We start from the raw sequence: 230,686 nt of genomic DNA, 5'->3' as shown, positions 1-230,686 counted from the left end.
TATTGGAAAGTATTTTGGGGAAAGTCTCGTTATATTGGCCGAATTATGGATAGCCCGGTCAATCGAGCCAACGAAAAGAGTTCGTTGGGTAGCTTAGGGTGAAATGGGATGTTTGGTCCGAGCGGCTCAAAGAAGCTTGCTTCTTTGTTTTGTTGTTTAAAGAGTCGGTAAAAGTAAAGAGAGTGTTATGGCTAGTTTGATTTCCGGAACTGTCAAGTGGTTCAATGACGAAAAAGGGTATGGCTTTATCGCCCAGGAAGGTGGCAAGGACGTGTTTGTGCACTTCAGTGCTATCAATGGCGAAGGTCGCAGAACCTTGGTAGAGGGTCAGCAAGTTACCATGGAAGTTATCCAGGGGCAAAAGGGTCCTCAAGCGGAAAACGTTACACCGCTATAAGAAACCCAATATCGCATTATCTGCGGTAAAAGCGGGCTCGAAGTTCGGGTCCGCTTGAGGTCAAACATTGCCATTTACCAGGTAGATTCCGCTGTACCTGCTAAAAATATATGCGCTCGTGGGGCGACTATGTGGCAGGGTTGTTGGTCAATTTTATGGGTGTTGTGGGTTGTTTGGGCTGCTGTAGGTTTTGTTCGACGGATCATTTTGATTTTGAGCCGGCTTAGCCTTTTGTAGCTTAGTCATCTTCGCTATGGCAGTGGCCAAAATTCTCTGATTTAATCCTTTGCTCTATAGAGGTTGCTGCGTAGCCTTGGCGCCTGTTGATTGTAAGGATTGACATTTTTTCTCACGATTGAATTTCTTCGTGAGCTCTCTAGCGTCCGCTGTACCCAGTATGCGGTGCGCTCTTTGTTATGCAGCTATCAACTTTACCCGTATGGTGCAGCTTATTTTAGCGGTAGCGAGTACGCGTTTAATTGGCGTGGCGCCAGTGTTTGGTAGGGTGTTCGGGCGATAGGCTGCTTGTTGGTTGAATTCTGGCTTTAGGCCTGTTTTCCATTATTTGACCGATTTATAGTTTCTTCCTATTTTTGGTTTTTTGGCTTTTTTGTTCTGTGGTCCTTCTCTATGCAGGCGCAATGAAAGAGTGCCACTCATCGCGCGAGTAAGCTGGTCTATAGAGTTGTCAGTATCGCAGCGCTACTTGTCGGTAGGGTTTTGCTGTTTGCGCAGGAGTTTGTGTGCTTCGTTCTCTCTGCTCTATTCTGTTGTTGAGTTTATCCCCTGGCGCGGTTGCTGTTGATGAGTCGAGCGGTAGATTAAAAACTCAGGGTTGCTCTTGAATCGCTCTTTTATAGACTGCATGTTCGTCAAGTCAATTATCCCCCGCTCGCAATGCTACGCCATGGCCTCTTACTGAAGCGTGGTGTTGGTCTTTGTGTTGTGAAGCTACCTGCAGTTTTCTAGTTAAATAACGTTACCAAAATGCAATCACTATTAGCACGGTTGCGCCGGTGAGAATTAATAGTGTTAATTTCTCTTTGTGGCTCAAGTGGGTGGTGGATTGGCTGGAAACTGCCGCCAATTGATTGCTGGAAGCGGGCATAAGTCGGAAAATATGTTGCAGTAGTAAAATTATAATTGTGGTGGTAATAAACAGTAGGCCAGCGACGATGGTGAAATGGAGAGTGACAAATCCCATCTGAGCCAGCAAAAATATGGAAGCTGAAAGAATATGGCCACTTATCAAACCGCAAAGCGCGGCTTGCGACCCAACCTTTTTACTGATGAAGCCGACGGCAAACACAGCCACCAGTGGTGGTGTTACATACGCAAAAGTTTGCTGCAGATAGGCAAATAAGCCAGGGAAGCTGTCGATGAGTGGCGCCCAGGCGGCGGCAATCATCATCAGTATCAGGGTGCAGCCGCGGCCCAGTTGCGCCAATTTTTTGGTATTGAGTGTTGGGTGGCGGGGTTGAACAAAATCGACAATGAATAGCGTTGAGGCGGAATTCAGTGTGGAATCGACACTGGACATGATCGCAGCCATTAATCCCGCCAGCATTAAACCCGCAATACCTGCCGGTGCATATTCGGCGATCAATCGCGGAAACACGGTATCGCCCCGCTCCAGATCGGGTAAAAGGACTGTAGCCATAGCACCCGGCATTACCATTAAAAACAGTGGTAATAGCTTAAGGGTGGCAGCAATCATAGAGCCGCGCGCGGCCGCGTGTAGATCTCTCGCCCCTAACAAGCGTTGAGCCACGTATTGGTTCATAGTCCAGTAATAGAAGCCGAGAATGGGTAAGCCAATCAGTGTGCCTAACCAGGGGAGGGCGGTGTCATCCAGAGGTCGTATAAGAGATAGGTGATCAGGCGCAACCGCCTGTGATACAGCCGCCCAGCTAAAATTAAATTCACCAAATACGATAATCGCGAGAGTTAACGAACCGATTAGTAGTACCAAGGCTTGCAAGACATCGGTATAAACCACAGCTCGTAAGCCGCCAGCCGCAGTGTAGAGCCCGGCAAAAATAGCCATAATTGCGCAGGTGGGAGCGAGGGATAGCTCTGGAAAAAATATTAGTAAGACCACAGCGCCAGCATAGAGGCTACCGGCGGTATCGAGCACAATACTGAGAAATAACGACGTTGCCGACAGATATTTTCTCAGGCGCGGGTCGAACCGCCGCTCCAACAGTTCGGGGATGGTGGTAATTTTCTGCTTAATAAATACCGGTGCAATAAAGACGGTGGTGAATAGCAGTACTAGTGCCGCCATCCACTCGTAATTGGCAACGGCAATACCACTCTCCCAGGCTGCACCTGGTAGTCCAATTAACGTTGTTGATGAGATATTGGAAGCAAACAGACTCAGCCCAATTGCCATGGGCCCTAAAGAACGGCCTGCAAGGAATAGTTCGTCGGTGTCCGGGGTGCGTTTGGTGAGTTTTATTCCTAGTCCAGCTACGACAATCAGGTAAACCAATATAATGCCATAGTCCAACGTGGTGAGCGTTGGCATGTCCACTCCTTGCTGTTTTTCTACTTTTTCTGTTATTAGCGTGTGCCGCTAAATTTGTTGTGCGTGGCTGAAATTAAGCGTTATTTCAGTTGCAAATTGATGGCGAAGTACAAGCTTCAGCGTTATACCCTACAGAGGTTGGGCACTAGGTTCAAGTTGGATTACAGCAGGGCGGCTTGATGCCGCGGACGTTGACTGGCTTTGCAAGCGGTGCAAATTGCGGGAGAGCGACTTTGGTGAGCTGCTGATTGGCCCTCTGTTATTCAATGTAATTAGCTAATCTGTTTCGATGGTGTCGGGATGCAGGCTGCACCACTGGCTCCATGAACCTGGGTAGAGTAGGGGCATTTCACCATCGGCAATGAATTTAGAAAATACATTCACGCACGCGGTTACACCGGAACCACAGTAGTGAACCTGCGTGGCGTTACCGGCCTCTTGCCAGCGCTGCTGATGGAACTCTTTGGGTTTGAAATAGCCCTGCTCATCAATAACCTCCTGCCAGGGCTTATTGATAGCGCCTGGTATGTGGCCTGGGATAGGGTCAATGGGCTCTAATTCGCCTTTGTAGCGGGCGTTGTCTCGGGCGTCGATAAGGCAATAATCGGGGGATTGATAGCTGGTAAACAGCTGTTCGTCTTCAATAAAAGGCAGTAGCCAGTTGCTCGGGGCTTTTATTTTACCTGTGGCTGGATTGGGTGCTCGGCGATCAATGGCAAAGCCCGCTTCACTCCATTTGGTAAAACCGCCATTTAACACCGCGACACTATCGTGCCCCAGCGCTTTAATTAACCACCATGCGCGAGCGGCATAACAACCGCCACTACTATCGTAAGCAACGACCTGGCTCGAGGGCTGTACGCCACAAGTTCGCATTTTCTCGACGAAAGAGGCTAATTCTGGCAGTGGATGGCGGCCACTGGTAGGGGTAACTGGGGCGGAGAGATCTTGGTTTAAGCCGATGTAATAAGCACCCGGCAGGTGTCCAGCTTGATAGGTCTGCCGACCCTTTTCCGAATCCGATAAATCAAAACGGCAATCCAATATGATGGTGTCTCGGCCAATGCTCTGGTTGAGTTCTTCAGGGGAAATCAGTGTGGTGTACATTCGATAACGTCTGAAAAGGGCTTATTAAGGTGTTTTATATCCAATACAACTGCAGGTGCAGTGAAAAAGACTAGGCCGCGGTTGCTTCAAAGCAATACTAATCGCCTTGTAGCCGAAAGGGAATGATTTCCTCCAAGCGGTAGGCTAGGGCGAGTATATGGGCGATTGTCCGGTATAACTCCCCGGGAATTTCATCATTGAGCTCCAACTGGCAGAGGAATTCCACCAGCAGTGGATTTTCAAATAGGGGAATCTCGTGCTCTTCGGCCAGCTCAATAATTTGTTCGGCAATCTCTTCGGTGCCTTTAGCTGTAAGCCGGGGAGCGCCGCTACCGGTGTAAGTCAGTGCCGCGGCTTTCGGTTGATTAGTACGATTTGTGTGATCGTTGGCCATCTTTCTAAACCCGAGTGTTAATAATGCTCTGCCGTATTCCGTTAGCCGCATTTTTAGGTGGTGAGCCGAGCACACAGTCTCCGTACTCCAGCTCGATGCCATCCTCTTTCAGCGCCTGCTGTAGATTCAGCAGTTCATTGGTAATGGCTTTCTGTAATTCGCTATGACTCGCCCAAAACTGGAGGCGGCAGCTCTGTTTGCTAAGGGTGCCGCGGGTGGTGAATTGGCAACCCTGAGGTAGTTCAAGCGTGAAGTCAAAATGCCAAAGTGTACTGTTACTTCCCGATTGAGCTGAGTTTATCCCCGTGTCACGTCGGCTGATTTCAAGTCGCAGGGGAGTGGCCATGTTGGCCCAGACAAAAGGAATTTCGGTCTGCAGTAAAAGCTGTTGAGCGGGTTGGTTGTCTGATTCGTGTGGCTGCTGGGTAAGTGTTCTGATTTGATTGGCCTGAATGCCAATCAGTGCCCTGCGCAGCAGATCCAGAGTCTTCTCTTTAATGTTGTCCGCCGCCGGTGTGTTGCGGCCAGTACTCTGGCGGTTCTGGTGTAAACCCAATAATCGCAACAGCGAGGCGAGGGCATTTGGCTCGCTGTGCATCTGGTTGGTGGGCCTGGTTGTCGACGATGTTGGTATTAACGGTGTAGTTAATGGCGGAGTGGTTGATGGTGTAGTGGCGATCGACGGTGCGTTCTGCCACTGCTTGAGCGCCTCGATTAGCAACCCTTTTGTATCCTGTTTGTTCCCCTCCACACCGGAGTGTGTTCGCGCCTCTAAGAATTGGCCGCTATTGGCGATAAGCTCTTTAACTTTTTCCGGTGTTAACGGTGTTTCAGGATGGATGCCGACCTGGGCTAAAGCGCTTAGCAGCGGTTTTACGGCTGGCGGTATATGCAACTCATTTGCTATCGACGGTGTTATTAATTTGGCCAACCGCTGAACAACCGCGGTGTAATCGGAATCTGACTCAGCCACAGCCAATTGTTGTTGAATGATCGGTTGGAGTGTGGCTTTTTGGTCGAGCTTCAGTAGATTGGGGTCTTCGGGCACGGTTCGAATCGCCAACTGAGTGCCTGTGGCAATAGACTTGGTAGTGAGGACAGTAATCTCTTGCGGTAAATCTTTGTTGGAATCGAGCTTTAATGTGAGCAGCCAGGTTTTGGGCGAGGGCGCCTCTTCCACGGTATCGGTTGGCAGCAGCAGTTGGTAGGGGGTGTGGCCGGTGTGGGGGTTGGCAACTTTGGCCTGCGCTGGTGGAGTTGGAGACAATAGTTCTGTGGGGATGGTAGGGGTTTCTCCCGCCGCCGGCACGGCTGTATTGGTCTGAGTGGTTGTGGCGGCTGGGGTGGTAAGCTGCACTGTTGCCACGACTTTTGCCCAGATCAGGATGGCGGGCGAGATAGCCGGTGGTAGATTGCTGGCCGAGCTGGTGGCTGGTAACGGCTTGTTCCCGAGGCCGAGCAGTGCGGTTGTGTTCTCTTCCGGGCCTATTTTCATCGTATTAGTGTATGTATGCTGGGCAAATTATCGTCGCCTCTGTGACTTAACAACCAAGTTTAGCTGAGTATAATCGCGGTTCCCGATAATTTTTGTTGCTAGCCCCTTTAATAATAGAAGGGTGACAACATTTGGAGCCTGGCTTGGTAATAAACCTGGAACTGGTCAACCTGGAGTGTGAACGGGAGGACCGTATTCTATTCACCGGGCTCAGCCAACGGCTGTCAGGTGGGGATGTGGTACAAATTGAGGGCCCCAACGGCTCCGGCAAAACCACTCTGCTGCGGGTGCTTACCACTCTCTCTAACGACTATAGCGGCGAAATTCACTGGTGTGGCCAACCGTTGCAGCGCGTGAAATACGATTATCTACAGCAGCTGCTCTATATTGGCCATCTGCCGGGTGTGAAAAAAAACCTCTCTCCCCTCGAAAATCTGCGCTGGTATGCCTCAGTTCGAGGTGGCCAGGCGCAGTCGACGCTGGAAACGGCTCTGGCAGCAGTCGGGCTGCTAGGCTTTGAGGATGTTCCCTGCTTTCAGTTATCCGCCGGCCAACAGCGCCGGGCGGCGCTTGCCCGTCTTTATTTGAACCCACCTCCACTCTGGATTCTCGATGAGCCATTTACCGCCATCGACAAACGCGGTGTGTCGGCGTTGGAGGATCTTATTAGCCAGCATGCTGAGCGGGGCGGCCTAACAGTGCTGACCACCCACCAGGATATGAAACTCGCTAACTTGGTGCGCGTTAACCTTACCCAATACCGGCCGGGAGCTCGCCATGAGTGATCGTGAAAACGCCTCCGCTCCGGCGCTATTAGGCCTCTTTGGTGCGACGCTACGGCGGGACCTGTTGCTTGCCTACCGCTCCCGTGGCGAGTTGTTCAACCCGCTTATCTTCTTCCTGATTGTCATCACCATGGTGCCATTGGGCATTACGCCCGACCCAGTACAGCTGGCCAGGTTGGCGCCGGGCATGATTTGGGTGGTTGCATTGTTGGCGACACTGCTCTCCCTGGACTCCCTTTTTCGCAGTGATTTTGACGATGGCACGTTGGAGCAGTATTTGATCACGCCCCAGCCCCTCTATTTATTGGTGTTGGCCAAGGTTCTGGTGCATTGGTTGGTGACGGGAGTCCCGCTCACGCTGCTGGCGCCACTGCTTGGGGTGATGTTGTCTCTGCCTGCGTCGGGTTTCAGCCCATTGATTCTGTCGCTGCTGGTCGGTACCGCCACTCTGTCGTTGGTGGGGGCTATTGGCGCCGCTTTGACCGTCGGTCTGCGGCGGGGAGGTTTACTGTTGTCATTGATCATCATGCCCCTGTATGCTCCCGTGCTAATTTTTGGCGCTAGTGCGGTGGCGAGTGCGGCGGATGCCATGCCCTATGTGAGCCAGTTAGCAGTTTTGGGTGCCATGTTGGCGGTGGCGATCGTTTCTGCGCCATTTGCCGCTGCGGGTGCTTTACGTGTGAGTGCCAATGGCTAGGCTGTTAGAATTTGTGCGCTGCTGTGCTGTCTTAGTCGGGCTCTTGGGCTCAATACATATAAAAAACTGCTTATATATAGAAGGTTTTCATCCATGGCCTGGACTTGGTTTCATCAACTTGGCTCTCCCAAATGGTTCTATCAGAAAACAGAGGCCTGGTTGCCTTGGCTGGCAGTAGCCACTCTGGTTTTGATTACTTGGGGCAGTATATGGGGGCTGGCCTTTGCACCCATGGATGCCAAGCAGGGCAATAGCTACCGAATTATCTATATTCACGTGCCAGCAGCGTTTCTCTCCCTGGCGGGCTACTACGTGATGGCAATCAGCGGTGCTATCGGCTTAATTTGGAAGATGAAAGTCGCCTCGCTGGTGATGCGTTCGGCGGCTTCTATTGGTGCTATTTTGACCTTTGTTTCTCTTTTTACTGGCGCCGTTTGGGGTAAACCGACCTGGGGTACCTGGTGGGTGTGGGACGCAAGAATCACCTCCATGCTGATTCTGTTCTTTCTCTATTTGGGGGTTATCGCGTTACAAAATGCCTTCGAACGAGAGGAAGCGGCTAATAAAGCGAGCGCAATATTGGCCCTGGTTGGTACGGTTAACATCCCCATCATCTATAAATCTGTCGATTGGTGGTACACCTTGCACCAGCCTGCCACCATTAAATTTGTCGGTAAAAGCACTATCGACCCTTCCATGATGTACCCACTGCTGGTGATGGTTATTGGCTTTTATTGCCTCTATGCCCTGGTTTTGATTCTGCGCACCCGCAGTGAAATATTGGTGCGCGAGCGTAAATCGCGCTGGGTGCAAGAACTGGCGACGCAATAGCCCACCTTTAGACGATACCTATGTTATGAATTTGAATTTTCAATTTGATAGCGTGTCTGACTTTTTTACGATGTCAGGCCATGGCCCCTATGTTTGGGTCTGTTATCTGGTTACTTATTTCGCAATCGGTTACCTAATGGTGGCGCCAATAGTTGCAAATAGACGGCTTTTGGCCAGATTAAAACGCCAGCAGAGGCTGGAGCAGGCAGAGCAGCACTACCCGCTGCAATCGGAAAATCACTCTTGATTTGCCATGCGGTAACAGCGCCAATGCAGCCACAAGCCGAAATACCTCCTATTGAGACAGTAAAACAGCTATGCACGCAGTAAGAAAACAGCGACTTTTCCTCGTTCTATTTATCGTAATCTTCGCCTCCGCGGCAGTAGGGCTGCTGGTCTTCGCCCTGAGAGAGAATATCAATCTGTTTTATCCACCCTCGAAAATTGTGGCCGGAGAAGCGCCAATCGATAAACACATTCGCGCCGGTGGCTGTGTATTACCGGGTACGGTAAAACGTTCAACCACCGATTTAGGAGTCTCTTTTTTAATCACTGACGGCGCAGCCAACGTCGAGGTGCACTACAGCGGAATCCTGCCTGATCTTTTTGCTGAGGGTGAGGCGGCGGTGGTGACCGGCTCTGTAAACGGTGATGGTATCTTCATGGCGACCCAGGTTCTGGCCAAACACGATGAAAACTACACCCCACCCGAAGTGGCCGACATGGCCGGCGATGGGGTAGAGCACCAGGCGATATGTGAGGTAATGCCTTATGATTCCTGAGTTGGGCCATTTCACACTCATTCTGGCGTTGGTGTTGGCTGCCATTCTGGCAATCGTGCCTTTGGCCGGCAGTTTTACTGGGCAAAACCAATTAATGGCGGCCTCCCGCTCCCTGGCGAGCGGCTTGTTTATCTTCATTTCACTGGCATTTGCCTGCTTAACCATCGCCTTTGTGCAGGATGATTTCTCGGTAGCCTACGTGGCGCACAACTCCAACAGCTTGCTGCCCATCTACTATAAAGCTTGTGCTGTTTGGGGGGGGCATGAAGGCTCTCTGTTGCTGTGGGTTTGGATGCTCTCTGCCTGGACATTTGCCATCAGCCTGTTTAGCCGCAATCTGCCTTTGGAAATGCTCTCGCGAGTGCTGTCGGTGATGGGTATGATTGCCATCGGCTTCCTGCTGTTTATGCTGCTCACCTCCAACCCCTTTGATCGCCTACTCCCCGACCACCCCAGTGAGGGCAGGGACCTCAACCCTCTGCTGCAAGATCCCGGGTTTATTTTCCATCCGCCTATGCTCTATATGGGCTATGTCGGCTTTTCGGTGGCCTTTGCCTTTGCTATTGCGGCTCTCATCGGTGGTCGACTCGATAGTGCCTGGGCGCGTTGGTCCCGTCCCTGGAGTACCATCGCCTGGGCTTTCCTGACACTCGGTATCGCTCTCGGCAGCTGGTGGGCCTACTACGAGTTGGGCTGGGGCGGCTGGTGGTTTTGGGATCCGGTGGAGAACGCCTCGTTTATGCCTTGGTTAGTGGGCACAGCGCTTATCCACTCCCTGGCGGTTACCGAAAAACGCGGCGTGTTTAAAAGCTGGACTATTCTGCTGGCGATATTGGCTTTCTCATTGAGCCTGTTGGGTACCTTCCTGGTGCGCTCGGGGGTTATCACCTCTGTGCACGCCTTCGCCACGGATCCAACCCGTGGCTATTTCATCCTGGGCTTTCTTTCCGTGGTTATTGGTGGCTCGCTGGCGCTTTACGCCTTTCGTGCGCCACAGGTCAAGGCGGCAGCCAGCTTCAACTGGCTATCCCGGGAGACCCTGCTGCTGATCAATAACATTCTTTTTGTGGTGATCGCCTTTATGGTGTTGATGGGTACCCTCTATCCCATTGTGGTTGATCTCCTCGATTTGGGGCGGGTTTCGGTTGGCCCTCCCTATTTCAACCTCTTCTTTATTCCCTTGATCTGCGTTGTCTGTGTGGCACTGGGGTTGGGACCAATCGCAATCTGGAAGAAGTCACAGCTTAAGTACATGGGTGCACTGCTGTTGCGACCATTGGTAATTAGTGTGCTGCTGGGTGCGGTATTCCCTATCTTCTATGGCGATCACTACTCCCTGGCCGCGGCGGCGGCCGTCGCAGTGGGCAGCTGGGTAGTGTTGTCGACATTGGCCGACTTCATTCACAAAAGTCGCAATGCCAGCAGTTGGAGCGCTGGGTTACGCAAGTTGAGCCTCAGTTATTACGGTATGGTCATTGCTCATATCGGCATTGGAATCAGTGTGTTGGGTATCACCCTTAATCCAATCTACAGCGACCAGAAAGACCTGCGTATGACACCCGGCGTAGCAGTAGAGGTGGGTGGTAAACAGTATCTGTTTAATGGCGTTAAACAGGTGAGGGGGCCTAACTACCTGGCCCAGCAAGGCAACATATCGGTTTTTGATGGCGATAAGCAGATTGCTGAGTTACAGCCGGAAAAACGCAACTACCTGTCCGGTGGTAATACCATGACCGAAGCGGCCATTAATACCACCCTGTTTAGAGATCTCTATGTGGCCTTGGGTGAACCCCTGGAGCAGGGCTCCTGGGCCGTGCGGGTTCATTACAAACCGTTCGTGCTCTGGATATGGCTGGGGGCGGTGTTTATGGCGATAGGTGGTTTTCTGGCGGTTGCGGATAAACGCTATCGCGCGGTTAAGCTGAAGCGCGAGGCCAGGCAAAGCGCAGCGTCTGAAGCGCTGTCTGCTGCCGCTGTTTCCGAAAATCTTGCGCAATAATTCATACAAAAGGATCGAGTTGTGAAGCGGTGGCAATTGTTTCTGCCTTTGGGTATTTTTCTGGCGTTGGCGCTGTTGTTGGGCAAGGGGCTCTTATTGGACCCAACTGAAATGCCCAGCGCGCTGATTGATAAGGCTGTGCCAGAGTTTACTCTTCCCACTTTAAGTGACAGCACGAAGCAGGTGACTGCCCAGCAATTGATTGGTAAACCCTATCTGCTCAACGTTTGGGCGACCTGGTGTATCTCCTGTCGGGTCGAGCATCCGTTCCTGGTTAAGCTCTCCGAACAGGGGGTAAAGGTTATAGGTATTAACTATAAAGATGACACCAATGAGGCGAAGGTTTGGCTTAATCGCCTGGGGAACCCTTACACAATGAATATCGTCGATCAGGATGGTCGCTTAGGTATAGATTTAGGAGTTTTCGGTGCGCCGGAAACCTACTTTGTCGATAGCAACGGTGTAATCCGTTACAAGCACATCGGTGTGATCACTGAGGAGATTTGGCAGTCAAAATTGGCCGCTATCTTTTCTCAACTGTAAGTCTAATCACTACAAATACGCCAACGAACACAACTATAAAAAATGACCAGAATCTGCGTTTATTGCGGCTCGAGCATGGGCAAGAGTGCTGTCTATGCCAATATGGCAACCGAACTGGCCCGGCAGCTGGCAGCACGAGAGATAGAACTGGTATACGGTGGTGCCAGTGTTGGGACTATGGGCGCTCTCGCTGATGCCATGTTGAGTGCCGGTGGGCGGGTGATAGGGGTGATTCCCAATGCGATACTCGACCGAGAGATAGCACATGAAGGTCTCTCTGAACTAATCATCGTAAAAGATATGCACGAACGGAAAGCCACCATGGCCGACCTTGCTGACGCATTTATTGCGTTACCGGGCGGTTTGGGTACGCTGGAAGAGCTGTTTGAAATGTTGACCTGGCTGCAGTTGGGGATACACCAGAAACCCTGCGGCCTACTCAATGTGGGTGGCTTCTACGACCACTTGGAACAGTTTTTACACCACGCCAGGGATGAAGGGTTTGTTCGTTCAGAGAACATCCAGTCGCTACTGGTAGATACTGCTCCGGGAGCATTGGTTGACCGTTTATTGGCTGTTGCCAATGGTGACGCCTAGCTTCCGCCTTCCGCTTCCTCATTAGTAATGCTCCCCAAAATCGCTTGTTTATATTCCCCTCATGATATCCATGGCGGCTGCGCTGATATCTGGTGAGGCCGGGTTTGTTTTCCCCTCCCTTTCGACGTGGGTAGAAATAAAAAAGCCCCGCATTAAGCGAGGCTCTTAAATAGTGGCGGACCGGACGGGATTAACCATAAAACCCTATGGGGTTTTGTGGCCCTTTCAGGGCTTCGTCGCTACGCTCCTCGTTCCCAATGCGCCTGGGGTCGCATTGGGTCGAACCGCTGCGCGGGTTCATCGTCCCGTCCCGTTGGGCGTGGCTGGAAATAAAAAAGCTCCGCATTCAGCGAGGCTCTTAAATAGTGGCGGACCGGACGGGATTAACCATAAAACCCTATGGGGTTTTGTGGCCCTTTCAGGGCTTCGTCGCTACGCTCCTCGTTCCCAATGCTCCTGAGGTCGCATTGGGGCGCACCGCTGCGCGGGTTCATCGTCCCGTCCTTTGGGCTTGGCCGGAAATAAAAAAGCCCCGCATTCAGCGAGGCTCTTAAATAGTGGCGGACCGGACGGGACTAACCACAAAACCCTAGGGGGTTTTGTGGCCCTTTCAGGGCTTCGTCGCTACGCTCCTCGTTCCCAATGCTCCTGAGGTCGCATTGGGGCGCACCGCTGCGCGGGTTCATCGTCCCGTCCTTTGGGCTTGGCCGGAAATAAAAAAGCCCCGCATTCAGCGAGGCTCTTAAATAGTGGCGGACCGGACGGGACTCGAACCCGCGACCTCCGGCGTGACAGGCCGGCATTCTAACCAGCTGAACTACCGGTCCGCGAATGTCTTGACTGCTTCTGCACATCCCAACTGTTGGGGAAACCCTAAGTGGAAGTGGTGGGTGGTACAGGGGTCGAACCTGTGACCTACGGCTTGTAAGGCCGTCGCTCTCCCGACTGAGCTAACCACCCTGCGTCAAGAGCCGCGTATATTACTCATTAAAACTTCGGCGTCAACAAAAAATATTTAAAAATCATAAAACTAGATTGTCTGATGGGTTTCTCAGTTGCGGTCGCCTGTGCGCTAGCCAACGCCGGTATCCTTGCTATAATTCGCCTCTTTTGGCTGGCAGATAATGGCGCCCAAGGTGGTACATGGTGGCGCCACATTGCTTTATGAGATGGGGCAAATAATGGTAAACGCCGATAGAGCGGTGAAGGGGCGAGTGGGGTACACGGTGTTACTGAGTGTGCTGCTGCGCGGCTTGGTCTTGGGCCTGCTCTCCTGCGCGGCTTATGGAGTGGTCGACGTTTATGATTTCGATACTCCCGAGCAGGAGGCCAGATACGAACATCTGATCAATGTGCTGCGCTGCCCGAAGTGTCAGAACCAGAGCTTAAACGGCTCGGACTCACAAATTGCCAAAGACCTGCGCCGCGAACTGCACAGGATGATCCTGGAGGGGCAGAACGACGCACAAATTAAGGATTTTATGGTCTCTCGCTATGGCGATTACGTGCTCTATGAGCCCCGCCTTACGAATGTGACCGTCGCACTCTGGTTTGGCCCGGCGATCTTGTTGCTGATTGGCCTTATCGTTCTAATCATCATTGTTCGGCGGCGGGCAAAGCCTTCAACCAGCGCCGCCGCACCGCTTACTGAGGCGGAACAACAACGCTTGCAGAATATGCTTAGCGATTCTGAGCAGAAAGGAAATTAATTTTCATGGGAATACTGTGGGTGTCCCTGATTCTCCTGAGTCTATTGGCTATCGCTTTTGTGGCGTGGCCCTTACTCCGGCAGAAGCCACGTAACATTGATCGTGAATACAATCGTCAACAAGCCAACGTTATGCTCTATCAAGGGCATCTGGATGAGCTGGATGCCAGTCGCAGCCAGGGGGAACTCGACGAGTCCACCTATGAGCAGCTGAAAGCCGAACTCGGCCGCTCTCTGCTTGAAGACAATCAAAATGAGACTCCAGAGCAGGGTGCCAAGCGCCTGGGTAGTCCGGTGCTTTTAGCCTGTTTGCTACTGGTGCCCCTGGTAAGCTTCAGCTTTTATCTCTGGCATGGTGCCTACGACTCATTGGAGCTGCGCGACCTGTTACAGGAGCAGTCTGTGGCGGCCATGAAGTCCGGCTCGACCATCACCGGGCCAGAGGTTGAAGCCACCAAACAGGTTGTGGCTAAGCTGAAAAGGCTGCTTGAGAAGGATCCGGATAACCTCCAAAATCGCTATCTGTTGGCTCGTAACCTATTGAATTTACAGGACTTAAAAGGTGCGATTGGCGCCTATCAGGAGATCCTGTCGCGCAGTCCGAAAGAGCCTCAGATTCTGGCGGAGTTTGGCCAGGTGATCTTTATGGCCTCTGGCAGCCAAATGTTGCCTCAGGTGCAGCAACTAGCCGACAGCGCGCTGGCGCTCGATCCGCAAAATACCCTGGCACTGAGCCTGGCGGGTATTACCGCCTACGAGAAGAGAGATTACCCTCAGGCGCTAACGCACTGGACCAAAGCGGTCTCCCTGCTCGGTGCCAATAACCCCGATTCAGCCACTCTGCTGGCCGGGATTGCCAATATTGAAAAAATCGTTGGCCGGCCGGCGCGGGAAATTCTTGCCGAAGCCAACCCGTCCACGTCATCCGATGCCACTTCTCCTACCGCCGGTGAGGGCCTATCGGTCACCATCAACGTTGCTTTGGCAAATGGCATCGAGGTTGACCCTAATCTGGCAGTGTTTGTCTATGCGCGTGCCTGGCAGGGGCCCAAAATGCCGCTGGCGATACAACGAATGAAGGTTTCCGACCTGCCCACCCGTGTCACACTGACTGAATCCATGGCGATGATGGCAGGGATGTCGATTGCCACTGTGGATGCGGTGGAGCTGATTGCGCGGGTGAGTCTGGATGGTTCTCCCACCACTAAACCCGGTGACTGGCAGGCCAGTGTTGGCCCGGTAAGCAAAGACGCGTTTGACCAAGCCTACAATCTGACTATTGAGACCAAGGTCCAATAACCGATTGCCCGTTGGTCGAAGATAACAAAACAAAACCATAAGTCGGGCTGCGGCCAGACAATCAGAGTGAAATAGGACCGTATGCGGCTTAAGTGCATAAAGTTAGCGGGATTCAAATCGTTTGTAGACCCAACCACCGTTTATTTTCCCAGTAATCTGTGTGCGGTAGTGGGGCCAAATGGTTGTGGTAAATCCAATATTATTGATGCTGTGCGTTGGGTGATGGGGGAGTCGTCCGCCAAAAACTTGCGCGGTGAATCGATGACGGACGTTATTTTTAACGGTTCCGGTAGCCGTAAACCGATTGGCCAGGCCAGTATTGAGCTGGTGTTTGATAACAGTGATGGCACCATCGTTGGTGAATACGCCAGTTACAGCGAGATCTCGGTTAAGCGCAAGGTAACCCGCGATGGTCAGAACAACTACTACCTGAACGGCAACCGCTGTCGGCGCCGCGATATTACCGATATCTTCCTGGGTACCGGCCTTGGGCCGCGCAGTTACGCCATTATCGAACAGGGCATGATCTCCCGCCTGATCGAAGCCAAGCCGGAAGAGCTGCGTATCTACATCGAAGAGGCGGCCGGTATCTCCAAATACAAGGAGCGCCGCCGGGATACCGAAAACCGGATGCGCAGAACGCAGGAGAACCTCGAGCGCCTCACCGATATTCGTGAAGAGTTGGATCGCCAGCTCTCACGCCTGGAGCGACAGGCACAAGCCGCTGAAAAATACACTGAATTCAAGCAGCAGGAGCGCCAGCTGAAAGCCTGGTTGCAAGCCCTGCGCTATAAAGTGCTGGATGAACAGGCCAGCCTCAAGGCTGCGGAAATCACTGAGCTGGAACTGAAGGTCGAGAGCTTCGTCACCGAGCACGTCAGTACTGACACCCAAATCGAGCGCCTGCGCAATCAACACGCCGAGGCTGGCGAGACCTTTAACGAGGTGCAGGGCCGCTTCTACTCGCTGGGCAACGACATCGCCCGTATCGAGCAGAACATTCACCACTCCCAGGAGCGCACCCGCCAGCTGCAGGTCGACCTGGAGGCGGCTGAACGCGAATACAAAGAGTCCCAGGAGCTGTTACAGCTCGATAGCGAACGGGCAGAGACCATCGCCGCTGAGTTGTTGGAGGTGGAGCCTGAGCTGGAAATGCTGCAGGTGGCGGAGGAGGACTCCTCGGAGGGGCTGCTCGATGCCGAGGAGCGCATGCGTCAGTGGCAGACCCGTTGGGACGAGTTTAACCAGGCGGCAGCGGAGCCGCGCCACGCCGCTGAAGTTCAGCAGTCGCGCATTCAGCACCTGGAGCAGGTGCAGTCGCGCCTCAACCAGCGCATTGAGCGCCTGCGTGACGAAAAGAGCAATCTCACTGCCGGTGAAGGCGAAGATAATCTGGCCATTCTTAAAGAGCAGCAAGCGGAGCTGGAGATCACCGGTGAACAGCTGCGCGAACAGAGTGACAGCAGCAACGACTTGCTGCTAGCTAAGCAGCAGCGCATTGAAGAGCTGCGCAACCAGTTGGATGACGTGCGCAGCCGGCTGCAAACGCAGAAGGGGCGCTTGGCCTCACTGGAGGCGCTGCAGCAGGCCGCTTTGAGCGAGCAGAGCGATGTGGTCGAGGCCTGGCTCGATGAGCACCAACTCAAACAGCTGCCCAAGCTGGCTGAACAGATTCAGGTGCGCGACGGTTGGGATGTGGCCGTTGAGACGGTGCTTGGCAGTGATCTGCAAGCGATTGCCGTCGATCAGTTCGACCAGTTGGCACAGACCCTTACCGGCCTCAATCAGGGCAATCTGACGCTGCTGGATAGCAGTCGCCAGGTAAGCGCCAGTACCAGTGGAGCCAGTTTGGTGGAATTTGTCTCCGGTAGTTCAGCGGTCGCCTCGTTGCTGGCTGGTGTGCTCGTGGCTGAAGATGTCACCCAGGCGTTATCGCTGCGCGGCCAATTGCAGGCGCATGAATCGGTCATTACCCGCGATGGCCTGTGGTTTGGCCCGGGCTGGGTGCGTGCCCGCAAGGAACAAAATGCCGCCGCCGGTGTGCTTGCCCGTCAGCAGGAGCTGGAGCTGCTGACCGCCAAGCTGGAAGAGGACCAGGTGCAGGCTGAACAGTTGAGTGCCGAGCTGGAGTCGACCCTGGCGCAACAGAAAGATCTGCAGAACCAGCGCGAGGATATTCGCCGGCAATTAGATCAATACAACCGTCAGTTCAGTGAACTGAGTGCTCAGGTCTCCGCCCAACAGGTACAAATCGAACAGATTCTGGTGCGTCGCACCCGGGTGGAGCAAGAGATCAACGAAGCGTTGCAGCAGCAGTCCCAGGAAGCGAAAAACCTGACTGAAGCGCGGGCTATTTTGGGTGATGCCATTGAGGCGATGGAAGATGACTCGGGCAAGCGCGACGCGCTGCTGGCCGAGCGTGACGCCATTCGCCAAACGCTGGATAACGCCCGGGTTAAGGCCCGCGAAGACAAAGATCGGGCCCACCAACTGGCTATTCAATGCCAGTCGTTGAAGACACAGCTGGAGTCCATTCGTGCCTCGCTGGTGCGAACCGAACAGCAGCACGCCCGCGCCCAGGAGCGACGGGGGAATCTGCTGCAATCCCTGGAGCAGAACCAGGACCCGGCAGAAGACCAGAAATCCGAGCTCGAGGCGCTGTTGCAAAAACGGTTGAGTGTAGAGGGTGAACTCAACACTGCCCGCTCCGCTGTGCAGGCGGTGGAACACGGTTTGCGAGAGCTGGAACAGGGGCGCAGTAAGATAGAGCAGCAAACCAACGAGGTGCGCGCCGTGTTGGAGTCCGCCCGCTTGAGCGCCCGCGAGCTGCAAACCAAGCGGCAAAACACTCTGGATCTGCTACAGGAGGAGGATTTCCAACTGGCGGATGTCCTGGCCGAGCTGGACCCATCCGAGTCGGAACAGAGCCTCACCGGCAAAATCTCGGGTCTGGAAGATAAGATCAGTCGCCTCGGAGCTATCAACCTAGCGGCAATCGACGAGTTTAAAACCGAATCCGAGCGTAAGAACTACCTTGATCGCCAGGACGCCGACCTGCGCGATGCGCTGGATATGCTCGAAAACGCGATTCGTAAAATCGATCGCGAGACCAGAACCCGCTTTAAGGAGACCTTCGACCAGGTTAACTCCGGCCTACAGGAGCTCTTCCCCAAGGTCTTCGGCGGCGGCCACGCCTATCTGGAACTAACCGGAGAGGATCTACTCGATACCGGTATCGCCATCATGGCGCGGCCACCCGGCAAGCGAAACAGTACTATCCATCTGCTCTCCGGCGGGGAAAAAGCGCTCACGGCCATCGCACTGGTATTCTCCATCTTCCGCCTCAACCCGGCACCCTTCTGTATGCTGGACGAAGTTGACGCCCCCTTGGATGATGCCAACGTGGGTCGCTACGCCAGAATGGTGGAAGAGATGAGCGCGCATGTGCAGTTTATCTACATTACCCACAACAAGGGGGCGATGGAGATGGCGCAAAATCTTCTCGGGGTCACCATGCACGAGCCCGGCGTCTCGCGCCTGGTTACTGTGGATGTCGAGGAAGCGGCAGAACTGGCGGCCAGTTGATCGCCCGGATCAGTCGCCAAGCATAGAAAAAGAAGAGGGTCTTTATGGAATTCGCGATGCGCGAATGGCTCACAGTCATCATCGGCCTGGCAATATTGGCCGTGGTTCTCGACGGCGTTCGTCGGATGCGGCACAACCGGCGCAACAGTATTCGCATGTCCAAGAAGATGAGTGACTCCAGTGACCGCTCTGAGCTGGAAGCGTACGGTAGTGAGTTGCCCAGTGGCGGCGCGCGGGTGGTTAGCCAGCGTGGCGAAGATGACGCCGACCGGCTTAATAAATCGGTGCGCAAAGCCTATTCTGCCAGCCGTACCACCCGTGGTTATCGTATCCCCGAGCAGGTGACGCTCAATCTGGATGAGTCGGTACCGATGCTAATGGATTCGGTCGCTGAGCCCAAACATCCCCGCCGGGTTAAGGTTCAGGAAGAGCCGAGCCTGGGTGATATAGCCGATTTAGATGAATTAGCTTCCTCCACGGATGCCAAAGACCCGGCTCTTGGCTCAACCACTGACACTTTCACAAGTGAGTTCAATAGCCAGCATTCTTCTCTGGAAGACTCTGCCGACGTTTCCGACTTTGAAGCCCCTATACCAGCAGGTCGCCTGCCTGAACAGGAGGAGTTGATCGCATCACGAGAGTCGTTCGAGCAGCAGGAGCCTCTGGATGATGAGCCCTACGACGAGTCTTATGACGAAGAGCCTTATGAGGAGGATTCGTACGACGACGAGCCCTACGATGAGGAGCCATTTGAGGATGAGGAACCCTACGACGATGAGGAACCTTACGACGAGGAGCACTTTGATGAAGAGGGTTATGATGACGAAGCGCTTGATAAAGATGAGCGGGAAGCTCCCTACGCGGATGAGCCAAACAGCTACCGGGAAGAGGAATCCGACGAGGATGACTACCTGTTAGGGCGAAGTACAGCGCCTGTAAGCGAAGAAGAGGTTGACGAGCCGGAGACCTACGAAGAGCCAGACGAAGTATTGGTCATCAATGTAATGGCACCAGCCGGGTACTATTTCGCGGGTATCGATGTGCTGGAGGTGGCCATCGAGGCGGGTATGCGCTTTGGTGAGATGAATATTTTCCACCGCCACCAGGAGTTGGACGGCTCTGGCCCCATTCTGTTCAGCATGGCCAATATCGTTACCCCGGGAATTTTTGACCTACAGGCCATGGATGAATTTAGAACCCCTGGCATCAGCCTCTTTTTGGCGCTGCCCTGCAAGCTGAAGAGTATGACTGCCTTCGATATGCTCTACGAAGCAGCGCGTTATCTGGCAGACAACCTCGGCGGTGAGTTGAAGGACGAGCAGCGCAGCGTGCTCACCGCACAGACGGTAGAACACTACCGGCAGCGCATCCGCGACTTCGAGCGCAAGCGTTTGACTCAGCCGCACTAGTTTCCATGGCTGCAGCGTTTACTCGCCATTTCACTTCACCCAACCGTTTCCCCAAGACCCGCCCGCTGGGTGGGGTCGCTAGCTTATTCGCCCCGTTTATATTCCAGGTAGGATTGTTTTATGGACCAACAGGCGCTTGCTGCTCAGGTCGCTAAACTGCGCTCAACCCTCGATCAGTACAGCTATGAGTACTATGTGCAGGACAATCCCTCGGTGCCGGATGCTGAATACGACTCCCTCTATCAGCAGTTGGTAACACTTGAGCGGGCGCACCCGGAACTGGTAACCCCCGACTCGCCAACCCAGCGGGTCGGGGCCGCACCGCTCTCTGAGTTTGTCAGTGTCGCTCACGAAATGCCCATGCTCTCGCTGGATAACGCCTTTAGCGATGAGGATATGCAGGACTTCGAGCGGCGCATCAGCGACCGGTTGAAGAGCCAGGAGACGATTGAATTCGCCTGCGAACCCAAACTGGATGGTATTGCAGTCAGTTTGCTCTATGAAGAAGGGCTGCTGGTGCGCGGAGCCACCCGCGGGGATGGCCAAAATGGCGAAGATATCACCCTCAATGTGCGTACCATTAAATCCATACCCCTTAAATTGCGAGGCGAGGGCTACCCCAGGCGGCTGGAGGTGCGGGGTGAGATTTACATGCCCAAACAAGGGTTTGAGGCATTAAATGAACAGGCTCGCAGCTCCGGCGGTAAGGTCTTTGTTAACCCACGCAATGCCGCCGCCGGCAGTTTACGGGTCTTGGACAGTAACATTACCGCTTCCCGTCCGCTTGAGCTGTGTACCTACAGTGTTGGCGTGGTGGCCGAAGGCGCTCTGCCCAATACTCACACGGCGGTGCTCGAAGCATTGAGCGGCTGGGGGTTTCGCATCAATAAGCATATGGCGAAAGCCCGCGGGGTAGGTGAGTGCTTGGTCTACTACCGGCGCATGGCCGAGTTGCGGGACGATCTGCCCTACGACATCGATGGCATAGTGTTTAAGGTCAATCGACTAGACTTACAACAGCAGTTGGGTTTTGTTTCCCGCGCACCACGCTGGGCCATCGCCTTTAAATTTCCTGCCCAGGAGCAGATGACCGAGCTGCTCGATGTTGAGTTTCAGGTGGGGCGTACCGGTGCGGTTACGCCGGTGGCGCGCCTGGAGCCGGTATTTGTCGGTGGCGTGACGGTATCCAACGCCACGCTGCACAATCGCGATGAAATTGAGCGCTTAGGCGTGATGGTGGGCGATACTGTTATTGTGCGGCGGGCGGGCGATGTCATTCCGCAGGTGGTGTCGGTGGTGGCCGGCAAACGCCCCGATCACGCCGTGCCCATCCATTTTCCGGACACTTGTCCGGTCTGCGGTTCGCCGGTAGAGACAGCGCCGGGTGAGGCGGTGGCACGTTGTTCCGGTGGTTTGATCTGCCCGGCCCAGCGCAAGGAGTCGCTTAAACACTTTGCCTCCCGTAAGGCGATGGATATCGAAGGGCTGGGCGATAAGCTAGTCGAGGTGCTGGTGGATCAGGGGCTTATTAAGGGGGCAGAAGATATCTACCTGCTGCAGGCGGAGCAGGTAGCGGCTCTGGAGCGAATGGGGCAAAAATCGGCGGAAAATCTGATTGCCTCGATCGAAAAAAGTAAAGCAACCACGCTGGCAAAATTTATTTTTGCCTTGGGAATTCGCGAAGTGGGCGAAGCGACTGCACGTAATTTGGTCTCCGCCCTCGGCACCCTGGAGGCGATTGGCGCTGCCGACGAAGAGGCACTGCAACAGATTCCCGACATTGGCCCGGTGGTTGCGCACTTTATTTATGAGTGGTTTAGTCAGGCCGAGCACCAACAGTTGATCGCCGCGCTGCGTGCGGCGGGGTTGCACTGGCAGGAGCAGCCGGTTACCGACCAAACTGCTTTGCCGTTAAATGGCACCACCTATGTGGTAACGGGCAGCCTCGAAGCGATGGGGCGTGATGATGCCAAAGCGCATTTGCTCTCCCTGGGCGCTAAGGTTGCCGGTAGTGTCTCCAAGAAAACCGATTGTGTAGTAGCGGGCCCAGGAGCAGGCTCCAAATTAACCAAAGCCCAGGAATTGGGAATAAAGATTATCGATGAAGAAGCGTTTCTTAGCCTGTTGGCAAGTCATGGCATTGTATTGGGATAAGGTGCTACTAGCCTATTGGTACGGTACCTGGAGTGCCGGGCTCTGCCGATGGCGAATGTTTGCCAAATCTGCTCCTAATAAAATAACTTGGGCGCTTTTGCCATTCATATTGGTCAGTTGTACCTCGGTTCCTCCCAAACAATTAGATAATATCTGCCATATTTTTGATGAAAAGGACAATTGGTACGACGACGCAAAAAAAGCCAGTAAGCGCTGGAATTCGCCCATCGCGGTGAATATGGCATTTATGTATCAGGAGTCGCGTTTTGTGGCCAAGGCAAAACCGCCCAGAACCAAAATTCTGTGGATTTTTCCCGGGCCAAGAAAGAGCGACGCTTATGGCTATGCCCAGGTAAAAGATGACACCTGGGACTGGTACAAACGCGCCAGCGGACATCGATTTGCCGATCGTGACGATTTTGATGATGCCATCGATTTTATTGCCTGGTACAACCGCCAAAGCCAGGAGAAAAATCGCATTGCCAGTACGGATGCATACCGTCTGTATCTGGCCTACCATGAAGGTCATGGTGGCTATTCCCGAAAGAGTTACGCTAAGAAACAGTGGCTACAATCGGTAGCCAGGAAAGTGGCAGATCGAGCGGCTCGCTATCAGACGCAGTTACAAGGCTGCGAAAAAAGACTGAATAGCGGCTGGTGGTTTTTTTAGGAGCGACGTGGTGGATTACGAATCATTGGTGTACGGCTGCATTATCGATACTCCCTCTGAAAACTCAGAGCGGCGGGTGATCAATAGTAACGCAATGTCGTCACTGCCGAGTGCGGATCAGTGGCCTTTTTTGGCAAAAGAGATGTTTTCAGAGCCCGCCAATCCGGGCTCTGGGCAGAGCAGAGTTGTGCACTTTGGTGCTTCCTACCGAGGCATAGAGTACGAATGGCAAAGTTGGTTGGAGCAGTTTGAACAGCTGTTGCAGCGGATGTATTGGGTTTCAGCAAAGGTCCATTTAGAGACTGTGCTGTCGGGCACCCATACCTTTACCTGGGAAACCAGTGGCGATTGGCATACACCAGGATCTGGTGACATGAGTGTGCATTGTGAGTGGTCTCGTGATGAGAGTTTTTAAAGCCACTAGCTTGCACAGGTTGGTCAGAGATTCTGGTTGTATTGAGTAATTGTCGCGGGTTTAAGTATGAAATTGCAGTTCAAAATAAAGCGTCGTTCAAAAGTTTTTGTCGGTGTGTTGTCCGGTGCTGCGTTTATCGCGCTGGCAATTTGGGGTTGGGGCGTTCCGATTCATCGGGTTGCCAGTTTTTTTGTGATCTGCATGCTTTTTTTAGCGCTGATTATCATCATCGCTATGATTGGTGGTTTGTTGTTGGTGCTGTCGAGGCAGCTCAAAAAGCGACGTAATCTTGAGCAGGACAAACGCTAGAATCTTCACTCTCAGCGCCTGCCAAAATTAAGTTTAAACCGCCAGTGGCAGGCGTACCCACTAAGCCAACTGATTGCATTCGTAACGCTTGTAAGCTGCCACCCTCGACCACTGCGGCAACTGCTCAAGCACTGCGGCAATAAGTAGTAACGCTGTTGTAAGCGGCGAAAATAACTCGTACATAAGTTCGTATAACAAAGGCCCGTGTATCGGGCAGACCAAATCGAATTTCAGTCTTAGTGAGAGGAGACTATTCATGGCAGATTACAAAGCCCCCTTAAAAGAGATCAGTTTTACACTGTTTGAGTTGTTGGGTTTTGAACAGCACCTACAGTCATTGCCACTGGAAGATGCTCCCGACCGCGAAATGTTGGAATCGATTATCGAACAGGCCGCGAAATTCGCAGAAAATGTTCTGGCCCCCTTAAATGCGGTTGGCGATGAAGAGGGCTGCCAATGGCAGGACGGTGTCGTTACTACGCCCACCGGTTTTAAAGAGGCCTACCAACAATATATTGAAGCCGGCTGGCCCGCTATGACTCACCATGCGGAATTTGGTGGCCAGGAGTTACCAAGTTCGCTCGGCACTTTGATGAACGAAATCATCGGTTGTGCCAACTGGGCCTGGGGTATGTACCCGGGGCTGTCGCACGGTTGTATGGAAACACTCTTCACCCACGGTACGGATGAGCAAAAGCAGACCTACCTGCCCAACCTGGTTGCCGGTACCTGGACCGGGACCATGTGCTTAACCGAGCCGCACTGCGGTACCGATTTGGGAATGCTGCGTACCAAGGCTGAACTGCAGGCAGATGGCAGTTACGCTCTGAATGGCACCAAGATATTTATCTCCGCTGGTGAGCACGATATGTCTGAAAATATCGTGCATATCGTTTTGGCTCGGCTGCCCGATGCGCCTCCTGGTACCAAGGGTATTTCTCTGTTTATCGTGCCCAAATTTATTGTCGGGCCGGATGGCCAAATAGGGGAGCGCAACCAGGTTAATTGTGGTTCTCTGGAGCACAAAATGGGTATACATGGTAATGCCACCTGCGTACTCAATTTTGATGGTGCCAAAGGTTACCTGATTGGGCCGGAGAACAAAGGCTTAGCCTGTATGTTTACCTTCATGAACACCGCCCGATTGGGTACAGCGATTCAGGGGTTGTGTCATGCTGAGCTCGGTTATCAGAAGTCGTTGGCCTATGCCCGTGAGCGGCTGCAGATGCGTTCGCTGACCGGTGCCAAAAACCCAGCGGGGCCTGCGGACCCTATTATTGTTCACCCTGATGTGCGCCGCATGCTGTTAACCCAAAAGGCCTTTGCCGAGGGTGGCCGAATGTTGGCCTATTTCGCCGCGCAGCAGTTGGACATTACCAAATACAGCGATGACGCCGATGCCCGTAATCAGGCGGAGCAGTTACTCAGTTTGCTGACGCCCATCGCCAAAGCCTTTATGACCGAAACCGGCTTCGAAAGCGCTTCCCTAGCTATCCAATGCTTTGGTGGTCATGGCTATATTCGGGAATGGGGTGTAGAGCAGAACCTGCGTGACAGCCGCATCTCTATGCTTTATGAAGGCACCACCGGTGTTCAGGCGCTCGATCTTCTCGGGCGCAAGGTGTTGGCCAGCCAGGGTGAAACACTGAAGCTATTCACCAAACAAATTCACCAATTCTGTAAAGCTAATGCCGATAACGAAGCCATGCAGGAGTTTGTCTCCGCCTTGCAAAGCCATAATCAGGAGTGGGGCGAGGTTACCATGCATATTGGTCTTGCTGCGTTGGAAAACGCTGATGAGGTTGGCGCTGCTTCTGTGGATTACCTGATGTACTCCGGGTATGTTACGCTCGCTTACTTCTGGGCAAAGGCGGCTGCGGTGGCGCTGCAAAAACTGTCGGAAGCGGATGCCAACAAAGCGTTTTATCAAGCTAAAATTGAGACTGCGCGCTTCTATTTTCAGCGCTTGTTACCAAGAACGCGCACATTGGTTGAGACCATGAAGTCTGGCGCCGGCAATCTGATGGCGCTGGAGGTGGAGCACTTTACCTTCGACTGATTTAACAGTGGTTGTAAACGTTTAGCTTGTCGGCTTCTGGCTCAGCCCAATTACCATAATAAGGAATCACTCATGAGCGAGCCGACAACGCTGTGCGAGCTGTTTGATCTGGCTTGCAGCGAATTTGGCCAGATGCCGGCCTTTACCTGCATGGGGCAGACTCTCAGCTACGATGATATTCACCATCTCAGCCTGGAGTTCGCAAGTTACCTGCAACATCATACATCGTTGAAACCGGGTGACCGAATTGCTGTACAGATGCCCAATCTGCTGCAGTACCCGGTAGTTGTTTTCGGTGCTTTAAAAGCCGGCTTGGTGGTGGTGAATACCAACCCCCTCTATACCGAGCGCGAAATTGAACATCAACTTAATGATGCCGGAGCCAAGGCGATTGTGTTGCTGGCCAATATCGGCGCTGCCGCTGATCACATACTGGCCAACACCTCGATTGAGTTGGCCATTGTTACCGAAGTTGCCGATTTACACCCGCCACTTAAAAGTCAGTTGATCAACTTTGCGGCTAAGTACCTCAAACGGTTGGTTCCCAAGCTCCATTTTCCTAAGCAGATCACCCTGAAACAGGCGTTAAAGCTTGGCGCTAAACAGGCGCTGCATCCGGTAGCGGTCAAGCCAGAGCATATCGCTGTATTGCAGTACACCGGCGGCACTACCGGAGTTGCCAAAGGAGCGATGTTAAGCCATCGCAACTTGGCGTCTAATCGGGCACAGATTGTCGAACATCTGGCCGATGTGATGATCTGGGGGGAAGAGGTCTATGTTGCGCCGTTGCCGCTTTACCATATTTACGCCTTCAATTTTCACTGCCTGTCACTGTTCAGCCGGGGTGCACGAAATATATTAATCCCCAACCCCAGGGATATTCCTGCATTTGTAAAAGCGTTGAAACATGAATCGATAACCGGCTTTGTGGGCTTGGATACGCTGTTTAAATCACTGTGTCACAACGACGCCTTTTGTCAGCTCGATTTCAGTCGGCTGCGCACTACCTCTTCGGGGGGGATGGCCTTGACCCGTGATACCGCCGAGCTTTGGCATAAGGTAACCGGCTGCATGGCTAATGAGGGGTATGGTCTGACGGAGACCTCTCCGGTGGTCAGTGCTAATCTGGCTCGCGATATTCGCCCGGGTACGGTGGGGTTGCCGCTGCCGCATACCGAGATAAAAACCATTGATGATCAAGGGTCGCCGACGGCGGTGGGTGAACCGGGAGAGCTATGTGTGCGCGGCCCGCAAGTGATGGAGGGCTATTGGCAGCGGCCCGATGAAACGGCCAAGGTGCTACAGCCCGATGGCTGGTTTCATACCGGTGATATCGCTACAATCGACGCCGAGGGCTATATTCGTATAGTCGACCGCAAAAAAGATATGATTGTGGTCTCCGGATTTAATGTCTATCCCAACGAAGTGGAAGAGGTGGTGGTCTCTCACCCAAAAGTGAGAGAGGCGGCTGTTATCGGGGTTCCCGATGAGAAAAGTGGCGAAGCGGTTAAGGTTTATGTGGTGGCCAAAGATTCATCGCTCACCAAAAAGGAGTTAATCGCTTACTGCCGGGAGCAGTTAACGGCATACAAAATACCTCGCATTGTAGAATTTTGTACGGAGTTGCCGAAATCGAACGTGGGCAAGGTGCTGCGCAAGGAGTTGCGTGATGCTCATGCTCGTGATCAGAGTTCGGCGAACACGGCATCGTAGGCTTTGTGAGGGTGCTTAATATATAAACAGAAATCCCAATATTTATGGTTCCAGCGTTAGTTTTATCGGGTGGTGGTGCTCGAGCCGCCTATCAGGTAGGCGTTTTATCCGCAGTCAACGAAATCATTTCGGATTGTCGCGATGGTCTGTTCCCGATAATCTGCGGCACCTCCGCCGGAGCTATTAATGCGCTCTCCATCGCTACCCACAATGGCGACTTCTGTGAGTCCATCGATCAGCTCAACTATCTTTGGCGCAACCTAACGGTCGAGCAGGTCATTAAAACCCATTGGTGGGACCTAATGAGTGGCTTTGGTCGGGTAGTTGGGTCGCTGTTCAATCAAGGGGTGGGTAAAGGTCGCCCCGTTTCACTGTTCGATAACTCACCCTTACGTAAATTACTCACCGATAATATTCAATTTGGCAATCTACCCTCGGCAATTGAATCGGGCCGACTGCGCGCCATATCGGTCACGGCCATGGCCTACAGCAGTGGTGAGTCGATCAGTTTTTTTCAGGGGGCGCCCTCGATTCCGGGTTGGCGACGCTATCACCGACTGGGTGTTCCGGCCACGCTGACAGTTGATCACCTGCTGGCCTCGTCAGCGTTGCCGGGTATTTTTCCGACCGTACAAATTGGCCGGGAATATTATGGCGATGGCGCGGTCCGCCAATTGTCACCGTTAAGCACGGCGATGCATTTAGGTGCCGACAAAATATTTGTCGTGGGTGTGAGCAACAATCGCAACCCCGCCCACTGGGGGCGTCGTGGCATCGTTCGCCACTCTCCCTCTTTGGGGCAGATGGTTGGTCACCTGCTCAATAGCGCCTTTCTTGATTCACTCGATTCCGATTTGGAGCACCTGGAGGATGTTAATGACCTCTTGGCCGTGATGACACCGGAGCAACTGCAACAAACGCAACGTCTCTCCAAAATTGAAACCCTGGTTATCTCGCCAACCAAACCGCTGGACAAAATAGCCGGCCGTTGTATTCGCTACCTGCCCAAGCCTTTGCGCCTGTTAATGAAGTCAACGGGCTCAACCGCTAAGGGGGGCGGCGCGACCATGGCCAGTTACCTGCTCTTTTCCGATAAATTTTGCCGGGAGTTGATTGATCTTGGCTACCAGGATGCGATGTGGGACAGGGAGTCGATTCTGCGTTTTTTCAATGAAGATTAAGTCGTTACGGCAAGAGTGGATTGGGTTGCACCGCTAACACGGAAAAACCGGGCTGATGAGGGCGGCGTTAAAGCTGTCGTTGCACCCACGCTTGCCAGTCGGCGAAATGTGTCTCTTCAGAGTGCAGCAGGGTAAGCCCGGTTCTGAATTCAGTTGAATCCGGTATGGCCCGTTGCCACACGACCTCAGCTACCAGATTGAACCGTTCAGGGCTGTTGCCACCATCGGCTAGCTGTTCAGCTGAATTCTGCTCCAAAATAATAGAGATAAATAACATGCGGTTGGGCTCGACTGGCTGGTTAAGCGTTAGCTGTAAGCCGGAGCTTGAGACATCTACACTATGGCAGATGGCGATAACCTCCTCACCGTCGTCTGGTTGCTCTGCTTCCAGTTCAATAATAATTGTGTGTTTATAGTCGAGACGAATCTCTTTTCTCTGTTCGTTCATGGCAGGCTCATTAATTTATTCTAAATGCCAATTATAGTGGTGGTCACTGGCTGGGCTATTTCAACTAGCGCCTTTGTCCGCGCACAATCTGCTCTAATTTACTGTCGAACTGCTCACCCTGGCTTAGGATTGAGAGCAGGTCTCTGGCATATCGATCCAACAATTCCTGTAGCCTGTACTCGCCTGTCTTTCTGCCCCATCGATCGGTAAAGACATATTTATCGGAAGAGGGCAATTTGAGAGTGAGCTTCTGTTGTTCAGGTTCTTGTTGCCTAAATTGCAGCCAGGCACCTAGCTGTAAACTCTTGATCTGATCGGCAAATTGAGCAATTTCCTGCTCACTTTTTACAATGACGCTAGTGGCCAGCTCATCATTAATGCCCGTTGGCAGTGGTTGGGCGTGGTCCTGTGTGAGCGCGCTTGGGTTTGATTCGGCCGCGGGACTGCCGCTATTTTGCTGTTCAGTGGTGTCGCTTATTGGCTTCGGCTGTTCAGTTCGATGTTGTGCAGCCGTCAAGGCTCTCTGCGCTCGTTTTTCCTCGTATTGAATAAAGGCCGTTACCATTTTAAAAAACAGTTCGCTGTGGCAGGGAACCGGTAACAGTTTTTTGGTGGCCGTTAATAACGTAACCTGATCACCAGTCAAAGATTGGGTGCTTTTGCCGTAGTAGTCAGAAAATTGATAGAGGTCTTTGGCTGCGTCCACTGCAAACAGCTTGTGAGTAGAGCTAGGTTCGCCCAGATTGCGAATGAAATACCATTCGTTGACCGTTAGCGTTAGCGACTCTTTCACACCTTTGGTTGTCGATAACTTTAATTTCTCTGTAGTGATTTCGGTATTGATCGGCTTGAAGAGTATGGCCTCTTCGGGCCCCTTCCTTATACAGTCAACCAGCGATGCCATCACACTTTCCAATATCTGCTCATAGGCTTGGCGGTCGGGTAGCCCCACTAAAAACCTCTGGTCAATGGTATCGATGACGCCTGGTAACTCTTCATAGACTCTGCTTTGGTGCTGATGAGCTTCGTGTTCGCTGGCGTGCTTGCTTTTATAGGCCCAGGCCAGGTGTCTAAGTAAATCCAACCATAAATCGACTGTCGCTTTACCTTCGGCGGTTACTTTCAGTGGGATAAAATCAACTGCCAATCTCTGCCGAATGAACTCCGATAGCCACCCTGGTAAGTATTGGCCGGTTAGCAATCGATTGATGGTGGCCACCAGGTCACGCTGTGTCTGTTGGATTTTCTGCTGGTTCTGTTCGGCAAGCGCCTGCCGCTGTTCCAAGGCCAGGCTGCGGGTGGTGATGCTTTCCCGGTAGCCTTGTAGGGTCTCGGTTAATTTATTCAGTTGTGTCCCGTCGAGTTGTCCGCCAATGGTCGGCAGGGCCAGGAACTGGTTAACCATGGTTGGAAATTCCCGCCCGATGCGGCCCCTATTGGGCAGCCATCTCGGCAGGTGGTAACAGAGCTCCTCGGCAAAGGCGTGCAGTGGCTGGGCTGGGTTGACCATGGCAGAGCCCAAGGCCCAATAGCCATCGGCTAGGCGCTCCGTAACAGCTGGTAATTGGTTGTTGAGGTCACAGTGGGGGGTTAATTGGTCTATCAGCTGCTGATAAAACCTGATAAATGTCTCTTTCGATTCAGCCACATTTAGCGGTTTTTGGTTATTGGTAAAACGCTTTAGCTTGGTGGCGAGTACCTCGGTATGTTCGGGAAAGGCGGGCATTGGTCTGTCAAATTCGTTGTACTGCAGAAGTTGATAAGTGTAGACCAGACTAAAGTGGTCTGGGACGATGTCGCTTAATTTATTGTTCCTCCTGTCAGATAGGGCAGATATGTTACTGAGCGGGATTGCAACGTTGGCCGAAAATTCACCATAGCGGCAGTTTGGCTAGAAAGCCAGGAAAAATGACCTAAATGGCAATTACCTGGTTTGGGAGCAGCCAATAGACTTTCGTCTTATTCGTTCATCCTCGTGTTATTAGGTCAGGTATTTCACCATGTCTGCGACCACAAAGTTACCCGTCATAGTAGGGTTTGGTGGCTACAACGCCGCTGGCCGTGTTTCCGGCCACCATGCCTATCATCGTTTAGTTTTCGAAAGTTTAGATAAAGCCACCCAGGATGAAACTGTTGCCAACCTTGCAGTGTTAATGGGTTTGGCTACGTACGCACCGGACGGCACTTATAGCGTTGGTGAGTCTACCTACACCGATGCCAGTACTTTGGCTCAGGAGTTGAGTCAGACGGTTCTGGAAAACACCTTGATTCGTCGCATTGACCCGGAAACCTATTTCGACCCGGACAAGCTGCTGTGGCAAAAGAAAGCCACATTAAAAGGCAGTGGCGAGCAGGCGATAGAGTTCACTCTGCGCAAACGCGATCTACCCGAACCGGTACCCGCTGAGTGGCAGGTGTTTGAGACTGACGACAGCACGGTAGTGCGCGTCCAGGTTTCCGAACTGGCTGATGTCAAAATAGACAGTTACCGGGATTTTCCCGTCAAATCCGCCGGCCAGTTGCCGAAAGGGTTTAAACCGGCCGACCACTACAGCTCTCGGTTCCACCCGCGTGCAGTGCAAATGTCCGTGTTGGGTGCCTCCGATGCCATCCGTTCCATTGGTATTCCCTGGGAGGTGATCACTAGCCATGTGACGCCCGATGCGATTGGTGTTTACTCCAGTAACATCATGGCGCAGATGGATGAGTTCGGCGCTGGTGGCTTGTTGAAGTCACGCTTGCAGGGCGGTCGGGTCAGTACTAAGAATTTGATTCTTGGTCTCAACTCCATGACTACCGACTTTATCAACGCCTATATGATTGGCAGTGTCGGTAGTTCCGGTTCCACCACCGGTGCTTGCGCCAGCTTCCTCTACAACCTGGCCACAGGCATTGAAGAGATTCGCAGTGGCCGTAAGCGCGTGGTGATTGTCGGTGGCAGTGAGGCGCCAATTACCAGCGAAGTGATCGATGGTTATTCAACCATGGGTGCTTTGGCGACCGAAGACAACCAACGCAAACTCTACGGTGTAGAGGAGGTTGATCATCGCCGTTCCAGCCGCCCATTCTCAGAAAACTGCGGTTTTACTATCGCTGAATCGAGCCAGTACGTGGTGCTGATGGACGACGAACTGGCTCTGGAATTGGGGGCCGATATTCACGCGGCAGTAGCGGATGTTTTCCTCAGTGCCGATGGCTATAAGAAATCGATCTCTGCTCCGGGACCGGGTAACTTTATTACCCTGGCAAAAGCGGTTGCCTCCGCCAATGCGATCTTTGGCGAAGAGGTCACCAAGAAACACAGTATTCTGCTGGCGCATGGCTCCAGTACGCCCAAAAACCGAACAACCGAGTCAGAAATTTTTGATCGCGTTGCCGAAGCTTTTGGCATTTCTGAGTGGCCGGTCATTGCCGTAAAAGCGTTTCTTGGCCACTCTTTGGCGCCAGCCAGTGGTGATCAGGTGACTGCTGCATTGGGCATGTTTAAAAGCAAAATCCTACCCGGTATCAAAACAGCTGATGCAATTGCCGAGGATGTGTTCGCTGATCGACTGAAGTTGTCGGTTACCGATCAGCAGTTCGAAGGTGAATTAGACATCGCCTTTATCAACTCCAAAGGCTTTGGTGGTGCTAACGGCTCCGCCATACTCATTTCGCCTCAGCGTACTGAAAGTATGCTGATCAAGCGCTACGGGAAAGAGCGCGTTGAAGAGTCGATCCAGCGCCGGGAAGCAACTGTCGCTGCCGCCAAAGAGTATGATCGCAAAGCCGCCGCCGGTGACCTGCAGGTTATTTATCAATTTGGCGAAGGCATGATTGATGAAGCGGCCATCGAGATCACCCAGGAGGCGGTTAAACTGCCGGGCTTTGAGTTGCCTATCAATCTGAAAAAAGAGAACCCCTACGGGGACATGATCTAATCGATTGCTGAGTTAGCCCGCCAAGGATGGTGGGCTACAATTACCGCAGTAACCCTTAATTCCCGCTTATCATTACTCCCCAACCAATACGCCTTTTTAATCGTCGAAACCGCCCTTGGTGGTCTGCAGGGTGATATGACTCGCCATCGCCATGGGCAAGCTGCTACTGGCGCCAAAATACTCAAGCAACTCCACCGTGGTACCGTCAAAGCGTTGCTGAATCTGATCGATCAGCTTGGGGATATCCTGGCTGACGTGTTTGCCGAAGTTAAAAAAGAGTGGGTAGATGACAAAATACTTGCAGCCTCTTTGGTAATGCTTGTCTACCGCCTCTTCCAAAGAGGGTTGGGCTATCTCCAGGAAGACCGCTTCCACCTCACTAAAGCCAATCGCATGGCTCTGTAAGCTGGCCACCAGTGCCCGGAATTCGTCGTTAGCCGTCGTTGAACGACTGCCATGGGCTATGACTAGCAGTGTTTTGTCCTGATCAACATCGCTCATGCTATCGCTCAGCACCCAAAAGTTTGGCCTGCTCTACTTGCAGGGCTCGTTCGCTGTTATCTGGTGTCCAGCCACTGATGTTGGTGGCAACGATTTTGGCCAGTGCCTCTATGTGCCAGGGTTCGGCATTCAGCGCCGCAATATAATCAAATTTTTCACCGCCGGCATCGAGAAAGTAGTGCCGATTTTCAACGTTAATCTCTTCAATGGTCTCTAGGCAGTCGGCGGCAAAGCCTGGACAAAAGAGTTGTACAGATTTTGTTCCCTGGGTGGGAAGGGCTTTGAGTGTTTCGTCGGTGTAGGGCTGTAGCCATTGCTCGCGCCCGAAACGGGATTGAAAACTGGTTAGATATTGTTCTTTTGATAACCCCAGCTGACTGGCGATTAGGCGCGAGGTTTTCTGGCACTCACAGTAGTAGGGGTCACCCTGATTCAGATAGCGCTCGGGGATGCCGTGGTAGGAAAAAATCAGTTTCTCCGCCTGGCCGTGTTGCTGCCAGTGGTGTTTGATCTGTTCGACGCAGGCTTGAATATAATCGGGCTGGTCGTGGTAGTGGCTTACAAAGCGTAGCTCCGGCAGCCAGCGGCGTTGGCAAAAATCGTGAGCGATGGCATCGAATGTTGAGGCAGTTGTTGAGGCGCAGTATTGAGGGTAGAGCGGCACGACCAGCAGTTTGCGAACGCCTTTGTCCAGTAGGGTTTGGATACCATTGCCAACACTGGGATTGCCGTAGCGCATGGCGTACTCGACAACGACGCTCTCACCTAATTTTGCTTGCAGAGCCACGGCCTGCTGTTTGGTGATGGCCATTAATGGCGAGCCCGTTTCCGTCCAGACCGATTGATAAGCTTTAGCCGATTTTGCCGGGCGTATGCGCAGGATGATGCCGTTTAAAATCAACCACCAGAGCAGGCGGGGCATCTCAACCACTCTGGGGTCGGAGAGGAATTCCTTCAGATACTGTTTCAGGCTACTTTTGGTGGGTTGGTCTGGTGTGCCCAAGTTGGTGATCAGTACGCCAACCCTTTCGTGGTGGCCATGAGTGTAGCTGCTGCTGTTGATAAAGGTCATAAGTGAGTAGGTAGGTGGCCTTGCTGCTTTGCTGGAAACCCCTGTTCTTGGCTTGTGAGCCAGTGGCAATACGGCTGCTGAAACACTGACGTTCTGTTTATGCCTGACGGGAGGGGCATGCGCGGTTGCCGTTCACGTGCTGTTGCTGTCGTCTTAACCTTGGCTCTGTAGGAGTTTGATCAGTTCCGCCAAGGCCTTGCTCAGCTCTTTGGCAGCCTGATCATTTTGCACGATTTGCAACCAGGGCTCATGCGTAACCGGATTACTAATCATACAGCTACGATCGCTGGATCGACAGGTGTAATCGACGTAGGGATTGACGCCATAGACCACGAGCCGATCACTGGTGATGTGCTGGCCGTCCTGGTGAATAGAGCGCTTGGTGGTTACCAGTGTCGCCGGTGGCGCTACCACCAGTTTGAAGCGGTAGGTGCCGTTGATTCGACTTGCGGATTGGATATCTTTATCGCCGTAACCATAAAACTCCAGCAGGTTGTTGATATGGAGAAGCAGTGCCTCGGCTGGATCTGAAGCGTGATAGATGTACTGTAGGTGGGCCCGATAGTCGTTGGTTTCACTTAAATTTTCGGACCATTGAATGTCGGCCTGGCCCCCCTTTTTATTACTGCTGTTATGGTTTTTTGCCAATTTGCGCAGGGTGGTAACCTGTTTTAGTGCATCCTCATAGTACTCGCCGGTACGGCCTCGCTTTTCAATGTAGATCTCCAGCGACTGTAATGCCGCGCTGTACTGCTTTTCATCGGCGAGTACTTTGGCATGTAAGTAATAGTAGGTATCGGGCAGGGCCACTCCCAAATTTTCGATTTCACGTAGCGCGGCCCGGGCAGTGTCGTAATGCTCTTTGGCAACCTGTTCCTCTGCCTGCAGAATAAGGCGGTCCGCTTCAAACTCGGGGCTTAGGGCGTGACTGTTCGCTGAACAGAGGCCGGCAGAGGCAATCAACAAGAGTAGTGTGATGATCTGACGGCGTGGGAGTTTAGGGTATCTTTTCGCCATAGTGGTAGGGTACACAGGGGTTGCTCACTGGTGTTGGAGTATAAACTCCTGCTCTGGTTCACTCTTGTCCAGTGGCTAGGGGCGGGTGGCGCCATATTGCAGATGGACGATTTTGACGTTTTGTCCATATTTCTAAACGAAGTAAAAAAATATTCAACTTAGCGCCATTGGACTTAATACGATAAGTGGGGATAATAAGCCACGATTTTTTGCTGCTCAATATATCGGTGGGCAGCTAAGTAGTAATTGTGGAGGTAAATGTGAGTTCCAGGAAATTGATAGGCGGCCTCGTATTGGCGGTCAGTGTTCCAGTGTTGGCGGCAGACGACCGTTCTTTGGTTAACAACCCGAGTGACCAATTCATTTTAGCGGCAGCTAATGTTCCTGTGTCGGCCAGAGCGGATGCGGCCCAGCCGACAGGTCCTTCGGCTGAGCAGAAGGCGGCGATTGCGGAGCTCAAACTGGAAAAAGTAATGAAGCGGCTGGCAGGAAGAACCCGTGGTGGCCCCGGTCGCCCATTGCTGAAGCGCTTGAGTGTCTCTGGCGATGGTTTTGAAGGCGCTGAGTTTACGCCTCTCGGTGGAGAGCAATACGTGGCTTATGTTACTTTACCCGCCGGGGAATACGACTTGATCATCAACGGTAAGCCTTATTCTGAATCTATCCCAGCTGTGAACGATCAAGTAGAGCATGTTGTGCTGTTTGATCACAGTAAGTCTACTCGACCACGCGTTCTGGTATTCAGCCGAGCATTGTTGCAGTGGGTGGATTCCCCAATCGATTAACAGCCGTTTCAGGCGGGCTCATTCAGTGGAGGTGGCCGCATCAAATCGCCGTCATACGCTGAGTCCCGCCAGTCTTTCTCTTCCGACTCCCCCATTTGCCCCCTCTGTAATTCACTTCAGACCACACTCTTTTGGCAGGATCGCCGAAGGGAGTATTGGTGTTGCAGTAATTGCTGCTTGGTATTTGTACCGCGACATTTCCATTTGGCGAAAGAGCTTGAGCTTGCTGAATACAATCTGCATCAGAACACAGGCCTCGACGCGGGCTACACTCGCTTTCTAAGCAGGGCAGTGGCACCGGTAGTTTGTCGTTTTCCAGGGGGAGAGGGGCTTGATTTTGGCTCAGGCCCGGCTCCGGTGCTGGCGCAACTGCTGACAGCGGCGGGTTGTTCTATGTCGATATTCGATAAATTCTACAGCCCGAACCCTGCGCCCTTGGCTGGCGAGTACGACTTTGTAACGGCTACCGAGGTCGTCGAGCACCTGGATGCGCCAGGGGATACGTTAGGCGACCTTTGGCAGAACGTCAGATCTGGCGGACTGTTGTTGATTATGACCAAACGTTGGCTGAGCCTGGAGCGGTTTCGCCAGTGGCACTATAAGAATGACCCCACCCACATTGCCTATTTCCACCTGAACACCTTCATCTATATAGCCGGTAGGTGGCGGGCGCAGTTGCTGGTGCTTGCCGATGACTTGGTATTAATCCGCAAACGTTAAGGGTCTGCTTTGAAGAGTTTGGCGCGCACGGTCGTGCGATAATCGCTGGGCGTTGTGGCCAGTAGCTTTTTAAAGAGACCGGTAAAGTGGCCCATGTCGGAGTAGCCCACCTTGTAGGCGATTTCACTGATGGTCAGATTACTGGTTTTGAGTAGATCCTTGGCCGTTTGGATGCGGATTTCCTGTAGATACTGGAGCGGTGATTTGTTGGTGGCGGCCTTAAAGCGCCGATTAAAAGAGCGGACACTCATCTCAAACCGGCTAGCAACTTCGCTGAAGCGGATATCTTTGCTGTAGTTATCGTGCAGCCACATCTGAGCCTGGACGATGTCTTCGTCTGGGTGTTGATTGATCTGTCCATCGAAGTAACTGCTGGTTTCGTAGGAGCGCCGGATTTCGTGGCTGAAATGGCGCTCCACCAGATTGGCTACCTCTGAGTTGTAGATGCGCTGAATGAAATGCACGGTTAAGTCTGCCAGGGCATTGACGCTGGCGGTGCAAAACAGATTGCCGGATTGGGTTATGAAATACTGCCGCTTGAGCAGAACATTGGGGTAGTCGGCCTGGAATTGATCAAAATAGTGCCAATGGGTGGTTGCTGCTTTCTCATCCAGAAGATCAGCTTCCGCCAGAAAACAGACGCCCGTGCCAACAGCGCTGATGATCGCGCCATTCTCATATTGCCATTTCAGCCACGGGTAGATTGCCGGGATCGACTTCAAAACCCTGCGCGGATTTCGCCAGAGTGCAGGCAGAAACACAATATCGGCGGCGATAGGGTCTTCGAAGGTGTGGTCTGCCACCATTTTTAATCCGGAGCGGGTTGTCACTGGATCTCGGGTGGCTGCGGTGGTGGAGATGCAGAGCCGTTCAGCTTGCCTGTCTCTGACTTTGGCGAAACTTTCCCCCGCCTTAAGCATTTCGATCGGTAGTGTGGCGCTGGAGGCCAGCATGTCCGGGTAGAGGGCAAAAGTTATATTTTGCATTCGCTGTTTGAGTTTCTTATAAAAAACGATAGTTTAGAGCAATTGCCGCATTCGGTAACAACCGGATATCTCACCAGTTCGTCGTTTCTCTTTGGCGATCAACTTTTAGCGGTGATTCGGAGATGGTTTCAGGAGATTGTACTGCATGTCACTGGATGTGGGTCAGCGGCTTCAGCTGATTAGAAAAATAAATGGTTGGTCACAACGCCAGCTGGCGAGAAGGGCGGGAGTTACCAACAGCGCCATCTCACAGATGGAGCAGGGCAGGATAAGTCCATCGGTCGCCTCACTGAAAAAGGTTTTGGACGGCGTTCCGATCAGCCTGGCGGATTTCTTCGGTCTCGATCTGGCGGCATCAGCTAATGCTTTTTACGCCAGCTCAGAGATGCAAAATGTGGGCGATGGCAATATCATCGCCAAGCTGTTAGCCGCCGATAAATCAAGCCGGAAAATGTCAGTTACCTGGGAGTTTTACCCTCCCGGTGCCGACACTGGCGAGGTGATGCTGTCCGTAGTCGGCGAGAAGGCGGGTATTGTATTTGATGGCCAGCTGGAGGTTACCGTCGGTGCGGAATCACAGCTTCTTGGGCCCGGTGACGGCTTTTACATAGAGACCATGAGGCCCCACCGTATTCGTAATAACAGCGGTATGGGGTGCATTGCGTTCTCGGTGACCAGTGAAGGTAAATACCCCGATTAACAACCGTATTCTCCAGGCTATGGGTTGTTTTCGTTTATTGGTTGAACCTTGCTAACAGCTGTGGCACAATCTGCCCCGCTTTTCAGAAGGGGTGTTTTTGGTGCCCAATTTATCTAAATAAATCAATTAGTTAAGTTAATCTGAAGGCCGCGCGGACGTGGTGAAATTGGTAGACACGCCAGATTTAGGTTCTGGTGCCGCAAGGTGTGAGAGTTCGAGTCTCTCCGTCCGCACCAACATAGATTACATATAGCGCCGACCGCTTGCGGCTTTGGCGCTTCATTTATTTCAGTCGCAAAGCGCAATTTCCGTATTGGTAGATTGGTGTTTGAGTCGTTTGCGACCATATATTCAGCAGCAGCTTAGAGGAACAACATGCAGGTCTCTATAGAAACCACTAATGGCTTAGAGCGCCGTTTGACTGTAGGCATTCCAGCACAAGAATTCGATAGCGAAGTCGAGAAGCGGTTATTGGAAGCCGCGAAGACCGTACGTTTAAACGGTTTTCGTAAGGGCAAGGTTCCTCTTAAGGTGGTCAAACAGCGCTTTGGTGCCAGTGTTCGCCAAGAAGTAATGGGTGACATGATCAACCGCACTTTCTACGACGCGGTGGCTCAACAGGAGGTTCGACCTGCTGGTCAGCCGGCGATTGAGCCTAAAGAGTACACAGAGGGCAGCGACTTCGAATACGTCGCTACCTTCGAAATTTACCCAGATGTCGCTTTGACCACCACTTCCGGTTTTGAGATTGAAAAACTGGTTGCCGAAGTGACTGATGAAGATGTTAATAAAATGGTTGATATCCTGCGTAAGCAGCAGGCCGAGTGGAATGTTGTTGAGCGTGCCGCCGCCGATGGCGATAAGGTAAATATCGATTTCGCCGGTACTAAAAATGGCGAGGAGTTTACCGGTGGCAGCGCCGAGAAGCAGGATCTGGTGCTTGGTTCCGGTCGTATGATTCCTGGTTTTGAGTCTGGCATCGAGGGTATGTCTGCCGGTGAGGAGAAGGCCCTCTCCTTGACCTTCCCGGAAGACTATCATTCCGAAGAGCTGGCTGGTGCCGCTGTGGAGTTCAAAATCACTCTGCACTCAGTATCTGAGCAGGTATTGCCCGAGTTAACCCCAGAGCTGTTCAAAAAGTTCGGCATTGAGACCGACAGCGAAGAGGATTTCCGCGCAGAAGTGCAGAAAAACATGGAGCGCGAGCTGAAGAACGCTGCTAAAACTAAGCTTAAAGCGCAAGTAATGGATAAGCTCATCGAGAGCAATGAGGTCGAGTTGCCAAATGCTTTGATTGCCGGTGAAATTCGTGCTCTGCGTGGCCAGATGGCACAACAATTTGGCGCCCAGGCACAAAACCTCGATTTAACCAGCATCCTTCCGGATGAGATGTTCACCGAGCAAGCCAAGCGTCGCGTTTCCTTGGGGTTGATCGTTGGTGAAATCGTCAAGCAGCAAGAGATTAAAACAGACGGCGATAAAGTGAAGGCTATGGTTGAGGAGATCGCTTCGACTTATCAAGAACCGGAAGAGGTCGTTACCTACTACTACAGCAACCAACAATTACTGTCAGGTATTGAATCGGTTGTTCTGGAGGATCAGGTAGTGGATTTGCTCCTTTCTCAGTCGAATGTGACCGAAAAATCCAGCTCCTATGAAGATGTTCTCAAGTCGGCCCAATCCGGCGAATAACCTTAGCTAAAGTGCGGATAAGTATTGAATTTGAAAGCACTTTTCTGAATTAGCGTAAAACGGCTTATCTTACATTTCCTAAAAACGCCGCAAATTTGCGGCGTTTTTTTGTCATCTAGAGTTAACAGTTCACTGGCATATCGTAGTGAGTCGCGTTAAGCTCCCCCTGTTTCTGAGAGACTTTCAAGCTCATATCAACCGCTCACAAGATCCTCGGAGGTCTTTGTGGGTATGAACTGCCTTTGCAAGTACCTGATGTTAAGATGAGTACACCATGTCAAATCCTATTTTCCCTGATTTAAGCTCCCGTTCAGTAGTTAACTCTGGGCTAGTCCCCATCGTTATTGAGCAGACTGCTCGTGGCGAACGCTCATTTGATATTTACTCTCGCCTGTTGAAAGAACGCATTATCTTCCTTGTGGGAACAGTTGAAGATCACATGGCAAACCTTGTGGTGGCTCAGCTGCTTTTTCTTGAAGCTGAGAATCCCGACAAAGATATCCATTTGTACATTAACAGCCCTGGCGGCTCTGTGACTGCCGGCCTATCCATCTACGATACCATGCAGTTCATCAAACCAGATGTCAGCACTATGTGCATTGGCCAGGCTGCGAGTATGGGGGCCTTTCTACTGACTGCTGGTGCTAAAGGTAAGCGCTACTGCTTGCCCAATGCCCGTACCATGATTCACCAGCCAAGTGGTGGTGCACAGGGGCAGGCTTCCGATATTCATATTCAAGCTCAGGAAATTCTTAAAATCCGAGCTCGATTGAACGAAATTATGGCCTATCATACCGGTCAGTCAGTCGAGAGAATTGCGGCGGATACCGAGCGCGATAACTTTATGACTGCTGATCAGTCAATGGAGTACGGATTAATCGATAAAGTCCTTACAGCTCGCGCCTCTGAGTAGGTCGCGCTGTAAATATAGATGGGCTGGGGCCTCCGCTGAAAGAGGCGCCACGCCCGGCTGTATGCGACAGCTCTGGTTATTCAGATTTAGACTCAAGTTTGTGTCACTATTGTGGGCAGCTATACTTGCAAAATAAACCCAAAGCTAGCATCTTAGTAGGCCTAAGCAGAGAAATGGAGTGATTTAATGTCCGATCACGGTAACGATAAAGGCGACCAAAACGGCAAGTTGCTGTATTGCTCGTTTTGTGGAAAAAGCCAGCACGAAGTGCGAAAATTAATCGCTGGACCTTCCGTCTTTATCTGTGACGAGTGTGTCGATTTATGTAATGACATCATTCGTGAAGAGATTCAGGAGAGCAGCTCAGATTCCGGTTCTGATCGTCTGCCAACACCCGAAGAGATCACCAAAACGCTCGATCAATACGTCATTGGCCAGCGCCGCGCCAAGCGAGTACTGTCTGTTGCAGTCTATAACCACTACAAGCGACTACGTTTGGGTAATGACGGCAAAAAGGGCAAAGAAGAAGTCGAGCTCGGCAAGAGTAATATCCTGTTAGTAGGTCCAACGGGAAGCGGTAAAACCCTGTTGGCCGAGACTTTGGCCCGTTTGCTCAATGTCCCTTTCACCATCGCTGACGCCACAACCCTTACGGAAGCTGGTTACGTCGGGGAAGATGTTGAAAACATTATTCAAAAATTACTGCAGAAGTGCGATTACGATGTAGAGAAGGCCCAGCAAGGCATTGTTTACATTGACGAGATCGATAAGATCTCTCGCAAGTCTGATAACCCGTCGATTACCCGTGATGTATCTGGTGAGGGTGTGCAGCAGGCGTTGCTAAAACTCATTGAAGGTACTGTCGCCTCCGTACCGCCTCAAGGCGGCCGTAAACATCCCCAGCAGGAGTTTTTACAGGTCGACACCTCCAACATACTGTTCATCTGTGGTGGCGCTTTTGCGGGGCTAGATCGCATCATTCTGGATCGTTCTGAGAAGGGTGGCATAGGTTTCGGTGCTCAGGTTAAAAGCAAAGACGATAAGAAGAATGTCGGCGAAGCCCTGAAAGAGCTGGAGGCCGAGGATTTGGTCAAGTATGGGCTGATACCGGAGTTTGTTGGCCGATTGCCCGTAATTGCCACTTTGGAAGAGTTGAACAAAGAAGCTCTGGTTCAGATTCTAACTGAGCCCAAAAATGCGCTTACTAAGCAATATGCTAAATTGTTTAGTATGGAAGGTGTGGAAATCGATTTTCGTCCAGAAGCTCTTGATGCTGTAGCACAAAAGGCAATGGAGCGTCGTACCGGGGCTCGTGGACTGCGTTCCATTATGGAGAACGTATTACTCGATACCATGTACGAAATCCCATCTAACGATGATGTTGTCAAGGTTGTGATTGACGAAAGTGTAATCAAAGGGGAGTCTGACCCTCTATTAGTTTATGCTAATTCAAACACACAAAAAGCTATCTCCGACGAATAAAAGCGTATTCATAGATGTGAACCCGACGATAGCCTAGCTGTAATTGGCTTGGTTATCGTCATCCCCTAAATCGCTTATTCCACACTAATACGGCACGGACGCTTGTATTTCACCACTGCCAACCCCACGTACTACCCATGATTGTGTCTGTTGGTACCCCAGCAGGCTCACAAAGATTAATGTGAGGCACTTATAAGCATGGTATCCGATATTTCTGAATCTGGCGTTCAAAGCCTGCCACTTCTGCCATTGCGTGATGTTGTTATCTACCCGCACATGGTAATACCGTTATTTGTGGGGCGTGAAAAGTCCATCCAGGCACTTGAGCAAGCAATGGCTACCGACAAACAGGTACTATTGTTGGCCCAACGAAATGCCTCCGATGATGATCCCGCACCCGATCAACTGTTCGAAATAGGAACTGTCTCTTCTGTTCTGCAACTCCTGAAACTGCCGGATGGCACTGTCAAGGTATTGGTAGAAGGGGGAGACAGAGCCCGAGTACTTGCCGTTGATGAAGGTGATTCTTTCTATAAAGCCGATGTTGAGTTGTTACTGCCGGAAGAGATCCCTTCTCGGGAAGGTGATGTGCTTGTTAAGACGGCCATGGCTCAGTTCGAACAGTACGTTAATTTAAGTAAGAAGGTTCCTGCTGAGGTAATGACCTCGCTCTCCGGCATTGATGAGCCTGGTCGATTGGCTGACACCATCGTTGCTCACATGTCTCTGGATCTTTTGCAGAAGCAGGAGATTCTCGAAATGGTCAATGTGCGTGAGCGGCTTGAGCACATTCTTGGCTTAATTGAAGCCGAAATAGACCTGTTTCAGGTTGAGAAACGCATTCGCGGCCGCGTTAAAAAGCAGATGGAAAAAAGTCAGCGCGAGTACTATCTCAACGAGCAAATGAAAGCCATTCAAAAAGAGTTGGGCGATCTGAGTGATGAGCCCAATGAGCTGGAAGATTTGGAGCAGAAGATCATCAACGCTGGCATGTCCGAGGAGGCTGAAAAGAAAACCAGGGCCGAACTTGGCAAGCTAAAAATGATGTCGCCAATGTCTGCAGAGGCATCAGTGGTACGTTCCTACATCGAGTGGATGGTTAATGTACCCTGGAAAAAACGCAGTAAAGTACGCAATGATCTGGATCGCGCCGAAGAGATACTAGAGCGTGATCACTACGGTCTTGAGGAAGTTAAAGCGCGCATATTGGAATATTTGGCTGTTCAAAAGCGTGTTAAGAAAATACGTGGTCCTGTACTTTGCTTGGTTGGTCCTCCAGGTGTGGGGAAGACCTCTTTGGGTGAGTCGATAGCTAGAGCGACCAACCGCAAATTTGTGCGTATGGCTTTGGGTGGCGTTAGAGACGAAGCTGAAATCCGAGGTCATCGCCGTACCTACATCGGCTCACTGCCTGGTAAATTGGTCCAGAAAATGTCTAAGGTCGGTGTTAAGAATCCACTGTTCTTACTCGATGAAATCGACAAAATGGGTATGGATCATCGTGGCGACCCTGCTTCCGCTTTGCTGGAAGTATTGGATCCAGAACAAAACAATAGCTTTAACGATCACTATCTTGAGGTCGATTACGACTTGTCGGATGTGATGTTTATCTGTACTTCCAACTCCATGAATATCCCTGGCCCATTGCTGGACCGGATGGAAATTATCCGCATACCGGGTTATACCGAGGATGAGAAGGTTGCTATCGCCACAAAATATCTTTTGCCGAAACAAATTGAGCGTAATGGTCTGAAGGAGCAGGAAGTTGATCTCGCCGAAAGTGCTATCCGAGATATTATCCGTTACTACACGCGCGAAGCGGGTGTTCGGGGCTTGGATAGGGAAATCGCAAAGATTTGTCGCAAAGTGGTAACGCAACATGTGAAAGATAAATCTATTGAAAAGGCCATTGTCGAAAGCGATGTCATAGAAAAATATCTTGGTGTGAAACGCTTCGATTACGGAGTGGCTGAACAGGAAAATCAAATAGGCCAGGTTACCGGGCTTGCATGGACTCAGGTGGGTGGCGAATTGCTTACCATCGAAGCGGCCGCACTCAAAGGAAAAGGTCGTTTGGTTAAGACCGGCTCGCTGGGCGATGTTATGCAGGAATCTATACAAGCTGCGATGACGGTGGTGCGTTCCCGAGCGCAGGTTTTGGGTATTCCTCCTGATTACTCCGAAAAAACCGATCTGCATATTCACGTACCAGAAGGCGCGACACCGAAGGATGGCCCCAGTGCGGGTGTTGGCATGTGTACGGCGCTGGTCAGTGTGTTGACGAACATTCCTGTCCGGGCCGATGTCGCTATGACCGGTGAAATTACCCTGCGCGGTGAGGTGTTACGGATTGGGGGCTTGAAGGAAAAACTCCTCGCAGCCCATCGCGGTGGGATAAAAACTGTTCTCATTCCTGCAGATAATGAAAGGGATTTGAAAGAGATCCCTGACAACATTAAAGAGGCTTTGGTTATCAAGCCAGTTAAGTGGATTGATCAGGTGCTTGAGGTTGCTTTAACTCACATGCCTGAACCTTTTTCCGATGAGGAGTTTCGAGCACTGGAGGAACGCGCTGAAGGTCCATCTATAGAGCGGGCTCGACACTAAGTTCTAACAGTTTGCCAGCATTGGTACTGCAAGCCCTGGGTTATTATCCTAATCTCTCGATAGGGATAGAGCCCGGGGTTTTATTTAACTTGTGAACAAAGATTGGTTTCACTGCTCTAACGGCAGTTACGCTTGGCTTAGTTCTAGAATTTTCGATCAAAAACCGGGTGGATAAACACAATAACAAACCCTAATATTTTTGGTGCCACTCGTTATTGAGGGTCAAATGCGGCCCAATCCATTACCGAAGTGCTCCCGTCAGCAAAAGTTTGGCGTGCAGTAATTTATTTTTGGATATCCGGTGTCTCTTCCTTGACCCATTAATCTACTGTTGGTATAAAACGTCTTTCGTTTGAAACGCCCGAAAACAGTGGCTTTCAGGCGAAATGAAGGTATAGATCTAACCCGAGATTGTAAAAATTAAACTCAAAAAATGAGGGGTAAAGCGTGAATAAATCAGAGCTTATTGAAGCCATTGCCGCGTCAGCTGATATTCCAAAAGCTGCTGCTGGTCGTGCTTTAGACGCAATGGTAGACACCATCACTGGTGCTCTGAAAGATGGTGATCAGGTGGTGCTGGTAGGTTTTGGCACTTTCTCTGTAAAAGAGCGTGCTGCTCGGACTGGCCGTAACCCACAAACTGGTGATCCGATTGAAATCTCAGCGGCTAAAATTCCTAGCTTCAAAGCAGGGAAAGCGCTGAAAGATGCTGTAAACCCCTAATAATAACAGCGATATAGTCCTTATACCCCAATCATTTTTGATGTACCCCTGATGTAAACAATTTAGCCATCGGTGTTGCCTGCTAGCTTTTACCAGACCCGCAGTTATCTAGTTAAACGTATTACGGCGGGCGTGGTATAGAGTAGATCACGCTAAAATTTACAGTGTATTTGGTTGCAACTAGCCGGTTTACCGGTGCTGCATTTAGGGCTCAGAATTGGTATTTTTTGAGCACCGCAGCTCAAATTTGAGAATCTGACAGGGAATGCTCTGCTACTGGCAAAGAGTTAAGATTTGGTGGGAACTAAAAACGCTAGTTGTTTCTAATGCAATACTCATCCTAATGATCAGTGTTGCAGGTTCAACAGCAACATTGAATTAAATTAGATTGATTCCGCTAAGCGAATTCGATGGTAAAAAGGGTGCACCGGAATGTGCACCTTTTTTATTGGCTTTGCAACGGCGGCAAATGCCAGTTCTATCTAGGAATTAAAATGTTACAAACATTTCGAGACAATCTAAAAGGCACTGTAGCTGTCTTTTTGGTCGTTCTAATTTGTATTCCTTTGGTTATCTTTGGAATCGACTCTCTCTTCAATACTAATCCCAATACTCAGGCTGTAGCAGAGGTTAACGGAGAGCCGATTAGTCAAGTTGACCTCGCTCGTGCTATCGAGCTTCAGCGCCGCCAATTGATGGCCCAATTCGGTTCCAGCTTACCCCCTGAGTTTTTGAGTGATGAGCGCCTGCGTGGGCCCGTATTGCAGTCATTAATTCAACGCGCTGCGTTATTGCAGGCAGCAGATAATGGTGGAATGGTCGCCGCCCAGGCAACACTTGATCAGATTGTGGTCAATAGCTCCGACTTCCAGGTTGGAGGGAAGTTTGATTCGCAGTTATACCAACAAGTCCTTCGCAGTGCTGGTTTTACCCATCAAACCTACCAAGATTTAATCGGCGCAGAAGTGTTACTTAATCAGTACGCTATTGGCGTTGGGCAATCCAATTTTGCTCTTCCCAACGAAGTGCATTTGGTATCTGCTCTTGGCTTGCAAACCCGTGATTTCGAGTATGTGAGTTTGGATCCGAACTCCGTTGCAGATCAGGTTACGGTAACTGAAGAACAGTTGCAGCAATATTATGATCAGCATCAAGATAGCTATCTAAAACCCGAAATGGTGACTTTGGAAGCTGTCGAGTTGGACGCTGAATATTTAGCTGAAAGTGTTTCGGTATCTGATGAGCAGATAAAAGAGCAATACGATCGAGCTGTTAAAGATTTCAAGTCAACTACACAGCGTCGCGCAGCCCACATTCTTTTTGATACCAGCTCTGATGATTATGAACAAAGACTGGCGGATGTGCAGAAAAAATTAGCTGAGGGTGAAGATTTTTCAGAGTTAGCCAAGCAGTATTCGGATGATTTTGGATCGCGTGAAACTGGCGGGGACGTAGGTTATTCCAGTGGTGAGCAGTTTGTTCCGGAATTCGAGCAGGCGCTGGCTCAGCTACAGGTGGGGCAGGTTTCAGAGCCGATAAAAACGGATTATGGTATCCACCTGATCAAGTTGGTTGATGTCTCTGAATCCTCTATGCCCACTTTGGATGAGATGCGATTGTCTCTGATAGAGAAAATAAAATCTGAAGAGGCCGACCGTATTTTTCTTGAGAAAAAATCTGATTTCGAAGATTTGACTTACAATGTTTCCGATTTGCAACCCGCCGCTACAGAGTTAGGGCTGTCGGTCGAAACGGTTGGGCCATCCTCACGCGCTACTGCCATCGGTATATTGGCTAATCCTCAGGTGAACGAAGCTGCCTTTTCTGATGAGCTTATTGAAAGCGGTCGCAGCAGTGACGTAATCGAGATTGATCCTTTGCATTTAGTCGTATTTCGAGTGGTGCAGCACCAGGCGGAATCCGTAAAACCCTTCTCGGAAGTACGCGATCAAGTGACGCTGGCAGTTACAGAAGATTTGGCGACAGTTTTGCTTGATGAAAGAGTTCAAAGTGCGCTTCAATCTTTGAAAGCCGGCACCTCTCTGGCCGATGTGGCCTCGTCCTTCGGTGTGGAAATAAATGCTTCGCTTGGCACTAAGCGACAGCAGCCCAGCCTGGATTCTGGATTGGTGGAGCATCTGTTCGCGATGCCTAAACCGCGCGCAGGCCGTGTTTTCGATAGCGTTGAAATGTCCGACGGGAAAATCGCGATTGTTTCCCTTTCTGCTGTTAACAGTGCGGATTTGAATAACATTAGTGAAGCCAACCAAAGTGCGGTCAATGTTCAATTGACGCAACTGCTTGGTAACTCTGATTTGGCTAATGTGCGTAAATTTGTTGTCGATAGCGCCGAGGTTACCAACGAATAATCCCGGTTACACAGCTCCTGATTTTAAATACCGCTGTAAATGCCGTGTCAAAAACAGACTGGCGCTGGCTACTAGCCGAAAGGTAGTAAGCTACCCACTAAGAATGCCCACCCAAATACCGGTGGGCATTTTTTTGATTGCTCAAAAGGTGGTGCCCCTTTTTTCGTGGTCTGATTAGTAGTAACCCTGAACGCCAATCGTCCTCCTTTCACTTCACTTCACTTCAAGACTACTAATTCAGCAATCTCACGAGTGGGATCAGCTTTCCGGTTGTTGGCGAATGTTTTTACTAGGAAAAAACGTAGATCGCATCTCTTGCTTTTGGTTATAGGGCTGCCTGTGCGGTTGTAATAAATAGGGTTGTGCTCTTACTGAGTAGGAATTCATTGATGGAGACTGGTGCTATATAACAAAAACGCTTTTATTTGAGGTTATTGGGGTTCAATTGTTATGAGTGTTTTGCTGTTTGTATGGCATAAGTATTTTATCCATCGATTATTCTTGTTGGTGCCTACAAAATCTCTGCCGGGTTCACATTATGAACTAGACTTAGTTCAAGTTAATTTCTGTAATCTATATTGGTAGGGATACGGCCTGCACTTAGGGGGTTAATTTAGGAATGAGCGGGACAAAATACTGGGTTGATCGTTTAAGTCGTGCTGAAGTACCTGTTATGGCGGTAATTGTTAAGCAATTACTGGAGCTTACCCACGATAGCGAAACCAGTGTTGCTCAACTTGCTGAGGTCATATTAAAAGACGCCAATTTAACATCGCAGATAATCAAAGTGGCCAATAGTGTCCACTATAATCCCAATGGCTTAAAAATAAGTACGGTAAGCCGAGCGATCGTGCTGCTCGGTTTTGATCAAATTCGCTCCATTTGTGTTTCCCTGATTGTCGTGGATAGCTTGCTCAAAGGGCGGGTGCGTCATCGACTTTTGGATTGCCTCGCGAAAAGTTTCCACAGTGCTAATCAAGCCAAGCAGCTCTGCACCAGTGATAAAGAGTCAGAGCAGGAAGAGGCGTTTATTGCAGGTTTACTCTTTCGATTGGGGGAGCTGGTCTTTTGGGCTTCTAATAGCCCGGAGGTCGACCAATTGGATGAGAGTATTGGCAATGGGGAGGTTGTCAAGGAGGCCTGCCAACGTATTTTAGGCACTAGTTTTATTCAGATTAGCCGCGGTTTGTGTGCCGCCTGGAAACTGGGGCCAACACTGTCCGATGCGCTATTACACAAGGAGACACCCTCATCTAGAGCCATAAATCTCGCCGCTTTGGTCGCCGAGTCAGCACCGAATGGATGGCACTGCAAAGAGATGGCAGAAATTATAGAGGAAGTTGCCAGGTTAAAAGGCTCATCTGCCAAATCGGCGTTGGCAGAGTGCAAAAGCGCCGCAGAACAAGCGATCAGCATGGCGGATACTTTTGGCGCCGGAAGGATCGCCCATTTAATCCCTGGTCCGCACCAAGTCTCCAGTGATAAGCCCAAAGAAGAGGCTCAGAAGGTACAGCTTGTTCCTGATCCGGCTCTGCAATTAAGCATATTGCGCGAGTTATCTTCGGCATTGCCCGAAATGGATCTGAATTCCGTATTTCAAATGGTGTTGGAAGGGTTACATCGTGGCGTGGGTATCGAGCGCGTGCTTATATGCCTGATCAGCCAAAATAAAATCTACGCTCGCTACCTGGTTGGTGATAAGTCCGATGGCTGGCGCGATCATATTCACTATGCCTTGGATGACGAAGATAACCTCCTGCATCTGGCCTATCGTAGTTCCTCTCCAGTATGGATAACCAATCCCAGTGATCGCCGGTTCGCCCAGTTCTATACGCCATCGATAAGAAAAATTATCGGTAAACACGCTACGTTTTTAGCCAATGTAAAGATACACGGTCGCCCAGTTGCCGTCTTTTACGTTGATAGAGCAGGCGGGGCTGTAGAGTTAAATCAGGAGCAGTTTGAGGGGTTTAAGCACTTTATTCAGCAGACTGAAATGTGCCTGCAAATCTTGTCACAAGCACGATAACCGCCGACACGTGCGCAACACCCACTGAGTTAGTTGGCATTGCGGACGTCGACAAAGAGCGTTAGAGAATCTCCCGGATGGAGATATTTTTTTCTGGCTACGGAATTCCAGCTCTGGATTTGGGAAACCGTTAAATTAAATTTACTGGCGATTCTCGCCAACGAGTCACCACTGCGCACCTGGTAGTGGATTTTACGTACCAAAGACTGGCTGGAGTTGGCGCTGCTTGCCAACGAGGTAGCCTTTTCCGGCTTCAACCAGACAACCAACTTTTTGCCAACCGGTAATGGGTCTGTTGGTGCCATCGCATTCCACTTGGCCAGCTCTCTTACACCCACTTCGTGTTGTCGGGCAATTTTCCAGAACGAATCACCATTTTGTGTGGTGTAGGTAATTTTGCGTAAGCTGCTTTCGTTACCTGGGCGTTTGCTCTGTCGCTGCAGCAGACGCTGGTCAACGCTGTAGGAGTACTCCTTGTCTGATGCCATGGCTACCGGAATCATTAAGGCATTTCCCGCCCGGATGAAATTGCCTTTTAAGCCGTTGACCGTTTTCAGTGTTGTGACATCGGTATCAAAGTGGTTGGCGATTGAGATCAGCGAATCACCATTTTTGATGGTGTAACGTTCCCAGCCAACGCGCTTGCCAGCATCCAGTTGAGACAGATTTTCGGTGAATACCGAGGCTTTCTCAATGGGAATCAGTAACTGATGTGGCCCCGTTGGGTCGGTTGCCCAGCGATTAAAGCCTGGGTTGAGCTTGTAGAGCTCGTCGATGGATATTTCAGCCAGCTCGGCAGCCTGTGCCAGGTCAATCTGCGAGCCGATAGGTACTTCTTGGAAGAATGGGCGATTATCCAGTGGCGCCAAGGTAATCTGGTAGGCTTCTGGGTTTTTGATTATCTTCGCCAGCGCTAACAGCTGGGGTACATAGGCGGCGGTCTCTTTGGGTAGTTTCAGGTTCCAGTAGTCATCACTTTTGCCCACTTTGCGATTGCGCTTCTGCGCCCGGCTAACGGTCCCTTCGCCAGAGTTATAGGCGGCCAGTGCTGCCAGCCAATCGCCATCAAAGTAACTGTTCAGGTAGCTCAAATATTTGATGGCCGCGCCAGTTGAGGCGACGATGTCTCGGCGGCCGTCATACCACCAGTTTTGTTTTAAGCCGTAGGCTTTAGCGGTGCCAGGTACAAATTGCCACATACCGGCGGCGCGGCCATGGGAATAGGCAAACGGATCAAACGCACTTTCAACAATCGGTAGCAGTGCCAGTTCCAGAGGCAAGCCCTGCTCTTCGAGTTGTGAGGCGATGTATTGCAGGTAAGGGGTCCCGCGCTCGGTGACTCTATCCAGGTAGGTTGGGTGTTTCTTGTACCAATCGACGTAGGTTTGGATGCGCTCGTGGTCTGTGTCGGGCAGGGCGAAGCCCTGGCGGAGGCGCTCCCACAAATCCACCTGATCGCTCAGGCTAAAATCGGCGTCTTCATACTCAACAATGTCGCAATGGTCTGCATTGGTTACTTCGCCCAAATTGACGTTATCGTATTGGGAGTCTGAAGCCAGTGAATTGCTGGAAGTCGGTGCGATAGAGGCTGTTTGTGTACTGCAGCCTGCGAGAAGCGTAAGGCCACCTAATGTGATGGTGAATAGAAACTTTCTTTTTAACATGGGTTGCGTCATTACCGTTTGGCGTATGGTTCCTTGTGAATCATTCCTGCTGGTCTGGTGTTTCAAATGCTCGCGCCAGGGTTGCTTGCCCATGAAACTGTTTATATTTCTAGAGGTATAACTAAGCAGCTGCTAATAACTCTAGGAATCTTAGAAAAGTGTCGCAGCTGAGTCAAATATAGCCCATTTTGTAGCCAACCACTTTTGGAAGATCCGGGCGGTTTGAGTGGTTTGTTAGGACGAAGTTTCCTTGTGGCTGGCTTTTATAGGCTCAAAAGTGATCTTTCCACTGCCGTATAGCTTTAAACACCTCATCTGGGCTGTCGTCTATAGCTCCATGTGCTCGCGCTATGGCAATAACTTGTGCCTGATCCCACCGCATAAACGGGTTGGTGACCAATTCATTGCCGATGGTTGAGGGTACTGTGGGCTGTCCCGATTCACGCTGCTCAGCTGCCCATTTGTATTTCAATTTTAAGTCGGCATTGGCCGGTTCTACCGCTTGTGCAAACTTCAAATTCGCTAGGGTGTACTCATGGGCGCAGTAAATTTTTGTGCCCGGGGCAAGTGAGCGGAACTGTTGTAGTGAAAGGCGCATCTGCGCTGCTGTACCTTCAAACAGTCTGCCGCAGCCACTTGAGAACAGGGTATCTCCGCAAAATAGGGAGGGTTGATCTTCAGACTTCAGAAGATAGGCGATGTGGTCGCTGGTGTGGCCGGGAACACCCAAAACATCGAATTGGCAGCTGGCCGAGAGGCTTAATGTCAGCCCCGGGGCGACCGCATTGGTGATCATGGTCACTCGGCTCGATTCAACCCCATAAATGGCGATCCCTGGGTAGGCGCGCATCAGCTTTTCGATACCACCAATATGGTCTGGGTGATGATGGGTTACCAAGATTCCCTTAAGGTTTGTGATGTTTCTACTGTGTAAATAGTTGATTACCGCATCGGCATCACCCGGGTCTACCAGCCAGGAGCAATTGGCGGATCGATCTTCTATCAACCAGATATAGTTGTCGGTGAAGGCGGGAATAGCGGTAATATTCAGAGTCTGCGGCTGGAGTGGAGTGCTTGCCTGGGTCATAATGTGTCGGCCTGCAAAGCTGAGTGAGTTAGATAGAAGCGTCTTTAGCAACGATGGTAATGGGGTATTTAATTCAGTCAACCATGACGCTTAAAGCTTCTTTGAATATTAACAATGAATGATAAAAACTTCTTCCGACAACAACGGCACCTGCTGCCTCCTGCTATGGTGGAAGCGCTTCGCAAAAACTTCGGTGTGGTCGATATCGAGGAGTTGGCACCCAGTTTAGAACAGTGGTTCGCAACACCCCTCGGCGCCTCGCTGCTGCAGGCCGAACAGGAGATGATCGATAAAGCTCTCAGCTATCTGTTCGGTTATCACTTGGTGCAACTCAGCGTCGTTCGGCGAGCCAAGTTGTACTCCAACAGCAAGATAAACCACTGTTTTGGCCTCCACCCCATGGGGGGGGATCAATCTATCTTTACCGGCCAATGCCAATTTGACCAACTGCCACTGGATAAGGCCTCAGTGGACGTGGCGCTGCTTCACCATGTTATCGATTTTGCCGCTCAGCCACATCGGTTACTGCGTGAGGTTGTGCGTGCTGTAGCCCCTCATGGCCATATTGTAATAGTGGGGTTCAACCCCCTGAGTCCGTTGGGGGTAAGCCGGATGTTTTCTCGCTATACCTTCCGTAAGCCATACCAAAGAAGCCATGCCATTCGGGTTGCTCGGGTTGTTGATTGGCTGCGGCTGCTTGATTGTGAGCCGGTAGGAATAGAGACAGGCTATTTTCGTATGCCGATCAACAGTCAATTCTTTATCGATAAGAGTCAATGGTTTGAGCCGCTGGGTGAGCATCTGCTGTCTCCTTTCGGTGGTTTTTACATGATCATCGCCCGGAAGGAGCAGGGGGCAGCTATTCCTATCAAGCCTCAATGGCAATCGGTAAATTCGATGAATGGCTTTAGTGTTAGTAAAGTGGCTTCGAAGGTCTCCCACGCAGCCAATCAGCCAGGTAAAATCCGCCCCTTTGTGCGCTCCGGAGGGCAGCATTGAAACAGGTTGAAATTTTCACAGATGGTGCCTGTCGTGGTAATCCAGGCCCCGGTGGCTGGGGAGCAGTGCTTCGATACCAGGGTAAGGAGAAGGGCATTTACGGTGGTGAGGCCAACACCACCAATAATCGTATGGAGTTGACCGCAGCCATCCAGGCGTTGTCGGCATTGAAAGAGACGTGTCAGGTGGACCTGACCACTGATTCCCAATATGTTCGTCAGGGTGTAACCGAGTGGATCCATAACTGGAAACGCAATGGCTGGAAAACCGCCAGTAAATCTGCGGTAAAGAATGCGGATCTTTGGCAGCAGCTCGATCAGCTGGTCGCCAGTCACCAAGTGCAGTGGCACTGGGTGAAGGGGCATGCCGGCCACAGAGAGAACGAAATGGCCGATGAGCTGGCGAACAAGGGTATTGATGAACTGCCCTAGAAGAACAGCCTTTCGATCAGATAGCTAAGTAGATTAACTTTGGAGCGAATGTGCGTCAGATAGTATTGGATACAGAAACCACCGGTATTGACCCCAAGCAGGGGCACCGGATTATTGAAATCGGTTGCGTAGAGCTGGTCGACCGCAAGCTCACTCACCGCCACTTTCACCAATATTTACAACCTGAGCGTGAGATCGAACAGGAAGCCATCGATGTACACGGTATCACCAATGAGTTTCTGGTGGATAAACCAAAATTCAGAGAGGTTGCCGCAGAATTTTTGGAGTTCGTTAAGGGTGGTCAACTGGTGATCCACAATGCGGCGTTCGACATTGGCTTTATCGATCACGAGTTTCGGCGCCTGGACCCGAATTTTAAATCGATAACCGAATTCTGTTCAGTGGTCGATACCCTCGCTCTGGCGAGGGAGAAGCATCCAGGGCAAAAGAATAATCTGGATGCGCTCTGTAAGCGTTACTTCGTTGATAACTCTGCCCGTGAACTACACGGCGCACTGCTCGATGCCGAGATTTTGGCCGATGTCTATCTGAATATGACTGGCGGACAAACCTCACTGGTGCTGAGTGCCCAGGAGGGGGAGGGCGGTGGTAATTCCGGCTCGGCTATCCGTCGGCTCTCTGTGGCCCGACAGCCTTTACCGGTGATCATGGCATCAGAGGCAGAGCTTAAAGAGCACGAACAGACACTGGATGTGATCGCCAAACGGTCGGGTGATGCAGTTGTTTGGCGTCAGTAATTGGGGATAGTGGATGGAGCAGCAACGGAGTGTTAATCGCTGCTGCTGCTGGCGGTGGTGGGTTTGGGTTCTAACACGGTGTGAATAACCGTATCGTATTCAAAATAGACGGTGTAGTCGTCGTAAACCCAGGTGTAGATGGGAGGGTCACCAACTGGCCCTTTGCGGCTGTTGGGGGAGCCGAAGTTTTTCTCCACATACTGTTTGTTCATTCCCAAGCTGGGCAGTGCTGTCGCTGCGCGGTCCAGGCCTTGCTCTCCAACGGGAATAATCACGGATTCCGCGCTTGCTAAAAGCGGTGCAGAGCAGGAGAGAATGCCGGTAAGGGCTGCCACGATTTTGATTGTTTTTTTCATCTGTATAGCTTTATTCATCGGTAGTGCTTTGGCTCTGATCCAAAGAGGTGGATTGTTAGAAATAAGCATTGGCTGAGGCTTAGCCGTGTGGCCATACGCAATATGCATCGTCGGATATCGGGTGCACAATAATTTGCCCCCCGGGGCTCACCCAATATTGCAACGCCAACGTCTAATCAAGCATAGCACGCCTTAATCGACAAAGATTGAGTAACCTGTATCATCCCTTCTGAAAAAGTAAGCAAATTGTATCCGCCAAGAGTCATTTTTCCTCACGGGGTGAACCTTCGGCCGCTAGATGGATCTGTTTCTCACTCCCTGGAATTGTAATCATTGATGTTATCTGAGCGACTGCCTCTGCCCCTGTTTATCGGTTTACGGTACCTGAAGGCCAAACGGCGCAATCAATTTATCTCCTTCGTTTCAATCTTCTCACTGGTGGGTATGGCCTTCGGCTGTTTTGCGTTGGTGGTCGTTTTGTCTGTCATGAATGGCTTTGACGACCAGATCAAGCGTCGCATCTTGAGCGTGGTACCCCACGGATTTATACAATCCGCCGATGGCGTTGCCGATTGGCAGGCATTGCAAAACGAGGTGGGCCAGGTGCCCGGGGTGGTGGCTAGCGCGCCCTTTATTCAGGGCTATGGCATGCTCAGCTATGGCTACGGTATTCAAGGAGTAGAAGTTCAGGGGGTGGACCCAGAGGCCGAGCAACAGGTCTCTGAAGTTACCGAACATATGCTGGTTGGCAGTCTCGAAGCTTTGCAGCCCGGCGAGTTTGGCATTGTGATTGGGCGGCTGCTGGCCAGATACCTGGGTGTGACCACCGGCGACAAGATACTGCTAGTTCTGCCGCAATTCAGCGTTACGCCTGCGGGTGTGTTTCCACGTCAGAAGCGGGTGACTGTGGTCGGGGTATTTGAGGTTGGCGCCAAGCAGGATCAAAGCCTGGCTCTGGTTAATCTTGAAGATGCCCAAAAATTGTATCGCACGCTGCAACCCGCGGATGGCCTGCGGGTTAGAACCGAAAATCTCTACACCGCCGGCGCCACCATGCAGCTCGTGAGTGAGAAGCTGGCCGCCAGCTATTCCCCTTCTATAACGGCGGTCGATTGGAGCCACACCCAAGGTGGCTTGTTTCGGGCAGTAAAAATGGAAAAGATCGTAGTCGGCTGCCTGTTGATGATTATCGTCGCTGTGGCTGCATTTAATATCGTTACCAGTTTGGTGTTGATGGTCTCTGATAAGCGCGCCAATATCGCCGTGCTCCGTACCATGGGTATGAGCCCACTGCAGGTGATGGCCGCCTTTGTGGTTCAAGGCAGCGCGGTCGGGGTGCTCGGTATTATCGTCGGGTCACTTTTGGGGAGCGTGGTTGCTATCTACATTGGCGATCTGGTGACCTTGGCCGAACGCTTATTTGGCACCCAGCTGTTTGACCCGAACGTCTATTTTGTATCCAAGCTGCCATCGGTGTGGCAGCTGTCGGATACGCTCTTTATCGCTGTTATGGGCCTCTTCATGAGCCTGTTGGCAACCCTCTACCCGGCTTATCAGGCTTCTCGTGTACAGCCTGCCGAAGCCCTTCGTTACGACTGACTACTCAATGAACCAACCAATGACTGCCACTTTTCACTCCTCCGACGCCGTTTTACGCTGTAAAGATCTGGTAAAGATCTACAAGCAGGGACCTTTAGAGGTACGTGTGCTCGATGGCGTGAATTTAACCATTGCTGCGGGGGAAACGGTGGCGATTGTTGGCGCCTCTGGAGCGGGTAAATCAACGCTGCTCAACTTATTGGGTGGGCTGGATCTACCCACCAGTGGTGAGGTTTTCCTACAGGGTAAGGCGTTAACCAAACTTAATGAGCGTGAACGCGGGCGGTTGCGCAATCAATTTATGGGTTTTGTTTACCAGTTCCATCACCTGCTGCCCGAGTTCAGCGCCTTGGAAAACGTGATGATGCCTCTGTTTATTGGCAAGGTTGGTCGGAGTGAAGCCAAACAACGAGCGCTCGCTATTTTGGAGCAGGTGGGGCTGGCGGCAAGGGTAGGGCATAAGCCGGCCGAGCTCTCTGGAGGGGAGCGCCAGCGGGTGGCCATTGCCCGTGCCCTGGTCACCAACCCCAGCTGTGTGTTTATGGATGAACCCACCGGCAACCTCGATACTCGTACCGCCCAATCTGTACAGGCGCTGATGATGTCTTTGAACGAGCAGCTGAGTACCAGTTTTGTCATCGTCACCCACGACGAACACTTGGCGCAGAGTATGGATCGCACCCTCTACCTGAGTGATGGCCGTCTAAATAGCCAGCTGAGTGTAGAGCCATGAGCCGCCGAACGGTCTCTCTGCCTTGGTTTGTTGGTCTGCGCTTTGGCGCCGCCGGCAAGCGCAGCCAGCTGATGGGGTTTATCTCTTCTATTTCCACTGCGGGTCTAGTGCTGGGCGTTGCCTTATTGGTGCTGGTGGTGGCGGTGATGAATGGCTTCGAGCGGGAGTTGCGCACCAAAATCTTATCGGTGGTGCCGCAGGTCTCTCTTTATCATCGGGAAGGAATTCGCGATTGGCCTAAAGCGATAGAAGAGATTAGCGCACTGCCGGCGGCCAAGTTGGCTGAGGCTGCAGCCCCCTTTGTACAGCTTGAGGGGCTTATCAACCAGGGTAAGCTGGTGCAACCGGTGCTCGTTTATGGCATCGATGACCAGTTGGAACCCGCCGTTTCGCATATTGAAGAGTTTATTGGTCTGGCCACCCTTAAACAGTTGCGTGATGAACCAGAAGCCATTGTGCTCGGTAAAGCGTTGGCGGAAAAGCTGGGCTTGGCGGTTGGCGACGGCCTCTCTTTGGTGGTGCCGAAACCCAATAGTGCAGGGCGTTCCGCGGGTGTTCGCTGGATGACGGTCATAGCGTTGCTGGATACCGGCACCGAGCTGGACCAATCCCTCGGCTTAATGGGGCTGCAGGCTGCCAGTGAGTTGGCGCCGGTTCCGGGCACGGTCTCGGGTATCCGCTTGCGGCTTTACGATCTGTTCGATGCCTCAGAGGTGACTAGCCGCCTGTTAAATCAACTACCCTATGGCTACTACGGCAGTAATTGGATGCGCACCCATGGCAACCTCTACCAGGCGGTGAAGATGTCCAGCAGCCTGGTTTGGCTGTTACTGGTGCTGATCATAGGAATCGCAGTATTTAACGTGGTCTCGACTCTGGTATTGGCGGTGGTGGAGAAGCAGAGCAACATCGCCATATTGCGTACCTTGGGTGCCAGCCCCGCGGAGATACTGGGGGTTTTCATGGTGCAGGGGTTGATGATTGGTGTGGTCGGCACACTGGTCGGCGTTGCTGTTGGCCTACTGCTGACCCAAGTGGCCGGGCAGGTGGTCAATGGGGTGGAGTGGCTGGTGGGCAGTAAACTGCTGACTTCTGAGATTTACCCTGTGAGTTATCTGCCCATCGACAACCGCTGGCAGGATGTGATTTCCATTGCCTTAACGGCGATAGTACTCAGTTTACTTGCGTCACTCTATCCAGCCTGGCGGGCGAGTCGTCTGCAACCGGCGGATGCTCTTCGTTACGATTAATCGAGCTATTTGGCACAATTCTCAGATTTGCCGCGTGCGCCCTGGGCTTCGGCCCGGCGTTTGCGCCTAAGATTCCAGTGGCGTACCACCTGCCAGCGCCAGAAGGCCTGGATTAACAGGTAGCCCAAAATACCACTCACCACACCCGTTAATAACGAGCCCACCAACAGCGGCGCCCAGATATTGGCCAGCTCTGTGGTTAGCCATTGCCAGCTCAACTCAATGTGAAACTTATTAACCGGGCTGTTCAGTATCCAGGTGCCCAGCTTGTAGGTGGAAAAGAAGATGGGTCCAAGGGTTAGCGGGTTGCTGATCCAGATTAGGGCAAAGGTGATGGGCAGGTTACAGCGGGCGAACCAGCAGCAGGCAGCGCCAATGGCCATCTGGCCAGGGACGGGTAGGAAGGCGATTGCCAGGCCAAAAAAAAAGGCCACAGAGACCGAGTGACGGTTCAAATGGAAGAGGTTTGGGTCGTGTAATAGATCGCCTAGAAAGGAAAACGCTTTGTTTTGCTTAAACTTGGTAGGGTCTGGCATCCAGCGTTTAAAGAGTTTGCGCGCCATTATTGGGCCGGTGGTCAACTGCGGGGGCGCGTATTATGCACTGATTTGGAAGCTATCTCTAGAATAAAGCGGTCTGCGCCTGGCATTTTCAGCACCCCTGCCACACTAGGGGATAGGGGCCCGGATAAGTGGTGTGATTGGGCGCATTGATCTCCAATTCACTGTTACGGGCTGGGATGAAACCGTTTCTGGCAACCTTCGCCACCGCACTGATTTTAGTCAGTTACCTACCTTTTTTACCTGATGCCATCACCGCCCTTGGTGCCAGCGGCCTCTTGTTGCTGTTGTTGGCTTTTGCGCTTAGGAGCCATCTTAATCCCAGGGCTTGCTCCCTTGTTACCGCTATGCTGAGCGCCGCTGCCCTGGCGTTGCCGACGGCAATGTGGTTGGGCAACCAGTTGTTACAGCGCCAATTGGACGGCGAGCTTGAGGGTCAGTGGTTATGGCTGGAAGGGGTGGTAACTGGCATGCCCGAGTCCGACACGTCGACCGGCCTGGTTGCCAAGGGCGAAGTACCGCTCCAGCGGCGGCAATTTGACTTTCGGGTTCGTTCCGCAGGGCGGGTGACGACGGAGGGGGATCAGTCGTGCCCGTCTGAGCAGACAAACCTGGGGCAAGAGCCGTTAAATCGGGCAGTGGTCGACTTACACGGCAAAACCCGGTTGAGCTGGTATGTGGCTCCGTCAGAGCCCGGGCCCATCGAGGAGTGGCTATCTCCAGGCAGTGTGTTGTGCCTGGTGGTTAAATTAAGGCGCCCGCGAGGCTTGGTGAACCCAGCTGGTTTCGATTATCAGCGTTACCTGTTAAGTGCCGGCTATCGGGCCGTGGGCTATGTGAAGGTGGGCCATAAGCTAGGCGAAATCACCAGCCTGCCAATATGGTTCGACCGCCAGCGGGTAAAGCAGAGTGGTTATTTCCGTATGCGTCTGGCTAATGAGGCGAGCCTGGGTGCGGTTCTGGCTCTGGCCATTGGTGACCGCAGCCTGATAACGGAGCCACAGTGGCAGCTGTTGCGGCAGAGCGGCACTATGCATTTGTTGGTGGTCTCCGGGCTCCATATCAGTCTGGCCGCTGGCTTCGGCTTTCTTATCGGTGGTCTGCTTGCCCGCGGGCTCAGCCTGCGCAGCCAACGTTTTAATCCCTGGTTACCGGCACTGCTTTCTATGCTTTTTGCCTGCCTTTACGCGGGCTTGGCAGGCTTTACGCTCCCGACCCAACGGGCCATGGTTATGGCGTTAGTGGCCAACCTATTCTGGTTATTGGGTTGGCAGCGGCAACCCTGGCTCGGCTTCTGGCTGGCGATGGTCTTGGTGCTGTTGATCGATCCTTTGGCCGGTCACGGGGCCGGTTTTTGGCTCTCCTTCGCAGTGGTTGGCGTGATTCTGGCGGTACAACCCATCGCACAGCACTCTGCCAGCTGGCTGGCAATCAGCCGGGTACAGTGGAAAATCTTTATCGGCATGTTACTGCCCTTGGCACTGACTACTGGTTCGGTCAGTATCTGGGCGCCGCTAGTGAATCTCCTGGCAGTGCCTTTTATCTCTCTGGTCACCGTGCCTGCCGTGCTTTTAACTTTGGCAGGGGCGATGATTGATCTTCTACAGCCCCTGACCGACGCCACTCTAACAATTGCCCACTGGAGCCTCGATCTCTTCTGGTGGGTATTGGCCCTGCTGCCCTACACCGCCGGCGAAGCGCCCGCAGTGGCAACTTTAACAATCACTGCCGGGTTGTGGGCGCTCCTCCTGTTGGCCACGGTCGGGCTGGTGGCTCCCGCCATGCCTTTGACTTTACGCGCGCTGTTGGTTGGTGCTAGCGCGCTGGTGCTGTTGGTGCCGAGGTCGCCCAAAGCGGCAGTCGAGGTTACCGTGCTTGATGTTGGCCAGGGATTAGCCACAGTTGTTCGAGTGGGGGAGAGCACCCTCGTCTACGACACAGGCCCAAGTTTCAGTGACCATTTCGAGGCCGCGGGGGAGGTTCTGACGCCCTACCTAAAGGCACTTGGAGTAGAAACAATCGATACGCTGATTATCAGCCACGGCGATAGCGACCACGCTTCGGGATTGGCTGGGCTTAGTAAGAGCTTCTCAATTGGTGCTGTCTACAGCGGCCAACCCGGCCGGCTCCCGATTCCCGCTGAGCCGTGCCATGCGGGGGTGGGGTGGCAGTGGCAAGGTGTTAGCGCTGAGTTTATCTGGCCTGAGGAAAACACCCCTGCCATGGCGGTGAGCGCCAATGATCAATCCTGTGTGCTGCTGCTTAGCTGGCAGGATCAAAGGGTGTTGTTTACCGGCGATATCAGCAAAGCCGTAGAGTGGCCGTTGTCAGAACACTTTGCCAGGCCGGTGCAACTGTTGGTGGCACCCCATCACGGCTCGAAAACATCTTCAAGCTACCGATTTATTCAGGCATTTGCACCGCACCATGTGATTTTCAGTACTGGCTACCATAATGGTTATGGTCACCCCAATAGTGCGGTACTGGCCCGCTATACCGAACTCATCAATCCGGTGATCTGGAACACCGCCGACGACGGTGCGATTCTGGCGCAGTGGGACGCGAGCGGGCAGTTAACGGTTACCGGTTGGCGAGAACTGCACCGCCGTTATTGGTTTTGAGGGTTGCTCCTCTGGGCGCCCGGTTTTTGATGTGCTACAGTTCGGCCACATTTTTTTGGCCGTGTGGCCAAAGCCAACAATTTGTTTTACAAAGAAATTTTGCTCTATACAGGGGTGCTGATTGATCACCGGTGCCCACTGCAGAAGGAGAGATGCGTGTTCGAGATTATTGCTGCCGGCGGTTGGTTGATGCTACCGATCATTATCTGTTCTTTGGCGGTGGTTGGCATAACCCTGGAGCGTTACTGGACGCTTAACCCGCAAAAAATTGCCCCGAAAAGCCTGTTGGGCGAGGTGTGGAGCAGCATCCGTGCCAAGCAGTTGGATGCTGATGCACTCAAGAAGTTGAAGCAGGGCTCAGCCCTTGGCGCCATTCTGGCAGCTGGTATTATCAACTCCCGCCATGGCCGCGATGTTATGAAAGACAGCATCGAAGAGGCGGCCAACGGTGTTATTCACGAGTTGGAACGCTACCTATCGGTGTTGGGCACCATCGCCGCGATCGCCCCGCTGCTTGGACTTTTGGGGACAGTATTCGGCATGATTTCGGTGTTTACCGCCATTATGGTGCAGGGCACCGGCAATGCCGGCGCACTGGCCGGCGGTATCTCAGAAGCACTGATCACCACGGCCGCCGGTCTGTGTGTGGCTATTCCGGCGATGATGGCCCACCGTTTCTTCCAACGCCGCATCGACTCATTGGTGGTTACCATGGAGCAGGAGGCGGTGAAATTGGTGGATGCCATTCACGGCGATCGCAAAGTTGATGTAAAAGTGGTTTGAGGCGCGGTTAACACGTGAAATTTAAACGCCAAAACCGCGAAGAGGACAGCATCAACCTCACTCCGCTGATTGATGTGGTATTCCTGCTGCTTATCTTTTTTATGGTGTCGACCACCTTCACCAAGGAGACGCACCTCACGGTCGATCTCCCCGAGGCGGTTGCCAACCCCTCCACCGATCAACCCAAGCAGATTGATGTGGTTATCGCGCGCGATGGTACCTTCTCCGTTAACGGTAGCGTGCTGGTGAATCGCAAAATCGATACGCTGCGGCGCGCGATTACTGAGGTGGCGGAGGGGGATAACACCCGGCCGTTGATCATCACTGCCGACTCCAACACCCCTCATCAGGCGGTGGTTACCGTGATGGATGTAGCCGGTCGTTTAGGGTTCGTGCACCTCAGTATTGCCACCAAACAGCCGGTTGATCCTGACGCTGCGGCGGATCAATGATCAGTCGGCGTGGCTAATTCAAAATTCCAAAAGGCGGTTGAGCGTGCCTGGTATTCGCCAGGCGCCTCCTGGACCCTCGCTCTGTGGCCGCTGGAACTCCTCTATAAAGCTATCGTCGCTCGCCGTCTCTTGCGAAAGCGCCCCTCATCCGCAGGCCCAGCCGTGGTGGTGGTGGGCAACTTGACGGTGGGTGGCGTTGGCAAAACACCGGTGGTGGCGGCGTTGTGTGAGTGGCTGCAAGGTCAGGGGCTCTCTGCGGGGATTATTACGCGGGGTTACGGAGGGCGTAATGGTCACTATCCTTTGGCCGTCACCGCCAACACACCAGTCGCTGAATGCGGGGATGAGGCATTATTGCTGCATCTAAGAACCGGAGCTCCAGTGGTGGTTGACCCCAATCGGGTGGCGGCACTCAACCATCTGGTGCAAACCTATCAGGTCGATGTTGTCATCAGCGATGACGGACTCCAGCACTACCCGTTGCCACGGGATGTGGAAATTGTGGTTGTCGATGGTAGCCGCCAGTTTGGCAATGGCCATTGTCTGCCGGTTGGTCCTTTGCGGGAGCCTGTTGGCAGGCTGAATTGCGTAGACCTTATTCTGCAAAATGGTAGGGGGTTAGGCCCGGTGCTTCCTGGCGCTATGGTGTTTGATCTGCAGCCGGACGCTTGGCTAAATGTGCAGACGGGCCAAGCGCTGGCACTTAACAGCTTCGATCGTTCGGTGAGTTACCAGGCCGTGGCCGGCATTGGCAACCCGGCGCGATTTTTCGCCTCGCTCAATGAGTTAGGGGTGCGTTATTCCGCCCATGAGTTTGGTGATCACCACCTCTTTACGCCAATGGACCTGCAGGCTTTAGGTGACGAGCCGATTGTAATGACAGAAAAAGACGCGGTTAAATGTCGCTCTTTCGCACAGGCCCACTGGTGGTATCTTAAGGTCTCGGCGCAGCTGCCGGCAGCGTTTACCGAGCAGTTGGCCAAGCGGTTGACGCATCGTTTAGGCTCCAGTAACGCCTGACAAATAACTTTCAAAGTACTTCTTAACTGATTGATTAATAAAACATGTCTTTCTCAATTATTATCCCTGCGCGCTACTCGTCCAGTCGCCTGCCGGCCAAGCCTTTAAAAGATATTGCCGGTAAACCCATGATTCAGCGCGTATATGAGCAGGCGCTGCTCTCCGAGGCGGATCAGGTCTATGTGGCTACCGATGATGACCGCATTGTCGAAGTGGTACAGGGCTTTAATGGCAATGTACTGCTCACAGATAGTGGCCACCCCTCTGGCACCGATCGCCTGCAGCAGGCCGCCAGTTTACTTGGCCTTGGTGAGGAGGAGATCCTGGTCAATGTGCAGGGTGATGAGCCACTGATTCCGCCCTCGGTGATTAATCAGGTGGCTGCCAATCTATCGTTACATCAGGCCGCCAGTGCTGCGACACTGTGCGAAGACATCGAAAGCATGGCGGACTTTGAAAACCCCAATATTGTTAAAGTGGTGAGCGACAGTCAGTCGATGGCGCTCTATTTCAGCCGGGCGCCGATTCCCTGGCCACGAGATGCCTTTGCACAAAAACCACGGCAAATGCCCGAAGGCCATCCCTGCCATCGTCATATTGGTATCTACGCCTATCGCGTGGGGCTGTTGAATCAATTTGTTCGTTGGCAAGCCGCACCGTTGGAGGGCGTGGAGAGTTTGGAGCAGCTGCGAATATTGCACCACGGTGCCAAAATTCACGTGGCTGTAGCCTGCGATCTGGTGCCCGGAGGCGTGGATACAGAAGAGGATCTTGCCAAGGTGCGCGCGCGCTTTGCCAGCAACCCGGCCAGCGCTAGCTAAGGGGGTTCCATGAGTGTTTCGGTCCTGTTTGTCTGTTTGGGTAATATCTGCCGCTCACCCACTGCCGAGGGTGTTTTCCGCCATATCGTGGCGCGTGACCCGTTAGCGAGTGAACTTGGTATCGAAATAGATTCCGCTGGAACCGGTGGCTGGCATGTTGGCAGTGCGCCAGATGCCCGTTCACAGGCGGCTGCTGCCACCCGAGGCTATGATCTAAGCCCTCTGCGTGCACGCCAGGTGGCCGAGAGCGACTTCAAACGTTTCAATTTTATCCTGGCGATGGACCGCGATAATTTGCGGGACTTGAACGCCATGGCCGAGGCCCGCGAGTATCCCGGTCATCTCGGTCTGTTGCTGGATTTCGGCGGCAGTAAAATAAAAGACGTTCCCGATCCCTACTACGGGGGGGATAACGGCTTTTATCAGGTGCTCGATTTGATCGAGGTTGCCTCTGCAAACCTGCTCCAGCACATCATCCAATGCCATGGCCGATAATGTCTTTTGAAGCCTCTCATCCTCCAGCTTTAGAGCGCTCCAAGTCACTGCGGCGCTACAACACCCTGCAACTGGACGCGACTGCCGAATACTTCGTCGAAGTCACCAGCCTACAACAACTTCAGCAGTTACTCGGCGCGTCGCCTGCCCCGCTGGCATTGGTGTTGGGTGGCGGTAGTAACGTTGTTTTGACCAGTGATATCCCTGGTTTGGTGGTGTTGAATCGCATTTTGGGCAAGCAAGTAGTTGCAGAGAGCGACACTCATCTGGAGTTGGTAGTTGGCGCCGGCGAAAACTGGGATGAGCTGGTGCGTTACTGCGTTGAGCGTGATCTTTGGGGTATCGAGAATTTAGGGTTGATTCCCGGGACCGTCGGTGCGGCACCCATTCAGAACATTGGTGCCTATGGCGTCGAGCTTGAATCGGTACTCTTGTGGCTTGATGCGTTCAACACTGAAACCGGTGAGCTGTGCCGATTTTCACGTGCAACTTGTCGATTCGGCTATCGTCACAGCCTGTTTAAAGAGGCAGATGGCCGGAAGTTCATTATTACCCAGGTGGCATTTGGTTTGAGTAAAGAGCCAATACCGCAGCTCAGTTATGGTGAACTGGCACAAAAATATGAAAATATTGATAGTAAGGATATAAAGGCGTTATCTGTCTATCAGTCCATTTGTGATATCCGCCGGGCTAAACTGCCGGATCCTCTGCATACTCCCAACGTTGGCAGTTTTTTTAAGAACCCGATTATCGAGCCACACCTATTCGCTGATCTGCTGCGGCAATACCCATCGATTCCCCATTATCTGACGGCCGATGGCGCTATTAAATTAGCTGCCGGTTGGTTGATCGACAAAGCTGGATGGAAAGGTAAGCGGGTCGGCGCCGTGGGGGTTCACGATCGCCAGGCTCTGGTGTTAATCAATCCGGGTTTGGGGAGTGCCCGTGAGGTATTGGATTTGGCGCAGAAAATTGTGGCTGATGTAGAGCGTCAATTTGGCATTGCCCTGGAGGTTGAGCCAACGATTTATCCACCAGCCAGAGATAGCTTAAGAGTGGTACCGATCGCTCCGTTAACCGAGGGGTAGGGCATCCGCAATGCAGTCGTCTCTATTCAGTGGCTGGAATCAAATTGAAGCACCTGATGCCGATATCCACTATTGGCCGGGCTGGTTAACCTATCCCGAGCAGGCTGAGTACTACCGAAAATTACAGCAATTACAGTGGCAGCAGTCGAGCCTAAGGATAGCCGGTCGGCAGATTCCCATACCCCGATTAAATGCCTGGTATGGCGACGAGGGCTGTAAGTACGGCTACTCGGGGGTAAAATTGCCACTATTGCCCTGGACTGAAGAACTGGCAGAATTACGAGGCCGTGTAGTCAAAGAGTGCAATCATCGATTTAATTCAGTGTTGGTTAATTTTTACAGAACTGGTGAAGATAGCGTTGATTGGCATGCCGATGATGAGCCCGAACTGGGCCGTAAGCCAGTAATTGCGTGTGTTAGCCTGGGTGCCATCAGGCGGTTTCATTTGAAACCTCGTCGGGTGGGAGTAGCTGCCACGCTTTCGCTGGATCTAGAACCGGGTTCACTGCTATTGATGGCAGGTGAAACGCAAAGTCATTGGCTACACAGAGTGGCAAAAACGAAAAAGCAGGTGGAGGGTAGAATCAGCCTGACCTTCAGGCAGGTTTACACAGACGATCAAAAGCTATTTCGCTAATCGGCAAAATAAACCGCTAATCCCGGGTAAGGGCTGCTGGATGGTAAATTAGCGAATGCTATAAAATACTTTAGGCGAAAATCCGACTGACTAATTGGCAAAAAAAGTCCATACTCCTTAAGTGGTTGAACACAAGTAGTAGGTCGTCTTGTTTAACGCAGCCACTGGCGTTAACCGCTAATCAGTGTTCGGATCAAGCCTGGGGAAGGAAACTCTAAAACAAAGCAAGAGGGTGGCTTCCCATAGAACTGGTGGTCAACCCGAACAAAAATTGGGGTTTACAAGGTGATCAAAATCTTAGTGGTCGACGACCATGATTTAGTACGAACGGGATTTGTTCGTATGCTAAGTGATATCGATGGCTTTGATGTGGTTGGTGAGGCCGATTGCGGTGAAAGAGCGGTAGCCATGGCTCGCGAACTTAAGCCAGATATCGTGCTTATGGATGTGAAAATGCCTGGCATAGGCGGACTGGAGGCTACTAAAAAGCTGCTCTGCGCTCATGATCGCATGAAGGTTATTGTCGTGACGGCTGTCGACGATAACATGTACCCCTCACGTCTTATGCAAGCCGGCGCTTTTGGCTACTTGACCAAAGGTACTGACCTTTCTGAAATGGTTACGGCTATAAAAACGGTGTACTCCGGCAAACACTACATGAGCAATTCCATCGCCCAGCAGATGGCACTAAAGAGCTATACCAAAGAAGTTGCCACCCCTTTTGAAAAGTTATCCGAACGCGAACTGCAAACCGCGTTAATGATTGCCAACGGCAAAAAAGCACAAACCATCGCCAACACTTTCAATGTGAGCCCCAAAACAGTAAATAGTTATCGCTACCGCATATTCGACAAACTAGAGATCAATAGCGATGTGGAATTGGCGCTGTTGGCTGTTAAGCACGGAGTGCTCGATATCGAAATCAACGAATGAACCCCACTTTGACTGCGTGGGACACCTTCCAACTAAAGTCTTCCTGATAATAGAGAATGAGTGTGCCATTGACGGGCTGGTAGCCTGCAAAGGATCGTTTCATTCGGCTAGAGCCGATAAACACACTGCATTACACTGTCGCTATGAGCGAATCTTCCACTGTACAGCAATCCTTTGATCATAAACGTTTTCTGGCGAACACGGCCGGTTGTGCCGGTGTGTACCAGATGTTTGACGGCAACAGCCAACCACTTTATGTGGGCAAAGCCAAGAACCTTAAAAAACGCCTGAGCAGCTATTTCCGAACCACTGGCCTCACTCCGAAAACGGAGGCCTTGGTTAAGCGTATCGCCTCCATTCAGGTGACTCCCACACAGACAGAGACCGAAGCGCTCATCCTCGAGCAGAATCTGATTAAATCGCAGCGGCCGCCTTACAACATACTGCTGCGCGACGATAAGTCCTACCCCTACGTCTTTTTGTCGAAAGAGGAGGCGTTCCCCCGGATAAGCCTTCATCGGGGGGCGAAAAAGGCTCAGGGTCGTTACTTTGGTCCTTTTCCGAACGTTAGCTCTGTGCGCGAGAGTTTAAGCCTGTTACAAAAGACTTTCCGTGTACGACAGTGCGAAGACAGTGTTTTCTATAATCGAACGCGCCCCTGCCTGCAGTATCAGATAGACCGCTGTAAAGGCCCCTGCGTGGGACTGGTGGAGGCTGAGGAGTATCAACGGGATGTGCGTTTTACTGAGCTCTTCCTGGAGGGGAAGTCTCAGGAGGTGATGGGTGAGCTGGTGGCGCAAATGGAGGCCGCCGCCGGTGATCTGGAATTTGAAAAGGCGGCTCGATATCGCGACCAGATCACCGCCCTGCGAAAGGTTCAGGCCGAACGGTTTGTCGAGGGTGAGCAGGGTGACCTGGATGTGTTCGCAATCGCCGAATCGTCATCGAATTTCTGTATACACGTGTTGTTTATCCGCCAGGGCAGGGTATTGGGCAGTAAGAGTTATTTCCCGCAGGATCGCTTGGGAGAGCCTGTCGGCCAAGTGCTCTCTTCCTTTGTGGCTCAATACTATCTGGGTAATCGGGTTCGCGATATTCCCGGCCAGGTGATTTTGCCGTTTGCTATCGATGATATCGATCTGATTGCCGAAGCACTACGTCAATTGCGCTCTGCCAAAGTGGAGATAAAGCACAGTGTGCGCGGTATGCGGCAGAAGTGGTTGGATCTCGCCGGGCAATCGGCGCAACAAAACCTGCTATCACGAACCAGTAGTCGAGCCAAGGTACTGAAAAAATATGAAGCGCTGCAGGAGGCGTTGGGGTTGGATGAGCAACCCGCGCGTATGGAGTGTTTTGATATCAGCCACAGCAGCGGTGAGAAGACAGTAGCCTCCTGCGTGGTGTTTGACGAGGGGGGCTCAAATCCCTCGGACTACCGTCGCTTTAACATCGCTGGTGTCACTGCGGGTGATGATTATGGGGCAATGCGGCAGGCTTTGACGCGGCGCTATAAGCGTTTGCAGGAAGGGGAGGGCAAGATCCCCGATCTGCTCATCGTCGATGGTGGCAAGGGGCAATTTGGCGTGGCCAAAGAGGTACTTGAAGAGTTGGGCGTGATGGACATTATTCTGGTGGGTATCGCCAAGGGATCAACCCGTAAGGCTGGCTTCGAAACCCTGATATTAGACGGCGGTGATCGGGAGTTGAGCCTGGACTCCACTTCTCTGGCGCTACACCTGCTGCAGGAGATCCGCGACGAAGCTCACCGCTTTGCGATTACCGGCCATCGAGCCCGCCGCGACAAAGCCAGAACCACCTCAAGCCTGGAGTCGGTCCCGGGCGTTGGCGCCAAGCGTCGCCGCGAGCTGCTGCGTCATTTTGGTGGTATCCAGGGGGTGAAAGCTGCCAGTGTTGAAGATTTATCCAAAGTTACGGGTATCAGCCGTACGTTGGCTGAGCAGATCTATCAACACTTGCAAGTGGAGTAGGTGTATTGTGCGTCTGCTGTTATGATGCCCCAGTTAGCTTTGGTGGCATCTTTCCCTGCTGTGTTATCGCTGCTGAAGCGATCAGATTATAGGCATTGGGTTAAAAAATAACCTATTGGTTTTTGAATGACGATAGCGAATCAACTTACTCTTCTGCGCATACTATTAATCCCTGCGCTAATCTTGGTTTTCTACCTGCCGTTTAAACTGAGTGCATTCTTCTCTGCGCTTATCTTCTCGTTGGCAGCCATCACCGATTGGGCCGACGGCTATATCGCCCGTAAATATAATCAATCTACCCCATTCGGGGCGTTTCTTGATCCTGTCGCCGATAAATTAATGGTGGCTGTTGCTCTGGTGCTGTTGGTTGAGGTTCACGGTTCTTCCTGGTTCGCGATACCCGCGGTGGTGATTGTCGGCCGGGAGATAGTGATATCAGCATTACGTGAATGGATGGCTGAGCTGGGTAAAAGGGCGACTGTTGCGGTATCCAGCATTGGGAAGATAAAAACCACCTGTCAGATGATCTCCATCATTGTACTGCTGTTGTTCCGTCCTGGGGTTAACGTTTATATGACTGCACTGGGTTATATCACGCTTTATGGTGCGGCCTTACTGACCCTCTGGTCGATGGTGGTCTACTTGAAAGCCGCATGGCCTGAATTAAACCCCAACAAGTCAGATCACTAGTGTATCGCCAATGGTAGTCTACGCCATTGGCCTTCGTTCATATCTGCAGCTAGTATTAAAATTATCTCATCCACAGTTATCACTGCTCACTCACCCTCTTATTGATTCGCTAAACGGCATCATGGCCGTTGCCAAAAGGAGCTAATTTTGTCTGTGGTTAAAAACCTGATTCTGCCGGTTCGATCGGGGGTCGATCTTGAAGTTGAGGTGTTTGGTGAGGAGTTGGATAAGACGGTTGTCTTGGTGGCCGGTATTAATGCGCCCGCTCAATTTTGGCCAACAGAGTTTTGCCGGAAGCTAGCTGACTTTGGCTATAAGGTTGTGCGCTACAGCAACCGTGATGTTGGCCTGTCGACAACTTTTAAGAGTGCCTACCCATTTGGTGAGTTGGTTTCAGACCTTATTGCCTTGCTGGATTATCTCGCATTAAAACCAGTCAAACTGATAGGTCATTCAATGGGTGGCTTTATCACTCAAGTGGTGGCTTGCGACTACCCTGAGTACCTCTCTTCTGCAGTTATTATCTCTGCCAGCTGTACTATTGAGGGTGAACAGCTGCAACGTTTGGGAGTGCCTGAGCGGGATATGGCTCAAGTGCGCGAACTCATGAACCATACGCCCAGCGGTAACTTTGAGCAGGACCTGCCGGGCTGGTTAGAGCATTGGGCGTTGTTAAACGGTAGCCACTCGGTTGATAGAGAGCTGGCCACCGGCTATACCAGGGCGCTTTATGTGGGTGGCCGGCGAGCCAAAGAGAGTACCTTTAATCAGCTCTATGCCTATACCACGGTGCCTAAAACTCTGGTTGACCAGGTGCGAATGCTGAAAATTCCCTGCCTGATTATGCATGGCACGGAAGACCCTTTAATGAATGTTGCCAATGGCTACGCCCTTAACAAGCTGATTTCAAATTCCCAAATAGCCACGCTCACAGGCGCAGGTCATATGTTTATGAATAATCAGTTGTGGTCGGAGATATTGGAAAACATTGTTGAGTTCTATAAGAAAATCAAGCAAACCAATTAAAGGAATGAAGACTTTTAATTTACCGGCTATACGGTGAAAAGTTTTATCTTGCGCTGCAGCTGCCACGGAAATAGAAAAATTCCAGGTGGTTCGTACCAGGTTTTAATAGGCTGGGTCATTTGGTAGGTAACAGCCATTGAATAATCCAAAAAGAAATATTCAATGGCTGTTGTTTTATGAAGGATTGCCAGCGACGGAGATTTGCTAGGCGCGGGCAAAAATATGGGTATAAACTGCCGACGCTGCGCCACCAAAACTTTGTGAGAGGGCAACATTGGCATTTTGCACCTGATTCTCTCCAGCGTTGTCGGTTAGTTGTAGAAAACATTCGACAACCTGGTAACAACCTGTCGCACCGACTGGGTGTCCTCGGGATTTTAAACCGCCAAAGGTACAGATTGGCAGCTTGCCGTCCAGATAAATATCTCCATTTTTCGCCATATCTGTGCCAGTGCCCGGATCGGCAAAACCCATCGCCTCCAAACTCAGTGCATTCATGATGGTGTAAGCATCATGCAGTTCAATCATGTCGATGTCTTTGGGCTGTACCTGTGCCTGTGCGTAGGCTCTTTGGGCGCTAACCTTTGAGGCCTTCAATTCCAAAATGGATTCGCGCAACGTCAAAGCCAAATTGTCAGTTGCGGCACTGCTGGCACGTACCTGCACAATCGGCCGGCCCATCGCTTTAGCGGCCATGGCTACATCTTTATTGGCTACTACAACGGCGGCGGCACCATCACAAATTGGAGGGGCATCAAACAGTGTAATGGGAGCAACCAATTCTCTGCCGGCTTTGTAGGTGTCTAGGTCCAAAGGTTTTCGCAGCATAGCGTTGGGATTTCTTAAGCCATTGGCATGGGAAGACATCGCAAAGCTGGCGAACTCATCATGGCCTTTTTGATAGGTATCCATATAGTGCTGCATGAGTTCGGCATTGAGGGAGATAAACGTTTTGCCCCGGCTGCCTTCTGTTGGCCAATGGCTACCAGTTTTTAACACTTCAGTCACTTCGGCGTGAGTGCGATGTGTCATCTGTTCTGCACCACAGGCAACCACGGCGTTGTACTGCTTGGAAGCAACGGCGAGTATTGCCAGCCGCACGGAGGCCGCTCCAGAAGCACAGGCCCCTTCAATAGTCATTACTTCACAACCGGTAAGGCCAGCTTCGTTGGCAATAAGTGTAGAGATTAATTGTTGGTTGCTAATCATGCCGGACATCATGTTGCCGACATAGAGCGCACCGATATCTGATGGATCCAAACCCGAGTCATTTAATGCTTTCTTCACCGCCTCACTGCCCAAGGCTGCGGGAGACGATTCAGGGTATTTACCGACAGGTAATTGACCAGCACCAATGATGTACACATCTTCCATAGTAGATTCCCCGTGATAATTTGGTCGGCCGGATAACGCGCACATAATCCTTTATGTAACCGAGTAGGTGAGACACCGTAAAACCTCTCCTAAAACCAGTGTATGTCTGATAGGGGCATATCCTGGTGGTGCATTAGTATGGTGAGCAAATATCATTCCCGTAATAAAACAGTTTATTTAAATTTTTATTTCTGTTCTTAAAACCTAACTGATAGCGGTCTATTTTTAAGTTTTCTTCGTTTGTAGCGCCGTTATAAATAGCCGTTATGCCATTCTTACGGGATTCTATTTTAATGGCAGGTTGTGCCGCTTCTCTGTTGCATTTCTTTAGTGCGTTGGCTGATGCATTTTTGTGCAGGTGCTGAGTGGTAGGGAAAGTAATTTGCCCAGCTACGAGTCCTTTTTTTACATTGTTCACCCGATTGCACTGTAGTTGTTTTAGATACGCATATCTTCTTCCAATATATTTGCTGTTTAAACGTTATGAGCCTCTTTGGAAGAGGTATCTCTACTCTTCTTTTTAGATTGTCTGATTCTTTAAGAGTAAGGTTTTTATGCTGGTTTTTGTTTTTGAGCGACTAATCATTGCAATTTCGGATGAGTTATAAATTCTGGTTATATTCCTGTGGGCTTCATCTCTGTTTATGGAATTATTTTATTTTCGGTGGCAATTAAATTTCGTTAAAAAAGGTGACTGTGTTTAGTTTATAAAAGTTGTATCGATAACTGATTATCAGCATAGATAAAATAAACAGGGCTAAGAAAAGTGCGGATGTGGCTGGTTCGAATGTCACTTTTATGCGTGTTGTTTTGCTGATATCCCATTCCCTGATAAAGGTTGAATTTTGGCTAGCTCTGGAAGCCGATGGGTTGAGTGAGATTTTTTTCTGGTGGTAGCGCGTCATTGGCAAAAAATTGATTGTAGATATTTTTAGTAAGAGATAAGGCCGGATGAATAGAGATGCCAATTGGAGAGTATCTTATTAAGGAGTGCGCATTATGTGGGAGAGGGATTGGGTGGCACCCTGGTTGGAGCCTTGGGTCGATAGCCGGGTTGATGGAACGGAGTGGCTGACGGTGGTTTATAAAAGAGGTAGTTCGGTAGGGGAGTCTTGTGGTGCCCGGGGCTGGGTTCGAGCATAGCTCGAACGCCAAGCATCGATTGAGCGAAGCGGATAGATAAAGGGGGTTGGCTGGATTAGTCCGGCTGACTCAACGGAGTGGCTGAGGGTGGTTTATAACGGAGGTAATTCGGTAGGGGAGTCTTGTGGTGCCCGGGGCTGGGTTCGAGCATCGCTCGAACGCCAATCATCGATTGCGCGAAGCGGATAGATAAAGAGGATTGGCTGGATTAGTCCGGCTGACTCAACGGAGTGGCTGAGGGTGGTTTATAAAGGAGGTGATTCGGTAGGGGAGTCTTGTGGTGCCCGGGGCTGGGTTCGAGCATCGCTCGAACGCCAATCATCGATTGCGCGAAGCGGATAGATAAAGAGGGTTGGCTGGATTAGTCCGGCTGACTCAACGGAGTGGCTGACGGTGGTTTATAAAAGAGGTGATTCGGTAGGGGAGTCTTGTGGTGCCCGGGGCTGGGTTCGAGCATAGCTCGAACGCCAATCATCGATTGAGCGAAGCGGATAGATAAAGAGGGTTGGCTGGATTAGTCCGGCTGACTCAACGGAGTGGCTGACGGTGGTTTATAAAAGAGGTGATTCGGTTGGGGAGTCTTGTGGTGCCCGGGGCCGGACTTGAACCGGCACGGCCGTGAGGCCGGGAGATTTTAAGTCTCCTGTGTCTACCGATTCCACCACCCGGGCAGTGTGGCCATATGACGTTTTGGGCGTCTATTCAGTTAGGCGCTGGTAGGAGCAGCCTAGATGAATTGGAGGCGCGAGCCGGAGTCGAACCGGCCTCAACGGATTTGCAATCCGTGGCATAACCGCTTTGCTATCGCGCCGTAAGGGTTGCAGATGTTAACTGAACTTAATCAATTTTCATAGATTTTTCTGATACTTAGCATGGCTTTAGGGGCTCTGGTCGAGCTTTCACCAGTGGCCAAGTGCCAGGCTACTGCAATGGAGGGGGTATTCTAGGGATTGGAAGCCGATAGTCAAGTTCCGAAATGGGGTTGTCTGTTGCGCCATGGCGGGTAAGGGGGATTTGTTGCCCCGGAGGGGGCGGCTGTGGAGTCAATTTGGTTGTATGGCGCATTTGGCACCTGTGCCATACAGGAGTGCCCTACGAAACCTAATTGTCTTAGCTCTGGTATTCGTAGGGCACCTCAATAAGTGAATCAACGCCTTAAAGTATACTTCCCTGAAAAGGTACTGCTTAATCCTTTCAACTAAATCCGTGAGTAGCGGCTTGGGATGAATCTGTTGTTTTTGTTGTGGTGTATCTAGCTGTTTTATAGACGGCCTTAGTTGGCCATGAATTGACCGCCGTTAATCGATAAGGTAGCGCCTGTAATAAAGCTGTTGCGCTCATCTGATAAGAATCCCGCCGCCCGGGCGATATCTCCGGTGTTGCCAAGGCGTCCGACTGGGATTTTCTGAATGATTTTTTCCAGAACGTCGGCAGGAACTGCCCTTACCATATCGGTATCCACATACCCAGGGGCGATGGCATTGACCGTAATCCCGTACTTCGCCGTTTCCAGGGCTAATGCTTTGGTGAAGCCTAACACGCCAGCTTTAGCTGCAGTGTAGTTCACCTGTCCATACTGGCCTTGTTGGCCGTTAACGGAACTGATGTTGATAATGCGGCCAAAACCTCTCTCGCGCATACCCGGTACCAACTTGTGGCAGGTGTTGTAACAGGACTTGAGGTTGGTTTCGAGAACGATATTCCAGTTCTCACAGGTCATTCTGGCGAGTACGCCGTCACGGGTAATCCCGGCGTTATTTACGATAACGTCGATTGGACCAAAATCGGATTCGATTTGGGTAAGCCCATTTTCAACGGCGTCGTAATCTGCCACGTCAAATTTCACTGCGGGAATACCCGTTCTTTCGGTGAAAGCTCGGGCGGCTTCGTCATTGCCACCATAGTTGGCAATAACTTGGTGCCCACTGGCTTGTAACTCCAAGCAGATTGCTTCACCAATACCCCTAGTACCACCAGTAACTACAGCTACTCTTCCCATTTGGATAGACTCCTATTGTTGTCCATTTAGGTTGTGTGCAAACAAACGTTCTGTTGCTTTTAAACAAGGTGCTGCTTCAGCGGTTTTCGGCCACTTAGATAGTGTGGTCTGATCGTTCCCGCTTAGTAATAGGGCGAACTCGCCCTGTCGGTTTAAGTTACAGTTCGGAATGGAGTTTCCGGTTTTGCTGTGAATCTTGTTACTGCGATTTTAAGTTTAACCTCCTTTTAGATTGCAAAATTTATTTTGATTTTGGTCGCCCCGGTTGTCGTCGGTAAATAACCGCGTTGGTCGGGTCGTGCGTAAAAGGCTTATTGAGGCTGGTACAAGCGAAAGGGAAAACGTTGCTCGATAGTTACCTAAATTCATTTAAACGTCCATGCAACTATTGTCTAGGCCATCAAATACTTGTGGGTATCGGTAAGTTGGGTAGTAGTCATAAGAAAATCAAATAAGTAATTAGCTTATTTATACCCAATATCTATTGCCGTTCTATTAATAGATTTAGTAGGCAGATTTCGTGCCGCTTTCTGTGAAAACATCTATTTTATTTGTAGTTTATGACAGTTAACTGCCAGTAAGGCGCCTACATTTTTCTGCTTGAGGGAAACTATATGAGGATGTGGTGCTCGGTTTTAACAGTACTTCAATTCGCCTATTGGTGAGTGATAACAAGTAAGGGGAAGGTTTTTATTGAATTTAGAAATATTGACCCCAAATACCGTGTTTAATCTTATGTAGGGAGCTTGAAGATGAACGACTATGTCGTAGATATAGATCAAGGCAACGCCCAACAGATGCTTATAGATGAATCTATGAAGCGGCTGGTCGTGGTCGACTTTTGGGCAGAGTGGTGCTCCCACTGCAAAACCCTTACGCCGGTTCTAGAGCGTTTGGCTGGTGAGTATGGCGGCCAGTTTCTGTTAGCTAAGGTGAATGCGGAAGAGCAGCAGATGATTGCTGGCCAGTTGGGCGTACGGAGCCTGCCCACAGTTATTCTGATAAAGGATGGCCAGCCCGTTGATGGTTTTACCGGGGCGCAACCTGAATCCGCTGTGCGTGAAGTACTGGATAAATACCTGCCCAAACCTTGGGATCTTGATCTTCAATCTGCTCGAGAGCTTATGTCTGGTGGCGATTACTCTTCCGCCTTGCCCTTGCTACGCCAAGCGCATACGAGCGCCGGAGGACAAATCGACATTACACTCACGCTGGCAGATTGTCTGTTGCAGTCGAATCGGATGGATGAAGCCGAGGAGCTGTTGGCCGAAGTGCGCATGGCGGATCAAGACGAATATTATAAAACGTTGATGGCTCGTCTGGAGTTACAGAAGCAATCTGCTAAGAGCCCTGAGATCGAAGCATTAGAGAGCGAGCTTGAGCGCAACCCTGACGATAAAGCCATACAACTGCAGTTGGCTGTTCAGTATAGTCAGAATGGTATGCACGCCGAAGCATTGGAATTGCTGTTGAAGCTGTTGCGTGGCGACATGAACTATCAAGACGGCGCGGCCAAGAAACTATTTTTGGATATGCTCGCGACCTTGGGTAAAGCTGACCCGCTGGCGATTAAATATCAACGTAGGTACTACACCTTGCTGTACTAAAACCGAATCCTTTTAGGTTTGCTTGCGGCCAACAAGTCGTGGATTTTTCAGCAAGTTAAATGGCTACTGTGGGTTGAGTGTGGTCGTGTATCCCTGGGTACTGTTACGCCGGATCGTTGCTAAAGGTAGCTGCCCAGCTGCCACCAGTTGATGTTGCAGGGCCGCCTACACAGAGGATTAATTTGGCCGGCTGGTCTTTAATCTGGTAGGTGGCCATTTAATCCTGAAAACCTTTGGCTTGCAGATTATAGAGCTGGGCGTAGAGTCCATTGTGTTTGATCAACTGTTCATGGTCTCCCTGCTCGATTACCGCACCTTTATCCAATACCAGAATGTGATCCGCGTTTCTTACGGTGGAGAAGCGATGCGAAATCAAAATAGCCATCTTTTCTGCCGTGTGCTGATGGAAAAGCTCGAATAACTGAGCTTCGGCGCGGGCATCTACCGCCGATGTCGGCTCATCGAGAATGAGAAGATCAGCCTCCGGGCGTATAAATACCCGCGAGAGTGCTATTTTTTGCCATTGCCCACCGGATAACTCCTGCCCATCCTTAAACCAGCGGCCCAATTGCGTATCGTAGCCCTTGGTTAGCCCCTCGATAAAATCATTGGCCAGTCCTTTTTCCGCGGCGTTCTGCCAGGCATTTCGGTTGTGGAAAAGCTGGTCATTGCCAGCTCCAAGATTTTCACCAGCCGTGAATTGGTAGCGCATAAAGTCTTGAAAAATAACACTGGTGCGCCGGCGAAGTGTGGCTAAATCCCAATCATTTAGCGGTGTTCCATCGAGGGTAATAACGCCCGCACTGGGCAGATAGAGACGAGTAAGCAGTTTTATTAACGTTGTTTTACCCGAGCCGTTCTCGCCAACAATGGCAAGTTTCTGGCCCGGGTGAAGAGTGAAGCTTACGTTATTTAAAGCTGGTTTGATTGCGCCGGGATAGGTGAATGAGACAGCGTCAAAGACCAAGCCGGTGTTCGGTCGGCAGCCACTTTTCAGTGTTCCGGTCTCTTGCGGTACCGGTTGCTCCAGGTATTCATAAAGATTTGAGAGGTAGAGGTTGTCTTCGTACATGCCACTCACTGCGGAAAGTGCGGAGCTGACATTGGCCTGCCCCTGCTTGAAGACCAGCAGGTACATGGTCATTTCCCCGAGGGTCAGCTGCCCGGATATTGTTGACAGAATGATCCATATATAAGCGGCATAAAAAGATACGGCACCAACACAGCCCAGGATAAACCCCCAGGTTTCGCGCCTAATCGTTAAGGCACTGTCTTCTTTAAATATCGCTTGAAATATTGCCCGGTACTTATTGAGCAGGCGTGGTCCCAGCTCAAATAGCTTTACCTCTTTAGCGCTATCTTCGCGGGCTAATAAAGTCTCGATATAGAGCTGCTGCCGAGTATCGGGAGAGCGCCAGCGGAACAAGCGGAATGCTTCTCCGGAGTATTTGGCTTCTGCAAAGAAAACGGGTAGGCCACCAATAAATAGAAGGAGGAGGGCGAGGATAGAGAACTGCCAAAGGATAATGGCAAAGCTGACCAGAGAAATCGCAAGTTGTGCAAGCAGAAAGGTCTTGTTGACCAGCGCTAGTGGGCGGACGGAGGCCTCTCGTCTGGCACGGGTAAGCTTGTCGTAGAACTCAGAGTCCTCGAACTGGCCAAGGCTCAAGGTTTGGGCCTTGACCAGAATCATCTCATTGACCCGCTGCCCTAGCTGAGCCCGCAAGAGCGATTGGCAGGCATTTATGACACGCTGGCTAAAAGCGATGCCGGTGACAATAAGTGCCTCTACCGCCACCCAGAACAGCGCTTGATTGCGCGCTTCGCTCCAGACAGCCAATTGACTGTGAGTCTCTTTGGCTGAAACCACAGCATCGACAATGAGCTGGCCTGTGTAGGCTGCGGCGGCAGGCAGCAGCCCGGCTATCACGGTCATTACCGCAAAAACAGTCGTCAGGCGCCAGGAGGTTTGCCATACCAAAAGTGCTGCGCGGGGACTAAAGGCGAAGGCTTGGCTGAAGTTCAGTAGGGGAGTTGGTAACGCTTTTATCGGGGGGCCACCTGGTGGTTCGCTGGATGATCGTCGGGGTGTAGCAACTGCCGGGAATGCTGGCATAATAGCGCCCCCACGGGCCGAAGCCCAGTGGCACATCTTGATCAAATGAGCCAGACGCTATGACCACAGAATCCACAACCCTGGTTAAGCCAGCCGTCAAACCCAACAACCCGAATTTTTCGTCCGGACCCTGCAGCAAGCGCCCGGGCTATGATTTGGCCAAATTGGATACCGCAACCTTGGGGCGATCGCACCGGGGTGCACTAGGAAAGCACGCTTTAGAGCTTTGTTGCACAGAAACGGCCCGATTGTTGAGTTTGCCTGCCGGTTACCGTGTTGGTGTAGTACCCGCCTCGGATACTGGAGCCGTTGAGATGGCGTTGTGGAGTCTACTTGGCTCCAGGCCCGTGGATGTGCTGGCCTGGGAGTCTTTTGGGCAAACCTGGGTCAGTGATATCAAGAAGCAGCTACGCCTAGATTCGGTGAACGAATTCATTGCCGACTACGGTAAATTGCCGGATCTGGCCAAGGTGAATTTCGAGCATGACGTGGTATTCACCTGGAATGGCACCACCTCAGGCGTCAAGCTGCCCAATGGGGATTGGATCTCTGATGACCGTTCCGGGCTGACTATCTGCGATGCCACTTCCGCTGTATTTGCTATGGATATGCCCTGGGAAAAGCTGGATGTCGTGACCTACTCCTGGCAAAAGGTACTCGGCGGCGAGGGGGCGCATGGCATGTTGATTCTTAGCCCGAGAGCTGTCGAGCGTTTGGAAAACTATACTCCGCCATGGCCAATGCCTAAGATATTCCGCCTAACATCTGGTGGAAAATTAAATGAGGGCATTTTCAAAGGGTCAACCATTAATACTCCCTCTATGCTCTGCGTAGCCGATTATCTGGACGCTCTTCAATGGGCTGACAGCATTGGTGGGGTTCCCGCCTTGATTGCCCGCAGTGAAGCGAACCTGGCTGCAATCCGGCAGTTTGTGGAGACGACTCCATGGATTCATTTTCTGGCTCAGGAGCCTGGTGAAATTTCAAATACCAGTGTATGTCTCTGCTTGGATGCTACCGAGCAACAGGTTAACGAACTGGTCAGGCTGTTGGAGGCTGAGGGGGTAGCTTACGACATAGCCTCCTATCGGGATGCTCCCTGTGGTATCCGGATCTGGTGTGGTGCCACTGTGCAGGTCGCCGATATAGAAAAGCTGTTGCCTTGGCTTGAATGGGGTTATCAGGAGGTTACCGCGTAATAAGATTGCAATAGTTGTTGACTAAAGTTTGCGGTGTTAGGTGGTTGGTCTCACATTTGCTTGGAACTTTTACCAGTTTTTTGGTTCAGATGTTCCGGCAGATGCCATTATGGAGTATCAATCCCCTAAATTGGTGGCTTAATTGAGTGTGATATCTTTCACAAACCTTGGTTTACCTACTTCTCATATTTGTACAGAAAGTTAAGCGAGGGTAGTCAAATTAAGCCGCGAAACCATAAAGAATGCTACGTTGGTTTTAACGTATTGCTGGTAAGTGGGGTGGTAGGGTCTCCGCTTGGTGATACGAATATACAGATTTTCGTAGCAAACAATAAATCTCAAGACGCAAACGAAAGGTACAATAATGCAAGACTATATAGAAGAGCTCCTGGAAGATGAGCTCTACGACGACGAAGATGAACTGTTGATTGATGGCGACGAGATGTAGCTCGTCGCTATCGCTTGGCCCTCAAACCAGAAGTCCATTTCTTATAATCCCGCCTCTAACTTCTCCTAAAACAACTAAGCCGACGGCCCGACTGTTTGAGCATCTTGAGTCCAACTGGATGCCGATGTCAGACCGTGGCTAGTTCCTTACCTCAGGGCATAACAAACAGCTAGTTATACCAAAACGCTGAGATTAAAGTCTGCTGTGGGTGCACCTGTCAGGATTGGGTTCTACCGCAAACCTTTTCAACTGTTCGCCCAATTAGGGAAATTGGTCACATTTAGCTCTGAGTCAAGTCGGAAAAAATTAGATCGCGGCTTGATCTCTTACAAAATATGACAAACAGGTCACAACTCGAATTCGTGCGTCTGATTTTTTGTGTCTACAATTTACTATACGCGACAGATGGGCTGTAAATTGGTTACTTACGTTCTCTACTTCACGGGAACTGCGCGCCTACCAGAAGATCCTACAAACGCCGGTTGGCGACATGTCCCTTCGGCCAGATCCACTGGAAGAATCTTTGCCGGGCAGGTTTCAAAAGTAGCATCTATAATCAGACCACCCTGTGGTCTCAGTTGTGGTGAGAATTTATGAGTTCGAGTAGTGATGAATTAGCGTCAGCGGTTGTCTTCATGAAGGGAAATACCATCGCTGCTGAGATGCTCTATTCTGAGTTCGAAGCTGTGCTTGACTCTTTCATACCGCTTCCAGATTTCGCCACGCAGAATGTCCAGGCCGTTTTCCTAAAGATTGATCAACAACTCAGGATCACTGCGGCTGTCTTCTTCTTTATATTGTTTGATCGCGACGGGTTTCCTGATAAGCGCTGGAATGTACCCCTGGATACTCTGGCTGACAGCTCTGCCCATGGGCCTAATTTAGGAGCTGGTCCTATTCGCCTGGCCTGTTATACCCAGTGCCCCATGCCATGGCAGCAGCGCAACCTTTGGGACCCGGATATGTCCCCAGGCGCTAACTCTTTCATTCTTCTACGCAAAGCCATTGCCGAAAATCGCCTTGGATTGCCCTTCAAGCCTGAACCGCCGCCCGTTAAAAAGGAAGAGGCTATCCCTACTTTAGATGCTGTTGATGAGCGGCGTATAGAGAAGGCTCTACGTGATGAGCTGGCGGATGAGGTAAAAGTGAAGCTCTATCGTGGCTTCCGCAATCGGCTGGCCAATACGTTAAAACAGCAGCGGCTGCAGTTGGCAACAGTGCGTAACAAGCATCGTCAAAAGCTGGAGGCCATAAGTCGTGAGCATCAGGCGAGGGTTGAGCGACTTAAGGCGGATAGCAAAGAGCTGCATGAGCGTATACACGGCCAAAACGTGGTGATAACAGAATTGCGGACCACTATTGATAGCCAGGCCGAAAAAATGTCGCACGTTCGTGAGTATTTTGAAGAGAAGCTGAAGAGTGCCAAAAATGTTGGTGAAGGCCAAGTATCGTTGCTTAATCAGCAATTTGAGTTGGAAGCTAAAGCCAGAATTGAGGCAGCTACCAGCGAACTAAAAGAGCAACTTCAGCTACGTGATATTGAAATTATGTATCTGACCGAACATCAGAAGAATCTGGTCGAAGAGCTTGATTCGATGCGGGAGGAGCGTAACAAGCTTCAAGAGTATACCGGCGATAAGATTTTGGATGATTTACATGCAGCCGGTATTAACTTTGTCGCTTACCAAACCGGGTTAGGTCATCTGAACGTCTCGAAAGAGGAGCTCACCGCTTTTATGGATAATCCGGTGGCCTTTGTCGCTGAAAAATGCGGGGTATCGCTGCCCACCTACCGCTCCTGGCTGGAGCATTTCACCAACCCAGTTTGTCAGGCCATCGCTAGGGACGGTAGTACCTGTTCCCGACAAATATCGAGAATCACCTCGCCGTTGGACTTTCACACCGGTGAGAGCGATCGATGCGAAGACCATCGCCACAACAATGTTGTAAAATTTCAATTCGGTAAATAGACAACTTTTTAAATCTGCCTGGAGCCTGGTAATCGTGGGGCTCCTGGTAAATGGCGCTTATCAGTCTGATGAGGAGTGCCATACAGCCGCCACATAAATTTAAGAATGCCATCCCCAAAAGACGCCTTTTATCTCCCTGATCCAACTCCCCTCGAAAAGATAGATTGGTCACTGGCCAAGCAGTGGGGAGTTAATTGTTGGATAAAAAGGGATGATCTTATCCACCCCAGTTGTTCGGGCAACAAGTGGTATAAGTTGATCAATAATTTGTCAGCCATGAAAAACGCTGGTTTACAACGACTGTTATCGTTTGGTGGTGGCTACTCAAACCATCTGCATGCACTGGCGTTAGTTGGAAAACTATTCGATATTGAGACTATCGGTGTGGTGCGAGGTGATTATCATACACACTTAACGCCAACGTTGGTTGATTGTCTCTCGGCTGGTATGCGTATTCACTATGTAACTAAGAGCGAGTGGAGTTTGCGGGATAGTGTAGATTTTCAGTCTGCTCTTCATGCACGCTATGGGCCTGCTTGGGTGATTCCCGAAGGCGGTAATAATAGCGAGGGTTTCTCCGGTTGCAGGTTGATTGCCAGCTCTATACTCGAGCAGCTGCCACAAAATCTCAACCGAACAGTCAACTTGTTTGTCGCCTGCGGCACAGGAACAACTATGGCAGGGTTGGTGGCAGAGCTACCAGCCCAATTTAATGTGCACGGAATTAGTGTCGTAAAAGGTGCTGACACCATTACTCAAACGATATCCGAGTATCTATCTAAGGCTAATATTCAGCCAAGGTGTCGGTGGCATGTTCACCATGAATGGCATTGTGGGGGCTATGCAAAGTTTCCTAACTACCTGGCTAATTTTGTTAATAGGTTTGAGTCAGAAACATCAATATTGCTGGACCCGGTATATACAGCTAAAGTACTCTTTGCGATAGCCCAATGGATGGAAAATGGCAGTTTGGTAATGGGGGATCATGTGGTGATGCTTCATACCGGAGGCCTCCAGGGCCGGAGAGGGGTAACCTCTCTCCAATAACCATAAAAGTATTATTCAATACTCTTCTTTGCCGCCAAATGCCTTAAACTTAGTGCTTGCTAGCTTAAAGAAGATTCACAAATAGCCAGTGAGCACACCTCAAGGACGATAAACGGTTGTATATAAAAACGACAGCTGGAATAACGGAATCGCGACTAACTATGAACGGCAAAATCGACAGCGTAAGTTCTTTTGTGCCTTTACAAGGTATTCCAGAACAGCATTTGTCTTTTCTTTTGAATAAGGCTCACTCCAGATTTTTATTCAAAGGTTCGAGCCTTAAATCCCAGAATCTGGGTCTGGAAAGTTATATTTATCTCTTCTCGGGCGAAGTGATTGTTCGTACCTTCGAGGGCGAAGAACGGGTACGGGCCACAGAAAATCTTCTACCTATCGCCTATCAACAGTATCACGCCGTTGAAATTACAGCGGTAATGGATTCTGAGTTACTAATATTCCCGGCACAGGAATTAAAACAACAGCTATGTTGGAGCCAGATGGCAGAGTTCCAGCGGGTTCAGATCGCCGGTGACCCTACACGGGATGAAGACGCCGAGTGGATTAACTTCATTTTAGATTCCAACCTTTTTTTCAAGGTGCCACCCACCAATGTCAGCGAGATTTTTTCCAAGTTAACACCGCGTGTGGTCAGTTCTGGTGATGTGATAGTTCGCCAGGGAGATGTAGGGAATGCCTGTTATTTTATAAAAGAGGGGCGAGCCAAAGTTGAGGTTGCCGACGTCGATGCCGATATGAAGAAAGTCGTCGCAGAAATTGGCCCTGGCCGATGTTTTGGCGAGGATGCGCTGGTCAATAAAACCCAACGTAACGCTACGGTCTCAATGATAGAAAACGGCGTGTTGATGCGCTTATCTAAAGATGACTTCCTGCCACTCCTAAAGCGCGACCAGGCAACCACAGTCGATTTAGACTACCTACTAGCTAAGCTTGGCCAAGATGAAGAGTGCATTATTATTGATGTACGCACTGTGCCTGAGTATCAGTTCGGCCATCTTGAGACTGCCGTTAATATCGCGCTCGATATACTTCCATTGCACCTGCCCAGACTGAATAATAGATTTGAATACATTTTGTACTCCGACTGTGGCTTTCGCAGTAATGCAGGCGCTGTTGCGCTCAGTAAGTTGGGTTACAACGCCGTTTCGCTGGAAGGTGGCCTGTCTGAAATTTACACTGGTTGTAGTGTTAATCCCAAGCTTAAGCAACTGCTGACAATCAGTCCGTATTGGGTGCGAGGGGGTTATGTGGTTTCCGACCAGCCAGTGGGTGCCACAAAATATCGTTGAGCTTCATAGCCGTCTTCTTTCGCAAAACCGACTATCTGCACCGGGGTTTTGAATTGCAGAAGCTGTTGGTGTAACGCCTGCTCTAATGCGCCTGTCGATAGTGTCTGTGGAGAGTAGTCTGCCGCGGCACCGGTAGCTAAACTTGCTGTTTCCCACTGATATATCCACTCTCTTCGCCTCAATAACCGCCAACGCCAATGGGCTTTGCCCGCAAAAAATGCAGGAGCCTGATCCATCTCCAACCAAAAACCTAAACTACACTGCGGGTTGATGGTGTTGGGTAGAGTCGATCGTAGTTGGTTGATCTCTGTCCCGGCCTTTTCTATCGGATAAAAGAGCACGCCTTTAACGTGGTATTGCTGCTGTATTCGAGCGGCTTCAAAACTGAGCTGCTCCACTTTCTGCCTACCTTCCGGAGTGGTAGCCAGCTGCAATTGTTGTATGAAAAGTTTTTCGTACTTGAGGTCGAGCCGATCTCTCTGATTAGGGCCAATCCAGTTCGCCATAACTTCAGGGTTGCTCATTGCCGGGCGTTTCAGCAGAAAAAATTTAACGGCTAATTCAGCGTGTACGGGCCGTTTTTCCAGGGTATCGATAAAGAGAAAATCAAATTCCCCGATTGTCTTGCCTGTGGTCTTGCTTTGCACCTGGATGCGGGATTGAATCTGGTCGAAACGGCATATCGCTCTGGTAAGCGCCAGCGGTTCATGGCTTAAATAACAACTAAACGCCTGTTCAAAGAGAATGCCTATGCGATTTGAGTGCGGCTCGTTCTGCAACTGGCTGGCCATCGCCGCCTGTGACTGCTGCCAACCAAGGGTCGATATCGCTGTTGGTCGTGCGGTGATGGGCACTGAAGCCGGGTTGAAGAGGTCTGGGGAGAATAGGCACCATTGCAGCTGTCGAACGGCTTCGATGTGTGTGGTGTTGATGGTGGTGATGGCTGTATGCCTCCCAATCACGCCTGGAGCTTTGCTGTTGTGGGTACACAGTATGCTACCATGGCGGCGATGACCAGAGCGTTGCCGGTATAAGCTGCGCTTTCCTGTGTATAAACCTAAAGTCTCGACATATGACTCAATTTAAAACGGTTGGCTTGGTAGGGCGGTTGGGTAGCGACACCGCGGTAGAGACAATTAAACGCCTGATTGCGTTTCTCTCGCAAACCGACTGCGCCATCATTCTGGAGAGCGATACCGCGGCTTCTCTGCCTGGAAGTGGGCTACCTGAGGTGCCGCGTGAACAGTTGGGTCCGACCTGTGACCTGGTCATAGTGGTCGGTGGCGACGGCAGCCTGCTAGGTGCTGCCCGCGCGGTGTGCGATCACGGTACTCCGCTATTGGGTGTTAACCGCGGCCGTTTGGGCTTCCTGACGGATATCTCTCCAGACGAGATAGAAGACAGGGTGGCGGACGTTTTGCAAGGCCGCTATGACAGTGAGCAACGTTTTCTCTTGGCCATGTCGGTTATGCGCGATGGCCAGAAGATAGGTGGTGGGGATGCCCTAAATGACGTGGTTATCCATCCTGGCAAATTTTTACGTATGATTGAGTTTGAGGTCTACGTGGATGGTCAATTTGTGTACAGTCAGCGCTCTGACGGCTTGATTATCTCCACCCCGACAGGTTCCACCGCTTATGCCCTGAGTGGTGGTGGGCCGCTGATGCATCCCAGCCTGGATGCCATTGAATTGGTACCAATCAATCCTCACACCTTGTCTAGCCGGCCGATGATCATCTCTGGCAGCAGCCAGGTTCGCTTGCTGGTTGGGATGCAGAATACCGCCTTTCCCCACGTCACCTGTGACGGTCAGACCCACGTGGTTACCCAACCCGGTGACGAAATTTTGGTTCACAAGAAGGGCGCTCGTTTAACCCTCATCCACCCGGTGCAACATGATTTCTACGATACCTGCCGTCGTAAGTTGGGCTGGGGTAGCCATCTGGTGGATTGACGAGGGTGTTTCTATTCACTGTGCTGAGAACTTGTTTTTGCATAGCTTATGTTAACTGCTGAAGAGCTCAACGATATCCCCGGCTTCGATGTGATCGGCGACGTTCACGGCTGCGCACAGACCTTAACCAATTTGTTGGAGCGAATGGATTATCGCTACATCAACGGCTGTTGGCGTCACCGGTCGCGAATTGCAGTGTTTGTGGGTGATATTGTCGATCGCGGGCCTCATATTCGGGAGGCGTTGGATGTGGTCTATTCCATGGTCGACCGTCGGGCGGCCGTCTGTATTATGGGCAATCATGAGTACAACGCCGTGGGCTACTGTACTCCGGCACCGCCAGAGATGGGCCGGCACTATCTGCGCGAACACAACAACCACCATAACCGGCTTATCGCCGAAACATTAGAGCAGTTTGCCGCTTATCCCGTGGAGTGGCGGGAGTATATTGAGTGGTTCACCCAGTTGCCGCTCTTTTTTGAAACTGATCACTTCCGGGTGGTGCACGCCTGTTGGGACGAGCAGCTGATTCGCAGCTATCTGAACCAATACCACAGTAACTACACCTCCATAGAGTTCATCACGCGATCGGTGATTCGCGATAGCTTCGAGGGTCGGGTGATGGACAGGCTGACACGGGGCACAGATCTACCCTTGCCAGAAGGGCGGGTCATTACCAGCCGAGATGGTTACCAGCGGCGGTTTTTCAGAACAAAATTCTGGGCGCAAGCACCGGAAACCTACGCCGATGTTGTATTTCAACCAGATCCGCTGCCGGAAGATCTACTGCATAAGGTGCTCTCCACCGAGGAGCGGGACCGTCTGCTCTTTTACGGGCATGACCAACGGCCGCTGTTTATTGGCCACTATTGGTTGCAGGGCACTCCCAAACCCATCCGTTCAAATATCGCTTGTCTCGACTACAGCGCGGTTAAATTTGGTCGCCTGGCGGCCTATCGCTTCGACCGTGAAGAGCACCTTGATGAGGGCAAATTTGTGTGGGTTTACGTCGATCCGCCTGAGTGGCGCCAGCCAGAGCCTGAGTAATCGGCTCTTATATAGAAAGTTGTCAATGCTATGAGTGGATGGTTCGTTTGCGCCCAATTCCCCGTTGAACTCGATCTCTCCCAGGTTAACCGGGTCCTGCAGGAGCGAGGTATCGAACATCGTTTCACCGAGGAGAAGGGGTATCAGTGGCTTTGGTTGTTTAATAGCCAGGATCGAGTCGAGGTGGTGGAACTACTGCGCCAATGGCAGCAGGGGCCAGTAGAGCTGCAAAACCCAGATTTCGCCGAAGCGGCGCCGAGCGCCGGTTTGGGCAACCAGATATTCCTTGCCTTTCTGTCTGCACCGGTTACCACTGCGTTGATACTGCTCGGTCTGGTTGGTACGCTGCTTGTCCACCTGGCCAAGCATCAGGGGGCCATACCCTGGATATCCTGGCTGTTTTTCTTCCCCGTTGAGTACCACCCTCCCTACATGAGTGTGGGAAGTGCAAAAGAGGCGATCTTGGCTGGCCAGGTTTGGCGTCTAATCACACCCACCTTCCTCCATTTCGATACCATGCACATCACCTTTAATGCCCTCTGGATCTGGATTTTCGGGCGCCGTATTGAGCTTTGCCTTGGCTCGCGCACGCTCTTGGTAATTAGCCTGATCATAGCGATTGCAGCCAATGTGGTGCAGGGCGTATGGGGTGAGCCGCGTCCGTTTGGAGGGCTCTCTGGGGTGGTTTATGGATTGTTGGGCTTTATCTGGGTGTGGCAGATTTTACACCGTGATAGCAGCCTAAACATTCCCACCGGCATTGTGATTTTCATGCTAGTATCGCTCCTCCTGGGGTTGGCGGGGGTTCTGGATCTCTTCGCCAGCGGTGGTATCGCCCATGGGGCACACCTGGGGGGGCTGGCTTCCGGGATGATCGTAGCGTTTCTATATGCGCAACTGCTCCGCGTCCGAGGGCCTTGAATTCGTCTGCCGCCCGCCTTGTATGAACTGGATAAGTAGTGAATACCATGGATTACCAACAGCTTTTAGAGAGCATAACGCCAGAAATCTGGCAAAACCTACGCCGGGCTATTGAGATCGGCAAGTGGCCAAATGGACAGCCTTTGACGGTAGAGCAAAGAGAAAACTGCCTTCAGGCCATTATTGCCTATGAGGCTAAAAACCTCCCGGCAGAGCAGCGCACGGGTTACGTTCCTCCCAAAAAGGCTTGCGCCAGCGACTCCCCAGCTGAGGATGAGCCATCACCGTTGAAGTGGCAGTAGTTTTGACCAGTACTATCCTGCACACCGATGCAACATCGCCACTGAGTGGTTCCTGCCAAAAAATGGCCGCCGAGCTGCAATCCGATGGTGCTATTGTCTATCACCTGCATCTGGGTGACCAGGCAACCCGAATGAATGACCACATTGGTAGGGTGGTGCGCCTGGAGTATGAGGGCGCCATTCACTGTATCCACTGTGGTCGCAAGACTAAAAAGAGCTTCTCCCAGGGCTACTGTTTTCCCTGTATGAAATCCCTAGCGCAATGTGATCAATGCGTGCTCAGCCCGGAACGTTGTCACTACTCCGCCGGTACCTGTCGTGAGCCGGAGTGGGGCGAACAGTTTTGCATGACCGATCACATTGTCTATCTCGCCAACACAACCGCCCCAAAGGTTGGCCTAACGCGCTTAAATCAAATACCAACACGCTGGATTGATCAGGGGGCAGAGCAGGCGTTACCCATAATGCGGGTTGCCACCAGGCAGCAGGCGGGCTTTATCGAAGATGTATTACGCAGCAAAGTTTCCGATAAAACCAATTGGCGGAACATGCTCAAGGGTACGGCGGAGTCAATTGATCTATCCGCGTTGCGTGATCAGCTGTTAAACGAGTGTGCAGACGAGCTTGAGGCGGTAAAAACCCGCTTTGGTTCAGAAAACTTTGAAGTTTTACAAACGCCGGTGGTCACTTTGAGATTTCCTGTGGATAGCTACCCTACGAAAATCGCCAGTTTTAATCTGGACAAAGACCCAGTCGCAGAAGGGGTGCTGATGGGTATAAAGGGCCAGTATCTGATTCTCGATTCCGGTGTTATTAATTTACGTAAATATACCGGCTACCAGCTCGGTTTTGTCGTTCAGTAACTTTGTCAGCGTCCAAGGAATGGCAATGTTGCGCTCTTCTTTAAAATGACCGTGGATATCGATTACCAACTTAAACACGGTTAAATATCATCGATTTAAGGAGTTTGTTATGCGAGATGCAGAACCTCGTGCGATCTATCTCAGAGATTACCAAGTTCCTGATTTTCTAATTGATAAAACCCACCTCCATTTTGCACTGCACCCTCAGACAACCAGAGTCACCAGCGAGCTGAAAATACGACGCAACCCTGAGGCTGAACAGAGCGATAGGGAATTGGTTCTGCATGGGCAGGAGATCGACCTGCAAAGCGTAAGTATCAACGGTAAACAGTTGAATGCCTCAGAGTATCGGGTCGACTCTGAGTCACTTACGGTATTCAATGTGCCAGAGTCGTTTACCTTTTCTACCGTTGGTTTTATATCACCCGAGCAGAATACCTCCCTTGAGGGTCTCTATAAATCGAAAACCATGTACTGCACTCAATGTGAAGCGGAAGGTTTTCGGAAGATTACCTACTACCTGGATCGGCCAGATGTGCTCAGCGAATTTACCACCACGGTGGTCGCCAACAAAGCGGAGTACCCCGTACTGTTGTCGAACGGCAATCCGGTTAAATTCGGTGACTTGGACGATGACACCCATTTTGTAACCTGGCACGACCCTTTCCGCAAACCCGCCTATCTTTTCGCATTGGTAGCCGGCGATTTGGCCGTGTTAGAAGACTCCTTTACAACCATGAGCGGTAGAGAGGTTACGCTGAAGATATTTGTTGAGGATAAAGATATCGACAAGTGTGACCACGCCATGACATCTCTGAAAAACTCGATGCGTTGGGATGAAGAGGTCTATGGCCGGGAGTATGACCTCGACATTTTTATGATTGTTGCCGTCGACGATTTCAATATGGGCGCTATGGAGAATAAAGGTCTTAATATATTTAACACCTCCTGTGTGCTCGCCAAACCGGAAACCACCACTGATTTTGGCTTTCAGCGGGTTGAATCTGTAGTTGCTCACGAATATTTTCACAACTGGTCGGGTAACCGGGTAACCTGCCGGGATTGGTTCCAATTAAGCCTGAAAGAGGGCTTTACGGTATTTCGTGACTCCGAATTTTCCGCCGATATGGGCTCGCGTACTGTTAAACGCGTAGAGGAGGTCAAACTACTGCGCACCATGCAGTTTGCGGAAGATGCCGGCCCCATGGCGCATCCCGTGCAGCCTGCCTCGTTCATAGAAATATCAAACTTCTATACCCTGACCGTTTACGAAAAGGGTGCAGAAGTCGTAAGAATGTTACACACGCTACTCGGTCCAGAGCAGTTTCGTAAAGGTTCGGATATCTATTTTGCCCGGCATGATGGTGGTGCGGCGACCATTAACGATTTTGTTGCCGCTATGGAAGAGGCCAGTGGTCGCGATCTGAAGAATTTTATGAGCTGGTATTCGCAAGCGGGTACGCCAGTGCTTAAAGTCTCTGATCAATTCGACTCAGTGGCACAAACATACACGCTTACCTTCCACCAGAGTTGCCCTTCAACTCCGGAAGCCAGCGAGTCGGAAAAGAGCCCTTATGTGATTCCAATGGCTATGGGGCTGGTGACCAGTGCCGGGCCAATAGCGCTTCAGTTCGACGCTGCTGGCGGTCATTTCGATGCCAGTCGTCCAACGCACGCCGTCCTGGAGCTAACAAAGTCGGAAGAGAGCATTACCTTCAGTGGTGTTAGCGAGCGACCGGTGCCTTCGTTGTTACGCAATTTTTCCTCGCCGGTTCGATTGCAGTTCAACTACGACAGAGACCAATTGGTTACGTTAATCACCAAAGATGACGATGGTTTCAACCGTTGGGATGCCAGCCAGCAACTGGCCGTCGCGGTTATTCATGATGCTCAGTCACAGCTTTCAGTGGGTGCCGGTATAGACATAGATGCTCGCTTGCTGACGGCGTTTGGTGCATTGCTGCAAGATCGTTATATTGATGCCGCCATGGTGGCACACATGCTGAGCCTGCCCAGTGAAGTGTTTTTAGCCGAAATTGCTGAGGTGGCCGCTGTCGATGATATTCATAAGGCGCGCTCTCTGGTCAAAAAGACCATTGCAAAATCACTGATTGCAGAGTTGAGTGATCGCTTCGCCTCTTTACCAAGCGCCGTACACTACAGCGCTACTGCCGAGCAAATTGCGGTACGCAGTCTTAAAAATATCTGTTTGGAGTATTTGGTTGCCACCGGTGAAAGCGAATGGCTACAGGCAGCCTTCAGCCAATTCACAGAAGCCAACAACATGACCGACCAAATGGCCGCGCTTACTTGCCTGGTCCACTCTGATGCGGCCGCAGCGGAACCAATGGCGGCCGCAGCGCTGGCAGCGTTTTATCAACGTTGGCAAGCCGAAGCTTTGGTGGTTAACCAATGGTTTAGTGTGCAAGCGACTGCACCCCAGCCGAATACCCTGGCCAAAGTTCGAACACTCATGGAGCACGAAGCCTTCACCTTGAAAAACCCCAACAAGGTTAGAGGGTTAATAGGTGCCTTTGCCAATAACAACCCGGTTAATTTTCACCAGGCTGATGGCCAAGGCTACGGTTTATTGTCGGAGGTGGTTATTGCGCTCAATACCAGTAACCCTCAGATGGCGGCCCGTATGCTGGCTCCACTAACGCGCTGGAAGAAGTACGATGCCAATAGGCAGGGCCTGATGAGGGCAGAGCTGCAGAAGATCGGCAAGGTTGAGTCACTGTCGAAAGATGTATTTGAAGTGATCAGCAAGAGTCTGGATTTCTAAAATTATAACCCGCTTCAACTGAGCTTGGTTGTTGTTAGAGTGACGTAGATGCTTTAGGTTAAGCTGATGTGTCTATCTGCTTGCCAGCTCGGGTACCCGATTGTTAGCGTGGGTATCCGACTGTTTTCTGTTTAGGTGCTACACCCACCGTCTTACTTCTTTTAAGCAACGCTCATAAAACACCTGTCCTGTATTTGGCGGTGTGAAATTAAAAAGAGCAGCCCTTTCTTTCACCCACCTAGAACAGCAGAAACAGAATCAAAAGCTAAACAGTTAGTGGAAATAGTCGAGGCTCTTTAATCAGCTATGGTTAAAGGTTCTATCGGGCGTTCACTCATCCCACTTGGGTTAAGCTGCTATCAGCAGGGGTTAAATAGCATCACTATCTGGTGATGTTCGGAACTGAAAGTAAATTTGTCTGTGGCTGAAACTTCACCCATTAATGTGCTTTTGCGTATTAGAACCACTTTAGCAATTTGAATATCACGATTTGCAAGGCGGTAATCCCGGTTAACAGCAGAACAAAATTTACAAAGGCATGGTCGTCGTTTACACCAGGTATGCCGCCGACATTAATACCAAAGAGGCCCGTTAAGAAGCCTAATGGCAAAAATATCGCAGTTATAACGGAGAGAACATAGAGGTTGCTGTTGAGCTTGTCAGACACGGCGCTGACTAATTCATCCATAACCACCTGAGATCTCTCCCTAATGGCATCCAGGCTTTCGATACCTCTCAGTTGGTTGTCGTGAACCTCCTGTAGCCGCCGCTCTACATCGCGTGTGAGCCAGGCCATATCTACCGTTTTCAAACTACTCAATACATCCCTCTGTGGGGCTATGTATCTTCGCAACATAATGGCTGATTTTCTAACCTCGGAGATGGAATGGCGAAGGTGTCCGGATGGCTGCTCTAAGACTTCACTTTCCAATGTGTCCATACGATCATCCAACTGATTAATGCTTATTTCTATATAGCTAATTAACGAATTACAAATTTGGGCAATATTTCGCCAAGGCTATGAGCTCCTCGACCCTCATCCAGTGTTTTAGCAACGGTCATTACGGTTTTTGATTTTCGGTAACGGAGGCTGATTAAGCGCGTTTCTGTCACCCAAAGACGGATAGCCACCATGTCCTCGGGCTCTGCACCTTCGTTGTGGTTAATGCCTCGCAGAATGATCAATAGACCTTGATCCAGTTCCAATATACGGGGCCGTGCGTCCTGATCAAGAATCGCTTTTATAGTGTGGTCATCTATATCTGAAAAAGATTCGTCTAATAATGCATCTATGCCGGGTGCGTTGGCATCAAAATGGAGCCAAAGTGGACCTTGAATATTTTGAAGGTTTTCTAAACTCTGGAAATTTTGACAACTACCTTTGCCATCAAGTTGTTTGGCGAATATCAATGGGTTGCTCGTCATGCTAAGTCATCCTGATAACGCCGCTGGGTGTAGGGGCTTTTGAACGATTGTCTCGGTGGCCTTTAGATGTGGCTCTAAACGATGGTTAAAGGTACCGGTAACGGGCATAAATCGCATAGACTAGTAATCATTACTCCATATGATTTCTGCTCGACCAATTCCCGATTTTCCGCCAGTTGTACTCTGTAAGTTGATTTTTGGCGTCAATTCAATTCGAATGCTTCCTTTCCAGGGCTGCGATGGATCGGGTGTTCGTTCAATCTCCAAATAGACTCTGTCGTTAATATATTTACCAACGCCGACATTAATGCCACTGTCACCGTTCTCGGTTGTCTCGTTATCGATTGAGATGGTGTCAACCCCTAAAATATCGCGGGTTGTTGCTATCGGGTCAAAGAAGGAGCCGCTGCCACCACGCAGTGTTTGAATCGCATAGGCCAGTTGAATGGCCTTAATTGGCGATATATTTTGTACCGACTCACCGAAAATAATATAGGAGATGATCTCGTCTTCGGGGAGGTTGGGGATAGAAGAAAAGGTGATCGTAAACTCATCGTTTTTGCCGATGACCTCGGCAATAATCTGTTTGTCGTCGTTTTCATAAACGCCCCGCACCGAAATGGCTATCGAATCGTTAACAAAGTTTACCTGGCCTTGTTCCAGATTGAACGACTTACCAAAGACGTCGAATGCTCCTCGTATAGTGCTGAATTCGCCGTTGTAATCGGGGCTTGCGGAAGAGCCTTTGATGGAGAGGTTGCCTTTTAGCTCCGCTTCTAAACCGCGGCCGCGAAGATAAGCCTGCTTGTCTGCTACGATATTAAGGTCGAACGTTAGGGTAGGGAGCTGAAACAGAGTGGCTTGTTTACTCAATTTTATCTCCTCATCATAGACCTCATGCACTTTTAACTCCGGGGTGTTTGACCCAAGATCTATATCGATAATCGCGTTAAAAGGTGTTACTTCCAGTGTGCCTTCTGCCAACAGTGATTTAAAGTCGCCGCTTAATGTAATTTTGCCGTTTGCCTGGCTGTCGATATCTGGGCGCTTGATAATGTTTGCATTCTCGGCGTTAACGTAAAAGTGAACTTTCCCGTAGTCATTTTGTTGTGGCAATTTAAGTGAGCCATCAATGCTGTAGCTGCCGTGATTGCCATCGCTTGCGTTACAGGCGTCAACGCTGATAGTTCTATTGACTGCAGAAACCGAACAGTTAAGATTCTCCAGTTTTGAACCGGTGGTGTTGTTGAAGTAGCTGGTATCCAACAATTCTACAACACCGGTTATATCTGGCTGGCTTAAGCTGCCATTTGAGCGAAGGTCACCGTCGAGGCGGCCAGTGATTTGGTGGATATCTGAATCCCATAAAAAGCTTAACGCCTGGAGATCGACGTTGGCTTTTAAGTCAATCAATATTGGCAGTTTAGTAATGTCGTCTCTTTTAACAATTAAGGCTTGGGCATAATAATCCACTGGTAACGACAGTTTCAGCCTGCCCGGTTGATGGCCGTCACGACTAATCGATGAGGCTATCTGTAACCTTTGGTTGCTGGTGGTTAAGTCTGTATCCCAGGTGATCTGGTATGGTTGCTTTTTACCGTATTTGTCATAGCCGAAAAAAGGGGCTGAATAGTGGATAGAACCTTGCAGGTTAGGTGACAGCAATGAGCCTTTGGCGGTAAGGTCTGCGTTAAATTCACCGCCTGGCACAGAGATAGAAAATAGCTCAAGTAGCGCTGTCGGCAACCTGTTCATTGCCAGAGCTATGTCCATGTCGCTATTTGAGTAGTGACCGTGACCGCTTAGCAAGGTTGCAGTTTGGTTGGTCAGTTCAAGGTGATCAACAGTCAATTTGCCACTCTGCCAATTGGCTTGGCTTTGTAGAGCAATCGGTATCTGTTGGTAATTTCCATTTAAGGTTGCATTGGTGCTGATGACAGGATTGTCGAATTGGCCCGCTATTTTTGTAGTGGCGGATACATTGGCCGTTAGGCCCGCCGGTAAACTAATGCCAGCGAGTGACAATAGGGATAAGGGTAAGTGAATAAGTTCTGTTTCTATGTTGAAAGAGCGTGCTTGCCAGTCAATGTTGCCCTTTGCCAAGCTTCTTCCTTCCGGAAAATCAACTGTTAATGAAATAATGTTTAAAGCGTTAGTCGTTAGCGTAAATTCACTTTGAGATGCGAACGGTTGCTGCTGATAGGTGCCTAATGCGCTGACGTTGAAACTTCCTTCAAGTGCCCTTATAGCGCCGCTTAAATGGCCGTTGGCTTTTTTAATTGTCGTATCAAAGGGCTTGAGCTGTTCAGCGATAGCCTCTGGTAGGGAAATATTGAAATCGTCAAGAATGGACTGCTGAAAATTGGAAACCGTAAAGTTGAGATCATTGTTCGCTCCGTTTAAGTCTACAGAGCCCTTGGCCGTTATTTGGGTGTCTGCTTTTTCGACAGTTAACTTATCGATTTGAAAATAAGTCTGGTGACCGTTGGCTGAGAGATCGACATCCAGGGTGTTAGCCTGGTATATGATTTTGCCTCTGGCCCAGCCGTCGAACTGAGGGTCGGTGATTGTATTGCTGAGCGTTAGTGATGATGAGACAACCCCACTGGGAATGGCTTGCAGCCAAGGTTGCAAGATAGCCAATGGAAACTGGTTGGTTTCTATCTTGGCGGAGAGTTTTGGATAGTTGATCTCCGCATTAATTGTGTTACTCGTCTCATCGATACGGAGCTCGCCATTGTTGATAATCAGTTGCCATGGGACTGAGGCCTGTGGGTTTCGGTTGGCCATTCGAAACAGGGCGGTTGTTGACAGTGCAACCTGGTGGTTATGGATGGGAAGCTCCAGTTTTTCGATATCAAGTCGATAGCGTTCCTGCTCGCGGGTTACATTTGCCTGAAGTGAGGCGGCTATAGGTTGGCTGATAGGTAGTTGCAGCCAATGCCCCAGCCAACCATTCTCGGGTTCAGATATCGTCGCCTCTAGCGCTATCGCATTGTGGGTGATCTGCCGGGTGTGAAGTGTAAACGAGGCTAAACCACTGGTTTGTGATTCTGCTTCCAGGTTAACGGCAAGCTCGCTCAGGCTCTCTAGAGCGGCATTCCCCTTGAGCGAGTAGCTCATTTTGTTTTCTAAAGCATAATCAGGTAGTTGTTCAGTGGGGAGTAGGGAGTCGATTATGAGTTCGCTAATTATCAGTGACGAGACGGAGATTGGCGGAATGGTTAGTGGTTCTTTAGCCGTGGTTTCTACATTGGTCTCTTGATTGGGCCGATTGAAAAATTGCTGGTGGAGATAGTAGACCTGCTTGGCTTGCAGGTGATCAATAACTACTCTCTTTTCCCAGAGTGATGCCAGATCAATTTGAATATCCAGGTTGGTGATGGTCAGCCAAGGACTCTCATTTTTGTAAAGCACCAATTTGTCGATCAGCAAGCGATTAATTTGCGGGTTGTGGAGGTTGACTAACTCCAGCGTCAGTTGTTGAGTGACAAACGGATCAGATCCATTTAGCCACTTATTAGCCTGGTCAGCCAGCCAGACTCTTCCTGCTTCTGTGCCAATTAATATAAATGCGGCGACAACTAACACCAGGAGCAATAGTAAGAGGTGGGATAGGCACCAGATTATCAAGTGCCTTGCGGGCGCTAAAAAGGCGCTCAGTCTCCGCATTCAGAAGGCCTGCCCTATGCTTATGTAGATTTGATAATCGTCATCGGCCGCTCTTTTGTCGAGTGGGAAGGCGATATCAAATCGAATGGGAGCAAAGCTTGTGTAGTAGCGAACACCAAATCCGCTGCTCCATAAAATGTCTTCGCCAACACTGGGAATGCTTTCGGCGTAGGCAAAACCGCCGTCTATAAAAGCAACTGCGCCCCATTGGCTGCCAAAGTGCAAACGGCACTCTGCTGAATACTCTTCGTAAGAGAGCCCACCTTGTGGCTCACCGTCTTCCAAAGGACCTAAAGTTTGGTACTTGTAGCCGCGTACAGAGCCGCCACCACCGACATAAAAGCGTTCGTTAGCGGGTATGTCATCGCGGCCCGCTCCGTTAATAACGCCCAGTGCAGTCCGTAGTGCTATGGTTGGCTGCCAATGGGCATTACTGAAGGTGTAGTAGGCGCTAGCGGCAATATAGGACTTTAGAAAACGTGTCTCAGTATTGTAAAGATTCCAAAATGGTTGCGTGCCGACCGCGGTCACCCAGCCTCGACGTGGGTCGAGAGGAGAGTTTCGGCGGTCGTACTCCAGGCGAAGGGGAAGGGATAATAGAGCGTAATCTTCATCGACCTGCTCTGTGACTACCTTGGAAAAATCGATCTGCAGGCCAATATCGGTGCGTATAGAGTGAGTGATTGGCCGCGAAAGTATGGTTCCCAAGCTGGCCGATTGCGATTCATAGGCATCGGTATCTTCAACCTCATACTCAGAAAAAAATGTAAGGTTTTGGTCAGGCTTGCCATAGTTGGGAATAGTGAGCTTACCGCTCAAGGCCTGTCTGGTTTGAGCGAAGTAGAGGTTGATATCGGCTTCCTGTGCCCGCGACATCAAATTTCTGTGTTGCCATCCCGCAGTTAACCCCAACCCTTCCTCTGAACGATAGCCTGCACCCAAGGAGATACTTCGGTGTTTGCGCTCCTTTACCAGTATGTCGATATCGACACCGGTATCCGTTAGGGGGTGTTCGAGCACATCGACGCTGGCCAGTAAATTAGTTTTTAACAGTGTTAAACGAGCTTCGTTGAGTGCCTTACGTTTAAAACAGGAACCTGGCTTGATGCCTAGCCTTTTTAATAGGTAATCTTCTTTAATATCTTCCAGCCCAAGTATCTCTATTTTGCCGAATACGGTATTGGGGCTATCTTTGATTATAAAGGCGATTTCTGCCGAGTGGTTTTGATGCAGTACAGCGACGTTGTAGTCCACTTTAATTTCATGGTAACAGCCACTGTTTTCCAGAAAAGTAATAAGCCGCTTTTGAGCATCCAAGACCGACTGCGCCTTTAAAGGGTCGCCAACGTGAATAAGCAGATCTAGATCTTGTGGTGTGGATTCCGGTAACTTGTAATCAATTTTACTGATTACGAACAGTGGGCCGGGTTCGACCTGGTGGATGATGATATCTTCATTGGCAATGGAGCGAACATCAGGGTCGTAGTAACCTTCAGCACGCAGTCGTTTAATTAGCAGCTGTTTTTCGAGAGTGGCAATTTTACTGGGTGAATTGTAAAGGGCGAGTTGACGGTTTTGGCTCTGTGCGGTGTTGAGTTCGTTCTCTAGAATTTTGCGAAGATTGCGGTTGTCCATCTCAATACGAAAACCTGGCTGCTCGTTGATGAAGTGTATTGTTCCCAAATCGAAGGCTGTGCAGGCGGATGAGCAGAGCAATGCAATCATTGCCAGCCATGGGTTGGTTGGAGCAGGCGGGCTACAAATCTTCCTTCGCTTGAATGCTGGCATTATTGATTGAGCGCTACAGTTGGCTGAAAGTGGGCAATATTAGGCATGGTGGTTGATCGCTCAGCTGGCGTTAGCGATTCCTAATCGTAGGTTGCCAGGGATAAGGTGATTGCCCACGGGATCTTCTATCTGACCATAAAAAGGACAATTTTACTCGCGAATCGGCGGAGTATGAAGTGGTGGTGGTAGGTGCTACCCAGGTACTTGGGCCTGTTGCGCGTTGACTGGGGGCATGGAGAAGGGGGTTAGGTAAACGCCTCTATAACGCTCAAAAACTGCTCACCGAAGGCGTCGTACTTCTTCTCTCCAACGCCATTGATCTGCATCATTTGATGGCGGTTTTGTGGTTTGTCGGTCATCATCTCCATCAACGTTGCGTCGTGGAAGATCTGATAGGCTGGCAGGCCCAGTTCCTGGGCTAACTGAGCGCGACACTCTCGTAATTTATCCCACAGAGCGCGATCTTCTTCACTCACCGACAGCTGGCGACGGCCCTTCTTCTGCTTGGTTTCTTGCTCTTCCAAGTCTCGTCTTAACCAAAGTTGCTGCTCGGAGCGAAGTAGGGGGCGAGCTAAATCGGTTATTGCCAGTGCCCCGTAGCGTTCAGCATCGACTGTGACGAACCGGCGGACTATCAATTGCCGTAAGATTGAGCGCCATTGGGCTTCGGAGTGATCTTTACCAATACCGAAGGTGGATAGCTGGTCGTGGCCGTTGTTGACGACCCGCTCATTGGCTTTACCCAGCAGCACCTCTAACACATAACCCGCACCGAACCTCTGCCCCGTTTTGTAGATGCAGCTGAGTAGTTTTTGTGCGGGTGTGGTGGCATCCCAGCGCGGCGGCGGGGTGGTACAGGTGTCGCAGTTACGACAGGGTTCTGCTGCCTCTTCACCAAAATAGGCTAGCAAGGATTGACGCCGACAGTGGGTCTCTTCACACCAGCCGAGTAGGGCATTCAGTTTTGCCCGCTCAAAGTGTTTGCGCTCGTCGCTTGCCTGCGACTGGTCGACCATCTGTTGCAACTGAATGACGTCGTTGAGTCCATAGACCATCCAGGCATCGGCGGGTTCGCCATCGCGACCGGCACGCCCGGTTTCCTGGTAGTAGGCTTCCATACTTTTGGGGAGGTCCATGTGGGCGACAAAGCGTACATCGGGTTTATCAATACCCATACCGAAGGCAATGGTCGCCACCATGATGATGGCCTCCTCCCGCAGAAACCGGCTTAAATTTTGCTCTCTAGTTTGTTTATCCAGCCCGGCGTGATAGGGCAGCGAATTGAAGCCCTGCTGCTGTAACCACTGTGCGGTCTCTTCTACTTTTTTGCGCGACAAGCAATAGACAATCCCGGATTCGTCGCGCCGCCCAGTCAAAAATTTAAGTAGCTGGTTACGGCCATTTTTGCGGGGCTGTACGCTGTAGTGAATATTAGGGCGGTCAAAACTGGATAAAAACCGCTTCGGATGTTTCAGTGCCAACCGCTCGATTATTTCCTGCTGGGTCTCTTCGGTGGCAGTGGCGGTTAAGGCAATTCGGGGTACATGACTAAAGCGCTCCGCCAACTGGCCCAGTGCCAGATAGTCAACGCGAAAGTCGTGGCCCCACTGAGAAACGCAATGGGCCTCATCGATAGCGATAAGGGAGATTGGTAGGGATTGCAGCCACTCCAGCGTCGCGCTTTGCATAAGCCGTTCTGGCGCCAGGTAGATTATGTCTATCTGTTGCGCTTGTATCGACTGGAACAGGGTACGTTTTTCATGCGGCTCCAGTGTTGAGTTTATATAGGCCGCACGGACGCCCAACTGTTGCAGTGTTAAAACCTGGTCCTGCATTAAAGCGATTAACGGGGAAACAACCAGGCCAATGCCGGGCCGGATTAATGCCGGTATCTGGTAGCAGAGTGACTTGCCCCCACCCGTTGGCATGATTACCAGGCTATCGCCACCGGCTATGGTGTGGTCAACAATCTCTGCTTGTTGACCGCGAAAGTGGCTGTATCCAAATAGCGAGGTTAGTAGGTGTAGAGCTGGATTATTCATTGCTTAGGGTAGGTTTCGTTGTCATCTATAACTTAAATTGAAGGAAGGTTTGTATTGCGTTGCCAATGTTAATTATTGATTAACTCTGATCTTGGCGGTTTACATTCCTATTCATTCGCTTAGGATTAATATCTCCGCAGATTGAATTATATACAGAGTGTTGGATGGAGCCTTGCTTAACCTTTTGGTTAATCTATGCATTAATAAGCCGCCAAGCGAACTTGGTTTTATACAACACCAGTGATTAGTGGCTGGAGATGATCCGCTGTTATTGAGTAACCAGTCATGGGTGATCAATCATGCGCTCATCAATGGTGGATTCATCATTTTCAAATTGCAATTGATGTGAACCACAGTAGTCAGCAGTATCGCGATATAGTAACGGAGATGTATCTTTGTCTGAAATAAAAAAAGTCCATGGTTTGTACGTTTTCAAAAAAAATAGCCCGACACTTGCCAAATTGCGCGACGCTCTGCCCGAGCCTAGTATTCACGGTTATAAGGTTTGGTCTTCCAGTTTTTTGATCATGGACTATCTGCAATATGAGCCCATTGAGAAAGGTAGCCGAGTACTAGACATCGGCTGTGGCTGGGGTATGCTGGGCATCTACGCCGCCAAGACCTTTAAAGCGAAGGTTACCGGAGTCGATGCTGACGAGTGGGTGTTCCCCTATCTTAGGGTCCACGCCGCCATGAATGATGTCTCTGTGGCCACAAAAACCTGTCGTTATGAGGATATCAAGCCAGCTCTCCTGGCCAAGCAGGATTTTATGGCCGGTGGTGATATCTGTTTTTGGGACGATTTGGTTGACCCACTATTCAATCTGATTGAACGAGCAGTTGCTGCCGGTGTAGGTTATATCATCATTGCCGACCCCGGCCGTTCACCTTTCATGCGTCTGGCCAGGCGTTGCAAAAAGGCGTTCAAAGCCCAATTGGTTCCCTGGCAAATTAAAACCCCTAGGTCTGATAGCGGCTACCTATTGATCATCCATTCCTAACGATACGCGGGAGCGATATGGCCCACAACATACTCATCATTGGTGGCGATGGCGATCTGGCATTGCGCAAGCTTTATCCAGCTCTGTTTGCCCTTGAGGTGGCTGGCCACCTACAAGCCGTCTCCAGCATTACTGGGTTGTCCCGCACTTCTGGTGATCGTGAGGCGCTATTTGCCAAGATGTTGCCGGGCTTGAGTGTATTAGATGGGTTTTGTGATGAGGTTTGGGATCGTTTTCGGGAGCGTATCGATGTACTTCGAGGCGACGCCAATGATCCCGCCACTTTAGGGCACTACAAGACCTCTCTGGGCGATTCCTGTGCAAATTTAATCGTTTATCTAGCCGTTCCGCCCAAAGTTTTTGGTGGTGCCTGTAAGGCATTGAAGGAAGCCGGTCTCTCTGTGCCGAGCACACGCCTGGTCGTGGAAAAACCATTAGGATCGGATCTGGAAAGCTTTCGCAGTGTCAATGCCCAAATGCGGGATAGCTTTTCGGAGTCACAGATATATCGCATAGATCACTACCTTGGCAAAGAGTCGGTACAAAACCTGCTGGCCTTGCGTTTTGCTAATGTCATGTTCGAAGCGATTTGGGGGGCAAGTTATATCGACCACGTGCAGATCACGGTAGCCGAGCGTGTGGGCGTAGAAGGGCGCAAAGAGTTCTATGAAGAGATAGGTGCGTTGCGGGACATGGTACAAAACCACTTGTTACAAGTGGTCTGTTTGTTGGCCATGGAGCCTCCCGCCAACCGGGATCCTTTTATGATTCGGGCCGAAAAGCTAAAGGTGCTTAAGAGCTTAAAACCGATCACCGACGACACGGTCAAACATTGTACAGTACGTGGCCAGTACACTGAGGGCTCGATGGGCGGTAAGGTGGTGCCTGGCTACAGCGATGAGGTTTTTGGTGAGGGCGAACCTGATAAAAAGTCCAATATCGAAACCTATGTGGCTATTCGGGCCGAAATCGATAACTGGCGTTGGGCCGGTGTACCTTTTTATTTGCGTACTGGCAAACGAATGCACACTCGGGCGTCTGAGATACTGGTTCAGTTCAAACCTCCCAGGCATGTGATATTTGGTAAAGGGCGGGCCATGAGCCCAAATCAGCTGCGTATTCAACTGCAGCCAAAAGAGGGTATAACCCTACATTTTTTGAGGAAACAGCCGGGCCTGGAGGAGCTAACCCTGGAAGAGGTGGAGCTTAATCTGACAGTGCCGGAGTCGAGCCAAAAAAATAGTTATGACGCCTACGCCCGGTTGATGCTGGAGGTTATCTCTGGTGATCAGACGCTTTTTGTCAGCGCCGAAGAGGTTGAGGCCTCGTGGTGCTGGATTGACCAAATCATCGAACAGTGGCAGCAGTACGGTATCAAAGCCAAACCCTACGCGGCCGGTTCCCAAGGGCCGGTTGATGCGGCTGTGATGATGGCACAAGACGAACGAGAATGGAGCGATTTGCAACCATGACTCTGACAATCCACGACTATGAAACTGTTAACGAGCTGGATCTGCAGCTTACTGAGTATGTAGTTCAGGTTCTGAAAACTGCCCTTGCCGAGCGGGAAACTGCCAGCCTGGTGCTTTCTGGTGGCTCTACCCCGAAAGCTTTTTTACACAACCTCTCCGAACAGGATCTCGATTGGGGTAGTGTTTATATCACTCTGGCGGACGAGCGCTGTGTATTGGATGTACACCCAGACAGCAATGCCAAAATGGTGAAAGAGCAGTTGTTGCAAAATCTGGCGTCCGAAGCCAATTTTGTTCCTTTATACATACAGGGCGAATCCGCCCTGAACTGCCAGCAACGTTTTATCAATCACCGAGTGCTGAGTGATACCTACGATTTAGTGATTCTGGGCATGGGCGGCGATGGCCATACAGCTTCAATATTCCCCGAGGCTATTGAGCGCGATCAGGCACTTAACATCAATACCCAGAGCAATGTGCTGTTAACCAATCCGGTCACCGTTAAACCATTGCGCCTGACTCAAACTCGTAAGCGCCTGTTGAATACCCGATCTCTTGCGCTCCATTTTGTGGGCGAACAAAAGCGAGCGGTCTTTGACCGGGCTGTTGAGTCGATCAATCCTAATTTGCCGATCAGCTATTTTATTCATCAAGATCTTGTGCCGCTGTCAGTCTTTTATAGCGCAGCGGCTTAGCCATAGCGCAGCGGCTTAACCATAGCGCAGCGGCCTAACAATAGCGCGGTAACTTGTTTATGCCCGAAGCCGATGAGGGCAGCAGAGCACTTGTTTGTGCCCAATGTGCCACACTCATTGGTTAAATATGCCGGTAATTAGAGCTATATAGGAGAGATTCTTGAGCGAGCTAAACGCAACGGTTAAGCGGGTAACTGATCGCATAACTGAGCGAAGCCGACAGGCGCGTGAGGCGTACCTTCAGCTAATGCACGCAACCAGGCGTGATCACCCACCACGAAAGCAGTTATCTTGCGGCAATTTGGCGCACGCCTTTGCTGCCTGCAACACCCAGGACAAATCACTGATTGCTGCCGATAGCGCCCCCAATCTCGGTATTATCACCGCTTACAACGATATGTTGTCAGCGCATCAGCCCTACAAAGATTACCCCGATCAGATCAAAACGGTGGCACATTCTCTGGGTGCGACGGCTCAGGTTGCCGGTGGTGTACCAGCAATGTGTGATGGCGTCACTCAGGGGCAGCCGGGTATGGAGCTGAGCCTGTTCAGTCGCGATGTGGTTGCCATGGCAACGGCGGTCGGCTTAAGCCACAATATGTTCGATGGCAACCTTTTCCTAGGGGTATGCGACAAAATCGTCCCTGGTTTGCTGATTGGTGCATTGTCGTTTGGCCATCTGCCTGGGATGTTTATTCCTGCTGGTCCTATGCCCTCCGGAATTTCCAACAAGGAGAAGGCGGCGCAACGCCAGAAATATGCGGCAGGGGAGATAAACGATGCCCAATTGTTGGCGGTGGAGTCTGCCTCATATCATAGCCCGGGTACCTGTACCTTTTACGGTACTGCCAACACCAACCAGTTGATGATGGAATTTCTTGGTCTGCACCTGCCCGGGGCCTCCTTTGTAAACCCCGATGACCCGCTGCGGCCACGTCTTACCGAGATGGCTGTTAAGCAACTGATCAGTAATATTCAATCGGCCTCAGGCCCTGTGCCGCTGTGCGAAACCGTTACAGAAAAGTCGCTCGTCAACGCGGTGGTTGGTCTTCTGGCAACCGGTGGCTCAACCAACCACACTTTACATTTGGTTGCGATTGCAGAGGCTGCCGGGATACAACTTACTTGGCAGGACATGGATGAACTCTCTTCGGTAGTGCCGCTATTGGCCCGTATCTATCCCAATGGCCAGGCTGATATCAACCATTTTCACCATGCCGGCGGCATGGCTTATTTGTTTGGCCAATTGCGCAGCGCCGGGCTTTTACATGAGGATGTACGCAATATTGTCGGAGCGGGGTTAGATGCCTATGAGCGAGAGCCTGAAATTTCCAACTCTGGCGAGATGGCTTGGAGCCAGCCGGTTAGGGAATCCCGGGATCACTCCGTTCTAGCGCCCATCACCCAGCCATTCTCAGCCAATGGCGGTTTACGGTTGTTAACCGGCAATCTGGGCCAGGCGGTGATAAAGATCTCTGCGGTTGCTCGAGAACACTGGCAGCTGGAGGCTCCTTGTATTGTTTTCGAGTCACAAGAGGAACTGAAGGAGGCCTTCAATCGGGGGGAGCTAGAACAGGATTTTGTTGCGGTAGTCCGTTTTCAGGGGCCAGCAGCGAATGGTATGCCTGAGCTCCACAAGATGACGCCTCTGCTTGGGGTGTTGCAGGACAAAGGCTTCAAGGTCGCCCTGGTGACTGACGGGCGCATGTCAGGCGCCTCGGGTAAGGTACCGGCTGCTATCCATTTATCTCCCGAAGCCAGTTATGGTGGCCCCATCAGCCGCCTGCAAACCGGCGATATCATTACATTGGATGCCGGCGCAGGGCTGTTACAGGTACAGCTTAGTGAAGAGGCGTTAGGGGCAAGGGATTCAGCGGTAGCGCCTACAGAATCTCTCTCTTTGGGAAGAAAGCTATTTGGCAATTTACGTCGCTCGGTGAGTACCGCCGACTTGGGTGGCAGCACTTTTCTTTTTGATAAGTGACGGCCAAAAACTGTTTACTAACTTAATTTTCGACTATGAATGCATTCCAAGCACAACTTAAACAGCTCGCGGTCATCCCTGTGGTTACTCCCTACAGCGTTAATACAACTCTTAAAATGACTGAAGCCATGCTGGCTGGTGGCATCGCCTCAGTGGAGATCACCCTTCGCACCGACTGTGCCTGGGAGTCGATAGCGGCGGTAATGGCTGAGCGGCTACCAGTGAAAGTTGGTGTCGGTACGATCACCAGCGTTGAGCTATTTAAACGTGCGCTCGATTGCGGGGCCGATTTTGCCGTTTCCCCAGGCATCACACCCAAGCTGATAGAGTACGCGGCCCAGACCAAATTGCCTTTTCTTCCGGGTATTGCCACGGCTTCCGAGTTGATGATGGGCATTGAGGCTGGGTTTGAAACCTTTAAACTTTTCCCGGCCATGGCGATCAACGCCCCAGCTTTGCTGTCCGCATTCTCAGGCCCTTTTCCCGAGACCAAATTTTGTCCGACTGGGGGCGTGAACGAGAAGAACGCCACAGAACTTCTGGCAAGAAACAACGTGATTTGCGTGGGGGGCTCTTGGATGATTCCAAAGGCCGCTGTCGAAGCACAGGAGTGGGCCAAAATTACTGAACTCAGTAAGGAGGCAATGAGTCTGGCTGGGGCAACGGTTTAATATACGAGGTCAGCATGTGTGGGCTAGGGTGGTCGATTGCCACTACCAATTGACCAGTAACGCTGCATCTCGATAAACATAAAGGAAGCGGACCAAGTAATCAGCACCAAGCCGCACAGAGCTTCCATGCCTGCAACAAAGCGAATTAATCCCATCGGGGCAATATCGCCCGTGCCTAAAGAGCTGTAAGCGGTGATAGAGAAATAGGCACAATCCCGAAGGCTGCCATCGAAGTTTCCTTCAAGTTGACCAAAAGATCCTGTTTTGATCAGTAGGTAATAGGCAATCGCGAATACCCATACCTCGGCCAAATGAGCCAGCATACTGCCTAAAACGCCGTAGGCCACGCGCATGCGTGGTCGAACAGGCAGCCTAGGTAAATGTGTCGTTAATACCCTCAATACCTCATAGTGGATAACCACGGCGATGGCAACGATGATGGCGTTTATCGAAAATATTAATAACATAGGAGTCTTAGCAGGGTTGTAGTGGACTATTGAACAGTTAATACCTGTGCTGTTGAGCCGTGGTGACATTCATCAGGGAATTATGGTGCTCAAGAGTCGTTATCACTATTTGCCCGATCTACATTGTTTCTGTGCCACACACACCTGCAGTTTGAAATTCAACTGAAGTTACAATGAGGAAGTGGTTGGCCAAATCGTCAGGCAGAATAGCATGGTTAAGGCTGATGGAAGAAGCGCTATGGGGCATTCAAAAATAAGGGATACCAAGGATTACGTTACTCGTTTGGCGTTCGTCCTGGATGCTGACTTACTGGGCCAACCTATTGCCAGGCCTCGGAAACGCCTCGCCGCTATGAGTTTGGATCTGCTATTTATCGCGCTATTGGCAAAAATGGGGGCGGGTATCATGCTAACCTTTGCCATATTACTCTGTCTGCGTAGTGCCTTTATCCTCAGAACCCGCCGTAACTCTGTCTGGCGGGCGGCCACGCTCGTTTTCATGGCCATGCTGCTTTTGCTTGGTGGTCTCTACCCAATAATAGTTGCACCCAATTACCACGCTGAGATCATGCCAAGGGGCAATGCGCCCAGCATTACTGGCTCCGGTGATGAGCAATATCAGGTCTCAGCCACTTACAATTTGAGTGAGCTTCTGGAATATTTCCCTTCGGTGAGTAAAGCCCTATTGGATCAAAAACAGGGTGAATGTGGTGAATCACCAGTAACCTGCTGGCTGCCGGTAATTCAAAAGCTGGATTCCGACATGGCCGTAGCCGGAGCTACAACCGATGAACGAAGTCGAGCCATAACCGAGTTGCTGAATGAGGCGGAGGTCCCTAAGGATGTTATTGCTAGCATCGTGACGGAGCTCCATATGGAGGCCGGGGACGAAACTACCCCAACCGCGATCGCAACGCCGATTGCTGCTGCTCCAGTGGCTGATGATGACCTTTCGGTAGTAACAGCGCCCCAGTACAGTTTGATCGGCTGGATTAAAGGGATTGCCGCAGACCTTGGCTTGAGCTTTGGTTTTGCTGCCATCTATTTCACGTTGTTCACTGCTTATTGGCAGGGGCAGACGCTTGGCAAGCAGTTATTGGGAATACGCGTAGTTCGCTTGGATGGCAACCGACTAACCTGGTGGGATGCCTTTGGCCGCTACGGAGGCTATGGTGCCGGGTTGGCGACGGGGTTGCTCGGATTCTGCCAGGTATTTTGGGATGCTAATCGAATGGCTATTCAGGACAAAATTGCTGAAACCGTAGTCATCGATTTGCGCCGTCTGAAGGCACATGATCTGATTCAAAACCAGCCGCCGCAGGTTTAAATGCTAGGAGCGGGGTGTTCTGGCAAATTGGCGTTACTGTTTTCGGTAAACCAATTTGCAGAACAGTCAATTTTTTAAATACCCAATTTACCTAATTGATCTGCAATCTCTCGCAGTACAGCGGCTAACCGGGGGTGTTCAGTCGTTAATGATGCCGCTTGTTGCTCAAGCTCTTCCAGTAAGTTGACATCCACTTTCGATGCGGTGTTTTTGCCTGTGAGTTGATCGACAATACCATCAAGAACAGAGCGTTTATCCGCCGACAGTGCCACTTCCATCTCTTTGTGGATTGTTGTCAACTCCTGCTTGAGGGCGGCCAGATCTTTATCGTTATCCATGGGAAAATCTCTCATTTATACAGTGGGCTCATTCTGGCTGCTAATGATAAGTCTGCCTTGGGAATGGGTGCAATGCTATTTTTATGGGGCTGACAGAGGGCAAATCGAAAGCAGATCTATATTCGGTTGGTTATTTTCAGGGTTGGAGAAGGTATAAGTTAGTTGCAACGATTGGTGTGAAGGCGCCATCGGCGTATTAATGGGTGAAATAACTACAGCCTGTTGCTCTTATCCTATTAATGGATAGCAGTGCTGCTTTGGTCAGGATTTAAACCGCAAATTTATTATTACCCGATGTTATTCACCCTCTCTTGGTATTGCGCTGCCTGCTATAAGAAATAGCGGTGAGTGAGGTCGTTCGGTGAGGAGTCGGCCTTTACCTAAATCGCGATTAGGACTGCACCCGTTAACCAAGCCGGTAAATCCTACTGCTTATCAATAACCGGGATTTGCGTTGATCCGGTGGCGAGGTGGTTTTCAGATTTGTTTACTAGGGTGAATCTGCCGTATTCGTTGGTATCATTTGTTGATGTTAAAAAAGAGAACTATTTACAGCCGTTAAACTAACTGGCTTCTCACAGGTCTAGTGCGTCTGAACAGAAGGGGGCAGCGGATGGCTGATGGTTGTGAAGCGGAGGGGTTTAGTTGTTCCAATCAGTGCCGGAGGGGTGGCCCAGGGCAGTTTGGTCTGCCCCAGGCTTGATGTCACCGCAGTAGGTGATTATTCGGCCATCTCTTTGAGTTTTTTCAGTGGACGAATTTTAACCTGCACGCTGGCAGGTTTAGCTTTAAAGGTGGTCTCTTCACCGGTGAATGGGTTAATACCTTTACGGGCTTTTTTGGCTGGCTTTTTAACCGTGGTGACTTTCATCAAACCTGGTAAAACGAAATCGCCACAACCTCCGCGTTTTTTCAAATGACCCGCAATGATGTTGGACAGCTCATCCAGAACAGCCTGAACCTGCTTTTTAGGTACGCTGGTGGTCTCAGAAAGCTGGTTCAGCATTTGGGTTTTGGTGTAACGCTCGGTAATAGCCTTCACTGGTTTGGCGGCTGGAGCGGCGGCTTTTGTTGCTGGGGCTTTGCTGGCGGCTGCGGGTGACTTACGGACGGCCATAGTTGGTTCCTTGTTGTTGATGTGAGTCTGTTAGAGTAGTTCAGCTCTATTGATTTATAAAATTGGTGAGCGCTTTAAGTATCCGCTTGAGGAGCCTACTGTGCTCTTCAAACTTTACTTCACCAGAGCTGGTCTTCGTTTTTTATTGATAAACGAGCTAACCACATTATATATAGTATAAAAATAACTACCGCAATAAAATTCTCGTAAAAAATAGATTCAAATCGAACCTGTTCCTTTTGTTGACAACTTAACGCCGACAGTTTCTATATTTGTAGCGAATAGTGGTCAATCCGATTCCATCTGAAACAACAAATTAACTTACGCTTGTTGATTAACACTGCCAAAACCGGGCATAGGTACGCTCATGGGCTTTGCTTAAGCGTATGCTTGTCCTCTTATTATTGGAATCGGCGCTGCTTTGAGTTCGCCGATTGCCGTTTGTGGGCTGACGCCGGTGCCGACTTTAGAAGGGGGGCTCTCCGCTTGGGGTGTGGTTCGAGATGGGGGGAGGGAATGCAGGGACTTGTGTCCTATCTTGGCCATTAGGCTATAATGGCCGCCCTTCGGGCGCAGACTGGCCAAATTCGGCCTTTCGGCCGTCTGGGCGCCTTTAAAAGTGGGGTCAGAGCCTCCACAATGGCGTTTTTGGAAGCTGTTTTTGGTATATGGGTAGAGGCACAGCGCTATGCCAATTTATGAATATGTTTGTAAACACTGTCAGCATGAGCTGGAGGCACTGCAGAAACTCTCGGATGCCCCGCTTGTGGAGTGTCCCAGTTGTAAGCAACCGGAACTGCAGAAAAAGATATCGGTGGCTGGATTTCGGTTGTCTGGCAGCGGCTGGTATGAGACTGATTTTAAATCAGGCAACAAAAAGAATTTGGCCGGTTCTGGCGAGTCCGCCGCCAAGAGTACGGATACGAGTAGCAAGACCAGCTCTGGCGGTAGTACCGACAAGCCCAGCACTGCAGCTAAGGCTAAAGACGCCGGTTAGTATTTAGGCAGCCTTGCAGTTCAGGGCTGTGATCACAAGTTAAACAGGAATTCAATATGCGTAGCCATTACTGTGGCAAAGTTAGCACTGATCTTATCGACCAGGAAGTAACTCTGTGTGGTTGGGTGGATCGTCGTCGTGACCACGGCGGTGTTATTTTTATCGATTTACGTGATCGTGAAGGTGTTGTTCAGGTGGTATTTGACCCTGACAGTGCTAATTTCAGCGAAGCCGATAAAATTCGCAGTGAATATGTCCTAAAAATCACCGGCCGGGTGAGGGCGCGTGGCGAATCCACCGTCAACCCCAATATGGCCACCGGTAAGATTGAAGTCTACGGCCTGGCCTTGGAGATACTGAACACGGCGGAAACGCCGCCATTCCCGCTTAACGAGCACTCCACGGTTGGCGAAGAGGTGCGTTTGAAGTACCGCTTCCTAGACCTGCGCCGCCACGAAATGCAGAATAATCTGAAACTTCGGGCCCAGGTGACCAGTGTTATCCGCCGCTACCTGGACGAACAGGGCTTTCTCGATCTGGAAACGCCCATTTTGACGCGAGCTACGCCTGAGGGGGCTCGGGATTACTTGGTGCCCTCCCGTACCCACGACGGCAAATTCTTCGCCTTGCCTCAATCACCTCAGTTGTTTAAACAGCTGCTGATGGTTGCCGGGTTCGATCGCTACTATCAGATTGCCAAGTGTTTTCGCGATGAAGACCTGCGTGCAGACCGGCAGCCGGAATTTACCCAGATCGATATCGAATCTTCATTTTTGTCTGACGAAGAGATTATGGCGATCACCGAGGGGATGATTCGCCAGCTGTTTATCGATGTTAAGGGTGTTGATCTTGGGGAGTTTCCCCGCATGCCTTTTGCCGAGGCAATGGCGTTATACGGCAGTGATAAGCCTGATTTGCGTATCCCGCTGCAACTGGTCGATATTAAAGATCTGCTCAAAGAGATTGAATTTAAGGTTTTTGCCGGCCCCGCTAACGATCCTGGTTCACGGGTTACGGCGCTTAAGGTTGATGGTGGCGCTGAAATTTCCCGTAAGCAGATCGACGAATACACCAAGTTCGTTGGTATCTACGGTGCCAAGGGGTTGGCCTGGATTAAGGTTAATGACCTTGGCCAGGGGGTAGAGGGGCTGCAGTCACCCATTATCAAATTCCTGGGTGATGAAGTGACCCTGAAAGTGGTAGAGCGTGTTGGTGCTAAAGACGGTGATATCATCTTCTTTGGGGCTGATAAATCTAAGGTCGTCTCTGAAGCCTTGGGTGCGTTACGCATTAAGGTGGGCCATGACCTTAACCTGTTTACCTGCGATTGGGCTCCTCTCTGGGTCGTTGACTTCCCAATGTTTGAAGAGAACGACGATGGCAGTGTAACCGCCTTGCATCATCCGTTCACCTCACCTAAATGCTCTGCAGAAGAGCTGAAGGCAGAGCCACTGGCGGCACTTTCTATTGCCTACGATATGGTGCTGAATGGCACCGAATTGGGTGGCGGCTCCATTCGTATCCACAACCAGAAAATGCAGGAAACTGTATTCGAGGTGTTGGGCATTGATGAGGCAGAACAGCGTGAGAAGTTTGGTTTCCTGCTGGACGCCCTCAAGTACGGCGCACCCCCTCACGGTGGCTTGGCGTTTGGTTTGGATCGCTTGGTGATGCTGATGACGGGTGCGGATTCCATTCGCGATGTAATCGCCTTCCCCAAAACGCAAACCGCCGCCTGTGTGATGACCGATGCTCCGGGAACAGTCGACCCCTTACAGTTACGAGAGCTGAATATCAGCCTGCGTAAAAAAGAGGCCAAAGAGACTAAATAAAAAAGCCCGCTTCGGCGGGTTTTTTGTTACTGCTCTATCTGGGTGATAGTGCCACCGGTGATACTGGCGCTACCATTGACCTCGGAATTTTCCACCCGCACCAAGTCCTCTTCCGCGAGGGAGGCCACGATACCCGCTGCGGCACTGCCAGCGACGGAGATACCCATGATGTCGAATGTAGAGCTGCTAACTCGGGAAATCGGCCCTTGCACGGTGATGTCCTGGTCGTCCATGGTTCCCGCAGCCTCCATGCGAATGGCATAGGGGTTTTGATCCTGATCGACAAACCCCCATAGCCGTACCTGAGTGTCGGCCACACCACTGCTAACAATGAGATCGTCTTCAACCAGTAGCCGATTTGCGGTGATGTTTACCTGGAATAGCTCAACTGAGGTGTCGACAGTAACCTGGCTACTGTTGAGTGGTGCCTCTAGGTAAATGCGCCGCTCATGAAATATGACGGTGTCGGCCGTTAAAATACCGGAGCTCAGATTGACACTGCCTTCTACTTCAACCTTTGCGCCAATCACCATATCGCTTGAAGAGCCGCCATAGTATTGCGTAGATGAAGTCACTTCGGCCTCCTGGTCACCCAGATAAAAAGTCCCCAAGGTGTTGCCAAAATCGGTAATGATATCCTCCATTTCCGCCGGTAAAGAGTTTATATCACTGTCGTTGTTGCTTAGTTCCGGTAGTTTGGTCTCTACGCAGGTAATGGACAGAGTGGTTGAGACAGCGTCGCCGGCGGTGAAACTTGCCAGGGGTGATGCGGTGACCTCGACCCAGTCACCATTGCTGATGTCCGGACTGCAATCGGCAACCAAACCGTTGAACTGTACTGTCTGGTCGTTCAGTAAAAAGCTGTCGTTACTTACCAGGTTTTCAACGTTGCCGGTGATTTTCCAAAAACTGCTGCCCCCTGTGGGAGCATCAACTCGGCTGGCCAATACCCCTCCAGCACGGTTGCTGTAGCCGCTCACTCGAACGACATCGCCCAGGCTCAGGTTGGCGATGTCGTCATCTTTGATGCCGTCAATCTCGGTGTCCTCGGTGACGGTAACCTCATTGGTCAGGACCATCAATGGCTGCAGCTGGGTAACCGGGCCAATCAGCAGGTGGTTGGCACGAATCTCAGTGGCGGTACCTGAACTCAAGTTGCTGGGAACGGTTTCCGAGAGGACAAAACTGGCAACCATGCCCTTGGCTAGGTCGCTGGAGTCGGCTTCCTCGCCATCGATATAGACGTTGGCACTGACCGATAGGCTGAAGTCACTGTCGTAATTGACCTCCAAAGCGCCGGCGTCAGTCAGCACTCCAATACTGGCGCCTCCGTCACTGCCGCTTGAGGTCCCATCGCTATTGGGGTCACCGCCCAACTGAAAGTTACAGGCACAAAGGCTCATGGTCAGGGAGATCGTTGTCAAAAAACGCCAATGGGCCGTCAAATGTACAGACATGGGGTAATCCGTTGAGTGTGTGAAGAGTCAATCGTAAATAGGAAATATGACAGTCAAATCAATGAAATAGCGGAGTAGGGCGCTATTGTCATACGATTTAATAGCACTGCGCCATGTATAGACGATGATTTTGCGCAATATTTCAAAACTCTGGTAATCAGCGGCTGCGGAGTTGGCGGTGTTAATCCAGTATTCAGCCAGAGAGTCTATTCTTTACTAAAAGCCTTCTCTTAGGCAGCTGCAATACCGGGCTGTGCCTGGGGGACAATAACAACTTATCTGCAAGCGATTGGGCAATATATGAACAAACGGGTTTGGCTAGTGTTATTCGCACTGGTGAGCGGTGGTTTAACCGCCTGCGGCGGAGGTAGCTCTTCGTCCAGTGGCAGTATCGGCGACGGTGGTGGTAGTGGCGGCACTACAGTTACCACCAATATCTCAGGCTTTGTCTCCTATGATTCAGTCCCTCATACGGCTGTAACCCATGGTTTAAGCTACGCCGATACCGTCGAAAAGCCCGTTCGAGGGGCCACGGTGCAACTTCTAAATGGCAGCGGTGGTGTTTTGGACGAAAGCTTCACCGATAACAATGGCAATTACCTCCTCGAGGCGCCGGCCAATACCCAGGTACGTGTTCGGGTACGGGCAGAGTCGATTTCTACCGGTACCGCCAGTTGGGATGTCTCCGTGCGGGATAACACCAGTGGCAAAGCCCTCTATGTGCTGCAGGGGGATCTGATCAATTCGGGCACCAGCGATTCTGTACGCGATCTGCACGCCGCCTCAGGCTGGAGCCTGTCGGCCAACGACTACACCGGTGAACGGGCGGCGGCGCCTTTTGCCATTCTCGATACGGTCTACAGCTCGTTACAGAGCTTTGTCGCCGTTGATGCGAATATCAATTTCCCAGCCCTGCAGGTGCTCTGGAGCGAAGACAATATTCCCCAGGATGGTGAATTGACGGCGGGCGAGATTGGTACCTCTTTTTTCACTTCTGACGGCAACGCTATCTATCTTCTTGGAGCCAAAGATTCCGATACCGACGAATTCGACAGCCACGTAATTGCCCACGAGTGGGGACACTATTTCGAGGCCAACCTGTCGAGATCGGACTCTATTGGTGGCAGTCACACATTAACCGCAGCACTGGATATGCGCCTGGCGTTTGGTGAGGGGTGGGGTAATGCGCTGTCTGCCATGGTGCTTGAAGACCCTCTCTATGTTGATTCGGGCGGACCCGCCCAAGCCTTAGGTTTTGCCATCGATGTTGAAGATAATGTCTATTCACCCGAAGGGTGGTTTAACGAGGGCTCTGTGCAGTCGATTCTGTACGACATCTATGATGGCAGCAGCGACGGCAGTGACAATCTCAATATGGGGCTGGACGAGATATACGCGGTACTTACCAGCTCCAGTTACATCAACTCAGAACTGTTCACCAGTATCCATCTTTTTATCGATACCTTTAAAACCGCAAATCCCAGTGTGGCTTCGAGTATTGATGCGCTGGCCGCGGCACAGAGTATCACTGTCGACGACGCCATGGGATCAACTGAAACCAATGCCAATGGCGTGAGTGAGCTGCTGCCTATTTATACTGAACTCAATCAGGGCGGTACCGTGCAGGTTTGTATGGTGAATGACTTTGGAAACGATAACAAACTGGGAACCCATCGCTATGTATTACTGCCCAATGTAGCTGGCGGGAGCCATACATTAACAGTAGCGCGAGCTTCTGGGGCGCTGGCTACCGATCCAGACTTTTATCTCTATCGCCGCGGAGTCTATGTCACTAAGTCAGAAGATTCGGTATCTGATATCGAGTCTTGGTCGAACACCCTAACCTCGGGTGACTACATAATGGACGTTTACGATTTTGAAAATAACGACGTTTGCTACAACGTCAGTTGGAACTGATTGGCCGGCGCTGCCACAAACTGCTTATTCAAGACGCGGTTACATTCGGGTAGCGAGCCCAATAAAAGAAGAGAAGAGATCATGTTGGCAAAACGATTAATAAGCCCTTTTGTGGTGGCGATACTGATGGCCGGTGGCTTCGCCTGTGCCGATAATCAAGATCAGCTACCGGAGAGCAGCAGTGCCCCGGGGCAGGGTTTGCGACTGGGCAGCGATTATCAGAAGCCTGGTGCACCGGTTGAGTTTCAACACAGTTACGACGGTAAGACCAAAATTTCAGAGCCGGAAATCATTGATCTGATGATCATTCCCTCGTTCGACCTGGAGCAGGTGACCGTAACCGCAACCGCAACCGATGGCTTAACCCTAACTGGCTTCGAGGCATACACCGGCGAAGGCACAGAGGGTGAACCGATTTTGCTAACCGGTACTGTTGCTTCCAATCAGGCCGGTCGTTACCACCTGAATCTGTTTGTTACCAGTGAAAACGGTAACGAGAGTGCCAGCCGCAGTTTTACGTTAACGGTTGTGGTGGGCGATGTGGCCCCAATCAGTAAACCCACAGTGCTCGACGCCAGCGGCGAAGCTGTGCGGGTACTCAATGCCGAAGAAAAACTGCAATAACGCCTTGACCTGCCGGGTGCCCCCTGACATCCTAGCACTGGATAAATAATCAGTAGAGTGGTGTTTGGGGGTATGCCCTTAATTCTGGGTGTGGATCCGGGTTCACTAAAAACCGGATTTGGCGTGATCGATTCTTTAGGTGGACGAGTGGCCTATGTGGCCAGTGGCGTTATCCGCCTACCTGCTAACGACTCCCTTCCGGCTCGCCTGAAAACCATTTTTGAGGCCCTGTCTGAAATTATCGCTGAATACCAACCCGCGGAAATGGCCATCGAGCAGGTGTTTATGGCAAAAAATGCGGGCTCAGCGTTAAAACTTGGTCAGGCTCGAGGGGCGGCGATTGTCGCTGCCGGCTTCCACGATTTACCTGTCGCTGAATATGAAGCGCGTAAGGTCAAGCAGTCTGTGGTGGGCACCGGGGCGGCTGACAAACACCAGGTTCAGCACATGGTCAAACACCTGCTGAAACTCAACAAAACACCCCAGGAAGACGCCGCTGATGCGCTTGCCATTGCGCTTTGCCATGCCCACACCCAACAACACTTAATTTCCACAGCCCGCGCGACACGATTTCGCCGAGGCCGCCTAGTGTGATATTTTGACGGCGTTTTTTGAGCTTAAGGGGCTGTAATGATTGGTCGTTTGGTTGGTGTTTTGGCTGAGAAGCACCCCCCGTATTTGTTGGTTGATGTCAATGGGGTTGGCTATGAGGTGCAAGCGCCAATGACCAGCATCTACCAGCTACCCGCAATTGGTGAAAAAGTCACCCTCTATACCCACTTTTCTGTGAGCGAAAATGCGCAGCAGCTGTTCGCCTTTAAAGATACCGTTGATCGCCAGCTGTTCCGTCATTTAATAAAGGTCAGCGGTGTTGGACCGAAGATGGCGCTGGCGATTCTCTCCGGTATAGAAACTCCCGCTTTTGTCTCTGCTATCCGCTCTGGAGCCAGTGAGATTCTGGTCAAGGTGCCGGGGGTTGGCAAGAAAACTGCTGAACGTTTGGTGGTCGAGATGCAGGACAGGCTCAAAGATTGGCCGCATGCCGGTGGCGATAGTGTCGTACCACCTGTACAGGCCGCTGGGCCGGTGGCACGGCAATCCGATATGGTAGCTGAGGCAGAGGCGGCCCTGATCGCTCTTGGCTACAAGCCTGTCGAGGCTGCGAAAGCCATTAGCCGAGTCTGCCAGCAGGAGCAGCCCGAGCGCAGTGAAGAATTGATACGCCTGGCTCTCAAGTCTATGCTGCCGGGCTAACTACCAGAGTGAACGGGCGAAACACTACTTTTTATGATCGATAAAGACCAAATTGAAGCGTCGCGCGTGGTCTCAGCCAAGGCTGAGGCTCCAGATGAATTGGTAGACAAGACCGTCCGACCCAAGTCGCTGCAGGATTACCGCGGTCAACCCAAGGTTCGAGAGCAGATGGAGATCTTCATCGCCGCTGCCAAAAAGCGCGGAGAAGCGCTGGATCACACCCTTATCTTTGGCCCTCCAGGGTTAGGCAAAACCACTCTCGCCAATATCATCGCCGCCGAAATGGGCACAGAGTTGAAGTCGACTTCGGGCCCAGTTCTGGAGAAGGCCGGTGACCTGGCGGCACTGATGACCAATCTCGAACCCGGTGATGTGCTCTTTATCGATGAGATCCATCGACTCAGCCCGGTGGTCGAGGAGGTGTTATACCCAGCCATGGAGGACTTTCAGCTGGACATTATGATCGGGGAGGGGCCTGCAGCACGCTCAATCAAGATAGACCTGCCTCCATTTACCCTGGTGGGGGCCACCACCCGCGCCGGCCTGCTTACCTCGCCGCTGCGTGATCGTTTTGGCATTGTCCAGCGCCTGGAGTTTGTCTCCCTGGCCGATTTAACCCATATCGTTTCCCGGGCGGCGGCTCTGATGGCTATCGGTATTGTCGATAGTGGTGCCGAAGAGATTGCCATGCGCGCCCGGGGCACCCCTCGAATTGCACTGCGTTTGCTGCGCCGGGTTCGCGATTACGCCGATGTAAAAGCCGATGGCGTGGTCACCCGAGAGGTGGCTGACGCAGCACTTAACATGCTTAATGTCGACGCCAGTGGATTTGATCATATGGACCGGCGTATGTTGCTTGCCGTGATTGAGAAATTTGCCGGTGGGCCGGTGGGTGTTGACAGCCTGGCCGCAGCCATCAACGAGGAGCGCGACACCATTGAGGATGTGCTCGAACCCTTTCTGATTCAGCAAGGTTATCTGGTTCGTACACCCCGGGGTCGTATGGCAACCCAGCGGGCTTTCGATCACTTTGGTCTTCGGCAACCAGAGAACCAAGGTAAGCTAGATCTGTAACCCACCCCAAAACCTGCCTCGCTCAAGAGATCTTTCATGCCCCAGTTTTCCATTCCTGTCCGAGTCTATATAGAAGATACAGATGCCGGAGGAATTGTCTTTTATGTGAACTACTTAAAATTTATGGAACGCGCGCGTACTGAATTACTGCGCAGTTTAGGGTTTGATAAGCCCGCGTTAACCAATGGTAATGGCTTGCTGGTAGTGGCCGGTGCGGATATTCAGTACAAAAAATCTGCAATTTTGGATGATTTACTAACGGTCACTGCAGAATTTGAAAAGGTGGCCCGTTCGCATGTGGTGTTTCGGCAACTGGTTTTACGTGGTGAAGCTCTGCTGTGTAGTGCGGCCGTCAAAGTAGCCTGTGTCGATCGCACCGAACTGCGGCCAAGGGCATTACCCGTTGAAGTTTATGACGCGATTAACCTTTGGCATAACCAAAAGCGTTAGTGCATTGACACCCTTGAACAATATCGTAACTATTGCTGCCGCAAGCGCTGTTGACACCTAATGGAACTCAATTCAGGTGTTAACGTCATTAATCCGAAGGCAGCAATGCGTAAACAAGCTATTTGAATTCGTTGTGGAGCTCTTATCCCATGCATCCTGGTGAAACTTTATCCATTTGGTCGTTGATCATGGGGGCCAGCCTGGTCGTCAAATTGGTGATGGCGATTTTGCTACTGGCGTCGGTCGTCTCCTGGGTAATGATCGTTAACCGAGGCTTGTTTCAAAGCCGCGCTTCACGCATGTATGCCGATTTCGAAAAACGCTTCTGGTCCGGGATCGATTTAACTCAGCTCTATAAGCAGGGCAATGCCAAGGCTGCCAGTGGCCAAGTGCTCGGAGCCGAAAATATTTTTCGAGCCGGGTTCAAGGAGTTTTCCCGTTTAAAGCAGCAGAGCTCCGCGGATCCGGGGGCGGTGATGCAGGGCACCGAACGGGCAATGCGTGTGGCTTTGGCCCGGGAGGAGGAGAAGCTTGAAGCCAACCTGCCGTTCCTGGCGAGCGTTGCTTCCGTCAGCCCCTACATCGGCCTGTTTGGCACTGTGTGGGGAATTATGTCTTCCTTCCGTGGCTTGGCGAATGTCCACCAGGCCACTTTAGCTATCGTGGCACCCGGTATTTCCGAGGCTCTGGTGGCTACCGCCATGGGTCTGTTTGCCGCCATTCCAGCGGTATTAGCCTATAACCGCTATTCAGCAAAGGCAGAGAGCTTGGCGAGCTACTACGAGACATTCTCTGAAGAGCTGAGTGCATTCCTGCACCGTAAATTACACACTGGCAACTGATTTTTAGGTAACCCGAATGCGTAATAAAAAACGCAAACCGATGGCAGAAATCAATGTTGTCCCGTACATCGATGTGATGTTGGTGCTGCTGGTGGTTTTCATGATTACCGCACCGCTGCTTATGCAGGGGGTAAAGGTGGATCTTCCGCAAGCGCCATCAGAACCAATGGATAACAAAGAGGAAGAACCGCTGATCGTCTCAGTAAAGGCTGATGGCAGTTTCTTCTTAAACCTCGGTAAAGATCAGGAATCAGCCAAGCCTTTACCAGAAATCCAAGAGACTGTAGCTAAAGTATTACGCCAAAAACCAGATACCCCGGTATTGGTATGGGGCGATTCGGCGGTTCCTTATGGTGTTGTGATTCAAGCGATGACCAGCCTGCAAGCCGCTGGTGCGCCATCGGTAGGTTTGGTAACCGAGCCAGATAGCTGATGCTTTCCAGTCAGAGTTTTAATCTGCCTTTCGCGATTGTTGTGAGTCTGGTGATTCATAGCGGGCTCATATTTTTGGTCTCTAAAGGCTGGGAAGCCTCCGTGCCTGTACATAAACCACCGGTACGTGTGGTGCAGGCGAAATTGGTACAGCTGAAACAGACCGCACCTGCGCAAAAGGCACCTCGTGTTGCTGAAAAAACACCCAAGGTGGTAGACCTAACGCAGAAAAAGCGAGAGGCAGAGGCTAAAGCGGAGCGGGAACGTCAGGCTCGGCTAAAAGCTGAACGTCGAAAAAAAGAAGCTGAGGAACGCGAGCTGGCAGAAAAGAAAGCGGCCGAGCGCAAAGCTCAGCAAGCGGCCGAGGAGGAGGCTCGCAAGCAACAGTCACTGGCTGAAGAGCTGAATCGCATGGAGCAGGAGCGGATTCAGAAGCAGCTCCAACAGGAGGTGGCGGCAGCCGAAGCAGCTGAGAAGGCCGCTCTTGCCGAGCAGCAGGCAGCGGAGACGGCACAAAGCTACGTCGCGGTTATTGCCCAGCGGGTGGAGCAGTTCTGGAGCCGCCCTCCGTCAGCTCGTAAGGGTATGAAATGCGAGTTGCTGATTCAGCTTGTACCGACTGGCCGAGTGGTCAACGTTACTGTCTCCTCCAGTAGCGGCAATGCAGCATTTGACCGATCTGCTGAGCAGGCGGTATTAAAAGCAGAGCAGTTTCGCGAATTGCAGAATCTTCCACCGGAAGTTTTTGAGCAATACTTCCGACAATTGAAGCTGGTCTTTAACCCCACAGATTTACGCTTATAAAAAGCAGCTAGTATTAGCAAGGAGATTAATTTGCGTGCAGCGAAAAGCCTTTGGGTTCAATGTCTTTTATTACTGGTCTTCTTGAGCTCAAACTCTTGGGCGGAGCTGACCATTGAAATCACACAAGGTATCGATAACCCGATATCTATTGCCGTAGTTCCTTTCAAGAATGGCGCCGGTCTACCGGAAGACATCTCCGCTATTGTTGCCGCCGATTTACAACGCAGTGGCCAATTCGATCCGGTTGCTCGGGCCAATATGCTCTCATACCCGCAAGCGGCCAAAGATGTTTTCTATCGGGATTGGCGAGCTCTGGGTGTGGAGTATCTGGTGATTGGTGGACTGGAGCCAGCCGCTGGTGGTTACCAACTCTGGTTTGAACTTTATGATGTGCTAAATCAGCGGCAAGTGTTCAAAAGAATCGCTTCTGCCGCCTCTAATGACCTGAGAAGTCTCGCACACTATGCGGCAGATCTCATTTATGAAGAAATTACCGGCATACGTGGCGTTTTTTCTACTAAAATAATTTACGTTGAAGTATTACGCGATAGAGTGAACCCAAGTAACGCCACCTATCGGTTGATGTATGCCGATGCAGACGGAGCCCGCGAGCTCGAGCTGTTGAAATCAAAACAGCCGTTACTCTCTCCGCGTTGGTCGCCTGAGGGCAAGCGTGTGGCCTACGTCTCATTTGAAACTACACGGCCGGCAATATATGTGCAGGATATCGCTACGGGGCGACGACAACAGGTTACCAATTTTAAAGGGTTGAATGGGGCACCGGCTTGGTCTCCCGATGGTAAAAAACTGGCTTTTGTACTTTCCAAAGATGGTAATCCAGAGATCTACACGCTTGATCTGGCCACTGGAAAGTATCAGCGAGTAACTCGTTCCATCGCTATTGATACCGAACCAAGCTGGGCGGCTGACGGAAAAAGCATTATTTTTACCTCGAATAGGGGAGGTCAGCCACAAATTTACCAAATCAACCTTGCCAGCGGGCGCACAGAGCGCTTAACCTTCTACGGCGATTATAACGCCCGCTCTAGTCTTTCGCCGGATGGTAAAACCATGGTTATGGTGCATCGACGAGATGGTGTATTCCATATTGCCGCTCAAGATGTTGGGAGTGGGGATATTCGCATTCTTACAGAGACAGAGCTGGATGAATCGCCCAGTATCGCGCCCAACGGAGCTATGTTACTGTACGCGACACAAAACCGGGGTAAAGGTATACTGGCCGCTGTTTCGCTGGACGCTGGAGTTAAATTCCGGCTGCCATCGCAGCGGGGGGATGTACGCGAGCCAGCTTGGTCGCCGTTTTTGAATTGAGGGCTTATGCCTTGGCCATGGAAGCGTTGGGTTAGTTGGACAACCGAGGCGTAAAATAGAGTGAACTACTTTTCTGCGGGTGGTTCGCTGTTATTCGAACGATAACGGAATCACTTTATAAACTAGATTTATTTCTTAATAACTGGGAGTGAAAGACCATGAATGTGTTTAAAACGGGGTTGGGTTTGGTTGTATTGGCTATGGTATTGACGGGGTGTTCCTCCACCAGCACCCCTGAAGAGCCAGTAACACCACCTGCCGAAGATACTAGCGCTACCACCACTGGTATTGATGACTCCGGAGTTATGGCCGAGGAAGAAGAGCCAGTCGTTCTGGGTACGGTCTTTTACTTCGACTTTGATAAGTACCAACTGAAATCTGAAGCTCGCGCACTGTTAACCGCTCACGCAGAACAGCTGATCGCCTCACCACGTCAAATTCGCTTGGAAGGTCATGCTGATGAGCGCGGTTCACGCGAATACAACATGGCATTGGGTGAAAAACGTGCCACTGCAGTAAAAGAGTTCCTGGTACTGCAAGGTGTTGACCCTGCGCTGATCGAAACCATCAGCTACGGTGAAGAGAAGCCTGTTGCTCTTGGTGCTAACGAAGAGTCTTGGGCTCTGAACCGTCGCGTAGAATTGAAATAAAGCGAATTGATGTACCTATGGTTGTAAAGAACCACCGCCAGAAATCCTGGCTGGCAGCGGCGGCCCTCGTGGCCGCCGCTTTGCCAAGTTGGGCGCAGGTCAGAGTCATAGACTCCACGCCAGTCGGCAAAGCCGTTCCCAATACCAGTGTCGCTACTGTGGCGCCCGCCAATAGTGCAGCAGAATTGTATATCCGTCTGCAATCCATGGAGCAGGAGCTTCTGGAATTGCGTGGCCTGGTTGAACAGCAATCCTATGAAATTAAGCGCTTAAAACAGCAGCGCATGGATGACTACACTGACCTGGATCAGCGAATATCTGCGCTGATGTCCAAGTCTTCAAACGTTGGGCCGGTAACAACAGCCCCCAGCGTTACTACCTCCTCTCCATCCTCTTCTACAACTCTGTCTAGCAGTGAACCACCCGATGAGCGTGAACTATATAGCGATGCGCTCAATCTACTGCTCCAGAATAAAGACTTCGACGCGTCAGCTACCAAGTTAACGCAATACCTAGAGTTCTATCCCGATGGCCTCTTTGCTCCCAACGCCTACTATTGGTTGGGAGAGATCAGTTTAAGTAAACAAGATCTTCCTGGAGCTAAGCAGTGGTTCTCTGAGCTTATCAATCGCTTCCCGGGGCACGGCAAGGTCCCTGATGCGAAATTTAAACTCGGTAAGGTCTATTTCCAGTTGGGTGATAAAACCAAGGCGCGCTCTCTGTTGAGTGAAGTGGCCCAGGGTAGTAGTGCCGCAGCTCAGTTGGCTCAGGAGTTTATGTCAGTCAACTCTCTATAAGTTTCTGTCGGCCCAATGTTGGGCCGTAGATTGGCGGCTCACGGCCGTAGCCAGTTGACCCAGTAGCCCGCCTTGATGGTGGTTACTCCCTAGCCTTACCCACTCATTTTCGCTAAACTGCGCCGCTTTTTCCCCTGGGTGGCCCTACATGACCGAGCAATCACTGCGCATCACCGAGATCTTTTACTCCCTGCAGGGAGAAGGGCGTTACGCGGGTTTGCCAACCGTCTTCGTGCGTTTAACCGGTTGTCCCTTACGTTGCCGCTATTGTGATTCCGAATATGCTTTCTTTGGCGGTGAAAAATTATCGCTGCTGGCCATTCTCGAGCAGGTAAAAAGCTTCCAGGCCAAGTTCGTTTGTGTCACTGGTGGTGAACCGTTGGCACAGCCAAATTGCCTGCCGCTACTCACCCAACTCTGTGATCTCGGCTACTCAGTTTCGCTCGAGACTAGTGGAGCTCTGTCGATAGAGGCGACCGACCAGCGGGTTTCTCGCGTTTTGGATTTAAAAACACCTGCGTCGGGAGAATCGGGCAGAAACGACTATTCCAATATTCAACACCTCACTGCACATGATCAGGTTAAATTCGTGCTCTGTGATGAGGGTGACTATCAGTGGGCAAAATTTAAACTGGATGAGCTTAATCTGGCATCGACTGGTGCTGAGCTGCTCTTTTCCCCCGCGTTTAACGAGCTTCAGGCGGACCAATTGGCGGAGTGGATACTCCAGGATCGACTACCGGTGCGCTTACAATTACAGCAGCATAAATATCTGTGGGGCGATACCCCAGGGCATTAATACCGGGCACAGGATTACAGGTTTAATTTAATGGCTACATCAAAAAAAGCGGTAGTGCTTATTTCCGGTGGGCTCGATTCAACGACTGTTTTGGCGATCGCCAAAAGTCAGGGATTCGAGTGTTACTGCATGAGCTTTGACTACGGCCAGCGACACCGGGCCGAACTGGCTGCCGCACAGCAGACTGCACAGGCGTTGGGCGCCGCAGACTACAAGGTCATCTCTCTTAATCTCAACAGCATTGGTGGTTCCGCGCTAACAGATACCAACATTGCCGTACCGGAAGCGTCCACCGAGGGCATTCCTATTACCTACGTGCCGGCCAGGAACACTGTATTCCTGTCGATTGCACTTGGTTGGGCAGAGGTGTTGGAGGCGAGTGACATCTTTATAGGGGTTAATGCGGTGGACTATTCCGGCTACCCTGATTGCCGCCCGGCGTTTATTGATGCCTTTGAGAAGATGGCTAATCTCGCCACCAAAATGGGTGTGGAAGGGAGTAAGCTCACGGTACATACACCGCTTATGAAGCTTACCAAAGGTGAAATCGTTCAACTTGGCGTCTCTTTGGGTGTGGACTACGCCAAAACCGTCTCCTGTTATCAGGCTGATGAGCAGGGCAGGGCTTGTGGCCGCTGTGATAGTTGTCGGCTACGTAAAGAGGGATTTGCCGCTGCCGGTGTTGCCGATCCTACTCCATATCAATCCTAACTTATTGTTTCGCGTGGTAATTTAGCGGCGCTTTTGGTAAAAAAAGCGCTTGAGTTTTGGATTTTTATGAGTACTATATGCGCCTCCTTCGGGGCAAAGCCCGCACCTGGTTAAGGTGGTGGTGCTACTGTAATCGTTGAAACAGCTGGCCAATTCGTTGAACAGAGCCTGTACGATTACCAGCCGTAGGCAAAGATTTTGGGTCGTTAGCTCAGTCGGTAGAGCAGTTGGCTTTTAACCAATTGGTCACTGGTTCGAATCCAGTACGACCCACCATTTATAGTTAGGTCACCGTCGATTAAAACGTCCTTTCTTAAAGGCAATTATTAACCGGTGATCCCCAGACGGAACCGCTACACTCTGGTTTTAACTTCGGAGTGCCCCCTGGGATTAAACGGTCCACCAATACGTTGGTACCGTGGCTAGCTGAGTAGGCCCGAGGCGTGCTCCTTACATCGAAGAATTTGGGTCGTTAGCTCAGTCGGTAGAGCAGTTGGCTTTTAACCAATTGGTCACTGGTTCGAATCCAGTACGACCCACCATCTTGTAAACCTCCCAATGGGAGGTTTTTTTATGTCTGCTGTTCCCCGCAATCTCCACAACCGTCTTGTTAAGGCGGCCGACGGCTCGTCTTTAAACTCAATAGTGGTAAGCTGTTGCCGCCCCTAACCAACCCGAATACTGCTTATATAAATGAAAAACGAATTCGCTAGCCTCAAGGCCTATCTGGTCGGTGGCGCCGTACGTGACGAGCTGCTCGGCCTGGCGCTGGCTGATCGGGATTATGTCGTCATCGGCGCACTGCCGGAGCAGTTACTACAGCTTGGTTTCCAACAGGTGGGCAAGGACTTCCCTGTATTTCTTCACCCACAAACCAAGGAGGAGTACGCACTGGCCAGAACCGAGCGAAAAAGCGGTGTTGGTTATGGTGGCTTTGTGTGTGATTTTGGCCCGGAAGTCAGCCTGGAAGAGGATCTACAGCGTAGAGACCTGACTATTAATGCCATCGCTAAAACCGAGCAGGGCGACTACGTCGACCCCTATGGTGGTCGCCGGGATCTAGCCGAAAGAACCTTACGCCACGTTTCTCCGGCGTTTGCTGAAGATCCGCTGCGGGTATTGCGGGTTGCCCGTTTTGCTGCCCGCTTTGCCAGGCTTGGCTTCACCGTTCACCCCTCGACTTTAGCATTGATGACCGAGCTAAGCAGTAGTGGCGAGTTAGCAACACTTACTCCCGAGCGGGTCTGGAAGGAGACTCAACGGGCGCTCACTGAAGCCACCCCCAGCGAATTTTTTCGTGTGCTCAGGGCCTGTGGTGCACTGGCGCAGTTGTTTCCTGAATTGGATGCACTGTTTGGTGTGCCGCAAGCAGTCGAGCATCATCCGGAGGTTGATAGCGGCCTGCATGTCATGCTCTCTATCGATCTGGCCAGCCAACTGTTTGATAACGCACAGGTCAGCTATGCCGTACTGGTACACGATCTGGGGAAGGGGGTAACGCCTCAAAGAGAGTGGCCCCAGCATATCGACCACGAACGAAAGGGGCTGCCTTTGGTCGACGCCATGAGCCAACGCTTCAAAGTGCCCAAAGATTACGCTGCACTAGGGCGATTGGTATGCGAACACCACTTGCGTTGTCATCGTATGCTGGAGATGAAGCCCGGTTCTGTGGTGGCGTTGTTGGAGGCTTTGGATGCATTTCGTCGGCCCGAACGTGTAGCTCTGTTTGCTGCGGCCTGCGAAGCAGACGCTCGGGGGCGCAAGGGGCGGGCAGATGAGGCCTATCCCCAGGCGCAGCTGTTGCTCGACAGCATGGCCGAAGCCCGGCAGGTGGATGTCAAACCGCTATTGGCTAAGGGTTATCGTGGAGCGGAGCTCACGGAGCCTCTTCGTCAGGCTAGAATCTCGGCCGTTGCCACTCTGTTGAACCAGCAGCGCTAGTCCATAGGTGTTACTGTTTAGTGCAAATATTGATCAAATATATTGATGATATACATTATGAATTCCTTGTAAGATTATGATATTTAAAGGAATAAATTGAATAACTGTTTTTTGGGCAAACCGTGTATAATTCCTGACCCTAACACTGTGGCACTGAGTAATGAGAGGTAGGTGTGATGGAAACCATCGACAATGATGCACTTGAGCAGGCGCGTAACCTGGTTCACGACTATCTGGCACACCCGCAAACCGCGCAATTAACCGCCGAGCAGGTACTCGATTACCAAGAGCGTATTAAGCATCTGCTGCGTGAGCAGGATGCGGTGCTGGTTGCTCACTACTACACTGACCCGATGATTCAAGCACTGGCGGAAGAGACCGGTGGCTGTGTATCCGACAGCCTTGAAATGGCCCGCTTTGGTAGCCAGCACCCCGCCAAGACATTAATTGTCGCCGGTGTTAAGTTTATGGGCGAGACCGCCAAGATTCTCACCCCCGAAAAGCGCGTACTAATGCCAACTCTGGAGGCAACCTGCTCGCTTGATTTGGGTTGCCCTGTTGACGAGTTCAGCGCCTTCTGCGACCAACACCCAGACCGAACTGTTGTTGTCTACGCCAATACCTCGGCCGCGGTAAAAGCACGCGCCGACTGGGTGGTCACCTCCAGCATCGCCCTGGATGTGGTTGATTATCTGGATGCCCAGGGTGAGAAGATAATCTGGGCGCCCGACAAACACCTGGGCGACTATATTCAGCGCAAAACCAAGGCCGACATGCTCTTGTGGAACAGCGCCTGCATCGTGCACGAAGAGTTTAAAGCGAAAGGATTGGAAGATCTGAAGCTGCTCTATCCGGAAGCGGCAGTATTGGTACACCCGGAATCCCCGGCCGCGGTAATCGACTTGGCCGACGTAACCGGTTCCACATCGCAGCTGATTAACGCTGCCAAAACCCTACCGAACAAACAGTTTATCGTGGCGACCGACCAGGGCATTTTCTATAAGATGCAGCAGCAGTGCCCCGATAAAGAGCTCATTATTGCCCCGACCGCTGGTCATGGTGCCACCTGTCGCAGTTGTGCCAACTGCCCATGGATGGCAATGAACAGCCTGGAGAATTTGGTGAAGCTTTTGGAATCGCCAGAGGTGGCGGCCGCCAATGAGATAACTGTAGATCCCAAACTGGGAGAGCGGGCCATGTTGCCGCTGACCCGTATGTTGGATTTTTCCGCGGCGCGAAAATAGCCTGTCTACCACCTAGCTAAGAGGGCCTAGGCTTTGGGCTTTCAGGTTTAGGTCTCAATAGTGGGGCTGAAAGTGGAGGTGGGCTCGGGGACTTCATCAGAGATGGTAAAGTCGTCTCCATCCAGTGCGCTGCGCAGCTGCGAGACCCGTTTAGCCAGCGCTTCACCCTCATAGGCCTGTGCCGGTTGTGTTCCCCAGATGGGGTTGGGCCAGGCGCCGTCGGTTTTAAAGCGTGCCACATGGTGTATATGCAGTTGTGGCACCATATTCCCCAAGGCCGCGATGTTCATCTTGTCGGGGTCAAACATACTGACCATGGTTTCGGAGAGCGTACAAGACTCACGCAACAGCTGAATCTGGTCTTCCTCATCCAATTGGTAGATCTCTTTAATGCTGGCCCGTTGCGGCACCAGAATGCACCAGGGGTAGTTTGCGTCTTTGTGCAGCAACACCAAACTCAGGGGAAAGTGGCCGATAAGCACGGTATCGCTGACCAACGCGGCGTCGAGTTTGAACATAGATCATCCTTCGCTAATATTTGCCGCACATCACGGCCGGCAAACGACAATGTGTTGGGTTATCCTGGCAGCGATGTCTGCCGCTTTCAATAGATCACGACAAACATTTTACCCAATCGAGCCATGCCAAGGGCTCTCTGCCGGCGGTGTAACCAACGCCACTAGGCAGACCGGCATCATAGCCATAGAATACCCGCCTTTAGTAGAAACCGGGCTGAGCTACCAGCAGATGCCCCAATAACACAAAACCCCAATGAGAGAAGCCAAGCTAGCATGCGAGCGACCCAATTTTTAATAGCCACGCAAAAAGAGACCCCCGCCGACGCCGTGGTGGTGAGCCACCAGTTGATGCTGCGGGCTGGATTGATCCGCAAGATGGCCTCGGGTCTCTACAACTGGCTGCCGCTGGGTTTGCGGGTGTTGCGCAAGGTTGAGGCTGTGGTGCGTGAAGAGATGAACAACGCCGGTGCCCAGGAGCTGTTGATGCCGGTGGTGCAGCCGGCCGAGTTGTGGCAGGAGTCGGGTCGTTGGGAGCAGTATGGTGGTGAACTACTGCGTATAAAAGATCGACACGATAACAGCTTCTGCCTGGGCCCAACCCACGAAGAGGTGATCACCGACCTGATCCGTAACGAGCTTAAAAGCTATAAATCACTGCCGGTTAATTTTTACCAGATTCAAACCAAATTTCGGGATGAAACCCGCCCCCGTTTTGGCGTCATGCGCGCGCGCGAGTTCATCATGAAAGATGCCTACTCGTTTCATATCAATCAGGACTCTCTGCAAGAGACCTACGATGTCATGCATCAGGCTTACAGCACTATTTTTAGTCGCCTGGGCCTCGATTTTCGTGCGGTTGCGGCCGATACCGGCTCTATTGGTGGTTCCGGCTCCCACGAGTTTCATGTCTTGGCCGACAGCGGCGAAGATGACATCGCCTTCTCCACCGAGAGTGATTACGTCGCCAACATAGAGCTGGCCGAAGCCCTGGCACCGGCTGGAGAACGCGCGCCCGCCCACGAGGAGCTGACCGAGGTTGCCACCCCCGGTGCCCACACCGTGGAAGAGGTGGCCAAGCTGTTCCATGTGCCGCTTATGCAAGTGTTGAAGACTCTGCTGGTGAAAGGTGTTGATGCCGACACTGGCGAAGAGTGCCTGGTGGCACTGGTATTGCGCGGCGACCATGAGCTGAATGAGATCAAAGCTGAAAAGCTCGCGGTTGTTGCCGCGCCCATCACTTTTGCCTCCGAGGCTGAGATCCGCTCGGTGGCGGCTGCCGGTGCCGGTTCCATCGGGCCCAAAGGTATTCAATGTAAGGTGATTGTCGATCGCGCGGCGGCCCATGCGGCAGATTTCGTGTGTGGCGCCAACAAAGATGGCTTCCACCTAAGTGGCGTTAACTGGCTGCGTGATTTGCCGCTGCCCGAGGTGGCCGATATTCGCAATGTTGTCGCTGGCGACCCAAGCCCGGATGGTCAAGGCGTGCTGGAAATTAAGCGCGGTATCGAAGTAGGGCACATCTTCCAACTGGGCGATAAGTACAGTAAGGCAATGAACGCCGCTGTCCTGGATGAGAACGGCAAGCAACAGATTATGACCATGGGATGCTACGGTATTGGTGTCTCCCGTGTGGTGGCAGCTGCCATCGAGCAAAACCATGACGATAACGGCATTATCTGGCCACAGGCACTGGCGCCATTTGATGTGGCGTTGGTGCCGATCAACATGCACAAGTCGGAGGCGGTGGAGCAGCAGTGTGAGGCGCTCTACAGCGCGTTCAAAGCGGCGGGCATTGATGCCCTGTTTATGAACGAAGCCAAGGCGCGCCTGGGTGTGATGTTGGCCGATGTCGAACTCATGGGTCTGCCACATCAGATTATCGTCGGTGACCGAGGTCTGGAGCAGGGTGTAGTTGAGTACAAGTGCCGCAAAACCGGTGAAAAGCAGGAGATCGCCCTGGCGGATGTGGTGGCCTTCATCCAGGCGCAGCTGGGTGGCAACTGCTAAACTCATCCATAAGACCAACCAAGAGATGGGTTAATGCCAAAACCACTGGGCCTTGCTTTGCTGCTGACACTGGCGCTGTTCCTGCCGGAGCCAAGCTTCGCCGATGCGGCCCGTCCTGCTCACGTGGATGCGGAATTGCGCCAGCTGCTATTGGATACCATCGCCAATAGCAGCAGTTTTACCGATAAGTACGAGGCAGAGGTTTGGTTGGTATCCATGTCGGACCGCCTCTCCCCGTTTATCAAAGATCCCTCCGAGCGTATGGGCGTTCTGCGCCAGGTGCACCGGCTGGCAACGGCCCAGGGTGTGCAGCCGGCCCTGGTGCTGGCGGTCATTGAAGTGGAAAGCCGTTTTGATCGCTACGCGGTCTCAGTGGCTGGGGCGCAAGGGGTGATGCAGGTTATGCCCTTTTGGAAAAACGAAATTGGCCGGCCGGACGACAACCTGATAGATCTGGAAACCAATCTGCAGTACGGTATCACCATTCTCAAACACTACCTCGACAAGGAAAATGGTCGTTGGGCTGAAGCGCTGGCCCGTTACAATGGCAGTTATGGTAGTTATCGCTACGCAATCAAGGTTATGGATGCCTGGGAGAATCGCTGGAAATAACCCGTTTCGGGTAGCCAGGCAGCTCGCTCACCCCCTAATAGCTAATCGCCAATAGGCTCGCTTAAGCAACCAGATTCAAAACGCCTGTGCTATCGCTGTTCAACCTTATTAAAACCACAATTCTTAGCCTCGTTCTATGACTGCACCTTTTGTTCACCTCCGTTTGCACACCGAATTTTCCCTGGTCGACAGTATCGTCCGCATCAAGCCTCTGGTTGAAAGGGTGGCCAAGATGGGCATGCCCGCCGTGGCCGTCACCGACCAGACTAACTTTTACGGGCTGATCAAGTTCTACGGTGCCGCCCAATCGGCTGGCGTAAAGCCTATTGGTGGCGCTGATTTCTGGGTGCTGGATGGCGAAGAGAAGCCAACGCTGGTGACCCTACTGGCGATGAATCGCCAGGGTTACAAAAACATCATCGACCTTATCTCCCTGGCCTACCAGCATGGCCAGAAGCACGGAGTGGCCTACCTGCAGCGCGAGTGGATCGGCCAGCACAGCGACCATGTGATCGCCTTGAGCGGCGGGAAACTGGGCGATATTGGCCGTGCGTTGTTGAACGATAAAACCGCGCTGGCGGCGGAGCTTTTGGCTGGTTGGCAGAAGGAGTTTCCCAACCGCTTCTATCTGGAGCTGCAGCGCACCAATCGCGCCGGAGATGAAGAGTATCTGCACAGCGCGGTACAGCTGGCGGAGCAGTTTCAGGTGCCGGTGGTGGCCACCAACGACGTCCGCTTCCTCACCGAGGAGGAGTTCGAATACCACGAAGCGCGGGTCTGTATCGGTGAAGGGCGTACCCTCGATGATCCAAAACGGGAGCGACGCTACTCGGATCAGCAGTACCTGAAGAGCCCGCAAGAGATGGCAGAGCTGTTCGAAGATCTCCCCGAGGCACTGGCCAACAGTGTCGAGATTGCCAAGCGCTGTAATCTGGATATCGAGCTTGGTAACTACTACTTGCCCGATTACCCCATTCCCGATGACTTCGAACAGGATCCCTTTTTCAGCCACCACATCACCTATCACGAGCTGGAAGAGAGGGCCAAAAAGGCGATGGAGGCCAAGTGGGCTGGCCAGGAAGCGTCCCCGGAATACGCGCACATGCTGCGTACCAATGTCTTCTTCGAGAAGATATCCTACGAGGGGTTGTTTGAGCGGCTGGAGGTGATCCTTCCGGACCACCACGCGGCCGATTACCCCGCGCGCCGCAAAGAGTACACCGACCGTTTGCAGTTTGAGCTCGATATCATCATGCAGATGGGCTTCCCTGGTTACTTCCTGATCGTGATGGACTTTATCCAGTGGGCTAAAGATCACGATATTCCGGTGGGCCCCGGCCGGGGTTCCGGTGCTGGCTCCCTGGTGGCCTATTCACAGAAAATCACCGACCTCGATCCGCTGGCGTACGACCTGCTGTTCGAACGGTTCCTTAACCCGGAGCGGGTCTCCATGCCCGACTTCGACGTTGACTTCTGTATGGATAACCGCGACAAGGTGATCGCCTATGTCGCCGATAACTACGGCCGCGATGCCGTATCGCAGATTATTACCTTCGGCACCATGGCCGCCAAGGCGGTGGTGCGCGATGTGGCGCGGGTGCAGGGCAAATCTTACGGCCTGGCCGACAAACTCTCGAAAATGATTCCTCCAGACCCAGGTATGAAGCTGGCCAAAGCCTTTGAGCAGGAGGAGATGCTGCGCGACTTTCTGGCCGGCGATGAGGCCGCCCAGGAGATCTGGGACATGGCACTGCAGCTGGAGGGGGTCACCCGTAACGTCGGTAAACACGCCGGTGGTGTGGTTATCGCACCAACCAAACTTACAGACTTCTCACCCCTCTATTGCGATGAAGACGGCAAGGGGCTGGTAACCCAGTACGACAAGAACGATGTCGAAGCGGCCGGCCTGGTTAAGTTCGACTTCCTGGGTCTGCGTACCCTGACCATCATTGACTGGGCCGTGCGCATGATCAACCAGCCGCGTATCGCCAAAGGCGAAGAGCCGGTGGATATCAACCGTATTCCTCTGGATGACGCCCAGACCTTTAAACTGTTGAAAGCGGCCGATACCACGGCGGTATTCCAGTTGGAATCGCGCGGTATGAAAGACCTTATCAAGCGTCTACAGCCGGATAACATCGAAGACATGATCGCGCTGGTGGCGCTGTTCCGACCTGGCCCGTTGGATTCCGGCATGGTGGACGACTTCGTTAACCGTAAGCATGGTCGGGCCGAGGTGGCTTACCCGGACGCCAAGTATCAGCACGAGAAGCTTGAGCCTATTCTTAAGCCGACCTACGGGGTTATTGTTTATCAGGAACAGGTAATGCAGATCGCCCAGGAGCTGGCCGGCTACAGCCTGGGTGGTGCGGACTTGCTGCGCCGGGCTATGGGTAAGAAAAAGCCCGAAGAGATGGCCAAACAGCGCTCCACCTTTGAGGATGGTGCCAAGTCACAGGGGGTTGACCCTGAGTTGGCCATGAAGATCTTCGACCTGGTGGAAAAATTCGCCGGCTACGGTTTTAACAAATCCCACTCCGCCGCTTATGCGGTGGTCTCTTACCAGACCGCTTGGCTAAAAGCTCACTATCCCAGCCAGTTTATGGCCGCCACCATGTCCTCCGACATGGATAAGACCGACAAGGTGGTGACCTTTATCGAGGCCTGTCGTGAGATGGGTCGCATGCCGTTGCCGCCGGATGTCAACAGCGGCGAGTTCCAGTTCACCGTTAACAGTGATGATCAGATCATCTACGGTTTGGGCGCTATCAAAGGGTTGGGTGAAGGGCCGATCGAGAACATTATCAAGGCACGCGCCAGTGGACCGTTCACCGATCTGTTCGATTTCTGTAAGCGCATTGATCCGAAACGGGTCAACAAGCGGGCGTTGGAAGCACTGGTTCGCTCCGGTGCCTTGGACGGTATCGGCCCAGGTGTCGACATCGATTACGACCGGGCAGTGATGTTCGCCGCGCTGGGTGCGGCGGTGCAGGCCTCAGAGCAGAGTGCGGCCAATGCCAACGCCGGCATGATGGATCTGTTTGGGGATGTGGTGCCTACCCAGGAGGCTGGCAACAATGTCTATGCTGAGTTTGCCCAAACCCGGCCCTGGACCATTAAAGAGCGGCTGGAGGGCGAGAAGGATACTCTGGGACTCTACCTCACCGGCCACCCCATTGAGGAGTACGCCAACGAGGTCAAGCATTTGGTTTCAGCCCGCATCAGCGACCTGCGCGCCGACAAAAAATCCCAGAAGATTGCCGGCCTGGTTGTCGCCCAGCGGACCATGAAAACCAAGCGCGGCGATACCATGGCCTTTGTGGCTATGGATGACCGGTCAGGTCGTATTGAAGTTGCTATATTCGCCGATGCTTATAAAAAGTGCGCTGAGCTGCTCACCAAGGACGCACTGCTGGTGATTGAAGGGCAGGTGAGCCACGACGATTACAGTGGCAGCCTGAAGATGCGGGCGGATCAGGTGTTCAGCCTGGGCCAGGCGCGTTTGGAAAAGGCCAAGGCACTGCGTCTGCATCTGGACGCGCCCACGCTGCCAGCCAATTTTGCTGATCAACTGCTGAGTAACCTGGGGCCATTTAAGCAGCAGGGTAACTGTCCGGTACTGATTGAGTATCAACTGCCTGGCGCGAAAGCGTCTTTGCGCCTCGGCCGGGAGTGGTTGGTGCAGCCCCAGGATGAATTGGTGAATGCCCTGCAGGATGTCTTGGGTAAAAAGAATGTGGAGCTACTCTACGACTAAGCAACTATTGTGGCTTTTTTCGTGCTTATCGGAAGAGGTTTAATTTATGGGAATAACAATTTAATATAGGCCGCCCAAAAATAGCGATACCAGGCTGGTGGACTCGATAAACAACGGTATTTGAAGCCTCTTAAGACGCCAAACAAAGGCAATTTTGTGATGTATATCTCAGTTGGTTGGCCGGTGAAACGTTGTTTGTGAATATCTGTTCTGCCTTGTAATGAACTAAATGACTAAATGTACCAACCTGGTGCAAGAGTAGATTAAGACCAATATATGAATCCAAATTATCTCGATTTTGAACAGCCCATTGCTGAACTAGAAGCCAAAATCGAAGAACTACAGCTAGTGGGCAAAGACAACGACCTTAACATCACGGAAGAGATCAGCAAGTTACGCGATAAGAGTCAAAAACTCACTGAAAGCATCTATTCAGATCTCAGTGCGTGGGACGTGGTAAAGGTAGCCCGCCATCCGCAACGACCCTACACCAGTGACTATGTAAAACGTCTGTTCAGCGATTGGGATGAGCTGCATGGCGATCGTCACTTTGGCGATGATAAAGCCATTATTGCCGGTGTTGCCCGCCTGGAAGGCCGGCCGGTAGTGGTGATTGGTGAAGAGAAGGGCCGTAGCGTTAATGAGAAGGTGAGCCGCAATTTTGGTATGCCAAAGCCCGAAGGTTACCGCAAGGCGCTGCGCTTAATGGAAATGGCCGAACGGTTTAAATTGCCGGTACTCACACTGATCGACACCCCGGGGGCCTATCCGGGTATCGACAGTGAGGAGCGCGGTATTTCCGAATCCATCGCACAGAACCTGGCGGTTATGTCGCGCCTGCGTACTCCGATTATCTGTACCGTGATAGGCGAAGGTTCATCCGGTGGTGCTCTGGCGATTGGTGTGGGCGACCAAATCAATATGCTTCAGTACTCCACCTACTTTGTGATCTCACCGGAGGGTTGCGCCAATATCATCTGGAAAACCGTCGAGAAAGCCTCTGCGGCTGCCGAAGCCATGGGGGTTACCTCCAGCGTGTTGGAGCAGTTGGGCATTGTTGATGAAACCATCCCTGAGCCGCTCGGCGGTGCGCACCGCAATATGGATGTAATGGCCGATCGCTTGCGCACTCGTTTGTCAGCCCAACTGGACGAGCTTTGTGCAATGTCGTTGGATGATCTGCTTGAGCGCCGCTTTAATCGCCTGATGAATTTCGGCAGCATCTAGCCGCTTAACTGTTATCCGGCTCAACAAAAAACCACTAACTTATTTAGTGGTTTTTTTTCGTCTATCGATTGCTGTCAGGTGGCTCTGGGTTTGTGTTTGAGCAGGGCCGGTGGCGGTCATTTCCGGTCAGTTTGAATAAGTCACCAATTACGAGCGCTACGAGCCTTTTAATTAGGCGGGGGTGTTAATAGCCCTCGTTAAATACCTTCGTTTAATCTTCTGGGGTGTTTGGCAAAATGATTTCGGTAATCTCCGCCTGCAATTTACCCCGCGCCAGCTGCACAGAAATTGAATTACCTGGCTGCTTTGTGGCGGCATCGGTAATAGCCCGTCCCTGCTCATCCTGGGCGATGGCATAGCCACGTTTTAACGTATTCAGCGGGCTGATGGCATCCAGGCGCTGGCAGCTGCTTTGCAGTTGCTGTGCAAGTGTGCGTAACTGCACGCTTAAAGCGCGGGATAGCTGTTTTTGTAGTGTCGACAGCGTACTTTGATAGCGGCTTATCTGTTTGTTGGGGTGGAGGTTTTGTAAACGGGCAGAATAGTTTGCCGTTACATCCTTGCGCTGGCGCAGGCCGGTGGTTAATACCGTTTTTAGGTGAAGCTCCAGGTGGTCCAGCCGTTGTGCCTGGTTGCGCAGACGGTCCCCGGGGTGTTTCAGGCGGGCACTGACATGGTTGATTTTGTGTTGCTTCTCTCGCAGTAGCTGCCTGATGGTTTTTAGCAGTAGCTGTTGGTATCCAAGCAGCGTCTGTTTGAGGTCGGTCTGATTGTGGGAGAGTATCTCAGCTGCGGCCGAAGGTGTCGGCGCACGCAGGTCAGCGACGAAATCGGCGATGGTGAAATCCACCTCATGGCCAACGGCGCTGATGATCGGAATAGGGCACTCAGCGATGGCACGGGCTAAGGACTCATCGTTAAAACACCATAAATCCTCTAGCGAGCCGCCGCCACGGGTTAACACCAATATATCAAATAGCCCAGACTGCTCCGCCAGTGTTAACGCGCTGATCAACTGCTGTGCCGCCTCCCGACCTTGCACCGCTGCCGGCACAATCGTCACCGGCACCGTGGGCATGCGTCGTTTTAGCACCGATAACACATCTCTGACGGCGGCACCGGTCGGGGAGGTGATTATACCAATATGAAGCGGGAACTCCGGCAGGCTTTTCTTGCGGGACGGATCAAACAGACCTTCATTGAGCAGTTTTGTTTTCAGTAGCTCAAATTGACGCTGCAGCTGGCCGAAGCCTGACTCCTCCATGTGCTCGGCAATCAATTGGAAATCACCACGGCCTTCATAGAGGCTGACCTTGCCGCGCACGATTACCTTATCGCCTTGCTTGGGCGTGAAGGCCACATCCCGATTGCGATTCTTGAACATGGCACAGCGAATCTGTGCCCGTTCATCTTTTAGGGTGAAGTACCAGTGGCCTGATGATGGCCTGGCCAGGTTGGAGATTTCACCTTCAACCCACAGTAGTGGCAGGTGATCTTCCAATAGTTGACGAGCCAGGTTATTAACCTGGCTGATGCTGAGTACGGTACGGGAGGTGGTGGCTTGGTCGGTCAATTTCATCGGCGCATTGTAGGGTACTGATCTGCGCCATACCAGATGCGAGCTGTTCACCCCGGGTTGAAGGCAGTGAGGGCATGACGGCACTGGCCACGCAGTTTGTTGGAAGAGATTCCAGCAGGTAGCTAGCGCTGCTGTGCGTTGGTGGTGAGTAAGCTTGCTGCCCTGGTCATAGCGGCGGTTGAGCAACCAGGTACCAGCTGGCTCCGGTGCCGGCTCCGAATCCCGGTTCCGAATTGATGAAGCTCCTACTCGCCGACCAGACAATATGACGCACCGTGCTAGCGTCTCTGTACGCCGGCCGCTATAATAACCGGTTTAAATTTTCACGCCCATTTCATTCAATTTGGGTGCAATACCCTGCTATGAAATAGGGTTTCTAACAGCCTGGCAAGGCAATGAATAAACGGGCTGAACAGAGAGAACCCGTATTGACTCGCGACGGTAGTCGCCATTTTGTGGGAGCTTCGCTTCAATGTTACGAATCGCTCAAGAAGCATTAACGTTCGATGATGTTCTACTGGTGCCCGGATATTCCGAGATCACCGCTAAATCTGTGAGTTTGAAAACGCAACTTACCCGGCAAATTCAACTGAATATCCCCCTGGTCTCAGCGGCCATGGATACCGTTACTGAATCCCGGTTGGCCATCGCCATCGCCCAGGAGGGCGGTATTGGTATTATTCATAAAAGCATGACTATCGAGAGTCAGGCCCGCCAAGTACGGGCGGTGAAAAAATTCGAAGCGGGTGTGGTGAAAGATCCAATCACCATTGATGCCAACGCCACCATCCGCGACCTGATGACAGTCACCATTGAAAACAATATTTCTGGTGTGCCGGTACTCGATAACGGCAACCTGGTCGGTATCGTCACCGGCCGCGACCTGCGCTTTGAGTCCAATATGGAGGCGCCTGTCTCCGCCATTATGACCCCAAAAGAGAAGCTGATTACCGTGCGCGAGGGCGCTTCGGCCAACGAAGTACGGGCGCTGCTGCACAAGCATCGCATTGAAAAGGTGTTGGTGGTTAACGACAACTTCGACCTGCGCGGCTTGGTGACTGTAAAAGACATCAACAAGGCAGAAACCTACCCCAATGCCTGTAAAGACCCAGAAGGGAGCTTGCGGGTGGGAGCTTCGGTGGGTACCAGTCCGGATACCGATGACCGGGTAGCGGCTCTGGTTGAGGCCGGAGTGGATGTGATTGTGGTCGATACCGCTCACGGTCACTCAAAAAATGTATTGGATCGCGTCAGACGCATAAAAACTCTCTTTCCCCATGTGCAGGTAATCGGTGGCAATATCGCCACTGCCGCCGGCGCTTTGGCCTTGGCCGATGCCGGAGCCGATGGCGTTAAAGTGGGTATTGGCCCCGGCTCTATCTGTACCACACGTATTGTCAGCGGTGTGGGTGTTCCCCAAATCACCGCGGTCGCCAACGTGGTACAAGCCTTGGAAGGCAGTGGTATTCCCGTTATCGCCGATGGCGGCATCCGCTATTCCGGTGATATTGCCAAGGCCATTGTTGCTGGGGCCAACAGTGTAATGATGGGCTCCATGTTTGCCGGTACCGAAGAGGCACCCGGTGAGGTGGAGCTGTTCCAGGGCCGAACCTATAAATCCTACCGTGGTATGGGTTCCTTGGGGGCTATGTCTAAAACCCAGGGTTCTTCCGACCGCTATTTCCAGGATGGCAGTGCGGTGGAGAAGCTGGTGCCGGAAGGCATTGAAGGCCGCGTCCCCTATAAAGGCCCACTGTCGGCGATTGTGCATCAAATGATGGGGGGGCTTAGCTCCGCGATGGGTTATACCGGTTGTGCCACGGTCGATGAGATGCGCACCAAACCGCAGTTTGTGCGGGTGACCTCAGCCGGTATGGGCGAGAGCCACGTGCACGATGTGCAAATTACCAAAGAAGCGCCAAACTACCCCATTGGCGGTCGTTAAACTCCCCAAGCTTTGCAGAATCGGGGCCCCTAGCGGCCCCGTTTTATTTTTTTTTGATTGGAAAACGCCATGAATCAAGATATCCATTCACAACGTATCCTCATTTTGGACTTTGGCTCGCAATACACGCAGCTGATTGCCCGCCGTGTTCGGGAGATTGGTGTCTACTCTGAGATACGCGCCTGGGATATGAGTGAAGAGGAGATAGCCGAATTCAACCCCAAGGGGATTATTTTGGCTGGTGGTCCGGAATCGGTTACCGAAGGGGAGTCGCCACGAGCGCCCCAGAAGGTGTTCGAAATGGGCCTGCCGGTTTTGGGTATCTGTTACGGCATGCAGACCATGGCCGAGCAGCTCGGTGGTGCGGTACAGGGCTCCAACAAACGCGAGTTCGGCTACGCCAAGGTAAAATTGCACGGCAACAATGAGCTGTTCAAAGATATCAAAGATCACATTGATCACGATGGCAGCGCGCTGTTGGATGTATGGATGAGCCACGGCGACAAGGTGGCTGAGATGCCTGATGGCTTTGAGGTGATTGCATCGACTCCCTCCTGCGCAATTGCCGGCATGGTCCATCGTGAAAAGCGCTTGTTCGGCGTACAGTTTCACCCGGAAGTAACCCATACCCTGCAGGGTAAGCGCATCTTCGAGCACTTTGTCCTCTCCATGTGTGAATGTGAGCCGCTGTGGACCGCAGCCAATATTGTGGAAGATGCCATTGTTCGCGTACGGGAACAGGTAGGTGGCGATCATGTGCTGTTGGGGCTTTCCGGTGGCGTAGACTCCTCCGTCGTGGCCGCGCTTTTACACCGCGCTATTGGCGACCAGCTAACCTGCGTATTTGTCGATAACGGCCTGTTGCGCAAGGAAGAGGGTGCCCAGGTGATGGATATGTTTGCCAAAAATATGGGGGTAAAAGTGATCCGGGCGGATGCTGAAGAGATGTTTCTCTCGCGCCTGACGGGTATTGATGAGCCGGAGCGTAAACGCAAAATCATCGGTAACACCTTTATCGAGGTGTTCGATGCCGAAGCGGCCAAAATTGATAACGTGAAGTGGCTGGCGCAAGGCACCATCTACCCGGACGTTATCGAATCGGCGGCGGCAAAAACCGGCAAAGCCCACGTGATTAAATCCCACCATAATGTCGGCGGTTTGCCAGAGGATATGGCTCTGCAGTTGGTAGAACCACTGCGTGAACTGTTTAAAGATGAGGTGCGCGCTATTGGCCTGGAGTTGGGCTTGCCCTACGACATGGTCTACCGCCATCCATTCCCGGGGCCGGGTTTGGGTGTACGAATTCTCGGCGAAGTTAAAAAGGAGTATGCCGATATTCTGCGCGAGGCCGACGCCATCTTTATCGAAGAGTTGCATAAAGCGGATTGGTACCACAAAACCAGCCAGGCGTTTGCCGTCTTTTTACCGGTGAAATCGGTAGGTGTGGTAGGTGATGGCCGTCGTTACGAATGGGTTATTGCCCTGCGGGCAGTGGAGACGGTCGACTTTATGACTGCGCGTTGGGCGCACTTGCCCTATGAGCTGCTGGAAGTCGTCTCCAGCCGAATTATCAATGAGCTACCAGGCGTCTCGCGGGTAACCTACGATGTTTCCAGCAAGCCGCCGGCGACGATTGAGTGGGAGTGAGCCTGGGTCTGGCACTGACCGGCAGTCACAAGCAGTAAAACTCTTCTAACCCATTGTTCTAAATGGGTTTTTCCCTCTGGTGCCTGGCGTTGTCAGGCACTGTCTGGCAACCCCAAGCAGCGTTTTTCCCTTGGTATTTTTAATGGTATCGTCTGAGCCACGACGACGAAATCTGCCCGTACCATAACCTCTGTTTTGGTTATATCATGGTATTGGAATCGCCTAACCTTATGATTTAAAAGGAAAAAATAGCCGATTTTTGGCCGTTTTTTCATGGTATTAGGTGTGAAACAGAGAGGCTGGCCATGCTCACCGACACCAAGCTGCGAAATCTGAAGCCGCGGGAAAAACTCTACAAAGTCAACGACCGGGACGGACTGTACGTGGCCGTGACCCCGTCAGGCGCCCTCTCCTTCAGACACAATTACGCCATCCGTGGCCGCCAGGAGACGCTGACCATCGGCCGCTACGGCCCGGGGGGTATCACGCTGGCCGAAGCCCGGGAGCGGCTGGGGGAGGCCAAGAAGATGATCGCGGTCGGCCTGTCGCCCGCCCGGGAAAAGGCGCGGGAGAGGGGCCGTGTGAAGGGGGCGGCCACCTTTGGGGACTGGGCCGAGAAGTGGCTGGACAGTTATCGGATGGCTGACTCGACCCGTGATATGCGCAAATCGGTCTATAACCGTGAACTGAAGCCGCGCTTTGGTAATCAGCACCTGTCTGAAATTACCCACGAAGACCTGCGGGCATTGACCGATACCATCGTGGCACGAGGGGCGCCAGCCACCGCCGTGCACGCCCGTGAGGTGGTCATGCTGGTCTATCGCTGGGCAATTGAACGCGGGCAAAAGGTGGAGAATCCGGCGGACCTGGTGCGTCCCAGCAGCATCGCCCGGTTTGAGCCCCGTGACCGCACTCTGAACCCGGACGAGATCGGCCTCATGTACCGCTACATGGATCGTATCGGGACCTCACCCCAATACCGGGCCGCCATTAAACTGCTGTTGCTGACCCTGGTGCGAAAGTCCGAGCTGTCCAACGCCACCTGGTCAGAAATCAATTTTAGCGAAGCGCTCTGGACGATACCGAAAGAGCGCATGAAGCGCCGCAATCCCCACCTGGTGTTTCTGTCGCGTCAGGCGCTGGATATATTCATTGCGCTCAAGACCTTTGCTGGCGGCTCGAAGTATGTCCTGCCGTCGCGCTACGATTCCGACCTGCCCATGAGTGCCGCAACCCTGAATCGCGTCCTGGCCCTGACCTGGCAGGCCGCCCAGAAGGAGGGCGAACCGCTGGGGAAATTTGGCCCTCACGACCTGCGCCGGACCGCCTGTACCTTACTGCATGAAGCCGGCTACAACACCGACTGGGTGGAAAAGTGCCTGGCCCACGAGCAGAAAGGGGTAAGGGCCATTTACAACAAAGCGGAATACCGGGAGCAGCGCACGGCCATGTTGCAGGAGTGGGCCGACATGATTGACGGCTGGACTAGCGCGACGCCACCGTGGGCCCGGGACGCAACGCGCGAGCACCAGACTGCCTTCGTGATCTGATCCAGTTTTCCACCTCTTCCAGATCCCAGGCCACGTTGCGGCTGGTGAGCACAATGCGACGGGGAAATTCACCCCGTTTCTCCATATCGAAAATCGCTCTGTCGGATAACGGGATGATGCCCAGCAGGGTTTTGCGGTTGATCAACACTTTTCGTCCGGGAGCTTGGTGGGTATCGGCCATGAGACTTTCCTGTCGAGTCTGGAGGGTTCTTGCTGAAAATCAGCCACCCGGAAAACCTACCATCGTGACCCGCCTCGTTGAAGTAAAAAATACTTAGCATTTGGCTAAGGCCGGGAGGGGAACTGGTTTAGCGGCTCAGCGCGATAGCGAACAAGAAATTGCGCAGGGTGAACGACCGCCACCAAAATTTGGTGCTGGCTTACCTTACGTACGTAGTAGTTGTAGTAATTATTTAAAAACTACTACTACAACTACACCTGCAAATGAATTCATCTGCTGGTGTGTTTTTTGATGCGCCAAATTTTCGCCAAAATCATCCAAAATGGTACGCGCAGATGGCTGTTGGTATTTGGCGAAGCGGATATTGGGTTTGTTAACAGGCGTTCAGGTTAATTGCTGTGTGCTGGTTCCACTGGAACCAGCCGTGAAGGATGGTGGTTCCACTGGAACCACGGGTTGCCTGGTGGCTTGGATCGGCCGCTGGCAGGTGGCCGTTCAGATTTTGGGGCTGTTGCCGGGCGGTCACGTTGATCGCTGAGTGCTGGTTCCACTGGAACCAGCGGTGAATGAGGGTGGTTCCAGTGGAACCAGGGATGGCCTGATGGCATGGCAACGGGGAGATACGCACGGGGTAGCCCTCGTCACTGCCAAGCGAAGCGGGGTAGTGACGAGGGCGGCAAAGCCAGTAACGACGCGGGGTTGCGCGCGATTTTCTGGATGCAGGGTGGATTCTGTCTAACTAAGCTGGCAGCTATGAGATCAAAACGACTTCAACCGCGGCCACGGCGGAAACGTGGATGAGAGAGTCGCTCTCGCCATCCTAAATGGCACCAACGGAATTGCGTCAACAGAGCTTTCATGGCGCACAGCTTCGGCTGCAGCTCATCTTCAATGATTCCTTAACTCCAGGACATGGTTCCTATCTTCAATCTGGCCAACGCCAGTTCACACCCGGCGGATCAACAGCCGAACTTCAATATCCCGTCGCGTCGACGGTTTCCTTTAACGCATGGACCGATGGTTCCATTCATTCAACAGGAGAGTAAAACCTCACCATCAAACCTGGCTTTTTGAGCCAATGGATACCTGGCCCTATCTTCAGCAGAAGAGCAGCCAGGTGCCTGAGACCCAGGCATATCAGGTCTATATGGGAGTCGTGTCCCGTGACCTTTCCGCTTCGGCGGAACCTGTCAGGCTAAGTGCCTGTCGGTTGGTCAGAAACACTTACCTGACTGGAATTTACACGTTGAGAGACCTGAACCACCCATTGAAGCAACTGTGTCTGTGCAACCCGGATGGGAGCTTGGATAGTGCCGTAAGGAGGCGATTAAGTTTGTGCCGGCTTACTCGGCAGGGTACGCACATTCGTCTGAAAGCGTCCTGGACCAAAGACGGTAAGACTCGGGCGATCCCAATCTTGTATCCAGAGCAGCAAATACGGCATTGGAGGATTATAGAAAGTCAAAAAACTCCCTGAGCTTTGACACTGACTGGGGGAGCTGTTGTTTTTGCAGAATGGCCAGAAATTCATCGACTTCGATCGGGGGGCTCTTTAACACAGTGCGCTGTTTTTTGATGGCTGAACAACAAATCGCTGGAGCCATATCAATCTGGTAGTAGATAAAATCGTCTGGATGAAGCACATCGATTCCGTATGGCTCCAAATCAGCGGGGGGAAAGTCTTTAAGGTTGAAGGTGACGATTGCATCGGCATTGCACCGAATAGCGGCGGCCAGCACATGGCGATCGTCAGGGTCCGGCAATTGCAGAGTCTCGATCAGCGGTTCATGCCCGGTGATCTTGGCGTCCTTTACGTGGGCATCCAGCAGGTCGCGTATGCGCTCCAGCTTTTCGCGGGTGAACTTTCCCTGACGCAACAATGCATTGATCCACTCTTCGTGAATCTGATCGGTCCAGTGTGCTTTAAACAGGTCTGTCAGTGCCAGACGCATCAGTGTATCCCGCAGGGGCGCGGGATACAGCACGCAAGCATCGTAGACAACTGTGAACTTGCTCATGGGAATCTAATACCCCATACCCTCTTCTTGAGAAAGGGCCGCCAGCTCGTCCAGCGCCTGGGTTCGCAGTTGTTCGGTCTTATCCCGATAAGCCAGTGCATCGGTCAAGAGTACCCGGCGGTGGGCTCCTACCTTACGAAAGGGAATCTCCCCCTTTTCCAGCAATCCGACCAAAAAGGGGCGGCTTACATTCAGTAAGTTAGCGGCTTCCTGAGTGCTGACCTCCTGATGATGGGGGATCAGGCTGATCGCATTGCCTTTTGACATCTCAGACAGCACATCCAGCAGAATTTGCAGGACATGACCCGGCAGCACCAGGTCATCGGATTCGCCATTGCTGCCACGTAATGCTAGCTGTACGCGGTCTACATCGGCGTACTTGGACAGAGTACGGCTTGAGATCTTGGCTTGCTCTACCTCTGCCTGGGTAGGCAAGTGGACTATTTTTTGAGCAGACATAACCAAACCTCCATAGATATCTGACTTGATTGAGTGCTCTTAGTGGCACCTAGCTGAGCAAATATAGCACAAACGAAATAAACGAAATATAAGAAACAAGTGAATTTAATCAGAATAAGAGCTATATGGAGCAATAGTTTGGTTATAAAGCCATGCCTTTGTGCTCTATTGGCACATTTACTCCATTAGTTTGTTTAAAGGGTGATCGGTTTTGGGGTGGATTTGATTAATATTTGACTGGTTGGCGGGCCGGACTGGATCACCGCGAGCACCTTCCAAAAGTATCTTTGATATGTTTGACTGTAACAGTACAGTTTGCTAGGCTGTATTCGGTAACTGTAATATTACAGTTATTGGGGTGAGATAAAGAGATTGAGAGGAAGTAAGCATGATCGCGCAAGCTGAACAACTACTGCAACGTGGCTCCAGTGTCACCAGTTCGTTGCTGCCGGCCATTTTCAATATCTTCAGCCAATGGCGTCTGACGGGTGCCCAGCAGATGACCCTATTGGGGCTCAGTAATGAGAAGACCCTCTACAACTGGAAGAGCCAGCCGGAAAAGGCCAAGTTGACGCGGGATCTGTTGGAGCGGGCCAGCTACATCCTGGGGATCTATAAGTCCCTCGAAATTCTGCTGCCTGATCGGGCACTGGCGGACCAGTGGCTGGCAACGCCGAACGACAATCCGCTGTTCAACGGAACAGCACCGCTGGATCGCTTGTTGGCCGGTCAGGTGGTTGACCTGGCGGTGGTGAGGAATTTTCTCGATGCCCAACGGGGTGGCTGGTGACCGCTATCGATAACCTGCCTGTCAGCGAGGTCAATGAGCCGGTCTACCGGGTCATCCTGTCGCGCTATCCCCAGATCCACCTGTTTGAGCGCGTCTCCAATCCCGAGGATTGGGACGTGCTCTACGCCGTCGAATCGCTAACCAATCCCAGGTTGCGCGATGAAGTCGGTGATATTCGCCTGGTACCCCCGGAAGATCGCGTCTATGGCGATGGCGCCTCCTGGATCATGGCGGCTTTCACCCACCCTCCGGTCGATGGGCGGGGTGGTCGCTTCAACCGGGACTTTGGCATCTATTACTGCGCTGCCGATGAAGCGGTCGCCATCGCCGAATCGTCCTATCACCGGGCGCGCTTTCTGCGGGAATCCCGGATCGACAAGACTACTCAGGAAATGCGCGTAATCCGCGCACAGTTGGGTCCGACAACGTTGCATGATGTCCGTCATCTGGTGGGAGATGGTATCTATGATCGAGAGAATTACGGCCATGCCCAGCAGCTGGGTTACGCGTTACGTGATAGCAAAAGTTTCGGTGTTCACTACCAAAGCGTAAGGGCAAAAGGCGAGTGCTACGGGGTGATGCGCGCAAGAGCGCTCTCCGATGCGATCCACTGGCGATATCTTCGCTACCACTATGACCAAGGGGTGATCGTAAATGTCGAATCCCTCGATGGCAGTGGCAGGAGGTGATGGCAATGTATAAAGAGCTGCTGTGGATCTTTACCCAACTGCCGGACGATTACATCGTCCTCGACACCGAAACCACTGGACTCCCCGATGAGAACGGCCCACCGGATATTGTGACACTTGGCATCACTGTGGTGAAAAATCGAGGGGTAGTGGAATCCGTCGAGTTTAAAACACGGCCACAAAAACACATTTCCGAAGAAGCACAGTCGATACACGGCATTAATAACGAACAGGCCGCTGAATTCGAATCCTTCGATTCTCAGTGGTGTCGGATCGCCGAATACCTGCAAGATCAGCTCATCGTCATTCACAACGCCAGTTTTGACTGGCCGATCCTGCTGGATCACGTCTCCCGATACGCTTTATCAATGCCGCCAATTCAAGGTGTGTTTTGCAGTCAGAAAGCGGCTATCCCCTGGGCGCAGGCAACGAATTTGCCGTGCAGCCACCGGGGACCATCGTTAGATATGTTAACGAAAGCACTTGGAGTCGAAGATCTCAGGGCAAAGATCGGTGGCACTCATGGAGCGGCAATAGACAGTCAGCAGACTGCTTTGGTGGTGGAAGCCATTCGAGATCAACAAAGTGTATCTACGGGAGGCTGATTTACCCCTTGAGTTTGCGCAGGCTTTCTATCTCGTGTTGTTTAAAGGGGGATCGGTTTTGGGATGGTTGTGATTGAGATTTTGACCGGTTAGCGGGCAGGAATGGAGGGTAAAAAACGTGTTCCCGGGTCAGGCCCTGCCTGAGCCTTGGGGATAGCGACCCGCGTGCGACCAGTATCAGCAAGGCTGCGCGGGGATCAGAGTGGCAGGTCCTTGCGAGGTGTGGGTAGGCGGTAATCCCCTCAGAATTTAGCGGAGGCAAAAAGTGCGCTGGATAGCTAAGCCACTTCAGTGATGCGTCAGTCAGGATGCCAGCGTCAGGTGCTGGTACTTCTTACTACCCGCTTTCAGTTTGGCTTCGATTTTTGTGATTGCCTCTCCCGTCTCTAAGGCTGTAGAGCTGGCCACTGAGCGAATAATCATTGTTTTAGTGACTTTGCGTGATTTGTCACGACGGCGATTGATCTGCATGTCATCTGCTCGCTGAAATGTAGCCCAATTATAGCATTCGGTGCTTCTGTCTAAATGCTAATCAGTTTTGGTCCTGGGGCAGGTTCTGGCTGGATATGGTGTGACTCTGACCCTTGAAGGAAGGAGTTGTTTAATATTTGATCGGACGGGCTGATTTGGTGTGCTTAATATGTATTAACCATAGTTAGTAGTGTTGATACACTACGAATAGTTGCTTGGGCCACTTAAGCCGGGATAGCTATCAGGACCACTGGTGTGAATAAATACAAATAGCATCCGGCCTTTATACAGATGTTCTGGCAGTAAAATTGGTGGGCTCAAGGAGATAAAAAGAGCGAGTGGTTAAACATAGCGTGTAATGCCTATATGGCTGACATCATGGAAGGTATATGAATTTTCAAGATCTTTTGGGAACCTTGGCTAGATCCTCTGCACAAGCAGTATCGACCCTCAAAAAATCATCAGATGAAATTGAACAGCTTCGCTCCTATCTATATGTGGAAACAGAGATTGAAAAGCAGTTTATTGCAGCTCTCGAATCCTCAACATCTCCAGATAGCATTCTGTTTCTATGCGGCTCAAGTGGAGATGGGAAGTCAGAAACCCTTCGCCGCCACTACGATAACTATTCAAAGCGATATCGTTTCCATCTTGATGCCACCCATAGCTTTAAACCTGACCAGAATGCCGTGGAGGCACTTAACCAGCTCTTTGATGAGCATGAGTTATCTGACCAGCCCCTTGTCGTAGGCATTAATATTGGAATGATGTTCAACTTCCAGAATACGGGAGACGAGCGTCATGCTGTGATCAAGGAGGCTATAGGCCGGTTCATTAAAGGCGAGCGTAATGTGGGTAGCTATCGTTTTCTTAGCTTTGAGGACTATCCGAAGTTCAGTCTAGAAGAAGGCAAGGTAGGGTCAGAGTTCATTTCCAAGCTTCTCGCGAAAGTAACGGCCAGAAGCAATGCAAATCCTTTATACGCCGCTTACCTTAGTGATGAGAAAAATCATCATAAACTCGAGTATCAGAACTATCGAATACTGCAAGAAGAAAGTGTCCAACAAATCATAGTAAAAACATTGCTTCATGTTCGCTTAATGTACGATCAGTTCTTTTCTGCACGTGCCATCCTGGATTTTATTCATAGTCTAATTGCTGGAGAGTCAAATCTATTTGACAACCTATTTTCCTCAAACTCTGGTGGGCTAGCCGAGAGCTTGTCTAATCTTGATCCTTGTCTGAAGCGTTCTCAGAAAATCGATGAATTTGTTGTACAGCGTTCGCTCGATATTAGTGATACAAAATTTGAATATTTCAAAAACGAGTATCAGAACCGTTATGGCGTTGTAGAAATGTCGCCTAGTAGTTGGATAAGAGCATTCTATCTACTTCGAGACATTGATTTCGAAAATAACTATCACAAGCAGTTCTCATCAGATTTCGAGAATATTACCTTCGAAGACTACATAAAAATCTGGCAGCTGCATCATTCACTATCAGACAAGAGAAAACTAAGAGAATTTTACAGCAAAATTCTCATTGCAAGTCTGACCAAATTTGCGAATCGCCTAGCTCCAAAGCAGGTTGGCGATGGCTTTTATCTAGCGGAGCGTAATGGCGTAATAATGTCCGCTAAAGTTGACGTGAATTTAGATTCAAAATCACTCAAAGAGGCGAACTCAGGGCAGATACATAGTTTCTTTGCCGCGATAAAAGTTGGAGAGCAGTCTGTAACACCATTTCCTATAACGGTCTCTTTTTTAGAACTGACAGAACGGATCATGGCGGGCTACAGACCTAACAGACACGATAAAAACACGGTTGTTATTCTTGAAGAGGTTGTTGAAGAAATAACCAGGATCGCCTCAAAAAGTGAAACTTTATATTTTCATAGCGAAAGCGGCGATTGGTCTCTACTGCTTGAAGAAGATGAATTCGTAGCGGAGGCCTGCTAATGAGCTTGAAGGAAAATTTACAGGCGGCAGCTTCTGTAGAGATTAAAGACCGCAATTTCGTGAATCACTTTCTGACGTTTCGACAGCAACGTGGAGAGAAGATTAGCGATCCTGACGTTATGGCGGTTGCCGGAGAGTTGCTTTCTATTGCTTGGCGCAAAGTGTTAAAGAAAGGAGCCTCTCTTGATAAGTACACAGAAGCGAGTATGACGCGATTATCGAAGAAAATCGCTGATGAAGATTTTGAAAATATCGTAAAGCACATGTACTTCGGTGATGATGCCAAAGGCCTCTTACAGGTGTCGCCTGACTTCATGTTGTTCAAGGCAGGTAGTGCATCATCTGGGAATACCCGGCATGTGGGTGCGGTATTAGGCAACATGCTACTTTCCAGGCCAGAGGTAACGCCCGTCTCCTCTGAAAACCTGAACTTTCTTGAAGCCGATCTTCTTGACGAATTTCAATCCTTTGTTCGTGAGCTATCTCCACCGGATGCAACGGAGGACTATCTGCCCTTTATGGGCGCAGTTTTCGCGGCCGACTTATCTCTGCTGTGTCGATATCCTGGTTACATGATGCAGAATTTGAAGGCTTTTGTAGGTCTATACAATTTTCTATATAGCGCCCAGTTGGCGATGAATCTGCGTAGCTGGCGCACTGAGCCTACCAGCAAGCCACTTTATTTCATCATGGATACTGAGCGGGCCAGTAGCGAGCGCACCTACGTTCGTGAGGCTTTGAGTACTCTGGTCGATTACGTAGAAGATCTGTTCCCTGTTTTGTCTGCGCTAGAGTACCTCAATCAACCTGATAACAAAGAAGCAACTCGTTATCCGTTATGGAAGCATTATCAATATCTTGAGGGATTGCCAGAGGAAGAGAAGCATGAACTCCACAGGGGGTTAAAGTGTTTTCTTGAAAGCTATCGAGCGACGCGAGGGCGGGAACCCTGGAGTGGTGAACTGAGCACCCCGGAAGATGTATTCAAGGCCATAGTCTCATCAGCAAAAGAAATATTTAACCAGCCACGTTCTAGCCAATTGACGGTAAACAGGAAAGTAGTGGCTTCATTCGAAACTGAAGTGGCTCGTCATTTTATACAGAACCGTAAGCGTGGTGGGCGAGTACTGATTATGAATCAGGACTACCTGTTGCTATTGACGAATTTAGCTGTGGGAGCCAAAGAAAAGCTTCAGTATCAGCAGTTAATTGAAGAGTTTAAGCGCCGGGGGGTCTGGTTTGATCAGCAGTCTCAACAAGCGTTAATAGAATTTTACGAGCGAGTAGGAAATCTCGAGCGGATGAGCGACAGCGGGGATGCGGTATATGTCCGAAAAACAATTTGAAGGTTTTCTCGTAAACCACTTGAAGACCTGGTTGGCGGCAAGGCTCAAACCAGGCGATCGCTTTCAGTTTCGCTCAACAGACCCAGAGAACACCGTGCGCCTGCTGGCTGCATTACGTGATGCCGCCGATGGTTCTGTCCAAGACGAAGAGACCGCCCTCAGTTATCTGAACTTAAATGGCATCCAGGTTCTGATCGCTGGGCACGCAGAGGAAAGATCGGTAGAGGATGGTTGTTATACCGACAACTATCTGGCGAAACTCAGAGATAGTGTTGTAGATGATGAACGTGCTCTGATTATGGTGCACAACAGCGCGCTTGATACTATTACGAACAGTACATTCGACCTAGCCCAAACAGGAGCCATTTGGTCAGTTGCAAAAATCAGAGAGCTTCTTGAAAGTCTGATCGACGACAGCATGACTAATAGGCAAACGTCAAAGTGTCTGCTCGATTTGCAAGCAAAGATCGTTGCGTCCGATGGCGCCAGTATTTTTGGGTATCGCAGCCTTTACGAATCAATGATAGACGGCGATCTGAGATTTGATGAGTTAGGGTTGTTTAATGATCCACACCTGACGGGTTCATGGGGGAGCGCAACGACTACCCCAAATCAAAGACAGATTGAACGCCGATTGGAAGAAAACCGGAAGCTTAGATCTGAAATTGAATTTGAGCTTGAGCATCATCCCACCGAGCTGGAAGATCGCTTAAGCAAATTTGGTGGAAAGTTCGTAAAAGATAACTTTATAGATAGCGATGACTGGAAGAATCGAACTTATGATGAGTTTGTCACTGAAATCCAAAAGCAGAAAAAACAAGCTTTAGAATTTATCGATGTGGATACTGGTAGCGGAAACCTTCAGCGCCGCAGTAAGAAAGAAACCGCAGCCGGACAGCGGGATCAGAGCATCCTCTTAGAGGTTCCTACAGATCAAAGTACCTTCCAGATTGATCTTAAGTTCACAGGTGCTAGAACTGAAAAGAGCGAGTTCGAGATACAACCTAAGAAGACCGCCAAGCTGTTAGAGCTCATTCACAAGCCTCGTGGCAACAATACGACCCTTACGGTTACAGGTGAGGTGACTCAGGAACCGCTATTCTTCTCTTTGAAGACAAGGCGAGATATTTCCAGCGAGCAGTTTAAGTTCCAATGCCTTGTGGTGCCTGAGGGACGATTCTGCTTTGACGACATTATTAACAAATATTTGATTAAAGCGACTGGGCGTGGCCAATCACTCATTATTCAGTCAGATATACAAATATTGGAGACCAATCCTAACTTAAATACATCGATTACCTTGAAGGATAACGATGAAATTATCGACGTTAATGAAGTTGGAACGCTCGATTATCAGCAGATCTACGATGAATCAGATGAAGTCCGATTCATTCTGAAAAGCGGAGAGACGGAACTTCCCATTCAAATCGAGGGGGAATCGGCGAAAGAGTCGCTTACTCTACCGCTCCTTATGGATACGGGTCGAACCCGTCATATGTTCAATGATGGTTACTATGGTGTCTATAAAGAGTCGAAAGGTACCGTTGTCGTAGAAAATCAGGAAGTCATGCAATTATTCCTGCGAAAGCAGCTCCTCGATGCTGAGTGGGAAATTATTGCATCAGAATTGGTTTGCTGGGATGCATCTCAAGAGAAAGGTCTACCAGCTTCTGGATTGAAGGCATTTCCTGAACTTAAAAATCTACACCAGAGCTATATAGCGTTTCTCCAGCACTTTAAAACAGGTAGCCGACGCACATTGCCTTCTCTCGAAGGCTGGGGCCCCACGCTTGTCGGGTTAGCCAGGAAATACGTGGAGAATTATCTCGCATATCTCGAATCAGTTGAGCGAGGTAAAACCTTATCGCCTTGTACCAAGTTTGTGATGAAGCTGGGTACTGCGAGTATTCGTGATAGTGAAGAGAATAGAGTTAAGAGCTATCTGACTCCGTTCCATCCCCTGATACTTTCTTACTACCTATACTTGATCGAGAGTATACAGGCTGACGGCGATGAACTCAGCTTCCGCACTCTGCCCGAAGTGACTCTCAAACGTCTGACTGCCCGGGGTTTAATACCGCATCTGTTCGATAAAGAGCAGAAGTACAGCTACACGCAAACAGTTGATGAAAATGCATTCTGGCTGGAAATAGTACCTCGCGAAGACAGTAGTTTTGATTACATCAGCAAATTGGTACGGCACAAAATTGAAGAATTCACGGAGACCTTCTCGCGACTTTTCGATACCGTTTCCTCAGCGCCGATACTCATTAATTCGGTTAACCATGCTGAGAACCACGAGCTATTTCGGGGTCTTCTGGCCTACTACATGGAGCATCTAGAAGAAGGTCGCTACATTCATGTAAACCTGTATGACGACGAGGAGATAGAAACAGAATTCGATCTGTTCGCCGAGATGGCGACCTATGACGATATCAAGGATAGATACGATCTCGATAAAGGTAAGGCCAAGCGCAATACCGATACCATTGTCGACGTCCTACGTACCCGACTGACCTTCAGCAAGTTCCTAAATGGTAAAACCGAGCAGCAAGCATATGCGCATCTCACCTTCTTTAAGAACAACCAGGTTGTCGATGCACGTGACAACAATATCGATGAGCACCTTTCTGGCGTTGCATGTGGCGGCTTGCTGAATGGCGAATCATCCAGAAGCGAGAACGATGCTTACTTTACCGCATTCGGACTAAAGGGAGTTGATTATGCAGACAAGCCCCACCTCAAGATCGCGCGGTTATTTGGAGCGATGTGGCGTCCTTCGCGCTTGAGTAGCGACTCATATCACGAGCACTCGGCCATAAGCCTTGCGGTGAGTGACTCTGTTAAACGCCTTCTCGATAAGTCGTACGATAGCTCTGTGTGGGTCACTATCGTTGATCCCAAAGTGACCCTGGACTTCTTCTCCAATACAGATGACGTCATCCTGATCCATTATTCAGATCAATACACCAGCTCCGCTGGGTATGACGCCATTACAGTAACTAAGCAATCACAGCTGTATCGCAGTGTACTTGGCGGGCAGGGTGAGAGCCTGATTCGTGAGTTCAACGCCTTCAACGGTGAGTGGCTCTTGCAAATGGTGAATGATCCTGACAAGGAGAAGCTGGGCAAAGAAGGTGTTATTGCTTCATACAAAGCTGTTGCTGCGATGCTGTCTCAGTCCGATATCTGCTGGGTGCCATTGTCAGTAGCCGAGATGATCCGGGTTGCAGGAAATATTGGTCTGGCAATGAGCGACTCAGACTTCTCTCGGCATAATTTCGGTATTAAACAGGGCGCGATTTCTGACGACGTTCTGTTTGCTGGTTTCAAAGACGGGAAACTATACCTGTTGCCGGTTGAGTCTAAAGCGGGCGCACGCCCGAACTTCGAAAAGGCGCGCAAGCAAGCGCGTGAATTGAAAGAGTACATGGAAGGATTACTCGGCCAGAAGAACCTGGCTGGCCGGTTGTATCGTGGTTTGTTTGTTCGCCAGGTACTCCTGCAGGTTGAGAAGTATCAGCTTTATAAGGTATTCAGCGATAACTACTTTGACGCGCTGCTGTCCGCACGGGAAGAGTGGTTAGAAGGTGCTTACGAATTAGCACATCTGAAAAACTACCCCTTAGGAATGGTCGTAGCTCATCTTAATACAGATTCCTGTGTCACAGAACGTTACGAAGAGATCGACGGGATTCTTGAAATTGACATCCCTATGAGCAAGCTCGCAGGCTTAGTACATCAGCCCTACGAGAAATTGAAAGGAGAGCTTCAGGCGGGCCGCCTATTGGCAGTACCTAATAACTATATTCTTAGTGATTCTGTTAGCCATGTACCCTTTAATCAAGAGTCAACGAAGGTTGGTGATGCTTCTGAACCTAAAGCTGGCACAAGTGATCCAGCCCCTAGTGTTGAGAGTCCTAAGGCTGCAGAACCCTCGGCCATATACAATGTACCCTTGCCTATTACTCCAGCGGAGCCAGCCAAGCCAAAAGATCCCCTGGTTATTCAGTTCGGTACCGATGTATCCAATAATCAACCGGTACTCTGGGAGCCTACAAATACCGAAAAGCTGTTTAATACCAACACCGGTATTATTGGAACCATGGGTACGGGAAAGACGCAGTTCACTAAGTCTATGATTACTCAGATGGTGCGTAATCAGCATAACAATGTTGGTGGTACGCCTATCGGCATTCTGATCTTCGATTACAAGGCTGATTACATTAAAGATGACTTTGTTAAGGCGACAGGCGCTAAGGTCTATGACCTGTACCATCTGCCCTTCAACCCGCTGGCCATATTTGGTGATAGACCGATGCAGCCAATGCATACGGCGAATCTCTTCAGAACAACCATTTCCAAAGCATTCGGATTAGGGGCGAAGCAGCAAAACAAAGCGCGGACTTTGGTTATAGATGCTTACGAGGCAGCCGGTATTCGCCCACAGGATAAGAGCACGTGGAGCAAGCTACCACCGACTCTTGCGGACGTGTGGGCAGAATTTCAGGCTCAGGATAAAGTCGAGCAGGATTCACTCTATGCGGCACTGGACGATTTGATTAGCTTTGAAATATTCGAGCCGGACAGCAGTAAAACGAAGTCGCTCTATGATCTGGTTGATGGAGTGACGGTAATTAATCTGTCGGGCTACGACCCTAGCATTCAGAACCTGGTGGTCGCTCTCACACTCGATCTCTTCTATACCCAGATGCACCAGCAGGGTAGCTCAAAGCTGGATGGAAATTTCCGTCAGATCTCTAAGATGATCCTAGTCGATGAGGCAGATAACTTTATGTCCCAAGACTTCGAAAGCTTAAAGAAGATTTTGAAAGAAGGGCGTGAATTTGGCGTAGGTACGATTTTATCGACGCAAGAACTAACGCACTTCAAAACCGGAGATAACGACTACTCGACCCTGATTCTGTCCTGGGTGATTCATCAGGTAGCGAATATCAAATCGCAGGAGATCAAAGCGATATTTAATACGCAAACGAAAAGCGATGAAGAATACTTTATGGGTCAAATTCGAAAGCTCGAGAAGCATTACAGCTTATGTGTGGATGGTAAGAAGAAAGTAGCCAAGATCAAGGATCTGGCATTTTGGGAGATCAAAATGGCTCCATTGGTGAATGTATAATATGAGTATTCAAAAAACAGAAATTACAGTGTCCCTTGGCCAGCTCTTGTTGGACCCGAATAATTACAGATTGAACAACGGTGAAGATCCAATTAATTATTCAGTCGAACAAATAGTTGAGTTGCAATCTGACATACAAAAGAAGTTAATCCGTAAGAACATTTCAGATCTTGAAAGCTCTATGCTTGAAAACGGATTCCTTGAAATTGATAAAATTGTGGTCCGAGAGATAGATAACAAAGGTGATCTAAAAAAATATCTGGTTGTGGAAGGAAATAGAAGAACGGCTGCATTTAAGTCTTTGATTATAAACTTTTACGACAAGGAAGCAGATAGGTTTAGGGATGGGTTTCCTCAAAGCCTGATTGATAAATCTTCTAGTATAAATGTGATCCTTGTAAATGGAACCGAGCCCGAGATTCAAGACTACTCTCGACGCCTTATGGGGATACGGCATGTGTCTGGACCAAAGCAGTGGGGAGCTTATCAAAGTTCAAAATTAATTAATGATATGTTTGACTCTGGCCAAGAGTATAAAGAAATAGGAGCGCTTCTTGGCATGAGGCCAAAGGAAGTACAAAAAAAACATGAGGCATATCTGTGTTTTCACCAGATGAAGCGAGACCCTAAATATGGTTGCTTTGCTGAACCAAGTTTGTTTTCTTTATTTGTAGAAGCTTCGGGCGCAAATAAGTTCTTTAAGTATGAATGGTTGGGTTGGGATGACGATCTGAAAGAATTTACCCATACTGATAATTTACACAGGCTATATGACGCCATTTCACAAAGCGGTACTGAAAAACCAGAGCTAAATAATCCTACCGTTTTCAGGTCGTTCGCAAGAAATATAGAAATCAAAGAGGTGCGGTCTCAAATAGAAAGCGGAGTGAAATTTCAAGATGTAGATTATGACTTTGATCTTACTAAAAGGATTAAGAGGATAACTGAATTTACTGACTTCGTTGATAACTTTCAAGATTTCTCTAGAGAAGAGCATGATTTACTTTTAGATCTAAGAAATATCCTGGATAGAAAGTTTATCGGATGGGAGCTAGATTGATGCTTACATGGTATGACCATGCGCTCGTTGAGCTCATTTCCGTTTTAGAATCGCAGGGTTACGTAGAAGGGTTTGATTTTCTTCAGGATTTCTTCCTCGATCATAATAATGATTATGAAAGTGAAATGACATATGCGAGTTCGGAGGATTTTGCTGAAGAGAATTTTGATAAATTCCAAGGGTGGATAATATCTCAAGGTAAAAGAATAGCAGCCAGTGATACGGGAAGATGGTGTTTTCATAGAGAGGTTGAAGATACTGGTTCAGTAGCACCTACTAATGAAATACTGAATGAGTCTCCAAAACTTTCCGAGAGTGATCTTGAATTACTAAATTTACCGCAATATGAACTTAACTCGGGCTCATATTCTGGGCTAAGGTCGTTAGTTTCGAAAATGGCGGCGATGAAGGATTCACGAATTGTGACCTGTGCTTTGAACTTGGCTAAAGCAGCTGAGTATTCTGGTAAAAATGATTCTGAACTAGTAGACCTTTGGGCGTCTGCTGCCGTATATGCTGAAGAGTATGACGATAAGGAGAGAGTCGTAGCTTGCTTGAAAAATGCAGCGTATCATAACGTTAAGATTTCTAGGTTTGAAGACGCGGCACAGCAATATCAGAAAGCTGTGGACTTTGCCGCTGCTGCTGATGATAAAAGGCTACTTCTCAGGAATGCTCGAATTCAATTCCAAAACGTGGGAGATCATGACGCAGCTTCTTCTGTGTTTATCAATGAAATGAATATCCGTCTAAGAACTGGCAGCTGGTTTGAAAAAATTGCCTACTGGACCTACTGCCTGACTTCTAACTATGGTGAAAGTCCTAAAAAGGTATTGGCTAATATCTTGATATGGTTACCAATCTTCACGGTTCTCTCTTTCTTGTTGGTTGTACCAGGCGAAAGAGATTTTTGGGATGGTTTGTGGGATGGTTTCTATTTCACCATTGTTACTTTTACCACTCTGGGTTATGGCGATATAACTCCTAAGTTATGGTATGGGAAATTAATTTCAGGTGTTATTGCGACGTTTGGACTGTTATATACAAGTCTCTTTATGGTTACAATCGTTAGAAAATATTCACGTTCCTAGTTGGAAGTCACTGATATTCCTTGTGGTTTCCATAATTAGTGCTCCATTATCAACATGACTACCCCAAGCCTTGTAGTAATCCTTCGCTTCAAGGTTTGGGTACTTCTGCTTCAATAGCATCTCTACTATATCACCGTGGTCGCCCAGCCAAGTGTACTTATCCAGTTCACGCTGCGTAAGATGTATATCTTCGCCCCTCCAGGTGAAGCCACGCTCAATCGAGGTAAAGAACGCAAGGCGAGCACCGATATTCACGGTCAGGCCTGTGTTGTTCTGTAGACGACGCAGAGACGTAAAGGCCTTTTCTGAGATTTTCATTTTTTGTGGCAGCATGGTATCTCTCGTAATTTTTTGTCGTTTTCCTGGTTCCAGAATTGTTCTGGCTCAGTGCCGCCAGAAGTAGCCTTCGTAGTATGCGGAGCTTCCGGCTTGTGGATCGTAAGCGACCTCAAAAGCGTGTGAGATCTCTGGTGACAGTTCTTTATAGAAGTCTTCATCGACCTCGGTATCCGTCGATAGAATCAATACCTGATGGCTGGCCGTTGGGAAGTAGTTCTTGACCAGGTTTTCACGGTGATGCGAATCGAGTCGGCCTAGCGGCGTATCAATAATGATTGGCAGGTTACGGCCAGAGGTGCGCCCGAGGGCTTCCAGCATGGCAATGGCGTAGATCTGCTTCTCACCTGCTGAGAGCTTCTTCTTGTCGATGATTTGGCCTGCGCCATCGACGAGCGAAACATTGAAGGTCTCATGGTCAATTTTGGCGGTAATCATCAGATCGTCTTTACGGGCTAGTTTGGCAAACGACTTAATAAACTCTTGCTCAAGGGTATTGATCCTGGTTTCTCGACTTCTGCTGGAGAAGCTTTCCAGTAGACCTCGGGTACGGTCAGCTAAAGTGACCGCTTGATCAAGATTCGTTACGTTACCGAACTCTTTCTCTTTGTCTCGAAGTTTACGCAAGCTATCCATCGCCTCGCGCAGAGTGGCTTTTGCGGCTTCAGTCTTTTGTTTGGTCTCCACTTGGCGCTGTCCAAGGGAGTTTTCGATTTCGCCCAGCTCGGAAACAAAGTTAGAAATCCGGCGTTCATCTGGTGCACGTGAGATATTGAGGCCGACATTAGCTAATTCTTCTTCGACTTCTTCAAGTTCACTAGAGAGCGCTTTCACTTTGGCCTGTTGTTCTGGCACAACTTTGGTAATTAAGTGATTCAGACGGTTGAACTCGCTATCGGAGATGTCGTGGATAATGTCCGTATCAATGGAGGTCGCAGCGTGTAAGCTTTCTCCGATGGAGGCTTCAATGGCCTTCTTGTGATCTTTTCCGAGTGACTTGATTAATGCGTTCTGAATTTTGTTTAGCTGCTTACGGAGCTCTACCTGGATAACCAGTTGGCGTTTAGCTTGTTGTTCGTCACTCAGCTGTTTTAGCAGAGCAGATATCTGATTTTTCGCCAATGCTAGAGGGGCCGCATCTGCAATCAGATTTCTGATTTGCACTTGCAATTCATTCCGCTTGGCTCTCAGCGCTTGTTCTTTGGTCTCGGCCTCTTGCCTATTGCTGGCCCAGGCACCTCCCAGATCATTGATATTCTGCTTTAAGCGTTCTTTAGTCGTTTCGAGCTCGGTCGACTCAATCTTTAGAGCTTCGATATCGGCTAGTTGAGACTGATATTTGGAGTAAAGAGATTGGTAACTGTTCTCGAGGGCCTCCATCTCCGTTTGAATAGCAGAGGGCAGCTTATCTCGCTTCTGATCACGCAAGTAAACACCTAGATCTGCCTTTAGCCGATCGATTATGTCCAAGCCTAAAAGGCGATTGATAGCATCAGCCAATGCGCTGTTGTTGTCATCTTCGGCGAGGTCGGCGATCTTCTCTCCGTCGAAGAAAAACAGGTCGGCCACGCCAATGGGAATCAACTCATTGAGGAACGCCTGTTTTTGCTGGTCAGTAAGATCTTTGAGATGCTCACCATTCTGGAAGATTTCGACATTTTCAAACACGCTCTTGCCGCGCACTGTCCAGACGCGCTCGACGGTGTAGTCGATGACCTCGCCCTGTCGCCCAAAGTTGAAGTCAAGCTTTATGCCGGCAGTATTAGGTGCGAGAACCTTACCCTTAGGTTTATGGATGGCATCAACTAAAAACTGGTGGTAGTTCTGTACAGACACGGCACGGCCGAGACTCTGCTTGCCATAGAGTGCAAGTCGCACAGCTGTAAGAGTTGTTGTTTTACCAGCACCATTCAATCCACCGAAAAGAATGATGGGCCGTTTACGGTTGTATTTTACCCGTGGTTCCAGGTCGACATGGTTGTCGTCAAAGCTGCCTTGGAAAACACCAAAATCTTGCAGGTAGAGACTTTTTAGAATCATTAGCTCAGTGCCTCATACTCTTTTGTCAGAGCTTTGAGTTGTTCGTCATAGACAGATTTCAGGTGTAGATCTGTGCTGTCGGCTTTGAGCTCGTTTTTCAGTTGATTTTTAAAGTCTGAAGTGTGGGTCGCTGCGGCTTTGGCCGCTTGGATATCTTCCATGCTTCCCCAGTCGTTCTTGAGCAAGCTCTCAATCTTGTTAAACAACCCTTTGCGGCGGCTAAGGCCATCCATAGACAGTTCAAGTTCTAGAAGCTTCATGACCAATTCTGCAGGCACGCCATTCTCGGCTGAAAGCTCAGCAATGAGGTCGGCGTCTGCCTGTGAGAAGGCACCACTATCATGCTCGACCCAGTCTAAGTCCTCACCGTATACGGAGTAGTAGATTTTGGGCAGTTCGTCTGACCAGTCTGGCTCATTGGGATCGAACATCCATTCTTTACGAATGGCATGTAGCTCTTCCGGATGAATAAGCTGAATCTTACGCCCCTCTTCTATGAGGTTTTTCTCAATAGTTAGTAGTTCTTTCAGCCATTGCTTTCTGTATTCGAGCAGGTAAGGCCCGGGAATGGTTTTGATTTCGGCGATATTGTCATTGTCTATTGCGCCGCGTGCATACTGAATACGTCCGGTACGGCGCTTAAAGTTACGAAACTCGTTCTTATTTTCTGGGAGCGTAGTTTTAAAGAGTTTGTTGCGAAAGCTTTTAAGCTTCTTCAGCCACACTTCACCTGAATCAATCAGCCCCTCAATGGCTCTGTCTTTTGTGACGACCGTACAAGTCCAGCAGCCAAACCGGGAGTTACCACAGGATGGTGTGTTGGTATCTATCACCAAGGGGCACTCCCCTGCACTTGAGTCTTTGTAAAGTTCGAACAGTTCGAAGTGGTCTCCCCCCCAGGGGGCGGGAGCACCTAACAGGTACATCCAAACTTCATCGAAGGTCCAATCCTCAATCGGCATATAGGTGAATGCACCGGGCAACGATGAGTGACGTGATAGTGAAGAGCCTTCGATCTTATGTTTGGCGATGACTTGGGCACGGGAGGAGCTTTCTTGGCTACGGGCACCAAGGACAACGATTACCTCACCAAAACGGGCAATTTTATCTTTGATAAAGGCACTGACTGGGTCGATTTTCATCCGTTCCGTACACCAACGGAAGTTTTGCGTCGGCGCAGGATAGCCTTTGCCTAATAGATTTACCCAGAAGGTTTCGTTCCACGCCGGGTACACAACATGGGCAGAGATGGGTAGCTTCTGTTGTTCTGCGTTTTTATTAATGGCCTCAATGGAGTCGTTGATCATGTCAACGACCATGGGCGTTTCAACTAGAGTGTCAGATGAAATTACGTAGATATGTTTGTGGCGTTTTGTTTCCGGCAGGCGCGTCAGAGCTACGTAGATGAGGGACAAAACAGTTGTACTATCTTTGCCGCCACTAAAGCCGATGACCCATGGTTTGTCATTCTCCAGGTACAGGTCCTGTATTTCACGTATCAGATCGTATGCCGGGCGGCCGGCGAATGCGGACGCCTCCAGCATTTTATCCATGCTGGGGTATAGAGGTTTTCTCTGGCTCATGAGTTCAGCTGGTCTTCAATCTGTTGTTGTTCTGCACCCAGGGATACTCCGAGTGCATGACGGATGATGTTTGCTGTGAGTACGGTGCTACTTCGTGTCTTACTGATCTTGCCATGATTGTCCATGGCCCGGCCCCGCCACTGTTTAATATTTGAGCGGCTCCAGTCGATCTCCGAGAGGTGTGAGAGTTTTATTTTCCAATCGTCTGGAAATTGCCTGAGCAAATCTGATCCGGCTTCCCCCAAGGCTCCCAACCCGATCCCGTGAGCGTGGACGTATTGTTCTCGAAGATCTGAGGTCGAGATCTTCCGCTCGAGGGCATCTTGCCAGTCGCGCATGTTACTACAGACAGCTTCCCAGTACTCAGAAGCCAGCTGCATTTCGATCTCTGATATTGGGTCTTTCCCGCGTTTACCTAAGAGAGCTTTTGAGGCCTGTTTGAGAGAGCTCAAGGTAAAGAGCTTGCTGCTTCGCTTGGAGAGACTACTGCTTTCAAGGTCAGTTAGGGCTTTAAAGCAGGGCACGCTTTCGAAAACGTATCTGGCAAGCGCCGAGCCACCATCCCTATGGTCGTAGAGAGTGCTGAGCGAATCCGAAGGCCGAACGGCGTGCTTATTCAGGTCGGCAAACATCTGCTGGCTTCGTGTCAGTCCTTCATCAACGAAAAACAGTACTGGGATATTATCGTGCCCTAACTCATGGGCTTCCTTTACTGCCTGCTCGATGGCTTTACGGCGGTGCTGCCCATCATTGACCAGAATCTGGGTATCCATTCCAATGGAGAGCATGCCCAAGTTAATCGCCGGTCCAGTATCTGCCACAGGCTCGAAAATAACCGAGCCGTCAATGGATGCCGTGATCGCCGATAGCGTATAGGAGCCAGGGTTTTCGACTAGATAATGTGTGATGTCGGGTACCCGGCTCTCATTTAGGCGACGTTGAGCGCGCAGCTCGGGGGGGACGACATCTTCGTCGAAAACAAATAATTTGGGTATAAGCCGCATTGGGCACATCGCTATGTAGCATGGCCTGCCTGCCTGCATACCGCGAACGGCTGGGAATTTGTGCGTGTATTCGTTTAGTAAGCTGGAGACCATTTCGGGCCTTGGGTGTGTTTGTTATTTGTTGCGAACAATCCTTATTCTGTTCGTAATTATAAAATAAGGCAAGCTTTGCGAGTAAATAGATGTTGATCCAGCCACTGCGGCGTAGTCATGGCTTGACTTGTAGATCGGGGGCATTGGGATCGGTGTGTTTAACGGGCTGGTGGGGGCGGTCCTAAATTGGACAATCCTGGCAGGTTAAATATCGAAGGCTTACAAGGTTTGGTGGTGGTGGGACTAATTGGTAAAATGAAGTTATTTTCAAGTAATTTCTGGGCATGGTATTTTTCGTGGTATTGCGAAAATTCCCATGTCGTAACCATATGAAAATTAAGAAAAATAGGTGCTTATTTACCATCGAGTGGGAGTGACAGGAATTTGTAACCTATTGAATTGTAATGATAAAAACAATCTAATTGATAATATAATCTGCATCATCAATGGCATTTTTAATAGTATCTATTGCACGCCGTAACGTCATAGACAGTAGTGCCACGAGCGGGACAGACTAACAATCCTAATTGGTTTGCCTGGTGGGTAAATCGTAATCGTACTTTTAGCCTTGTAAAAAAATATTCCGCCCCCATATGGGTAGGGAGCAGGCTATTTTGCCTGCCCCCTACCTAAAGGCTATCTAATGCCGTCCCAAAATGATGATTCTGGCACCCCATGGGGGAGTAGACCCCAATCACCACCTGATATTGATCAGATACTTAAAAAAGCCATTGACCGATTAAAAGGTTCATTCGGGGGCGGTAATTCAGGGAAAAACAATAACGGCAGCGTTGGTAAGTTACTGACTATTGGCCTTCTGTTACTTATAGGCTTAAGTCTTTGGTCGGCTTATTACACGGTGCCCAGCGATTCTGTTGCCGTAGTGCAGCGGTTTGGTATGTACCTCAAAGACGTGCCGCCAGGACTACATTTTAAGCTGCCTCTAGGTATTGATGAGACTACGATTGTTCCTGTCAAGCGGCAATTAAAGCAGGAGTTTGGTTTTGCCACACCGGGTGCCCGTGATCCTTATCAGGGCGCGCGCGATGGTAGTCGTGAAACACAAATGGTGACTGGCGACCTGAATGCCGCGCTGGTGGAATGGGTTGTGCAGTACCGAATCTCTGATCCAGTCAAGTTTTTATTTGAAGTGCGTGAGCCCGCAGAAACGCTCCGTTATGTCTCCGAATCGGTCATGCGAGAGGTAGTGGGGGATCGAACTGTGGATGAAGTGATTACCATTGGTCGGCAGGAGATTGAAGTTGAAGCATTGGTCAAGATGCAAGAGCTATCCACGAAGTACGTGATGGGAATCAGCATTGATCAGGTGCAGTTAAAAAACATCAATCCACCCAAGCCTGTGCAGGAATCCTTTAATGAAGTGAATCAGGCGCAACAGTCGAAAGAAAAACTCATTAATGAGGCGCGACGGGAATACAACAAGGTCATTCCGTTGGCGGAGGGTGAAAAGGATCAGCGTATCCGCGAAGCAGATGGCTATCGCATCAAACGTATCAATGAAGCTGAAGGTGATGCTCTGCGATTCAATGCGCTGTTTGCGGAATATCAAAAAGCACCGGAAGTAACGCGTCGTCGTATTTACATCGAAACTATGCAGGCAGTGATGCCTAACATCGAATCAAAAGTGTTGATGGATGATGCCAGCTCTGGCCTGTTGCCTTTGCTCAATCTCGATGGGAAAAAGGAGCATCAACCATGAAAAATAGTCGATTTATAACAGTCTTTGTTATTGTCATTGTTAGTGTATTTGTCCTGGGGAGTTCGCTGTATACCGTTGATGAAGCTGAGCAGGCCATCATTACCCAGTTTGGTAAGCCTGTTGGCGAGCCGGTAACGACGGCCGGTCTTAAATTCAAAATTCCCTTTGTGCAAGAGGTAAATCCCATCGACAAACGCGTGTTGGAATGGGATGGTGCTCCTTCCGATATGCCCACTAAAGACAAACTCTATATTTCCGTAGACTTGTTTGCCCGCTGGCGAATTGTTGATCCGCTACAATATTTTTTACGCCTGCGTGATGAGCGCAGTGCGCAATCCAGGCTGGACGATATTCTTGGTAGTGAAACGCGCAACGCGGTAGCCAAACACGAATTGATTGAAATTATCCGCACTACCAAGGATCGTGTGCCACTCATTGATAACACTGTCCTTGGTGAAGTTGCTGTACCTTCCACAGAACAAGGCTCTACTATGGGTGCACTGGTGCCTATCGAAAAAGGCCGCAAGTTGGTGGAGCAGGAAATATTCAAGGCAGCGACTGAAAAAGTGGGGGTGTTCGGAATTGAGCTACTGGATATTCGCTTTAAACGCATTAACTACAACGAAAGCGTAAGACCAAAAATCTATGACCGGATGATCAGTGAACGTCGGCAAATTGCCGAACGATTTTTGTCCGAAGGCAATGGCGAAGCCGCCAGAATTCGGGGGAACAGGGTGCGTGACCTCAACAAAATTCAGTCTGAAGCCTATCGTCAGGTAGAGGAAATTCGTGGTCTAGCGGATGCCAAAGCTACTGAAATTTATGCCAGGGCCTACAATCAAAGCCAGCAATCAGTGGAATTCTACGAGTTCACGCGAACCATGGCTTCTTATCCTGAAATGATTGGTAAAAATACCACCATCGTACTTTCTACTGACAGCGATCTTTTCAAATTCCTTAAAGGCATGCGTGTCACTAAGGAATAACTCAACCCATACGTGGAGTAGTTTATGAGCAAGGAACGAAAAGGTAATAAAGAATCTAAGAAGCAGCCTTTATTGACCCAGAAAGAGAAAAAGGCAGCAAAAAAAGCAAAGAATGACAATCGGATCAAAAGCATGGGGTCACTTTAAAAGCAGTCCGCCAAACCCCTTGGGGCGGTGTGGGATATTGAGATGATGACTAATGCTCAAGAAGACAACCAAGCACCCAATACAACATCATTCATATTAACCGGGAAACCCATATCCCCAGGGCTTGCCCAGGGGCTGACCCATCTCCACCATAGTTTGCTGGGACCAATCGATGTTTCCGAACAGGGAAACGGCGACGGTATTGAATACGAGTTGTCCCGTCTGGATGCGGCAACAGCCACTATTTCTGACGATCTTCTGGAGTTGGCTACACGTGTAGAAAAACAGATTGATGCAAGGCTTGCCGAAGTGTTTGCAACACATCAGTTAATGGTTAATGACCGGGTTTTGAGAGATGAACTGCGTCAGGAAATAGTCGACAATCTCGTCAGTGCCAGCAGTGCAGTAAAGACCGTATTTCTTCGATGGGAAAAACGATTTCTACTGATGGAATCCCAGGTCGCCAGGGATAAAGGCGACGATATGCACGATATATCAATTCGATTACAAAATGCGTTGGCCGGTATCACGGTTCATTCATTAGATAAAATCCCCGATAACTGTGTTCTTGTGATGTCGCGTTTGCTGCCTTCCGATACCGTCTTTTTGGCAGGACGGCCTATTGCCGCAGTGCTTTTACAGTATGGTAGCTTAGGCTCCCACGCAGCTTTGTTCTCGCGTGAAATAGGGCTTCCGGCTATTGCCGGAATTCCGAACTTGATTACCAGTGTGCCTGACAATGCCTACGCATTAGTGGATGCGGATAGGGGAGCGGTGACGATTAGACCTAATGTTGATGATAAAGCCGTTTTTCAGGAAAAAATCAAAACTAAAGCTGAGATTTTTGAGGCTGCAGGAGTGCATGCACAGCGCCCGGCAGTGACCAAAGACGGAGTTTCTATTTCCGTGTTGGCCAATGTGGGTTGCCGGGAGGATGCGGAAAAAGCCATGCATAACGGTGCGGATGGTGTTGGCTTATACCGCATAGAACAGGTTTATCTGGGGCGCAGTGTGCCTCCTGATAAAGATGAACTGATTAATGAAATGCGCGAAACCCTGGCAGCAGCTAAAGGGCATGCTATATGCGTCCGTCTCCTGGATATCGGCGCGGATAAGCCGTTGCCTTTTCTTGGTTTTATGGCAGAAACCAATCCTGCTTTAGGGCGGCGGGGTATTCGGTTGTTATTGGAATATCCCGAACTCCTTTCTACGCAATTATCCGCTATATTAGAACTTTCCAGAGAGCTTGATATTCGTGTGCTCATTCCCATGGTTACCCTGCCGAGCGATGTGTTAATTGTGAAGGAACAGTTGCTGAAACTAGGTGAAAAAATGAGGCTATCAGAAGTTCCTTCAATAGGAGCGATGATTGAAACACCAGCAGCGGCTCTTTCAGCACAAGCGATTGGAAAATATGTCGATTTTCTCAGTTTTGGCACCAATGATCTGACACAATATACCTTCGCGGCTGACCGGGATAACGCGGCTGTAGAGCAGTATTTTGATGATGGATCTGATGTGATCTTCCGACTTTTACAACTCGTACACAATGATAACCGCGAAATACCACTTTCTTTGTGTGGAGAGCTGGCGGGCCGGCCCGAATTTATTTCCAGGTTGCTCCATTGCGGAATACGAGTCCTGAGCGTAGCCCCACCACTAATACCAGTAGTTAAGCAGGCTATTCGTGAGGCCAAGTGGTTGGCCTGACATGCAAGCGACAAAATACTTACTTTCATATCAGTTAACTGTTGCTTGTGTTAAGCTAGCCTATCACTTCCAGCCAGTGGGATATTTTTCCCGCGGCATCATTACTTAGCGGGACTTCTCGTTGACATTCGGCTAATCCTGGCCGGCACGATCTGGTTGCCTCCTCTGAGTCTTTACTCAAGGAACCATTATGCCTGCATTATCAGGCAATTCACCCATTATCAAGCACTCGGTTATCCCGGCCATCGTTACGGGGGGAGCTGAGCATTTACCATTAAAACCATTGCGTGTTAGTCAGCAAACAACGACTGCTATTGTTTACTGCGAAGGAAATTTCGCCGCCATTGACGGTAAAACAGCCAACGGACTTGTGCGTCATTCTGAACAGTACAGAATCCTTTCTGTCATCGACAGCGAAAAATCCGGTCTTGATAGCGGTACGATACTGGATGACAAACCCAACAATATACCCATCTGCAAAGACCTTGCCGATGCCTTGTCAAAGGCTGGAAAAGTGCCCGATTACTTTATTTTTGGTATGGCTCCTGCCAGCGGTATGTTATCCATTCATGAACGCAGTCTGATACTTGAGGCGATGAGTCATGGCATGAACATCGTCAATGGCTTGCATGAATTTTTGAATGATGACCCGGTGTTTATAGCGGCTTGCGAATCAAGCCAGGTAAAAATTCTGGATATCCGCAAACCGCGAGCAAAAAAAGATTTGCGAATGTTCAGTGGTCGTATCAATGAGGTGACTTGCCCACGTATTGCCGTGCTGGGTACAGATTGCGCTATTGGGAAACGTACCACCGCTACAGTTTTAAATCGGGCGCTGAATGATCGGGGTATCAAGGCTGTGATGATTGGTACGGGGCAAACGGGCTTAATTCAAGGCGCACGTTATGGTGTGGCGCTCGATGCGATTCCGTCACAATTCTGCGTGGGTGAACTAGAGGCAACCATTGTTGAAGCTTTTGAAAATGAACGGCCCGATGTAATTATTATTGAGGGGCAAGGTGCTTTAAGTCATCCCGCTTTTTCTTCCTCGGCTTTTATTCTGCGTGGTAGCTGCGCTAACGGTGTGGTATTGCAGCACGCTCCCGCGCGACAGCATCGCTGTGATTTTGCGCAAATGCCGATGCCTTCGCCTTTATCAGAAATCCATTTAATTGAGACCTTTGCCGACACTCGAGTGATCGGCTTGACCATTAATCATGAAAACATGACCGATGCCGATGTAACGGATGCCATTAGTCAATATGAGCAGGATTTGTGTATTCCGGTTACCGATGCCTTAACGCGATCACCTGAGCATCTGGTGCAGATGGTCGTTGCAGCTTTCCCGAATCTTCAGGCGAAAACGCCGACGGTAGCCTAATGGCTGCGCCCAGATTGGAAATTGATCTCGACAAGATTTATCACAATGCCCATGAATTGGTGACACGACTCGCTGAGCACCGAATTTCAGTGACAGGAATAACCAAAGCGTCTCTCGGTTCAGTGGAAGTTGCCAACACCTTCCTGCAAGCAGGGGTGGCTGGGTTGGGGGATTCGCGGATCGAAAACATCAAGGCCCTTCGCCTCACAGGCAACAATGTACAGGCCAATAATGTTCCGATGATACTCATTCGGTCACCAATGCTGAGTCAGGTAGAACAGGTTGTAAAATTTGCGGATACAAGCTGCAACACTGAAATCGAGGTCATTAAAAAGCTCTCACACGAAGCACAGAAGCAGAATCGAATCCACCAAATACTGTTAATGGTAGAGCTGGGAGACCTCCGAGAAGGCATTATGCCTGATGATTTGATCGACACGGTACGAGAGGTCATCTGCTTACCCCATGTCTTACTCATAGGTATCGGCACTAATCTCGCCTGCCGTTGTGGTGTTTCTCCTGATGCTACCAACATGGCTATATTATCGGAACTGGCAGAGCGCATTGAAACGCTGTTTAATTTGACGCTAGACGTGGTGTCTGGAGGCAATTCGGCCAATCTGCTATGGGCATTGGACGGTAACAACGAAACAGGGCGAATTAATAATCTACGTCTCGGTGAAGCTATTTTGCTCGGTCGCGAGACGCTCCAGCGTCATCCAATAGATGGCTTGTTCTCAGACGCCATTACCCTTGTTGCGGAAGTTATCGAATCGAAAATCAAACCATCTCAACCGACGGGTAATATTGCGCAGGCTGCCTTCGGAGAAGCTCTACCCGTTAGTGATCGAGGCCCTGTGAGGCAATCTATTCTGGCCATTGGCATACAGGATGTCGATCCCTGTGGAATGCAAACTCCCACGGGTATCAAGGTTCTTGGGGCTAGTAGTGATCACCTCATTATTGAGTCTACCGAAAATAAGCTGCTTGTGGGAGAAGAGGTGACCTTTCAGCTTAATTACAGCGCACTGGTTCGTGCAATGACCTCGCCCTTTGTTTCAAAAGTTTATACCTATCGGCGAGAGAGGCCACTAGCTTCTACTTTTAACAAGAATGGATTACAGCCATGAAATTAAAACACTATCTATTGAATTTTGTAGCCATTGTTACATTACTGACAGCTTCTGTTGGCAATCTATCGGCACAAACTGATGCTCCAGAAATACCGGAAAATGCCTACAAAAAAACTTATGGGTCTGGTTGGGATTGCAATAGAGGATTTAAAAAAAAGGACAATGCCTGTATCCCGATACAGATACCGGAAAATGCGCATCTTAGTTCCTACGCGTCGGATTGGAAATGTGATAGAGGCTTTTTGAAAAACGACGATGGCTGTGAGGCTGTTATCGTTCCAGCCAATGCTTATTTGGTCGATGCCCAATATGGCACGGGTTGGAAGTGTGAGAGAGGGTACAGACCTAATCAAAAAGGCTTTAGGGAAGACTCAACTCAGTGTATAAAAATTGAAGTGCCTGAACATGCTGTATTAAACGATTCAAACTATGGTTCCGGATGGAATTGCGAGCAAGGTTATAAAAGTACTGGTAAAAGCTGCAAAAGCATTGTTATTCCGGCCAATGCGTATGCTACATCTTCAACCTACGATAAGGGTTGGGAATGTAAGCGAGGTTATCAAGAACTAAACAGCACCTGCATTGCGTTGAAAATCCCTGACAATGCTTTCCTTGATCGGCGTGGGGAAAGCTGGGAATGTGAACGTGGATATCGAAAAGAGGACGATTCGTGTATCAAAATTACTCTACCTGAAAACGCCTACCTCGAAGATGAGGGCAATGATTGGCGATGTATCAGAGGGTATGAAAAAAAGGGTGAGTTGTGTTCTCTCATCGTTATCCCTGCGAATGCGCATCTTAATTCGGCGGGAGATGGCTGGAGATGTAATGAACCTTATCGTGAAAATCGAGGCTTATGTAAAGCCGCTGGAGGTTAACTGGGTGAAGACTGGATGAAACGTTATAAAATAGTCCACAAGACTCAGTACAATTTTTCCGGTATGGTTTTGTTACAGCCACACACCTTGCGGCTGCGGCCAAGGGAGGGGCATGAACTCCGTATTGAAAGTTCAAAGCTGGATATATCTCCGCCTGCTACACTGCGTTGGCACCGGGATGTGGAAGGAAATTCTGTTGCCATTGCGACCTTCATTGACAGCACACAAATTCTGACCGTACAAAGCGAGATCACTATCCAACAATATGACCAACTCCCCCACGACTTTTTGGTTGCGGATTATGCGGTCGCTTACCCCTTTTATTACACCGATGAAGATAAAGTGCTGTTATCTCCATATATGATTCCACCTGGCATGGCAGCATCCAACACCCTAACAAACTGGATTAATGATATTTGGCAGCCTGGCGAGAAAATTCAAACCTTCGCCTTATTACTTCGGCTAAACCAGCGTATCTATCAGACCTTAACCTACCGGAGCCGCGAAGAAGAAGGTGTGCAAAGCGCTGAGCAAACCCTATCTTGTTGTTCAGGTTCCTGTCGTGATTCAGCTTTCCTTTTTATGGCCGCTGCAAGGCAATTGGGCTTTGCGGCACGGTTTGTCAGCGGCTACATCTACTCGAACGCTACCACTAATTCACTCGGTCAATCAGGGTCTACCCACGCCTGGGCTGAAGTGTTTCTTCCTGGTGCAGGGTGGAAAGGCTTTGACCCTACCATAGGCAATATTGTCGGGGCCGAGCATATTGCTGTCGCTGTAGCAAGATTACCGGAATCCGTGCCGCCTATCTGTGGGGCCTTTCATGGGCCGCCTGGCGCAAATATGATGGTGAATGTTTGGGTTACAGAATTGGACTAATCGTCGAAAGGATATTTTCGATATGTGGTTACAAACAAGCTGTGAATTAAAATTTGTGATAGATGTTCCAACGCCTTTTATTTTAATGCTTCGACCAAGAAGCGGTGCACAACAGTGGATTGCAAGCGAAGAGTATCTTCTCTATCCGAGTGTTCCTGCGTTTGAGTTTACGGATGACTATGGCAATCTTTGCCAACGCCTGATCGCTCCGCCGGGTGATTTTACTGTATATACCTCTTCCCGAATTATGACTGCTGACAATGTCGATCAAGCACCTGGTGGGACTTTTGTTGATATTCAAAATCTGCCAGACAGTGTACTGAAATATTTGCTACCCAGCCGCTATTGTGAATCTGACCGTTTTGGAGATATGGCGTCTGAAATCACAGCTGATCAACAACTCGGTTATGACCAGGTAGCCGAGATTGAACACTGGCTCCACACCACGATTGGCTATCAACCAGCCAGCAGCTTCTCATCATTATCTGCGATTGAAGTGAATCAGCAAAAATCAGGGGTATGCAGAGATCTCGCGCATCTGGGTATTGCGCTATGCCGGGGCTTGAGTATTCCCGCTCGTATGGTCGTTGGATATTTGTATGGTCTTGAGCCAATGGAATTACACGCTTGGTTTGAAGCCTATGTTGCCGATCGCTGGTATACCTTTGATGCGTCCCGGCAAGTTAAAAAGGGTGGTTATATTGCTATTGGTTATGGCCGCGATGCTGCCGATGTGGCGGTTTATAATCAATTTGGGCCTACTGTTACCCCAGTTCATCAAAAAGTATCTGTGCAACTTATTTAACGCTTGTGAGAGCCCGGCACTAATGATCACTCCAGCCAAATATTTTGTTTACAGCATCAAAGGATGTACGAAGTTTGAGTTAAGCGGGTCTACCGAAATTCAATTATCGGAGTAAAAAATTGAGCAAGCCAGGCGCAGGACTAATCGCTGAACATGGCATTGCCAGTGAGCGAGTGAATGTCTATCACATTCAAAAACTTCAATACAACAAGCTCCAAGACGCAATGAATGATGCCGGGCTCGACCTGGAAGAGAACTCTGCAAGCGCTGCTTCAGAATCTGAAAGAATATCGTCAAGTTGAGGTGCTGGGGAAAGTGAGTAATAAATCGTCTGGTTTTGAACGAGGGCATTCCACACAATTGCCAAAGGAATATATCGATAGGTTAGTTCAGCCGCTGTCACGTTTTTTTCAAGTTGAAGCTGCTGCAGGCATGGTGTTACTGTTTTTTACACTGCTCGCACTGTATCTGGCCAATTCACCGTTAAATGAATCCTTCAGTCATTTCTGGAATACCCCTGTGGGTGTTCACATTGGCACCCTTGAGCTTGAGCGATCCTTGCATCACTGGATTAACGATGCCGTGATGACCTTGTTTTTCTTTCTGATCGCGCTGGAGCTCAAACGTGAGTTAGTGCTAGGAGAGTTGCACGATTTTAGAGTGGCGATGTTATCGATTGCCGGAGCTGTAGGCGGTATGTTAGTTCCCGCACTGATTTATCTTTTTTTTCAGTGGGGACAGTCAGGTCAGCACGGTTGGGGAACAGTCATGGCGACAGATACGGCGTTCGTGATTGGTTGTCTGGCCTTATTGGGAACCCGTATTCCCAAAAGTTTGCGGGTCTTTATGTTGTCGCTGGCTATAGTGGATGATTTGGGTGCCATTATTGTGGTGACCTTGGGGTATGGCGATCAAATTGACTGGCTCGCTATTATGCTCGCGGTCGTGGGTTTCTCGGCAGTTAAAGCGATGGCACTGCTCGGAGTTCGTAGCATTACGCTGTTTTTTTTATTAGGCGGAGGGATTTGGTTGGCTGTCGATGCATCGGGTATTCATCCTACAGTGACGGGGGTCATACTGGGCCTGATGACCCCCACGACTAAGTGGGTCAGCGATGATCGCTTGCATACCATTATGGACTGTGTGGTGGCATATCCCCGAGGGGATCATTGGAGTGGCAATACGCTTGATCGTAAAGCACTGAAAACGGCCGAAGCGGCAGCACGCGAGGCTCTTTCCCCTCTGGAGCGCCTGGAGATGCTACTTCACCCCTGGGTGGGTTTTGTAGTTATGCCAGTGTTTGCTTTCGCCAATGCCGGCATTCCAATTACTACCACAGATTTCGCAACCCCATTAACAATCGCTGTCTTCCTTGGGCTTGTTTTGGGTAAGCCTATCGGTGTACTGCTATTCAGCTGGATAGCAGTTCATCTGCGTATTGCGATTCTACCCAAAGACTTACCTTGGCCCATGATTCTTGGTGGTGGATTACTGGCAGGTATAGGGTTTACCATGGCGATGTTTATTGCCAACTTAGCCTATAATCTGGAGCAAATTAATGCTGCAAAACTGGGTATATTGTCTGCCTCACTATTTTCCGCATTGTTAGGGGTGATTGTATTAAGGTTATTTTCAAGGTCCAAAATCCTACTCGAGAATACTGTCGGTGAGGACTCTATGCGGCACAGAACTACTGAAAATTAAGGTTTTAGTCTAAAAGAGCGTGGCTATGATTCTCTCAAATAAGAAAAACTGCGTAAATGCTACCCTTCAAGAATTTCGTTCGGAAAAGACATCGAATAACAATGAGTTTTTGCTAAGAATAATTTCTATCCAAGAAGTTTTTGAACATGGTATTTAGGACGGTGTTAAAAAGTCCGTAATTCAGGCTCGGCTACTTTGAACTGGTGGCAATGATTATATCAACTGCCGCCAAATCTTCATCATTTTCCAGCTTTGAATCGGGTGCTAATACACTGTATCAATAACTATTGGATTCTATTTTACTAATCGTTTTGTCATAGAAAGAAGATTAGGTTAGAGCAAGGAAACGGGTTTGGAAATATACATCAAGAAGTGTAGAGCCGGGGCTACAAGCACCGGCACGCAAAAAACATTGTGATGAAGGCTAAATCGCAACAATGTTCTCGGCTTGTGGGCCTTTTTGCCCCTGAGCTACAGTAAACTCAACTGACTGGCCTTCAACCAGAGTTTTGAATCCATCGCCGATAATTGACTTAAAGTGAGCGAAAAGATCGGGGCCTGATTGTTGTTCGATAAAGCCATAGCCTTTGGATTCGTTGAACCATTTTACGGTTCCTGTAGTTTTTTCTGACATAAGAATAACCTGAAATAAATAAAAATGACCAAATATAATTTGGGGGATACTAGAGAAAATAGACTGAAATTTAGAAACTACAGGACGACGAACTGCGGCGAGATGGAGGTTGAAAATTAGAGGCTAAGTTTTTAGCTGTGCGAACCTTAGAGAGTTTCGCTCTCTGTGTCAAGCGTATCGTAAAGCTCCCAGTTATCAATAAGTGGGCGTTCTTGAAAAGTTATAGCGCTTAAAATTTAGTCTTACGCCATTTACCTTTTGTTCTGGAAAATCTTCGATTTCACAATGAATATTAAAAGCGGTTAGATGCTTTACGAATTTATTGGCTAACCGACGTCGTTGCTCTATCAGTATCACTTTGCCGTTTTTTGCAAGATGGCAGTTAATAAACGTGGCAAGTATTTCAATATTATCGCTGTCGTACAGCAGATCACTACCAATAATTAAGTCAAAGACTCCCCGGTTTGTTATCGGCTTGTGCCAATCGCCGTGAAAATACCGTATGGCGGGCAGACCATTGAGAGCAGCGTTATCGGCTAAAAGTGTTTTTGTGAGTGGGTGGTAATCACTGGCGGTAATGTCCGCTCCTTTGGAGGACGCAACCAGGCTTGCCAAGCCAATCCCACAACCGACTTCGAGTATGCGCAAGTTGTTTAATGGTGATTCACTGATAACTTCTGCGAGCATAATACCAGAAGGCCATAACATGCCGCTTATCGGCCACATGGCCGAAGAAATTCCGAGCGCAGCAGCCGTCCCCTCAGGATCGAAAAACTGTGTTTTATCTTTGAGGGATTTAATGTAATAAGATACCCCGTGAATCAGGGTGGTTTCTTGCTTGGTTAAATAGGCTTCCACGGCTTTGCTCACATGATTAGTCGTTCGTGAATGAACATGGGCAATGAGCAGACCGGATTTAGAGGGACGGTTGTGAAATGGTGCTAACTGTCAATCGAATATCAAAGGATATGGGCATTCCGCATGGGCAGGACAGAGAACATACGCTATTGGGCTGCCAATAGATATACCTGAGTAGCGCTATTTTGCAGGATCAAATACATCAACTCGAAATTTAGTCCGTAAAATAACATTGTTCACCTTGTTACCAAAATGGATAGTTACATGACCAGTCATTGCCGGAACGATCTAAGTGCGTATTGTCAGGGATTTTTATGGGCACGGAGGCTGTGTTTGAATGTCTATATTCTCTTTGACATTGCCATTCATCGCCATCATCGTTGAGAAACGCATTTTCCGGAATCGATAGTACTTTGCTTTGTAGTGCGAATTTTTTCTGACGTATCCCCTTTCACGGCGCACTCTCTACCATTAATTTCCAGAAAAGCAATTAAACTTAAGGCGGGCTTGATCCTTGTCAGCGTAACCATACGGGCACTTCCAACCCTTGTCGTAACGGGAACGGGAGAGATGCTGTGATATCATTGATCCCAGAGTGTGGGCTTTTTACTGGCCCTTGGGGGTAGTAGTCTCACTCTGCAGTTCTGGTTTCGCCTTGTAAAGAGGGGCTAATCAGCAGAAAGTGAAACTATTTTCAAGAAATTTCTAGGCAGGGTATTTTTCGTGGTATTGTGAATGTGTCGATTTATAACTATCTGAAAATAAAGAAAAACAATTGCTTATTTATAATCGAGTGGGAGTAAGGTGGCATAGGCGGGTAAGGCCTGTATCTGCTCTCAACTGAGGCTGCGGGAAAATTTCCTCTGAGCAATAGTCAGTTTAAATAAGCAATAGACAGTTTAAAAATAGAGGAGGATCATGCCAGCTGTGGCGGCCAGGATGGCCAGCCGGGGCGGGGATGCTGGGCGCTACCAGCTCCTCGCCCAGCGCAAGCCCCTCCCGAGATCCGGGCGACAGCTCTTACGCTCCAACTGCAGGGTTAACCAACTCCAGCGTCACCTCAATACCCTGCACCCGGCCGATAGCCTTAGTGCCCTCTGTTTTGTTGCAGTGGCTCCGGCAGGGAGGAATCTAGGGTTGTTTGAACAGTTCCAGGTTACAGCTGAGTATGCTAGGGCCTGTTAACACTAATTTAGCACCACTGCTGGAGGTCAGTTTTTTGTCCAGCTAGGCGCCAGACGTGCTATGTAGTGGGCCTACATAAGCGGCTGGCAACAACGCTGGGCAAAAAACTGGCCCCAGCCCGATGGGTTGAGCCTGAAATGAGCTCGCTCGTTGTTGCTCACCGCTGATTTGGGCTCACCAAACTACGCGGCTCGCGCCTAGATCGAGCTCATTTCAAGCTCAACAGAGGTGCTAAATTAGTGTTAACAGGCCCTAGCAGGAGCGTTCCACCATGACTTCCAGAATCGGTCACTCTATTCACGCGCTGGTATTACCGGCCTTTATTTTCCTTGCGGGCACAGCAGCAGCGACCGTCGCAGAAGCGGCAAGCGATAGCCCATCACAATCAACGTCTGACAACGCTCAGCAAGCAGAAATACTAACGTCGCTGCTCGATCATTATTATCTTTCCCTATCGGCTACTGACTTTGAGGCGGCAGACAATTCCGGCCAAATGGATGTCAGTGATAATCGCTATGGCTACGGAGCTAATTTCGGCTGGGTATTTAATCGATATTTGGCGTTGGACACCGGGTTAATGTGGTTTAGCGCCGACTACGAGCGCAATGGTGCTGTAATTCCAGGTACCACAAACAATAATCTACGAATTAACACCTACGGCATCGATCTGAACCTGCGGCTAAGCTACCCGCTCAAGCGCTTTACCACGTTTTTAAGCGCGGGCAGAGGCTATTACAACAGTGATATGTGGACGGTAAGACCCGGTGACAGGGGGTTTACACTGGAAGGCCCCCCGTCCAGCGAGTCGGGTGCTGGATCCAGTTTTGGCCTGGGTATCGGCATACCCCTAGGTAATAAATCATGGCTCGATTTTTCCTGGCGTTACCTGAAACTCGATCTCAATTTTGGTGAATACAGCCAAGGCCGTATCGATGCCGGCGGCGATCTCTTCAGTATCACCTTTCGTGCTGGCGGCTTCTAAGGCTCTTCTATTGTGAGAAGCCAACAGCCAGTGACCGTTGGCTACAGCCAACACCCGGGTGCGGATGGCTGCCCGCTAGAGATGAATAACCCGCTAGAGATGTATAAAAAGGCGGCTTAGCTGAAATAACCAGAGCGCGTTGCAACCTGCTCTTAGCGTAGGTCAGGTTCACACTCACGAAAAGACCAGCATTCCACTTTGCAGATACCTTGGTTGGCGTTACAGACGCCGCTATGGACTGGCCGGACAGAATCCTACGGTAGCCTCCTTTGCCAAACCATTTGAACTCCACTCCGGAAATTGTAGATCTCCCTCAGCAGGCCAAGATACTCATGCCTGTTAGAGGACTGCTCTCGGCTCTGCGGCTGAAAATGCTACGCAATAGCACTAATGATGCTGTTTTTGTTGCAGCTGGGGCTGACAGCAGTTGTTGTTAAGGTCATCGTGTGGGTTTGGATGGGTGTGGTGGGGGGCACAAAGATTATCAAAAGCTGAAGCAGCGGTTACTTGAATAGTAGGGGCGCATGGCTGTTACTCAGTATCGCATCGATGTTTGGCCGGGTGTTCTGTTAGCTTATGATACGGCTTTGCACGCGACGTCGGCTGATCCAGTGTCGGCTTTCAGTGTTAGTACTTCTTACAAAAATATAAAACTTCTATTTTGCCGATGAGAGTTACTGACTTGTGCCTTATGATGTTTTACCTTTTGCTATGCCGCGCACCTTAAAAAGCCAACCTTTGGGAGCGCTAGAGCCAACATTGCCGGACATGAGTGCTTATGGACTGCTCTATTTCCAGATCGAAATCACAAATACGTGGTATGGCAATATCCAGTTGAAAAATAGAAAACAGATAAACAATGGGGGAGTTATGAAATTAAAAAACATTATCTTAATGGCCACGGCTGGCCTGTTATCACAGTGGGCAGTTGCAGGTGATCTTACCTTGTCCAGCAAAACGATCGCGCCAAACGCCACCTTAACCAACGAGCAGGTCTTTAAGGGCTTCGGTTGTAGCGGCGAGAATGTATCACCGGATTTAACCTGGACGCCTGGCCCAGAAGGTACCAAAAGTTATGCGGTAACCGTTTACGACCCCGATGCGCCAACCGGCTCGGGTTGGTGGCATTGGGTGGTCTATGATATTCCTGCCGATGTAACGGCATTGGCTAAGGGCGCTGGTGTGCTTGATAGCGAGGCCTTGCCGGCTGGTACTAAACAGGCGCGTACCGATTTTGGTAGTCACGCCTTTGGTGGCGCTTGCCCGCCCGCAGGCGATAAACCGCATCGTTATGTATTTACGGTGTTCGCGCTGAAAACAGAAACTTTGGGTGTGCCGGACGATGCCACGGCTGCGCTGATCGGCTTTATGATCAACGCCAATACCTTGGGTTCCAGCAGTTTTACCGCATTTTACGGTCGTTAATCTGGTGTATGAGGGGGCATTTCAACCGAAATGTCTCCACTATCATTGCAATCGGGGGCAGCAGGGCTTATGAATCAGGAAAAGTTTGATAAAGGCATGGCGATGCGTCGGCAGGTGTTGGGCGATGCTTATGTTGATAAAACCTTGCAGGCCGCTTCCGAATTCACCGCGCCTCTGCAAACCTACATCACTGAAAATTGCTGGGGTGACACTTGGGTCCGAGAGGGGTTAAGCAAGCAGACCCGCAGCCTGATAACGGTTGCTACTCTGGCCGCATTGAAGGCATCGGCAGAGCTTAAAACACACGTTCGCGGCGCCTTGCGTAACGGTTGTTCAATAGCAGAGATTCAAGAAGTTTTGCTCCATTCCACCGTCTATTGCGGTGCGCCTTCAGGCATAGAAGCCTTTCGTGCAGCCAAAGAAGTTATCGATGAGTGGCTGCTGGAAAACCCTGTGGCTTGAAAGCCTTTTATATTTTCAGTAACGTTAGCCCGCGTTTCAAACCACTATGCAAGCTGCTAAATAGGCTAGGTTTCCATTTGCTGTGATGGTTATCTGGCTGCTATTCACTGGCTTTTGCTTTAGGTTTGCAACGACCATAGGCTTGTCTGACCCAGTAATTGCTGATGGATACCAGCTGTGAAACTTAGGGCGGAGCCGATAACGTTTAACTGTAAAAAGGCTTTCTTATGTTAATTGTTAAGGCGATGGAGTTTGCGCAAAACGCACACAATGCTATCGACCAAAGACGCAAATATACCAATGAGCCTTATATTGTTCACCCTGCCGCGGTTGCTAGACTGGTTTCCAGCGTAACGGAAGATATTGCCATGATCTGTGCGGCTTGGTTACACGATGTTGTTGAGGATACCAAAGTTACACTGAATCAACTGGAGGTTGAGTTCGGCGAGGACATCGCCACTCTGGTGGCCGAGCTAACCAACCTTTCCGGCAATATGGATAGCGCTCGGCAGGAGCGTAAAGCGGTTGATTATCATCATACGGCCAGGGCAAGCTCCCGGGCAAAGACGATTAAACTGGCCGATATTATCGATAACGTCTCGACTATCGTGGAGCATGACCCAACCTTTGCCAAGGTTTACATTGCCGAGAAGAGAGCACTGCTGGAGGTGTTAACTGAGGGCGATGCTGAGCTTTATGAACAGGCAGAGGCGTTAGTCTCTACGCTGGCCAGTGAGTACTGTTAAAGGTTCTGTCAGTGAGTAGTGGCAAGGGTTATTGCAAAGCAGAAAGGCTGGAGCCAACCGCCTGATCTCGGTTGGCTCCAGGTCTAATTGGCATTTAGTCCAGGATAGGACCCAGGTTTAACAACTGCGTTTCACCACTGTTGTCATCGACACCGTCATTATCGTTGATGATCCAGACATCACCATCGGCCGATAGCGCCATACCCTCAATCTTCTCCGCAATCAGACCACCCGCTTTGGCCAAGTCGGGAATTAGATCGCGAACCAGGGTTTTCGTTACGGTATCGCCATCCACTAATCCAGTTACATCAAAGCGGTAGAGTCGCTTGATCGCAGCATCAGGGCCGGCCTGGTTGTCCCGCTCTACCACCATGAATTGACCATCGTCCAGAGAGGTGAGATCAGACAAACCTACCCAGCCACCGTTTTGCGACTCTGGAGCATCCAGGGTGTAGTTGAGGAAGCTCCAACTGGCACCGGCAATATTGTAAACGCCAATACGAACTGCGCTATCGCCTGGCCAAACCCGTTGGAAAGCCACATAAACGGCACCGTTGTATTCCGCAACCCCTTCAAAACCGAAACGTAGCTGGTTGTCGCTAACGGCGGCGGGAAGGGTGATTACGGATTCAATAACGCCGTAAGCATCCGTTTTGAAGATAAAGTTAAGGCTGTTCACGGGGCGGCCGGCGTCACCCACGGTACCACTGCCTTCTGAGGCCACCCAAAAACCACCATCGCTGGCAACGGCAATACCTTCGGGGTCAACGTTGATGGTCTTATCGTCGTTAATTAACAGGGCCAGGTCAGCTTCATCAAAGACATCGGCGCGCGTGGGGTCATCATCACTGACTGAGGGATCCATTAGCGCAACAGTGCTGATACCGGCAAAAACATCTTTGGCATCACTGATGCGGGTTTCGTGGGTGAGCAGGGCTGGCTTGCTGCTGGTATCGATAGTGAAAATACGGCTTTTGCCATAGAAACTATCTTCGATAGAGTAGAGCGTATTAGGCGATAACGGATCGGCAGCCAGGCCAGACATAGCACTCCAGGGGATGGGTGTGCCGTCTTCACGCTCAGTTGAGTAGAGCGTAGGATAGCTGGCTGGTTGTGTGCCATAACGATAGATGTTGAGAGAGCCACGGAACTTATCACCACGAGCATCTTCTTCACTTGCCGCCACCAACAGATTACGGGAGGGGATGGACACCACGCCTTCAGGCCCTAAGGCGGCGGGCAGAGTCTGTTTGTAAGCAGGCTTGGTGAAATCCGCTACATCGTAAACAAATACCAGGCTTGAGCGCTCTGAGTTTACAAATAGGAATCGTTCGCTGCCGAACACGCCAAATTCCGCATTTTCCGGCTCATTGCCTTTGTTTTCCGAGCGGCCGTCCGGGTACTGACCTAGTTGTACCGTCAGATGATCCAGTGAGTTGCCGGAGTCGAAAATAACTTCACCCTCGGTATTAAACACAGTGAATCCGCGGCTGCCTCCCTGCCAATCACCTTCGTTTGCCGTGACAAAATATTCACTGTTCAGCCAGGTTACGCCATCGGGTTCTCGGGGAATGTTATCCAGTGAATCGGTCTGCGAAATAATGGCTGGGTCTTCTTCAACGTTATCAATTTGGGTAAGGTTAACGGTTCCTGCGGAGAAGTGATTAACGATGGCTCCGCTGGCCAAGTCAACCAAAACAAGATAGTTGTTTTCCTGAAAAGTTACGACAGCGATGTTGTCGCTGTTGATGTCGACATATTCCGGTTCTGGATCACCCGCGGCGATATCGGCCAGGCCGGTCATGTCGATGTTAGTACTGGTCCAGGCGGCGGGTTCTCCTGCTAAATTTACAACTACCAGGTAACCGGCAGGCGCTTGTGGCAGAGCACCATCGTTAAGATCTTCATCGCGTTCATTTTCTATGGCGATGGCGGCGTATTGTCCGTCTGGGCTAATGGCTACAGAATCGGGTTGGCCACCCAGCTCGATGGTACGAACGGCGGTTTGCGTGGCAATATCAACAATTACTAACTCACCGGATGTGTTGATAAAATCGGCTGATGTGTTTACCGCAGCTAACGCATAATCGCCGGCAACACCAACTGAGGTGGGTTCTCCGGCAAGAGGAAGTACGCCCAAGGCGGCGGGTTGCTCAGGATTGGTGATGTCGGTAAAACCAAGAACTTCTCGCTGGCTGTCGGTGTAGATCAATGTTTTGCCATCACTGCTTGCCGCAACAATTTCAGCTACAGTCTCGTCATCGACATCGCAGGTGGCATCCATTTGTAAACAGACCGGGAAGGTGGCGATGCGTTGAAAGTTTTTCGCTGAATTCACGTTCGCGGCATTACACACATAGTTGGTTGTGTCGATCTCACTGCTGCTCAAAATGCCATCTGAGTTGGCATCCACTCCACTATCAATGCGTACCCCACCGTTGAAGCAGGTAGCATCACCGTCAGCAATGTTTGTCTGAGTAGTGAGACTGCTCAGACCAGTGCTGCCATCGATACCATCTGTGCCGTTAACACCGTTGCGGCCATCGTCGCCATCACAGGCGGCGAGCATTACAGCCGCAATTGAAACGGCTAACAGTTTTGGTTTAAGACCCATTTATAAATCCCCATAACAATTATTTAGGTATCCCTAAGAAACAATCCGGCGGGGATTCTCTTACATCGCTATGAAAGTATTGTGACGGGCAAATGAAAGTGCTGAGGCCTAGTGTAAAGAGATGTAAATACCTCTTTACCGTATAGCTGCTTTTGAGGCTATTCGAAACGGGTTATCAATTGGTTAAATATGCGTGAGTGTGTGCGAAATAAATTGAGAGGCTGTTGCCCTTGGGGCAAGCACAACAAAAGCAAAAAACCAGTCAAAATAGAGGTTGTTGATGGTGTAAATTATTGCGCTAACGGTAAAGGAAATTCAAAACGAGCACCTTCGTTCGGTTTGGAGATTACGCTGATTCTGCTGTTGTGCAGCTCCAGTATACGTTTGACAATGGCGAGCCCCAGACCGGTGCCGGATTGTGCGGTAACCGGTGTGGCATTAGCGCTGCGATAGTAGCGATCAAAAATATAGGGTATTTCGTCTTGGCTAATGCCGGTGCCGGTATCGCTCAAGCTTACGTAAACACTGTGGTTGTCGGTGCTCAGTTTAATGCAGATCTCGCCACCTTCAGGAGTATGACGTAGGGCGTTGTCGATCAGGTTTTGAAACACCCGTTCAATTAAACTTAGGTCACCCAAGACCATGTAATTGTTATCGCCTGGCTGCAATTTTATTTTGACCCGCTTTTGTTCGGCCTGAATGGCAAACTCCTGGCTGATGTCACTAATCAGCTCCGCCAGGGGGAAGGGGGATTTGTCGACGCTGACACTGCGGCTCTCCAATTTGGATAATTCAAACAGGGCGGAAATTAAATTGCCTAACCGCTTACTGTGCTTTAACGCGATTTTGAGATAATTTTTTTGTTGTTCTTCATCCAGTTCACCCAGCTTTAGTAGGGTGGTTTCGATATAGCCTTGGATGTTGGCCAGTGGTGTGCGCAGATCGTGGGAGATATTGGATATCAGCTCTCTTCTTAGGCGCTCACTCTGTTGCATCTCACGGAACTGGCTTTTAATCCGCTCCTGCATTACCGAAAAAGAGGCCTCTAAGGCTTTTAGTTCATCGGCCGGTAACTCTTTGCTGGTGGTTAGTGCCTCTTGCTCTTCACTGAAAAAGGAGCGGGCTTGATCCGTGAGGTGTTTAAGGGGCTTGGTTATGCGGCTAAAACCAAGGTAGAGGCCCAGGCATAATACCAGCAGCAGTGCGGCTATGGCGGCAAAGGTTACCCGCATCACGTAACTGGAGCTTAACTGTTCGGCCAATGTCTGGAACAGTTGGCTGGATAAAACCACATACAGATAACCTTCAGTAACGCCGTTATTTGAAATCTCCGCCACTGAAAATATACAGCGTTCTTTTGGTAGGCGCGGATCCGAGCCGTAGATGGGGCCCTGGGCTTCACCACTTAATGCGTGTTTGATGGGTTCTAGATCAACGCTGGTTAAAATCACGTCGTCTGTGTTGAGGGCGTGGCCCAAAATCTGACCATCGGCATCCAGCAGATAGACCTCGACCAGCGGGTTGATCATCATTGTGTGCATTGCGGTATCTTTTAATACTTTGTCTCGGACCGCACCGGTATCGTCGAATAACGGTTGTTGATGTTTGATGATGTAGCTGGCCAGCTCCTTATTGAGAAGCTGTGTGATCTCGGCGTGGTATTGATTGGTGCTCCATAGGCTTACCGAAACGATGGCGGCGCTCACCATCAAGGTGAAGGTCACCAGCAGCAGGGACAACTTTCCGTATATAGGCACCTAAGCTTTACCCCCGCGCTCAGTTGGGGGTATCAAAGCGGTAGCCGACACCCCAAAGCGTATGGACAAAGGTGGGGTTGGCCGGATCGGGCTCTATTTTTGCCCGTAGACGGTTGATATGTGAGTTAACGGTGTGCTCATAGCCTTCGTGGCCATAGCCCCATACCTCCTGCAGCAGCTCCAGACGGGTAAATGCCCGGCCGGGATGGGAGGCAAAAAACCAGAGGAGATCAAACTCTTTGGCTGTTAACTCAACCATTTTGCCCGCGACGGTGACGGTTCGACGGGTACGATCGAGGATCAGATCATTGCGTACCAGGATGTCAGAGCTCTCCTGGCTGAGTTCACCCATCATACTGACCCGGCGTAACAGCGCTTTTACGCGGGCCGATAACTCCAGAATACTGAAAGGTTTGGTTAGATAGTCGTCTGCGCCTAACTCCAGGCCAAGCACCCGGTCGAGTTCGGTATCGCGTGAGGTGAGCATGAGGATGGGCACGTAGTTATAGTTGGCGCGTATCTGCCTGCAAATCTCAAGGCCATCCAGCCGCGGCAGTTGTAAATCCAGAATGATCAGATCCCAGGTTTCAGCAACGGCTTTCTTTAGACCCTCAAGGCCATCGAATGCGGTCTCTACCTGGCAGGTATCTGAATGGAGGTGGAGTTTGATCAAGTTGGCGATATCCTGTTCATCCTCCACCACCAGGATACGCTGGTTTTTGACTTGAACCTTGTGGTTGTGGTCACCAGGGGCGTGTTTGGGTTGTATATCCATTGCAACACCTGAGTTATCTGGTTGTATAAGCATGAGCTGATATCCATGTTGTTTAGCTGGGCTCTGGTTGCTGAGCCGATTCGTGCTACCCCTGTTATGCGCTCGCGGACTATCCTACAACGGATCTCTTTCACAATCCCAGACTACAGATTGATCTGGCGCGGGGTAGGTTATCTGACTATAAATGTGGCAATAAGTGTGAAAGCGTTGTATCACAAAATATTCACTTTTTACGGTGGAGCCGCCATGTTGGCGATGGGTTGTCATCTGTTTACTGCTAGGTTTGTGCGAGGAACCAATGGAAGAAGTTATTGAACGATTGCGTGAGGCTAATGAGAGTGTTCCCGTACCGCTGGAATTGCCCAGTTTTGAGCAGCTGGTGGAGGTGCAAGAGGCATTACTGATACACCTGCCAGACGAATATAGAGAATTTCTATTGGAAGTCAGCGACGTGATCTATGGCCATTTGGAACCCGCCACCATCGCCGACCCGGCTGCCCACACTTATCTTCCGGATATGGCATCCAAAGCTTGGGAAGAGGGGCTCGAGCGTCATCTTTTGCCTATCTGCGAGTATCACGCGGGGTATTACGTTATTGACCCAATGGGCGAGGTGAGCACCTGGCCAGACGACGGATCCGATAGTTGGCCCAATATCTGGCAGTGGGCCGATTCGGTCTGGCTCGACAGCTAATTTGGTGGGTAAGGGGCTAGCGACCACAGACGAAATAGGGCCCTAGGAGACCTTGGAATCGGTGCCTGGTCCATAGCCGCATGATCGCTTGAGTGGTAGAATCGCGGCCTTTCATATAACGAGCGGCAGAGAGTGTTCAAAATGCGTGTAGGGTTTGTTGGTTGGCGAGGAATGGTGGGATCTGTTCTTATGGAGCGGATGCAGTCGGAAAATGACTTCGCCGATATTGAGCCGATCTTTTTCACAACCTCTAACGTGGGCGGTAAAGCCCCTGCCATTGGTAAAGATTGCCCCGATTTACTGGATGCCAATAGCATTGATGCGCTCAAATCAATGGAGGCTATCGTCTCCTGTCAGGGAGGCGATTACACCAAAGAGATCTATCCAAAGCTGCGTGCGGCGGGTTGGCAGGGTTATTGGATCGACGCAGCTTCGGCGCTGCGTATGGCCGATGATGCGGTCATTATTCTCGACCCGGTTAACCGCGATGTGATTACCGATCAGCTGCACGCTGGCGCCAAGGACTTTATCGGCGGCAACTGTACTGTAAGCCTGATGTTGATGGCCTTGGGGGGGCTCTTCAAGGCTGGTTTGGTCGAGTGGGCCACAGCGATGACTTACCAGGCGGCCAGTGGTGCCGGTGCTCAAAATATGCGTGAGTTGATCTCGCAAATGGGTGCTTTGCACGCCGCCGTTGCTGATCAGCTTGCCGATCCGGCCAGCGCGATATTAACCATCGACAGCATGATCGCTGAGACCATGCGCGGTTCGGATTTCCCGACAGCCAATTTCGGTTACCCGCTGGCTGGCAGTCTGTTGCCATTTATTGACACTCAATTGGATTCTGGCCAAAGCCGGGAAGAGTGGAAAGCCGAGGCCGAGGCCAACAAAATATTGGGCACCAGTGCCAACCCAGTTCCCATTGACGGCACCTGTGTCCGTATCGGCGCAATGCGGTGCCACAGCCAGGCGCTGACACTTAAATTAACGCGTGATATTCCGTTAAACGAAATTGAATCACTCATTAAAGAGGCCAATGATTGGGTGAGTGTGGTACCCAACACCCGGGAAGCATCAATGGCTGATTTGACCCCAACCAAAGTAACCGGAACTTTAAGTGTGCCTGTCGGCCGGTTGCGTAAACTGAGTATGGGGCCGGAATATCTGAACGCTTTCACTGTAGGCGATCAGTTACTCTGGGGAGCGGCTGAACCACTGCGCCGTATGCTGCGAATCCTGTTGGAAAAGTAGTCTATACGCTATCGCTGTTGGGGCCGCTTTGCGGCCCTTTCGCTATCTGTGACCCAGTGCCGCTGCTCGATTACGCACTTTTTTGATCGCGTGCTAAATTCTAAAACTGTGGATTACATCAACATAATAAAGATAATTATGATATAAACGAGCCATTTGGCGGCGCTATCGTTGCGAAAATGCTATTTATAATGAATACTTACGTGGATCTATGAATCCAAATTCGAGGTTTATGGTGTCTCGAGCGAGGCTGGGAGCATCTCCTCGTAAAGAATCAGGGTTTTAGGCTACGCATAAGTCACTTCCTAAACCAGGCGGTGAGTCGTTTGCAAACAGTTAACCCAGACATGCAATGGAAATAATAAAGGGGCGTCCAATGCGTCTTAGTAAACTGGCATCAATCATCTCCGCTGTAGGCTTTGTGGTTGCAGAGCAGGTCTCTGCACTTGGCCTTGGAGAGATTAAGCTAAATTCCTCGCTGAATGAGCCGTTAAACGCGGAAATCAGACTGCTTCAGGTTAGAGACTTAACCGAAGAAGAGATTTTGGTGGGTTTGGCTTCCAATGCTGATTTCGAGCGTGTCGGCGTCGATAAAACCTTCTTCCTGACGGGGATGAAGTTCAGTGTTGACCTCGAGGCTCCAGGTGGACCGGTGGTTCACATCACTACCAACTCGCCAGTAAGAGAGCCCTTTTTAAACTTCCTGATTGAGAGCCAGTGGCCGAGTGGTCGTATTCTGCGTGAATACACCTTGTTGATGGATCTGCCGGTGTTCAGTGCTCAATCGGAGAGCACAGTCAGCGCCCCGGCAACTACAACACCAGTCCAGACAGACACTGCGCCGGCGTCCAGCGCTCCTGTCACTCGCCCGCGCGCCCCAACTCCTACCGCCCCCAGCAGCGTGCCGGCCAGCTACTCAGGCGACACCTATGGCCCAGTACAAGCCAGTGACACCCTGTGGAACATCGCATTAAAAGTTCGTCCAGGTAGCCAATATACCGTTCAGCAGACCATGATCGCTATTCAACGCCTGAACCCTGAGGCGTTTATCAATAACAATATCAACCTATTGCGTAAGGGCCAGGTTCTGCGGGTCCCTACTAGCGAACAGATCTCCGAGTTGAGTCGTACTCAGGCAATCAACGAGGTTGCCTTCCAGAATGACCGGTGGAGTCAAGGCGCGAGCAGCGGCCCAACATTGGTCTCTGATACCCGCAAGAGCTCAGCTACAGGTCCACAATCCACAGGTGGCCGTGTAACGGTTGGAGTTGGTGACGATAGCTCCACTTCAGTTTCACCGGGATCTGGCCGAGGCTCAGATAGCCAGTCTTCCGCTGCTCTGGAGAACGATCTGGCCATCGCAATGGAGCAGCTTGATACCGCCAATCGCGAGAACACTGAGCTGAAAGGTCGCATTGCTGATCTCGAAGAGCAGATCGATACAATGGAGCGCCTGGTCGAGGTCTCCAATGAGCAGTTGCGCGCCTTGCAATTGGCGGCGGAGCAATCCGCCCAGGATGAAGACACTGATGTAACCGCAGAGCCGGCCGAAAGTTCTACGCCAGAGGCTGAGATGGCCGATGCCAGCAGCGCGGCGTCCGAAGAGACTCCTGCAGAAGCCGCCGTTGAAGCACCGGCAGGCACCACTGATGATGCCGCTGAAGCACCTACAACCGAGGAGGCGACTCCGCCCCCGGCCAAACCGGCCCCGGCTACCAAACCGGATGCCCGCACGGTGGTTGTTTCAACACCGCCCGAGCCCTCGTTGGTCGACAAAATTATGGACAATATTGTCCTGGTTGCTGCGGTATTAGTGGCCGTGCTGTTGGCGATCTTCGTTCTTGTTAAAAAACTGCTTGGCAAAAAAGACGAGGAAGAAGAGGGATTTGATCCGTTCGAAGAGGCTTCGGACGAAGACGAAACGCTGGACATCGACGGTGAATCTTTCGATGGTGATTTCGATACCGAGATGGAGCCGTTTGAGAGCGATATCGAAACACCTACTGAGAAGCTTGCTGAGGAAGAGGAAGACCTCAGTAACCTGGTTCCAGAAGAGGTTATTGCTGAGGCTGATATTTACATAGCCTATGGCAAGTATGATCAGGCAGAGCAGATGCTGAAACGCGCGCTGCGTGCCGATCCTGCCAACACCGATGCCCGTGTTAAGTTGCTCGAAGTTTACGCGGAATCTGGCGAACTAGAGAAATTTGATGAGAATTTCCAGGAGGTTCATGCCTCCGGAAATAGCGGTGCCATTGGTCGTGGAGCCGTGTTGCGCAGTCAGTTCGCTGACGCGGCCCCGTTTGCTGTGGCAGCTGGCGTGGCCGCAGCAGGTTCTGTGGCGCAGAAACCCGTTGAAGAACTCGACTTTGACGCCATGGCTGCAGAGTTAGATGACGATGAAGAGACGATCAGCATCGACAATTCTGCGCCGGTAAATGATTTCTCTGCGTTGGATGAAGATAGCAGCACATCCGGTGAGTTTGACGACTTCGATTTCGACCTTGATCCCGAATTTGAATCGGAAGAGACCACTGCTGAGCCAGAGGACGGTGGGCTTGGTGATGAGATCAGCCTCGACATGGACTTCGAAGACATGTTGAACGCTGAGTCTGATGCCATTGACGATGCTGGTGAAGATGTTGGCAGCGCAGCTGCCACTGATAGCAAGTTCGACTTCGACTTTGATGATATGTCCGATTCCACCGCAGGTGAGCTGGAGTTGGAATCGGATAGCCTCTCTTTGGGTGACGATGACGATATCGCCTTGTCGTTTGATCTGGGTAGTGAAACCGAAACGGCAGAAGCTGCAGAAGATGAGCTGGATCTTTCTGATGATCTGGGCCTAGATGACTTCAACCTCGATCTATCCAGCGAAGAGAGCTCTGAAGATGAGCTGCTCTCCATTCCCGATGAAGAGCCAGAAACTCTCGATCTGGATGGCGATTTCTCGCTCGATTTCGACGAGCCGGAAGCGCCTGCGGTATCTCTGCAAGAGGAGAGCGTCAGCAGTAACAGCAAAGCCAAAGGCGACGAGTTGTCTGATATGGATGATCTCTCCCTTGAGGGCGATGAGCTGAGCGAGTCAATGTTTGATGACATCGACTCAGATTTAGACTTCGCTGCTCTTGGCTTGGATGATGATCTTGGCGATGACTCGGTCAATCTTGATAGTGATTTTGATTTTGCAATTGAAGGGCAGGAGCCAAGCGACGATGCGTTGTCCGAGGGCGATCTGATCACACCACAAAAAAGCTACGACAACACTCCGGAAGAAGAGGTGAGCTTCGATAGTGGTTCGTCGCTGATGGATTCCGACGACTCGGATGGTGACCTACAGGATCTGGGTGACGATCTTAATTTTGATACAGCGCTCGACCTCGACGCCTTAGACGACGAAATGGACGCTCTCGCTGGTGAGGTTGAACTTAACGATACCGACTCTTTTATGGGCGGTGATGAGCTGGACGATTCATTAAGTTCAGATGCCATGTTTGATGAGGTATTGGCCTCTTCAGAGCAGAATTTCGCCGATTTCGATGATGAAGATTCATTGTCTGATGGCGATTTGGACGATGGCATGGATTTTCTCGCCGATACGGACGAATCCGACACCAAACTCGACCTGGCCCGAGCCTATATCGATATGGGGGACGGTGAGGGCGCACGCGATATTCTCAATGAAGTACTACAAGAGGGTAGTGATCAACAAAAATCGGAAGCAAAAACACTGTTAGATAAAATCCCGTCCTAAAAGCGTGTTGCTTCACACCCCACAGCCCCAGCCTAGTGCTGGGGTTTTTGTTTGAAGCATAGTGTTCGATGTGACGGCTTCGTACTCCAGAGCTACAATGGCCGGCACACGCTAGCTTTATAGAACGACCAGATTTCCGGTAACCCCACCAATGACCAAGCCTTACAGTCGCAACTGTGAAGTATTTAATGAGACTGAAATTCCCCAAGGTATGCAGCGAATTGCTTTGGGTGTTGAGTACAACGGCGGCTTATTTCGCGGGTTTCAGGTGCAAAAGCACGACCCAAAAACCGTACAGGGTATGCTGCACCTTGCCTTGTCTGATATTGCGGCGGAGCCCATTGAGCTGGTATGCGCCGGACGCACAGATGCGGGTGTGCACGCCAGCGGCCAGGTGATTCACTTCGATACTATGGCCGAGCGTCCTCTAAAAGCCTGGACGATGGGGGTCAATACTAAGCTGCCAGACCAGATCGCGGTTCAGTGGTCGAAAGCCGTACCCTTTAGCTTTCATGCCCGCTTTAGTGCTCAAAGCCGAACCTATCGCTATATCATTCTCAATTCTCCTACCCGGCCAGGCATCCAGAATGGCCTGGTAACTTGGGATAAACGCTGTTTGGATTTGACGGTGATGCGGCAAGCCGCGGCGCTACTGGAGGGGGAGCACGATTTTAGCTCCTTTCGAGCAGCGCAGTGCCAGGCTAAAAGTCCGGTTAGAACTATTCATTACTTGAAGATCATTGAGCATTCGCCATTCATTATTATAGAGGTCTCGGCCAACGCCTTTTTGCACCACATGGTGCGCAATATTGTCGGCGTACTGACCACAATAGCCGCTGGCGAAAAGCCCCTCTCCTGGGTAAACCATGTGCTTGAAGCCCGGGATCGCTGTCAGGGCGGAGTTACAGCGCCGGCCGCGGGCCTCTATCTGGTGAATGTGGCCTATCCGGGTAACTTTGGTCTACCCGGCTCGCGACCCGGCCCCGGTTTCCTGGAGATACCACTGCAAGGTTGAAGTTAACGCTTTTATCACTGCCGTTGGCGGCAATTACCTGTGATCTGGTATCATGCGCGATCTTGAAATTTCATCAGTTTTTTGACTAATTTATGACCAGTGGCGAAGTGGCTCGGACCAAGATTTGCGGTATTACCTCCGTGCCGGATGCATTAGCAGCCAAACAGGCAGGTACCGACGCCATTGGATTGGTGTTTTACGCTAAGAGTCCCCGCAACGTGGCAGAACCGCTTGCTCGAGAGATAGCCCTGTCTGTCGGGCCATTTGTCACCGTGGTTGGGCTCTTTGTTGATGCTGAACAGAGCGCAGTGGAGCGCTGCCTGCAGTCGGTACCGCTGCATGTTCTGCAGTTCCACGGCAGTGAAAGTAACGAATATTGCCGCCAGTTTCAGCGGCCATTCATCAAGGCGATTAGAATGGCACCGGGGCTCGAACTGGAGCCCATTTTCGACGCCTACCCGGACGCGGCAGGCTTCATTCTCGATGCCTATCAGCCCGGTGTTCCCGGAGGTACCGGCCAACGCTTTGATTGGCACCGTTTTCCCAACTCTGGGGCCCGACCACTGATTCTGGCGGGTGGCCTAAACCCGGAAAACATCCTTCAGGCACTGCGGGAGACAACGCCCTATGGCGTAGATGTCAGTGGTGGGGTGGAATCGGCACCCGGCGTAAAAAGTGCCCAAAAAGTGGCTGATTTTATCCGTACGGTTAAATCCGTTTCACTGCACAAGCGCGTAGCGCAATGAATTTGCTAATTTGAGAAGAGATAATGGCTAACGACCAGCAAAGCAACAGTTCAATGGCAGTCGACTATTCGGCTTTTCCCGATAGTCGCGGTCATTTTGGCCCCTATGGCGGCCGGTTTGTATCCGAAACCCTGATAACCGCGCTCGACGAGCTTGATGCCATGTATCAACGGTTAAAGACCGACCCCGAGTTCCTAGCCGAATTCGATCGCGATCTCGCCTATTTTGTCGGGCGGCCATCCCCCCTGTACCTCGCTGAACGTTGGAGCAAGCTGGCCGGCGGCGCTCAAATTTATTTGAAGCGCGAAGACCTCAACCACACTGGCGCCCACAAAGTGAACAATACGATTGGCCAGGCACTGCTGGCCAAACACAGTGGTAAACAACGCGTTATTGCTGAAACCGGAGCTGGGCAGCACGGTGTGGCGACGGCAACTATTGCGGCCCGTTTAGGTATGGAGTGCCAGGTTTACATGGGGGCAGAAGACGTTAAACGTCAGGCGCTCAATGTCTACCGAATGAAGCTGCTGGGGGCAGAAGTAATCCCCGTCACCTCTGGCTCCAAAACGCTGAAAGATGCCATGAACGAGGCTATGCGCGACTGGGTAACCAATGTCGACGATACCTTCTATATTATCGGTACCGTTGCTGGGCCTCATCCTTACCCGCAGCTGGTGCGCGATTTCCAGTCCATAATCGGTCGTGAAGCGCGTGCTCAGTGTCTGGAGCAAGCCGGACGGCTGCCGGATGCGCTGGTCGCCTGTGTCGGTGGTGGTTCCAATGCCATTGGCCTTTTCCACCCCTTCCTGGCGGATAATTCGGTAGCGATGTATGGTGTGGAGGCCGGAGGTGACGGCCTCGAAACCGGTCGCCATGCCGCTCCTTTAAATGAGGGCATTCCCGGGATCTTACACGGCAACCGTACCTACCTGATGGAAGATGAAAACGGCCAAATTATCGAAACCCATTCAGTTTCTGCCGGTTTGGACTACCCAGGCGTTGGCCCCGAACACAGCTGGTTGAAAGATCTCGGTCGGGTCAATTATGTGGCCATTGATGACCAGGAGGCACTGGCGGCCTTCCGTATGCTAACCAAGGTTGAAGGCATAATGCCGGCATTGGAGAGTAGCCACGCGGTGGCCTACGCCGATAAACTCGCCCGCACTATGACGCCAGATGAGATTATCGTGGTGAATCTATCCGGACGGGGCGATAAAGATATTCATACCGTCGCAGCCATCGATGGCATCACCATATAGAACAGGCGAATTAGTGAATGAACCGTATTGATCAATGCATGGCTGAGCTCCGAGGGCAGGGTCGTAAAGCCCTGGTAACCTACATCGTCAATGGTGATCCGAGCCCCGAGGCAACTCTGCCCACCATGCACGCATTAGTGGCCAATGGCGCCAATATCATTGAATTGGGCGTGCCTTTCTCAGATCCCATGGCCGAAGGGCCAGTGATACAAAAGGGGCATGAGCGTGCTCTGGAGCACCATACCAGCCTGCGCGGTACCATGGCTCTGGTAGCGGAGTTCCGCAAAACCGACAGTAAAACCCCGGTCGTGCTTATGGGCTATGCCAATCCCGTAGAGCGTATGGGCTATGCGGCCTTCACCGAGCTGGCAACCGCCTCCGGTGTCGATGGCCTGCTAACGGTGGATCTGCCGCCGGAAGAGGCCGCCGATTTAAACAGCCAGTTGAAGGTTGCCGAGCTGGAAAATATCTTCCTGTTAGCGCCCACCACCACCGACGCGCGGGTGCAATCGATCGTAAGCCTGGCCTCTGGTTTTCTCTACTATGTGTCATTGAAAGGGGTTACTGGTGCTGGCCACCTAGATGCAGCCAATGTCGCTGAAAACATCACCCGTATTCGTCAGTATACCGATCTGCCTATCTGCGTAGGTTTTGGTATCAAAGACGGTGCATCGGCCAAGGCCATCGCTGCACATGCCGATGGCGCGGTTGTCGGCAGTGTGCTGGTCGCTAAAATGGGCGAAATGGCCGGACAGCCAGCCGAGCAGATTGCTGGCGCTGTTGCAGAACTTATCAAGCCGATTCGAGCGGCATTGGACGAACTATAAACTTCTTAAACGCCTATTGAGGCGTTACGTAGAGAGATTGAATTATGAGCTGGTTAGATAAAATTCGACCCAATATCGCCAAAGGTGAGCGTAAACGTGGGGCTAGCAAAGTACCGGAAGGCCTTTGGAAGAAGTGTTTGAAGTGCGAAGCGGTGCTCTATCGGCCCGAACTTGAGCGTAACAACGATGTTTGTCCCAAGTGCGACCACCATATGCGCATTGGTGCCCGCCGACGTTTGGATATCTTCCTGGATGAAGCCGGCCGCGAAGAGTTGGCTACCGATGTACTGCCACGTGACCGCCTGAAGTTTAAAGACAATAAGAAATACAAAGATCGTCTGGCAGAAGCGGAGAAGGCCACCGGTGAAAAAGAGGCGCTGATTGCCATGCGCGGCACTCTGCACAACCTACCGGTAGTAGCCACCGCGTTCGAATTTGCGTTCATGGGCGGATCTATGGGTTACGTGGTAGGCGAGCGCTTCACCCGGGCGGCGCAACTCGCCTTGGCTGAAAACATGCCGCTGGTCTGTTTTTCTGCAACCGGCGGTGCTCGCATGCAGGAGGCGTTGATCTCCCTGATGCAGATGGCTAAAACCAGTGCCATTATCGAGCGACTGAAACAGAACGGCATTCCCTACATTTCGGTCATGACAGATCCGGTCTACGGCGGTGTTTCCGCCTCTTTGGCACTGCTGGGCGATATCAATATTGCCGAGCCGGGCGCTCGCTCTGGGTTTGCCGGGCCTAATATTATCGAGCAGACCATTCGTCAAAAGTTACCGCCTGGTTTCCAGCGCAGTGAGTTTCTGTTGGAGCATGGTTCCATTGATATGATCATCCACCGTAACGAACTGCGTGACAAAATACACGCCTTGCTTGCAAAACTGACCGGCGTAGCGGCTTAAGTTTAAAACCTCGAGTCGCAAGATGCGTTACCAGACCGTAGACCAGTGGCTGGAGTGGCAGCAAACGCTGCACCCGAAAGCCATCGATATGAGCCTAGATCGTATCGCAACGGTCGCCCATCGGCTACAGCTCGATACCCCGACGCTCAAAGCTCGGGGTTGCACGCTGATCTCCATAGCGGGCACCAATGGCAAAGGGTCCTGCGTACGCAGCTTAGAACAGTTTCTGCTTGGCCAAGGGCTCTCTGCCGGTGCCTTCACCTCTCCCCACGTCCTACGCTACAACGAACGTATACGTATTAATGGAAGCGATGTCGCTGACGATGATCTGCTAAAGGCGTTTGCGGCGATTGATCAGGCCCGAGCCGAGATTAGCCTTACCTATTTTGAATTCTCCACACTGGCGGCCGCCTGGCTCTTCGCGGAGTATCAGGTGCGTTACTGGTTGCTGGAAGTGGGCTTGGGTGGCCGTCTGGATTCGGTCAATATCTGGGACGCTGATATCGCCATTATCACCTCTATCGGAATCGATCATATTCAGTGGCTGGGCGACACCCGGGAGAAAATAGGCGCAGAAAAGGCCGGGATATTCCGGCCCGGGCAGTTGGCCATTTGTGCTGACCGTAAGCCACCGGCCTCTATCGCTGACGCGGCCAGAAACAGACAAACGCGACTGCGACAGGTGGGTATCGACTTTAACTGGCGGGAGGAGGGTGGTCTGCTGCACTGGTGGCAAGAGAACTCTGCCAGCGAAAGGCAGATGCGAACCATGCCTCGCCCCAATCTACCCCTCGCCAGTGTCGCAGCAGCGCTGACGGCGCTCTCTGAGCTCCAGCAATTGCCCAGTAATGAGCAGTGCCAGGAGCTCGCCCACAAGCTGGCGCTTGCCGGCCGATTTCAGGCCGCCAGTTATCGAAACCTGCCGCTGATACTCGATGTGGCGCACAATGAAGACTCAGCCAGGTTGTTGGCGGATCTGCTTACAGAGCGCACAAAAACAGCTGCAAATGGCTTAAAGTTAGCGGCAGTTTTTGCTGTGATGGCGGATAAATCACTGCCAGAGATTATTGAGCCCCTGCTTCCTCTGGTTAACCAGTGGTTTTTACCGCAGCTTCCAGGTAATGACCGGGCCGCAGATAACAAGGATGTCGAGCGGGCATTGCAACGCGCCGGGGGAGACACGCTTTGTTGCGAGGAGATGGCCGCGGCGTTAACAGCGGCAGAGGCTGCGCAGCCAGACCTGGTAGTGGTGTTCGGCTCGTTTTATACCGTGGAAGCGTGCCTGCTTGCCCCCGAGGTCACTGTCAGTAGGGAAACAGGCGATACAGAGCCACAATTTGGATTAAGTAAATGATAATGGTCGGACGACGTTCAGTTACAAAGAGGAATTTCAGCCCCCGGAGGTGCCGCCATGGATAGTGGTGTTAAGCAGCGAATCATCGGGGCTTGTGTATTGACCGCTATCGGGGTGATTTTTCTACCGAGTCTGCTCCAGCGCAAAGAGGATCAACTGGTGGATACCAACACCCAGATCCCACCGATGCCGGAGTTTACCCTCTACCCACACGAGAAGCCTCAGCCGCCCGTGGATATTGCCGAACCGCCCACCCAAGACCAGGTGTTTCTGGCGGAGAGTGAACCTGAGCCCACTAGCGTGACGCCACCGCCACCAACAAGTAGCTCCACGACCAGCAGTCCTGCAGCCAACAGCCCTGCACCGAGCAGCTCTACAGCCAGTAGCCCAAGCCCAACAGTAATCACAGCTAAAAGGCCAGTAGCAGATAACAACGCCGTATTGAGTGACCAGGGCTTGCCAATCTCCTGGGTAGTGCAGGTGGCCAGTTTTAAGGATCAGGAGCGGGCCAATGCCATGGTAACCAAGTTACTTAGCCAGGATTTTCGCGCCTATAGCCGTGAGGCCAGCTACCAGGGGCAGGCGATCTATCGGGTTTATGTTGGTCCCAGCATTGAACGGGAAGACGCCGAAAGTATCAAAAAGAAGTTGGATAAAGCATTAAACGCCAATACGCTGGTTCTAAAGTTATCGCCCTAAGCGAGAGAAAATCGGAAATGCCGCTGGCACGGAGTTTCCTTCAACTGTTAGAATTCGCACCAGTTTAGAACTCACGCAAGTGAACACTGAAGTTTTTGAGACGCCAGAACACCAAAGAATGTAAATGAACTGGGCTGATATATCGATTCTGGCTATCTTACTGCTGTCCGGACTAATTAGTTTGTGGCGCGGTTTCATTAAAGAGGCGTTGTCACTGGCGGTTTGGCTGCTGGCTATCGTTATCAGCCTGACCTTTCGCGAGCCAATGGCATCGCTCCTGGTCGATTTTATAACCACACCTTCGCTGCGAGTTGCCGTCGCTTTCGCTATCTTGTTTGTTATGACATTGCTGATTGGTGGTGTGGTTAATCATCTCTTGGCGCATTTGGTGGCCATCACCGGGCTTACTGGTACCGACCGGTTCCTCGGTTTTCTGTTTGGTTTGGCGCGCGGGGTGCTGGTGGTGCTGGCGCTGGTGTTACTGGTGCCACATGTGCTGCCCATTAATCAGGACACCTGGTGGCGGGAATCGGTATTAATACCTCAATTCCTGAAGCTCGAGTCTGCCGCTAACGTTGTTGTTAAAGAAGTGCAATCCTTGTTTGGAATCTGGTTTGGTCATGGCTGATTTCTGGTTCTTCTGCCCAACCACCAAACAGGCCGGCCGTAAGCTATTTGAAGAGGCTAAAGTATGTGTGGAGTAGTCGGAATCGTAGGGCATTCTGATGTCAATTTAGAGCTGTACGACGCTCTCACGATGCTGCAACACAGGGGCCAGGATGCGGCAGGCATCATGACCTGTCATAACGGCCGTATCGCCCAACAAAAAGCCAATGGCCTGGTACGCGATGTTTTTCGCTCGCGTCACATGCAGCGTCTGGTGGGTAATTTCGGTATAGGTCACGTTCGCTATCCAACCGCGGGCAGTTCCGGCCCGGCACTGGCGCAGCCATTTTATGTTAACTCACCCTACGGCATCGGCCTGGCGCATAACGGCAACTTGACCAATACCGCCGCTGTCGCCGAGATGCTCTATAAAACCGACCTGCGCCACGTTAATACTGACTCCGATACTGAGGTGTTGCTCAACGTCTTTGCTCACGAACTGCAAAAGTTGGGTAAATTGGTGCCGACGGCTGAGGATATCTTCTCCGCGGTGGCCAGCGTCCATAAGCGGGTTAAAGGTGGCTACGCTGTGGTGGCCTTGATCGCCAACTATGGTCTGGTGGCTTTTCGTGATCCCAACGGTATTCGACCGCTGGTTTATGGCCAGTTAAGTACGGACAAGGGTACTGCCCATATGGTCGCCTCCGAGAGCGTTGCTTTTAACGTTAACGGCTACCAGTTGGTGCGCGATGTGGCACCGGGCGAAGCGCTCTTTATCACCAGCGATGGCGAATTGTTTGCCAAACAGTGCGCCGAACAGACCAAACTGCGCCCCTGCATCTTTGAACACGTCTATTTTGCTCGGCCGGACTCCATTATGGATGGCGTCTCGGTTTATAAAGCACGCCTGCGCCAAGGTGAGCGTCTGGCCGCTAAAATTGTGCGCGAACGGCCCGATCACGACATTCATGTGGTGATTCCCATTCCCGACTCCTCAAGGGTCGCCGGCCAGATGGTGGCACAAAATCTAGGCGTTAAATTCCGGGAAGGTCTGGTTAAGAACCGTTACATCGGCCGGACCTTCATCATGCCCGGGCAGCAACAGCGCAAAAAGTCTGTACGCCAAAAGCTGAATGCTATTGAGTTGGAGTTCAAGGGTAAAAATGTGCTGTTGGTGGACGACTCCATTGTGCGCGGTACCACTTGCCAGCAGATCATCCAGATGGCCAGAGATGCCGGCGCTAATAAAGTCTATTTTGCCTCCGCTTCGCCGGCGGTTAAGTACCCTAACGTATACGGTATCGATATGCCGAGCGCCAATGAGCTGATTGCCCATGGCCGTACGGAAGCGGAGATCTGCCAGGAGATTGGCGCCGATTGGCTTATCTATCAGGACATCGACGACCTGATTGCCGCTTCTATGGATGGCAACCCCGACATTGAACAGTACGAAGCCGCTGTATTTACCGGTGAGTATGTGACCGGCGACGTCGACCAGCAGTATCTCGATAACCTCGATGCCGCCCGCAATGATCACAGCAAAGCGATGAACCTTATCTCCAGCGATGAAGAAGCGCTAATAGGCATACACAACGAAAGTGATGCCAGTCACTACGCCTAAGTGGAGCCCAAGTTAGAACAATCATGATAGATGATGACTTTTTAACCAATGCCGATGTGGCGACCCTGGCGATTCGAGCCGGCCAGGTGCGTACCCTTGAGGGCGAACACAGCGAGCCGATCTTCACGACCAGCAGCTATGTGTTTGAATCGGCCCAGGCCGCCGCAGATCGCTTCTCCGGTGCAGCGCCCGGTAATGTTTACTCTCGTTACACCAACCCCACGGTACGTACCTTTCAGGACCGCCTGGCGGCAATGGAAGGGGCCGAGGCCGCAGTTGCCACGTCGTCGGGTATGGCGGCTATTCTCAGTACCTGTATGGCGCTTTTGGCCGCTGGTGATCATGTGATCTGCTCCCGCAGTGTGTTTGGTACCACCTCAGTGCTGTTTACCAAATTCATGGCCAAATTTGGTGTAACCACCACCTTTGTTAACCCGCTGGATATAAGCCAGTGGCAAGCGGCCGTTACGCCGCAAACAAAACTGTTGTTTGTCGAAACCCCATCCAACCCCCTGTGCGATGTGGTCGACCTGGCGGCCTTAAGCAGCCTGGCCAGACAGCACCAGTGCCGATTGGTGGTGGATAACTGTTTCTGTACGCCAGCGCTGCAGCGGCCGTTGGCGCTGGGGGCCGATATCGTCGTCCACTCCGCCACCAAATACCTGGATGGGCAGGGCCGCTGTGTGGGCGGTGCGGTTGTCGGTAACCAAGCCGATATGGACGAAGTGCTGGGCTTTATTCGTACCTGTGGGCCGACCATGAGCCCTTTTAACGCCTGGGTATTCCTCAAGGGGCTGGAGACGCTCAAGTTGAGAATGGATGCCCACTCTGCCAATGCGCTTACACTCGCCACCTGGCTCGTCGAACAGAGCCAGAAGCCCAGCGCAGCCATCGAAAAAGTCTTCTATGCCGGTTTGCCGGAACACCCGGGCCACAGTTTGGCAGCCAAGCAGCAGCGCGCCTTTGGTGGTGTGCTCTCTTTTCGGGTTGCTGGTGGGCGCGAGGAGGCTTGGCGTTTTATTGATGCCACCCGCCTGATGTCGCTGACGGCGAATCTGGGTGATGCCAAAACCACGATTGTCCATCCTGCCACCACCACCCATGGTCGTCTTAGCGACCAGGAGAAGGCCGATGCGGGCATTACCGAAAGCTTGATCCGTATTGCTGTTGGCCTCGAAGACAGTGGCGATCTGATCGCCGACCTGGAGCGGGGCATAGCCGCAGTTCTGCAATAGGAACTGCTGCACAGCTTTTGCTGCTGCTAGCTACCGTTGTTAGGCTAATTTGCCCATTTGATGCTTTACTATAAAAACATTTGGCATATAGAACTCTCGTTCGCAGGGCTGCGCGTCAGCTGAGCCGTACGTTGGTAGTGTGCCCAACCTTCAACAGAGTAAGGCATAGGGTAAATGGAACCCCTGGTATCATCGTTAGTCGCCGAGGTCAGTAAAGTAGTTCTTGGCAAAGAGTTGCAAGTCAAAATGGCCTTGGCCTGTCTTTTCAGCCAAGGCCATTTGCTCATAGAAGACCAACCGGGGATGGGTAAAACCACACTCGCGCAGAGCTTGGCGCGCGTGCTCGGCCTACAATATGCCCGGGTACAATTCACCAGCGATCTGCTACCGGCCGATATTATTGGTGTCTCCGTTTTCGATCAGCAAAATACCCGCTTTGAATTTCACCCGGGCCCCATTTTTACCCAGCTGTTGTTGGCCGATGAGATCAACCGCACCTCGCCCAAAACGCAGAGCGCGCTGTTAGAAGCGATGGAGGAGCGGCAGGTCACCATTGATGGTGAAACGCGAATTCTGCCCCAGCCCTTTTTTGTTATCGCCACTCAAAACCCCTCGTCGCAAGACGGCACCTTTCCACTGCCGGAATCTCAGCTTGACCGCTTTTTAATGCGTATTTGCCTGGGCTACCCCGACCCAGGTGTTGAGCGACAACTGTTGGCCGGTGTTGATCCGCGGGCAAAACTTGATAGTTTGCGCTGTCGGATAAAGCCGCAACAGTTGGCCGCTATTGTTGAGGCCGCCAACAAGGTGCAGGCCTCGCCGGCGCTTCTGGATTATGTGCAACGGTTGATTCAATACACCCGTACCTCTGCCGAATTTGCTTTTGGCATCTCCACCCGCGGAGCCTTATCGCTGATGCGCTGCGCACGTACCTGGGCGCTAATGCACGGCCGCAGCCATCTGGTACCAGAAGATATTCAAACGCTGCTACCCGCGGTAGTGGGCCACAGAGTGCGAGATTTTGCCGATTACACCGGCCAAAGCGGTTTGGCATTGGTGGAACGGGCCTTGGAAAATGTGGAAGTTATTGGCTAAACCCCGGCGCTGGGTTGAGCGGCGTTTTCAGCGATTTTTAGAACGGGCAATACCGCGCCGGCAGAGCGTAAAACTCGGCCAGAAGCAGCTGTTTATACTGCCGACCGCCAATGGTTGGGGCTATATGTTCGCGGCTTCTCTAATTTGGCTGCTGGGTACCAACTACGAAAACAACCTGGCACTCGCGCTCGCCTATTTTTTAGCGGCACTTTTTCTGGTTGCCATTGTTCACACCTTTAACAACCTTTTCCGTTTAGAAATTAAATACCTCCAGGCAAAACCGGTTTTTGCCGGCGAGATGTCTGAAGTGCAATTGCAATTTACTCCCGGCGGCGTCAATCGCTTTGCTATTGATGCCTATTGGTCGGAAGGTAATCGCATTCGACTGCAACTACCGCGCGACGAGCCGCAATTAATCACTCTGTATGTGCCCGCCAAACAGCGTGGTTGGTATAGACCACCCAGAGTCACATTGGAGACCACCTTTCCGGTTGGCCTGTGGCGTTGCTGGAGTCATATCGATTTGGATGTTTTGATATTAACCTACCCTAAACCAATTACCTGTAAGCCATTGCCTCATTCAGCCTCCGATCATCAGCAGGGACAGCTGCAGCCAGTAAGCGGCGGCGAAGATTTTTACAGCCTGCGCAGTTACCAGGCGGGTGACTCGCTTAAACACGTTGCCTGGAAACACTATGCACAGGGCAGGGGGTTACACACCAAAAACTACAGTGCCCATCTCGATACCCGAATTTGGTTGGATTGGAGCTTACTGCCTGGCCTCGACCGTGAAGCACGATTGTCACGACTGGCGTATCTTGCGCTGGAGGCGGAAAAATTGAGAGATGAATATGGTTTAAAGCTGCCCGGATTAGAGTTGCCTCCCAACCGTGGTAAAAATCATCTGCAAAGCATTCTAAAGGCACTGGCGCTGTTTGAACCACCAACCACTTCCGTTGCGGGAGGGGGGCAGCCGTGAGCCCGGCGTTAGCGCTGCCACGCGCCTCCCTCGCCTGGATGCTATTGGCGTTAGTGGCGGTAATCGTTCCCCATTGCCGGCATCTGCCCATTTGGGAGATAGCGGCAATCATCGGCATCTTAATCTGGCGGGTGCAGCTGCATCGCGGCCTGTGGTACACACCCGGTCGCTGGATAAAACTGCTGCTGGCGTTGATATCAGTGGTTGGCTTGCGCTGGCAATATGGCACGCTACTCGGCCTGGAACCGATGGTGGGGCTGTTGATTCTCTCCAAAATGTTAAAACTGTTGGAGATGCACCGCTTCCGAGATGCCATGACCGTGGTTTTATTGGGCTTTTTTACCACGGCCACGCAATTTCTGTTTAGCCAGACTATCGTCGACTTTATCTACTCGTTGCTCTGCTTTGTACTCTTGGTTGCCACGTTGATTTCTCTTAACCAGGGGCAGAACAGCCGGCCCATACCCACCTTGCCACTGGCCATCAAACTGACGCTGCAGTGCATACCGGTTATGGTGGTTCTGTTCCTGGTGTTCCCACGCCTGGGATCACTTTGGTCGGTGCCGTTACCGCAAAACGCTGCGACCACCGGTGTCAGTGGCAGTATGTCACCAGGTGATATTTCCAAACTCACCCAGGATGGTGGTAGAGCCTTTACCGTCAGTTTTCGCGGTGCCGTGCCGAGTAACCGCGACCTCTACTGGCGGGGCATTGTTATGTCCTATTTCGATGGCCGTACCTGGTCACCCAGTCGTTGGGGCAGTTATCCGGAGGGTACTCTGGTGGAGTGGGTTGATGGTTCGAGTCGTCAACCTCACCAAAGCTGGCGACAGCAAGGCGAGGCCTTGTCCGCGCCGATAGAGTACGAAATCATCCTTGAACCAACCCATCAGCCTTGGTTATTTGCCCTGCCATTGGCGGAAGTCGATGAGAGCGGTACGGGCGTTACCCGTGATTTTACCCTGGTGAAAGAGGGGGTGGTCTCACAACGATTGAAGTACGAGGTTCGTTCAAGCCTGAACTACACGCTCGATCGTGAGGAGCTCTCCTCCTGGGCTGAGTCGAGCAATCTGCAGCTGCCCGTTGATGTAAACCCCACAACCCGCAAAACCGCACAGGAGTGGGCACAGAGCTCGGTGGATAGCGAAGCGTTGATTCAGCGTTTTCTGACCATGGTCAGCAGTGATTTCACCTATACCCTGGAGCCACCGCCTCTGGGGGTAAACAGTGTTGACGATTTTTTATGGCGTACCAAGCAGGGCTTTTGTGAACACTACGCCAGCGCTTTTGTCTTTTTTATGCGCGCCGCCGGGGTGCCCGCACGGGTGGTTGCCGGTTATCAGGGTGGGGAGTGGATCGAAAATTTTATGCAGGTAAGCCAGTCGGATGCCCACGCCTGGGCGGAGGTCTGGTTGCCGGAAAAAGGGTGGACACGGGTCGACCCTACCGCAGCGGTAGCACCAGAGCGGGTGGAATCGGGTATTCAAGCGGTGTTTGCGCGCTCGGTGAGCAATCCTCTCTCAATAGAGGCCTATCGCCATATCAACCTGATGAACCGACTGCGCTTGCAGTTGGATATCTGGAACTACAACTGGCAGCGCTGGGTGTTGAATTATGATCAGGAGCAGCAGTTGGGCCTGTTGAGTTCTCTGCTTGGTGTTATCACCTGGTGGAATGCCGGACTGCTGCTGGTCGGCAGCGTTGCGCTGATCCTTGGCCTGGTTACCCTCTATATCTGGTTGGCCAATAGGCCCACACGTTTGCCGACCGAGATGCGGCTGTTTGTTAAGTTTTGCCAAAAGTGCCGGAGGCAAGGGCTGGTACGCAGGCAGGGAGAGAGCGCCAGAAGTTTTATTGAGCGCCTTCAGCAACGCTATCCCAAACAACATGCTGCATTGCAGGAGATTCTCGATCTGTTTGAGTTGGCCGCTTACGCTGAAGACAAAGCCGCTTTGAAGTTATTGCGGCGGGCGGTAACGCGCTTTGCCTTGGTAGGAAAAGGGGTGAAAACCTAGCCAGTCACTGGGTATTTGAGTTATAAAGTCGCTCCAGTTGGAGAAGAACAACTTAATAATGAAGATAGGCCCACAGTGCAGCGTTAATTAGCTAACCGACGACTGCTATCCCAAGGTGCCGGATGCGATCAAGTTTCTACAGCAGAGCCAGATGAATGAAAAAGAAGAGGGTAACTACACAGGATATCGCTAAACGAGCGGGTGTTTCTAAAGCCACTGTATCCTATGTCCTCAATGGTACCGGGTCGGTATCACCTGAAATGAAAGCAAAAATTCTCGCCTTGGCCAGCGAGATGGGATACCAGGAAAATCGGTTGGCAAAGGCCACTCGCACTGGCAAAACCCACACAATTGGTCTGGTTGTACCAGATCTTTGCAACCCCTTCTTCCCCGAAATGGCACAAGCGGTGGTCGATGCGGCCAGCTGCCAGGGTTACTCTGTGTTCCTGGTTGATGCCCGTAACTCCCCGGAAGAGGAGGCTCTAGGTGTTGGTCGACTATTGGAATATGCCATTGAGGGGCTGATCTGGTGCCCAATCGATGACGACTCGGTAACCAAGCATAACCTGACATGCCCGGTGGTGATGACCGAGCGGCCAATACCAGGGTTTGATAACGTTTACGCGGATTCTCACTCCGGTGGTAAGTTACAGGGTCAACTGGTGCTCAGCCATGGTCACACAGACATAGGTATTCTGTCCGGGCCGGAGCGTTCGCCTGTGGCCAATCTCCGCAAGCAGGGGCTTTACGAAGCGCTGCAGGGCAAGGTGGATGTCGCCTGGGATTTCCCGGTCGAGTACGGCATTACCATTCCGGAGGAGATAGCCGAGCAGATTCTAGCCAGTGATGTCAGCTGTGTGGTTGCAGCTAACGATACCTTGGCAATAGGTCTGTTAAGGCTTTACCACGAGCACGGTATCGCTGTTCCCGATCAGGTTTCAATTATTGGCTTTGACCATATCGACTGGAGTGATCTGGTCTTTCCTCCGCTTACCACGATCGCACTACCTATTAGCCAACTGGGTACCACGGCCTTTGAAACTCTGCTCAAGCGGCTGGAAAACCCTGAGTTGGCTGATCAGGATATCAAGTTGGGGGTATCGGTGTTACAGCGGGAGAGCTTGGCGGAGCGCGCTAAATAGCACGCAAATGGTTCACAGAATGCTCTGAAGGGTTGAGTGGGGAGTGAGCGGGGATTGATACGTCGTTGCCGCAAAGCCCCTCTTTACATCGTCCTTCCGTAAAAGGCCTCCAGTAAAAAGATCTTCATCCTGTAAACCACTGAAAACATCAAGGCACGCCGCCTACGGCAGCAGGCGCTTGCAGTATTCCAAGAGCGGTGCACTTAAGGTTTCATCGCATCGCGCCGGGCCGGGTTGTTGGCAGATAAAATCCGCGTGTTGCTTTGAAGGCTCCACCAGTTGATTGTGCAGTGGCGCCACCTGGTTATTAAACTGCTGTAGTGTCTCTTCTTTGGTTCGCCCGCGTTCACGGGTATCCCGCTCGAGCCGCCGTTTACGCCGCTCTTCCTCGCTACACTCAACAAAAACCTTGAAATCAAAGCAGTTGGCCAACTCAGGCGCGTGCAGTATTAAAATGCCATCGACGAGAATAATTGGTTTGGGGTCAAGGCTGACCTGCTTTTCAGTGCGCCTATGAGTGGTGAAATCATAGGTCGGCATAGCGATGATCTCACCCTGTTTGAGACTATTCAAATGCGTGGCCATTAATTGGAAATCAATTGCCTCGGGCAGATCATAGTTGGTAATAGAGGCCAGCCCACGGTAGTAGCTATCCTGGTAGACGATGGCACAATTACCGGCGCCCAACGCACGGCAAACATTGAGTGCCATGGTTGTTTTGCCAGAGCAGCTGCCTCCGGCTACGGCTATGATATGGGCTTTTGTCAAACTCAAATATTCCTTAAATGGCAACGGGTTTTAATGGCCATAATGATGGCTTATAACAACATTAACGTTACTGGTTATTGTAATAGCGAGCGCCGACATCACCAATGCCGGGGGTAAGGTAGCCATTGTCGCTCAGCTGCTCGGTAGTCGAGACGGTAAAAATCTTCAGTTCGGGGTGTTGGCTGGCAAGCAGTGCCAATCCCTCCTCACACGCAATAATGGATAAAAATTTCACCTCTGTTGCACCCATCTCATACAGCCGACTAACGCTCGCCGCGGCGGTGGTTCCGGTGGCAATGACCGGGTCAAGGACATAGGCAACCGAGTGATCCAACTCCTTCGGCATTTTACAGAAATACTCCACAGTTGTATTAAGGAACTTATCCCGGTAAATACCGATATGGCCAACGGAACAGTCGGGCCAAAAGCGTTGAATGCTCTCCTGCATGCCAATACCGGCTCGCATAATTGGAATTAAGGCAAATTTTTGTTCGACCTTTTCCGATGAGCACTCTGCAAAGGGGGTATCTACCTTTACTGCTATGGTTTTTTGTTCCTTGCTTGCTTCAAGGAATATTTGCACAGCCAGCTCTCCGAGCAACTGGCGAAATTTGTCCGAGCCGGTCGTTTTATCGCGTAAGCTGGCCAATTTGTGCAGTATCAGCGGGTGGTTAACCAAGGTTACCGACATAACAGGTTCCTAAATAATCGATAATAGCGTTCAATGGCCACTCTCTTGCACCTAAAAAACCGTACCATCACTGATGATCTGCAGCGGTGGCGAGAGGTCTGGACGGAGATTCCTGGCCAGGAGTCTACCCGCCTGCCAGGTACCGCCTTGTAGGACCTTCGCTAATGGAAAATCAACGGAGCGTAACCCCAGTATTGCCGCAATTTTTTCAGCCAATAGATCCAGCAGGACGATGGTCAAAGCTCGCCACTCAATAATAATTTCGCTGGCGGGAGGCCAGGCTTGACGACTATCGTTTTCATCACGTAATTCGAGTAGCCCGAAATCCAGGAGAAAGCCTCCGTTGCGATACTCAGCCAGGCCGGTTAACTTTTCGACGTCAACCACCGCTATTCCGGCATCTTGCAGTGTCTCTACCAGAGAGTAGGTAAGCCACTGGGAGAGTTTATGGAAAGGTACCAAACCGGCAATACCCTCACCTAATTGGGGGTAGGCCCAGGTGTCGCCGAGATTGGTCTCTTCTATGGCAATACGGCCCGGCCAAATAGGGCCAAAAGCGTGTAACACGGTAGCGAGAACTGTTAGTGCTGATAAAGGCTTTTTAAAATTGCCAAGCAGAAAATCGACAAGATCTCCGGGCCGTTTATTAGGGAAATAGTTTGGCTGCTCTGCCAGCGTTTTACCCAAATCAACTAACAGTTGTACGCGACCAGAGACGGCCGCCATTGGGTTGGCATTGGAGATATTGAAGTAGCGGGCAAAGTCCGCCTCGGTAATGGCCAATAAACTATCGGCCTCGGTTTGCGGCAGTCCTGCCTTACCCGCACCAAAACCGCCTGCTAAAAACATATCCAGGCTCGCTAATGCCAACCCCTCAGATCGACCGGGTGCGACGCTGTTGTTGGATTGATATCGCCAATGGGGGCCAGCCCCTGCATCGATTAATACCGATGGCACAATAAGATCAAAGCCAAGACGGGCTTTTTCCAACGGCGCAAGTGACTGTGTTAGTGCGCGATATTGATTGAGCTGAAATTCATCGCCAATTTCAAAGTGTCGCCAACGGGAGTGGTAGGGGACATTCAAGTCGGGATAATTCTGCGTGATAAGATCAGCCACATACTGTGCAGCTGCAGATAATTTCTCCAGATTAACCTGAAAATGAGTTTTACCAGACAACGCCAAATTAAAGATATGGTTAGAACGTTCCCGGATTAATTCGGTAGAGAATAGGGCAGAGAGCTCGAAGGTATTGCTTGCCATGGCTAATCCAGGTTCCTGCCTTTCACTGCCGCCAACTCATCACTGTTTTTTGTGGCCTCTTCGGTAAAATAGCCGGCGGCCTTTTTGGCTTCTATTTCAACCAGGGCATCTTCGGGAATTAATTCCGCCGGTATACTGATTCGATTTTCCACAACGATGCCACTATTGGTGATGGCGTTGTACTTCATGTTGCTCATGGAGTGGAGGTGGTGAATTTGTTTGATGCCAAAAAAATGCAGCACATCGGGCATTAACTCCTGGAAGCGGGCATCCTGCACGCCAGCCACGCACTCGGTTCGTTCAAAATAGGTGGCTGCGCTGTCGCCACCGAGTTGTCTTTTGCGGGCGTTGTACACTAAAAATTTGGTTACTTCGCCCAGTGCTCGGCCTTCCTTGCGAAAGTAGACGATCAAGCCGACACCGCCTCTTTGTGCGGTGCGCACGGCATCCTCTATACCGTAGGTAAGGTATGGCCGGCAGGTACAGATATCCGATCCAAAAACGTCGGAACCATTGCACTCATCGTGTACCCGGCAGGTTAGTTCAACCTCTGGGTTGGCTAAATCGGCAATACGACCAAATATATAGGCGGTTGTACTGCCAATAGGGGGCAGAAGAACTTTTAGATCAGAGCGGGTGACTAACTCGGGGTACATGCCACCAGTTTCACGAAACAGAATCTTTCTAAGCGCCGCCTCCGTCAATTGAAAGCGCTCGGCAATACTCGGAAGATGCCATACGGGGTCGATTGCGACTTTGGTAACTCTTACATCGCCTTTGCTGGTAACGAAACAATCATCGGCCTGCAAACGGCCAGCTGCGAGTGCTTCACGAATTTCCGGTAACTGCAGTCTGGCCTGTGTGACGGCTATTGTCGGTTGAATATTAAAACCCTGCTCAAGAAATTGATGGAAGGTTGTGGCGATATTTGCCCCCCAGGGATCGAGGGAGATTATTTTGCCAGGCTGCCACCAAGACTCCTGTGGTGTGATTATTTCAGTGGGCTCAGTGTTATTGAGATCGGGCTTATGGCTTGGCGGGTATTTGCCTGAGGCAATCGATAGCGCCCTGTAAATGGTGTAACTACCGCTGTGGGTACCAATACAGTTGCGATGGGAAGGGTTGCTTACCGTACCGATGACCGGCCCTCGCAGTAGGGGATCTTTGTTCCCCCAATCGATGAACGGTACAGTTCCAGGCTGATCTACCGTGTGAGAGGTTAATCTGATATGGGTCGAATTAAAGCTCGCTGGGGTGCCTTTGCTTAGGGTTGCCACCACTAACACCTCCTATTTGGAACGCTGTAAAGATAACTGCAGCCGACCAGTGTTTGCTGAACAGAGACATCAGTAAAACTTAATCGATTAACTGTAATCCGTCAACGATAACTAACGAGCAGCAGATAAGCGTCGTAATGAGGCAACTGAAGGGTGGAAATGGCGTGTTTACAATACCTGACAATGGCCGCTTTATGAGGATGAAACGGCTAAGAAAGAAGGCTAGATGAGGTTGCATAAAGCCACACCAAGAAAAAAGCCGGTAAAAACCGGCGGAAGCTTGGAGAATTGCAACTGACTTTTTTTAATAATAGACAGGTTCTAGGGCGTCGCCAGCCTCTTAACGTTTCTTTGGCGAAGCTATCGGTCGCTTAAAAATTGGTTTGCCAATGCGCCTTAACCGTTTAAGCTATTGCGCTACAGTGGTCGGGAGTCAGGCCATTCAGAAGCAGGCTCTCTAATAGCGCCTCGGCACCATCAAGGAGTGGCCAGGGGCAAAATCAACACTATCACTAAAAATCTTTAGATTATGGATATAGATCTTCTAAAACAGGCCGCCCGGGATACAGCAGCCAAGAGCTACTCACCCTATAGCCGGTTTCCCGTTGCTGTCGCTTTTTATAATGACGAAGGTGAGATGTTCACCGGTGTTAATGTGGAAAATGCCTCTTATGGCCTGGCCATTTGCGCTGAACGCAATGCGATTTGTTCAGCGGTAACCGCTGGCTCACGGACAATCAATACGTTAGTCGTGTATACCCCCACTCAGGAACCAACACCACCCTGTGGGGCTTGCCGGCAATTTATTCGGGAATTTTCCAATAGTGCTACGATAATATCCATCTGCGATAGCGACCTGGAATTACAGGCAAGCATTGCAGAACTATTGCCAGGCTCATTCACGCTTAAGTAACAATTTCAACCCGTGGTAGGTATCCAATGAGTGAAACGCGGCAGGTTCCTAGCCTTAGCCTGGAAGATTACTTCATACCTTCCAGCCAGAAGTTGTTTGTTGATCAGTTTTACAATGCGCTAGCGGAGTTTGGTTTCGTGGTTATTCGTAATCATGGAATTCATCCGAGTTTATTCAAGCAGGCCTACCGGTTGGCGGAAAGTCTGTTTAACTTGCCCGATACGGTAAAGCAGCGCTATGAGACAGGCTCCGGTCAGCGTGGCTATATCAGTTTCGGCAAGGAGACAGCGGCGGGTTTCGAATACCCGGATTTAAAAGAGTATTGGCATATTGGGCCGGAATTACCGGGCCTGAGCCCGTATTTAAAGGATTACCCGGCTAATATCTGGCCGGATGAGATTGCAGAATTTCGTGAGTTTTTTATTGAACTTCACCAAAAACTTAATAATGTTGCCAAACAATTATTAACCGCACTTGCCTCTGCTATGGAGCTGCCAGCCGACTATTTTTCCGAGATGATTTGCGAGGGCAACTCCGTACAGCGGCTCATACATTACCCCGCGCTTGAAAAAGTGGCAGCCAGCCAAGGTGTTCGTGCGGCCGCTCATGCCGATATTAATCTAATGACGCTGTTGATTGGCGCTACAGATTCCGGTTTGCAGTTGTTGGATCGTGATGGTAAATGGTTGGCTATCGAAAACGAACTGGGAGACTTGGTGGTCGATACCGGTGATATGATGGCCCGTTTGACCAATTCCAGATTGCCGGCCACGGTGCATCGAGTGGTAAACCCCACTGATAATACCCGCGCCCGTTACTCTATCCCATTCTTTGTACACCCGAGAAACGAGGTGATCCTGGATCCGCTTCCCAAATTTGTAGAGGAGGGGAGCAAGTTAACAACATCAATGACCGCCGGTGAGTTTTTGGCGGAGCGGCTCCGGGAAAACGGTTTTTAAGCATTGCCGTTTGTTAGCTATAACAGCGAAATAAAAAATCCCGCAATAGCCGCGCTCATTAAGTTTGCCAAAAATGCGGCTAATACTGCCCGCAAACCGAGATTGGCGATATCACTGCGCCGGTTAGGCGCCATAATTCCCAAGCCTCCCAACTGTATAGCGATTGAGGAGAAATTGGCAAAACCACAGAGTGCAAAGGTAACCACAGCTTGTGTATGGGGGCTTAACTGATCCTTAAGGTTGGAGTAGTCGACGTAAGCCACAAACTCATTAAGCACCAACTTCTGGCCAATTAAACTGCCTGCCACGCCACTTTCGGACCAAGGCACACCCAGTAAAAAGGCTATTGGTTGAAATAGCCAACCAAGAATTTTCTGCAGTGTGAGGCTGTCCATACCAAACCAGTGGCCAATGCCCGTGAGCATACCGTTGACAAGGGCGATCAATGAAATAAACGCTAACAGCATAGCTCCAATATTGACGGCGAGTTTCATACCGTTGCTGGCTCCACCCGCTGCCGCATCAAAAATATTAGCGTACTCATCCCGGTTGTTTGCGGTTATCTGGTTATGCTCGACCACGCTCTCGGTTTCCGGTAGCAACAGTTTAGCCATGAGGAACCCCCCGGGTGCCGCCATAAAACTGGCCGCCAGCAGATATTTGAGTTCAACGCCCAGCCCTACATAGCCGGCTAACACGGAACCTGCGACAGTGGCCATTCCGCCCACCATCACTGCGAAAATTTCCGATTGTGTCATGGAGGCTATATAGGGCCGTATGACCACCGGCGCCTCGGTTTGGCTGACAAATATATTGGCCGTAGCCGACATGGATTCAGCCTTGCTGGTGCCTAATAGCCGTTGCAGACCGCCGCCCAATACTCTTACCACCCAACCCATAACGCCCAAATAGTAGAGCACCGAAATCAGGGCCGAGAAAAAGATAATGACCGGTAAGACATTAAACGCGAAAATAAAGCCTATTTTCATTCTGCCGACATCGCCAAACAGAAACTCAATGCCGGCAGTACCATAGCTAAGTACTTGAGATATGGCATTAGAGAGAGATCTTAATATCGCTTTACCAGCAGGCAGATAAAGCGCAAAAGCGCCTAAGCAAAATTGCAGACCAAAGGCGATGCCCACTGTGCGCCAGCTTATGGATTTTTTTGAGCGAGAAAGCAGAAAGGCGATAGTGAGTAGAATGAGAATGCCAAAGAAACAGATGATCGTGGTCAATGATGAATGCCTGTTTAGCTAAATTGATATGGGCCGATGGCCGTTCACTTCTGTGCGGTGCTGCCGCTACTGCACAGATTTACGAAAAATCTAAATTAATGACGAACCTGTTTGGAAAAGCATCAACAAGTTTCATCAAGCACTTCTATATGCATGTAGTTAAGACATGGTGATCTACTTATAACAGTGAATGTACTGTTTGATTACTGAGTAGGAGCTTTGTTATACATAGAACTAATAACTGATCGCCTGTAGTTTGCGATACAAACGTTGTACCTTCCACGGTAGCTTGGCTGGCTCTGAATTAGCGTGGTTGTTTAATTCTGCTTCGTAAAATCGGTCTGTGTCAGGTATGGCATTTAGTGCTAGCTCTTTTACAACACGGTCGACCTTTTCGTTAAATTGAGCTTCGGGGAGATCAAAACAGAGAACAGGGAAGGGGTGCCGTTTATACTCTTTGTAGAGTGCTTTGTTGTAGCGATACCAAAGCTCGTAAGCATGGTTATTGGGCATATTATTGCGGTGGGCCAGTGATTTTGCCACAGCGATAGGGCTGCGAAAGATACCGACAAACTCCATTGTTTTGATGATTTTCTTCCAGCCGTCCAATACTAGTAATGTACGAGGGTCCTTAAAACCTAATACCGGTATTTGTTCATGCTCGGTTAGAAGTTCTTGGCCTTTGGCGAGCTGCTCTGCGGACCACTCAACTTTTTTCGGAGGAATATTCCAGGCACCTTTATTTGCCGCTAAAATTTCATCATTAAGATCGACAAAAGCCTGATTTTCACGGTTCCCCTTTTGGTTATAAGGATTCCAGGTATGGCAGTTACCTAACTCTAGGCCGGCCTTTTGCAGGGAGCCCGTCAAGCAGCTGGTGCCACTGCGGTGCATACCTAGTACAGCAATGACTCTTTGGGCTTCGTTCAGGCTGGCCATGCGGTCAATTCTCCTCGTGTAGTCGATTGGTCAGGATCGCAGCCTGTGCTTCTATGCCCAACAGCTTCACCATATCCAATTGAGCGGCGAGCTTTATGTTGCCAGTCATTAGGTCTGTTCACGTCAAATATTGTAAATCCAATCATCTATTATCAGCCCGCACCCAGATAAAACGGGCTTGCCAAGTCTGCGGCAGTATAAACTATCTTATTTGAAAGGGTAATTGATGGCTTCCAATGCCGTGAATAGATCGAATAATATCGGTTGGTAAATGTGGTACGTCTATTACCTGAGCACAGGCCAGTACATAAAATGATCGATCAAAAAGCGTTCTATGTCGTTGCGCGTGAACCGGGCGCAGAGCACCCGGCCTTACCCACCTGGGCCAATGTCGGACTAAACCCTATTGGCCTGGAGCTTGGCCCGTATTCGCGGGCTGTTACGAAGCTGAGTGTCGAAGGGGTACCAGGGTGTTATCAACTGCTCGATGTACTAGCTCCAGGCGAGTGCCAGGGGTTTATTCAGCTCAGTGAGCGACTGGGCTATCTTCCCGATGCTGCGGTCTCACTGCCACGTGAGATTCGTCACAACGATAACCTAGTGTGGATTGTAGACGCTGCTACGGATGAGATTATATGGCGTCGGGCGGTGGTTGCGGTTATGGCGGACTTAATGCCGTTTGATGGCAAACGGCCACTGGGAATCAATGCCCGCTTTCGGTTTTACCGCTACCGGCCTGGCGACTATTTTAAGCCCCATACCGATGGATCTTGGCCCGGCAGCAGAGTAATTGATAGACGTCTGATTACCAATGCCTACACCGACCGCTATAGTTTAATGACCTTTCTCATTCTACTGAATGACGATTTTGAGGGCGGTGCTACCCGATTTTTTGTTCCCAATCGAGTTGAAGAGGAGCGGCGAGTGGTCGATGTACGTACCCCTGCGGGTGGAGTGCTTTGTTTTCCTCATGGGTTACACCCATGGCATTGCACTCACAGTTCAGAACCGATAGTGAATGGAACAAAGTACATCATTCGAACCGATGTACTCTTCGAACTTTAAATTTAAGTAAAACTAAAATAACGAGCTTAATTAAAAATTATGGAACTAGATCGCATTCACCCGGAACTACAACCTACCTATAAACGCATACCGAATATCCCTTTTGACAATTGGTTTTTCTTCAAACTGCTGCAGCTGGTGCAATGGCTACAACCCAAGCGGAAGCAGCCCATACCCAAAGTCGAGATTGTTGATCACGCGCTGGCCAAGACCGCAGTTCGCGTTTATCGACCGCAACAGTGTAGTGGCGCCGGTCTGCTATGGATACACGGTGGTGGTTATATTATGGGCGATGTATCGATTAATGACCGTGAGTGTAACAAGCTCGCCAAAACCTTGGGATTGGTCGTGGTATCGGTCGATTATCGCTTAGCACCCAAATACGCATTCCCTGTACCGTTGGACGACTGCTATTCGGCCTGGCAATTTATGTTGGATAACTGTCAAAACTGGGGAGTAGATCCAAATCGTTTAGCGGTATTGGGGCAGAGTGCGGGTGGAGGCCTGGCGGCAGGGCTTGTGCAGAGGATTGCAGATACCAATGGGGTGCACCCGGCCGCGCAAATTCTCACCTATCCCATGTTGGATGACCGCACTGCAAATAATAGAGAGTTGGATTCTATTAAGCACCGTCTCTGGAACAACCGCAGTAATCGCTTCGGATGGCGTAGTTACCTTGGCTGCGACCCGGGCAATGACACTATTGCCAGCTATGCGGTACCGGCCCGACGGGAATCATTAACCGGTTTGCCGCCAACCTGGATTGGCGTTGGCGATCTAGACCTCTTCTACGCAGAAAATTGCCGTTATGCCGAACGACTGAGAGCAAGTGGTATTGATTGTGAATTATGGATAAGTCCACAGTGCCCCCATGGCTTTGATCTGTTGGCGCCAAAATCAACGCCAGCCAGAGAGATCAATCAGTCAATTCGAACCTTCCTAAGTAAATACCTTGGCATAGGGTAAATTCTGTCCGGTCATACGATATAAATCTTCGAAATTCAATACCTTATATGTTTGGCAGCTGGGTCATCAATCCGCCGTGGATGTCGGCCGTAATCTCAGATCAGACCATTAGTTGCTCCTAATTTATAAATTTTGGCTAAACTGACTTTAATTGGAACCTAGGTTTAGCCATGCTCAGATCGACTCACAGTCTCATCATCACTTTTGTGATCACCTCTATGCTATTAATCGCATTAGTGGTTATAGCCATCGGCCATTTTGAGAGCAAAACTGCTGCTATCAATTTACAGGCGGAACTGCAAAATAGCTTAATTGAACGTGAGGCGATGATTGAAGACTTGGTGCGGGATCGTGCCAATGACACCCTTTTTCTCGCTGCTCTCCCACCAATAAATGGAATTATCCGTGCCACTGCCGGAGATGGTATGGATGCTCGCCAAAACTCCTCTTTAACCATTTGGCGTGAGCGGTTACAGGTTATTTTTAGAGCTTATTTAGAAAACCATTCAGATGTAACACAGGTTCGGTACATTGGTATAACGGATGAGGGCCGTGAGTTGGTCCGGGTTGATAGAACCGATGGCCAGATTAATATTATCCCGGAAGATCAACTGCAAACCAAGGGCAGGCGGGAATACTTTCAGCTCGCTATTAAACAACCAACGGGTGGTGTCAGCATTGCTCCGATCACGCTAAACCAGGAACATGGGTTAATTGATACTCCCCATACACCAATGCTAAGAACCAGCACACCGATATACGATGATAATGGCAATATTTTTGGCATTGTTATTATCAACACAAGTTTGAGTACGCTATTTCAGTCGCTGCAAAAGAACCTTAATAGTCAATATATTTTTTATCTTCTGAATGACGAGCGTCAGTTCCTGATTCACCCCGACGCTTCCAAAAGTTTTGGCTTCGATTTGGGTAGTCCCTATTCCTGGGATTCACAATTTATTGAACAGAATCCGTACTCTTCTACGCTTAACACCTATTTTGATAAAGCTTTAGATCAAACTGAGGTTGTGTTGATTCAGCCATTGAATATCAACAATGGAGAGTTGCCTTTACAATTGGCGATCGCTATGCCTAAACGGTATATCGACAATATTGTGTTCGGTCATCAATTAAAAGCATTGCCTGGTGTCGTAGCTGGCTTTGTGATTTTACTGATATTTTTTACCATCTATTTAAAAAATTATCGGCTGCGTGTCGAGCGCAAAGAGATCAAAAATATAATAGATGCCGCGCCAATTGCCCTTATTATGGCGAACTCAGATGGCGTGATTGAGTTGGTTAGCCAGGGAGTGTTAAATCTATTTGGATATACCGAGAATGAGTTAATAGGAAAACCCGTCGAACTGCTGATGCCAGATAATTTGCGTGAACACCACCCCAAACATAGACAAAATTTTATGAAAAATCCGGGGCGAAGAGATATGAGTTTGCGCACAAATTTACAAGCGGTTAGAAAAGATGGCTCGCGATTTTTTGTGGAAATCGGGTTGAATACATTGCCTACCGCTCACGGCGTGAAATTGCTCGCGGCACTTAATGATATTAGCAATCGCGTTGCCATCGAGAAGAAAACCGACCAGCTCAAAGCCATACTTGAGCAAACCCCGGATTTTATCGGTACGGCCGACATCAGTGGCAACCTCCTTTATCATAATGCCGCAGCGATCAACATGGTTGGTTTGAGCGGCGCTAATGCCCTGGATTCGATGAAAATCGGTGACATGCATACCGAAACCATCTCTAAGTTTATACTGGAGGAGGCGATTCCTACGGTATTGAAAACAGGTGTTTGGCAGGGGGAAAGCCTGCTTTTGCATCGTGATGGGTACGAAATTCCAGTTTCTCAAGTGATACTTGCTCACCGTAACGAAAAGGGAGAGGTGGAGTTTTTATCAACGGTAATGCGGGATATCAGTGAGCAGAAAAAACGCCAAAAAGAGTTATCTGACGCACAAGCACTGGCAGAAACCGCCAATCGAGCTAAGTCGAATTTTATTGCCAATATGAGCCACGAGATACGCACACCCCTAAATGCCGTATTAGGCATCATGCAGTTGATAAGACGTACTGAATTAAGTATACAGCAACGTGATTACATTGCTCGTAGTGAAACGGCAGCTCAAACTCTACTGCAGATAATCAACGATATTCTTGATTTTTCTAAGATAGAAGCTGGCAAGATGGCATTGGAAGCACACAGTTTTATCTTGGATGAGTGGCTGCGTAATATCGGTAATATTATGGCGGCCAATCTGGGAGCTAAAGAGATTGAACTACTGTTTGATATCGATAGCGATGTTCCTCCTGTTGTAATCGGCGATTCATTACGCCTGCAGCAGATTTTAATTAATTTAACAGGCAACGCCATTAAGTTTACTGAGCAAGGTGAGGTAAGGGTGGTGGTCACTACCAACGGAGAGGAGCTTCTATTCCAGGTAATCGATACCGGTATTGGCATAGCCTCAGATAAGTGGAGTGCTATCTTTGATGGCTTCTCTCAGGCCGAGGCTTCCACCACCAGAAAATACGGTGGTACCGGTTTAGGCTTGGCGATTTCTAAGCGCTTGGTCGATCTAATGGGAGGGCAGTTAAGCGGTCATAGTGAGTTGGGCAAGGGAACACTATTCGAGTTCTCCATTCCGCTACTGGCGGGCCTGCTGCCAACCTTTAATGGGACAGTTGCCGACGAACTAAAAGATTTAAAAGTATTAGTGGTCGACGATAATAAATCTGTTTGTGATGTGGTTGTTCGTTTGTTGAAAGGCATTGATTCCAGCTGGCTGGTGGATCGAACCATAAGTGCCAGTTCAGCTATGGAGATGATTAGCATGCATTTCGCTAAAACCAGTCGATTTTATGATCTGGTTTTGGCTGACAGTTATTTAATGCAAACGCAGCAGCCTGGTTTCCCTGCTTTCCTTCGTGACAAGTATCAAGCGGAACAGGTACCTTATTCAGATCGGCCGTTGTTGTTTATGATGTGCAGGAAACTGTTAGACCGCCAAGTTTGGGACAACAACACCACTAGTTCCTGTATTGATGCCTTCGTCACCAAGCCAATAACTGCGACCTATCTGTTGGAGACATTAACCGAGGCTTTACAAAATAAAGAGGTATTAGCCTCGAGCGCGGTCACGCAGCAATCAACCCCTTTAACACTCAATGGGCTACATATACTCTTAGTCGAGGACAACCTGTTTAATCAGGAGATTGCCATCGAGGCACTTTCAGAGTTAGGCGCGGAGATAACCGTTGCCGAGCACGGCAAAGCAGCCATCGACATTATCGAGAGCAACAGAGAACAATTCGGTGTGGTGTTAATGGATATACAGATGCCCGAACTAGACGGTTATTCGGCAACCAGGCTTATTCGTGAACAGTTGCAGCTGGATAATTTACCCATTATTGCTATGACGGCAAACGCAATGGCGGAGGATCGTGATATGGCTCTGGCCGCTGGTATGAATGACCATGTGGCTAAACCTATTGATTGGGAAGCGCTATTCCAGCTGCTTACCCGTTATAGGAAGTAGATATATCCGGGTTCTAAGCGTTGGCTGCTTAATGCGTTCTTGATCAATCGAGCCAGCTTGGCACTCTCATATTCTTCCTGCAAAACAGCATTAATTATCGCCAAAGATCGCTTTAGTTGCCCGATCAATCGCCTCTATTCTACTTCGCCGTGCTGCAGCAGAAGAGGGGGCATAACCGGCAGCGTCATCCTCTAACCCCCAGTTATGCACTGGCCCATGCGGCAACCGCTGTAAGCCAACCCTGGCGACATCCTCCGGTGCGGCAAGATTTTCCGGTACTGGTTGCCCCATTTTGGCGAGGGTTTCACGGAAGGCGGGTGTATCCGTCTGGCCTAAAATCAGATTAAGAACATCAACGCCATAGGGTCGAAGCTCAGTCCACAAGCCTTCGCCAAAGCAGAGATCGAACGCTTTGGTGCCGGAATAAACCGCCATAAAGCTTGAGCCACCGTAGCAGGCTCCGGAGCCCACCAAAATAATTCCGCCTCGCTTCCGCTCTCGCATTAAGCCGCCGAGATGATGGCAGCAGCCTGCGACCATTAATACATTACGATGAATAAGATCTTGCCACTCGCAATAGGGTCTATCCAAAAAGCGGGAGTTAATGCTGTCGGCACCGGCATTGGCGATAAAAAGTCCCACTTCGCGGCCGCCAATGGCGTTGATGATGGCGTCGACCGCATCGACAGTGGATAGGTCGATACTGGCTGTTACACACTCAATCCGATGAGCAGCTTTAAGCTCAATAGCGAGTTGTTCCAGAGGTTCTATGCGGCGTGATAATAGTATGCAATTGATGCCTTCTGCAGCTACCCGATGAGCGAATGCTTTGCCTACACCTTCAGAGGCGCCGGCGATAACGGCCCAAGGACCATATTTTTCTTTCAGGTTCATTTCACAAGGCTCCTGTATATTGGTATGCACATCGGCTGCTCAGGGGTGAAAATAACGCTAGTGCATATTAACTATATTTAATATATTGTTAATATTGCATTGTGAAGGAGTTATGCTTGGATGTCTACTGACCAATTAAATGAGGCGGAGCTTCAGTTCGTGAACGAATTCAGTTCATTGCTCTCCCCATGGGGACTGGCACCTGCCGCGGGCAAAGTTCTCGGCTTTCTGTTCCTGAAGCAACAACCAGTCTCTGTGGATGACATTGCTGGAGCCTTACAAATGAGCCGGGTAGGGGCATGGAACTCAGCCAAAGGGTTGGAAGTGTTTGGCCATATTCGCCGCTCTACGGTAAATGGAAGTAAGAAAATACTCTATTCACCCTCCAATGATTTTTCGGGTGTGTTGGCCCAGCAAGCAGCGTTGATTGGTGCTGTCGGCCAACTGCTACAAAATTGTGCGCTTAACGTCGCTACCGATGAGGAGGCGATAGTCGCACTACAAGGGCGAGCTCAGGTTTATACAGCGCTATCAGACACCATGATAACCAAAATTAAAGAACTCGACGCCGGGCGGTTCCAATAAAATAGTCTTGGCCTGCGTCGGCTAGCCCTGTAATTCAGAACTGAGATTAATGAATATGACTGCGCAAAAAAATACGCAATACCTGATCGACAGAAGTGCAATTACAGACCTTATTTATCAGTACTGCCGTTCTGTTGATCGATTGGATATAGCATTAGGCCGCTCAATTTGGAACTCAGGCGCTTTCGCAGATTATGGTGAATTCTATCAAGGCGATGGGCCTGGTGTGATCGATTTAATTTGCAAGCAGCATCAACACCTGCAAATGCACAGCCACCAGGTCACCAATATTCTGCTTGAGCTTAGCGGTGATTCTGGCACTAGTGAATCTTATGTGACGGCGACTTTGCGCTTGGAAAAAGATAATCAACCGATGCAGATGATGGTGTGGAGTCGTTATATAGATACCTGGTCTAAAAGAGAAGGGCGTTGGGGCCTCGATAAACGTATCGCCATTCGCGATTTTGATGAGATTCGTCCGGTTACACCGATGAGTCAGCACTTTGGTGGCACGCGTGATCAGCAGGACCCATCCTACACGGCAATACCCACGCGTTCCTGCCCATAATGGGCCGCCCATATTAAATTAATATTAAACAAGGCCGGGGTGAATATTGCAGGCTTTCGGTGCTTCGCTGCTGTAGTAGGCTTGCAGTAGTGAACCACTTTAAACGATACGCTGCAGCCGCCAGGCAGTGTGGGTATAAACAAAAATAAAAATATTACTGCGGAGAGTCACGATGATAACCCAATCATTTAAACAAGAAGCCCGTTTACTTCAAACTTTAGGGCTCTACCTAATCGCATTTCTGCTGACACTGGTGACCATCACTGTGGCTCACGCCGAGGAGAAGAGGGGTAAACAAGAGCCCGCACCGACCGACTTTTTTAAGGGTGAACCGGATACTCCCTACCCAGACACCACTCCTCTATTGGTAAATGCCTTTGGTCGCGACTACCAATCCCTGAACGGTCTGTGGGACATTATCATCGACGAAGCCGGCATGGCATGGCGGGTAATTACCAAACACGACTATTTCTCGGGTGCCACCGGCGTGGAGGATTTTGAACATCGGCTACTGGAGCATAGCTTTGACGCTAGCAATCAACTGCGTGTGCCGGGTGATTGGAATAGTCAGCGACCGGAGCTCGACCGTTATCGCAGCCGTATTCTGTACCACAAAAGTGTCGAACTGGAGCCCAAGGTCGGGCAGCGCTATTTTCTCCACTTTGGCGGTGCCAATTACACCACCGACCTATTTGTAAACGACAGGCTGGTAGGGCGGCATCACGGTGGCTATACCTCTTTCAATTTTGATGTTACCGATTTTTTGGTCTCCGGGCCTAATAGCATAATCGTACGAGTCGATGCTGCTCTCGACGAAACCACGATACCCACCATGCGCACCTCTGACTTTTGGAAATACGGTGGGCTGATTGGCGATGTTGGCTTAATCACTCTGCCGGAGACCTATATCTCTCAGTACCATATTTTTCTGGCCAATAAAGAGAGCGGTGCCATTGAGGGTTGGGTGCAACTGGCCGGCAGTGCTGCTGCGCAACGCAAGGTTACCCTGAAAATTGGCGAGGCAGGTATTAAGGTTAGTGCCACCACCGATACCAGTGGCCGGGCTAAGTTTTCGTTAATGGCAAAAAACTTAAAGCTGTGGTCACCTGAAACACCAACGCTCTACGATGTCACGCTGGCCCAATCTGGTGAACAGGTGGCCGATAAAATCGGCTTTCGCACGATAGCCACCGATGGCTTAAAGATTCTTCTAAATGGGAAGCCGTTACGCCTACGTGGCATAAGTCTACATGAGGAGACGACACTGCACGCGGGTATAGCCACTACGCGCGAAGATGTATTGGCTAACTTTAAATTGGTGCAGGAGTTGGGGGCCAATTATGTTCGGCTGGCGCACTATCCACACAATGAACATACCTTAAAGCTTGCCGATGAGTTGGGTTTGCTGGTCTGGAGTGAGGTGCCTATTGTTTCATTGATCGATTGGGAGAACCCAAAAACATTAGCCCAAGCAAAAGCTCAGTTGACAGAGAATGTCACTCGGGATATGAATCGAGCGTCGATTATCATGTGGTCTATAGCCAACGAAAGCTTCCCGCAAAGTGAAGCTAGGCTCAATTTCCTCACACAGTTAGCAAATTTGGCTCGCTCACTGGATGTAAGCCGACGCCCGATTGCGTCGGCATTGGTTGGTGGCCAGGGCGAGGAGTTTAAGGGTCTCGCTAAACAGCTCTTTTCCGAAGTTCTACACTCCCCCAATTTGGCAGCAGCAGATCGCCAACGGCTAATGGCCATGGCAACCAAGATGGGTGGTGGCGAATCTTCACAGGCGGCCGTGTCGCAAAGCGAGGAGCTGTTAACTATTGTGGTCGGGGACCCGTTGGGAGGGGTAGTGGATATTGCTGGTTATAATGAATATTTCGGCTGGTACTACTCCAAGTACATGGCCCAGCTTCTAGGCTTGGATGAGATGCTGGTGCGTGATGCCATGTTCAAGGTGATGCCAAAAGTGCGCATCAGTAACCCTTATGGCAAACCCATGATTATCTCGGAATTTGGCGCCGGTGCTAAATACGGTTTGCACTCCGAAAATGCTTTACTCTGGTCTGAGGAATATCAAGCTAAAGTTTATCGAGCACAATTGGATATGCTTGCTAAGAGTGAATTTGTACAAGGCTATTCGCCGTGGGTATTGAAAGATTTTCGCTCACACCTGCGCGAGTTGAATGGCATTCAGGATACGTATAATCGTAAAGGGTTGGTATCCGAAACGGGGGAGAAGAAATTGGCATTTGAGGTTCTGAAGCAGCATTATTTAGCTGAGTCTAATCAATGAATCTGCTGTTGTGAAATCTCACGCACGAAAAAGGCGACTGTTTCGCAATCAAGACCCGGCTAAGGCGCTCATGAACTAAACGCATCGCCATAAACTGTTAGTGTCGCTCTTGATATGCCCGATGTGACGACGCGTAAAAAGCGGTAACTTCCTGAGTTCTGGGTCAAAGCGTTACCTGTGGCTACCCAACCAAGAACAGATTAAAAACGGAAACAGTTAAAAGCCCGTTGGCAATAGACATTCAAAAGCACGTACATGTAGCAATGGGGCTGAAAAATCTCATTTCCTAGGCGGTAGCATTGCAGATTTCAACCATCGTTGAAGGTGAGGCTAATTAGATTGAAAAAATGAGTTATCTTATAACTTCGTTGGGTAGTTGATGGTCATCCGTCAACAACAAATTTGTTATCGTAAAACCGTTGTAAATTTATCCGGTGTTTCGTTCTGCGATTGATAGCTATCGGTCCACACTCAATAACTTGGTTTTTTCTAGTGTACATCACGGGTTAGAAAGTATTTGGCGGGATAGGAATCAGCTTCGGTTATCGATTCCTAGAAAGAGAAATGGGTATAAGAGTGTTGGACATTGTCGTGGTGGTATTTGCTGAGTTGGGGCAGTATTAACTGGAGCGGGAATGTTTTAGCCAACGTCTATTAAATCACTATGTCTTATACTGGTAAGTATCGGAAATGTTCTGCAGGTTTGATTGGGTGGAATATCTTGCATCTTGAACCAGACTTTGTGTCGAAATCCCTCATATTACCTGGGCTCAATCGGCTTTAAACGCGCTAATATGGACAATTTTCTCACCTCTAAAATTAAGAACACAATAAAAAAGAGACTATCCTATGCCAGCCTACATCGTTGTGACTCGCGAAGGTCCAATCATCGATCAGCAGGAAATGGACACCTACCAAACATTGACACGTTCCAAAAGACCCAATGTGCCGGTGGAACCCATTGTTATCTACGGCCAAATTGAAGGCCTCGAAGGCACTGTTCCTGAAGCCGTAATCATGCTCAAGTTTGAATCAATGGATGTGGCAAGAGATTGGTACTTCAGCCCAGAATACCAGGAAGCTGTGGTTCATCGTCAAAATGCCGGTAAATTTAACGCCTTCTTGGTCAATGGCCTATAAAACCAACAATACGCCTATATAGATGCTGATCGAC

187 protein-coding genes, 7 tRNA genes and 1 pseudogene are annotated in these 230,686 nt (G+C 50.7%); 142 read left to right on the top strand and 53 right to left on the bottom strand.

Annotated features, from left to right (window positions below; translation table 11 throughout):
• Positions 1–187 precede the first annotated feature (187 nt).
• The gene (locus SBL51_RS03685) at positions 188–397 is read left to right on the top strand and encodes a cold-shock protein (protein ID WP_317929272.1); all 210 of its coding nucleotides are present in this window, start codon (positions 188–190) and stop codon (positions 395–397) included.
• 979 nt (positions 398–1,376) lie between these two features.
• Here SBL51_RS03685 and SBL51_RS03680 read toward each other — a convergent pair.
• The 4 genes from SBL51_RS03680 to SBL51_RS03665 form a co-directional block, all read right to left on the bottom strand.
• The gene (locus tag SBL51_RS03680; RefSeq protein ID WP_317929270.1) at positions 1,377–2,927 is read right to left on the bottom strand and encodes a sodium:solute symporter family transporter; all 1,551 of its coding nucleotides are present in this window, start codon (positions 2,925–2,927) and stop codon (positions 1,377–1,379) included.
• 276 nt (positions 2,928–3,203) lie between these two features.
• Positions 3,204–4,034 carry a sulfurtransferase gene (locus SBL51_RS03675; RefSeq protein ID WP_317929268.1) on the bottom strand — a complete coding sequence of 277 codons (831 nt, stop codon included), beginning with the start codon at positions 4,032–4,034 and terminating at the stop codon, positions 3,204–3,206.
• Between the two features lie 97 nt (positions 4,035–4,131).
• Complete coding sequence (locus SBL51_RS03670; protein ID WP_317929266.1) at positions 4,132–4,428, bottom strand: EscU/YscU/HrcU family type III secretion system export apparatus switch protein; 297 nt, start codon at positions 4,426–4,428, stop codon at positions 4,132–4,134.
• Positions 4,429–4,432: 4 nt separating this feature from the next.
• Complete coding sequence (locus SBL51_RS03665; RefSeq protein ID WP_317929263.1) at positions 4,433–5,923, bottom strand: hypothetical protein; 1,491 nt, start codon at positions 5,921–5,923, stop codon at positions 4,433–4,435.
• Between the two features lie 143 nt (positions 5,924–6,066).
• Between SBL51_RS03665 and ccmA the strand changes: the two genes are divergently transcribed.
• From ccmA to SBL51_RS03630, 8 genes are all read left to right on the top strand, one after another.
• Positions 6,067–6,708 (top strand): cytochrome c biogenesis heme-transporting ATPase CcmA, encoded by a 642-nt coding sequence (gene ccmA / locus SBL51_RS03660; RefSeq protein WP_317929261.1) that lies wholly within the window; start codon positions 6,067–6,069, stop codon positions 6,706–6,708.
• The gene (ccmB, locus tag SBL51_RS03655) at positions 6,701–7,405 is read left to right on the top strand and encodes a heme exporter protein CcmB (protein ID WP_317929259.1); all 705 of its coding nucleotides are present in this window, start codon (positions 6,701–6,703) and stop codon (positions 7,403–7,405) included. The genes ccmA and ccmB overlap by 8 nt, the downstream gene beginning before the upstream one ends.
• 93 nt (positions 7,406–7,498) lie before the next feature.
• Positions 7,499–8,236, top strand: coding sequence for a heme ABC transporter permease (locus SBL51_RS03650; protein WP_317929258.1), 738 nt, complete (start codon positions 7,499–7,501; stop codon positions 8,234–8,236).
• A 25-nt stretch (positions 8,237–8,261) separates the two neighbouring features.
• Positions 8,262–8,483 carry a heme exporter protein CcmD gene (gene ccmD / locus SBL51_RS23245; protein ID WP_411860450.1) on the top strand — a complete coding sequence of 74 codons (222 nt, stop codon included), beginning with the start codon at positions 8,262–8,264 and terminating at the stop codon, positions 8,481–8,483.
• 70 nt (positions 8,484–8,553) lie between these two features.
• On the top strand, positions 8,554–9,018 hold the full coding sequence (ccmE, locus tag SBL51_RS03645) for a cytochrome c maturation protein CcmE (RefSeq protein WP_317929257.1): 465 nt from the start codon (positions 8,554–8,556) through the stop codon (positions 9,016–9,018).
• On the top strand, positions 9,008–11,017 hold the full coding sequence (locus tag SBL51_RS03640; RefSeq protein WP_317929254.1) for a heme lyase CcmF/NrfE family subunit: 2,010 nt from the start codon (positions 9,008–9,010) through the stop codon (positions 11,015–11,017). Before ccmE ends, SBL51_RS03640 begins: the two co-directional genes overlap by 11 nt.
• A 21-nt stretch (positions 11,018–11,038) precedes the next feature.
• Positions 11,039–11,560, top strand: a complete 522-nt coding sequence (locus tag SBL51_RS03635) for a DsbE family thiol:disulfide interchange protein (RefSeq protein ID WP_317929253.1) — start codon at positions 11,039–11,041, stop codon at positions 11,558–11,560.
• Positions 11,561–11,635: 75 nt separating this feature from the next.
• Positions 11,636–12,157, top strand: coding sequence for a TIGR00730 family Rossman fold protein (locus SBL51_RS03630; protein ID WP_411860449.1), 522 nt, complete (start codon positions 11,636–11,638; stop codon positions 12,155–12,157).
• Positions 12,158–12,907: 750 nt separating this feature from the next.
• Here SBL51_RS03630 and SBL51_RS03625 read toward each other — a convergent pair.
• Together SBL51_RS03625 and SBL51_RS03620 are read right to left on the bottom strand one after the other, a co-directional pair.
• A tRNA-Asp gene (locus SBL51_RS03625) sits at positions 12,908–12,984 on the bottom strand.
• A gap of 57 nt (positions 12,985–13,041) precedes the next feature.
• Positions 13,042–13,117: transfer RNA gene (locus SBL51_RS03620), tRNA-Val, on the bottom strand.
• Between the two features lie 221 nt (positions 13,118–13,338).
• Here SBL51_RS03620 and SBL51_RS03615 point away from each other — a divergent pair.
• The 11 genes from SBL51_RS03615 (at position 13,339) to SBL51_RS03565 (ending at position 28,659) form a co-directional block, all read left to right on the top strand.
• Complete coding sequence (locus SBL51_RS03615) at positions 13,339–13,866, top strand: cytochrome c-type biogenesis protein (protein WP_317929250.1); 528 nt, start codon at positions 13,339–13,341, stop codon at positions 13,864–13,866.
• Between the two features lie 20 nt (positions 13,867–13,886).
• A complete protein-coding gene (ccmI, locus tag SBL51_RS03610) occupies positions 13,887–15,164 on the top strand; it encodes a c-type cytochrome biogenesis protein CcmI (RefSeq protein WP_317929249.1) in 1,278 nt (425 codons plus the stop codon).
• Between the two features lie 81 nt (positions 15,165–15,245).
• Complete coding sequence (smc, locus tag SBL51_RS03605) at positions 15,246–18,749, top strand: chromosome segregation protein SMC (protein ID WP_317929247.1); 3,504 nt, start codon at positions 15,246–15,248, stop codon at positions 18,747–18,749.
• Between the two features lie 44 nt (positions 18,750–18,793).
• The gene (gene zipA, locus SBL51_RS03600) at positions 18,794–20,158 is read left to right on the top strand and encodes a cell division protein ZipA (RefSeq protein ID WP_317929245.1); all 1,365 of its coding nucleotides are present in this window, start codon (positions 18,794–18,796) and stop codon (positions 20,156–20,158) included.
• A 120-nt stretch (positions 20,159–20,278) separates the two neighbouring features.
• Complete coding sequence (gene ligA, locus SBL51_RS03595; RefSeq protein WP_317929242.1) at positions 20,279–22,312, top strand: NAD-dependent DNA ligase LigA; 2,034 nt, start codon at positions 20,279–20,281, stop codon at positions 22,310–22,312.
• The gene (locus tag SBL51_RS03590) at positions 22,260–22,982 is read left to right on the top strand and encodes a transglycosylase SLT domain-containing protein (protein ID WP_317929241.1); all 723 of its coding nucleotides are present in this window, start codon (positions 22,260–22,262) and stop codon (positions 22,980–22,982) included. Before ligA ends, SBL51_RS03590 begins: the two co-directional genes overlap by 53 nt.
• Positions 22,983–22,992: 10 nt before the next feature.
• Positions 22,993–23,397, top strand: coding sequence for a hypothetical protein (locus SBL51_RS03585; RefSeq protein WP_317929240.1), 405 nt, complete (start codon positions 22,993–22,995; stop codon positions 23,395–23,397).
• 66 nt (positions 23,398–23,463) lie between these two features.
• Positions 23,464–23,706, top strand: a complete 243-nt coding sequence (locus tag SBL51_RS03580; RefSeq protein WP_317929239.1) for a hypothetical protein — start codon at positions 23,464–23,466, stop codon at positions 23,704–23,706.
• Between the two features lie 256 nt (positions 23,707–23,962).
• The gene (locus tag SBL51_RS03575) at positions 23,963–25,765 is read left to right on the top strand and encodes an acyl-CoA dehydrogenase C-terminal domain-containing protein (protein ID WP_317929238.1); all 1,803 of its coding nucleotides are present in this window, start codon (positions 23,963–23,965) and stop codon (positions 25,763–25,765) included.
• 72 nt (positions 25,766–25,837) lie between these two features.
• A complete protein-coding gene (locus SBL51_RS03570; RefSeq protein WP_317929236.1) occupies positions 25,838–27,478 on the top strand; it encodes an AMP-binding protein in 1,641 nt (546 codons plus the stop codon).
• Positions 27,479–27,522: 44 nt separating this feature from the next.
• On the top strand, positions 27,523–28,659 hold the full coding sequence (locus SBL51_RS03565; RefSeq protein WP_317929234.1) for a patatin-like phospholipase family protein: 1,137 nt from the start codon (positions 27,523–27,525) through the stop codon (positions 28,657–28,659).
• Between the two features lie 67 nt (positions 28,660–28,726).
• On the opposite strand, the gene SBL51_RS03560 is transcribed toward SBL51_RS03565, so the two are convergent.
• Positions 28,727–29,107: a PilZ domain-containing protein gene (locus SBL51_RS03560; RefSeq protein ID WP_317929233.1), complete on the bottom strand. Its 381-nt coding sequence runs from the start codon at positions 29,105–29,107 to the stop codon at positions 28,727–28,729.
• Positions 29,108–29,171: 64 nt separating this feature from the next.
• Entirely contained in the window at positions 29,172–30,392 is a 1,221-nt protein-coding gene (locus SBL51_RS03555) for a DUF1631 family protein (RefSeq protein WP_317929232.1), read from the bottom strand.
• Between the two features lie 715 nt (positions 30,393–31,107).
• Here SBL51_RS03555 and SBL51_RS03550 point away from each other — a divergent pair.
• A complete protein-coding gene (locus SBL51_RS03550) occupies positions 31,108–33,027 on the top strand; it encodes a beta-ketoacyl synthase (protein WP_317929230.1) in 1,920 nt (639 codons plus the stop codon).
• Positions 33,028–33,123: 96 nt separating this feature from the next.
• Here the strand turns inward: SBL51_RS03550 and SBL51_RS03545 are convergent, their stop codons facing one another.
• From SBL51_RS03545 to SBL51_RS03535, 3 genes are all read right to left on the bottom strand, one after another.
• Positions 33,124–33,528: a CbiX/SirB N-terminal domain-containing protein gene (locus SBL51_RS03545; RefSeq protein ID WP_317929229.1), complete on the bottom strand. Its 405-nt coding sequence runs from the start codon at positions 33,526–33,528 to the stop codon at positions 33,124–33,126.
• A gap of 1 nt (position 33,529) precedes the next feature.
• Positions 33,530–34,600 carry a ferrochelatase gene (gene hemH, locus SBL51_RS03540; protein WP_317929227.1) on the bottom strand — a complete coding sequence of 357 codons (1,071 nt, stop codon included), beginning with the start codon at positions 34,598–34,600 and terminating at the stop codon, positions 33,530–33,532.
• A gap of 153 nt (positions 34,601–34,753) precedes the next feature.
• A complete protein-coding gene (locus SBL51_RS03535) occupies positions 34,754–35,617 on the bottom strand; it encodes a hypothetical protein (protein WP_317929226.1) in 864 nt (287 codons plus the stop codon).
• Between the two features lie 260 nt (positions 35,618–35,877).
• On the opposite strand from SBL51_RS03535, the gene SBL51_RS03530 reads away from it, so the two are divergent.
• Both SBL51_RS03530 and SBL51_RS03525 read left to right on the top strand, forming a co-directional pair.
• Positions 35,878–36,402 (top strand): hypothetical protein, encoded by a 525-nt coding sequence (locus tag SBL51_RS03530; RefSeq protein ID WP_317929225.1) that lies wholly within the window; start codon positions 35,878–35,880, stop codon positions 36,400–36,402.
• Between the two features lie 177 nt (positions 36,403–36,579).
• Positions 36,580–37,122, top strand: coding sequence for a class I SAM-dependent methyltransferase (locus tag SBL51_RS03525; protein WP_317929223.1), 543 nt, complete (start codon positions 36,580–36,582; stop codon positions 37,120–37,122).
• Here the strand turns inward: SBL51_RS03525 and SBL51_RS03520 are convergent.
• Positions 37,119–38,108 (bottom strand): GlxA family transcriptional regulator, encoded by a 990-nt coding sequence (locus SBL51_RS03520; RefSeq protein ID WP_317929222.1) that lies wholly within the window; start codon positions 38,106–38,108, stop codon positions 37,119–37,121. The genes SBL51_RS03525 and SBL51_RS03520 overlap by 4 nt on opposite strands.
• A gap of 145 nt (positions 38,109–38,253) precedes the next feature.
• On the opposite strand from SBL51_RS03520, the gene SBL51_RS03515 reads away from it, so the two are divergent.
• The 9 genes from SBL51_RS03515 (at position 38,254) to SBL51_RS03475 (ending at position 50,623) form a co-directional block, all read left to right on the top strand.
• Entirely contained in the window at positions 38,254–38,808 is a 555-nt protein-coding gene (locus SBL51_RS03515) for a helix-turn-helix domain-containing protein (protein ID WP_317929221.1), read from the top strand.
• 151 nt (positions 38,809–38,959) lie between these two features.
• Positions 38,960–39,044 (top strand) — tRNA-Leu (locus tag SBL51_RS03510).
• Between the two features lie 139 nt (positions 39,045–39,183).
• Positions 39,184–40,500, top strand: a complete 1,317-nt coding sequence (gene tig / locus SBL51_RS03505; protein ID WP_317929219.1) for a trigger factor — start codon at positions 39,184–39,186, stop codon at positions 40,498–40,500.
• Between the two features lie 274 nt (positions 40,501–40,774).
• Complete coding sequence (gene clpP / locus SBL51_RS03500; protein ID WP_317929218.1) at positions 40,775–41,413, top strand: ATP-dependent Clp endopeptidase proteolytic subunit ClpP; 639 nt, start codon at positions 40,775–40,777, stop codon at positions 41,411–41,413.
• Positions 41,414–41,599: 186 nt separating this feature from the next.
• The gene (gene clpX / locus SBL51_RS03495; RefSeq protein ID WP_317929216.1) at positions 41,600–42,895 is read left to right on the top strand and encodes an ATP-dependent Clp protease ATP-binding subunit ClpX; all 1,296 of its coding nucleotides are present in this window, start codon (positions 41,600–41,602) and stop codon (positions 42,893–42,895) included.
• Positions 42,896–43,093: 198 nt separating this feature from the next.
• Positions 43,094–45,502, top strand: coding sequence for an endopeptidase La (gene lon, locus SBL51_RS03490; RefSeq protein ID WP_317929214.1), 2,409 nt, complete (start codon positions 43,094–43,096; stop codon positions 45,500–45,502).
• A 447-nt stretch (positions 45,503–45,949) separates the two neighbouring features.
• On the top strand, positions 45,950–46,225 hold the full coding sequence (locus SBL51_RS03485; protein WP_317929213.1) for an HU family DNA-binding protein: 276 nt from the start codon (positions 45,950–45,952) through the stop codon (positions 46,223–46,225).
• Between the two features lie 494 nt (positions 46,226–46,719).
• Positions 46,720–48,594: a SurA N-terminal domain-containing protein gene (locus tag SBL51_RS03480; RefSeq protein ID WP_317929211.1), complete on the top strand. Its 1,875-nt coding sequence runs from the start codon at positions 46,720–46,722 to the stop codon at positions 48,592–48,594.
• 619 nt (positions 48,595–49,213) lie between these two features.
• Positions 49,214–50,623 carry an HDOD domain-containing protein gene (locus SBL51_RS03475; protein ID WP_317929208.1) on the top strand — a complete coding sequence of 470 codons (1,410 nt, stop codon included), beginning with the start codon at positions 49,214–49,216 and terminating at the stop codon, positions 50,621–50,623.
• Positions 50,624–50,652: 29 nt separating this feature from the next.
• On the opposite strand, the gene SBL51_RS03470 is transcribed toward SBL51_RS03475, so the two are convergent.
• Complete coding sequence (locus tag SBL51_RS03470; RefSeq protein WP_317929206.1) at positions 50,653–52,287, bottom strand: LysM peptidoglycan-binding domain-containing protein; 1,635 nt, start codon at positions 52,285–52,287, stop codon at positions 50,653–50,655.
• 271 nt (positions 52,288–52,558) lie between these two features.
• On the bottom strand, positions 52,559–53,374 hold the full coding sequence (gene gloB, locus SBL51_RS03465; protein ID WP_317929204.1) for a hydroxyacylglutathione hydrolase: 816 nt from the start codon (positions 53,372–53,374) through the stop codon (positions 52,559–52,561).
• Positions 53,375–53,488: 114 nt separating this feature from the next.
• Between gloB and SBL51_RS03460 the strand changes: the two genes are divergently transcribed.
• The 3 genes from SBL51_RS03460 to dnaQ are packed head-to-tail and all read left to right on the top strand — an operon-like array spanning position 53,489 to position 55,562.
• A complete protein-coding gene (locus tag SBL51_RS03460) occupies positions 53,489–54,373 on the top strand; it encodes a class I SAM-dependent methyltransferase (RefSeq protein WP_317929203.1) in 885 nt (294 codons plus the stop codon).
• The gene (gene rnhA / locus SBL51_RS03455) at positions 54,370–54,804 is read left to right on the top strand and encodes a ribonuclease HI (protein WP_317929201.1); all 435 of its coding nucleotides are present in this window, start codon (positions 54,370–54,372) and stop codon (positions 54,802–54,804) included. The genes SBL51_RS03460 and rnhA overlap by 4 nt, the downstream gene beginning before the upstream one ends.
• A gap of 50 nt (positions 54,805–54,854) precedes the next feature.
• A complete protein-coding gene (gene dnaQ / locus SBL51_RS03450) occupies positions 54,855–55,562 on the top strand; it encodes a DNA polymerase III subunit epsilon (RefSeq protein ID WP_317929200.1) in 708 nt (235 codons plus the stop codon).
• A 32-nt stretch (positions 55,563–55,594) separates the two neighbouring features.
• Here the strand turns inward: dnaQ and SBL51_RS03445 are convergent, their stop codons facing one another.
• A complete protein-coding gene (locus SBL51_RS03445) occupies positions 55,595–55,918 on the bottom strand; it encodes a hypothetical protein (RefSeq protein WP_317929198.1) in 324 nt (107 codons plus the stop codon).
• A gap of 336 nt (positions 55,919–56,254) precedes the next feature.
• On the opposite strand from SBL51_RS03445, the gene SBL51_RS03440 reads away from it, so the two are divergent.
• The 3 genes from SBL51_RS03440 to SBL51_RS03430 are packed head-to-tail and all read left to right on the top strand — an operon-like array spanning position 56,255 to position 59,500.
• Positions 56,255–57,517 carry a lipoprotein-releasing ABC transporter permease subunit gene (locus SBL51_RS03440; RefSeq protein WP_317929195.1) on the top strand — a complete coding sequence of 421 codons (1,263 nt, stop codon included), beginning with the start codon at positions 56,255–56,257 and terminating at the stop codon, positions 57,515–57,517.
• 19 nt (positions 57,518–57,536) lie between these two features.
• Complete coding sequence (gene lolD / locus SBL51_RS03435) at positions 57,537–58,250, top strand: lipoprotein-releasing ABC transporter ATP-binding protein LolD (protein ID WP_317929193.1); 714 nt, start codon at positions 57,537–57,539, stop codon at positions 58,248–58,250.
• Positions 58,247–59,500, top strand: coding sequence for a lipoprotein-releasing ABC transporter permease subunit (locus SBL51_RS03430; RefSeq protein WP_317929191.1), 1,254 nt, complete (start codon positions 58,247–58,249; stop codon positions 59,498–59,500). Before lolD ends, SBL51_RS03430 begins: the two co-directional genes overlap by 4 nt.
• A 5-nt stretch (positions 59,501–59,505) precedes the next feature.
• Here SBL51_RS03430 and SBL51_RS03425 read toward each other — a convergent pair whose 3' ends face one another.
• Entirely contained in the window at positions 59,506–60,063 is a 558-nt protein-coding gene (locus SBL51_RS03425; protein ID WP_317929189.1) for a DUF2062 domain-containing protein, read from the bottom strand.
• Positions 60,064–60,239: 176 nt separating this feature from the next.
• Here SBL51_RS03425 and SBL51_RS03420 point away from each other — a divergent pair, with 176 nt between their 5' ends.
• The 12 genes from SBL51_RS03420 to SBL51_RS03365 all read left to right on the top strand — a co-directional run bounded on the left by SBL51_RS03420 (position 60,240) and on the right by SBL51_RS03365 (position 72,614).
• Entirely contained in the window at positions 60,240–62,681 is a 2,442-nt protein-coding gene (locus SBL51_RS03420) for a DNA internalization-related competence protein ComEC/Rec2 (protein ID WP_317929186.1), read from the top strand.
• Between the two features lie 189 nt (positions 62,682–62,870).
• Complete coding sequence (locus tag SBL51_RS03415; RefSeq protein ID WP_411860460.1) at positions 62,871–63,464, top strand: MotA/TolQ/ExbB proton channel family protein; 594 nt, start codon at positions 62,871–62,873, stop codon at positions 63,462–63,464.
• Between the two features lie 14 nt (positions 63,465–63,478).
• Positions 63,479–63,916, top strand: coding sequence for a biopolymer transporter ExbD (locus tag SBL51_RS03410; RefSeq protein ID WP_317929184.1), 438 nt, complete (start codon positions 63,479–63,481; stop codon positions 63,914–63,916).
• A gap of 9 nt (positions 63,917–63,925) precedes the next feature.
• Positions 63,926–64,936 (top strand): tetraacyldisaccharide 4'-kinase, encoded by a 1,011-nt coding sequence (gene lpxK / locus SBL51_RS03405; RefSeq protein ID WP_317929183.1) that lies wholly within the window; start codon positions 63,926–63,928, stop codon positions 64,934–64,936.
• Between the two features lie 44 nt (positions 64,937–64,980).
• The gene (kdsB, locus tag SBL51_RS03400) at positions 64,981–65,757 is read left to right on the top strand and encodes a 3-deoxy-manno-octulosonate cytidylyltransferase (RefSeq protein ID WP_317929182.1); all 777 of its coding nucleotides are present in this window, start codon (positions 64,981–64,983) and stop codon (positions 65,755–65,757) included.
• A 9-nt stretch (positions 65,758–65,766) separates the two neighbouring features.
• Positions 65,767–66,252: a low molecular weight protein-tyrosine-phosphatase gene (locus tag SBL51_RS03395; protein WP_317929181.1), complete on the top strand. Its 486-nt coding sequence runs from the start codon at positions 65,767–65,769 to the stop codon at positions 66,250–66,252.
• Positions 66,252–67,340: a UDP-N-acetylmuramate dehydrogenase gene (gene murB, locus SBL51_RS03390; protein ID WP_317929180.1), complete on the top strand. Its 1,089-nt coding sequence runs from the start codon at positions 66,252–66,254 to the stop codon at positions 67,338–67,340. Before SBL51_RS03395 ends, murB begins: the two co-directional genes overlap by 1 nt.
• Positions 67,341–67,350: 10 nt before the next feature.
• Positions 67,351–67,977, top strand: coding sequence for an alpha-ketoglutarate-dependent dioxygenase AlkB family protein (locus SBL51_RS03385; RefSeq protein WP_317929179.1), 627 nt, complete (start codon positions 67,351–67,353; stop codon positions 67,975–67,977).
• A 285-nt stretch (positions 67,978–68,262) separates the two neighbouring features.
• Positions 68,263–68,910, top strand: a complete 648-nt coding sequence (gene uvrY, locus SBL51_RS03380; RefSeq protein WP_317929178.1) for a UvrY/SirA/GacA family response regulator transcription factor — start codon at positions 68,263–68,265, stop codon at positions 68,908–68,910.
• Positions 68,911–69,053: 143 nt separating this feature from the next.
• Positions 69,054–70,898 carry an excinuclease ABC subunit UvrC gene (uvrC, locus tag SBL51_RS03375; RefSeq protein ID WP_317929177.1) on the top strand — a complete coding sequence of 615 codons (1,845 nt, stop codon included), beginning with the start codon at positions 69,054–69,056 and terminating at the stop codon, positions 70,896–70,898.
• Between the two features lie 126 nt (positions 70,899–71,024).
• Positions 71,025–71,588, top strand: a complete 564-nt coding sequence (pgsA, locus tag SBL51_RS03370; RefSeq protein WP_317929175.1) for a CDP-diacylglycerol--glycerol-3-phosphate 3-phosphatidyltransferase — start codon at positions 71,025–71,027, stop codon at positions 71,586–71,588.
• Between the two features lie 153 nt (positions 71,589–71,741).
• A complete protein-coding gene (locus SBL51_RS03365) occupies positions 71,742–72,614 on the top strand; it encodes an alpha/beta hydrolase (RefSeq protein ID WP_317929936.1) in 873 nt (290 codons plus the stop codon).
• Positions 72,615–72,818: 204 nt separating this feature from the next.
• Here the strand turns inward: SBL51_RS03365 and SBL51_RS03360 are convergent, their stop codons facing one another.
• The 5 genes from SBL51_RS03360 to phbB all read right to left on the bottom strand — a co-directional run bounded on the left by SBL51_RS03360 (position 72,819) and on the right by phbB (position 77,130).
• Positions 72,819–73,988 (bottom strand): thiolase C-terminal domain-containing protein, encoded by a 1,170-nt coding sequence (locus SBL51_RS03360; RefSeq protein ID WP_317929173.1) that lies wholly within the window; start codon positions 73,986–73,988, stop codon positions 72,819–72,821.
• Positions 73,989–74,121: 133 nt separating this feature from the next.
• Complete coding sequence (locus tag SBL51_RS03355) at positions 74,122–74,406, bottom strand: hypothetical protein (protein WP_317929171.1); 285 nt, start codon at positions 74,404–74,406, stop codon at positions 74,122–74,124.
• Positions 74,407–75,715: 1,309 nt separating this feature from the next.
• Positions 75,716–75,802, bottom strand: a tRNA-Leu gene (locus tag SBL51_RS03350).
• A gap of 66 nt (positions 75,803–75,868) precedes the next feature.
• Positions 75,869–75,942, bottom strand: a tRNA-Cys gene (locus SBL51_RS03345).
• Positions 75,943–76,404: 462 nt separating this feature from the next.
• Positions 76,405–77,130 (bottom strand): acetoacetyl-CoA reductase, encoded by a 726-nt coding sequence (gene phbB / locus SBL51_RS03340; protein ID WP_317929169.1) that lies wholly within the window; start codon positions 77,128–77,130, stop codon positions 76,405–76,407.
• A gap of 752 nt (positions 77,131–77,882) precedes the next feature.
• Between phbB and trxA the strand changes: the two genes are divergently transcribed.
• Positions 77,883–78,737 (top strand): thioredoxin, encoded by an 855-nt coding sequence (gene trxA / locus SBL51_RS03335; RefSeq protein ID WP_317929168.1) that lies wholly within the window; start codon positions 77,883–77,885, stop codon positions 78,735–78,737.
• A gap of 217 nt (positions 78,738–78,954) precedes the next feature.
• Here the strand turns inward: trxA and SBL51_RS03330 are convergent, their stop codons facing one another.
• Complete coding sequence (locus tag SBL51_RS03330; protein WP_317929167.1) at positions 78,955–80,535, bottom strand: ABC transporter ATP-binding protein; 1,581 nt, start codon at positions 80,533–80,535, stop codon at positions 78,955–78,957.
• Positions 80,536–80,912: 377 nt separating this feature from the next.
• Between SBL51_RS03330 and SBL51_RS03325 the strand changes: the two genes are divergently transcribed.
• The 4 genes from SBL51_RS03325 to SBL51_RS03310 all read left to right on the top strand — a co-directional run bounded on the left by SBL51_RS03325 (position 80,913) and on the right by SBL51_RS03310 (position 86,824).
• Positions 80,913–82,052: a phosphoserine transaminase gene (locus tag SBL51_RS03325; RefSeq protein ID WP_317929166.1), complete on the top strand. Its 1,140-nt coding sequence runs from the start codon at positions 80,913–80,915 to the stop codon at positions 82,050–82,052.
• A 1,041-nt stretch (positions 82,053–83,093) separates the two neighbouring features.
• The gene (locus tag SBL51_RS03320; protein WP_317929165.1) at positions 83,094–84,470 is read left to right on the top strand and encodes a hypothetical protein; all 1,377 of its coding nucleotides are present in this window, start codon (positions 83,094–83,096) and stop codon (positions 84,468–84,470) included.
• A 105-nt stretch (positions 84,471–84,575) separates the two neighbouring features.
• Positions 84,576–85,517 (top strand): 1-aminocyclopropane-1-carboxylate deaminase/D-cysteine desulfhydrase, encoded by a 942-nt coding sequence (locus SBL51_RS03315; protein ID WP_317929164.1) that lies wholly within the window; start codon positions 84,576–84,578, stop codon positions 85,515–85,517.
• A 161-nt stretch (positions 85,518–85,678) separates the two neighbouring features.
• Positions 85,679–86,824 carry a cyclic nucleotide-binding domain-containing protein gene (locus tag SBL51_RS03310; protein ID WP_317929162.1) on the top strand — a complete coding sequence of 382 codons (1,146 nt, stop codon included), beginning with the start codon at positions 85,679–85,681 and terminating at the stop codon, positions 86,822–86,824.
• Here the strand turns inward: SBL51_RS03310 and SBL51_RS03305 are convergent.
• Positions 86,779–87,678 carry a DUF1853 family protein gene (locus tag SBL51_RS03305; RefSeq protein WP_317929161.1) on the bottom strand — a complete coding sequence of 300 codons (900 nt, stop codon included), beginning with the start codon at positions 87,676–87,678 and terminating at the stop codon, positions 86,779–86,781. The genes SBL51_RS03310 and SBL51_RS03305 overlap by 46 nt on opposite strands.
• 218 nt (positions 87,679–87,896) lie before the next feature.
• On the opposite strand from SBL51_RS03305, the gene SBL51_RS03300 reads away from it, so the two are divergent.
• The 6 genes from SBL51_RS03300 to pepN all read left to right on the top strand — a co-directional run bounded on the left by SBL51_RS03300 (position 87,897) and on the right by pepN (position 94,696).
• Entirely contained in the window at positions 87,897–88,778 is an 882-nt protein-coding gene (locus SBL51_RS03300; RefSeq protein WP_317929159.1) for an NAD(+) kinase, read from the top strand.
• Between the two features lie 48 nt (positions 88,779–88,826).
• A complete protein-coding gene (locus SBL51_RS03295) occupies positions 88,827–89,825 on the top strand; it encodes a metallophosphoesterase (protein WP_317929157.1) in 999 nt (332 codons plus the stop codon).
• Positions 89,826–89,855: 30 nt separating this feature from the next.
• On the top strand, positions 89,856–90,746 hold the full coding sequence (locus SBL51_RS03290; RefSeq protein ID WP_317929155.1) for a rhomboid family intramembrane serine protease: 891 nt from the start codon (positions 89,856–89,858) through the stop codon (positions 90,744–90,746).
• A 47-nt stretch (positions 90,747–90,793) separates the two neighbouring features.
• Entirely contained in the window at positions 90,794–91,048 is a 255-nt protein-coding gene (locus SBL51_RS03285) for a YeaC family protein (protein ID WP_317929935.1), read from the top strand.
• A gap of 41 nt (positions 91,049–91,089) precedes the next feature.
• Positions 91,090–91,911, top strand: coding sequence for a DUF2797 domain-containing protein (locus SBL51_RS03280; RefSeq protein ID WP_411860459.1), 822 nt, complete (start codon positions 91,090–91,092; stop codon positions 91,909–91,911).
• A gap of 109 nt (positions 91,912–92,020) precedes the next feature.
• Positions 92,021–94,696 carry an aminopeptidase N gene (pepN, locus tag SBL51_RS03275; RefSeq protein WP_317929154.1) on the top strand — a complete coding sequence of 892 codons (2,676 nt, stop codon included), beginning with the start codon at positions 92,021–92,023 and terminating at the stop codon, positions 94,694–94,696.
• A 457-nt stretch (positions 94,697–95,153) separates the two neighbouring features.
• Here the strand turns inward: pepN and SBL51_RS03270 are convergent.
• The 4 genes and pseudogenes from SBL51_RS03270 to recQ form a co-directional block, all read right to left on the bottom strand.
• A pseudogene (locus SBL51_RS03270) lies at positions 95,154–96,121 on the bottom strand (zinc transporter ZntB).
• Positions 96,122–96,241: 120 nt separating this feature from the next.
• Positions 96,242–99,712, bottom strand: a complete 3,471-nt coding sequence (locus SBL51_RS03265) for a translocation/assembly module TamB domain-containing protein (protein ID WP_317929153.1) — start codon at positions 99,710–99,712, stop codon at positions 96,242–96,244.
• A gap of 81 nt (positions 99,713–99,793) precedes the next feature.
• A complete protein-coding gene (locus tag SBL51_RS03260; protein ID WP_317929150.1) occupies positions 99,794–101,518 on the bottom strand; it encodes an autotransporter assembly complex protein TamA in 1,725 nt (574 codons plus the stop codon).
• Positions 101,519–101,826: 308 nt separating this feature from the next.
• Entirely contained in the window at positions 101,827–103,623 is a 1,797-nt protein-coding gene (gene recQ / locus SBL51_RS03255) for a DNA helicase RecQ (protein ID WP_317929148.1), read from the bottom strand.
• A gap of 395 nt (positions 103,624–104,018) precedes the next feature.
• Between recQ and SBL51_RS03250 the strand changes: the two genes are divergently transcribed.
• The 5 genes from SBL51_RS03250 (at position 104,019) to eda (ending at position 109,446) form a co-directional block, all read left to right on the top strand.
• Positions 104,019–104,624: a class I SAM-dependent methyltransferase gene (locus tag SBL51_RS03250; RefSeq protein WP_317929147.1), complete on the top strand. Its 606-nt coding sequence runs from the start codon at positions 104,019–104,021 to the stop codon at positions 104,622–104,624.
• 17 nt (positions 104,625–104,641) lie between these two features.
• Positions 104,642–106,096, top strand: coding sequence for a glucose-6-phosphate dehydrogenase (gene zwf, locus SBL51_RS03245; protein WP_317929146.1), 1,455 nt, complete (start codon positions 104,642–104,644; stop codon positions 106,094–106,096).
• The gene (pgl, locus tag SBL51_RS03240; RefSeq protein WP_317929144.1) at positions 106,093–106,791 is read left to right on the top strand and encodes a 6-phosphogluconolactonase; all 699 of its coding nucleotides are present in this window, start codon (positions 106,093–106,095) and stop codon (positions 106,789–106,791) included. Before zwf ends, pgl begins: the two co-directional genes overlap by 4 nt.
• A 160-nt stretch (positions 106,792–106,951) precedes the next feature.
• Positions 106,952–108,775, top strand: a complete 1,824-nt coding sequence (gene edd, locus SBL51_RS03235) for a phosphogluconate dehydratase (RefSeq protein ID WP_317929142.1) — start codon at positions 106,952–106,954, stop codon at positions 108,773–108,775.
• A 35-nt stretch (positions 108,776–108,810) separates the two neighbouring features.
• Positions 108,811–109,446, top strand: a complete 636-nt coding sequence (eda, locus tag SBL51_RS03230) for a bifunctional 4-hydroxy-2-oxoglutarate aldolase/2-dehydro-3-deoxy-phosphogluconate aldolase (RefSeq protein ID WP_317929141.1) — start codon at positions 108,811–108,813, stop codon at positions 109,444–109,446.
• A gap of 23 nt (positions 109,447–109,469) precedes the next feature.
• Here the strand turns inward: eda and SBL51_RS03225 are convergent, their stop codons facing one another.
• On the bottom strand, positions 109,470–109,913 hold the full coding sequence (locus SBL51_RS03225; protein ID WP_317929139.1) for an ion channel: 444 nt from the start codon (positions 109,911–109,913) through the stop codon (positions 109,470–109,472).
• 211 nt (positions 109,914–110,124) lie between these two features.
• Between SBL51_RS03225 and SBL51_RS03220 the strand changes: the two genes are divergently transcribed.
• Positions 110,125–111,240 carry an RDD family protein gene (locus SBL51_RS03220; protein WP_317929137.1) on the top strand — a complete coding sequence of 372 codons (1,116 nt, stop codon included), beginning with the start codon at positions 110,125–110,127 and terminating at the stop codon, positions 111,238–111,240.
• A gap of 74 nt (positions 111,241–111,314) precedes the next feature.
• On the opposite strand, the gene SBL51_RS03215 is transcribed toward SBL51_RS03220, so the two are convergent.
• Positions 111,315–111,578, bottom strand: coding sequence for a DUF4404 family protein (locus SBL51_RS03215; protein ID WP_317929135.1), 264 nt, complete (start codon positions 111,576–111,578; stop codon positions 111,315–111,317).
• Positions 111,579–112,299: 721 nt separating this feature from the next.
• A complete protein-coding gene (locus SBL51_RS03210) occupies positions 112,300–112,620 on the bottom strand; it encodes an HU family DNA-binding protein (RefSeq protein WP_317929134.1) in 321 nt (106 codons plus the stop codon).
• A gap of 763 nt (positions 112,621–113,383) precedes the next feature.
• Here SBL51_RS03210 and SBL51_RS03205 point away from each other — a divergent pair.
• Positions 113,384–113,692 (top strand): zinc ribbon domain-containing protein, encoded by a 309-nt coding sequence (locus SBL51_RS03205; RefSeq protein ID WP_317929133.1) that lies wholly within the window; start codon positions 113,384–113,386, stop codon positions 113,690–113,692.
• Positions 113,693–113,748: 56 nt separating this feature from the next.
• Positions 113,749–115,524 (top strand): aspartate--tRNA ligase, encoded by a 1,776-nt coding sequence (aspS, locus tag SBL51_RS03200; RefSeq protein WP_317929132.1) that lies wholly within the window; start codon positions 113,749–113,751, stop codon positions 115,522–115,524.
• Between the two features lie 26 nt (positions 115,525–115,550).
• On the opposite strand, the gene SBL51_RS03195 is transcribed toward aspS, so the two are convergent.
• Complete coding sequence (locus tag SBL51_RS03195) at positions 115,551–116,981, bottom strand: DUF5666 domain-containing protein (RefSeq protein WP_317929131.1); 1,431 nt, start codon at positions 116,979–116,981, stop codon at positions 115,551–115,553.
• A 321-nt stretch (positions 116,982–117,302) separates the two neighbouring features.
• Here SBL51_RS03195 and SBL51_RS03190 point away from each other — a divergent pair, with 321 nt between their 5' ends.
• The 18 genes from SBL51_RS03190 (at position 117,303) to nadA (ending at position 131,852) form a co-directional block, all read left to right on the top strand.
• Positions 117,303–118,898 (top strand): carboxypeptidase-like regulatory domain-containing protein, encoded by a 1,596-nt coding sequence (locus SBL51_RS03190; RefSeq protein ID WP_317929129.1) that lies wholly within the window; start codon positions 117,303–117,305, stop codon positions 118,896–118,898.
• 81 nt (positions 118,899–118,979) lie between these two features.
• Positions 118,980–119,522 carry a hypothetical protein gene (locus tag SBL51_RS03185; RefSeq protein WP_317929128.1) on the top strand — a complete coding sequence of 181 codons (543 nt, stop codon included), beginning with the start codon at positions 118,980–118,982 and terminating at the stop codon, positions 119,520–119,522.
• A 72-nt stretch (positions 119,523–119,594) separates the two neighbouring features.
• Positions 119,595–120,116 (top strand): crossover junction endodeoxyribonuclease RuvC, encoded by a 522-nt coding sequence (ruvC, locus tag SBL51_RS03180; RefSeq protein WP_317929127.1) that lies wholly within the window; start codon positions 119,595–119,597, stop codon positions 120,114–120,116.
• A gap of 36 nt (positions 120,117–120,152) precedes the next feature.
• On the top strand, positions 120,153–120,776 hold the full coding sequence (ruvA, locus tag SBL51_RS03175) for a Holliday junction branch migration protein RuvA (RefSeq protein ID WP_317929125.1): 624 nt from the start codon (positions 120,153–120,155) through the stop codon (positions 120,774–120,776).
• Positions 120,777–120,809: 33 nt separating this feature from the next.
• Positions 120,810–121,850, top strand: a complete 1,041-nt coding sequence (ruvB, locus tag SBL51_RS03170) for a Holliday junction branch migration DNA helicase RuvB (protein ID WP_317929123.1) — start codon at positions 120,810–120,812, stop codon at positions 121,848–121,850.
• 36 nt (positions 121,851–121,886) lie between these two features.
• On the top strand, positions 121,887–122,300 hold the full coding sequence (gene ybgC, locus SBL51_RS03165) for a tol-pal system-associated acyl-CoA thioesterase (protein ID WP_317929121.1): 414 nt from the start codon (positions 121,887–121,889) through the stop codon (positions 122,298–122,300).
• A 149-nt stretch (positions 122,301–122,449) separates the two neighbouring features.
• On the top strand, positions 122,450–123,142 hold the full coding sequence (gene tolQ / locus SBL51_RS03160; protein ID WP_317929120.1) for a protein TolQ: 693 nt from the start codon (positions 122,450–122,452) through the stop codon (positions 123,140–123,142).
• 16 nt (positions 123,143–123,158) lie between these two features.
• A complete protein-coding gene (tolR, locus tag SBL51_RS03155) occupies positions 123,159–123,575 on the top strand; it encodes a protein TolR (protein WP_317929118.1) in 417 nt (138 codons plus the stop codon).
• A 101-nt stretch (positions 123,576–123,676) separates the two neighbouring features.
• Positions 123,677–124,378 carry a cell envelope integrity protein TolA gene (tolA, locus tag SBL51_RS03150; protein ID WP_317929117.1) on the top strand — a complete coding sequence of 234 codons (702 nt, stop codon included), beginning with the start codon at positions 123,677–123,679 and terminating at the stop codon, positions 124,376–124,378.
• A gap of 30 nt (positions 124,379–124,408) precedes the next feature.
• Positions 124,409–125,710, top strand: a complete 1,302-nt coding sequence (tolB, locus tag SBL51_RS03145) for a Tol-Pal system beta propeller repeat protein TolB (RefSeq protein WP_317929116.1) — start codon at positions 124,409–124,411, stop codon at positions 125,708–125,710.
• 158 nt (positions 125,711–125,868) lie between these two features.
• On the top strand, positions 125,869–126,360 hold the full coding sequence (gene pal / locus SBL51_RS03140; protein WP_317929114.1) for a peptidoglycan-associated lipoprotein Pal: 492 nt from the start codon (positions 125,869–125,871) through the stop codon (positions 126,358–126,360).
• Positions 126,361–126,377: 17 nt separating this feature from the next.
• Positions 126,378–127,157, top strand: coding sequence for a YbgF trimerization domain-containing protein (locus SBL51_RS03135; protein ID WP_317929113.1), 780 nt, complete (start codon positions 126,378–126,380; stop codon positions 127,155–127,157).
• Between the two features lie 148 nt (positions 127,158–127,305).
• Positions 127,306–127,956 carry a 7-carboxy-7-deazaguanine synthase QueE gene (gene queE / locus SBL51_RS03130; RefSeq protein WP_317929112.1) on the top strand — a complete coding sequence of 217 codons (651 nt, stop codon included), beginning with the start codon at positions 127,306–127,308 and terminating at the stop codon, positions 127,954–127,956.
• 30 nt (positions 127,957–127,986) lie between these two features.
• On the top strand, positions 127,987–128,667 hold the full coding sequence (gene queC / locus SBL51_RS03125) for a 7-cyano-7-deazaguanine synthase QueC (RefSeq protein ID WP_317929110.1): 681 nt from the start codon (positions 127,987–127,989) through the stop codon (positions 128,665–128,667).
• A gap of 200 nt (positions 128,668–128,867) precedes the next feature.
• Positions 128,868–128,943: transfer RNA gene (locus SBL51_RS03120), tRNA-Lys, on the top strand.
• Between the two features lie 190 nt (positions 128,944–129,133).
• Positions 129,134–129,209 (top strand) — tRNA-Lys (locus SBL51_RS03115).
• A 151-nt stretch (positions 129,210–129,360) separates the two neighbouring features.
• Positions 129,361–130,608, top strand: coding sequence for a multifunctional CCA addition/repair protein (locus SBL51_RS03110; RefSeq protein WP_317929109.1), 1,248 nt, complete (start codon positions 129,361–129,363; stop codon positions 130,606–130,608).
• A 176-nt stretch (positions 130,609–130,784) separates the two neighbouring features.
• Positions 130,785–131,852 carry a quinolinate synthase NadA gene (gene nadA / locus SBL51_RS03105; protein ID WP_317929108.1) on the top strand — a complete coding sequence of 356 codons (1,068 nt, stop codon included), beginning with the start codon at positions 130,785–130,787 and terminating at the stop codon, positions 131,850–131,852.
• Between the two features lie 47 nt (positions 131,853–131,899).
• On the opposite strand, the gene SBL51_RS03100 is transcribed toward nadA, so the two are convergent.
• A complete protein-coding gene (locus tag SBL51_RS03100) occupies positions 131,900–132,370 on the bottom strand; it encodes an HIT domain-containing protein (RefSeq protein ID WP_317929106.1) in 471 nt (156 codons plus the stop codon).
• 273 nt (positions 132,371–132,643) lie between these two features.
• Between SBL51_RS03100 and SBL51_RS03095 the strand changes: the two genes are divergently transcribed.
• From SBL51_RS03095 to SBL51_RS03080, 4 genes are all read left to right on the top strand, one after another.
• On the top strand, positions 132,644–134,377 hold the full coding sequence (locus tag SBL51_RS03095; RefSeq protein ID WP_317929104.1) for a proline--tRNA ligase: 1,734 nt from the start codon (positions 132,644–132,646) through the stop codon (positions 134,375–134,377).
• Positions 134,378–134,410: 33 nt separating this feature from the next.
• A complete protein-coding gene (locus tag SBL51_RS03090) occupies positions 134,411–134,989 on the top strand; it encodes a lytic transglycosylase domain-containing protein (protein WP_317929102.1) in 579 nt (192 codons plus the stop codon).
• Positions 134,990–135,125: 136 nt separating this feature from the next.
• A complete protein-coding gene (dnaE, locus tag SBL51_RS03085; protein ID WP_317929101.1) occupies positions 135,126–138,746 on the top strand; it encodes a DNA polymerase III subunit alpha in 3,621 nt (1,206 codons plus the stop codon).
• A gap of 276 nt (positions 138,747–139,022) precedes the next feature.
• Complete coding sequence (locus SBL51_RS03080) at positions 139,023–139,973, top strand: acetyl-CoA carboxylase carboxyltransferase subunit alpha (protein ID WP_317929099.1); 951 nt, start codon at positions 139,023–139,025, stop codon at positions 139,971–139,973.
• A 211-nt stretch (positions 139,974–140,184) separates the two neighbouring features.
• On the opposite strand, the gene xseA is transcribed toward SBL51_RS03080, so the two are convergent.
• Positions 140,185–141,552 carry an exodeoxyribonuclease VII large subunit gene (gene xseA / locus SBL51_RS03075; RefSeq protein ID WP_317929097.1) on the bottom strand — a complete coding sequence of 456 codons (1,368 nt, stop codon included), beginning with the start codon at positions 141,550–141,552 and terminating at the stop codon, positions 140,185–140,187.
• 472 nt (positions 141,553–142,024) lie between these two features.
• Between xseA and guaB the strand changes: the two genes are divergently transcribed.
• From guaB to SBL51_RS03060, 3 genes are all read left to right on the top strand, one after another.
• Positions 142,025–143,497, top strand: a complete 1,473-nt coding sequence (gene guaB, locus SBL51_RS03070; protein WP_317929095.1) for an IMP dehydrogenase — start codon at positions 142,025–142,027, stop codon at positions 143,495–143,497.
• Positions 143,498–143,566: 69 nt separating this feature from the next.
• A complete protein-coding gene (guaA, locus tag SBL51_RS03065; protein WP_317929094.1) occupies positions 143,567–145,144 on the top strand; it encodes a glutamine-hydrolyzing GMP synthase in 1,578 nt (525 codons plus the stop codon).
• 305 nt (positions 145,145–145,449) lie between these two features.
• The gene (locus SBL51_RS03060) at positions 145,450–146,694 is read left to right on the top strand and encodes a tyrosine-type recombinase/integrase (protein ID WP_317929093.1); all 1,245 of its coding nucleotides are present in this window, start codon (positions 145,450–145,452) and stop codon (positions 146,692–146,694) included.
• On the opposite strand, the gene SBL51_RS03055 is transcribed toward SBL51_RS03060, so the two are convergent.
• The 3 genes from SBL51_RS03055 to SBL51_RS03045 form a co-directional block, all read right to left on the bottom strand.
• Entirely contained in the window at positions 146,630–146,875 is a 246-nt protein-coding gene (locus SBL51_RS03055) for a helix-turn-helix transcriptional regulator (protein WP_317929091.1), read from the bottom strand. The genes SBL51_RS03060 and SBL51_RS03055 overlap by 65 nt on opposite strands.
• Before the next feature lie 1,451 nt (positions 146,876–148,326).
• Positions 148,327–148,893 (bottom strand): PIN domain-containing protein, encoded by a 567-nt coding sequence (locus SBL51_RS03050; RefSeq protein ID WP_317929089.1) that lies wholly within the window; start codon positions 148,891–148,893, stop codon positions 148,327–148,329.
• Positions 148,894–148,899: 6 nt separating this feature from the next.
• The gene (locus tag SBL51_RS03045) at positions 148,900–149,328 is read right to left on the bottom strand and encodes an excisionase family DNA-binding protein (RefSeq protein WP_317929087.1); all 429 of its coding nucleotides are present in this window, start codon (positions 149,326–149,328) and stop codon (positions 148,900–148,902) included.
• A 412-nt stretch (positions 149,329–149,740) separates the two neighbouring features.
• On the opposite strand from SBL51_RS03045, the gene SBL51_RS03040 reads away from it, so the two are divergent.
• The 3 genes from SBL51_RS03040 to SBL51_RS03030 are packed head-to-tail and all read left to right on the top strand — an operon-like array spanning position 149,741 to position 151,436.
• Positions 149,741–150,142: an MbcA/ParS/Xre antitoxin family protein gene (locus SBL51_RS03040; RefSeq protein ID WP_317929086.1), complete on the top strand. Its 402-nt coding sequence runs from the start codon at positions 149,741–149,743 to the stop codon at positions 150,140–150,142.
• On the top strand, positions 150,139–150,831 hold the full coding sequence (locus SBL51_RS03035) for an RES family NAD+ phosphorylase (protein ID WP_317929084.1): 693 nt from the start codon (positions 150,139–150,141) through the stop codon (positions 150,829–150,831). The genes SBL51_RS03040 and SBL51_RS03035 overlap by 4 nt, the downstream gene beginning before the upstream one ends.
• Before the next feature lie 5 nt (positions 150,832–150,836).
• A complete protein-coding gene (locus SBL51_RS03030; RefSeq protein WP_317929083.1) occupies positions 150,837–151,436 on the top strand; it encodes a 3'-5' exonuclease in 600 nt (199 codons plus the stop codon).
• A 303-nt stretch (positions 151,437–151,739) separates the two neighbouring features.
• Here SBL51_RS03030 and SBL51_RS03025 read toward each other — a convergent pair whose 3' ends face one another.
• Positions 151,740–151,907: a hypothetical protein gene (locus SBL51_RS03025; protein ID WP_317929082.1), complete on the bottom strand. Its 168-nt coding sequence runs from the start codon at positions 151,905–151,907 to the stop codon at positions 151,740–151,742.
• 389 nt (positions 151,908–152,296) lie between these two features.
• On the opposite strand from SBL51_RS03025, the gene dptF reads away from it, so the two are divergent.
• Genes dptF through SBL51_RS03000 form a run of 5 tightly spaced genes read left to right on the top strand, consistent with a single transcriptional unit; the run spans position 152,297 to position 162,502 of the window.
• Positions 152,297–153,865, top strand: a complete 1,569-nt coding sequence (dptF, locus tag SBL51_RS03020) for a DNA phosphorothioation-dependent restriction protein DptF (protein WP_317929081.1) — start codon at positions 152,297–152,299, stop codon at positions 153,863–153,865.
• Positions 153,865–155,211, top strand: a complete 1,347-nt coding sequence (dptG, locus tag SBL51_RS03015) for a DNA phosphorothioation-dependent restriction protein DptG (RefSeq protein ID WP_317929080.1) — start codon at positions 153,865–153,867, stop codon at positions 155,209–155,211. The genes dptF and dptG overlap by 1 nt, the downstream gene beginning before the upstream one ends.
• The gene (dptH, locus tag SBL51_RS03010; protein WP_317929079.1) at positions 155,192–160,351 is read left to right on the top strand and encodes a DNA phosphorothioation-dependent restriction protein DptH; all 5,160 of its coding nucleotides are present in this window, start codon (positions 155,192–155,194) and stop codon (positions 160,349–160,351) included. Before dptG ends, dptH begins: the two co-directional genes overlap by 20 nt.
• Before the next feature lies 1 nt (position 160,352).
• Entirely contained in the window at positions 160,353–161,411 is a 1,059-nt protein-coding gene (locus tag SBL51_RS03005) for a ParB N-terminal domain-containing protein (RefSeq protein WP_317929078.1), read from the top strand.
• Positions 161,411–162,502: a potassium channel family protein gene (locus SBL51_RS03000; RefSeq protein WP_317929076.1), complete on the top strand. Its 1,092-nt coding sequence runs from the start codon at positions 161,411–161,413 to the stop codon at positions 162,500–162,502. Before SBL51_RS03005 ends, SBL51_RS03000 begins: the two co-directional genes overlap by 1 nt.
• Here the strand turns inward: SBL51_RS03000 and dndE are convergent.
• The 4 genes from dndE to dndB are packed head-to-tail and all read right to left on the bottom strand — an operon-like array spanning position 162,491 to position 167,558.
• Positions 162,491–162,835, bottom strand: a complete 345-nt coding sequence (dndE, locus tag SBL51_RS02995) for a DNA sulfur modification protein DndE (RefSeq protein ID WP_317929075.1) — start codon at positions 162,833–162,835, stop codon at positions 162,491–162,493. The two genes, SBL51_RS03000 and dndE, sit on opposite strands and share 12 nt — an antisense overlap.
• A 51-nt stretch (positions 162,836–162,886) precedes the next feature.
• Positions 162,887–164,878, bottom strand: a complete 1,992-nt coding sequence (gene dndD, locus SBL51_RS02990) for a DNA sulfur modification protein DndD (protein WP_317929073.1) — start codon at positions 164,876–164,878, stop codon at positions 162,887–162,889.
• Complete coding sequence (dndC, locus tag SBL51_RS02985; protein ID WP_317929072.1) at positions 164,878–166,461, bottom strand: DNA phosphorothioation system sulfurtransferase DndC; 1,584 nt, start codon at positions 166,459–166,461, stop codon at positions 164,878–164,880. The genes dndD and dndC overlap by 1 nt, the downstream gene beginning before the upstream one ends.
• On the bottom strand, positions 166,458–167,558 hold the full coding sequence (dndB, locus tag SBL51_RS02980) for a DNA sulfur modification protein DndB (protein WP_317929071.1): 1,101 nt from the start codon (positions 167,556–167,558) through the stop codon (positions 166,458–166,460). The genes dndC and dndB overlap by 4 nt, the downstream gene beginning before the upstream one ends.
• Before the next feature lie 643 nt (positions 167,559–168,201).
• Between dndB and hflK the strand changes: the two genes are divergently transcribed.
• From hflK to nhaA, 10 genes are all read left to right on the top strand, one after another.
• Positions 168,202–169,278 (top strand): FtsH protease activity modulator HflK, encoded by a 1,077-nt coding sequence (gene hflK, locus SBL51_RS02975; protein WP_317929069.1) that lies wholly within the window; start codon positions 168,202–168,204, stop codon positions 169,276–169,278.
• A complete protein-coding gene (hflC, locus tag SBL51_RS02970) occupies positions 169,275–170,264 on the top strand; it encodes a protease modulator HflC (RefSeq protein WP_317929067.1) in 990 nt (329 codons plus the stop codon). The genes hflK and hflC overlap by 4 nt, the downstream gene beginning before the upstream one ends.
• A gap of 24 nt (positions 170,265–170,288) precedes the next feature.
• A complete protein-coding gene (locus tag SBL51_RS02965) occupies positions 170,289–170,411 on the top strand; it encodes a hypothetical protein (RefSeq protein WP_317929065.1) in 123 nt (40 codons plus the stop codon).
• A 42-nt stretch (positions 170,412–170,453) separates the two neighbouring features.
• Positions 170,454–172,121, top strand: a complete 1,668-nt coding sequence (gene ptsP / locus SBL51_RS02960) for a phosphoenolpyruvate--protein phosphotransferase (RefSeq protein ID WP_317929064.1) — start codon at positions 170,454–170,456, stop codon at positions 172,119–172,121.
• Positions 172,122–172,311: 190 nt separating this feature from the next.
• Positions 172,312–173,502 (top strand): DUF1611 domain-containing protein, encoded by a 1,191-nt coding sequence (locus tag SBL51_RS02955; RefSeq protein ID WP_317929063.1) that lies wholly within the window; start codon positions 172,312–172,314, stop codon positions 173,500–173,502.
• Positions 173,502–174,632 carry an alanine/ornithine racemase family PLP-dependent enzyme gene (locus SBL51_RS02950; RefSeq protein ID WP_317929062.1) on the top strand — a complete coding sequence of 377 codons (1,131 nt, stop codon included), beginning with the start codon at positions 173,502–173,504 and terminating at the stop codon, positions 174,630–174,632. The genes SBL51_RS02955 and SBL51_RS02950 overlap by 1 nt, the downstream gene beginning before the upstream one ends.
• Positions 174,629–175,513 (top strand): hypothetical protein, encoded by an 885-nt coding sequence (locus SBL51_RS02945; protein WP_317929060.1) that lies wholly within the window; start codon positions 174,629–174,631, stop codon positions 175,511–175,513. The genes SBL51_RS02950 and SBL51_RS02945 overlap by 4 nt, the downstream gene beginning before the upstream one ends.
• A gap of 15 nt (positions 175,514–175,528) precedes the next feature.
• Complete coding sequence (locus tag SBL51_RS02940) at positions 175,529–176,392, top strand: transglutaminase family protein (RefSeq protein WP_317929058.1); 864 nt, start codon at positions 175,529–175,531, stop codon at positions 176,390–176,392.
• A 22-nt stretch (positions 176,393–176,414) separates the two neighbouring features.
• The gene (locus SBL51_RS02935; protein ID WP_317929057.1) at positions 176,415–177,197 is read left to right on the top strand and encodes a transglutaminase family protein; all 783 of its coding nucleotides are present in this window, start codon (positions 176,415–176,417) and stop codon (positions 177,195–177,197) included.
• A 228-nt stretch (positions 177,198–177,425) separates the two neighbouring features.
• A complete protein-coding gene (gene nhaA, locus SBL51_RS02930; protein ID WP_317929056.1) occupies positions 177,426–178,901 on the top strand; it encodes a Na+/H+ antiporter NhaA in 1,476 nt (491 codons plus the stop codon).
• 424 nt (positions 178,902–179,325) lie between these two features.
• Here nhaA and SBL51_RS02925 read toward each other — a convergent pair whose 3' ends face one another.
• Positions 179,326–179,535, bottom strand: coding sequence for a cold-shock protein (locus SBL51_RS02925; protein WP_317929054.1), 210 nt, complete (start codon positions 179,533–179,535; stop codon positions 179,326–179,328).
• 195 nt (positions 179,536–179,730) lie between these two features.
• The gene (locus SBL51_RS02920) at positions 179,731–180,405 is read right to left on the bottom strand and encodes a class I SAM-dependent methyltransferase (protein ID WP_317929053.1); all 675 of its coding nucleotides are present in this window, start codon (positions 180,403–180,405) and stop codon (positions 179,731–179,733) included.
• 1,444 nt (positions 180,406–181,849) lie between these two features.
• On the opposite strand from SBL51_RS02920, the gene SBL51_RS02915 reads away from it, so the two are divergent.
• The 4 genes from SBL51_RS02915 to SBL51_RS02900 all read left to right on the top strand — a co-directional run bounded on the left by SBL51_RS02915 (position 181,850) and on the right by SBL51_RS02900 (position 185,193).
• Entirely contained in the window at positions 181,850–182,560 is a 711-nt protein-coding gene (locus SBL51_RS02915) for an outer membrane beta-barrel protein (protein WP_317929052.1), read from the top strand.
• Positions 182,561–183,244: 684 nt separating this feature from the next.
• A complete protein-coding gene (locus SBL51_RS02910) occupies positions 183,245–183,985 on the top strand; it encodes a YbhB/YbcL family Raf kinase inhibitor-like protein (RefSeq protein WP_317929051.1) in 741 nt (246 codons plus the stop codon).
• A 69-nt stretch (positions 183,986–184,054) separates the two neighbouring features.
• A complete protein-coding gene (locus SBL51_RS02905) occupies positions 184,055–184,447 on the top strand; it encodes a carboxymuconolactone decarboxylase family protein (protein ID WP_317929050.1) in 393 nt (130 codons plus the stop codon).
• Between the two features lie 227 nt (positions 184,448–184,674).
• Positions 184,675–185,193 carry an HD domain-containing protein gene (locus tag SBL51_RS02900; RefSeq protein WP_317929048.1) on the top strand — a complete coding sequence of 173 codons (519 nt, stop codon included), beginning with the start codon at positions 184,675–184,677 and terminating at the stop codon, positions 185,191–185,193.
• Positions 185,194–185,287: 94 nt separating this feature from the next.
• On the opposite strand, the gene SBL51_RS02895 is transcribed toward SBL51_RS02900, so the two are convergent.
• From SBL51_RS02895 to SBL51_RS02885, 3 genes are all read right to left on the bottom strand, one after another.
• Complete coding sequence (locus SBL51_RS02895) at positions 185,288–187,807, bottom strand: esterase-like activity of phytase family protein (protein ID WP_317929045.1); 2,520 nt, start codon at positions 187,805–187,807, stop codon at positions 185,288–185,290.
• A gap of 290 nt (positions 187,808–188,097) precedes the next feature.
• Positions 188,098–189,564, bottom strand: coding sequence for a HAMP domain-containing sensor histidine kinase (locus SBL51_RS02890; protein WP_317929043.1), 1,467 nt, complete (start codon positions 189,562–189,564; stop codon positions 188,098–188,100).
• Positions 189,565–189,583: 19 nt separating this feature from the next.
• Complete coding sequence (locus SBL51_RS02885) at positions 189,584–190,339, bottom strand: response regulator transcription factor (protein ID WP_317929041.1); 756 nt, start codon at positions 190,337–190,339, stop codon at positions 189,584–189,586.
• A 298-nt stretch (positions 190,340–190,637) separates the two neighbouring features.
• On the opposite strand from SBL51_RS02885, the gene SBL51_RS02880 reads away from it, so the two are divergent.
• The 17 genes from SBL51_RS02880 (at position 190,638) to SBL51_RS02800 (ending at position 211,536) form a co-directional block, all read left to right on the top strand.
• On the top strand, positions 190,638–191,033 hold the full coding sequence (locus tag SBL51_RS02880) for an SMI1/KNR4 family protein (protein ID WP_317929039.1): 396 nt from the start codon (positions 190,638–190,640) through the stop codon (positions 191,031–191,033).
• 141 nt (positions 191,034–191,174) lie between these two features.
• Complete coding sequence (gene asd / locus SBL51_RS02875) at positions 191,175–192,284, top strand: aspartate-semialdehyde dehydrogenase (protein ID WP_317929037.1); 1,110 nt, start codon at positions 191,175–191,177, stop codon at positions 192,282–192,284.
• A 376-nt stretch (positions 192,285–192,660) separates the two neighbouring features.
• On the top strand, positions 192,661–196,038 hold the full coding sequence (locus SBL51_RS02870) for a FimV/HubP family polar landmark protein (RefSeq protein WP_317929035.1): 3,378 nt from the start codon (positions 192,661–192,663) through the stop codon (positions 196,036–196,038).
• Positions 196,039–196,249: 211 nt separating this feature from the next.
• Positions 196,250–197,053 (top strand): tRNA pseudouridine(38-40) synthase TruA, encoded by an 804-nt coding sequence (truA, locus tag SBL51_RS02865; protein ID WP_317929933.1) that lies wholly within the window; start codon positions 196,250–196,252, stop codon positions 197,051–197,053.
• A gap of 92 nt (positions 197,054–197,145) precedes the next feature.
• Complete coding sequence (locus SBL51_RS02860; RefSeq protein ID WP_317929032.1) at positions 197,146–197,799, top strand: phosphoribosylanthranilate isomerase; 654 nt, start codon at positions 197,146–197,148, stop codon at positions 197,797–197,799.
• Positions 197,800–197,822: 23 nt separating this feature from the next.
• Positions 197,823–199,058 (top strand): tryptophan synthase subunit beta, encoded by a 1,236-nt coding sequence (trpB, locus tag SBL51_RS02855; RefSeq protein WP_411860448.1) that lies wholly within the window; start codon positions 197,823–197,825, stop codon positions 199,056–199,058.
• A 17-nt stretch (positions 199,059–199,075) separates the two neighbouring features.
• Positions 199,076–199,885 (top strand): tryptophan synthase subunit alpha, encoded by an 810-nt coding sequence (trpA, locus tag SBL51_RS02850; RefSeq protein WP_317929030.1) that lies wholly within the window; start codon positions 199,076–199,078, stop codon positions 199,883–199,885.
• 44 nt (positions 199,886–199,929) lie between these two features.
• Positions 199,930–200,790, top strand: a complete 861-nt coding sequence (gene accD, locus SBL51_RS02845; RefSeq protein WP_317929028.1) for an acetyl-CoA carboxylase, carboxyltransferase subunit beta — start codon at positions 199,930–199,932, stop codon at positions 200,788–200,790.
• A 22-nt stretch (positions 200,791–200,812) separates the two neighbouring features.
• Positions 200,813–202,144 (top strand): bifunctional folylpolyglutamate synthase/dihydrofolate synthase, encoded by a 1,332-nt coding sequence (locus SBL51_RS02840; RefSeq protein WP_317929027.1) that lies wholly within the window; start codon positions 200,813–200,815, stop codon positions 202,142–202,144.
• 57 nt (positions 202,145–202,201) lie between these two features.
• A complete protein-coding gene (locus SBL51_RS02835) occupies positions 202,202–202,843 on the top strand; it encodes an SPOR domain-containing protein (RefSeq protein ID WP_317929025.1) in 642 nt (213 codons plus the stop codon).
• Positions 202,844–202,967: 124 nt separating this feature from the next.
• Positions 202,968–203,471 carry a CvpA family protein gene (locus SBL51_RS02830; protein WP_317929023.1) on the top strand — a complete coding sequence of 168 codons (504 nt, stop codon included), beginning with the start codon at positions 202,968–202,970 and terminating at the stop codon, positions 203,469–203,471.
• Between the two features lie 63 nt (positions 203,472–203,534).
• Positions 203,535–205,070, top strand: coding sequence for an amidophosphoribosyltransferase (gene purF, locus SBL51_RS02825; protein WP_317929020.1), 1,536 nt, complete (start codon positions 203,535–203,537; stop codon positions 205,068–205,070).
• A gap of 23 nt (positions 205,071–205,093) precedes the next feature.
• Complete coding sequence (locus SBL51_RS02820; protein WP_317929019.1) at positions 205,094–206,305, top strand: O-succinylhomoserine sulfhydrylase; 1,212 nt, start codon at positions 205,094–205,096, stop codon at positions 206,303–206,305.
• Positions 206,306–206,479: 174 nt separating this feature from the next.
• Positions 206,480–207,400 (top strand): AAA family ATPase, encoded by a 921-nt coding sequence (locus SBL51_RS02815; protein WP_317929018.1) that lies wholly within the window; start codon positions 206,480–206,482, stop codon positions 207,398–207,400.
• Positions 207,381–208,379 (top strand): DUF58 domain-containing protein, encoded by a 999-nt coding sequence (locus SBL51_RS02810; protein ID WP_317929016.1) that lies wholly within the window; start codon positions 207,381–207,383, stop codon positions 208,377–208,379. The genes SBL51_RS02815 and SBL51_RS02810 overlap by 20 nt, the downstream gene beginning before the upstream one ends.
• Complete coding sequence (locus tag SBL51_RS02805; RefSeq protein WP_317929013.1) at positions 208,376–210,394, top strand: DUF3488 and transglutaminase-like domain-containing protein; 2,019 nt, start codon at positions 208,376–208,378, stop codon at positions 210,392–210,394. The genes SBL51_RS02810 and SBL51_RS02805 overlap by 4 nt, the downstream gene beginning before the upstream one ends.
• 155 nt (positions 210,395–210,549) lie before the next feature.
• A complete protein-coding gene (locus SBL51_RS02800; RefSeq protein WP_317929011.1) occupies positions 210,550–211,536 on the top strand; it encodes a LacI family DNA-binding transcriptional regulator in 987 nt (328 codons plus the stop codon).
• Positions 211,537–211,698: 162 nt separating this feature from the next.
• Here SBL51_RS02800 and udk read toward each other — a convergent pair whose 3' ends face one another.
• From udk to SBL51_RS02780, 4 genes are all read right to left on the bottom strand, one after another.
• The gene (gene udk / locus SBL51_RS02795; protein ID WP_317929009.1) at positions 211,699–212,304 is read right to left on the bottom strand and encodes a uridine kinase; all 606 of its coding nucleotides are present in this window, start codon (positions 212,302–212,304) and stop codon (positions 211,699–211,701) included.
• 67 nt (positions 212,305–212,371) lie between these two features.
• Positions 212,372–212,995, bottom strand: coding sequence for a uracil phosphoribosyltransferase (gene upp / locus SBL51_RS02790; RefSeq protein WP_317929007.1), 624 nt, complete (start codon positions 212,993–212,995; stop codon positions 212,372–212,374).
• A gap of 51 nt (positions 212,996–213,046) precedes the next feature.
• Positions 213,047–214,258 (bottom strand): DUF1688 family protein, encoded by a 1,212-nt coding sequence (locus tag SBL51_RS02785; RefSeq protein WP_317929005.1) that lies wholly within the window; start codon positions 214,256–214,258, stop codon positions 213,047–213,049.
• Between the two features lie 2 nt (positions 214,259–214,260).
• Positions 214,261–215,538 carry a GTP cyclohydrolase II gene (locus SBL51_RS02780; RefSeq protein WP_317929004.1) on the bottom strand — a complete coding sequence of 426 codons (1,278 nt, stop codon included), beginning with the start codon at positions 215,536–215,538 and terminating at the stop codon, positions 214,261–214,263.
• Positions 215,539–216,064: 526 nt separating this feature from the next.
• Between SBL51_RS02780 and SBL51_RS02775 the strand changes: the two genes are divergently transcribed.
• Entirely contained in the window at positions 216,065–216,448 is a 384-nt protein-coding gene (locus SBL51_RS02775; RefSeq protein ID WP_317929003.1) for a cytidine deaminase, read from the top strand.
• A gap of 26 nt (positions 216,449–216,474) precedes the next feature.
• Positions 216,475–217,407: an isopenicillin N synthase family dioxygenase gene (locus SBL51_RS02770; RefSeq protein ID WP_317929000.1), complete on the top strand. Its 933-nt coding sequence runs from the start codon at positions 216,475–216,477 to the stop codon at positions 217,405–217,407.
• Positions 217,408–217,424: 17 nt separating this feature from the next.
• On the opposite strand, the gene SBL51_RS02765 is transcribed toward SBL51_RS02770, so the two are convergent.
• Entirely contained in the window at positions 217,425–218,645 is a 1,221-nt protein-coding gene (locus SBL51_RS02765; RefSeq protein WP_317928999.1) for a NupC/NupG family nucleoside CNT transporter, read from the bottom strand.
• Positions 218,646–218,879: 234 nt separating this feature from the next.
• Entirely contained in the window at positions 218,880–219,584 is a 705-nt protein-coding gene (locus tag SBL51_RS02760; RefSeq protein ID WP_317928998.1) for a hypothetical protein, read from the bottom strand.
• A 312-nt stretch (positions 219,585–219,896) separates the two neighbouring features.
• Between SBL51_RS02760 and SBL51_RS02755 the strand changes: the two genes are divergently transcribed.
• The 3 genes from SBL51_RS02755 to SBL51_RS02745 all read left to right on the top strand — a co-directional run bounded on the left by SBL51_RS02755 (position 219,897) and on the right by SBL51_RS02745 (position 225,169).
• Positions 219,897–220,649, top strand: a complete 753-nt coding sequence (locus SBL51_RS02755; RefSeq protein WP_317928997.1) for a 2OG-Fe(II) oxygenase — start codon at positions 219,897–219,899, stop codon at positions 220,647–220,649.
• A gap of 39 nt (positions 220,650–220,688) precedes the next feature.
• Entirely contained in the window at positions 220,689–221,615 is a 927-nt protein-coding gene (locus SBL51_RS02750; RefSeq protein ID WP_317928995.1) for an alpha/beta hydrolase, read from the top strand.
• Between the two features lie 170 nt (positions 221,616–221,785).
• A complete protein-coding gene (locus tag SBL51_RS02745; protein ID WP_317928993.1) occupies positions 221,786–225,169 on the top strand; it encodes a PAS domain S-box protein in 3,384 nt (1,127 codons plus the stop codon).
• 90 nt (positions 225,170–225,259) lie between these two features.
• On the opposite strand, the gene SBL51_RS02740 is transcribed toward SBL51_RS02745, so the two are convergent.
• On the bottom strand, positions 225,260–226,063 hold the full coding sequence (locus tag SBL51_RS02740; RefSeq protein ID WP_317928991.1) for an SDR family NAD(P)-dependent oxidoreductase: 804 nt from the start codon (positions 226,061–226,063) through the stop codon (positions 225,260–225,262).
• Positions 226,064–226,183: 120 nt separating this feature from the next.
• Here SBL51_RS02740 and SBL51_RS02735 point away from each other — a divergent pair, with 120 nt between their 5' ends.
• The 4 genes from SBL51_RS02735 to SBL51_RS02720 all read left to right on the top strand — a co-directional run bounded on the left by SBL51_RS02735 (position 226,184) and on the right by SBL51_RS02720 (position 230,652).
• Positions 226,184–226,648: a hypothetical protein gene (locus SBL51_RS02735; RefSeq protein ID WP_317928989.1), complete on the top strand. Its 465-nt coding sequence runs from the start codon at positions 226,184–226,186 to the stop codon at positions 226,646–226,648.
• 55 nt (positions 226,649–226,703) lie between these two features.
• The gene (locus tag SBL51_RS02730) at positions 226,704–227,216 is read left to right on the top strand and encodes a nuclear transport factor 2 family protein (protein WP_317928988.1); all 513 of its coding nucleotides are present in this window, start codon (positions 226,704–226,706) and stop codon (positions 227,214–227,216) included.
• Positions 227,217–227,388: 172 nt separating this feature from the next.
• Positions 227,389–229,512, top strand: coding sequence for a glycoside hydrolase family 2 protein (locus tag SBL51_RS02725; protein WP_317928986.1), 2,124 nt, complete (start codon positions 227,389–227,391; stop codon positions 229,510–229,512).
• Positions 229,513–230,361: 849 nt separating this feature from the next.
• Positions 230,362–230,652: a DUF1330 domain-containing protein gene (locus SBL51_RS02720; protein WP_317928984.1), complete on the top strand. Its 291-nt coding sequence runs from the start codon at positions 230,362–230,364 to the stop codon at positions 230,650–230,652.
• The last annotated feature ends 34 nt before the right edge of the window (positions 230,653–230,686 follow it).

It is taken from the genome of Halioxenophilus sp. WMMB6 (genome assembly GCF_033283405.1).
Classification (GTDB): Bacteria; Pseudomonadota; Gammaproteobacteria; order Pseudomonadales; family Cellvibrionaceae; genus Halioxenophilus.
The sequence above is the reverse complement of the archived record's forward strand: the minus strand, read 5'-3'. Positions and strand labels throughout refer to the sequence as shown.

What these genes read in the sequence shown, in the direction of transcription:
- SBL51_RS03685 (WP_317929272.1), top strand. Translation starts at nt 188, where the DNA reads ATGGCTAGTTTGATTTCCGGAACTGTCAAGTGGTTCAATGACGAAAAA.
- SBL51_RS03680 (WP_317929270.1), bottom strand. Translation starts at nt 2,927, where the DNA reads ATGCCAACGCTCACCACGTTGGACTATGGCATTATATTGGTTTACCTG.
- SBL51_RS03675 (WP_317929268.1), bottom strand. Translation starts at nt 4,034, where the DNA reads ATGTACACCACACTGATTTCCCCTGAAGAACTCAACCAGAGCATTGGC.
- SBL51_RS03670 (WP_317929266.1), bottom strand. Translation starts at nt 4,428, where the DNA reads ATGGCCAACGATCACACAAATCGTACTAATCAACCGAAAGCCGCGGCA.
- SBL51_RS03665 (WP_317929263.1), bottom strand. Translation starts at nt 5,923, where the DNA reads ATGAAAATAGGCCCGGAAGAGAACACAACCGCACTGCTCGGCCTCGGG.
- ccmB (WP_317929259.1), top strand. Translation starts at nt 6,701, where the DNA reads ATGAGTGATCGTGAAAACGCCTCCGCTCCGGCGCTATTAGGCCTCTTT.
- SBL51_RS03650 (WP_317929258.1), top strand. Translation starts at nt 7,499, where the DNA reads ATGGCCTGGACTTGGTTTCATCAACTTGGCTCTCCCAAATGGTTCTAT.
- ccmD (WP_411860450.1), top strand. Translation starts at nt 8,262, where the DNA reads ATGAATTTGAATTTTCAATTTGATAGCGTGTCTGACTTTTTTACGATG.
- ccmE (WP_317929257.1), top strand. Translation starts at nt 8,554, where the DNA reads ATGCACGCAGTAAGAAAACAGCGACTTTTCCTCGTTCTATTTATCGTA.
- SBL51_RS03640 (WP_317929254.1), top strand. Translation starts at nt 9,008, where the DNA reads ATGATTCCTGAGTTGGGCCATTTCACACTCATTCTGGCGTTGGTGTTG.
- SBL51_RS03630 (WP_411860449.1), top strand. Translation starts at nt 11,636, where the DNA reads ATGGGCAAGAGTGCTGTCTATGCCAATATGGCAACCGAACTGGCCCGG.
- SBL51_RS03615 (WP_317929250.1), top strand. Translation starts at nt 13,339, where the DNA reads ATGGTAAACGCCGATAGAGCGGTGAAGGGGCGAGTGGGGTACACGGTG.
- smc (WP_317929247.1), top strand. Translation starts at nt 15,246, where the DNA reads ATGCGGCTTAAGTGCATAAAGTTAGCGGGATTCAAATCGTTTGTAGAC.
- zipA (WP_317929245.1), top strand. Translation starts at nt 18,794, where the DNA reads ATGGAATTCGCGATGCGCGAATGGCTCACAGTCATCATCGGCCTGGCA.
- ligA (WP_317929242.1), top strand. Translation starts at nt 20,279, where the DNA reads ATGGACCAACAGGCGCTTGCTGCTCAGGTCGCTAAACTGCGCTCAACC.
- SBL51_RS03590 (WP_317929241.1), top strand. Translation starts at nt 22,260, where the DNA reads ATGAAGAAGCGTTTCTTAGCCTGTTGGCAAGTCATGGCATTGTATTGG.
- SBL51_RS03580 (WP_317929239.1), top strand. Translation starts at nt 23,464, where the DNA reads ATGAAATTGCAGTTCAAAATAAAGCGTCGTTCAAAAGTTTTTGTCGGT.
- SBL51_RS03575 (WP_317929238.1), top strand. Translation starts at nt 23,963, where the DNA reads ATGGCAGATTACAAAGCCCCCTTAAAAGAGATCAGTTTTACACTGTTT.
- SBL51_RS03570 (WP_317929236.1), top strand. Translation starts at nt 25,838, where the DNA reads ATGAGCGAGCCGACAACGCTGTGCGAGCTGTTTGATCTGGCTTGCAGC.
- SBL51_RS03565 (WP_317929234.1), top strand. Translation starts at nt 27,523, where the DNA reads ATGGTTCCAGCGTTAGTTTTATCGGGTGGTGGTGCTCGAGCCGCCTAT.
- SBL51_RS03560 (WP_317929233.1), bottom strand. Translation starts at nt 29,107, where the DNA reads ATGAACGAACAGAGAAAAGAGATTCGTCTCGACTATAAACACACAATT.
- SBL51_RS03550 (WP_317929230.1), top strand. Translation starts at nt 31,108, where the DNA reads ATGTCTGCGACCACAAAGTTACCCGTCATAGTAGGGTTTGGTGGCTAC.
- SBL51_RS03545 (WP_317929229.1), bottom strand. Translation starts at nt 33,528, where the DNA reads ATGAGCGATGTTGATCAGGACAAAACACTGCTAGTCATAGCCCATGGC.
- hemH (WP_317929227.1), bottom strand. Translation starts at nt 34,600, where the DNA reads ATGACCTTTATCAACAGCAGCAGCTACACTCATGGCCACCACGAAAGG.
- SBL51_RS03535 (WP_317929226.1), bottom strand. Translation starts at nt 35,617, where the DNA reads ATGGCGAAAAGATACCCTAAACTCCCACGCCGTCAGATCATCACACTA.
- SBL51_RS03520 (WP_317929222.1), bottom strand. Translation starts at nt 38,108, where the DNA reads ATGCAAAATATAACTTTTGCCCTCTACCCGGACATGCTGGCCTCCAGC.
- SBL51_RS03515 (WP_317929221.1), top strand. Translation starts at nt 38,254, where the DNA reads ATGTCACTGGATGTGGGTCAGCGGCTTCAGCTGATTAGAAAAATAAAT.
- tig (WP_317929219.1), top strand. Translation starts at nt 39,184, where the DNA reads ATGCAGGTCTCTATAGAAACCACTAATGGCTTAGAGCGCCGTTTGACT.
- clpP (WP_317929218.1), top strand. Translation starts at nt 40,775, where the DNA reads ATGTCAAATCCTATTTTCCCTGATTTAAGCTCCCGTTCAGTAGTTAAC.
- clpX (WP_317929216.1), top strand. Translation starts at nt 41,600, where the DNA reads ATGTCCGATCACGGTAACGATAAAGGCGACCAAAACGGCAAGTTGCTG.
- lon (WP_317929214.1), top strand. Translation starts at nt 43,094, where the DNA reads ATGGTATCCGATATTTCTGAATCTGGCGTTCAAAGCCTGCCACTTCTG.
- SBL51_RS03480 (WP_317929211.1), top strand. Translation starts at nt 46,720, where the DNA reads ATGTTACAAACATTTCGAGACAATCTAAAAGGCACTGTAGCTGTCTTT.
- SBL51_RS03475 (WP_317929208.1), top strand. Translation starts at nt 49,214, where the DNA reads ATGAGCGGGACAAAATACTGGGTTGATCGTTTAAGTCGTGCTGAAGTA.
- SBL51_RS03470 (WP_317929206.1), bottom strand. Translation starts at nt 52,287, where the DNA reads ATGTTAAAAAGAAAGTTTCTATTCACCATCACATTAGGTGGCCTTACG.
- gloB (WP_317929204.1), bottom strand. Translation starts at nt 53,374, where the DNA reads ATGACCCAGGCAAGCACTCCACTCCAGCCGCAGACTCTGAATATTACC.
- SBL51_RS03460 (WP_317929203.1), top strand. Translation starts at nt 53,489, where the DNA reads ATGAATGATAAAAACTTCTTCCGACAACAACGGCACCTGCTGCCTCCT.
- SBL51_RS03445 (WP_317929198.1), bottom strand. Translation starts at nt 55,918, where the DNA reads ATGAAAAAAACAATCAAAATCGTGGCAGCCCTTACCGGCATTCTCTCC.
- SBL51_RS03440 (WP_317929195.1), top strand. Translation starts at nt 56,255, where the DNA reads ATGTTATCTGAGCGACTGCCTCTGCCCCTGTTTATCGGTTTACGGTAC.
- lolD (WP_317929193.1), top strand. Translation starts at nt 57,537, where the DNA reads ATGACTGCCACTTTTCACTCCTCCGACGCCGTTTTACGCTGTAAAGAT.
- SBL51_RS03430 (WP_317929191.1), top strand. Translation starts at nt 58,247, where the DNA reads ATGAGCCGCCGAACGGTCTCTCTGCCTTGGTTTGTTGGTCTGCGCTTT.
- SBL51_RS03425 (WP_317929189.1), bottom strand. Translation starts at nt 60,063, where the DNA reads ATGGCGCGCAAACTCTTTAAACGCTGGATGCCAGACCCTACCAAGTTT.
- SBL51_RS03420 (WP_317929186.1), top strand. Translation starts at nt 60,240, where the DNA reads ATGAAACCGTTTCTGGCAACCTTCGCCACCGCACTGATTTTAGTCAGT.
- SBL51_RS03415 (WP_411860460.1), top strand. Translation starts at nt 62,871, where the DNA reads ATGCTACCGATCATTATCTGTTCTTTGGCGGTGGTTGGCATAACCCTG.
- kdsB (WP_317929182.1), top strand. Translation starts at nt 64,981, where the DNA reads ATGTCTTTCTCAATTATTATCCCTGCGCGCTACTCGTCCAGTCGCCTG.
- SBL51_RS03395 (WP_317929181.1), top strand. Translation starts at nt 65,767, where the DNA reads ATGAGTGTTTCGGTCCTGTTTGTCTGTTTGGGTAATATCTGCCGCTCA.
- murB (WP_317929180.1), top strand. Translation starts at nt 66,252, where the DNA reads ATGTCTTTTGAAGCCTCTCATCCTCCAGCTTTAGAGCGCTCCAAGTCA.
- SBL51_RS03385 (WP_317929179.1), top strand. Translation starts at nt 67,351, where the DNA reads ATGCAGTCGTCTCTATTCAGTGGCTGGAATCAAATTGAAGCACCTGAT.
- uvrC (WP_317929177.1), top strand. Translation starts at nt 69,054, where the DNA reads ATGAGCGAATCTTCCACTGTACAGCAATCCTTTGATCATAAACGTTTT.
- pgsA (WP_317929175.1), top strand. Translation starts at nt 71,025, where the DNA reads ATGACGATAGCGAATCAACTTACTCTTCTGCGCATACTATTAATCCCT.
- SBL51_RS03360 (WP_317929173.1), bottom strand. Translation starts at nt 73,988, where the DNA reads ATGGAAGATGTGTACATCATTGGTGCTGGTCAATTACCTGTCGGTAAA.
- phbB (WP_317929169.1), bottom strand. Translation starts at nt 77,130, where the DNA reads ATGGGAAGAGTAGCTGTAGTTACTGGTGGTACTAGGGGTATTGGTGAA.
- trxA (WP_317929168.1), top strand. Translation starts at nt 77,883, where the DNA reads ATGAACGACTATGTCGTAGATATAGATCAAGGCAACGCCCAACAGATG.
- SBL51_RS03325 (WP_317929166.1), top strand. Translation starts at nt 80,913, where the DNA reads ATGACCACAGAATCCACAACCCTGGTTAAGCCAGCCGTCAAACCCAAC.
- SBL51_RS03320 (WP_317929165.1), top strand. Translation starts at nt 83,094, where the DNA reads ATGAGTTCGAGTAGTGATGAATTAGCGTCAGCGGTTGTCTTCATGAAG.
- SBL51_RS03315 (WP_317929164.1), top strand. Translation starts at nt 84,576, where the DNA reads ATGCCATCCCCAAAAGACGCCTTTTATCTCCCTGATCCAACTCCCCTC.
- SBL51_RS03310 (WP_317929162.1), top strand. Translation starts at nt 85,679, where the DNA reads ATGAACGGCAAAATCGACAGCGTAAGTTCTTTTGTGCCTTTACAAGGT.
- SBL51_RS03300 (WP_317929159.1), top strand. Translation starts at nt 87,897, where the DNA reads ATGACTCAATTTAAAACGGTTGGCTTGGTAGGGCGGTTGGGTAGCGAC.
- SBL51_RS03295 (WP_317929157.1), top strand. Translation starts at nt 88,827, where the DNA reads ATGTTAACTGCTGAAGAGCTCAACGATATCCCCGGCTTCGATGTGATC.
- SBL51_RS03290 (WP_317929155.1), top strand. Translation starts at nt 89,856, where the DNA reads ATGAGTGGATGGTTCGTTTGCGCCCAATTCCCCGTTGAACTCGATCTC.
- SBL51_RS03285 (WP_317929935.1), top strand. Translation starts at nt 90,794, where the DNA reads ATGGATTACCAACAGCTTTTAGAGAGCATAACGCCAGAAATCTGGCAA.
- pepN (WP_317929154.1), top strand. Translation starts at nt 92,021, where the DNA reads ATGCGAGATGCAGAACCTCGTGCGATCTATCTCAGAGATTACCAAGTT.
- SBL51_RS03260 (WP_317929150.1), bottom strand. Translation starts at nt 101,518, where the DNA reads ATGATTGCATTGCTCTGCTCATCCGCCTGCACAGCCTTCGATTTGGGA.
- recQ (WP_317929148.1), bottom strand. Translation starts at nt 103,623, where the DNA reads ATGAATAATCCAGCTCTACACCTACTAACCTCGCTATTTGGATACAGC.
- zwf (WP_317929146.1), top strand. Translation starts at nt 104,642, where the DNA reads ATGGCCCACAACATACTCATCATTGGTGGCGATGGCGATCTGGCATTG.
- pgl (WP_317929144.1), top strand. Translation starts at nt 106,093, where the DNA reads ATGACTCTGACAATCCACGACTATGAAACTGTTAACGAGCTGGATCTG.
- eda (WP_317929141.1), top strand. Translation starts at nt 108,811, where the DNA reads ATGAATGCATTCCAAGCACAACTTAAACAGCTCGCGGTCATCCCTGTG.
- SBL51_RS03225 (WP_317929139.1), bottom strand. Translation starts at nt 109,913, where the DNA reads ATGTTATTAATATTTTCGATAAACGCCATCATCGTTGCCATCGCCGTG.
- SBL51_RS03220 (WP_317929137.1), top strand. Translation starts at nt 110,125, where the DNA reads ATGGTTAAGGCTGATGGAAGAAGCGCTATGGGGCATTCAAAAATAAGG.
- SBL51_RS03215 (WP_317929135.1), bottom strand. Translation starts at nt 111,578, where the DNA reads ATGGATAACGATAAAGATCTGGCCGCCCTCAAGCAGGAGTTGACAACA.
- SBL51_RS03205 (WP_317929133.1), top strand. Translation starts at nt 113,384, where the DNA reads ATGCCAATTTATGAATATGTTTGTAAACACTGTCAGCATGAGCTGGAG.
- aspS (WP_317929132.1), top strand. Translation starts at nt 113,749, where the DNA reads ATGCGTAGCCATTACTGTGGCAAAGTTAGCACTGATCTTATCGACCAG.
- SBL51_RS03195 (WP_317929131.1), bottom strand. Translation starts at nt 116,981, where the DNA reads ATGTCTGTACATTTGACGGCCCATTGGCGTTTTTTGACAACGATCTCC.
- SBL51_RS03185 (WP_317929128.1), top strand. Translation starts at nt 118,980, where the DNA reads ATGTTGGCAAAACGATTAATAAGCCCTTTTGTGGTGGCGATACTGATG.
- ruvC (WP_317929127.1), top strand. Translation starts at nt 119,595, where the DNA reads ATGCCCTTAATTCTGGGTGTGGATCCGGGTTCACTAAAAACCGGATTT.
- ruvA (WP_317929125.1), top strand. Translation starts at nt 120,153, where the DNA reads ATGATTGGTCGTTTGGTTGGTGTTTTGGCTGAGAAGCACCCCCCGTAT.
- ruvB (WP_317929123.1), top strand. Translation starts at nt 120,810, where the DNA reads ATGATCGATAAAGACCAAATTGAAGCGTCGCGCGTGGTCTCAGCCAAG.
- ybgC (WP_317929121.1), top strand. Translation starts at nt 121,887, where the DNA reads ATGCCCCAGTTTTCCATTCCTGTCCGAGTCTATATAGAAGATACAGAT.
- tolQ (WP_317929120.1), top strand. Translation starts at nt 122,450, where the DNA reads ATGCATCCTGGTGAAACTTTATCCATTTGGTCGTTGATCATGGGGGCC.
- tolR (WP_317929118.1), top strand. Translation starts at nt 123,159, where the DNA reads ATGCGTAATAAAAAACGCAAACCGATGGCAGAAATCAATGTTGTCCCG.
- pal (WP_317929114.1), top strand. Translation starts at nt 125,869, where the DNA reads ATGAATGTGTTTAAAACGGGGTTGGGTTTGGTTGTATTGGCTATGGTA.
- SBL51_RS03135 (WP_317929113.1), top strand. Translation starts at nt 126,378, where the DNA reads ATGGTTGTAAAGAACCACCGCCAGAAATCCTGGCTGGCAGCGGCGGCC.
- queE (WP_317929112.1), top strand. Translation starts at nt 127,306, where the DNA reads ATGACCGAGCAATCACTGCGCATCACCGAGATCTTTTACTCCCTGCAG.
- queC (WP_317929110.1), top strand. Translation starts at nt 127,987, where the DNA reads ATGGCTACATCAAAAAAAGCGGTAGTGCTTATTTCCGGTGGGCTCGAT.
- SBL51_RS03110 (WP_317929109.1), top strand. Translation starts at nt 129,361, where the DNA reads ATGAAAAACGAATTCGCTAGCCTCAAGGCCTATCTGGTCGGTGGCGCC.
- nadA (WP_317929108.1), top strand. Translation starts at nt 130,785, where the DNA reads ATGGAAACCATCGACAATGATGCACTTGAGCAGGCGCGTAACCTGGTT.
- SBL51_RS03100 (WP_317929106.1), bottom strand. Translation starts at nt 132,370, where the DNA reads ATGTTCAAACTCGACGCCGCGTTGGTCAGCGATACCGTGCTTATCGGC.
- SBL51_RS03095 (WP_317929104.1), top strand. Translation starts at nt 132,644, where the DNA reads ATGCGAGCGACCCAATTTTTAATAGCCACGCAAAAAGAGACCCCCGCC.
- SBL51_RS03090 (WP_317929102.1), top strand. Translation starts at nt 134,411, where the DNA reads ATGCCAAAACCACTGGGCCTTGCTTTGCTGCTGACACTGGCGCTGTTC.
- dnaE (WP_317929101.1), top strand. Translation starts at nt 135,126, where the DNA reads ATGACTGCACCTTTTGTTCACCTCCGTTTGCACACCGAATTTTCCCTG.
- SBL51_RS03080 (WP_317929099.1), top strand. Translation starts at nt 139,023, where the DNA reads ATGAATCCAAATTATCTCGATTTTGAACAGCCCATTGCTGAACTAGAA.
- xseA (WP_317929097.1), bottom strand. Translation starts at nt 141,552, where the DNA reads ATGAAATTGACCGACCAAGCCACCACCTCCCGTACCGTACTCAGCATC.
- guaB (WP_317929095.1), top strand. Translation starts at nt 142,025, where the DNA reads ATGTTACGAATCGCTCAAGAAGCATTAACGTTCGATGATGTTCTACTG.
- guaA (WP_317929094.1), top strand. Translation starts at nt 143,567, where the DNA reads ATGAATCAAGATATCCATTCACAACGTATCCTCATTTTGGACTTTGGC.
- SBL51_RS03060 (WP_317929093.1), top strand. Translation starts at nt 145,450, where the DNA reads ATGCTCACCGACACCAAGCTGCGAAATCTGAAGCCGCGGGAAAAACTC.
- SBL51_RS03055 (WP_317929091.1), bottom strand. Translation starts at nt 146,875, where the DNA reads ATGGCCGATACCCACCAAGCTCCCGGACGAAAAGTGTTGATCAACCGC.
- SBL51_RS03050 (WP_317929089.1), bottom strand. Translation starts at nt 148,893, where the DNA reads ATGAGCAAGTTCACAGTTGTCTACGATGCTTGCGTGCTGTATCCCGCG.
- SBL51_RS03040 (WP_317929086.1), top strand. Translation starts at nt 149,741, where the DNA reads ATGATCGCGCAAGCTGAACAACTACTGCAACGTGGCTCCAGTGTCACC.
- SBL51_RS03030 (WP_317929083.1), top strand. Translation starts at nt 150,837, where the DNA reads ATGTATAAAGAGCTGCTGTGGATCTTTACCCAACTGCCGGACGATTAC.
- SBL51_RS03025 (WP_317929082.1), bottom strand. Translation starts at nt 151,907, where the DNA reads ATGCAGATCAATCGCCGTCGTGACAAATCACGCAAAGTCACTAAAACA.
- dptF (WP_317929081.1), top strand. Translation starts at nt 152,297, where the DNA reads ATGAATTTTCAAGATCTTTTGGGAACCTTGGCTAGATCCTCTGCACAA.
- dptG (WP_317929080.1), top strand. Translation starts at nt 153,865, where the DNA reads ATGAGCTTGAAGGAAAATTTACAGGCGGCAGCTTCTGTAGAGATTAAA.
- dptH (WP_317929079.1), top strand. Translation starts at nt 155,192, where the DNA reads ATGTCCGAAAAACAATTTGAAGGTTTTCTCGTAAACCACTTGAAGACC.
- SBL51_RS03005 (WP_317929078.1), top strand. Translation starts at nt 160,353, where the DNA reads ATGAGTATTCAAAAAACAGAAATTACAGTGTCCCTTGGCCAGCTCTTG.
- SBL51_RS03000 (WP_317929076.1), top strand. Translation starts at nt 161,411, where the DNA reads ATGCTTACATGGTATGACCATGCGCTCGTTGAGCTCATTTCCGTTTTA.
- dndE (WP_317929075.1), bottom strand. Translation starts at nt 162,835, where the DNA reads ATGCTGCCACAAAAAATGAAAATCTCAGAAAAGGCCTTTACGTCTCTG.
- dndD (WP_317929073.1), bottom strand. Translation starts at nt 164,878, where the DNA reads ATGATTCTAAAAAGTCTCTACCTGCAAGATTTTGGTGTTTTCCAAGGC.
- dndC (WP_317929072.1), bottom strand. Translation starts at nt 166,461, where the DNA reads ATGAGCCAGAGAAAACCTCTATACCCCAGCATGGATAAAATGCTGGAG.
- dndB (WP_317929071.1), bottom strand. Translation starts at nt 167,558, where the DNA reads ATGGTCTCCAGCTTACTAAACGAATACACGCACAAATTCCCAGCCGTT.
- hflK (WP_317929069.1), top strand. Translation starts at nt 168,202, where the DNA reads ATGCCGTCCCAAAATGATGATTCTGGCACCCCATGGGGGAGTAGACCC.
- hflC (WP_317929067.1), top strand. Translation starts at nt 169,275, where the DNA reads ATGAAAAATAGTCGATTTATAACAGTCTTTGTTATTGTCATTGTTAGT.
- SBL51_RS02965 (WP_317929065.1), top strand. Translation starts at nt 170,289, where the DNA reads ATGAGCAAGGAACGAAAAGGTAATAAAGAATCTAAGAAGCAGCCTTTA.
- ptsP (WP_317929064.1), top strand. Translation starts at nt 170,454, where the DNA reads ATGATGACTAATGCTCAAGAAGACAACCAAGCACCCAATACAACATCA.
- SBL51_RS02955 (WP_317929063.1), top strand. Translation starts at nt 172,312, where the DNA reads ATGCCTGCATTATCAGGCAATTCACCCATTATCAAGCACTCGGTTATC.
- SBL51_RS02950 (WP_317929062.1), top strand. Translation starts at nt 173,502, where the DNA reads ATGGCTGCGCCCAGATTGGAAATTGATCTCGACAAGATTTATCACAAT.
- SBL51_RS02945 (WP_317929060.1), top strand. Translation starts at nt 174,629, where the DNA reads ATGAAATTAAAACACTATCTATTGAATTTTGTAGCCATTGTTACATTA.
- SBL51_RS02940 (WP_317929058.1), top strand. Translation starts at nt 175,529, where the DNA reads ATGAAACGTTATAAAATAGTCCACAAGACTCAGTACAATTTTTCCGGT.
- SBL51_RS02935 (WP_317929057.1), top strand. Translation starts at nt 176,415, where the DNA reads ATGTGGTTACAAACAAGCTGTGAATTAAAATTTGTGATAGATGTTCCA.
- nhaA (WP_317929056.1), top strand. Translation starts at nt 177,426, where the DNA reads ATGATGCCGGGCTCGACCTGGAAGAGAACTCTGCAAGCGCTGCTTCAG.
- SBL51_RS02925 (WP_317929054.1), bottom strand. Translation starts at nt 179,535, where the DNA reads ATGTCAGAAAAAACTACAGGAACCGTAAAATGGTTCAACGAATCCAAA.
- SBL51_RS02915 (WP_317929052.1), top strand. Translation starts at nt 181,850, where the DNA reads ATGACTTCCAGAATCGGTCACTCTATTCACGCGCTGGTATTACCGGCC.
- SBL51_RS02905 (WP_317929050.1), top strand. Translation starts at nt 184,055, where the DNA reads ATGAATCAGGAAAAGTTTGATAAAGGCATGGCGATGCGTCGGCAGGTG.
- SBL51_RS02900 (WP_317929048.1), top strand. Translation starts at nt 184,675, where the DNA reads ATGTTAATTGTTAAGGCGATGGAGTTTGCGCAAAACGCACACAATGCT.
- SBL51_RS02895 (WP_317929045.1), bottom strand. Translation starts at nt 187,807, where the DNA reads ATGGGTCTTAAACCAAAACTGTTAGCCGTTTCAATTGCGGCTGTAATG.
- SBL51_RS02885 (WP_317929041.1), bottom strand. Translation starts at nt 190,339, where the DNA reads ATGGATATACAACCCAAACACGCCCCTGGTGACCACAACCACAAGGTT.
- SBL51_RS02880 (WP_317929039.1), top strand. Translation starts at nt 190,638, where the DNA reads ATGGAAGAAGTTATTGAACGATTGCGTGAGGCTAATGAGAGTGTTCCC.
- asd (WP_317929037.1), top strand. Translation starts at nt 191,175, where the DNA reads ATGCGTGTAGGGTTTGTTGGTTGGCGAGGAATGGTGGGATCTGTTCTT.
- SBL51_RS02870 (WP_317929035.1), top strand. Translation starts at nt 192,661, where the DNA reads ATGCGTCTTAGTAAACTGGCATCAATCATCTCCGCTGTAGGCTTTGTG.
- truA (WP_317929933.1), top strand. Translation starts at nt 196,250, where the DNA reads ATGCAGCGAATTGCTTTGGGTGTTGAGTACAACGGCGGCTTATTTCGC.
- SBL51_RS02860 (WP_317929032.1), top strand. Translation starts at nt 197,146, where the DNA reads ATGACCAGTGGCGAAGTGGCTCGGACCAAGATTTGCGGTATTACCTCC.
- trpB (WP_411860448.1), top strand. Translation starts at nt 197,823, where the DNA reads ATGGCTAACGACCAGCAAAGCAACAGTTCAATGGCAGTCGACTATTCG.
- trpA (WP_317929030.1), top strand. Translation starts at nt 199,076, where the DNA reads ATGAACCGTATTGATCAATGCATGGCTGAGCTCCGAGGGCAGGGTCGT.
- accD (WP_317929028.1), top strand. Translation starts at nt 199,930, where the DNA reads ATGAGCTGGTTAGATAAAATTCGACCCAATATCGCCAAAGGTGAGCGT.
- SBL51_RS02840 (WP_317929027.1), top strand. Translation starts at nt 200,813, where the DNA reads ATGCGTTACCAGACCGTAGACCAGTGGCTGGAGTGGCAGCAAACGCTG.
- SBL51_RS02835 (WP_317929025.1), top strand. Translation starts at nt 202,202, where the DNA reads ATGGATAGTGGTGTTAAGCAGCGAATCATCGGGGCTTGTGTATTGACC.
- SBL51_RS02830 (WP_317929023.1), top strand. Translation starts at nt 202,968, where the DNA reads ATGAACTGGGCTGATATATCGATTCTGGCTATCTTACTGCTGTCCGGA.
- purF (WP_317929020.1), top strand. Translation starts at nt 203,535, where the DNA reads ATGTGTGGAGTAGTCGGAATCGTAGGGCATTCTGATGTCAATTTAGAG.
- SBL51_RS02820 (WP_317929019.1), top strand. Translation starts at nt 205,094, where the DNA reads ATGATAGATGATGACTTTTTAACCAATGCCGATGTGGCGACCCTGGCG.
- SBL51_RS02815 (WP_317929018.1), top strand. Translation starts at nt 206,480, where the DNA reads ATGGAACCCCTGGTATCATCGTTAGTCGCCGAGGTCAGTAAAGTAGTT.
- SBL51_RS02810 (WP_317929016.1), top strand. Translation starts at nt 207,381, where the DNA reads ATGTGGAAGTTATTGGCTAAACCCCGGCGCTGGGTTGAGCGGCGTTTT.
- SBL51_RS02800 (WP_317929011.1), top strand. Translation starts at nt 210,550, where the DNA reads ATGAAAAAGAAGAGGGTAACTACACAGGATATCGCTAAACGAGCGGGT.
- upp (WP_317929007.1), bottom strand. Translation starts at nt 212,995, where the DNA reads ATGTCGGTAACCTTGGTTAACCACCCGCTGATACTGCACAAATTGGCC.
- SBL51_RS02785 (WP_317929005.1), bottom strand. Translation starts at nt 214,258, where the DNA reads ATGGCAAGCAATACCTTCGAGCTCTCTGCCCTATTCTCTACCGAATTA.
- SBL51_RS02775 (WP_317929003.1), top strand. Translation starts at nt 216,065, where the DNA reads ATGGATATAGATCTTCTAAAACAGGCCGCCCGGGATACAGCAGCCAAG.
- SBL51_RS02770 (WP_317929000.1), top strand. Translation starts at nt 216,475, where the DNA reads ATGAGTGAAACGCGGCAGGTTCCTAGCCTTAGCCTGGAAGATTACTTC.
- SBL51_RS02760 (WP_317928998.1), bottom strand. Translation starts at nt 219,584, where the DNA reads ATGGCCAGCCTGAACGAAGCCCAAAGAGTCATTGCTGTACTAGGTATG.
- SBL51_RS02755 (WP_317928997.1), top strand. Translation starts at nt 219,897, where the DNA reads ATGATCGATCAAAAAGCGTTCTATGTCGTTGCGCGTGAACCGGGCGCA.
- SBL51_RS02750 (WP_317928995.1), top strand. Translation starts at nt 220,689, where the DNA reads ATGGAACTAGATCGCATTCACCCGGAACTACAACCTACCTATAAACGC.
- SBL51_RS02745 (WP_317928993.1), top strand. Translation starts at nt 221,786, where the DNA reads ATGCTCAGATCGACTCACAGTCTCATCATCACTTTTGTGATCACCTCT.
- SBL51_RS02740 (WP_317928991.1), bottom strand. Translation starts at nt 226,063, where the DNA reads ATGAACCTGAAAGAAAAATATGGTCCTTGGGCCGTTATCGCCGGCGCC.
- SBL51_RS02735 (WP_317928989.1), top strand. Translation starts at nt 226,184, where the DNA reads ATGTCTACTGACCAATTAAATGAGGCGGAGCTTCAGTTCGTGAACGAA.
- SBL51_RS02730 (WP_317928988.1), top strand. Translation starts at nt 226,704, where the DNA reads ATGACTGCGCAAAAAAATACGCAATACCTGATCGACAGAAGTGCAATT.
- SBL51_RS02725 (WP_317928986.1), top strand. Translation starts at nt 227,389, where the DNA reads ATGATAACCCAATCATTTAAACAAGAAGCCCGTTTACTTCAAACTTTA.
- SBL51_RS02720 (WP_317928984.1), top strand. Translation starts at nt 230,362, where the DNA reads ATGCCAGCCTACATCGTTGTGACTCGCGAAGGTCCAATCATCGATCAG.